Annotated in this window: 266 protein-coding genes, 8 tRNA genes, 2 rRNA genes, 3 pseudogenes and 3 riboswitches (2 of these 282 cut by a window edge); of the genes and pseudogenes, 191 read left to right on the plus strand and 88 right to left on the minus strand. The window is 41.6% G+C overall.

The window, feature by feature from the left end; genetic code table 11:
* The 18 genes from LG330_RS01075 to glmM all read left to right on the plus strand — a co-directional run.
* Positions 1-2,574 (plus strand): 23S ribosomal RNA (locus tag LG330_RS01075); it begins 353 nt to the left of the window's first position.
* Between the two features lie 262 nt (positions 2,575-2,836).
* Positions 2,837-2,952 (plus strand): 5S ribosomal RNA (rrf, locus tag LG330_RS01080).
* Between the two features lie 5 nt (positions 2,953-2,957).
* Positions 2,958-3,032 (plus strand) — tRNA-Asn (locus tag LG330_RS01085).
* A gap of 7 nt (positions 3,033-3,039) precedes the next feature.
* Positions 3,040-3,115 (plus strand) — tRNA-Thr (locus LG330_RS01090).
* 4 nt (positions 3,116-3,119) lie between these two features.
* A tRNA-Glu gene (locus LG330_RS01095) sits at positions 3,120-3,194 on the plus strand.
* An 18-nt stretch (positions 3,195-3,212) separates the two neighbouring features.
* Positions 3,213-3,288: transfer RNA gene (locus LG330_RS01100), tRNA-Val, on the plus strand.
* Between the two features lie 5 nt (positions 3,289-3,293).
* Positions 3,294-3,369: transfer RNA gene (locus tag LG330_RS01105), tRNA-Thr, on the plus strand.
* A gap of 16 nt (positions 3,370-3,385) precedes the next feature.
* A tRNA-Tyr gene (locus tag LG330_RS01110) sits at positions 3,386-3,469 on the plus strand.
* 68 nt (positions 3,470-3,537) lie between these two features.
* Positions 3,538-3,612 (plus strand) — tRNA-Gln (locus LG330_RS01115).
* Positions 3,613-3,615: 3 nt separating this feature from the next.
* Positions 3,616-3,688 (plus strand) — tRNA-Lys (locus LG330_RS01120).
* Positions 3,689-3,813: 125 nt separating this feature from the next.
* Complete coding sequence (locus tag LG330_RS01125; protein ID WP_404406830.1) at positions 3,814-4,440, plus strand: class I SAM-dependent methyltransferase; 627 nt, start codon at positions 3,814-3,816, stop codon at positions 4,438-4,440.
* Positions 4,441-4,815: 375 nt separating this feature from the next.
* The gene (gene rocF, locus LG330_RS01130) at positions 4,816-5,718 is read left to right on the plus strand and encodes an arginase (RefSeq protein WP_404406831.1); all 903 of its coding nucleotides are present in this window, start codon (positions 4,816-4,818) and stop codon (positions 5,716-5,718) included.
* 413 nt (positions 5,719-6,131) lie between these two features.
* Entirely contained in the window at positions 6,132-6,695 is a 564-nt protein-coding gene (gene sigW / locus LG330_RS01135; protein ID WP_404406832.1) for an RNA polymerase sigma factor SigW, read from the plus strand.
* A 15-nt stretch (positions 6,696-6,710) separates the two neighbouring features.
* A complete protein-coding gene (locus LG330_RS01140) occupies positions 6,711-7,337 on the plus strand; it encodes a zf-HC2 domain-containing protein (RefSeq protein ID WP_404409459.1) in 627 nt (208 codons plus the stop codon).
* A gap of 361 nt (positions 7,338-7,698) precedes the next feature.
* The gene (locus LG330_RS01145; protein ID WP_404406833.1) at positions 7,699-8,742 is read left to right on the plus strand and encodes a GGDEF domain-containing protein; all 1,044 of its coding nucleotides are present in this window, start codon (positions 7,699-7,701) and stop codon (positions 8,740-8,742) included.
* A 127-nt stretch (positions 8,743-8,869) separates the two neighbouring features.
* Positions 8,870-9,709: a diadenylate cyclase CdaA gene (gene cdaA, locus LG330_RS01150; protein ID WP_404406834.1), complete on the plus strand. Its 840-nt coding sequence runs from the start codon at positions 8,870-8,872 to the stop codon at positions 9,707-9,709.
* On the plus strand, positions 9,702-11,051 hold the full coding sequence (locus LG330_RS01155; RefSeq protein ID WP_404406835.1) for a YbbR-like domain-containing protein: 1,350 nt from the start codon (positions 9,702-9,704) through the stop codon (positions 11,049-11,051). Before cdaA ends, LG330_RS01155 begins: the two co-directional genes overlap by 8 nt.
* Before the next feature lie 41 nt (positions 11,052-11,092).
* Entirely contained in the window at positions 11,093-12,442 is a 1,350-nt protein-coding gene (gene glmM, locus LG330_RS01160; protein ID WP_404406836.1) for a phosphoglucosamine mutase, read from the plus strand.
* Between the two features lie 271 nt (positions 12,443-12,713).
* On the opposite strand, the gene LG330_RS01165 is transcribed toward glmM, so the two are convergent.
* Positions 12,714-14,429 carry a DUF2207 domain-containing protein gene (locus LG330_RS01165; RefSeq protein WP_404406837.1) on the minus strand — a complete coding sequence of 572 codons (1,716 nt, stop codon included), beginning with the start codon at positions 14,427-14,429 and terminating at the stop codon, positions 12,714-12,716.
* A 730-nt stretch (positions 14,430-15,159) separates the two neighbouring features.
* Between LG330_RS01165 and glmS the strand changes: the two genes are divergently transcribed.
* From glmS to LG330_RS01210, 9 genes are all read left to right on the plus strand, one after another.
* The gene (gene glmS, locus LG330_RS01170; RefSeq protein WP_404406838.1) at positions 15,160-16,962 is read left to right on the plus strand and encodes a glutamine--fructose-6-phosphate transaminase (isomerizing); all 1,803 of its coding nucleotides are present in this window, start codon (positions 15,160-15,162) and stop codon (positions 16,960-16,962) included.
* A gap of 152 nt (positions 16,963-17,114) precedes the next feature.
* Positions 17,115-17,954, plus strand: a complete 840-nt coding sequence (locus LG330_RS01175) for a TnsA endonuclease N-terminal domain-containing protein (RefSeq protein ID WP_404406839.1) — start codon at positions 17,115-17,117, stop codon at positions 17,952-17,954.
* Positions 17,951-20,107 carry a Mu transposase C-terminal domain-containing protein gene (locus LG330_RS01180; protein ID WP_404406840.1) on the plus strand — a complete coding sequence of 719 codons (2,157 nt, stop codon included), beginning with the start codon at positions 17,951-17,953 and terminating at the stop codon, positions 20,105-20,107. Before LG330_RS01175 ends, LG330_RS01180 begins: the two co-directional genes overlap by 4 nt.
* Entirely contained in the window at positions 20,082-21,773 is a 1,692-nt protein-coding gene (locus tag LG330_RS01185) for an ATP-binding protein (protein WP_404406842.1), read from the plus strand. Before LG330_RS01180 ends, LG330_RS01185 begins: the two co-directional genes overlap by 26 nt.
* Positions 21,774-21,822: 49 nt before the next feature.
* On the plus strand, positions 21,823-22,617 hold the full coding sequence (locus LG330_RS01190) for a hypothetical protein (protein ID WP_404406844.1): 795 nt from the start codon (positions 21,823-21,825) through the stop codon (positions 22,615-22,617).
* Between the two features lie 30 nt (positions 22,618-22,647).
* Positions 22,648-24,483, plus strand: a complete 1,836-nt coding sequence (locus tag LG330_RS01195) for a TnsD family transposase (protein ID WP_404406846.1) — start codon at positions 22,648-22,650, stop codon at positions 24,481-24,483.
* Entirely contained in the window at positions 24,464-26,005 is a 1,542-nt protein-coding gene (locus LG330_RS01200) for a Tn7-like element transposition protein TnsE (RefSeq protein WP_404406848.1), read from the plus strand. The genes LG330_RS01195 and LG330_RS01200 overlap by 20 nt, the downstream gene beginning before the upstream one ends.
* A gap of 336 nt (positions 26,006-26,341) precedes the next feature.
* Positions 26,342-27,685: a murein hydrolase activator EnvC family protein gene (locus tag LG330_RS01205; RefSeq protein ID WP_404406850.1), complete on the plus strand. Its 1,344-nt coding sequence runs from the start codon at positions 26,342-26,344 to the stop codon at positions 27,683-27,685.
* A 227-nt stretch (positions 27,686-27,912) separates the two neighbouring features.
* The gene (locus LG330_RS01210) at positions 27,913-28,809 is read left to right on the plus strand and encodes a F510_1955 family glycosylhydrolase (protein WP_404406852.1); all 897 of its coding nucleotides are present in this window, start codon (positions 27,913-27,915) and stop codon (positions 28,807-28,809) included.
* Positions 28,810-28,865: 56 nt separating this feature from the next.
* On the opposite strand, the gene LG330_RS01215 is transcribed toward LG330_RS01210, so the two are convergent.
* From LG330_RS01215 to cadC, 5 genes are all read right to left on the minus strand, one after another.
* On the minus strand, positions 28,866-30,311 hold the full coding sequence (locus LG330_RS01215) for an MATE family efflux transporter (RefSeq protein WP_204728721.1): 1,446 nt from the start codon (positions 30,309-30,311) through the stop codon (positions 28,866-28,868).
* Positions 30,312-30,394: 83 nt separating this feature from the next.
* Positions 30,395-32,425, minus strand: coding sequence for a copper-translocating P-type ATPase (locus LG330_RS01220; RefSeq protein WP_404406854.1), 2,031 nt, complete (start codon positions 32,423-32,425; stop codon positions 30,395-30,397).
* A gap of 616 nt (positions 32,426-33,041) precedes the next feature.
* Entirely contained in the window at positions 33,042-33,710 is a 669-nt protein-coding gene (locus LG330_RS01225; protein ID WP_003322298.1) for a CadD family cadmium resistance transporter, read from the minus strand.
* A 115-nt stretch (positions 33,711-33,825) separates the two neighbouring features.
* A complete protein-coding gene (locus LG330_RS01230) occupies positions 33,826-35,997 on the minus strand; it encodes a heavy metal translocating P-type ATPase (protein ID WP_404406856.1) in 2,172 nt (723 codons plus the stop codon).
* Complete coding sequence (gene cadC / locus LG330_RS01235) at positions 35,990-36,358, minus strand: Cd(II)-sensing metalloregulatory transcriptional repressor CadC (protein WP_003322301.1); 369 nt, start codon at positions 36,356-36,358, stop codon at positions 35,990-35,992. Before cadC ends, LG330_RS01230 begins: the two co-directional genes overlap by 8 nt.
* Positions 36,359-36,627: 269 nt before the next feature.
* On the opposite strand from cadC, the gene LG330_RS01240 reads away from it, so the two are divergent.
* The 3 genes and pseudogenes from LG330_RS01240 to LG330_RS01250 all read left to right on the plus strand — a co-directional run bounded on the left by LG330_RS01240 (position 36,628) and on the right by LG330_RS01250 (position 41,932).
* Positions 36,628-37,182, plus strand: a complete 555-nt coding sequence (locus tag LG330_RS01240; RefSeq protein ID WP_017154440.1) for a recombinase family protein — start codon at positions 36,628-36,630, stop codon at positions 37,180-37,182.
* A 21-nt stretch (positions 37,183-37,203) separates the two neighbouring features.
* A pseudogene (locus tag LG330_RS01245) lies at positions 37,204-40,161 on the plus strand (Tn3 family transposase).
* Positions 40,162-40,411: 250 nt separating this feature from the next.
* Positions 40,412-41,932: a multicopper oxidase family protein gene (locus LG330_RS01250; protein ID WP_236953561.1), complete on the plus strand. Its 1,521-nt coding sequence runs from the start codon at positions 40,412-40,414 to the stop codon at positions 41,930-41,932.
* A 235-nt stretch (positions 41,933-42,167) separates the two neighbouring features.
* On the opposite strand, the gene LG330_RS01255 is transcribed toward LG330_RS01250, so the two are convergent.
* Positions 42,168-42,806: a YdhK family protein gene (locus LG330_RS01255; protein ID WP_404406859.1), complete on the minus strand. Its 639-nt coding sequence runs from the start codon at positions 42,804-42,806 to the stop codon at positions 42,168-42,170.
* Positions 42,807-42,941: 135 nt separating this feature from the next.
* Positions 42,942-43,886, minus strand: coding sequence for a plastocyanin/azurin family copper-binding protein (locus tag LG330_RS01260; protein ID WP_380269416.1), 945 nt, complete (start codon positions 43,884-43,886; stop codon positions 42,942-42,944).
* Positions 43,887-44,228: 342 nt separating this feature from the next.
* Between LG330_RS01260 and LG330_RS01265 the strand changes: the two genes are divergently transcribed.
* The 4 genes from LG330_RS01265 to LG330_RS01280 all read left to right on the plus strand — a co-directional run bounded on the left by LG330_RS01265 (position 44,229) and on the right by LG330_RS01280 (position 47,212).
* The gene (locus LG330_RS01265) at positions 44,229-44,438 is read left to right on the plus strand and encodes a copper ion binding protein (protein WP_204728724.1); all 210 of its coding nucleotides are present in this window, start codon (positions 44,229-44,231) and stop codon (positions 44,436-44,438) included.
* Positions 44,439-44,617: 179 nt separating this feature from the next.
* Positions 44,618-44,866 (plus strand): hypothetical protein, encoded by a 249-nt coding sequence (locus tag LG330_RS01270; protein WP_204728725.1) that lies wholly within the window; start codon positions 44,618-44,620, stop codon positions 44,864-44,866.
* An 87-nt stretch (positions 44,867-44,953) separates the two neighbouring features.
* Entirely contained in the window at positions 44,954-45,688 is a 735-nt protein-coding gene (locus LG330_RS01275; RefSeq protein ID WP_039806478.1) for a sulfite exporter TauE/SafE family protein, read from the plus strand.
* A gap of 300 nt (positions 45,689-45,988) precedes the next feature.
* A complete protein-coding gene (locus LG330_RS01280; RefSeq protein WP_404406862.1) occupies positions 45,989-47,212 on the plus strand; it encodes a hypothetical protein in 1,224 nt (407 codons plus the stop codon).
* Positions 47,213-47,385: 173 nt separating this feature from the next.
* Here LG330_RS01280 and LG330_RS01285 read toward each other — a convergent pair whose 3' ends face one another.
* Positions 47,386-48,303 (minus strand): reverse transcriptase family protein, encoded by a 918-nt coding sequence (locus LG330_RS01285; protein WP_404406864.1) that lies wholly within the window; start codon positions 48,301-48,303, stop codon positions 47,386-47,388.
* A gap of 1,166 nt (positions 48,304-49,469) precedes the next feature.
* Positions 49,470-49,874 carry a plasmid-related protein gene (locus tag LG330_RS01290; protein ID WP_404406866.1) on the minus strand — a complete coding sequence of 135 codons (405 nt, stop codon included), beginning with the start codon at positions 49,872-49,874 and terminating at the stop codon, positions 49,470-49,472.
* A 1,215-nt stretch (positions 49,875-51,089) separates the two neighbouring features.
* On the opposite strand from LG330_RS01290, the gene LG330_RS01295 reads away from it, so the two are divergent.
* Positions 51,090-51,383, plus strand: a complete 294-nt coding sequence (locus LG330_RS01295; protein ID WP_404406868.1) for a CBO0543 family protein — start codon at positions 51,090-51,092, stop codon at positions 51,381-51,383.
* A complete protein-coding gene (locus tag LG330_RS01300) occupies positions 51,356-52,039 on the plus strand; it encodes a DUF421 domain-containing protein (RefSeq protein ID WP_404406870.1) in 684 nt (227 codons plus the stop codon). The genes LG330_RS01295 and LG330_RS01300 overlap by 28 nt, the downstream gene beginning before the upstream one ends.
* Before the next feature lie 8 nt (positions 52,040-52,047).
* Here LG330_RS01300 and LG330_RS01305 read toward each other — a convergent pair whose 3' ends face one another.
* Positions 52,048-52,326: a hypothetical protein gene (locus LG330_RS01305; RefSeq protein ID WP_404406872.1), complete on the minus strand. Its 279-nt coding sequence runs from the start codon at positions 52,324-52,326 to the stop codon at positions 52,048-52,050.
* Between the two features lie 225 nt (positions 52,327-52,551).
* Between LG330_RS01305 and LG330_RS01310 the strand changes: the two genes are divergently transcribed.
* From LG330_RS01310 to LG330_RS01355, 10 genes and pseudogenes are all read left to right on the plus strand, one after another.
* Positions 52,552-53,094, plus strand: coding sequence for a DUF6155 family protein (locus tag LG330_RS01310; protein WP_404406874.1), 543 nt, complete (start codon positions 52,552-52,554; stop codon positions 53,092-53,094).
* A 373-nt stretch (positions 53,095-53,467) separates the two neighbouring features.
* Positions 53,468-55,105: a spore germination protein gene (locus LG330_RS01315; RefSeq protein WP_404406876.1), complete on the plus strand. Its 1,638-nt coding sequence runs from the start codon at positions 53,468-53,470 to the stop codon at positions 55,103-55,105.
* Complete coding sequence (locus tag LG330_RS01320; RefSeq protein ID WP_404406878.1) at positions 55,102-56,319, plus strand: Ger(x)C family spore germination protein; 1,218 nt, start codon at positions 55,102-55,104, stop codon at positions 56,317-56,319. The genes LG330_RS01315 and LG330_RS01320 overlap by 4 nt, the downstream gene beginning before the upstream one ends.
* Before the next feature lie 27 nt (positions 56,320-56,346).
* Positions 56,347-57,453 carry a GerAB/ArcD/ProY family transporter gene (locus LG330_RS01325; RefSeq protein WP_404406880.1) on the plus strand — a complete coding sequence of 369 codons (1,107 nt, stop codon included), beginning with the start codon at positions 56,347-56,349 and terminating at the stop codon, positions 57,451-57,453.
* 50 nt (positions 57,454-57,503) lie between these two features.
* A complete protein-coding gene (locus tag LG330_RS01330) occupies positions 57,504-57,761 on the plus strand; it encodes a hypothetical protein (protein ID WP_404406882.1) in 258 nt (85 codons plus the stop codon).
* 634 nt (positions 57,762-58,395) lie between these two features.
* A pseudogene (locus tag LG330_RS01335) lies at positions 58,396-58,914 on the plus strand (alpha/beta fold hydrolase); the annotation flags it as partial.
* Between the two features lie 205 nt (positions 58,915-59,119).
* On the plus strand, positions 59,120-59,983 hold the full coding sequence (locus LG330_RS01340) for a DMT family transporter (protein WP_404406884.1): 864 nt from the start codon (positions 59,120-59,122) through the stop codon (positions 59,981-59,983).
* A gap of 236 nt (positions 59,984-60,219) precedes the next feature.
* A riboswitch (TPP riboswitch) is annotated at positions 60,220-60,320 on the plus strand.
* A gap of 155 nt (positions 60,321-60,475) precedes the next feature.
* The gene (locus LG330_RS01345; RefSeq protein ID WP_404406886.1) at positions 60,476-61,228 is read left to right on the plus strand and encodes a 3-oxoacyl-ACP reductase; all 753 of its coding nucleotides are present in this window, start codon (positions 60,476-60,478) and stop codon (positions 61,226-61,228) included.
* Positions 61,229-61,353: 125 nt separating this feature from the next.
* Positions 61,354-61,454: riboswitch (TPP riboswitch) on the plus strand.
* Positions 61,455-61,561: 107 nt separating this feature from the next.
* Positions 61,562-61,690, plus strand: coding sequence for a hypothetical protein (locus LG330_RS01350; RefSeq protein ID WP_404406888.1), 129 nt, complete (start codon positions 61,562-61,564; stop codon positions 61,688-61,690).
* Positions 61,680-62,978 carry an LLM class flavin-dependent oxidoreductase gene (locus tag LG330_RS01355; protein ID WP_404406890.1) on the plus strand — a complete coding sequence of 433 codons (1,299 nt, stop codon included), beginning with the start codon at positions 61,680-61,682 and terminating at the stop codon, positions 62,976-62,978. The genes LG330_RS01350 and LG330_RS01355 overlap by 11 nt, the downstream gene beginning before the upstream one ends.
* 311 nt (positions 62,979-63,289) lie before the next feature.
* Here LG330_RS01355 and LG330_RS01360 read toward each other — a convergent pair whose 3' ends face one another.
* Entirely contained in the window at positions 63,290-63,700 is a 411-nt protein-coding gene (locus LG330_RS01360; RefSeq protein WP_404406892.1) for an Ltp family lipoprotein, read from the minus strand.
* 326 nt (positions 63,701-64,026) lie between these two features.
* On the opposite strand from LG330_RS01360, the gene LG330_RS01365 reads away from it, so the two are divergent.
* Positions 64,027-65,307, plus strand: coding sequence for an IS110 family transposase (locus tag LG330_RS01365; protein WP_404405991.1), 1,281 nt, complete (start codon positions 64,027-64,029; stop codon positions 65,305-65,307).
* A 380-nt stretch (positions 65,308-65,687) separates the two neighbouring features.
* Entirely contained in the window at positions 65,688-65,918 is a 231-nt protein-coding gene (locus LG330_RS01370; protein ID WP_404406894.1) for a hypothetical protein, read from the plus strand.
* A 58-nt stretch (positions 65,919-65,976) separates the two neighbouring features.
* Here LG330_RS01370 and LG330_RS01375 read toward each other — a convergent pair whose 3' ends face one another.
* Positions 65,977-66,951, minus strand: a complete 975-nt coding sequence (locus LG330_RS01375) for an Ltp family lipoprotein (RefSeq protein WP_404406896.1) — start codon at positions 66,949-66,951, stop codon at positions 65,977-65,979.
* A gap of 359 nt (positions 66,952-67,310) precedes the next feature.
* On the opposite strand from LG330_RS01375, the gene LG330_RS01380 reads away from it, so the two are divergent.
* The 5 genes from LG330_RS01380 (at position 67,311) to LG330_RS01400 (ending at position 70,395) form a co-directional block, all read left to right on the plus strand.
* The gene (locus LG330_RS01380; RefSeq protein WP_404406898.1) at positions 67,311-68,321 is read left to right on the plus strand and encodes a hypothetical protein; all 1,011 of its coding nucleotides are present in this window, start codon (positions 67,311-67,313) and stop codon (positions 68,319-68,321) included.
* A 142-nt stretch (positions 68,322-68,463) separates the two neighbouring features.
* Complete coding sequence (locus tag LG330_RS01385; protein ID WP_404406900.1) at positions 68,464-68,736, plus strand: hypothetical protein; 273 nt, start codon at positions 68,464-68,466, stop codon at positions 68,734-68,736.
* Positions 68,737-69,036: 300 nt separating this feature from the next.
* Entirely contained in the window at positions 69,037-69,354 is a 318-nt protein-coding gene (locus tag LG330_RS01390) for a PadR family transcriptional regulator (RefSeq protein WP_404406902.1), read from the plus strand.
* Entirely contained in the window at positions 69,341-69,907 is a 567-nt protein-coding gene (locus LG330_RS01395; protein ID WP_404406904.1) for a DUF2812 domain-containing protein, read from the plus strand. The genes LG330_RS01390 and LG330_RS01395 overlap by 14 nt, the downstream gene beginning before the upstream one ends.
* A gap of 50 nt (positions 69,908-69,957) precedes the next feature.
* Positions 69,958-70,395: an SRPBCC domain-containing protein gene (locus tag LG330_RS01400; RefSeq protein ID WP_404406906.1), complete on the plus strand. Its 438-nt coding sequence runs from the start codon at positions 69,958-69,960 to the stop codon at positions 70,393-70,395.
* Between the two features lie 112 nt (positions 70,396-70,507).
* Here the strand turns inward: LG330_RS01400 and LG330_RS01405 are convergent, their stop codons facing one another.
* Complete coding sequence (locus tag LG330_RS01405) at positions 70,508-71,500, minus strand: LLM class flavin-dependent oxidoreductase (RefSeq protein ID WP_404406908.1); 993 nt, start codon at positions 71,498-71,500, stop codon at positions 70,508-70,510.
* A gap of 493 nt (positions 71,501-71,993) precedes the next feature.
* On the opposite strand from LG330_RS01405, the gene LG330_RS01410 reads away from it, so the two are divergent.
* Both LG330_RS01410 and LG330_RS01415 read left to right on the plus strand, forming a co-directional pair.
* Positions 71,994-72,218: a hypothetical protein gene (locus LG330_RS01410; protein ID WP_404406910.1), complete on the plus strand. Its 225-nt coding sequence runs from the start codon at positions 71,994-71,996 to the stop codon at positions 72,216-72,218.
* Between the two features lie 394 nt (positions 72,219-72,612).
* Positions 72,613-73,032 (plus strand): hypothetical protein, encoded by a 420-nt coding sequence (locus LG330_RS01415; protein WP_404406912.1) that lies wholly within the window; start codon positions 72,613-72,615, stop codon positions 73,030-73,032.
* Positions 73,033-73,111: 79 nt separating this feature from the next.
* Here LG330_RS01415 and LG330_RS01420 read toward each other — a convergent pair whose 3' ends face one another.
* A complete protein-coding gene (locus LG330_RS01420) occupies positions 73,112-73,807 on the minus strand; it encodes a FadR/GntR family transcriptional regulator (protein WP_404406914.1) in 696 nt (231 codons plus the stop codon).
* 103 nt (positions 73,808-73,910) lie between these two features.
* Here LG330_RS01420 and LG330_RS01425 point away from each other — a divergent pair, with 103 nt between their 5' ends.
* The gene (locus tag LG330_RS01425) at positions 73,911-75,320 is read left to right on the plus strand and encodes an FAD-binding oxidoreductase (RefSeq protein WP_404406916.1); all 1,410 of its coding nucleotides are present in this window, start codon (positions 73,911-73,913) and stop codon (positions 75,318-75,320) included.
* Complete coding sequence (locus tag LG330_RS01430; protein ID WP_404406918.1) at positions 75,298-76,284, plus strand: bile acid:sodium symporter family protein; 987 nt, start codon at positions 75,298-75,300, stop codon at positions 76,282-76,284. The genes LG330_RS01425 and LG330_RS01430 overlap by 23 nt, the downstream gene beginning before the upstream one ends.
* 51 nt (positions 76,285-76,335) lie before the next feature.
* Here the strand turns inward: LG330_RS01430 and LG330_RS01435 are convergent, their stop codons facing one another.
* Positions 76,336-76,518: a hypothetical protein gene (locus LG330_RS01435; protein ID WP_404406920.1), complete on the minus strand. Its 183-nt coding sequence runs from the start codon at positions 76,516-76,518 to the stop codon at positions 76,336-76,338.
* Between the two features lie 23 nt (positions 76,519-76,541).
* A complete protein-coding gene (locus tag LG330_RS01440; protein ID WP_404406922.1) occupies positions 76,542-76,757 on the minus strand; it encodes a hypothetical protein in 216 nt (71 codons plus the stop codon).
* Between the two features lie 153 nt (positions 76,758-76,910).
* On the opposite strand from LG330_RS01440, the gene LG330_RS01445 reads away from it, so the two are divergent.
* Positions 76,911-77,198 carry a hypothetical protein gene (locus LG330_RS01445; protein ID WP_404406924.1) on the plus strand — a complete coding sequence of 96 codons (288 nt, stop codon included), beginning with the start codon at positions 76,911-76,913 and terminating at the stop codon, positions 77,196-77,198.
* A 76-nt stretch (positions 77,199-77,274) separates the two neighbouring features.
* Positions 77,275-77,496 (plus strand): hypothetical protein, encoded by a 222-nt coding sequence (locus tag LG330_RS01450; protein ID WP_404406926.1) that lies wholly within the window; start codon positions 77,275-77,277, stop codon positions 77,494-77,496.
* Positions 77,497-77,532: 36 nt separating this feature from the next.
* On the opposite strand, the gene LG330_RS01455 is transcribed toward LG330_RS01450, so the two are convergent.
* Both LG330_RS01455 and LG330_RS01460 read right to left on the minus strand, forming a co-directional pair.
* On the minus strand, positions 77,533-78,333 hold the full coding sequence (locus LG330_RS01455; RefSeq protein ID WP_404406928.1) for an inositol monophosphatase family protein: 801 nt from the start codon (positions 78,331-78,333) through the stop codon (positions 77,533-77,535).
* A 231-nt stretch (positions 78,334-78,564) separates the two neighbouring features.
* Positions 78,565-78,939: a hypothetical protein gene (locus tag LG330_RS01460; protein WP_404406930.1), complete on the minus strand. Its 375-nt coding sequence runs from the start codon at positions 78,937-78,939 to the stop codon at positions 78,565-78,567.
* Positions 78,940-79,078: 139 nt separating this feature from the next.
* Here LG330_RS01460 and LG330_RS01465 point away from each other — a divergent pair, with 139 nt between their 5' ends.
* The 3 genes from LG330_RS01465 to LG330_RS01475 are packed head-to-tail and all read left to right on the plus strand — an operon-like array spanning position 79,079 to position 81,332.
* Positions 79,079-79,549, plus strand: coding sequence for a DinB family protein (locus LG330_RS01465; protein ID WP_404406932.1), 471 nt, complete (start codon positions 79,079-79,081; stop codon positions 79,547-79,549).
* A gap of 52 nt (positions 79,550-79,601) precedes the next feature.
* Positions 79,602-80,618 carry a serine hydrolase domain-containing protein gene (locus LG330_RS01470; protein WP_404406934.1) on the plus strand — a complete coding sequence of 339 codons (1,017 nt, stop codon included), beginning with the start codon at positions 79,602-79,604 and terminating at the stop codon, positions 80,616-80,618.
* Between the two features lie 6 nt (positions 80,619-80,624).
* The gene (locus LG330_RS01475) at positions 80,625-81,332 is read left to right on the plus strand and encodes an SAM-dependent methyltransferase (RefSeq protein ID WP_404406936.1); all 708 of its coding nucleotides are present in this window, start codon (positions 80,625-80,627) and stop codon (positions 81,330-81,332) included.
* Positions 81,333-81,597: 265 nt separating this feature from the next.
* On the opposite strand, the gene LG330_RS01480 is transcribed toward LG330_RS01475, so the two are convergent.
* The 7 genes from LG330_RS01480 to LG330_RS01510 form a co-directional block, all read right to left on the minus strand.
* Positions 81,598-82,824, minus strand: coding sequence for an ABC transporter permease (locus LG330_RS01480; protein WP_404406938.1), 1,227 nt, complete (start codon positions 82,822-82,824; stop codon positions 81,598-81,600).
* Positions 82,817-83,752 carry an ABC transporter ATP-binding protein gene (locus LG330_RS01485; RefSeq protein WP_404406940.1) on the minus strand — a complete coding sequence of 312 codons (936 nt, stop codon included), beginning with the start codon at positions 83,750-83,752 and terminating at the stop codon, positions 82,817-82,819. The genes LG330_RS01480 and LG330_RS01485 overlap by 8 nt, the downstream gene beginning before the upstream one ends.
* Positions 83,745-84,617 (minus strand): ATP-binding cassette domain-containing protein, encoded by an 873-nt coding sequence (locus LG330_RS01490; RefSeq protein WP_404406942.1) that lies wholly within the window; start codon positions 84,615-84,617, stop codon positions 83,745-83,747. Before LG330_RS01490 ends, LG330_RS01485 begins: the two co-directional genes overlap by 8 nt.
* Positions 84,614-85,003 (minus strand): GntR family transcriptional regulator, encoded by a 390-nt coding sequence (locus LG330_RS01495; protein WP_404406944.1) that lies wholly within the window; start codon positions 85,001-85,003, stop codon positions 84,614-84,616. The genes LG330_RS01490 and LG330_RS01495 overlap by 4 nt, the downstream gene beginning before the upstream one ends.
* Positions 85,004-85,015: 12 nt before the next feature.
* Complete coding sequence (locus tag LG330_RS01500) at positions 85,016-85,312, minus strand: hypothetical protein (RefSeq protein WP_404406946.1); 297 nt, start codon at positions 85,310-85,312, stop codon at positions 85,016-85,018.
* A 36-nt stretch (positions 85,313-85,348) separates the two neighbouring features.
* Positions 85,349-85,744, minus strand: coding sequence for a hypothetical protein (locus tag LG330_RS01505; RefSeq protein ID WP_404406948.1), 396 nt, complete (start codon positions 85,742-85,744; stop codon positions 85,349-85,351).
* 566 nt (positions 85,745-86,310) lie between these two features.
* A complete protein-coding gene (locus tag LG330_RS01510; RefSeq protein WP_404406950.1) occupies positions 86,311-86,595 on the minus strand; it encodes a hypothetical protein in 285 nt (94 codons plus the stop codon).
* A gap of 149 nt (positions 86,596-86,744) precedes the next feature.
* On the opposite strand from LG330_RS01510, the gene LG330_RS01515 reads away from it, so the two are divergent.
* From LG330_RS01515 to LG330_RS01530, 4 genes are all read left to right on the plus strand, one after another.
* The gene (locus tag LG330_RS01515; RefSeq protein ID WP_404406952.1) at positions 86,745-87,281 is read left to right on the plus strand and encodes a helicase; all 537 of its coding nucleotides are present in this window, start codon (positions 86,745-86,747) and stop codon (positions 87,279-87,281) included.
* A gap of 45 nt (positions 87,282-87,326) precedes the next feature.
* Positions 87,327-87,740, plus strand: coding sequence for a GNAT family N-acetyltransferase (locus LG330_RS01520; RefSeq protein WP_404406954.1), 414 nt, complete (start codon positions 87,327-87,329; stop codon positions 87,738-87,740).
* A 117-nt stretch (positions 87,741-87,857) separates the two neighbouring features.
* Positions 87,858-88,280, plus strand: coding sequence for a metallothiol transferase FosB (gene fosB, locus LG330_RS01525; protein ID WP_404406956.1), 423 nt, complete (start codon positions 87,858-87,860; stop codon positions 88,278-88,280).
* Positions 88,281-88,302: 22 nt separating this feature from the next.
* Positions 88,303-88,464, plus strand: a complete 162-nt coding sequence (locus tag LG330_RS01530; protein WP_404406958.1) for a hypothetical protein — start codon at positions 88,303-88,305, stop codon at positions 88,462-88,464.
* 52 nt (positions 88,465-88,516) lie between these two features.
* Here LG330_RS01530 and LG330_RS01535 read toward each other — a convergent pair whose 3' ends face one another.
* Positions 88,517-89,356, minus strand: coding sequence for an STAS domain-containing protein (locus LG330_RS01535; RefSeq protein ID WP_404406960.1), 840 nt, complete (start codon positions 89,354-89,356; stop codon positions 88,517-88,519).
* Positions 89,357-89,639: 283 nt separating this feature from the next.
* Between LG330_RS01535 and LG330_RS01540 the strand changes: the two genes are divergently transcribed.
* A complete protein-coding gene (locus tag LG330_RS01540; protein WP_404406962.1) occupies positions 89,640-90,227 on the plus strand; it encodes a PepSY domain-containing protein in 588 nt (195 codons plus the stop codon).
* 390 nt (positions 90,228-90,617) lie between these two features.
* On the opposite strand, the gene LG330_RS01545 is transcribed toward LG330_RS01540, so the two are convergent.
* A complete protein-coding gene (locus tag LG330_RS01545) occupies positions 90,618-91,496 on the minus strand; it encodes a helix-turn-helix transcriptional regulator (RefSeq protein WP_404406964.1) in 879 nt (292 codons plus the stop codon).
* Between the two features lie 268 nt (positions 91,497-91,764).
* Between LG330_RS01545 and LG330_RS01550 the strand changes: the two genes are divergently transcribed.
* The 14 genes and pseudogenes from LG330_RS01550 to LG330_RS01615 all read left to right on the plus strand — a co-directional run bounded on the left by LG330_RS01550 (position 91,765) and on the right by LG330_RS01615 (position 101,661).
* Complete coding sequence (locus tag LG330_RS01550; protein ID WP_404406966.1) at positions 91,765-92,907, plus strand: ATP/GTP-binding protein; 1,143 nt, start codon at positions 91,765-91,767, stop codon at positions 92,905-92,907.
* 38 nt (positions 92,908-92,945) lie between these two features.
* The gene (locus LG330_RS01555; RefSeq protein WP_404406968.1) at positions 92,946-93,416 is read left to right on the plus strand and encodes a hypothetical protein; all 471 of its coding nucleotides are present in this window, start codon (positions 92,946-92,948) and stop codon (positions 93,414-93,416) included.
* 90 nt (positions 93,417-93,506) lie between these two features.
* Positions 93,507-93,629, plus strand: coding sequence for a hypothetical protein (locus tag LG330_RS01560; RefSeq protein WP_404406969.1), 123 nt, complete (start codon positions 93,507-93,509; stop codon positions 93,627-93,629).
* A pseudogene (locus LG330_RS01565) lies at positions 93,619-93,921 on the plus strand (GyrI-like domain-containing protein); the annotation flags it as partial. The gene LG330_RS01560 and the pseudogene LG330_RS01565, both read left to right, overlap by 11 nt.
* A gap of 172 nt (positions 93,922-94,093) precedes the next feature.
* Complete coding sequence (locus LG330_RS01570; protein ID WP_404406970.1) at positions 94,094-94,528, plus strand: NUDIX hydrolase; 435 nt, start codon at positions 94,094-94,096, stop codon at positions 94,526-94,528.
* 57 nt (positions 94,529-94,585) lie between these two features.
* Positions 94,586-95,116 carry an AAA family ATPase gene (locus LG330_RS01575; RefSeq protein ID WP_404406971.1) on the plus strand — a complete coding sequence of 177 codons (531 nt, stop codon included), beginning with the start codon at positions 94,586-94,588 and terminating at the stop codon, positions 95,114-95,116.
* A gap of 20 nt (positions 95,117-95,136) precedes the next feature.
* Positions 95,137-95,487 carry a DUF2200 domain-containing protein gene (locus LG330_RS01580; protein WP_404406972.1) on the plus strand — a complete coding sequence of 117 codons (351 nt, stop codon included), beginning with the start codon at positions 95,137-95,139 and terminating at the stop codon, positions 95,485-95,487.
* Between the two features lie 413 nt (positions 95,488-95,900).
* Positions 95,901-97,334: a PH domain-containing protein gene (locus tag LG330_RS01585; RefSeq protein ID WP_404406973.1), complete on the plus strand. Its 1,434-nt coding sequence runs from the start codon at positions 95,901-95,903 to the stop codon at positions 97,332-97,334.
* A gap of 91 nt (positions 97,335-97,425) precedes the next feature.
* Positions 97,426-97,929: a GNAT family N-acetyltransferase gene (locus LG330_RS01590; protein WP_404406974.1), complete on the plus strand. Its 504-nt coding sequence runs from the start codon at positions 97,426-97,428 to the stop codon at positions 97,927-97,929.
* A gap of 304 nt (positions 97,930-98,233) precedes the next feature.
* Positions 98,234-99,247 carry a S66 peptidase family protein gene (locus LG330_RS01595; RefSeq protein ID WP_404406975.1) on the plus strand — a complete coding sequence of 338 codons (1,014 nt, stop codon included), beginning with the start codon at positions 98,234-98,236 and terminating at the stop codon, positions 99,245-99,247.
* Between the two features lie 16 nt (positions 99,248-99,263).
* Positions 99,264-100,187, plus strand: a complete 924-nt coding sequence (locus LG330_RS01600) for an NUDIX hydrolase (protein ID WP_404406976.1) — start codon at positions 99,264-99,266, stop codon at positions 100,185-100,187.
* Between the two features lie 48 nt (positions 100,188-100,235).
* Positions 100,236-100,670 carry an 8-oxo-dGTP diphosphatase gene (locus tag LG330_RS01605; RefSeq protein WP_404409461.1) on the plus strand — a complete coding sequence of 145 codons (435 nt, stop codon included), beginning with the start codon at positions 100,236-100,238 and terminating at the stop codon, positions 100,668-100,670.
* Between the two features lie 52 nt (positions 100,671-100,722).
* On the plus strand, positions 100,723-101,262 hold the full coding sequence (locus tag LG330_RS01610; protein ID WP_404406977.1) for a GNAT family N-acetyltransferase: 540 nt from the start codon (positions 100,723-100,725) through the stop codon (positions 101,260-101,262).
* Positions 101,263-101,274: 12 nt separating this feature from the next.
* A complete protein-coding gene (locus tag LG330_RS01615; protein ID WP_404406978.1) occupies positions 101,275-101,661 on the plus strand; it encodes a nucleoside 2-deoxyribosyltransferase in 387 nt (128 codons plus the stop codon).
* 107 nt (positions 101,662-101,768) lie between these two features.
* On the opposite strand, the gene LG330_RS01620 is transcribed toward LG330_RS01615, so the two are convergent.
* Positions 101,769-101,957, minus strand: a complete 189-nt coding sequence (locus LG330_RS01620) for a YfhD family protein (protein ID WP_404406979.1) — start codon at positions 101,955-101,957, stop codon at positions 101,769-101,771.
* A 154-nt stretch (positions 101,958-102,111) separates the two neighbouring features.
* Here LG330_RS01620 and LG330_RS01625 point away from each other — a divergent pair, with 154 nt between their 5' ends.
* The 3 genes from LG330_RS01625 (at position 102,112) to LG330_RS01635 (ending at position 103,622) form a co-directional block, all read left to right on the plus strand.
* Entirely contained in the window at positions 102,112-102,372 is a 261-nt protein-coding gene (locus LG330_RS01625) for a hypothetical protein (RefSeq protein ID WP_404406980.1), read from the plus strand.
* A gap of 129 nt (positions 102,373-102,501) precedes the next feature.
* Positions 102,502-103,437 (plus strand): DUF2515 family protein, encoded by a 936-nt coding sequence (locus LG330_RS01630; RefSeq protein ID WP_404409463.1) that lies wholly within the window; start codon positions 102,502-102,504, stop codon positions 103,435-103,437.
* A gap of 5 nt (positions 103,438-103,442) precedes the next feature.
* Positions 103,443-103,622, plus strand: a complete 180-nt coding sequence (locus LG330_RS01635; RefSeq protein ID WP_041121189.1) for a YjzC family protein — start codon at positions 103,443-103,445, stop codon at positions 103,620-103,622.
* Positions 103,623-103,691: 69 nt separating this feature from the next.
* Here the strand turns inward: LG330_RS01635 and LG330_RS01640 are convergent, their stop codons facing one another.
* Together LG330_RS01640 and LG330_RS01645 are read right to left on the minus strand one after the other, a co-directional pair.
* Positions 103,692-104,696: an NADP-dependent oxidoreductase gene (locus LG330_RS01640; protein WP_404406981.1), complete on the minus strand. Its 1,005-nt coding sequence runs from the start codon at positions 104,694-104,696 to the stop codon at positions 103,692-103,694.
* A gap of 86 nt (positions 104,697-104,782) precedes the next feature.
* Positions 104,783-104,947, minus strand: a complete 165-nt coding sequence (locus LG330_RS01645; RefSeq protein ID WP_404406982.1) for a hypothetical protein — start codon at positions 104,945-104,947, stop codon at positions 104,783-104,785.
* A 335-nt stretch (positions 104,948-105,282) separates the two neighbouring features.
* Here LG330_RS01645 and LG330_RS01650 point away from each other — a divergent pair, with 335 nt between their 5' ends.
* The 4 genes from LG330_RS01650 to LG330_RS01665 all read left to right on the plus strand — a co-directional run bounded on the left by LG330_RS01650 (position 105,283) and on the right by LG330_RS01665 (position 109,084).
* Positions 105,283-107,325 carry a S9 family peptidase gene (locus LG330_RS01650; protein WP_404406983.1) on the plus strand — a complete coding sequence of 681 codons (2,043 nt, stop codon included), beginning with the start codon at positions 105,283-105,285 and terminating at the stop codon, positions 107,323-107,325.
* Between the two features lie 221 nt (positions 107,326-107,546).
* On the plus strand, positions 107,547-108,155 hold the full coding sequence (locus tag LG330_RS01655) for a DedA family protein (protein WP_404406984.1): 609 nt from the start codon (positions 107,547-107,549) through the stop codon (positions 108,153-108,155).
* 18 nt (positions 108,156-108,173) lie between these two features.
* Complete coding sequence (locus LG330_RS01660; RefSeq protein ID WP_404406985.1) at positions 108,174-108,791, plus strand: hypothetical protein; 618 nt, start codon at positions 108,174-108,176, stop codon at positions 108,789-108,791.
* A gap of 137 nt (positions 108,792-108,928) precedes the next feature.
* A complete protein-coding gene (locus tag LG330_RS01665) occupies positions 108,929-109,084 on the plus strand; it encodes a putative holin-like toxin (protein WP_404406986.1) in 156 nt (51 codons plus the stop codon).
* A gap of 158 nt (positions 109,085-109,242) precedes the next feature.
* Here the strand turns inward: LG330_RS01665 and LG330_RS01670 are convergent, their stop codons facing one another.
* On the minus strand, positions 109,243-109,632 hold the full coding sequence (locus LG330_RS01670) for a hypothetical protein (RefSeq protein ID WP_404406987.1): 390 nt from the start codon (positions 109,630-109,632) through the stop codon (positions 109,243-109,245).
* A 20-nt stretch (positions 109,633-109,652) separates the two neighbouring features.
* Positions 109,653-109,856, minus strand: a complete 204-nt coding sequence (locus LG330_RS01675; protein WP_404406988.1) for a helix-turn-helix transcriptional regulator — start codon at positions 109,854-109,856, stop codon at positions 109,653-109,655.
* A 222-nt stretch (positions 109,857-110,078) separates the two neighbouring features.
* Between LG330_RS01675 and LG330_RS01680 the strand changes: the two genes are divergently transcribed.
* The 8 genes from LG330_RS01680 to LG330_RS01715 all read left to right on the plus strand — a co-directional run bounded on the left by LG330_RS01680 (position 110,079) and on the right by LG330_RS01715 (position 116,285).
* The gene (locus tag LG330_RS01680; protein ID WP_404406989.1) at positions 110,079-111,002 is read left to right on the plus strand and encodes a LytTR family transcriptional regulator DNA-binding domain-containing protein; all 924 of its coding nucleotides are present in this window, start codon (positions 110,079-110,081) and stop codon (positions 111,000-111,002) included.
* 145 nt (positions 111,003-111,147) lie between these two features.
* On the plus strand, positions 111,148-111,999 hold the full coding sequence (locus LG330_RS01685; protein ID WP_404406990.1) for an ABC transporter ATP-binding protein: 852 nt from the start codon (positions 111,148-111,150) through the stop codon (positions 111,997-111,999).
* Complete coding sequence (locus tag LG330_RS01690; protein WP_404406991.1) at positions 111,996-112,703, plus strand: ABC transporter permease; 708 nt, start codon at positions 111,996-111,998, stop codon at positions 112,701-112,703. The genes LG330_RS01685 and LG330_RS01690 overlap by 4 nt, the downstream gene beginning before the upstream one ends.
* Positions 112,704-112,870: 167 nt before the next feature.
* A complete protein-coding gene (locus tag LG330_RS01695) occupies positions 112,871-113,863 on the plus strand; it encodes an ROK family protein (protein WP_404406992.1) in 993 nt (330 codons plus the stop codon).
* Between the two features lies 1 nt (position 113,864).
* The gene (locus LG330_RS01700) at positions 113,865-115,064 is read left to right on the plus strand and encodes an MFS transporter (RefSeq protein WP_404406993.1); all 1,200 of its coding nucleotides are present in this window, start codon (positions 113,865-113,867) and stop codon (positions 115,062-115,064) included.
* A gap of 81 nt (positions 115,065-115,145) precedes the next feature.
* Entirely contained in the window at positions 115,146-115,619 is a 474-nt protein-coding gene (locus tag LG330_RS01705; RefSeq protein WP_404406994.1) for a glutathione peroxidase, read from the plus strand.
* Positions 115,620-115,629: 10 nt separating this feature from the next.
* Positions 115,630-116,073: a MarR family winged helix-turn-helix transcriptional regulator gene (locus tag LG330_RS01710; RefSeq protein ID WP_404406995.1), complete on the plus strand. Its 444-nt coding sequence runs from the start codon at positions 115,630-115,632 to the stop codon at positions 116,071-116,073.
* A 65-nt stretch (positions 116,074-116,138) separates the two neighbouring features.
* A complete protein-coding gene (locus LG330_RS01715) occupies positions 116,139-116,285 on the plus strand; it encodes a DUF3934 domain-containing protein (RefSeq protein ID WP_404406996.1) in 147 nt (48 codons plus the stop codon).
* Positions 116,286-116,540: 255 nt separating this feature from the next.
* Here LG330_RS01715 and LG330_RS01720 read toward each other — a convergent pair whose 3' ends face one another.
* Positions 116,541-117,899 (minus strand): DUF4910 domain-containing protein, encoded by a 1,359-nt coding sequence (locus LG330_RS01720; protein ID WP_404409465.1) that lies wholly within the window; start codon positions 117,897-117,899, stop codon positions 116,541-116,543.
* Positions 117,900-118,141: 242 nt separating this feature from the next.
* Here LG330_RS01720 and LG330_RS01725 point away from each other — a divergent pair, with 242 nt between their 5' ends.
* On the plus strand, positions 118,142-118,741 hold the full coding sequence (locus LG330_RS01725; RefSeq protein ID WP_404406997.1) for a histidine phosphatase family protein: 600 nt from the start codon (positions 118,142-118,144) through the stop codon (positions 118,739-118,741).
* 15 nt (positions 118,742-118,756) lie between these two features.
* A complete protein-coding gene (locus LG330_RS01730) occupies positions 118,757-119,206 on the plus strand; it encodes a DUF4181 domain-containing protein (protein ID WP_404406998.1) in 450 nt (149 codons plus the stop codon).
* Between the two features lie 26 nt (positions 119,207-119,232).
* On the opposite strand, the gene LG330_RS01735 is transcribed toward LG330_RS01730, so the two are convergent.
* Entirely contained in the window at positions 119,233-119,643 is a 411-nt protein-coding gene (locus LG330_RS01735) for a hypothetical protein (RefSeq protein WP_404406999.1), read from the minus strand.
* A 230-nt stretch (positions 119,644-119,873) separates the two neighbouring features.
* Here LG330_RS01735 and LG330_RS01740 point away from each other — a divergent pair, with 230 nt between their 5' ends.
* Positions 119,874-121,046 carry an NUDIX domain-containing protein gene (locus LG330_RS01740; protein ID WP_404407000.1) on the plus strand — a complete coding sequence of 391 codons (1,173 nt, stop codon included), beginning with the start codon at positions 119,874-119,876 and terminating at the stop codon, positions 121,044-121,046.
* A complete protein-coding gene (locus LG330_RS01745) occupies positions 121,024-121,554 on the plus strand; it encodes a GNAT family N-acetyltransferase (RefSeq protein WP_404407001.1) in 531 nt (176 codons plus the stop codon). The genes LG330_RS01740 and LG330_RS01745 overlap by 23 nt, the downstream gene beginning before the upstream one ends.
* Before the next feature lie 50 nt (positions 121,555-121,604).
* On the opposite strand, the gene LG330_RS01750 is transcribed toward LG330_RS01745, so the two are convergent.
* The gene (locus LG330_RS01750) at positions 121,605-122,837 is read right to left on the minus strand and encodes an MFS transporter (protein WP_404407002.1); all 1,233 of its coding nucleotides are present in this window, start codon (positions 122,835-122,837) and stop codon (positions 121,605-121,607) included.
* A 179-nt stretch (positions 122,838-123,016) separates the two neighbouring features.
* On the opposite strand from LG330_RS01750, the gene LG330_RS01755 reads away from it, so the two are divergent.
* Positions 123,017-123,457, plus strand: coding sequence for a GNAT family N-acetyltransferase (locus tag LG330_RS01755; RefSeq protein ID WP_404407003.1), 441 nt, complete (start codon positions 123,017-123,019; stop codon positions 123,455-123,457).
* A gap of 89 nt (positions 123,458-123,546) precedes the next feature.
* Positions 123,547-123,906: a hypothetical protein gene (locus LG330_RS01760; RefSeq protein ID WP_404407004.1), complete on the plus strand. Its 360-nt coding sequence runs from the start codon at positions 123,547-123,549 to the stop codon at positions 123,904-123,906.
* A 48-nt stretch (positions 123,907-123,954) separates the two neighbouring features.
* Here LG330_RS01760 and LG330_RS01765 read toward each other — a convergent pair whose 3' ends face one another.
* On the minus strand, positions 123,955-124,137 hold the full coding sequence (locus tag LG330_RS01765; protein ID WP_404407005.1) for a hypothetical protein: 183 nt from the start codon (positions 124,135-124,137) through the stop codon (positions 123,955-123,957).
* 245 nt (positions 124,138-124,382) lie between these two features.
* A complete protein-coding gene (locus LG330_RS01770) occupies positions 124,383-124,811 on the minus strand; it encodes an NUDIX hydrolase (protein ID WP_404407006.1) in 429 nt (142 codons plus the stop codon).
* A gap of 111 nt (positions 124,812-124,922) precedes the next feature.
* Between LG330_RS01770 and LG330_RS01775 the strand changes: the two genes are divergently transcribed.
* Both LG330_RS01775 and LG330_RS01780 read left to right on the plus strand, forming a co-directional pair.
* Positions 124,923-125,825, plus strand: a complete 903-nt coding sequence (locus LG330_RS01775; RefSeq protein WP_404407007.1) for a hypothetical protein — start codon at positions 124,923-124,925, stop codon at positions 125,823-125,825.
* Entirely contained in the window at positions 125,822-127,036 is a 1,215-nt protein-coding gene (locus LG330_RS01780; RefSeq protein WP_404407008.1) for an MFS transporter, read from the plus strand. Before LG330_RS01775 ends, LG330_RS01780 begins: the two co-directional genes overlap by 4 nt.
* 27 nt (positions 127,037-127,063) lie before the next feature.
* Here LG330_RS01780 and LG330_RS01785 read toward each other — a convergent pair whose 3' ends face one another.
* Positions 127,064-128,263: an EAL and HDOD domain-containing protein gene (locus tag LG330_RS01785; protein ID WP_404407009.1), complete on the minus strand. Its 1,200-nt coding sequence runs from the start codon at positions 128,261-128,263 to the stop codon at positions 127,064-127,066.
* A 207-nt stretch (positions 128,264-128,470) separates the two neighbouring features.
* Here LG330_RS01785 and LG330_RS01790 point away from each other — a divergent pair, with 207 nt between their 5' ends.
* The 5 genes from LG330_RS01790 to LG330_RS01810 all read left to right on the plus strand — a co-directional run bounded on the left by LG330_RS01790 (position 128,471) and on the right by LG330_RS01810 (position 131,710).
* Complete coding sequence (locus tag LG330_RS01790; protein WP_404407010.1) at positions 128,471-128,968, plus strand: sigma-70 family RNA polymerase sigma factor; 498 nt, start codon at positions 128,471-128,473, stop codon at positions 128,966-128,968.
* Positions 128,961-130,034, plus strand: a complete 1,074-nt coding sequence (locus tag LG330_RS01795) for an anti sigma factor C-terminal domain-containing protein (protein ID WP_404407011.1) — start codon at positions 128,961-128,963, stop codon at positions 130,032-130,034. Before LG330_RS01790 ends, LG330_RS01795 begins: the two co-directional genes overlap by 8 nt.
* Positions 130,022-130,318, plus strand: a complete 297-nt coding sequence (locus LG330_RS01800; RefSeq protein WP_404407012.1) for a hypothetical protein — start codon at positions 130,022-130,024, stop codon at positions 130,316-130,318. The genes LG330_RS01795 and LG330_RS01800 overlap by 13 nt, the downstream gene beginning before the upstream one ends.
* Before the next feature lie 272 nt (positions 130,319-130,590).
* A complete protein-coding gene (locus LG330_RS01805) occupies positions 130,591-130,962 on the plus strand; it encodes an iron chaperone (RefSeq protein ID WP_404407013.1) in 372 nt (123 codons plus the stop codon).
* 97 nt (positions 130,963-131,059) lie between these two features.
* Positions 131,060-131,710: an SDR family NAD(P)-dependent oxidoreductase gene (locus tag LG330_RS01810; protein ID WP_404407014.1), complete on the plus strand. Its 651-nt coding sequence runs from the start codon at positions 131,060-131,062 to the stop codon at positions 131,708-131,710.
* A 205-nt stretch (positions 131,711-131,915) separates the two neighbouring features.
* Here LG330_RS01810 and LG330_RS01815 read toward each other — a convergent pair whose 3' ends face one another.
* Complete coding sequence (locus tag LG330_RS01815) at positions 131,916-132,827, minus strand: helix-turn-helix transcriptional regulator (RefSeq protein WP_404407015.1); 912 nt, start codon at positions 132,825-132,827, stop codon at positions 131,916-131,918.
* A 76-nt stretch (positions 132,828-132,903) separates the two neighbouring features.
* Here LG330_RS01815 and LG330_RS01820 point away from each other — a divergent pair, with 76 nt between their 5' ends.
* Positions 132,904-133,428 (plus strand): dihydrofolate reductase family protein, encoded by a 525-nt coding sequence (locus LG330_RS01820; RefSeq protein WP_404407016.1) that lies wholly within the window; start codon positions 132,904-132,906, stop codon positions 133,426-133,428.
* A gap of 9 nt (positions 133,429-133,437) precedes the next feature.
* Here the strand turns inward: LG330_RS01820 and LG330_RS01825 are convergent, their stop codons facing one another.
* The 8 genes from LG330_RS01825 to LG330_RS01860 all read right to left on the minus strand — a co-directional run bounded on the left by LG330_RS01825 (position 133,438) and on the right by LG330_RS01860 (position 141,906).
* A complete protein-coding gene (locus tag LG330_RS01825) occupies positions 133,438-133,905 on the minus strand; it encodes a GNAT family N-acetyltransferase (RefSeq protein WP_404407017.1) in 468 nt (155 codons plus the stop codon).
* 92 nt (positions 133,906-133,997) lie between these two features.
* Positions 133,998-135,488 carry a tripartite tricarboxylate transporter permease gene (locus LG330_RS01830; RefSeq protein WP_404407018.1) on the minus strand — a complete coding sequence of 497 codons (1,491 nt, stop codon included), beginning with the start codon at positions 135,486-135,488 and terminating at the stop codon, positions 133,998-134,000.
* 15 nt (positions 135,489-135,503) lie between these two features.
* Positions 135,504-135,962 carry a tripartite tricarboxylate transporter TctB family protein gene (locus LG330_RS01835; protein WP_404407019.1) on the minus strand — a complete coding sequence of 153 codons (459 nt, stop codon included), beginning with the start codon at positions 135,960-135,962 and terminating at the stop codon, positions 135,504-135,506.
* A gap of 66 nt (positions 135,963-136,028) precedes the next feature.
* Entirely contained in the window at positions 136,029-137,036 is a 1,008-nt protein-coding gene (locus LG330_RS01840; protein ID WP_404407020.1) for a tripartite tricarboxylate transporter substrate-binding protein, read from the minus strand.
* A 400-nt stretch (positions 137,037-137,436) separates the two neighbouring features.
* On the minus strand, positions 137,437-138,111 hold the full coding sequence (locus tag LG330_RS01845; protein ID WP_404407021.1) for a response regulator: 675 nt from the start codon (positions 138,109-138,111) through the stop codon (positions 137,437-137,439).
* 14 nt (positions 138,112-138,125) lie between these two features.
* Positions 138,126-139,736, minus strand: coding sequence for an ATP-binding protein (locus LG330_RS01850; RefSeq protein ID WP_404407022.1), 1,611 nt, complete (start codon positions 139,734-139,736; stop codon positions 138,126-138,128).
* A 105-nt stretch (positions 139,737-139,841) separates the two neighbouring features.
* The gene (locus LG330_RS01855) at positions 139,842-140,933 is read right to left on the minus strand and encodes a serine hydrolase (RefSeq protein WP_404407023.1); all 1,092 of its coding nucleotides are present in this window, start codon (positions 140,931-140,933) and stop codon (positions 139,842-139,844) included.
* Positions 140,934-140,958: 25 nt separating this feature from the next.
* A complete protein-coding gene (locus tag LG330_RS01860) occupies positions 140,959-141,906 on the minus strand; it encodes a hypothetical protein (protein ID WP_404407024.1) in 948 nt (315 codons plus the stop codon).
* A gap of 138 nt (positions 141,907-142,044) precedes the next feature.
* Here LG330_RS01860 and LG330_RS01865 point away from each other — a divergent pair, with 138 nt between their 5' ends.
* Both LG330_RS01865 and LG330_RS01870 read left to right on the plus strand, forming a co-directional pair.
* Entirely contained in the window at positions 142,045-142,698 is a 654-nt protein-coding gene (locus LG330_RS01865) for a uridine kinase (protein ID WP_404407025.1), read from the plus strand.
* Between the two features lie 174 nt (positions 142,699-142,872).
* Positions 142,873-143,055, plus strand: coding sequence for a hypothetical protein (locus LG330_RS01870; RefSeq protein ID WP_404407026.1), 183 nt, complete (start codon positions 142,873-142,875; stop codon positions 143,053-143,055).
* Between the two features lie 38 nt (positions 143,056-143,093).
* Here the strand turns inward: LG330_RS01870 and LG330_RS01875 are convergent, their stop codons facing one another.
* Positions 143,094-143,903 carry an SAM-dependent methyltransferase gene (locus tag LG330_RS01875; RefSeq protein WP_404407027.1) on the minus strand — a complete coding sequence of 270 codons (810 nt, stop codon included), beginning with the start codon at positions 143,901-143,903 and terminating at the stop codon, positions 143,094-143,096.
* 112 nt (positions 143,904-144,015) lie between these two features.
* Here LG330_RS01875 and LG330_RS01880 point away from each other — a divergent pair, with 112 nt between their 5' ends.
* From LG330_RS01880 to LG330_RS01895, 4 genes are all read left to right on the plus strand, one after another.
* Positions 144,016-144,381, plus strand: a complete 366-nt coding sequence (locus LG330_RS01880; RefSeq protein WP_404407028.1) for a YybH family protein — start codon at positions 144,016-144,018, stop codon at positions 144,379-144,381.
* A gap of 43 nt (positions 144,382-144,424) precedes the next feature.
* Positions 144,425-145,168: an AAA family ATPase gene (locus tag LG330_RS01885; protein WP_404407029.1), complete on the plus strand. Its 744-nt coding sequence runs from the start codon at positions 144,425-144,427 to the stop codon at positions 145,166-145,168.
* The gene (locus LG330_RS01890; RefSeq protein ID WP_404407030.1) at positions 145,165-145,683 is read left to right on the plus strand and encodes a GNAT family N-acetyltransferase; all 519 of its coding nucleotides are present in this window, start codon (positions 145,165-145,167) and stop codon (positions 145,681-145,683) included. Before LG330_RS01885 ends, LG330_RS01890 begins: the two co-directional genes overlap by 4 nt.
* Positions 145,684-146,445: 762 nt before the next feature.
* Positions 146,446-147,066 carry a YdhK family protein gene (locus LG330_RS01895; RefSeq protein ID WP_404407031.1) on the plus strand — a complete coding sequence of 207 codons (621 nt, stop codon included), beginning with the start codon at positions 146,446-146,448 and terminating at the stop codon, positions 147,064-147,066.
* Between the two features lie 42 nt (positions 147,067-147,108).
* Here LG330_RS01895 and LG330_RS01900 read toward each other — a convergent pair whose 3' ends face one another.
* From LG330_RS01900 to LG330_RS01910, 3 genes are read right to left on the minus strand one after another with little or no spacing between them, the layout of a single operon-like run.
* Complete coding sequence (locus LG330_RS01900; RefSeq protein ID WP_404407032.1) at positions 147,109-147,972, minus strand: F510_1955 family glycosylhydrolase; 864 nt, start codon at positions 147,970-147,972, stop codon at positions 147,109-147,111.
* Positions 147,960-148,634 carry a response regulator transcription factor gene (locus LG330_RS01905; RefSeq protein WP_404407033.1) on the minus strand — a complete coding sequence of 225 codons (675 nt, stop codon included), beginning with the start codon at positions 148,632-148,634 and terminating at the stop codon, positions 147,960-147,962. Before LG330_RS01905 ends, LG330_RS01900 begins: the two co-directional genes overlap by 13 nt.
* The gene (locus LG330_RS01910) at positions 148,609-149,943 is read right to left on the minus strand and encodes an ATP-binding protein (RefSeq protein ID WP_404407034.1); all 1,335 of its coding nucleotides are present in this window, start codon (positions 149,941-149,943) and stop codon (positions 148,609-148,611) included. Before LG330_RS01910 ends, LG330_RS01905 begins: the two co-directional genes overlap by 26 nt.
* Positions 149,944-150,099: 156 nt before the next feature.
* Here LG330_RS01910 and LG330_RS01915 point away from each other — a divergent pair, with 156 nt between their 5' ends.
* The 3 genes from LG330_RS01915 (at position 150,100) to LG330_RS01925 (ending at position 151,112) form a co-directional block, all read left to right on the plus strand.
* Positions 150,100-150,426 carry a four-helix bundle copper-binding protein gene (locus LG330_RS01915; RefSeq protein ID WP_404407035.1) on the plus strand — a complete coding sequence of 109 codons (327 nt, stop codon included), beginning with the start codon at positions 150,100-150,102 and terminating at the stop codon, positions 150,424-150,426.
* Positions 150,427-150,546: 120 nt separating this feature from the next.
* Positions 150,547-150,801 (plus strand): type II toxin-antitoxin system prevent-host-death family antitoxin, encoded by a 255-nt coding sequence (locus tag LG330_RS01920; protein ID WP_404407036.1) that lies wholly within the window; start codon positions 150,547-150,549, stop codon positions 150,799-150,801.
* The gene (locus LG330_RS01925) at positions 150,798-151,112 is read left to right on the plus strand and encodes a type II toxin-antitoxin system RelE/ParE family toxin (protein WP_404407037.1); all 315 of its coding nucleotides are present in this window, start codon (positions 150,798-150,800) and stop codon (positions 151,110-151,112) included. Before LG330_RS01920 ends, LG330_RS01925 begins: the two co-directional genes overlap by 4 nt.
* 50 nt (positions 151,113-151,162) lie before the next feature.
* On the opposite strand, the gene LG330_RS01930 is transcribed toward LG330_RS01925, so the two are convergent.
* Complete coding sequence (locus LG330_RS01930; protein WP_404407038.1) at positions 151,163-151,585, minus strand: NUDIX hydrolase; 423 nt, start codon at positions 151,583-151,585, stop codon at positions 151,163-151,165.
* 18 nt (positions 151,586-151,603) lie between these two features.
* A complete protein-coding gene (locus LG330_RS01935; RefSeq protein ID WP_404407039.1) occupies positions 151,604-152,431 on the minus strand; it encodes a metallophosphoesterase in 828 nt (275 codons plus the stop codon).
* 145 nt (positions 152,432-152,576) lie between these two features.
* Here LG330_RS01935 and relB point away from each other — a divergent pair, with 145 nt between their 5' ends.
* Together relB and LG330_RS01945 are read left to right on the plus strand one after the other, a co-directional pair.
* Positions 152,577-152,810, plus strand: a complete 234-nt coding sequence (gene relB, locus LG330_RS01940; RefSeq protein WP_404407040.1) for a type II toxin-antitoxin system RelB family antitoxin — start codon at positions 152,577-152,579, stop codon at positions 152,808-152,810.
* Entirely contained in the window at positions 152,797-153,066 is a 270-nt protein-coding gene (locus LG330_RS01945; RefSeq protein ID WP_404407041.1) for a type II toxin-antitoxin system RelE/ParE family toxin, read from the plus strand. Before relB ends, LG330_RS01945 begins: the two co-directional genes overlap by 14 nt.
* Positions 153,067-153,103: 37 nt before the next feature.
* Here LG330_RS01945 and LG330_RS01950 read toward each other — a convergent pair whose 3' ends face one another.
* Positions 153,104-154,327: a dicarboxylate/amino acid:cation symporter gene (locus tag LG330_RS01950; RefSeq protein WP_404407042.1), complete on the minus strand. Its 1,224-nt coding sequence runs from the start codon at positions 154,325-154,327 to the stop codon at positions 153,104-153,106.
* 116 nt (positions 154,328-154,443) lie between these two features.
* Positions 154,444-154,782 carry a cytoplasmic protein gene (locus tag LG330_RS01955; RefSeq protein WP_404407043.1) on the minus strand — a complete coding sequence of 113 codons (339 nt, stop codon included), beginning with the start codon at positions 154,780-154,782 and terminating at the stop codon, positions 154,444-154,446.
* A 110-nt stretch (positions 154,783-154,892) separates the two neighbouring features.
* Here LG330_RS01955 and LG330_RS01960 point away from each other — a divergent pair, with 110 nt between their 5' ends.
* Genes LG330_RS01960 through LG330_RS01970 form a run of 3 tightly spaced genes read left to right on the plus strand, consistent with a single transcriptional unit; the run spans position 154,893 to position 156,348 of the window.
* A complete protein-coding gene (locus LG330_RS01960) occupies positions 154,893-155,348 on the plus strand; it encodes a GNAT family N-acetyltransferase (protein WP_404407044.1) in 456 nt (151 codons plus the stop codon).
* The gene (locus LG330_RS01965; protein WP_404407045.1) at positions 155,345-156,136 is read left to right on the plus strand and encodes a phosphotransferase; all 792 of its coding nucleotides are present in this window, start codon (positions 155,345-155,347) and stop codon (positions 156,134-156,136) included. Before LG330_RS01960 ends, LG330_RS01965 begins: the two co-directional genes overlap by 4 nt.
* 53 nt (positions 156,137-156,189) lie before the next feature.
* Positions 156,190-156,348: a hypothetical protein gene (locus LG330_RS01970; protein WP_404407046.1), complete on the plus strand. Its 159-nt coding sequence runs from the start codon at positions 156,190-156,192 to the stop codon at positions 156,346-156,348.
* Positions 156,349-156,363: 15 nt separating this feature from the next.
* Here the strand turns inward: LG330_RS01970 and LG330_RS01975 are convergent, their stop codons facing one another.
* A complete protein-coding gene (locus tag LG330_RS01975) occupies positions 156,364-156,645 on the minus strand; it encodes a DUF3953 domain-containing protein (RefSeq protein ID WP_404407047.1) in 282 nt (93 codons plus the stop codon).
* A gap of 85 nt (positions 156,646-156,730) precedes the next feature.
* Between LG330_RS01975 and LG330_RS01980 the strand changes: the two genes are divergently transcribed.
* The 11 genes from LG330_RS01980 to LG330_RS02030 all read left to right on the plus strand — a co-directional run bounded on the left by LG330_RS01980 (position 156,731) and on the right by LG330_RS02030 (position 162,694).
* Positions 156,731-157,090 carry a cupin domain-containing protein gene (locus tag LG330_RS01980; protein ID WP_404407048.1) on the plus strand — a complete coding sequence of 120 codons (360 nt, stop codon included), beginning with the start codon at positions 156,731-156,733 and terminating at the stop codon, positions 157,088-157,090.
* Between the two features lie 196 nt (positions 157,091-157,286).
* Positions 157,287-157,823, plus strand: a complete 537-nt coding sequence (locus LG330_RS01985) for a GrpB family protein (protein ID WP_404407049.1) — start codon at positions 157,287-157,289, stop codon at positions 157,821-157,823.
* A 66-nt stretch (positions 157,824-157,889) separates the two neighbouring features.
* Complete coding sequence (locus LG330_RS01990; protein WP_404407050.1) at positions 157,890-158,219, plus strand: hypothetical protein; 330 nt, start codon at positions 157,890-157,892, stop codon at positions 158,217-158,219.
* Positions 158,220-158,417: 198 nt separating this feature from the next.
* A complete protein-coding gene (locus LG330_RS01995; protein WP_404407052.1) occupies positions 158,418-158,897 on the plus strand; it encodes a DUF2975 domain-containing protein in 480 nt (159 codons plus the stop codon).
* Positions 158,898-158,908: 11 nt separating this feature from the next.
* On the plus strand, positions 158,909-159,124 hold the full coding sequence (locus LG330_RS02000) for a helix-turn-helix transcriptional regulator (protein WP_039806720.1): 216 nt from the start codon (positions 158,909-158,911) through the stop codon (positions 159,122-159,124).
* Between the two features lie 167 nt (positions 159,125-159,291).
* Positions 159,292-159,408, plus strand: coding sequence for an RAxF-45 family protein (locus LG330_RS02005; protein ID WP_404409467.1), 117 nt, complete (start codon positions 159,292-159,294; stop codon positions 159,406-159,408).
* A gap of 233 nt (positions 159,409-159,641) precedes the next feature.
* Positions 159,642-161,492 carry a ribosomal protection-like ABC-F family protein gene (abc-f, locus tag LG330_RS02010; protein WP_404407053.1) on the plus strand — a complete coding sequence of 617 codons (1,851 nt, stop codon included), beginning with the start codon at positions 159,642-159,644 and terminating at the stop codon, positions 161,490-161,492.
* A gap of 81 nt (positions 161,493-161,573) precedes the next feature.
* Entirely contained in the window at positions 161,574-161,942 is a 369-nt protein-coding gene (locus LG330_RS02015; protein WP_404407054.1) for a DUF4440 domain-containing protein, read from the plus strand.
* The gene (locus LG330_RS02020; RefSeq protein ID WP_404407055.1) at positions 161,935-162,147 is read left to right on the plus strand and encodes a hypothetical protein; all 213 of its coding nucleotides are present in this window, start codon (positions 161,935-161,937) and stop codon (positions 162,145-162,147) included. Before LG330_RS02015 ends, LG330_RS02020 begins: the two co-directional genes overlap by 8 nt.
* Positions 162,148-162,163: 16 nt before the next feature.
* Entirely contained in the window at positions 162,164-162,340 is a 177-nt protein-coding gene (locus tag LG330_RS02025; RefSeq protein WP_404407056.1) for a hypothetical protein, read from the plus strand.
* A gap of 3 nt (positions 162,341-162,343) precedes the next feature.
* Positions 162,344-162,694, plus strand: a complete 351-nt coding sequence (locus LG330_RS02030) for a hypothetical protein (RefSeq protein ID WP_404407057.1) — start codon at positions 162,344-162,346, stop codon at positions 162,692-162,694.
* A gap of 92 nt (positions 162,695-162,786) precedes the next feature.
* Here LG330_RS02030 and LG330_RS02035 read toward each other — a convergent pair whose 3' ends face one another.
* The 3 genes from LG330_RS02035 to LG330_RS02045 form a co-directional block, all read right to left on the minus strand.
* The gene (locus LG330_RS02035) at positions 162,787-164,370 is read right to left on the minus strand and encodes a glutathione ABC transporter substrate-binding protein (protein ID WP_404407058.1); all 1,584 of its coding nucleotides are present in this window, start codon (positions 164,368-164,370) and stop codon (positions 162,787-162,789) included.
* Positions 164,371-164,724: 354 nt separating this feature from the next.
* On the minus strand, positions 164,725-164,880 hold the full coding sequence (locus LG330_RS02040) for a monooxygenase family protein (RefSeq protein ID WP_404407059.1): 156 nt from the start codon (positions 164,878-164,880) through the stop codon (positions 164,725-164,727).
* Positions 164,877-165,245 (minus strand): DUF5412 domain-containing protein, encoded by a 369-nt coding sequence (locus tag LG330_RS02045; protein ID WP_404409468.1) that lies wholly within the window; start codon positions 165,243-165,245, stop codon positions 164,877-164,879. Before LG330_RS02045 ends, LG330_RS02040 begins: the two co-directional genes overlap by 4 nt.
* Positions 165,246-165,381: 136 nt before the next feature.
* On the opposite strand from LG330_RS02045, the gene LG330_RS02050 reads away from it, so the two are divergent.
* From LG330_RS02050 to LG330_RS02060, 3 genes are all read left to right on the plus strand, one after another.
* Positions 165,382-165,585, plus strand: coding sequence for a hypothetical protein (locus tag LG330_RS02050; RefSeq protein ID WP_404407060.1), 204 nt, complete (start codon positions 165,382-165,384; stop codon positions 165,583-165,585).
* A 74-nt stretch (positions 165,586-165,659) separates the two neighbouring features.
* On the plus strand, positions 165,660-166,064 hold the full coding sequence (locus LG330_RS02055; protein WP_404407061.1) for a hypothetical protein: 405 nt from the start codon (positions 165,660-165,662) through the stop codon (positions 166,062-166,064).
* 95 nt (positions 166,065-166,159) lie between these two features.
* Entirely contained in the window at positions 166,160-166,390 is a 231-nt protein-coding gene (locus tag LG330_RS02060) for a hypothetical protein (RefSeq protein ID WP_404407062.1), read from the plus strand.
* Positions 166,391-166,422: 32 nt separating this feature from the next.
* Here LG330_RS02060 and LG330_RS02065 read toward each other — a convergent pair whose 3' ends face one another.
* Entirely contained in the window at positions 166,423-166,602 is a 180-nt protein-coding gene (locus tag LG330_RS02065; protein ID WP_404407063.1) for a hypothetical protein, read from the minus strand.
* A gap of 5 nt (positions 166,603-166,607) precedes the next feature.
* Complete coding sequence (locus tag LG330_RS02070) at positions 166,608-167,699, minus strand: NAD(P)H-dependent flavin oxidoreductase (RefSeq protein ID WP_404407064.1); 1,092 nt, start codon at positions 167,697-167,699, stop codon at positions 166,608-166,610.
* 190 nt (positions 167,700-167,889) lie between these two features.
* On the opposite strand from LG330_RS02070, the gene LG330_RS02075 reads away from it, so the two are divergent.
* From LG330_RS02075 to LG330_RS02100, 6 genes are all read left to right on the plus strand, one after another.
* Positions 167,890-168,543, plus strand: a complete 654-nt coding sequence (locus LG330_RS02075) for a TVP38/TMEM64 family protein (protein ID WP_404407065.1) — start codon at positions 167,890-167,892, stop codon at positions 168,541-168,543.
* An 86-nt stretch (positions 168,544-168,629) separates the two neighbouring features.
* Positions 168,630-168,884: a hypothetical protein gene (locus LG330_RS02080; RefSeq protein WP_404407066.1), complete on the plus strand. Its 255-nt coding sequence runs from the start codon at positions 168,630-168,632 to the stop codon at positions 168,882-168,884.
* Between the two features lie 85 nt (positions 168,885-168,969).
* Positions 168,970-169,137, plus strand: coding sequence for a hypothetical protein (locus LG330_RS02085; RefSeq protein ID WP_404407067.1), 168 nt, complete (start codon positions 168,970-168,972; stop codon positions 169,135-169,137).
* Between the two features lie 327 nt (positions 169,138-169,464).
* Complete coding sequence (locus LG330_RS02090) at positions 169,465-170,163, plus strand: Na-translocating system protein MpsC family protein (RefSeq protein ID WP_404407068.1); 699 nt, start codon at positions 169,465-169,467, stop codon at positions 170,161-170,163.
* Between the two features lie 132 nt (positions 170,164-170,295).
* On the plus strand, positions 170,296-170,700 hold the full coding sequence (locus LG330_RS02095) for an anti-sigma regulatory factor (protein ID WP_404407069.1): 405 nt from the start codon (positions 170,296-170,298) through the stop codon (positions 170,698-170,700).
* A gap of 181 nt (positions 170,701-170,881) precedes the next feature.
* Positions 170,882-171,034, plus strand: a complete 153-nt coding sequence (locus LG330_RS02100; protein ID WP_404407070.1) for a YpzG family protein — start codon at positions 170,882-170,884, stop codon at positions 171,032-171,034.
* Positions 171,035-171,155: 121 nt separating this feature from the next.
* Here LG330_RS02100 and LG330_RS02105 read toward each other — a convergent pair whose 3' ends face one another.
* The 5 genes from LG330_RS02105 to katG all read right to left on the minus strand — a co-directional run bounded on the left by LG330_RS02105 (position 171,156) and on the right by katG (position 177,534).
* Positions 171,156-171,845, minus strand: coding sequence for a phosphatase PAP2 family protein (locus LG330_RS02105; protein WP_404407071.1), 690 nt, complete (start codon positions 171,843-171,845; stop codon positions 171,156-171,158).
* 73 nt (positions 171,846-171,918) lie between these two features.
* A complete protein-coding gene (locus LG330_RS02110) occupies positions 171,919-173,409 on the minus strand; it encodes a phytoene desaturase family protein (protein ID WP_404407072.1) in 1,491 nt (496 codons plus the stop codon).
* 63 nt (positions 173,410-173,472) lie between these two features.
* Entirely contained in the window at positions 173,473-174,339 is an 867-nt protein-coding gene (locus LG330_RS02115; RefSeq protein ID WP_404407073.1) for a TIGR02206 family membrane protein, read from the minus strand.
* Entirely contained in the window at positions 174,333-175,040 is a 708-nt protein-coding gene (gene rluF, locus LG330_RS02120) for a 23S rRNA pseudouridine(2604) synthase RluF (RefSeq protein WP_404407074.1), read from the minus strand. The genes LG330_RS02115 and rluF overlap by 7 nt, the downstream gene beginning before the upstream one ends.
* Positions 175,041-175,323: 283 nt before the next feature.
* Positions 175,324-177,534 (minus strand): catalase/peroxidase HPI, encoded by a 2,211-nt coding sequence (katG, locus tag LG330_RS02125; RefSeq protein ID WP_404407075.1) that lies wholly within the window; start codon positions 177,532-177,534, stop codon positions 175,324-175,326.
* Between the two features lie 240 nt (positions 177,535-177,774).
* Here katG and LG330_RS02130 point away from each other — a divergent pair, with 240 nt between their 5' ends.
* The gene (locus LG330_RS02130) at positions 177,775-178,014 is read left to right on the plus strand and encodes a hypothetical protein (RefSeq protein ID WP_404407076.1); all 240 of its coding nucleotides are present in this window, start codon (positions 177,775-177,777) and stop codon (positions 178,012-178,014) included.
* A gap of 45 nt (positions 178,015-178,059) precedes the next feature.
* Here LG330_RS02130 and LG330_RS02135 read toward each other — a convergent pair whose 3' ends face one another.
* Positions 178,060-179,019: a rhodanese-related sulfurtransferase gene (locus LG330_RS02135; protein WP_404407077.1), complete on the minus strand. Its 960-nt coding sequence runs from the start codon at positions 179,017-179,019 to the stop codon at positions 178,060-178,062.
* 227 nt (positions 179,020-179,246) lie between these two features.
* On the opposite strand from LG330_RS02135, the gene LG330_RS02140 reads away from it, so the two are divergent.
* The 4 genes from LG330_RS02140 to LG330_RS02155 are packed head-to-tail and all read left to right on the plus strand — an operon-like array spanning position 179,247 to position 182,350.
* On the plus strand, positions 179,247-179,993 hold the full coding sequence (locus LG330_RS02140) for a class I SAM-dependent methyltransferase (protein WP_404407078.1): 747 nt from the start codon (positions 179,247-179,249) through the stop codon (positions 179,991-179,993).
* Positions 179,994-180,010: 17 nt separating this feature from the next.
* Complete coding sequence (locus tag LG330_RS02145) at positions 180,011-180,742, plus strand: class I SAM-dependent methyltransferase (RefSeq protein WP_404407079.1); 732 nt, start codon at positions 180,011-180,013, stop codon at positions 180,740-180,742.
* Positions 180,743-180,773: 31 nt separating this feature from the next.
* Positions 180,774-181,526: a class I SAM-dependent methyltransferase gene (locus LG330_RS02150; protein ID WP_404407080.1), complete on the plus strand. Its 753-nt coding sequence runs from the start codon at positions 180,774-180,776 to the stop codon at positions 181,524-181,526.
* Between the two features lie 41 nt (positions 181,527-181,567).
* Complete coding sequence (locus tag LG330_RS02155; RefSeq protein ID WP_404407081.1) at positions 181,568-182,350, plus strand: MBL fold metallo-hydrolase; 783 nt, start codon at positions 181,568-181,570, stop codon at positions 182,348-182,350.
* 282 nt (positions 182,351-182,632) lie between these two features.
* Here LG330_RS02155 and LG330_RS02160 read toward each other — a convergent pair whose 3' ends face one another.
* Positions 182,633-184,213: a glutathione ABC transporter substrate-binding protein gene (locus LG330_RS02160; protein ID WP_404407082.1), complete on the minus strand. Its 1,581-nt coding sequence runs from the start codon at positions 184,211-184,213 to the stop codon at positions 182,633-182,635.
* A 251-nt stretch (positions 184,214-184,464) separates the two neighbouring features.
* Complete coding sequence (locus LG330_RS02165; protein WP_404407083.1) at positions 184,465-185,199, minus strand: hypothetical protein; 735 nt, start codon at positions 185,197-185,199, stop codon at positions 184,465-184,467.
* A 217-nt stretch (positions 185,200-185,416) separates the two neighbouring features.
* On the opposite strand from LG330_RS02165, the gene LG330_RS02170 reads away from it, so the two are divergent.
* The 4 genes from LG330_RS02170 to LG330_RS02185 all read left to right on the plus strand — a co-directional run bounded on the left by LG330_RS02170 (position 185,417) and on the right by LG330_RS02185 (position 188,166).
* On the plus strand, positions 185,417-185,923 hold the full coding sequence (locus tag LG330_RS02170; protein WP_404407084.1) for a class I SAM-dependent methyltransferase: 507 nt from the start codon (positions 185,417-185,419) through the stop codon (positions 185,921-185,923).
* 93 nt (positions 185,924-186,016) lie between these two features.
* Positions 186,017-186,991 (plus strand): phosphotransferase, encoded by a 975-nt coding sequence (locus LG330_RS02175; RefSeq protein WP_404407085.1) that lies wholly within the window; start codon positions 186,017-186,019, stop codon positions 186,989-186,991.
* Between the two features lie 24 nt (positions 186,992-187,015).
* The gene (locus tag LG330_RS02180; protein ID WP_404407086.1) at positions 187,016-187,669 is read left to right on the plus strand and encodes an HAD family hydrolase; all 654 of its coding nucleotides are present in this window, start codon (positions 187,016-187,018) and stop codon (positions 187,667-187,669) included.
* 23 nt (positions 187,670-187,692) lie between these two features.
* The gene (locus tag LG330_RS02185; RefSeq protein WP_404407087.1) at positions 187,693-188,166 is read left to right on the plus strand and encodes a tetratricopeptide repeat protein; all 474 of its coding nucleotides are present in this window, start codon (positions 187,693-187,695) and stop codon (positions 188,164-188,166) included.
* 77 nt (positions 188,167-188,243) lie between these two features.
* Here LG330_RS02185 and lepB read toward each other — a convergent pair whose 3' ends face one another.
* Both lepB and LG330_RS02195 read right to left on the minus strand, forming a co-directional pair.
* Entirely contained in the window at positions 188,244-189,062 is an 819-nt protein-coding gene (lepB, locus tag LG330_RS02190) for a signal peptidase I (RefSeq protein WP_404407088.1), read from the minus strand.
* Positions 189,063-189,575, minus strand: a complete 513-nt coding sequence (locus LG330_RS02195) for an RNA polymerase sigma factor (protein WP_404409470.1) — start codon at positions 189,573-189,575, stop codon at positions 189,063-189,065.
* Positions 189,576-189,774: 199 nt separating this feature from the next.
* On the opposite strand from LG330_RS02195, the gene LG330_RS02200 reads away from it, so the two are divergent.
* Together LG330_RS02200 and LG330_RS02205 are read left to right on the plus strand one after the other, a co-directional pair.
* Entirely contained in the window at positions 189,775-190,227 is a 453-nt protein-coding gene (locus LG330_RS02200; RefSeq protein WP_404407089.1) for a hypothetical protein, read from the plus strand.
* A gap of 102 nt (positions 190,228-190,329) precedes the next feature.
* Positions 190,330-190,845, plus strand: a complete 516-nt coding sequence (locus LG330_RS02205) for a DinB family protein (protein WP_404407090.1) — start codon at positions 190,330-190,332, stop codon at positions 190,843-190,845.
* A gap of 39 nt (positions 190,846-190,884) precedes the next feature.
* Here the strand turns inward: LG330_RS02205 and LG330_RS02210 are convergent, their stop codons facing one another.
* Together LG330_RS02210 and LG330_RS02215 are read right to left on the minus strand one after the other, a co-directional pair.
* A complete protein-coding gene (locus LG330_RS02210) occupies positions 190,885-191,430 on the minus strand; it encodes a hypothetical protein (protein ID WP_404407091.1) in 546 nt (181 codons plus the stop codon).
* 54 nt (positions 191,431-191,484) lie between these two features.
* Positions 191,485-191,673, minus strand: coding sequence for a hypothetical protein (locus LG330_RS02215; RefSeq protein ID WP_404407092.1), 189 nt, complete (start codon positions 191,671-191,673; stop codon positions 191,485-191,487).
* 109 nt (positions 191,674-191,782) lie between these two features.
* Between LG330_RS02215 and LG330_RS02220 the strand changes: the two genes are divergently transcribed.
* The 5 genes from LG330_RS02220 (at position 191,783) to LG330_RS02240 (ending at position 193,945) form a co-directional block, all read left to right on the plus strand.
* Entirely contained in the window at positions 191,783-191,932 is a 150-nt protein-coding gene (locus LG330_RS02220) for a hypothetical protein (protein WP_404407093.1), read from the plus strand.
* Positions 191,933-191,950: 18 nt separating this feature from the next.
* Positions 191,951-192,160 carry a DUF6440 family protein gene (locus LG330_RS02225; RefSeq protein ID WP_404407094.1) on the plus strand — a complete coding sequence of 70 codons (210 nt, stop codon included), beginning with the start codon at positions 191,951-191,953 and terminating at the stop codon, positions 192,158-192,160.
* 20 nt (positions 192,161-192,180) lie between these two features.
* Positions 192,181-192,594 (plus strand): hypothetical protein, encoded by a 414-nt coding sequence (locus tag LG330_RS02230; protein WP_404407095.1) that lies wholly within the window; start codon positions 192,181-192,183, stop codon positions 192,592-192,594.
* Positions 192,591-193,379 (plus strand): putative hydro-lyase, encoded by a 789-nt coding sequence (locus LG330_RS02235; RefSeq protein ID WP_404407096.1) that lies wholly within the window; start codon positions 192,591-192,593, stop codon positions 193,377-193,379. Before LG330_RS02230 ends, LG330_RS02235 begins: the two co-directional genes overlap by 4 nt.
* Before the next feature lie 95 nt (positions 193,380-193,474).
* Positions 193,475-193,945 carry a cupin domain-containing protein gene (locus LG330_RS02240; RefSeq protein ID WP_404409472.1) on the plus strand — a complete coding sequence of 157 codons (471 nt, stop codon included), beginning with the start codon at positions 193,475-193,477 and terminating at the stop codon, positions 193,943-193,945.
* 302 nt (positions 193,946-194,247) lie between these two features.
* Here the strand turns inward: LG330_RS02240 and LG330_RS02245 are convergent, their stop codons facing one another.
* Together LG330_RS02245 and LG330_RS02250 are read right to left on the minus strand one after the other, a co-directional pair.
* The gene (locus tag LG330_RS02245) at positions 194,248-194,493 is read right to left on the minus strand and encodes a DUF2071 domain-containing protein (protein ID WP_404407097.1); all 246 of its coding nucleotides are present in this window, start codon (positions 194,491-194,493) and stop codon (positions 194,248-194,250) included.
* A gap of 77 nt (positions 194,494-194,570) precedes the next feature.
* A complete protein-coding gene (locus tag LG330_RS02250; protein WP_404407098.1) occupies positions 194,571-195,422 on the minus strand; it encodes an MBL fold metallo-hydrolase in 852 nt (283 codons plus the stop codon).
* Between the two features lie 189 nt (positions 195,423-195,611).
* Between LG330_RS02250 and LG330_RS02255 the strand changes: the two genes are divergently transcribed.
* From LG330_RS02255 to LG330_RS02265, 3 genes are all read left to right on the plus strand, one after another.
* Positions 195,612-196,652: an IS30 family transposase gene (locus LG330_RS02255; RefSeq protein WP_404404173.1), complete on the plus strand. Its 1,041-nt coding sequence runs from the start codon at positions 195,612-195,614 to the stop codon at positions 196,650-196,652.
* A gap of 125 nt (positions 196,653-196,777) precedes the next feature.
* Positions 196,778-197,737: an alpha/beta hydrolase gene (locus tag LG330_RS02260; protein ID WP_404407099.1), complete on the plus strand. Its 960-nt coding sequence runs from the start codon at positions 196,778-196,780 to the stop codon at positions 197,735-197,737.
* A 78-nt stretch (positions 197,738-197,815) separates the two neighbouring features.
* Complete coding sequence (locus LG330_RS02265; protein WP_404407100.1) at positions 197,816-198,022, plus strand: hypothetical protein; 207 nt, start codon at positions 197,816-197,818, stop codon at positions 198,020-198,022.
* A 38-nt stretch (positions 198,023-198,060) separates the two neighbouring features.
* On the opposite strand, the gene LG330_RS02270 is transcribed toward LG330_RS02265, so the two are convergent.
* Positions 198,061-198,225: a hypothetical protein gene (locus LG330_RS02270; protein WP_404407101.1), complete on the minus strand. Its 165-nt coding sequence runs from the start codon at positions 198,223-198,225 to the stop codon at positions 198,061-198,063.
* A gap of 131 nt (positions 198,226-198,356) precedes the next feature.
* Here LG330_RS02270 and LG330_RS02275 point away from each other — a divergent pair, with 131 nt between their 5' ends.
* Positions 198,357-199,007, plus strand: coding sequence for an SDR family oxidoreductase (locus LG330_RS02275; protein WP_404407102.1), 651 nt, complete (start codon positions 198,357-198,359; stop codon positions 199,005-199,007).
* Positions 199,008-199,184: 177 nt separating this feature from the next.
* Positions 199,185-200,126, plus strand: coding sequence for a diguanylate cyclase domain-containing protein (locus LG330_RS02280; protein ID WP_404407103.1), 942 nt, complete (start codon positions 199,185-199,187; stop codon positions 200,124-200,126).
* A 33-nt stretch (positions 200,127-200,159) separates the two neighbouring features.
* On the opposite strand, the gene LG330_RS02285 is transcribed toward LG330_RS02280, so the two are convergent.
* Complete coding sequence (locus LG330_RS02285; RefSeq protein WP_404407104.1) at positions 200,160-200,576, minus strand: VOC family protein; 417 nt, start codon at positions 200,574-200,576, stop codon at positions 200,160-200,162.
* A gap of 114 nt (positions 200,577-200,690) precedes the next feature.
* Between LG330_RS02285 and LG330_RS02290 the strand changes: the two genes are divergently transcribed.
* Positions 200,691-201,650 carry an NAD(P)/FAD-dependent oxidoreductase gene (locus LG330_RS02290; RefSeq protein ID WP_404407105.1) on the plus strand — a complete coding sequence of 320 codons (960 nt, stop codon included), beginning with the start codon at positions 200,691-200,693 and terminating at the stop codon, positions 201,648-201,650.
* Here LG330_RS02290 and LG330_RS02295 read toward each other — a convergent pair.
* Positions 201,647-202,228, minus strand: coding sequence for an MEDS domain-containing protein (locus tag LG330_RS02295; protein ID WP_404407106.1), 582 nt, complete (start codon positions 202,226-202,228; stop codon positions 201,647-201,649). The two genes, LG330_RS02290 and LG330_RS02295, sit on opposite strands and share 4 nt — an antisense overlap.
* Before the next feature lie 209 nt (positions 202,229-202,437).
* Between LG330_RS02295 and LG330_RS02300 the strand changes: the two genes are divergently transcribed.
* From LG330_RS02300 to modB, 5 genes are all read left to right on the plus strand, one after another.
* A complete protein-coding gene (locus tag LG330_RS02300) occupies positions 202,438-202,656 on the plus strand; it encodes a hypothetical protein (RefSeq protein WP_404407107.1) in 219 nt (72 codons plus the stop codon).
* A gap of 65 nt (positions 202,657-202,721) precedes the next feature.
* Complete coding sequence (locus tag LG330_RS02305; RefSeq protein ID WP_404407108.1) at positions 202,722-203,249, plus strand: GrpB family protein; 528 nt, start codon at positions 202,722-202,724, stop codon at positions 203,247-203,249.
* A 91-nt stretch (positions 203,250-203,340) separates the two neighbouring features.
* A complete protein-coding gene (locus tag LG330_RS02310) occupies positions 203,341-203,811 on the plus strand; it encodes a hypothetical protein (RefSeq protein WP_404407109.1) in 471 nt (156 codons plus the stop codon).
* 133 nt (positions 203,812-203,944) lie between these two features.
* Positions 203,945-204,703 carry a molybdate ABC transporter substrate-binding protein gene (gene modA / locus LG330_RS02315; RefSeq protein WP_404407110.1) on the plus strand — a complete coding sequence of 253 codons (759 nt, stop codon included), beginning with the start codon at positions 203,945-203,947 and terminating at the stop codon, positions 204,701-204,703.
* 3 nt (positions 204,704-204,706) lie between these two features.
* Positions 204,707-205,366, plus strand: a complete 660-nt coding sequence (gene modB / locus LG330_RS02320) for a molybdate ABC transporter permease subunit (protein ID WP_404407111.1) — start codon at positions 204,707-204,709, stop codon at positions 205,364-205,366.
* Between the two features lie 33 nt (positions 205,367-205,399).
* Here modB and LG330_RS02325 read toward each other — a convergent pair whose 3' ends face one another.
* Positions 205,400-205,858 (minus strand): hypothetical protein, encoded by a 459-nt coding sequence (locus LG330_RS02325; RefSeq protein ID WP_404407112.1) that lies wholly within the window; start codon positions 205,856-205,858, stop codon positions 205,400-205,402.
* Positions 205,859-205,986: 128 nt separating this feature from the next.
* Here LG330_RS02325 and LG330_RS02330 point away from each other — a divergent pair, with 128 nt between their 5' ends.
* The 4 genes from LG330_RS02330 (at position 205,987) to LG330_RS02345 (ending at position 208,410) form a co-directional block, all read left to right on the plus strand.
* Positions 205,987-206,427, plus strand: a complete 441-nt coding sequence (locus LG330_RS02330; RefSeq protein WP_404407113.1) for an NUDIX domain-containing protein — start codon at positions 205,987-205,989, stop codon at positions 206,425-206,427.
* An 18-nt stretch (positions 206,428-206,445) separates the two neighbouring features.
* Positions 206,446-207,162: an MOSC domain-containing protein gene (locus tag LG330_RS02335; RefSeq protein WP_404407114.1), complete on the plus strand. Its 717-nt coding sequence runs from the start codon at positions 206,446-206,448 to the stop codon at positions 207,160-207,162.
* A gap of 184 nt (positions 207,163-207,346) precedes the next feature.
* Entirely contained in the window at positions 207,347-207,544 is a 198-nt protein-coding gene (locus LG330_RS02340) for a DUF4083 domain-containing protein (RefSeq protein ID WP_404407115.1), read from the plus strand.
* Positions 207,541-208,410, plus strand: coding sequence for an aminoglycoside 6-adenylyltransferase (locus LG330_RS02345; protein WP_404407116.1), 870 nt, complete (start codon positions 207,541-207,543; stop codon positions 208,408-208,410). The genes LG330_RS02340 and LG330_RS02345 overlap by 4 nt, the downstream gene beginning before the upstream one ends.
* Before the next feature lie 184 nt (positions 208,411-208,594).
* Here LG330_RS02345 and LG330_RS02350 read toward each other — a convergent pair whose 3' ends face one another.
* The gene (locus tag LG330_RS02350) at positions 208,595-209,542 is read right to left on the minus strand and encodes a multidrug resistance efflux transporter family protein (protein WP_404407117.1); all 948 of its coding nucleotides are present in this window, start codon (positions 209,540-209,542) and stop codon (positions 208,595-208,597) included.
* A gap of 100 nt (positions 209,543-209,642) precedes the next feature.
* On the opposite strand from LG330_RS02350, the gene LG330_RS02355 reads away from it, so the two are divergent.
* The 8 genes from LG330_RS02355 (at position 209,643) to LG330_RS02390 (ending at position 214,326) form a co-directional block, all read left to right on the plus strand.
* On the plus strand, positions 209,643-210,206 hold the full coding sequence (locus LG330_RS02355) for a helix-turn-helix domain-containing protein (protein ID WP_404407118.1): 564 nt from the start codon (positions 209,643-209,645) through the stop codon (positions 210,204-210,206).
* 81 nt (positions 210,207-210,287) lie between these two features.
* Positions 210,288-210,662, plus strand: coding sequence for a DnaJ family domain-containing protein (locus LG330_RS02360; RefSeq protein WP_404407119.1), 375 nt, complete (start codon positions 210,288-210,290; stop codon positions 210,660-210,662).
* A gap of 6 nt (positions 210,663-210,668) precedes the next feature.
* Positions 210,669-211,241, plus strand: coding sequence for a protein kinase (locus LG330_RS02365; RefSeq protein ID WP_404407120.1), 573 nt, complete (start codon positions 210,669-210,671; stop codon positions 211,239-211,241).
* A gap of 2 nt (positions 211,242-211,243) precedes the next feature.
* Positions 211,244-211,654: a GNAT family N-acetyltransferase gene (locus tag LG330_RS02370; protein ID WP_404407121.1), complete on the plus strand. Its 411-nt coding sequence runs from the start codon at positions 211,244-211,246 to the stop codon at positions 211,652-211,654.
* A 137-nt stretch (positions 211,655-211,791) separates the two neighbouring features.
* Positions 211,792-212,775, plus strand: coding sequence for a glutathione S-transferase family protein (locus tag LG330_RS02375; protein WP_404407122.1), 984 nt, complete (start codon positions 211,792-211,794; stop codon positions 212,773-212,775).
* Positions 212,776-212,779: 4 nt separating this feature from the next.
* Positions 212,780-213,283 carry a GNAT family N-acetyltransferase gene (locus LG330_RS02380; protein ID WP_404407123.1) on the plus strand — a complete coding sequence of 168 codons (504 nt, stop codon included), beginning with the start codon at positions 212,780-212,782 and terminating at the stop codon, positions 213,281-213,283.
* Positions 213,284-213,385: 102 nt separating this feature from the next.
* A complete protein-coding gene (locus LG330_RS02385) occupies positions 213,386-213,844 on the plus strand; it encodes a GyrI-like domain-containing protein (RefSeq protein ID WP_404407124.1) in 459 nt (152 codons plus the stop codon).
* A gap of 29 nt (positions 213,845-213,873) precedes the next feature.
* On the plus strand, positions 213,874-214,326 hold the full coding sequence (locus LG330_RS02390) for a hypothetical protein (protein ID WP_404407125.1): 453 nt from the start codon (positions 213,874-213,876) through the stop codon (positions 214,324-214,326).
* Positions 214,327-214,607: 281 nt separating this feature from the next.
* Here LG330_RS02390 and LG330_RS02395 read toward each other — a convergent pair whose 3' ends face one another.
* The 3 genes from LG330_RS02395 to LG330_RS02405 are packed head-to-tail and all read right to left on the minus strand — an operon-like array spanning position 214,608 to position 216,219.
* Entirely contained in the window at positions 214,608-215,108 is a 501-nt protein-coding gene (locus LG330_RS02395; RefSeq protein WP_404407126.1) for a DMT family transporter, read from the minus strand.
* Complete coding sequence (locus LG330_RS02400; RefSeq protein WP_404407127.1) at positions 215,108-215,785, minus strand: Crp/Fnr family transcriptional regulator; 678 nt, start codon at positions 215,783-215,785, stop codon at positions 215,108-215,110. The genes LG330_RS02395 and LG330_RS02400 overlap by 1 nt, the downstream gene beginning before the upstream one ends.
* Positions 215,786-215,793: 8 nt before the next feature.
* Positions 215,794-216,219 (minus strand): DMT family transporter, encoded by a 426-nt coding sequence (locus LG330_RS02405; protein WP_404407128.1) that lies wholly within the window; start codon positions 216,217-216,219, stop codon positions 215,794-215,796.
* Between the two features lie 169 nt (positions 216,220-216,388).
* Between LG330_RS02405 and LG330_RS02410 the strand changes: the two genes are divergently transcribed.
* The 6 genes from LG330_RS02410 to LG330_RS02435 all read left to right on the plus strand — a co-directional run bounded on the left by LG330_RS02410 (position 216,389) and on the right by LG330_RS02435 (position 220,482).
* Entirely contained in the window at positions 216,389-216,922 is a 534-nt protein-coding gene (locus LG330_RS02410; protein WP_404407129.1) for a histidine phosphatase family protein, read from the plus strand.
* Positions 216,915-217,430, plus strand: coding sequence for an NUDIX hydrolase (locus LG330_RS02415; protein ID WP_404407130.1), 516 nt, complete (start codon positions 216,915-216,917; stop codon positions 217,428-217,430). The genes LG330_RS02410 and LG330_RS02415 overlap by 8 nt, the downstream gene beginning before the upstream one ends.
* Complete coding sequence (locus LG330_RS02420; protein ID WP_404407131.1) at positions 217,412-218,017, plus strand: NUDIX domain-containing protein; 606 nt, start codon at positions 217,412-217,414, stop codon at positions 218,015-218,017. Before LG330_RS02415 ends, LG330_RS02420 begins: the two co-directional genes overlap by 19 nt.
* A 57-nt stretch (positions 218,018-218,074) precedes the next feature.
* A complete protein-coding gene (locus LG330_RS02425) occupies positions 218,075-219,739 on the plus strand; it encodes a DUF2207 domain-containing protein (protein ID WP_404407132.1) in 1,665 nt (554 codons plus the stop codon).
* 21 nt (positions 219,740-219,760) lie between these two features.
* Positions 219,761-220,051 carry a DUF5316 family protein gene (locus LG330_RS02430; protein WP_404407133.1) on the plus strand — a complete coding sequence of 97 codons (291 nt, stop codon included), beginning with the start codon at positions 219,761-219,763 and terminating at the stop codon, positions 220,049-220,051.
* 83 nt (positions 220,052-220,134) lie between these two features.
* The gene (locus tag LG330_RS02435; protein WP_404407134.1) at positions 220,135-220,482 is read left to right on the plus strand and encodes a carboxymuconolactone decarboxylase family protein; all 348 of its coding nucleotides are present in this window, start codon (positions 220,135-220,137) and stop codon (positions 220,480-220,482) included.
* A gap of 44 nt (positions 220,483-220,526) precedes the next feature.
* On the opposite strand, the gene LG330_RS02440 is transcribed toward LG330_RS02435, so the two are convergent.
* Genes LG330_RS02440 through LG330_RS02455 form a run of 4 tightly spaced genes read right to left on the minus strand, consistent with a single transcriptional unit; the run spans position 220,527 to position 224,135 of the window.
* Positions 220,527-221,606: an iron-containing alcohol dehydrogenase family protein gene (locus LG330_RS02440; protein ID WP_404407135.1), complete on the minus strand. Its 1,080-nt coding sequence runs from the start codon at positions 221,604-221,606 to the stop codon at positions 220,527-220,529.
* Positions 221,607-221,618: 12 nt separating this feature from the next.
* Complete coding sequence (locus LG330_RS02445; RefSeq protein WP_404407136.1) at positions 221,619-222,440, minus strand: MetQ/NlpA family ABC transporter substrate-binding protein; 822 nt, start codon at positions 222,438-222,440, stop codon at positions 221,619-221,621.
* Positions 222,441-222,460: 20 nt separating this feature from the next.
* The gene (locus LG330_RS02450; RefSeq protein ID WP_404407137.1) at positions 222,461-223,132 is read right to left on the minus strand and encodes a methionine ABC transporter permease; all 672 of its coding nucleotides are present in this window, start codon (positions 223,130-223,132) and stop codon (positions 222,461-222,463) included.
* Positions 223,122-224,135 (minus strand): methionine ABC transporter ATP-binding protein, encoded by a 1,014-nt coding sequence (locus LG330_RS02455; RefSeq protein WP_404407138.1) that lies wholly within the window; start codon positions 224,133-224,135, stop codon positions 223,122-223,124. Before LG330_RS02455 ends, LG330_RS02450 begins: the two co-directional genes overlap by 11 nt.
* Positions 224,136-224,211: 76 nt before the next feature.
* Positions 224,212-224,320: riboswitch (SAM riboswitch) on the minus strand.
* A gap of 274 nt (positions 224,321-224,594) precedes the next feature.
* Here LG330_RS02455 and LG330_RS02460 point away from each other — a divergent pair.
* Complete coding sequence (locus LG330_RS02460; protein ID WP_404407139.1) at positions 224,595-225,212, plus strand: HAD family hydrolase; 618 nt, start codon at positions 224,595-224,597, stop codon at positions 225,210-225,212.
* 82 nt (positions 225,213-225,294) lie between these two features.
* Positions 225,295-225,511, plus strand: the beginning of a protein-coding gene (locus tag LG330_RS02465) for a YdiU family protein (RefSeq protein WP_404407140.1). 1,232 nt of this gene lie beyond the right edge of the window; only the first 217 of its 1,449 coding nucleotides appear in the window; it begins with the start codon at positions 225,295-225,297; its stop codon lies off the right edge, out of view.

A 225,511-nucleotide genomic window follows, 5' to 3' on the forward strand; every position in this document is an offset into this window, starting at 1 on the left:
AGGCCCATCACAGAAGGTAACAATCCTGTAGTCGAAAGCTGTTTCTCTCCAGAGTGGATCCTGAGTACGGCGGAACACGTGAAATTCCGTCGGAATCCGGGAGGACCATCTCCCAAGGCTAAATACTCCCTAGTGACCGATAGTGAACCAGTACCGTGAGGGAAAGGTGAAAAGCACCCCGGAAGGGGAGTGAAATAGATCCTGAAACCGTGTGCCTACAAGTAGTCAGAGCCCGTTAACGGGTGATGGCGTGCCTTTTGTAGAATGAACCGGCGAGTTACGATTTGATGCAAGGTTAAGCGAAAGCGGAGCCGCAGCGAAAGCGAGTCTGAATAGGGCGTCGTAGTATCAGGTTGTAGACCCGAAACCAGGTGATCTACCCATGTCCAGGGTGAAGATGAGGTAACACTCATTGGAGGCCCGAACCCACGCACGTTGAAAAGTGCGGGGATGAGGTGTGGGTAGCGGAGAAATTCCAATCGAACCTGGAGATAGCTGGTTCTCTCCGAAATAGCTTTAGGGCTAGCCTCATGTAGTAAGAGTCTTGGAGGTAGAGCACTGTTTGGACTAGGGGCCCCCAACGGGTTACCGAATTCAGACAAACTCCGAATGCCAAAGACTTATCCATGGGAGTCAGACTGCGAGTGATAAGATCCGTAGTCGAAAGGGAAACAGCCCAGACCACCAGCTAAGGTCCCCAAGTAATCGTTAAGTGGAAAAGGATGTGGGGTTGCTTAGACAACCAGGATGTTGGCTTAGAAGCAGCCACCATTTAAAGAGTGCGTAATAGCTCACTGGTCGAGTGACCCTGCGCCGAAAATGTACCGGGGCTAAACGATTCACCGAAGCTGTGGATGAATCTCTATGAGATTCGTGGTAGGAGAGCGTTCTAAGCGCTGTGAAGTCAGACCGGAAGGACTGGTGGAGTACTTAGAAGTGAGAATGCCGGTATGAGTAGCGAAAGAAGAGTGAGAATCTCTTCCACCGAATGCCTAAGGTTTCCTGAGGAAGGCTCGTCCGCTCAGGGTTAGTCGGGACCTAAGCCGAGGCCGATAGGCGTAGGCGATGGACAACAGGTTGATATTCCTGTACCACCAACACATCGTTTGAGTAATGGGGGGACGCAGGAGGATAGGAGAGCACGCCGTTGGTTGCGCGTGTTTAAGCAGTTAGGCAGGAAATGAGGCAAATCCCGTTTCCGCGTAAGCTGAGCTGTGATGACGAGGGAAATTAGTACCGAAGTCTTTGATTCCACACTGCCAAGAAAAGCCTCTAGCGAGATGCAAGGTGCCCGTACCGCAAACCGACACAGGTAGGCGAGGAGAGAATCCTAAGGTGAGCGAGTGAACTCTCGTTAAGGAACTCGGCAAAATGACCCCGTAACTTCGGGAGAAGGGGTGCTCTATTAGGGTGCAAGCCCGAGAGAGCCGCAGTGAATAGGCCCAGGCGACTGTTTAGCAAAAACACAGGTCTCTGCGAAACCGTAAGGTGAAGTATAGGGGCTGACACCTGCCCGGTGCTGGAAGGTTAAGAGGAGTGCTTAGCGCAAGCGAAGGTGCGAATTGAAGCCCCAGTAAACGGCGGCCGTAACTATAACGGTCCTAAGGTAGCGAAATTCCTTGTCGGGTAAGTTCCGACCCGCACGAAAGGTGCAACGATCTGGGCACTGTCTCAACGAGAGACTCGGTGAAATTATAGTACCTGTGAAGATGCAGGTTACCCGCGACAGGACGGAAAGACCCCGTGGAGCTTTACTGCAGCCTGATATTGAATTTTGGCACAGCTTGTACAGGATAGGTAGGAGCCTTGGAAACCGGAGCGCCAGCTTCGGTGGAGGCATTGGTGGGATACTACCCCCGCTGTGTTGAACTTCTAACCCGCACCCGTAATCCGGGTGGGAGACAGTGTCAGGCAGGCAGTTTGACTGGGGCGGTCGCCTCCTAAAGAGTAACGGAGGCGCCCAAAGGTTCCCTCAGAATGGTTGGAAATCATTCGAAGAGTGTAAAGGCATAAGGGAGCTTGACTGCGAGACCTACAAGTCGAGCAGGGTCGAAAGACGGGCTTAGTGATCCGGTGGTTCCGCATGGAAGGGCCATCGCTCAACGGATAAAAGCTACCCCGGGGATAACAGGCTTATCTCCCCCAAGAGTCCACATCGACGGGGAGGTTTGGCACCTCGATGTCGGCTCATCGCATCCTGGGGCTGTAGTCGGTCCCAAGGGTTGGGCTGTTCGCCCATTAAAGCGGTACGCGAGCTGGGTTCAGAACGTCGTGAGACAGTTCGGTCCCTATCCGTCGTGGGCGCAGGAAATTTGAGAGGAGCTGTCCTTAGTACGAGAGGACCGGGATGGACGCACCGCTGGTGTACCAGTTGTCATGCCAATGGCATCGCTGGGTAGCTATGTGCGGACGGGATAAGTGCTGAAAGCATCTAAGCATGAAGCCCCCCTCAAGATGAGATTTCCCACACGCAAGTGGTAAGATCCCTGAAAGATGATCAGGTAGATAGGTTCGAGGTGGAAGCATGGTGACATGTGCAGCTGACGAATACTAATCGATCGAGGACTTAACCAATATAAGAAAGTGGAAGCGACTGGTCAGCTTTGAGAGCTGGTGGAAGCCTGAATGGATGAGACATCAGTCTCAAACAGGCAGGGTGAAGCAGCCGAAAAGCTAGGAGCTGAAACTGGACTAGGTTGATTCTCGGAATCCCTTACTTTGATGAACGTATCCAGTTTTGAGAGAACGAATTTTTTCGTTTTTTCTATAAACCTGTTGTTGAAATCAGCAATGGAAACTTGGTATAATAGATTTTGTTCCAAGTTAAGCAGATAAGTCTAGTGATGACAGCGAAGAGGTCACACCCGTTCCCATGCCGAACACGGAAGTTAAGCTCTTCAGCGCCGATGGTAGTTGGGGGTTTCCCCCTGTGAGAGTAGGACGTCGCTAGGCATTGTTCCACAGTAGCTCAGTGGTAGAGCAATCGGCTGTTAACCGATCGGTCGTAGGTTCGAGTCCTACCTGTGGAGCCATTTTTCTGCTTCCATAGCTCAGCAGGTAGAGCACTTCCATGGTAAGGAAGAGGTCGCAGGTTCAAATCCTGTTGGAAGCTCCACAGAGGCCCGTTGGTCAAGTGGTTAAGACACCGCCCTTTCACGGCGGTAACACGGGTTCGAATCCCGTACGGGTCACCATTTAAATTTTATTCCCATGGAGAATTAGCTCAGCTGGGAGAGCATCTGCCTTACAAGCAGAGGGTCGGCGGTTCGAGCCCGTCATTCTCCACCATTTTAGCCGGTGTAGCTCAACTGGTAGAGCAACTGACTTGTAATCAGTAGGTTGGGGGTTCAAGTCCTCTTGCCGGCACCAGTTTTCAACTCCATATGGAGGGGTAGCGAAGTGGCTAAACGCGGCGGACTGTAAATCCGCTCCTTCGGGTTCGGCAGTTCGAATCTGCCCCCCTCCACCATTTTTTGAAAAAAGGACATGCTTTTGAGGTGTCTTTTCGTTTTTTCAGGGTATATTACTTTTAAGCGTTGGGCTATAGCCAAGCGGTAAGGCAACGGACTTTGACTCCGTCATGCGTTGGTTCGAATCCAGCTAGCCCAGCCATACGAGCCATTAGCTCAGTTGGTAGAGCATCTGACTTTTAATCAGAGGGTCGAAGGTTCGAGTCCTTCATGGCTCACTCACAAAGCTTTTCAGCGATGACAACATTGCTGGAAAGCTTTTTTTAATTTTGAAAAAGAATATGATAAACAGTGTTATACTGTTACGAGATAAAAGGATTGCGATGAGAGGCGTGAACAGGTTTTGAAACTTGAAGATACTGGTGAAAGAATTATTCCGGATGAGATGAAGCCTTCTAATATGATGCTGCTTGAGCACATGGCAAGGTATCAGTTCGCTTTTCCTTATGTGAAGGGAAGAGTGCTGGATCTGGCGTGCGGCTCGGGTTATGGCAGTGTAATGGCAGCGAGACAGTCGAAGCGCAAAATCTGCGAAATGGTCGCAGTGGATTTTTCTGAAGAAGTCCTTACTTATGCTCGGGGAAGGTACCACCACCCCATGATTTCTTATGAGTGTCACGATGCGGTTGATCCATTACTTCCGGAAAAGCTGGGTACTTTTGATTGTATTCTTTCTTTTGAGACCTATGAACATATTGCAGAGGAAGAGGTGTTCTTAGATAACCTTTTCCGACTGCTGAAGCCAGGTGGCATACTTGTGTTGTCGACTCCTTTTGGAGAAGGACGAGGCAAGCCTTCTTCAGAGCCGTTTCATATTCATCAGATTACGAGAAATGAATTCAGGTCTTTGTTTGATCAATATCCGTATGCAAAAAAAGACTTTTATTACCAGTCGGGTGTACTGGTAGAGCCTATAAGAGAAGGCATGAACTATCAGATGGGGATTGCTGTGTGCAGGAGAGAAGCCTGAGTGCTGTGGTCCACAGTATAAGCTGTAAAGAGTCCTTTCTGTTCAGAGATGAATGGGGAGGTTTTTTGAGCGGATGAGGTGTGGGGTGACGGTCTTAATTGAGTCATGGCTCCTATTAATTGGTTTGGCGGACGCCGTTATTGGTTCATCTCTTCAGGTTATTGTATCAGCGGTTGGTATGAGCAAATTATTTGTTACATCTCCCGCATTTTTTGTATCACCTCCCCGTTTAATTGCATCATCGCTTCCATTATTTGAACACAAGCCTTTTCAGTTTTCTCCATGTATATTCATACATTATCCTGCGCAGTTGAACCACCTGAAATGTAAGCGTTACAATAGCTGAGTGAGACAAATTTCAGGGGGTATAAAGAGATGCAGAAAAAGAATATTTCAGTGATCGGCGTGCCAATGGATTTAGGGCAGATGCGCCGTGGAGTAGATATGGGACCAAGTGCAATCCGTTATGCCGGTTTGCTTGAACGTTTAGAGGCAATTGGTCACACAGTGACTGACCTTGGCGATATTCAGATTGACCAGCCGGAGCGTGTACATACGGCAGATACAAACCTGAGAAACCTGGATGCTGTTGTAAAAGGAAGTACAGCGCTTGCTGACCAGGTGAAGAAAGTGAAAACTGACGGCGACTTTCCGCTGATTTTAGGTGGCGATCACAGTATTGCGATCGGTTCACTTGCAGGCATCAGCAGTAACTATGAGAATCTTGGTGTGATCTGGTATGATGCACACGGTGATTTAAATACAGGTGATACGTCACCATCAGGCAATATCCACGGGATGCCGCTTGCTGTGAGTCTTGGTATCGGTCATGAAGACCTTGTGAATATCCATGACTATACGCCAAAAGTGAAGCCTGAGAACATTGTGATTATCGGCGCACGTTCACTTGATGAAGGTGAAAGAGAGCTGATCAAGGAAAAAGGTATCCGCGTGTACACGATGCATGAAGTGGATCGCATGGGGATGACGAAGGTAATGGAAGAGTCAATTGAGTATCTGAAAGACCGTACAGACGGCGTTCATTTATCACTTGATCTTGACGGCTTGGATCCAAATGATGCACCGGGCGTTGGAACACCTGTCATTGGCGGGATCAGCTACCGTGAGAGCCACCTGGCAATGGAGATGCTTGCAGAAGCAGATATCCTGACGTCAGCTGAGTTCGTTGAAGTGAATCCAATTCTGGATGAAAAGAATAAAACAGCTACTGTTGCTGTGGCGCTGGTAGGGTCGCTGTTTGGCGAGAAGCTTCTATAATAATATGGACCGTCTGCGGGAGTGCTGCAGGCGGTTGTTTAAGAAATAGGTGTGGGTCTAATTACATGATCTCCAGAACCATCGTCGAAATCTCCTAAACGACCACCAAAGTTTCATGAACAAGCCGCATCATCTCATGAACACCACCCGCAATTTCCGGATCAACACCCATAATCTCCTGAACCCCATCCCAAAATACCCCCCCACCGCCATTCCAATAATTTCTAACATTTTTGCAATAACTGGATGACACTGTACTACAATTAATAGTACAATAGAAATGCGTGTTTATAATCACAATCGGCAAAATACCTTTACATAAAAAGTCTCAAAATAAAAATAAAAAAGCGTGAAACCTTTTGCGCGATACTTACGTAAATAGGTTAGAGCCGCATGGAGCGGAGGTAAAGAAAATGGAATCCATAGTGAAAAAGCGAATACAGCAGGTGCGGAAGGGAGATCAGGATGCTTTCGGTGAGATCGTGGAGCTCTTTCAAGACAGAGTCTATCACGTGTGCTTCAGGATGCTTGGCAACCGTCATGAAGCTGAGGATATTGCACAGGAGGCATTTATCAGAGCGTATACGAACATTCACACGTTTGATATCGACAGAAAATTTTCGACGTGGCTGTTCCGTATTGCAACAAACCTGTGTATCGACCGAATCAGAAAGAAAAAACCTGACTATTATTTAGATGCAGAAGTCTCCGGAACAGATGGCCTGACGATGTACTCTCAGGTAGAAACAGATGGTCCTCTTCCTGAAGAAGAAGTCGAGTCGATGGAATTACAGGAATCAATTCAAAAAGAAATTTCCAGATTACCCGACAAATATCGTTCTGTTATCGTATTAAAATATATAGAGGAGCTTTCTTTGAAAGAAATCAGTGAAATTCTCGATCTGCCAATCGGAACAGTCAAGACGAGAATCCACAGAGGCAGAGAAGCCCTCAGGAAGCAATTAAGATCAATATAGGAGAGGGTGAGTAAAGTGAACACTTGTCCTGAACATATCGTGCTGTTAATGCATGATTATTTAGATGAAGAGATTTCACATGAAAACGAAAAGGAGTTGAAGGCGCACCTTCAGTCTTGTGAAGCGTGCAAAACTCATTTTCACGAATTGAAAAAGACAGTTGCGCTTGTTCAAAGCACTTCACATATACAGGCACCATCTGGTTTTACACAAAATGTGATGGCGAAGCTGCCGAAGGAAAAGAAGAGAGCAGGTGTGGAGCGCTGGTTCCACCGTCATCCGCTGATGGCAGCGGCTGCAGTATTCTTTATACTGATGGGTGGCAGTCTGTTTACAAATTGGAACGGTTCAGAAGAGCTTTCCTTTACACAGAGCGAACACGTTGTCGTAGAAGGAAATACAGTTGTAGTACCTGAAGGAGAAACGATTCAGGGTGACCTGACAGTCCGCAATGGCGACCTCCGCATAGAAGGAACGGTCGAAGGGAATGTGACAATCGTCAACGGCGAGCAGTTTATGGCTGGTGCCGGTGGTGTCACAGGTGAAATCGAAGAAATCGATCAGGCATTTGAGTGGTTATGGTACTCAATGAAGTCCGCTGCCAAGGAGCTCGGAAACTTTGGGCAGGATCGCGAAGAATAAAATAAGCAATACGCCGGCAGGATAAAAGCCGGCGTATTTTTTATGAAAATAGATTTACTGAAGTCCATTGTAGTTTCTTCACAGCTGGTGATTGGAGTGGAAGGGGGCGACTCCTGCGGGCTCACCGCCCGGCCGCGAAAAGCGTCCCCCTGAAGCGGAAATCATCAGCCAACATTAATAAAGGTACTAAAATAGAAATATTTTCTAAAATAATGACAGAAAATTCTATTATTATTTCGAGAATTCTTATATGATAATATGAGGGTTGCTTTAATACGTTAAAAACTACATAATGATGTAAAATAGGTAAAAATAATTACTTTATAGATAATAATATACAGTAAAAGGAGGGTATGGAGATTTGAAAGATATCAAAACGGAACAGGTTTTCTCGTACCTGAGATGGATCTTTTTAATCGGCATACTGATTACGTATCTGGTCCCTTTTTTAAATGAGAAAATAGGTTATGCAGGAAACTCGTTTTATATATTAGTATCCATCTTTTTTGTATTCACAGTGATTGCGCAGTGGCAGCTTCATATGAGCACAAAAAAAGAAATCAATTTTCCGCTGCTGATCAGAAGCAGTGTCTGGATTGATTACGGGGCGTACGTCTGGCTGATTGCAATCACCGGCGGCATTCAGAGTGATTTCCTGCCGATCATGTATGTCATTTTAATGCATGCGATGGTTCATTGGAAGGAGCGGGGAGCAATCTGGATGACTGCGGCATTAGTAGTCGGTTTGTGGTCAGCACCTTTTTATTCGATCGGTTATACTGCTGAGGCGGTTGTAACAGGAGCGATTCAGACATTTGTACTTGTGGTGATGAGTACATTCAGTGCCGTGCTTGTATTAAGAGAGCGGAGATACTTTTCGCAGGCAGCAACGCTCGGGAACGAATTGAAATTGGACCATCTGACCGGATTATTTAATGTGCGATATTTTAAAGAACAAATAAAAGTAATGGAACAAAAGCGCGAGCCATTTCATTTGCTGATCGGTGATATTGATTTCTTTAAGGTGGCAAATGACCATTATGGACATTTATTTGGTGACCAGGTGCTAGCTGTGATCGGTCCGATTTTAAAAAGGGTGACCAGTGCGCATAATGGGACAGCTTTTCGCTACGGTGGAGAGGAATTTGTCTTTTTATTTCCCGGGAAAGATGTTTATGTCGAAGACTTTTTATACGAGCTGAGAAATGAGTTTGAGTGTGCAGACATAAAGCAGGAAGACTGGCGTTTGAGCCTGAGCTTTGGTCATGCAGTAAGTGAGGAAGGTGCCGGGGTTGAAGACGTCATTGCGCTCGCGGATTCACGTCTTTATCAGGCAAAAGAAAATGGACGGGCGTGTGCGGTATTGAATACTGATGAGGTCCTGCCTTATTTATACGCACTGTAACAACTTTTAAATTCATGTTTCAACTGAACAATGTAAGACTTAGGCGGCGGGTTTGTGTTATAATAAGATGGTTTAAATTTGTTGGGTTATAAAGAGGTTTTTTAAATAGATAATTGGAGGAAGTCACATGCCGTTTGCCGACCAGTTTTCAGATTTAACGGTGTTAGACCTTGCTGTTCATGCAATTGACATACTCCTCGTGTGGTTTGTTTTATATAAGCTGATCACAGTGATCAGAGGGACAAAGGCTGTACAGCTGTTAAAAGGAATATTTGTTATTGTTGTCGTCCGCGTAGTCAGTGAGTTGCTAGGATTTAATACACTGGCGTGGATCATGGAGCAGGTGATGCTCTGGGGGGTTCTGGGGATCATGATTATCTTCCAGCCTGAGCTGCGTCGTGCACTTGAACAGCTTGGACGGGGGAAGTTATTTGCCAGAGGAAATCTCCAGGAAGAAGAGGAACGTAACCGCTTAGTGGAAGCTGTAACGAAATCAGTCAGCTATATGGCGAAGCGGAGAATCGGTGCCTTAATTACATTCGAGCGCGAAACAGGTATGGGAGACTATATCGAAACAGGGATCCCGATGGATTCTAATCTTACTTCCGAACTGTTAATTAATTTATTCATTCCTAATACACCGCTTCATGATGGTGCGGTGATTATCCAGAAGAACCGTATTGCAGCGGCTGCCTGTTATCTGCCGCTGTCTGAAAGTCCGTTTATTTCCAAAGAACTTGGTACACGTCACCGGGCAGCCCTTGGTGTCAGTGAAGTAACCGACAGTATTACAGTCGTGGTTTCGGAAGAGACAGGTGCGATTTCCGTCACAACCAATGGTGAGCTTCAGCGCGATCTGGAGCTGGATGAATTCAGCAAGATCATCCGCCGTGAATGGTTCGGTGAAAAAGAATCAGCAGACTCTTCAGCACGATGGAACTGGAGGGGGAAAAAGAATAATGGATAAATTCCTTGAAAGCCGCTGGTTCCTAAGAGGATTTGCGTTGCTGGTGGCTGTACTGATGTTTATCACGGTCAATACTGAAGAAGAAGGAACAAACACTTCTGCCAATTCGCAAAACGATGTGGAAGTGATTGAAAGTGTTCCGGTTGATACGATCTATAACGAAGAAGAACTTGTGGTAACGGGTGTGCCGAATACGGTAGACGTTACCATTGAAGGTCCTACTCAGTTTGTCACCAGAACCAATGCGGTGAGGGATTTCCGTGTGTTTATTAACCTTGCAGACCTGGAGCTTGGCACACATGAAGTCGAACTCCAGCCTGAAGGTTTTTCATCACAGCTGACCGTGACGATTTCCCCTGCGGTTGCCACTGTGACAATCGATGAGCGTATAACAGAAGAATTTGCAGTTGACGCTGAATTTAATCAGTCTATTATTCCTGAGGGCTATGAGCTTCAGGGAATTGAATCAGATCCTGAAACCGTTCAGGTAACCGGTGCAAGGAACGTCATTGAATCAATCCGCTATGTCAGAGCGACTGTGGATATAGAAGGTCAGGTAGAAGATGAACAAACGATTGAATCTACCGTTCAGGTGCTCAATGCCAACCTGGACAAGCTGCCTGTTGCAGTTGAACCGCAGACGGTGGATCTGAATGTCACTGTCTCGCAGCCAAGTAAAGAAGTAACGCTTGTGCCGGTGACATCAGGCACACCTGCAGATGGCTTTGAGCTTGATTCAATTGAGCTGACGACTGAAACGGTGACCATCTATGGGCCAACAGACACGATTGACAATATTAATGAAATTGAAGTACCATTTGATCTTTCGGGTGTATCTAATGATGGTTCGCGGATCGAAGTGCCGATTCCGGTTCCGGAAGGCGTGACGAGCTTGTCCAGTGAAACAGTGGCAGGTGTGATCTCACTCACGGAATCAGCAGCAGGCGAAGGTGCTGCAGCTGAAGATGAGTCAGAGGAGACAGCTGAAACACCTTCTCCTGAAGAAGAGGAAGAACCTGCTGAGGATACTGATAATGCCTCAAATGATAATAATGAATCCACAGAGGAGCTGACATTGTCGGCTCTTCCTGTTGAAATGCGGAATATAGGCGATGAACTGCAGACGACTTTTTTAAGTCCTGCCAGCGGGGAGCTTAACTTACGCGTAACTGGAGAACCGGAAACGCTTGAAGAGTTGTCAAAAGATGACGTCTCACTGTTTGTAGATGCGGAAGGGTTAGAAGAAGGCGAACATGAAATGGAAGTCCAGATCGAAGGGCCTTCCAATGTGACATATATTTTATCGCAGTCCAGTATTACATTTTCACTGGCGACTGCCTAAGCCCTGGGAGGGGCCGTTTATAAGAAGGAGCGATGTTTATCATGGGTAAATATTTTGGAACAGACGGGGTCCGCGGAGTAGCAAACGCTGAGCTTACGCCGGAAATGGCATTTAAGCTTGGACGCTTCGGAGGATACGTGCTGACAAAAGAAACAACACGCCCAAAGGTTTTAATTGGACGTGATACAAGAATTTCAGGTCATATGTTAGAAGGCGCGCTTGTTGCCGGTCTTCTGTCGATCGGTGCGGAAGTCATGCGTCTTGGCGTCATTTCAACACCAGGTGTAGCATTCCTGACAAAGGCAATGGGTGCACAGGCTGGCGTCATGATCTCAGCTTCACATAACCCAGTACCGGATAACGGAATTAAGTTCTTTGGTCCTGACGGCTTTAAGCTGACAGATGATCAGGAAGCTGAAATTGAAGCATTAATTGACGCAGAGACAGATACGACACCTCGTCCAACAGGCGGAGACCTTGGCGTTGTGACAGATTACTTTGAAGGCGGACAGAAATACCTTCAGTATCTGAAGCAGTCAGCTGATGAGGATTTCAGCGGCATTCATGTAGCGCTTGACTGCGCACACGGTGCAACCTCAGCACTTGCTACACATCTGTTTGCAGACCTTGATGCCGACCTTTCAACTATGGGGGCATCACCAAACGGACTGAATATCAATGAAGGTGTAGGGTCAACACACCCTGAAACACTTGCTGATTTTGTAAAAGAAAAAGGTGCAGACGTTGGTCTTGCATTTGACGGAGACGGTGACCGTATCATCGCAGTTGATGAAAACGGAAAGATTGTAGACGGTGACCAGATTATGTTTATCTGTGCCAAGCACCTGAAGAGCGAATCACGTCTGAAGCAAAATACAGTCGTATCAACTGTCATGAGTAACCTTGGTTTCCATAAAGGGCTTGAAGAAGCAGGAATCCGGAGCATTCAGACAGCTGTTGGTGACCGTTATGTTGTAGAAGAAATGAAAAAAGGCAGCTACACACTTGGTGGTGAGCAGTCAGGGCACATTATCTTCCTTGATTACAACACAACAGGAGACGGACTATTAACAGGTCTTCAGCTTGTGAATATCATGAAGCTGACAGGCAAGAAGCTTTCTGAGCTTGCTGCTGAAATGGAGATCTTCCCACAGAAGCTTGTGAATATCCGCGTAAGCGATAAGCACGGTGTGACGGATAACGCTGAAGTTAAAGCGATCATTGAACAGGTGGAAAAAGAGATGGATGGCAACGGCCGCATTCTCGTACGTCCATCAGGCACTGAGCCGCTTGTACGTGTGATGGCAGAAGCACCGACTAAAGAGCTTTGCGAAGAGTATGTAAACCGCATTGCTGAAGTGGTTGAAAATGAAATGGGCGTTAAAGCTTAATATAGATGCATGAAAAAGGAGAAATACGCTGCAATTAGGCAGGTATTTCTCCTTTTTGTTTTGGCTGATATAGTCCGGTTCATTTCCGCTTCAGGCGGAGGCTTTCCGGACGGTGGTTGCTGAGCCTCCTCACCTTCGGTTGCGGGGTCTCAGCTTCCCACTAATCGTCCCGGAGTCCCCGCCTTCCGCTGCAATGAACCAACTCTTTCAATAAGATATCTTATAATGCAAATTTTATAGCGCCTTATAATAAGCGTCATGTTCTTTTAACTTAATAACCACTTGCCTCACCCATCATCTCATAAGGATGAACACCTTTTGCCACAAAATAAGTAAGCGGTACTGCTTCGAGCGGCTGATGCTCTGATGAAATGTACGCTTTCAGATCAACGCCGTGGACAGGCATTTCAATCGCGCGGATCATCCATGGGTCGATCGCTTCTTTTGTGATTGAGAATGAATCATCTGAAGCAAGCATGTATCTAAACGATGAGATGCTGTCCTCAAGCTGCGGTTTTTTATAGTTAAACGATAATGGTTTAACTAAAAAGACCAGTACAGCAAGCGCAAGACCATATGTTAAAAATGTCAGATTCAACCCAACATCCGTAAGGGCAATGCCTGTAAAGATATTCAGGAAAATTGCAATCAACCAGAGCCATTTATTCAGCGCGAACTTGAATGTCAGTGCAAAAAGAATACCGGGAACGAGTACAAGGATTAGGATGGCGGCCGGGTGACTGTCCTCAAGCAGATGGTTAATGACAAGCAGCACAAACATCATTCCCATCAAAATTCTAAGTAACAGGAGCGGCCTTTTATTCGGCCCAAACTGTGCATTGAATTCTTTCTTTGCGAGCTTACGCCATTTTGTATCGTACTGAGACGAGAACTCCTGTAAAAGAGACTCATTGAGCGTCACTTCATCGTGGTGTCTGAAGAGCGAGTCCATTAGAAACTGCTCACTTTTTTTCAGTGAAACGGACTGTGCGCTTTTTTTGAATGCCAGCTCGTCTCCTCTGACACGGGAAGTCAGCGCACCTTTTTCACGCAATGTATAAAGTGCTGCAAGCAGGCTTTCTGAAGGTTTTGGTTCTAAGTTTTGACCGAATAAGATAGATAACGGACTGAAGTTCATCACGTTTTCAGCATGCCCTATGGATCGCTTACGTATGATAAACATCAGCGTGACTGACAGAACGATTGCGACGATCAGGAGGATATTAAACCATTTGACCGCTGTGCCGATAACAGATTGTTTTTCATGATTTTTATCTGCCGCTGCGTAGATCGCTTCCTGTTCCTGAACAGCTTCAGACAGCGGCATAGGGGCGGCGACAGGGTCCGTCTCTGTCATCACATCTGAAGGAAACAAAATCCTTACTTCCGAGTTTGTAAACATCGGTGAAGAAGGCGTGTAAAACCGGACACCAGACTCGTCCTGCTGCGTAATCTTGCCATTTCGATCAGGGAAAAATACTTCTGTCTGACCTGGTGGAACGGGTCCAGGGAAAATCACATCGATATACAGTTCATTCATATTCTCATCATGATGCGACCCATCACTGAAAAATGGCAGATAGGCGTCAGTATAGTCGTCGTAGACCCTGACTGCATTTTCAAGCGTATATGTATAGAAAACTTTTATCGTTTCGGACTCACCGTTTACAGTTGTCCAAACTGTCTCATTACCATACTCGTAATCAAGCAGGGCAAGGTCAGCGCTTTGGATAAAGCCGGGTTCATCATTTGATCCTGTGATCGCATAGGCTTCAAAATCAGCGACACCGCTATGCCCTTCACGGTAAAGTGTCCGGCCGACTTCTTCTTCATACTCTGTAAATGTATAGTGGAATACTTCGTTCACTGTGACATCACCATTTGGCAGAATCCAGGCACGCACCTTCGCTTCCTCAACAGTATAGGCAGCAGCACCTCCAGCAAAAACTAACCACAGCAGCCCTGCAGTGATAACGTATTTCTTCAACATCTCTTCACCTTCTTAATGAATGCTACGTAACCTTACGAATGATAGCAGGAAAAAGTTTCAAAATGAAGCTGATAAGCGAAACTGAAAAGCATTTGTAACCAACGTAACAATGGAACGTGGTATACTACGTTTCGTGCGTCATAAAAATTTTGATTGACGTAAAAATCATTCGTGACGTATGATAAGGTAAGTGTATTTTCCTCAAAATAGGGTATACTGGGAAAGTCGCACTTTTATTCAAAGAGAGAAAGAGAGGGCTGTAAGGTACACAACACGATACAAAAAGCGCCAGGACTGCCCATGAGAGCGGCAGTTGACGAGGAGAAGGAGCATCGAGTGTTCGGCGGATGCCTTCCGGCTGATGACTGCACAGCCGAAAACCTGTTTTTTAAAATCACAGAGGCGACTCTGTGGACAAAGAAAACAGGAATGCAGCACCCTAAAAAACTAAACTAGCGATGTTGAAGTAAAGAATGACAATCTAAGAGATTGCACAGCTGTGTGATTGGAGCGGAAGGCGACGACTCCGGAGCGATTAGTGGGACAGCTGAGACCCTGCAAGCGAAGCTGAGGAGGCTCAGCGACCACCGCTCGGAAAGCGTTCGCCTGAAGCGGAAATCACCAGCCAACTTTAACAGAGCCCAAAAAACTAATAGAGAGATAAAGGGGGCACGTCCGTCCTCTTATACGGTCATGCCCTCCTTATCATCACAGGAGGAAACTTATTATGTGTGGAATTGTAGGATATATTGGATTAAACGATACGAAGGAAATTTTGCTGAAAGGTCTTGAAAAGCTTGAATACCGCGGTTATGACTCTGCAGGAATTGCAGTGAAAAATGACGACGGCGTATCAGTATTCAAAGAAAAAGGACGCATCGCAGACCTTCGTGCAATCGTGGATGACAGCGTGAGCGCTAACATCGGAATCGGCCATACGCGCTGGGCAACACACGGCGCACCAAGCCAAGTGAACGCACACCCTCACCAGAGTACAACCAGCCGCTTTACGCTTGTACACAACGGTGTGATCGAGAACTATGCACAGCTGAAGCGTGAGCACCTTGCAGACGTTGAGCTTGTATCTGAGACTGATACAGAAATCATCGTTCAGCTGATCGAAAAGTTTGTCAAAGCAGGACTTGAAACAGAAGCAGCATTTGCGCAAACACTAAAGGAACTGAAAGGTTCATATGCAATTGCGCTTTTAGATAACGAGAACGAAGATACAATCTTTGTTGCGAAAAACAAGAGCCCGCTATTAGTTGGTCTTGGAGAAGACTTCAACGTTGTTGCATCTGATGCAATGGCAATGCTGCAGGTAACTGATGAGTACGTTGAACTGATGGACAAAGAAATGGTCATCGTGACAAAAGAAAGCATCACAATCAAAACACTTGCTGGCGAAACAGTTGCACGTGATTCTTACAAAGCAGAAATCGATGCAAGCGACATCGAAAAGGGTACGTACCCTCACTACATGCTAAAAGAAATCGACGAGCAGCCAGCTGTCATGCGTAAAATCATTCAGGCTTACCAGAATGAAGAAGGCGAGCTTTCAATCGCGAAAGACACGCTTGATGCTGTAAACGCAGCTGACCGCATCTACATCATCGCTTGCGGAACAAGCTACCATGCAGGACTTGTAGGGAAAGAGTACCTTGAAAAAACAGCGAAAATCCCGACTGAAGTACACGTAGCGAGTGAGTTCGTATACAACACGCCGTTACTATCTGAAAAGCCATTATTCATCTTTATCTCTCAAAGTGGTGAAACAGCGGACAGCCGTGCCGTGCTTGTACACATTAAAGAACTTGGACACCCTGCACTGACACTGACAAACGTAGCAGGCTCAACACTTTCACGTGAAGCGAACCACACACTTCTGCTGCATGCAGGACCTGAGATCGCAGTAGCTTCAACAAAAGCATACACTGCACAAATCGCAGTCCTTGCCATCCTTGCAGAATCAGCTGGAAAAGCAAAAGGCTTCGAAATGAAATTTGACCTGATTCAGGAAATGGGTATCGTAGCAAACGCAATCCAGACACTGACAGACGACAAGGAAGCATTCGAGCAAATTGCACGCGACTTCCTAAGCACAACGCCGAACGCATTCTTCATCGGACGCTCAATGGATTACCATGTCGTTCAGGAAGCTGCGCTAAAGCTGAAAGAAATCTCTTACATCCAGGCTGAAGGCTTCGCAGGCGGCGAGCTCAAGCACGGAACAATCGCACTTATCGAAGACGGCACACCAGTCTTTGCCCTGGCAACACAGGAAAACGTCAACCTGAGCATCCGCGGTAACGTCAAAGAAGTAGCAGCCCGCGGCGCCAACCCATGCATCATCTCAATGAAAGGCCTCGAAGAACAAGGCGACAGCTACGTAGTTCCACACGTACACGAACTGCTTGCACCACTGGTTTCAGTAGTGCCGACACAGCTGATTGCTTATTATGCAGCACTTCATAGAGATTGTGATGTGGATAAGCCACGTAATTTGGCGAAGAGTGTTACAGTAGAATAATCCAGAAAAATAGAAATAATTAACTGTAGCTTTGAAATAAAGTTGCGATGTTTATAAAAAAGATACGATGTTTAAAGTAAAGTCGCGGCGTTTGTAAAAAAGTTGCGATGAACTACCTCTTTGGATTATATTAATCTAAAGGGGTGTTTTTTATGTCAAAAAGAACTAGGATATCTAAAGTAGAAAAGTGGATTAAAGAAGGTCGTGGTTCTGGAATTGGAGCTGATTATAAGCCCTGGTTAAATATTCAGGATGTCTCCTCGTTAGGAAGATCCACGCGTTTAAAAGGTATTAAAACTAATAGACAGCACGAATTCTTATCTGATTTAGAACGAAACTACTTCTATTTAACTGAATATTCCGACATTGTTTTGGATATTAGAGAACAATTCCCTTTACTACCGCTGGAAGAAACAATTGTCATTGCGGATGAATTAGGTCTTAAACATCCTACAGATCCAAAAACGAATGAAGCGATTGTGATGACAACTGATTTTTTATTAACAGTAGATAAAGGTGTAGGGTTGGTAGAACTTGCAAGAACAATAAAAATGAAAGACGAGCTTTTAAAGAAGCGAGTTATTGAGAAATTTGAAATAGAACGGGTTTACTGGGAGCGAAGACAAATAGATTGGGGAATTGTAACCGAACTAGAGATCCCAAGAGAATTGGCTAGGAATATGAGTTATATTCATGATTATCACGATCTCCAACAATACGATGTGTTTCAAAATATGCAACAGCAACATATTGAAGATTTAGCGATAGAGCTGTTACAAAGGATCTTGAATGAAAATCAAAGCATTAGAGAAATTTCAAATATATTTGATAAAGAAACACATATGCCATTAGGAAGTGGTATGACCCTATTTTATCATTTACTGTCTCATAAAATTGTTCGCATGGACATGTTAGAGCCTTTAAATGTAGAGAAGCCGATTGTTATTCAGTCAATTGACGAGAGCAAGCTGAAGAAGGTGAAATATGGATGATTTATATTAACCAAGTATTTCAATATACAGCAGATTCACAGCGTATTCGTATCATTGAAATTGAAGAGTCCTATGTATATGTAGTTAATATCGATACAACGAGTGCTATGCCCAAAAGAGAGCTATTTAGACACTTAGAGATAGAACTTGAGCAAGGTGAATTATTGATGATAAGTGATCCATTTGCTAAAGCAATCTTAGATGAAGAATTAACGTCTGTTCAAATTAGCAAACGAGATGAGGACTGGCTAACTATAGAAAAGTTTATCCTTCCTAATATGAAAGAGCTGCTAAAGAAAACGGGACGTGAAGCGAAAATATTAGAAATTGTGGCAGATAGTGGGCTAGGTAAAACAAAGGTAAAAAAATTACTTAGTCGTTATTGGCAACGAGGCATGAATAAAAATGCTATGCTCCCTGATTATGCAAACTCAGGTGGTCGAGGGAAAACTAAAAAGCTAAGCAATGATAAAGTTGGTCGCCCACGTAGAGTATCTGTCAATGGCGAATATCGCAGTGGAATCAATATAACCGATGATATTAAAATCCAGTTTGAACATGCAATAAATAAATATTACCGTAAAGCAAATAACTATTCTTTGAAAGATGTGTACCACTTTATTTTGCGAGATTTTTATTCGGATCGATATAAAGAAAATGGAGAAGTTCAATATCGCGTTTGGGAAACGAATCGAATTCCCTCCTATCATCAATTTTATTATTGGTTCAAGAAAAACGAGGACCCTAAAAAGGACATTGAGTTTCGTAAAAGCGCTAAAGATTATGAATTAAAGCACCGGCCTATTTTAAGTAGTTCAAAAATTGAAACAAATGGTCCAGGTACTCGTTTTCAAATTGATGCGACGATCGCTGATATTTATATAGTCAGCTCTTTCGATGTAAACCGAATTATTGGTCGCCCTGTTGTTTATGCAATCATTGACGTATATTCTCGTATTGTTACAGGAATATATATAGGATTAGAAGGTCCATCATGGCTAGGTGCGATGATGGCTTTAGATAATATGGTTACCAATAAGGTTGAATTTTGTAAACAGTATGATATTGATATTACGGAGGAACAGTGGCCAACTCATCATCTGCCTGAAATTATCATTGCAGACCGAGGCGAATTTGAGGGTTATGCAGTAGCTGGACTTATAAATAATTTAAACATCAAAATAGAAAATACAACGGCTTATCGAGGAGATTTAAAAGGGATTGTCGAGCGAAAATTCCGTACGATTAACGGTAAAGTAAAACAAAAAGCACCTGGCGCTATTCAAAAAGAATATCGAGAACGTGGAGATAGAGATTATAGACTAGATGCTACATTGAACTTAAAAGAGTTTACCACGTTAATTATTACGATGGTTTTGCACCATAATCATAAAATTATTGATAAGTATCCAATGGAAAAAGAGATGGTTACAGATGGCATTGTGCCAACGCCTATCAGTTTATGGAACTGGGGAATTCAAAACCGTAAAGGTCGTCTGCGTACAGTGGATAGGAATATTTTACGATTAAATGTATTGCCCAGAGGTAAAGCAACAATTTCACGTGCAGGTATAAAGTTTAAAAATTTATTATATGGCTCAAAGCGAGCGATGGAAGAACAGTGGTATATTAAGCTGAAAAATAAAAGTATTGATATTGTTTACGACCCACGTCATTTAGAAAAAATCTATATTCCTAATGATCATGGAATAGGTTATGAGACTTGTATTTTGTTAGAACCGAGCCAGCAATACAAATTGGATTTTTTAGAGGAAGTTGTTTTTCAGCAACAACTACGTAACGAGTTAGAGGAAGAAGAGCGCTCTAAGCAAGTTCAACTGACAATTAATGCAGATACAATGATGGAGCAAATTATTAAAGCAGCAGAGCAAAAGAAGAAAAAAGGTCTTTATCAACCTACAAGTAAAAGAGAAAAACTAGCTTCAATCAGAGATAATAAAGCGATTGAGAAGGAAGCCAATCGTCAATATGAAAAGTTTGATCTTTCACCTAATGTAGCTGTGCAATCTACCGAAGTTAAAGGTTTTCCATTGAAAACTAAATTAGAAGAGCCTCTGGAAAAGAAACAATCTTCACGTCTAATGGAAAAGTTGAAGAGGAAGCGAGATGAAGAATTTGAAAGAGATGAATAATGTAGTCTTGAAGGGAGATATGGAAGAAGCCGATTATAAATTACAGTTGCTTAATGAATACTCTCAAAATCCTTTCATTGAAGCTCTTCCACCTATTTTTAGTGAGGATGATGTGCTGGATCGCTTCATCGTAACACCACGAATTAGTGAACAAGATAAACAGAGCGAAATAAATATTCGCTATCACGTGTTGAAGAGAGTAAAAAACTTTATTCAGCCGTTACCAATTCATTTTGAAGTGGAGCGACGTTTGTCTACATTGATTCGTCGTGGTTATTTAGGTAGAAACCCCTTAGATAAAACATTTTTTGAAAGAATTCGCATGCTGCATGAGTTACGTGAAGATGAAAAGCAGTCTCATAAGTACATTGATGAACGTTTAAATCATATTCGCTCCACGGCAGACAGTTTATCAATTATTGGGATCTCAGGTATTGGTAAGACAACGGCAATTGAACGCTTACTATTAATGTACCCTCAAGTAATCAAACATGAAATATACGATCAAATGCCTTTTAATCGAACACAGATTGTTTGGCTTAAAATTGATTGCCCTTATGATGGGAGTCTTTCAACGCTATGTAAAAGTTTTTTTAAAGCTGTTGATGATTTATTAGGCACGCGCTACTTAGAAAAATTTGGATACTTAAATAGGGTTACATCAACAATGCTTTTGCACATGACATCATTGGCAAGTATGTACGGTATTGGTGTGCTAGTGATTGATGAGATACAGCATTTGTTACATGCAAAGAATGACCAGGAAGAGATGTTAAATTTCTTTGTAACACTATCCAACACAGTAGGTATTCCAACTGTACTAATTGGCACGTCTAAAGCTCAGCAACTATTTAAAGGTAACTTCAGGCAAGCACGTCGTGCAGCAAGTGATGGAGCAATTATTTGGGATCGTATGTCTGAAGATAGTGAAGAATGGGAATTTTTCTTAGAAACACTATGGGAACTACAATGTTTAAAAGCACGCTCGGAACTTACTGCTGAGGTCAGGAAGGCTTTTTATGAGGAATGTCAGGGTATCACATCTGTAGCTGTTAACCTCTTTATACTGGCTCAGGAAAGAGCCCTTTTTGATGAAAACAATAACAATGAACTTATTACAGTGAAAGTGCTAAAACAAACAGCTCAAAAAGACATGCAGATTATTCAACCGATGCTAAATGCAATTCGTCATAATGATTTTGCTGCAATGTATAAGTATGAAGATATTATGATCAATCTGGATGAATTGATGATGAATCACAAAAGAGAGCATCATTATGAAGGAAAGCTGAAGACTGCCATGAAAGAACGAAAGAATTCAGTGGCTTATAAACAACACGAAATTGTGGAGAGTCTCAGTGTGGAAGTAGGAGCTCTAGGGATATTTGATTCATTATCATCAAACGATATTGTAAAAGCTACGAAAAGAATAGTTAATAATGTCCCGATTGATACGGATGAAAAATTTCTTAAAGCTCAACTTATTCAGGAGTTAATTGAGATGAATAAAAAAGAGGAAAAGAAGAAAAAACCTGCGCATACTCAGAGTAAAGTTTTGTCATTGCTAGATATGAGAGTAGATGCACTAAAGCAAAAAGCACATCCATATGAAGTTTTTAAGAAAAATGATTTTATAAAATCTCCGTTTATAGAATTCCATATGTGATTACTATAAAAATTCAAGATAAAACATTATTCATCGAAAGGGGTATAAAATGGATAAGAAGAAAGAATTGGAGTTTATAGGTAAAAACACAGACCAATATTTGCAAATCCAAAAAAGAACACTTGAATCTAGATTGGATAAGATTGATTTGTCGAAAGATAAACATGCTGAAATAATAAAAGGGGAAACGCTTAAAAACGTAAGGGATAAAGGGCTGTCTCTTTTAGGGCCAATGGGAGACGTTATTAATACAGTTATTACTTGGAATGATGGCATTAATCAAAATATTAATGAAGCTAAAAAAATGATTTTGTTAGAACAATATTTTACACAAGCTGATGAACACTCAATAGCTATTCAACAACTACAATCGTTTATTACTAACCCACAAGGCAATACTTTATTTAATAAAATATTGCGTATAGTAGATGACTCACCTCCAGATCCAGAATTAACATATCATCTTTCTAATGTTCTAAAAAAAATCATAGAGGATGGAAACTTTGAAGAACTTTTTGAGAAACATAAATATGCTTTAGGACAAATAGAGAGGTTGACTCCTCAAGCAATTACGATTATTGCTGATTATTCTAACTGGCCTCCTATTAGACTTACAACATCAATCGCATTTGGACCTAAAGTTACATCAGATTTCTATATGGAGTTCACAACTGCATACAGCCAATCTAAAAGTATTACTGATACAAATAAAATTAAAAGAATACAACACTCAGTTGTTGAAATTCAAAACCTAGGTCTAATGTATGCATACCGTGCAGAGAATGATATGACTAAATGTCAGCTTACTGACATAGGTCAAGAGTTATTAAATTACATCACTTAATTAAAAAATAGTAGGCTAAGAGGTGACCAAATGCTACCATTCTTCACAAATCCATATCCGGATGAGTTGCTGTATTCAGCTATTGCGCGTTATCACTTTTATAGTGGCAATCTTGATTGTAAAGATACGTTAGAAGAGTTATTTGGCAGTCGCTCTGTAGTTCCGAGTGTGGAGATTGGTAGCCATTTCTCTGTTTTGGCAGAGAAGTTAGGTTCTCACTATTCTGTGGAAACGTTAATAGCGAAACACACGATTTATCCTTACTATGCTCCTTTTTTATCAAAAAAACGTCAGCAAGAAATTTTAAGTGATGTAAAAGGAAATGGTCAGGCGCTTTATACAAGACTAGGATTAGTCGCAGGAAGTATCTGTCGCAAGGAAGGATTTTATTACTGTGCAGCCTGTGCTCAAGCTGACACAGAGTGTCATGGAGACCCGTACATTCATCGGGAACACCAACTACAAGGAATAGATTATTGTCCACATCATGAACTACCACTTAGAAAATACCCCATCAAAAGTAATAGTCGTATAGAATATATTCGATTTGAATTAAAATATATGAACTTATCGCCGTTATACAAAACTGGTCCTCAAAAAGAATTTTCTATTCATTTAGCGAAACAGGCATACAAGATATTGAATTTGCCTTTGCATACCCTCTCCAGAGAAGTAATTAATTCTAAGTATCGAGCGTTATTGCGTGAGCAAAATTTTATTACGGCTTCGAATAGGGTTCGCCAGCAAGATATCTATCAGGCTTTTAAACATAAGATCACCAGTAGCACTTTAAAGCATTATGAAAGTATATTAAATAGTATGGATGAATATAATTGGCTGAAAGTACTCACACGGAATTCAAAGCGTCATGTGCACCCACTGCGACATTTGCTATTTTTATATTTCTTGCAGCAGGATATAGATCTTTTTTTAGAAACAAGTGAAGATGAGGGTGCTTTCGGTAAAGGTCCTTTTCCTTGTTTAAACAAGGCTGCGTCACATTTTAAAAAGTTCGTTATCGCAGATGTCGCTGTAACAAGAGATTATAAGACAAAAAGCTCTATTGGTACGTTTGAATGCTCCTGCGGCTTTATTTATGCAAGAAACCATTCAACAGATCCGTTTGAAATAGGACGTATAAAGGTCTTTGGAGATGTCTGGATGGAAAAGTTGAAATCACTTTCTCAGCAAAATCTGAGTATTAGGGCATTAGCGAAAGAATTAGGAGTAGATTCTAAAACTATAAAAAGGTATCTACTTGGAAATGTCGAATTAAAGGAAGTAGAGAGTAACCATGACGAATTAGAAACTTATAAACAAGAGTTATTAAATGGAATTGAAAAACACCAGCATTTATCCCGAACAGCTTTGCGAAAGATATATCCGAAGCAATATATGTATTTATATCGTCGTGATAAAGAGTGGCTGTATACAGTGCTCCCTCAAAGAAAGCAAAAGCAGTCTATCACAAAAAAAGTTGACTGGGGTAAACGAGATCAACAATATCTCCAAGAAATTAAAAAAATACATCAGCAGTTATTACAATCAGAGAAACCAGTGCGTATTACTGTTTCAAGAATCGGAAAGCCGTTAGGTGCACTCGCTATTTTAGAGCGACATCTAGACAAAATGCCAGAAACAAATCAATTATTGAATCAAATTACAGAGTCTGTTCAAGATTTTCAACTGCGACGTTCCTGTAAAATCATAGAGGGGTTAATGGAGTCAAATGAACCTGTTCTTTTGTGGAGGGTGCAGCGAATTGCAGCAATTAAATCACATCATTTTCATGAAATAAAGCCTCTACTAGAAAAATATATAGAAAAAAAGCAGGAAGTGAAAAGTGATGAAAGATCATCAAATTAAACTAAATAATTGGCCTTTTAAAAAGGGAGAGCGAGCACAATTAATTTGGATTAGCTCTCCTTTTCGCTATGAAAAGAAAGTTATGCTTCACGCATATTTTAGGGCTAAAGGTAATACAAGAAAGGTATTAATTGATTGGGGAACTCTCCCTGCGTTAGCGATACAGCATTATTATGTAGACGGCGAGATCAAAAAAAGTTTCCCACCGCCAGGCACAGAAGAAATAGACATTACTATTCATCCAAGCATGGTTAGTTCATATAAAAAAGATTGGAAAGTGTATGGGACCGAAGATTGGGACATTTCGAGAAGTTTTATTGTGAAGCACGGAAGTCAAAGTTACACTCTTCCTTTAGTAGAAGTGGTCCGCAGCATATTGGCACCAAATCGTTTTTTGTTATACAGACTTTTCGAATCCAATTCATTTCCTCAGTACTTCATAGAAAATTATGGTGTAAATAAAATTCACTTGGACTTTTCATCACAATACCATCGGAAATATACACAATCGAATTTTCTCTATCAACTCGTATGGTTGCTGACAAATGATGATTTAAGAAATATATTTGAGAATGTTGCTTATTCATTTAATCATACCAATGAAATGAATTTCAGTTGGTCATTTAAGCAGCCGATTTCTATTAAAGCAATCATTAAAACTAACACGAGTGGTGGGATCGTTTTAAGAGTAATAAGTGTGAAAAATAAGCAAATACCCTATAGTGAAATTTCATTTAGCCACCCTGAAGTGGTTCAATCTGTTAGATCTGGAGAGGCCAAAAAGTATACATTGCACAACAAGAAATCCTTTGTTGGACAACAAGACGAAGTAATTTTAGATGAAGAAGTAGATGGCACTACTGATAACTTTGATCTCATTGAAATGGATAATCAAAAGCATGAATATAAAATGATGCTTAAAATAATGAAAGTTTACAATAGTTCTAACAAAAAACGCGATTTTGAGGATGAAAACACTCTAAAGCGTTATATAAATGATGAGGGTAAACGATCTACAGCAGATGTAGGCGGGAGTCAAATAACTAGAGGAATAGAACAGCAGTCACTAATGGATCTCCAAATAGAGGGCGAATTAGGTGGATTTATAAAAGTGATGAGGATCATGCGAAATTTCGCGGAAGTGAAATCTATTAATATTGTTCAAGGGAGTTTGAAAGAGTTTTCCAGAACTAAGCGTTTTGTTTATCTAAGTGACTGTGTGACAGAAAGAAAATATGTAATTGCCGTAGTGTTTTTGAGTAATGGGAGACAGTTTAATATTGTAGAAGTTGAGAGGGATAACCGATCTCTTTCTATATTAATTTTATCTTCTAACATTTCACAAGAGTGGAGTTCCATTCTTAAACAAATACTTGCTTCTCTTATTAATGATGGGGGTACTTGGACAGCCAAGTCATTGAAGCGTATAACTACAAATGGTGTAAAGATAATTAAAGCTAAACACAGTAAACTGGGTGATTGGCACATGGCGAATACTTTATTTAATAAACTTAATTATTGATCAATATCTTACATACCTGAAGAATAGCATCATACTTCTTTTGTCTTTTACCTACAAATTTAATTTCTATTCCCATTTGACTTTAGAAAATATGCTTCATTAGTGTTTCACACAAAGTTCAATTATTAATTGATGAAAAATATAAAAACCAAGAAGGAACGCGCTTTTTATAAGGTCATGCTTAGAAACTGCACACTTTTGTTATATCAGCGTAATGCTAAAGTAATAGTAATGAAACTAGTAGATCAGTTGGTAAATGTTATGATTATTCTAGGTTAAGAAAAAGATACTTCTGCATTAAAAGAATACATAACTAAGAAAGTGAGAAATTAATTTATGAAATTTATAGGTAAAGTCTTGGGGAGTTTGGTTTTATTTGCAGGGTTTACAGGAAGCAGTCTGTTTAATTTTAGTGATACAGCTCTATCAGAAAGTATTGATAGTTTAGAAGAAAAGAAACAGGAAATACAGGGAGAGCGAGAGTTAATTCAAGATGACATCTCTCTTAAAAATAATGAAATTGACAAGTTGATTAAGAAACAGGAAGAAATGCTTACACAAATTAATGAGCTTGATAATGAAATTGCAGATACTCAAAATAAAGTTGAAGTTGTAAATAAGAATTTAGAGAAATTAAAGCAGGAGATCAATGGGTTACAAAACGATATAGAAGAATTAATGACTAAAATAGAAGAAAGAACAAGCCTTCTTGAGGAGCGTGCCAGAGCGATTCAATTAACTGGTGGGTCAGTGGATTATGTTGAAGTGCTCATGGGTGCTGAGGGTTTCGGTGACTTTATAGACCGTTTTTCTGCAGTTAACCAATTGATGAGTGCGGACAGAGATATTATGAAAGAACAAAAGATGGATCAGGAAGCACTTAAAGACAAAAAATCAGAAATGGAAAATCGATTGCATGAACAAGAAAGTGAAAAAGATGAGCTCGATCAATTAATTTCCAGTCTTTCTTCTAAAAAAGAAGAAAAGAATCAGCTGATTGAGAAATTAGAACAAGATCAGCAGGCAGCTGAAGAAGAAAGAACGGATCTTGAAGAAAAAGAATCTGATCTTTATTCCCTGGAAGAAGGGATAGAAGCTGATATTATGGCTGAACAGAAAAGACAGAAAGAGCTGGCCAAACAAAAAGAACTTGAGAAGCAGGCAGAATTAGAAAAACAGGCAGCTGAAGAAGAACGTTCAAGAGAAAGTAAACGTGAAATTAATCAGACCGTTGAGAATTCAGTTTCCAGCTCACAACCGTCACCGGTTTCTAGTGATTGGGGTGCACCAGCAAACGGGAGATTTACAACTGAATTTGGTTATGATGTTTTAAATGGCAAACCAAGATTCCATTACGGAATGGATATTGCCGGCGCAACCGGGACACCTATTCTCGCAGCAGCAGATGGGTATGTAACAACTGCTGAATCGAGTGACTCTTATGGGAACTGGATTATCCTTACACACAGTATTAATGGTCAGACTTATTCTACTGTTTACGCCCACATGAACAGTCTTTCAGTAGGGCAGGGACAATATGTAGAAAAGGGTCAGCAAATTGGCGGCATGGGCAATACCGGCTTTTCATTTGGAACGCACCTTCATTTCGAACTTCATGAGGGCGCTTGGAATAATGGAAAATCTAATGCAGTCAATCCTAGAAAATATATTAATTGGTAGTACTGTCTGAAAGCAATTTTAGTATAACCTAGCTTTGAGGGTGATTTAGTTAGAGAAAATATTAATAGAGTTTAGTGGTATACGGGAGAGATTAAATTTTATGTTTATGTGTGATTATAAACATAATATATAAAGTTGAAAAATTTCCCTTATTCAAATTTGAATGAAAAACTATTTTTAAAATTTAAATAGTCTTGCTTTAAAATTAGCGAATTGGAGAGGTAATAATGAATAGATTTGTATTGCTGGGAATTAGTGTCATCATTTTATCTGCCTGCTCCTCAGACGATAAAGATCAGGCATTCTATGTGAAAACTGAAGAGCCATCTATTTCTCATATACATGGGATGGGGTTTATTGGCGAAGATTTAGCTGTAGCTACTCATAATGGTTTATTAAAATACAGTGAAGATGAATGGTATGAAACTACGCGCGACAATCATGATTACATGGGCTTTACGCCATTTGAAGAAGGTTTTTACGCGAGCGGACACCCTGAACAAGGAAGTAAAATTGAAAACCCTCTGGGGCTTATAAAAAGTAATGATCAAGGAAAAAGTATAGAATCTCTGGCTTTTTCAGGAGAAACTGACTTTCATTTATTAGCAGCAAGTTTTGAGGGTGAGACGATATATGGAGCTTTAAGTCAGCCGAATAGTGTACTTACTTCACCTGGTTTGTATAGAACACAAAATGAAGGTGAAGATTGGGAACAACTTTCACTAGCTGGGTTAAAAGCAACAACTATAAATGGTCTTGCAGTTCATCCTTCTAATGATGAACAACTAGCTTTATCGAGTGAAGAGGGCATATTTATTTCTAACGACTTTGGTGAAACATTTTCGCTTATTGAAGGAACATTGAATACAACCGGACTTACTTTTACTGAAGATTCATTATTATTTTCTGCAAATGATGGAGAAAAGGTATCCTTTAATAGTTACCAGTTAAACCAGAAAGAAATAACACTAAGAGGTACTCTGCCCGTAGAACCAGGAAACAATTTATACTTGGCAGTTAACCCGGGTAATGCAGATGAAGTATGGGCTGCAGTAGAAAATAATTTATTTTTTAGTAATAATGGCGGAGCAACCTGGGACAATATTAACCCCGGATCCAATTGATCTCTCAATGACATGTCATTTGCAACGGCATGTCATTGAGAATTTACTTAGCTTTTTTAGTAGCTGTTCGTACATATTGAAATATCTTCTTTACTCGTTTGAGGATGACAATCATCACCTGAACTAACAGATTCGTCTGCTTTTTGAACCCTCCATTTATCCCTTGAGAATTGAACCAATAACACAACGGCCCTAAATATAATATCAAGTCCGATGGCAATCCATACTCCGAGTAATCCCCAGCCAACTTGAACGGTTAACAGATAAACAAATGATGTGCGAATCAACCACATCCCAAAACCAGTCAAATACATTGGAAACTTTGTATTGCCTGCTCCCTGAAAAACTCCAGTTAAAATCAAGACAACAGCTAAAAAAGGTTGGAATATCCCTGAGACTTTTAAAGCGATAGAAATATCATTTATCACATCTTGATCCTGTGTAAAGAAACTACCTGTCCAAGAGCCGAGAAAAAATAATAAGACCCCTAACACAGTCATAGAGCCTACTGACAGCCAAACACAAAGCCATGCATATTGCTTGGCTTCTTTAATATTACCAGCACCCAGTAATTGCCCAACAATGATTGTTGCTGCTGTAGCAAAGCCGTATCCTACCATATAAGAAAAAATCTCGATGTTCCCAGCGATTTGGTGAGCCGCAAACACATTGGTACCTAATGCCACTACAAAACCAAAATAAACGATTTGTCCTATTCTCATGATAAGTCTCTCGCCTGCTGCAGGGCCGCCCAGACTCAATAATTCTACTAGATGATCTTTATCTGGTTTCCAGTAAGATTTTTTAAATTTTATTTCTTTAGTTTTTCGAATATACATCAAAAGTCCAATTGTACCTAAAATACGAGAGATTACAGTTGCAATGGCTGCTCCAATAATACCGAGTTCCGGGATGAACCAAAAGCCAAATATAAAAACATAATCTAAAACGGCATTTACAATGTTAATCATAATACTTATTTTCATAGGAGATTTTGTATCACCGACACCCCTTAATATAGCACTGAGCACGAACATTAAAGACATGAAAATGGAAGGAATCGCTACGATTCTGAAATATGTGGAGCCTGCTTGTAAAACATCATCTTCAATACCCATTAATGTCAAAAGAGGTTCAGCAAAAAATAATGTAATAATCCCTGTGACAATCCCTATTACAATAGCAATAATGATTGCCTGTTGAGCAATATGCCTTGCTCGTTCTACCTGCTTAGCTCCAATAGAATTAGCAACATATATATTCACCGCAACGCCTAACGCCATAAATAATGCAAAGTAAATAGCGAGTACAGCGTTTGTAACTCCTACCGCTGAAACTTCTACTAAGCCGATCTTCGAAACAAAATAAGTGTCTATAAATCCTAAAATTGTTTGGAAGAAATTTTCTATTACAGCCGGCAGTGCTAATATCAGAATAATATGTATTTTCTTTTTATTAGTATCAGCATGATCAAACGTACTATCTTTAACGTGAAGGGACAAACCTGTATACCTCCTTGTTTGCTCCTGATAAATAACAGCCTTCTGACAAAACAACACAGAAGGCTGTCAGGCTATTAAACCAATTATATTTTAAGTAACTTCGCATTTATAGCAACAACGACTGTGCTAACAGACATTAAAATTGCACCAACTGCTGGACTTAACACAATGCCAATATTATATAAAACACCAGCAGCAAGAGGGATAGCCAGAATATTGTACCCTGCAGCCCACCATAGGTTTTGAACCATTTTTCTGTAAGTGACTTTCGACAACTGAATGATGTTTACAACATCCTGCGGGTTACTTTTAACAAGAATCACATCAGCTGTTTCAATCGCTACGTCTGTCCCGGTTCCAATAGCAATTCCTAAATCTGCTTTAGCTAAAGCAGGAGCGTCATTGACTCCATCTCCTGTCATAGCAACTTTTCGACCTGTATTCATAATCTCTGTGATTTTTTCTGACTTTTGGTGAGGAAGAACTTCAGCATATACTTTATCTATACCAATTTGCTTACCTACATATTCTGCTACCTGATGATTATCCCCTGTCAGCATAATTGATTCTATACCTAGTTTTTTTAAATCACTAACTGCATTTTTAGCAGTTTCTCTAACAATATCTGCTAGTGCAATCATACCTGCAATCTCTTTATCAATAAGAACAAATACGACAGTTTTGCCTTCTCTAGACCAATCATCAAAGTTGGATGTATCATAAGAAATGTCGTTCTCTTTTACATAGCCCGGGCTTACAACCATGATAGCTGAACCTTCAACTGTAGCTTGTAAACCTTTACCTGTAATTGATTGAAAATCACTTATTTTTTTAAGAGGAAGTTTTCGCTTTGCAGCTTCCTTTACAATACCTTTTGCAATTGGATGCTCAGATTGTGATTCTACTGAAGCTGCGTATGTGATCAAGCGATCTTCTTCAAAACCCTTCATTACTTTGATATCTGTTATTCCGAATTGCCCCTCAGTGAGGGTGCCGGTCTTATCAAACACTACAGCATTTATTTTTCTGGCATTTTCAAAATTTGTTCGATTACGAATTAGCAACCCTTTTTTAGCTGAAATCGCAGTAGAAACTGCAACAACAAGCGGAGCCGCAAGTCCAAGTGCATGCGGACATGAAATGACCATTACAGTAACGGTTCTTTCAACAGCAAATGAAAGGGGATAACCTAATAATGTCCATATTAAGAACGTAGTAACTCCTGCTGCTAAAGCTAAATAAAATAGCCATTTTGCTGCTCTGTTAGACAGGTCCTGAGTCTTCGATTTAGATTCCTGTGCTTCTTTGACCAGACTGATTACCTGTGCTAAGTATGTTTCTTCTCCAATTTTCTGAACTTTTAACGTAATGGAACCTTCCCCGTTTATAGAACCTCCTATCGCTTCGTCTCCATCTGTTTTATCTACGGGTACAGACTCACCCGTTAACATGGATTCATCAATTGTAGATTTTCCTTCAATAATTAATCCATCTACCGGAATTTTTTCACCTGGCTTTACTAATACGTTGTCTCCGTTTTGAATTTCATTAATCAGTACATCTTTAATCGTGCCATCTTCTTGTATCAGATGGGCTTCAGACGGCATTAGTTTTACAAGTTCTTCTAAAGCGCGCGAAGCTCCTAAAATTGATCGCATCTCAATCCAGTGACCGAGTAGCATAATATTTATGAGAGTAGCTAACTCCCAGAAAAAGTCATTACCCCCAATACCGAATACAGTAAACGAACTATATACATAAGCTACTGAGATTGCCAGGGTAATTAGTGTCATCATCCCAGGTGATTTGTTTTTCAATTCATCTGTAGCTCCTGTAAGAAAAGGCCAGCCCCCATAGAAAAAAATAAAGGTAGATAATCCAAATAAAATATACATATCACCTTGAAAACGCCAGTCGACATTTAGAAACATCTGAATCATTGGAGATAATATTAAAATAGGAATCGTGACAATAATGGAAATCCAGAAACGTTTTTTAAAGTCCTTAATCATATTCTCATGATGATGACTATGATCTTCTTTGTTTTTTGAATGTTCTGCTCCTTTGTGTTCTTGGTGATCATGTGTTGTGTGATGTTGATGGTTTGTTGACATAGAAAAACTCCCTTCTGGTCTATTTTCTTCTCTTATCAATTATCTTTACCCAAAAATTTTGAAGAAATCATGCAGATCAAAATTTAATTATGGGGTACCACCAACAGTTTGACATAAAACCCACGCTAAGCAAATTTCGACATAAAATAAGCCGATGATTCTCTACGCTAAGGAATCATCGGCTTATTAGTAACTATTCTAGCCGTTTTATTATCTGTATAAATCCAGACATATTTCCATTTGGTTATTCATGATAATCAATCCAAACATGCTGGTACTTGCCATTTTTAGGGTTCCTTTGTGGTAACTCCTCAGTTTTTTCTATTGAAATGTTAGTTAGCCAATGTGTTGCAAAGTAATCTAATAGGGCTTCATAAGCTGCACTCTGTATTAGTGACGGGATATGACCAATCCTATATTTACTTTAATGATCCACTAGCAAACACAAAGAATAAAAAGGCCAAAATAGCAGACTTTGAAGCTGCATGGGTGCAACTGGGTAGACAAGCAATTACTTATATCCAATAGTTAGTTGGTTAAGGTAGGTTCCGTTATTTGTAAATAAGAAAAACAAAAGTCCCAACTGTTAACTAGAGGGACTTTTGAAGATTATTTTTTAATAATTTATTAAACTCAAAAGGGCACTGAAAGTTTCGTTCTCCACCATGATATAGATTCCTAAACCAATAAAGACAATGGGTATAATCCATCTACCGTAATTCTCTAAGGTTTCAGAGACATGTTTAAAAGCTGCCAAACGATATCCAATAAAACACCAAATCGCAACCATAATAAAGAAAGTAATAACCGTTACTGCTAGTTGGTTCATGGTTAAAGTAGAGAAGAAAGGAACATATATTCCAATGTTATCTCCGCCATTAGCAAATGTTATAAATGCTACACTTAAAAAGACACTATTATACTTTCCAGAATTTAAACTTGAAAGAATTGCATTTTCATCCTCATCTTCTCCCTTTATAAACAACATAATCCCTAAATAGATTGGGATTAGTCCAAGTAATCCTACCCATTTCTCTGGAATTAACATAACTCCAAAAGTTCCTAAGAGACTAACTACTACTAACAAGGTAAAACCTAGATATTGTCCAATAATTATATCCTTAGGGGATATATGCTTATTCTCTGTCTGGTTACCTTTTAAACCTTCACTCGTTTTCACCTGTGCTTTTGCCTGTGAAAATAGCAGCATCAAAACAAAAATATCATCAATATTGGTAACTATAAATGCCCCTATTGCAGAAATAACGTTCAAAATTAAAGTCAATTACATCAACTCACTAACTGATTTTTATTATATTTAGAAGTTATACTAATAATGAGTCCTTTTTAAAAAAGGAATTTCCATCTGTCTGGAAGAGCCCTTTTTAGCACTTTTTCCTTTATTCTTTCACTCTCATTAGTCGCAAACCATTTAGAGCTACTAGAAGGGTTGCGCCCATATCGGAAAGAATGGCAATCCAGAGCGTTAACCAACCTGGGATAACCAATAGTAAGGCAATAAATTTAATAGCAATTGCAAAAGTAATGTTAGCTTTGATGATATTAAGAGTTTTCCGGCTAAGTTTTACAGTGAATGGAAGTTTTCTTAAATCGTCTCCCATTAGAGCGACGTCTGCAGTTTCTAAGGCTGTGTCTGTACCAGCTCCACCCATTGCAATCCCAACTGTTGAGGCCGCCAATGCAGGTGCATCATTGACCCCATCTCCTACCATTGCTACGTTGCCATACTCGGATCTCAACTGTTTAATAAAGTCTAATTTGTCCTGTGGCATTAATTCTGCCTCTATATCAGATACTCCAACCTGCCCTCCGATAGCATTCGCAGTACCTTTGTTATCACCAGTAAGCATAATTGTTTTTTTGATTCCAAGTTGATGTAACTTTTGAAGAATTTCCTTACTTGACTCACGAACTTCATCAGCAACTGCAATAACTGCAAGTATTTCTTTTTCGGTTCCAATAATCATGGCTGTCTTACCTTGATTTTGAAGAGTAGTAACATTTTGCTCTAAGTCTTTATCGAAATCATTAGTCAATAATTCCTTAAAGAGTTTCGGGCTACCGATATAATAAGTCGTCCCGTTTACGATACCCTTTATACCCTTTCCTGTGATAGAAGAGAAATCCTCTACCTGTACGTCAGAATAAGTAATGTTTTCTTCTTCTGCTTTTTTCATGATGGCTGAAGCAAGAGGATGCTGAGAACGATACTCCAATGCAGTAATAATGGATAGTAATTCTTTTTCATTTATCTGTTTGTTCAACACATTATAATCAGTTACAGCTGGGACCCCTTTTGTTAATGTTCCTGTTTTATCGAATGCAATAGCCTTTAAGGCGCCCATTTCTTCTAAATACACTCCGCCTTTTACAAGGACCCCTTTTTTCGCAGCATTCCCAATCGCTGAAACAATAGAAATCGGAGTCGATATGACCAATGCACAAGGACAACCAACAACTAGAACAGCTAATCCTTGATAAACCCATGTTTCCCAACTGCCATCAAAGAATAAAGGAGGGACTATAGCAACTAATGCTGCAATGATCATAATAATCGGTGTGTAATATTTTGCGAATTTATCAACAAATGCTTGCGAAGGAGCACGTTCCCCTTGTGCTTCCTCTACAAGATGAATAATTTTAGAAATTGTTGTATCTTCTACAAGTTTCGTTATTTCTACTTCAAGTAATCCTTCTTCATTTAAGGTACCTGCAAATACTTCATTATCAACCGTTTTCTCGACAGGGACTGATTCACCTGTAATAGCTGCTTGGTTAACGGCAGAGTACCCACTTACAACTACACCATCCATCGCAATCTTTTGACCAGGTTTTACAATCATGATATCCCCAACAGCAATATCATCAACATGAATCATTATTTCTTGTCCATTACGTCTAACAAGTGCCTCTTTAGGAGCGATATCCATTAATGAACGAATCGATTGTCTTGCTCTATCCATAGAGAATCGCTCAAGTGCTTCACTGATTGCAAAGAGAATAACAACAATGGCAACTTCTGCCCATTCTCCAATAATAGCACCACCTATAACAGCCACTGTCATAAGGGTTTTCATATCAAATTCAAAACGTAGTAAGTTTTGCAAACCAACTTTAAAAAGTGATAATCCTCCGATAAACATGGATGCTAAAAACAATAAGGTAGTAACAATGTTCTCTTCTCCATTCACATACGAGGAAAGATAACCAAAGGCAATCAATAAGGAAGCATAAAGTAGAGTACTATGCTTTTTATAAAACGGCACTTTATCTTCTTTCGTATCTTCTTTTACCTCTTGTGATGCTTGGCGAGCAGATTTTTCAGGTGTCACTTTGAGATTCTCAAATGCACCTGCTTTTTCTAGTTCTTCTATCGTTGCATTACCATAAACAGCAATTTTAGATGCACCAAAATTTACTTTTGCATCCTCAACTCCAGATAGCTGTTTTACATTTTTTTCGAATTTACCCGCGCAGTTTGCGCAAGTAAAACCTTGTACACGATAGGCCTTCATTTCTTGTTCAGATGTTATTGCCTTTTGATCAGACATTGACATTCACTTCTTTCTTATGTTCTAGTACAATCATCATTATTTGTCTAATATGTTCATCGTCTAACGAATAAAACGCTAGTTTTCCTTCTTTTCTATATCTTACAATCCCCTGCTTATGAAGGGTCCTTAAATGATGAGAAGCATTTGCCACCGTAATACCAATAATATTTGCTATATCACACACACATAACTCTTCATCTTGACACAAAGCATAGGTAATCTTTGCCCTATTTTCATCCGCAATTGCTTTTAACATTTGGGCAACACTAACAATATCGATTGTTTTTAAATCACCTTGTATTCGATTGACCTTTTCCTCGTCATAACAAAAAATTTCACAAGTATCTTTCTTATTCACATTATCACCCCATTGATATTCAAATGTTCACTTGAATATAGTATATACCTTCCCTTGGTTAATATTCAAGTGAATATTTGAATGAAAAACATAAAATGATTTTTCTAATAGTAATTCCCATTAACGAACGTTTTAGGGATTTTTTTGCACGCTTATATTTACATAGTTTTGAACTGTTTACCATTCCCTAAACTATTCCCTTTAACTTATTCCCTAAAATTGACGGTACCCCCGTATTAGGGAATAATTAATTTCAGGAGGGGAATAGAATGGGGAAAATTTTTGGATATGCTCGAGTTTCTACTCAAGATCAAAATTTAGAATTACAAATGGATGCCTTACAAAAAGCTGGTGCAGCTGTTATCTACAAGGAAAAAATGACGGGCACAAAAAAAGAGCGTTTAGAATTAGAGCAACTCTTAAAAGCAATAAGTGAAGGAGATACAGTGGTTGTCTATAAACTAGATCGTATCTCAAGATCTACCAAGCACTTAATTGAATTAGCAGAAACCTTTGAGGAAAGAAAAGTGAATTTTGTTTCTATAAGTGACAACATTGATACGTCAACTGCAATGGGACGTTTTTTCTTCCGTACCATGGCAAGTATTGCTGAGTTAGAACGGGATATCATCAGTGAACGTACTAAAGCAGGGTTACAATCTGCAAGAATTAGAGGTAGAAATGGCGGAAGACCAATTAAGGATCCAAAATTAGTAGAACGAGCATTAAAACTACATGCTTCTAAGGAGTACAGTATAAAAGAGATTTCAGATATGACTGGTGTTAGTAAATCTGTGTTGTATCGAGCTATAGAACGTATATAGAAATGAACAGGAGGCATTATCTTGTATTTGAGAGCAAGAGAACTACTTACACCTGAACAACGTATAGATTTCATGACAATTCCAGCTGATATTAGCGAGTGGGAAATAGCTACCTCCTACACTTTATCACCACATGATTTAGAAGTGATTAAACGTCGAAGACGAGACTATAATCGACTTGGATTTGCCGTTCAGTTATGTCTGTTTCGCTTTCCGGGATGGACATTATCGGATATTAAAGAAATACCTAAGACAGTTTTACTGTTTATTGCCAATCAAATTAAGGTTGACCCCTTAGAATTTCAATCATATGCCGAACGGGAACAAACTAAGCATGAACATATGGTTGAAATTCGGAAAGAATATGGTTATAGGAACTTCTCAACAAGAGAATATCGTAACATCTCTTCTTCTTTACTAAGCCATGCAATGGAAAATGAGAACTCAATGTATTTGATTAGGACGGCTATCGAAGAAATGAGGAAGCGAAAAAATTATTCTTCCAGCTATGTCGACTATTGAACGTCTGGTTTGGCAAACACGTCATCGAGCTGAACAAAAAATATATAAGATATTATCGCGGTCTCTATCCTCTTTGCAAAAGGAAAGTTTGATCCTAATGACGGAGTCTACTCTGGATAGTGGAAAAACACCTCTTGCTTGGTTAAAAGAAATCCCAGGACAATCTTCACCTGATGCCTTCTTAAAAGTCATTGAACGATTAGAGTATGTGAAAAAACTTGAGTTATCTATTGATTGTAATGACATACACCCGAACAGGCTTCTTCAATTGTCGCGTTTAGGTGCGCGATATGAACCTCATTCCTTCCGAAGATTTAATGAGACTAAAAAATATGCCATTCTTGTGGCTTATCTCTTAAATCTCAGTCAAGACTTAATTGATCAAGCCATTGGAATCCACGATCGCCAAATTATGATCTTGCAGTCAAAGGGCCGTAAGGCCCAAGAAGAAATGCAGAGACAAAACGGTAAAACAATTAATGAAAAAATCATACAGTTTGCTGACATCGGTGCTGCACTAATAAAGGCAAGAAATGAAGGATTGGATCCGTTTACTACATTGGAAACCGTCATGTCCTGGGAGAAAATGATTGCATCGGTGGAAGAGGCAAAACAATTATCACGTCCTATCGACTATGATTATTTAGATCTTTTAGAAAGACGATTTTTTTATCTTCGAAAATATACGCCTACCTTACTTAAATCACTAAAATTTCAATCGACCCAATCAGCAAAACCATTGATAGAAGCACTAGATATTATTAAAAATATGAATGATTCAGGTAAACGAAAAGTTCCAGAAGGAGCTCCTCTTGGATTTGTCTCTAACCGGTGGCAGAAACACGTATATGACGAGGATGGAAGTATCAATCGACATTATTATGAAATGGCAGCATTAACTGAATTACAAAATCATATTCGATCTGGAGATGTATCTGTTCGAGGCAGTAAACAACATAAAGATTTTGAAGAGTATCTAATTCCAAAAGAAGAATGGTTAGAAACTGGATTACATCATAATCGCCTTGCTGTAGGCAGTTCTGCTGAAGAATATTTGACCGAAAGAATGGATTCTCTTCGAAAACGGCTGCAAGCTATGTCCGATAACGTTGATGAACTAGAGGGTGTCAGTATAAATAAGGGGAAAATTCGCATTGACCGTCTTGAAAAGGATACTCCAGAAGAAGCCAAGACGTTTAGTTCATCCCTATACAGCATGTTGCCACGGATAAAACTAACAGATCTGCTAATGGAAGTTGCAAGTTGGACAGGTTTTGATGAACAATTTATTCATGCTTCTTCAAGCCGTCCTCCCAAAGGAGAGGAAAAGTCGATCTTATTAGCCACGATAATGGCGCTGGGTACAAATATTGGCTTAACAAAGATGGCAGATGCTACACCCGGAATTACCTATCACCAAATGGCTCATGCTTCTCAGTGGCGTCTTTATGATGATGCGATGAATAAAGCTCAGGCAACACTTGTGAATTTCCATCATCAGCTTGCTTTATCTTCATATTGGGGAGATGGAAGTACTTCCTCTTCAGATGGTATGAGAGTACAAGTTGGCGTGTCTTCTCTACATGCAGAATCAAATCCTCATTATGGTTCTGGTAAAGGAGCTACGATTTATCGCTTTACAAGTGATCAGTTTTCTTCTTACTACACAAAAGTCATTAATACCAACGCTCGTGACGCAGTTCATGTGATAGATGGGTTGCTGCATCATGAATCTGAATTGAATATTGAAGAACATTATACAGACACGGCTGGTTATACCGATCAAGTTTTTGGACTGAGCCATCTACTTGGTTTTCGTTTTGCACCTCGCCTTCGAGATCTGTCTGATACTCGACTATATGTAATAGAAAAACCTGGTGAGTTTCCAACAATAGAAAAATTAATACGAGGGCGTATTAATACAAAGGTTATTCTAGAAAACTATGATGATGTTTTACGTCTAGCCCACTCCATTCGGGAAGGGAAAGTTTCTGGTTCACTCATTATGGGAAAGTTGGGGGCCTATTCAAGGCAAAATCGTTTGGCTACAGCACTCCGTGAAATGGGTAGAATTGAAAAAACAATCTTCATATTAGACTATATTTCAAATGAAGCAATACGTCGTCGAATTCAACGAGGGTTAAACAAAGGGGAGTCTATGAATGCCTTAGCACGAGCCTTATTTTTTGGAAAACGAGGTGAACTAAGGGATAGAGCGTTACAAGACCAGCTTCAACGTGCAAGTGCATTAAATATCATCATTAATGCTATCACTGTATGGAATACAGTTTATCTCACAGAAGCAACAAAAGTTCTAAGTGAAAAAGGGATACTACGAGAGCAAATGATAAAACATATTTCACCATTAGGATGGGAACACATTAATTTCTTAGGAGAGTATACTTTTGACATAAAAAAATGACAGGACTCAACTCTTTAAGACCATTAGATCGATAAACTCCAGAGCCGGTACCCTTAGAGTAAAGGATATCGGTTTTTATATGGTAAATAATGTCTTAAAGTGGGTTTTGTGTCAAAATGTTGGCGGTACTCCATTATGATCTAAATAATGACCATATCATACTGAGATTTTCATAAAATACAAACTCAGTTCTGCTAATGAATTCATTTTGTTAAAAGTCAAAGAAATGCTACCATTCCTCCGCCAAATATGCATATTTATGAGTTAAGGTGAAAGCAAATACTAATGAAAGAAGGGATTGAGATAATGCAAAAAAAATTGCTAAAAGGAACCTTATCTATTTTAGCTGCAATAATCTTATCGGCTTGCACAGGTGATAGTGGGGGAATGAACTCTAGTATGATGATGGATAATGAAGATAATCCTGATCAAGGTATGGATCAGGATGGTATGAATGAAATGATGGATCATGGGGAGGTACCTTCACTTGCATCTTCTGAAGGAGTAAATGAGTTGGTGATTCCTCCATTATTAGAAAAGCAAAAAGGAAAAAACTATGATTATGAAGTGACGGCACAAGAAGGGATCACTGAATTTTTCGAAGGAATCTCAACTGAGACTTACGGATATAATGGTGATTTGCTTGGTCCCACACTGAAAATAGAAGAAGGAGAGAGTGTGAATGTTAAAATTACAAATGACTTAAATGAACCAACTACATTTCATTGGCATGGTTTGGAAGTTGCCAGTAAAATAGATGGTGGACCCAGTGATGAAATTCAACCAGGAGAAAGCCGGATCATTACATTAGAAGCTGATCAACCAGCTGCTACATTATGGTATCACCCACATGTTCATGAAATGACTGCTGAACAAGTATTTAGAGGACTCTCAGGAATGTTAATCATTGACAATTCCATTAATTCAGATTTGGAGATTCCAAACGAATATGGGGTTAACGATATTCCGCTTATTTTTCAAGACCGTCTTTTTGACGAAGATAAGCAATTAGATTACGACAATCTCATGAATGTAGACGGCACTTTGGGTGACGTTTCCATGGTGAACGGAACAATCAATCCAAAGATGACTGTCACAGAACCTATTATGCGATTTCGTTTATTAAATGGATCAAATGCACGTAATTATACATTTCGCTTAAGTAATGGTGATAATTTCACTCAAATTGCCTCTGACGGCAGCTTACTCGATGAGCCAGTTGACCGTAAAGAACTTACACTCGCTGCTTCGGAGCGTGCTGAAATTCTTATAGATTTTTCGAAATTAACTGAAGAGGAATCACTTTCTATCATTAATGAAGAAGGTGTAGTGCTACTCCCATTTGATGTGAAAGATACTGATTCAACAGCGGGCTCTATTAAAACATGGACCACTGATGAGCCGTTTTTGACAGATGAGGAGAAAGAAATGCCTGTTACTAAAAACATTGAATTATTTGGAATGATGGATATGGTATCTATTAACGGAAAAAAATTCGATGCTGATCGTATTGATTTGCGTCAGGAGCAGGGCGTGACAGAAGTGTGGGAAATTTATAATAAACCGGATATGATGGGTGGTATGGTACATCCATTCCACATTCATGGTACCCAGTTCAAAGTAATTTCCCGTGACGGTGAAGAAGTGGAAGAAAGTGAACAAGGCTTTAAAGATAGTGTTGCAGTTGAACCTGGTGAAAGAGTAAAATTGCTCGTCACTTTTCCTGAAAAAGGGGTTTACGTATTCCATTGCCATATTTTAGAACATGAAGATAATGGCATGATGGGACAGATTGAAGTGTATTAAGCAGAAAACTCAATATAGTACAAAGAGTCTCCAAAGGTTAAGTTTTCACCTTTTGGAGACCCTTTGGATTATTTGCTTTATTATGCCTTGAAAACCTTACATTTAATTAATCAAAAAAGTTGGCTTATCATCGAGGCAGAGGCTAACTTATTTTTTGATTGTGCGAAGTTTGGGTAATAATAAAAAGCTTGCAGTGTCCCATCAATTATGAGCACTGCAAGCTTATTTATTTCATTTATTCCGGCTCTTTTAACTCTTCCTCTGTAATCCATTTATGATTAGTCACTTCATCTCCGTTTTCTAAAGTAAAGTCAACCATATAAACAGTTGTCTCCTCGGCAGTATCAATTTCAGCCGTTGCACCTTCCATACCTTCCATGTGTGAAGCTTCTACCTTTACTTCATCACCTTTTTGGTAAGACTCTTCCTGTCTGTCAGAAATTTCTTCATGAATAACCCATTTATGATCTTCTACTCTATCTCCACCATCGGTTGGGTCATAAGAAATACTATAAGCTACAGTGTCATAGGCTCCTACAACTGTAGCTTCTGCACCCTCCATGCCTTCCATATGTGATGCAGTGATTATTGCTGTGTCACCAGCCTCAAACTTCGGTGCCTCGGCCTCTTGCAGACCTTCAGGAATTTCACCTGAACCGGACATATCCATACCTGAATGGTCCATCTCCTCGGTAGAATCGCTTTGTTCTGAAGAATTATCTTCGTCCATTGATTCCATTTCATTTTCAGTTTCTTCGGTCTCAGAATCATTCACTGCGCCAGATTCTGCTCCTTCATTATCTGCACAGGCAAATAAAATTGTACTTGCTGCCAGTGAAAATGTACCTATCATCAGTCTTTTACTCAATGCCACTAATATAACCTCCCAATATCGTTATATAAATGGGATACCCATTTTTTGTGCAGAAATGATGGAGGATTGAAAATAAAATTAAAATTTTTTTGTGATAAAACACATTATAAACAAGGAGGCTATGTCGATGTAATTTCAATTGACTTGGAAAATACCTTCCATTCCTTGTTCCTTATGGTTTGGTAATGAGCAAAAGAAGGGAACTTGAGTAGCTTTTTTTGCAATTAATTGGACCGATTTCGATTCACCAGGTTTCAAATGTATATGTACTTTATTTGAATTAGTTCCATGATTATGTGTATTACTTAAGTTATTAAGGATTTCTATTGTATTATTTTCAAATTGAAGGTCATGATCGATTGTTCCGGTGTTAGTCAGTACTATCTCAGTTAAAGAGCCCTTTTGCAATTGTATCTTTGAAGGATAGTAAGTATATTCGTTCATTTTCACCTCTACTTTTTCTGATATGCTGGATTGTGGTTCTTTTGTGGTATGATTTTCAGATAAAATTTGATTGTTATTTACATGGGGGTGGCTTTTAATTTCATTTATAAAAAATAAAGGTCCAGTCATTTCAACTATAAAAAACAAAATTATAAATATGACCCCTGCTTTTAATGGGTTAGAGACAGCATTTATCAATAATTTTCTAGTGCTATTTACTTCATCTCCGATTAATCTAATAACCAACGCTGAAATAAAACAATGACTAAAGAATAAAATCTTTACCATAGAATCGTAATTTTCACTTTGAATCATAGATCCCAGCATAACCCCCATCATTCCGGCCATAACACCTGATAACATCCCATCCAGTAAGGCTACTTTCCCTATTCCGTTTCCAGGGATTGCTCCAACCACTAAACCGGTCATCATGCTGTAAACCGTTGCAATAAATAAGTTGTCTGAAAAATATATTCCTAAAATGGTTCCAATTATTAATCCTGTTGACATCGCCGTAGACATGGAAATCATCATACCATTCATTTTGCTAATTGTTTTATGGGTATACATTAAAGCAACAATCGTTCCATACAATATAAATGACAGGGCAATAATCACGAGCAATCCTACATTCAATAGATCTAATTCCTTCCTGTATTTAATTTTTTGGTTAATTTATTTTTATCATATGTAAAAAACACCTTTACATACCTAGTATGGGTATATTATTATATTTATAATAGGTTCCAATAATTGATCAAATAATCTCTTACAATAAAGAGTGTGCTTTTTCGCTAACGAAATTTAGTTTGGTAATAAAAGGTTTTCGACATGAGCTAAACTGAATTGAATAATAAACGCGTTAGATCTAGAAGATAATTGAAAAAGTATGTATTTGTTGAATTGTATACAGTAGATTTGTAATAACGGTTCAGAAGTGATTATTTGAAAAAATTATAATGGCGAGGAGGATATAAAATGGAGAGTGTATCACTAAAAGTTACAGGTATGTCTTGTCAGAATTGTGTAAAATCTATTGAAAAAAACCTTGGTGAGATGCAGGGTGTTGAGAAAGTTTCTGTTTCACTTCAAGAAAACATTGTCAATGTAAACTATAATGAAGATGAGGTTTCTTTAGATCAAATGCAAGTTGTAATAGAAGATCAAGGTTACGAAGTTAATAAATAGTATCTTAGAATTTGTTCGAGCCCGTTAGAATAACAAAATAGTCCACAAGGAGCAATTGCTACTTGTAGACTATTTTGTTTTTTTGTGAGAGAATGCATCATTTCTCGATAAATTTACTCTATTATGTTCATGTGATTGAACCAGAATGAATGACTATATTTATAAAGGAGATGATGATTATGATGAATGGCTCTGGCATGATGGCGGGTGGAATGTGGCTCGGTATACTGCTTGTTGGTTTGGTGGTCATACTTGTGATATTCGCATTTTTTAAACTGCTTAATTCTAGAATAGACGGTGATTCCGCTAAGCATCAAAATGAAGGAGATTTTTCTTTGATCATCCTCAATGAAAGGTTAGCGAAGGGTGAGATACAAGTAGAAGAATACAATCATCTGAAAGGTATAATCCTTAAGTCAGAAAAATAAAAAAATAAAAGTATTTTAGAAATATTGCTGAAATATTGAACAAATTCAGCATTGACAATCACAGTAAGCAAAGTTGGGTGAAATGCAGTGAATGATTTGTTTTGGCAAGTCAGTAATACTTTCAGTGAACCATTTTTTGAACTGTTCCATCAGGCGCAAAGCTTTCCGATCATTGCTGCTTTTTTTCTTGGTATTGTCGGTGCATTGGCACCCTGTCAGTTCACAGGTAATCTGGGGGCTATCGCAATATATGGTAATCGTTCAATTCAGAACAAAATCGCGTGGACTGAGGTTTATTTTTTTATAGTCGGTAAAATCTTTGTATTCTCACTCCTTGGTTTTGTTGTCTGGCAGTTTGGAAATGAAATCGAACAAAGCCTGATTACTTACTTTCCATGGCTCAGAAGGATCGTCGGACCAATATTAATTGTCATTGGATTATTTTTGTTAGGCATCTTTAAATCACGTTTGGGAGTTCAATTCATAAGACTTCCAGAAAGGTGGTTTAAAAGGGGGAAGTTAGGTGCTTTTTTAATGGGTGTTAGCTTTTCTCTTGGGTTTTGTCCAACAATGTTCGTTTTATTTTTTGTCACGCTGCTGCCATATTCATTTACTGTTAGTTACGGCTTTATATTGCCTGCCATATTCTCAGTGGGAACATCACTTCCATTGTTGATTGCGTTATTTTTATTATGGTTTTTTGACATTGAGAATAGAAACTTAAAAAAGAATGGGAGAAAAATCGGAAACTACGTACAGAAAGCTGCTGGGATATTTATCATTTTTTTGGGGATAATCGATATCGCTACTTACTGGGTGTGACGTAAGCATCTTATGTCAATGATAAATAACCTCTCTCATAATACTTGTTTTGATCAATCTTTTTTATAAAAATTTCATTTATAATAAATTCAACCTCTTCATTTTAACTGATCTTTGTTTAAAATGAAGAGGTTATTTTATTCTGAAATCAACTTTTGTAGCATGTTTTTGATTAAACTTTTTTTCAAACCTACAATAACTTGTTAAAGAATGATAAAGTAGTTTAGATATGGAATTTCAACACCCGTTCGCTTATAATTTATATAAGCGAACGGGTGTTTTTGTTTGGAGGGATTTTCAATGGAAGTATCAATTAATAATTTGGATTTTAGTAACATAGATAAAAAATTAAGCCATTTATCTAGAGAGCAAATTGTAGAGTTAATAACAGCATATTATGATGGAGAAAAAATTAAGGATCTCTTGTCAGAATATGAAATAAAAACAACCGCATCAAATTTAGTGAAAATATTCCCTTCAGTGTTAAATAATGAGTATTGTATAAAATGTGAATCGCCTATTGTTATACATCTAGAATCTAGATCGTACTCAAATTATTTTACAAATCATCATGAATATTGTTCTAGTTGTGGACATCAAGAAACATCTTTTTGTAGTTGCGAATTTTGTAAAAAAGAAAGAATGGAAGCAAAAAGATTAGAGGAAGAGCGCCAAAAAAGGTTAATAGAGAAGAAAAGACAATTATTATGTGATCATTATGAAGAAGATAATTGGGAGATGATTTTAGAGACAGATTTAAGCTTAGAAGATAGACTTTATTTAGCGGTTATATTACGAGGTGCTCTTTCAGAAAATACAAGCTATATTGAACCTCTAGAAAAAATTAAAGAGAAAATAGCACCTACAACAGAATATGAGAGAGAGATAATAAAGACATTAACAGGTAGAAACATTTTAGTTCCTAGCTTGAAATCAAAAGTAGATGACTTTGAAATAGAGTTTGTATCAGAAGATGAAGAACAATATAAAATTGCTTACTATATCTATAAAGTTCATTATCGTTTGAATGTCATGCCAGAAGATGACGACTACGATGCTATGATTAAGCGGTTAATGTATCCTCATTTGAAAGATGAAGAAGGTTTCAAAGATTTTTGTTACGGGATATGGAGACAAGTTGCACTTAATGAATGCTTACAGTATTTGTTATATCAAATGCATAAAGTGGGCTACACATTTAATCCTGGGGAGAAGACGATAAAAGTTTTTGAGGAACTTTTAGAACATTTCTCAGTCTCGCAGATTTATAGCATTATTTATCGATCAGTTGCTAACAGCACTCAAAGATATCAAGCTAGAGAAATCACAAAAATACACGCTCAGAATTCAGTCATAGCTTCATGTGAAAGTTATGGTCAACGAGCAATAGCGCAGGGGTGGAAATTAACTCATTATGCACGCTTAAGAGATTTACCGGAGACGTATATAAGCAATGTATTATTTACATCAATTATGCAAATAGCAGAACTGGGTTTTTCAGAAAAACCTACGCCAGATTTCTAAATGAAATGAGGAGTTCATATGGCTAAACGTCAAATAGGTTGAACTAATGCAAAAAATCTCTCGGCACATTTAGGAAGGCGAAACATCGGGACGTGTGTTACCCCCAACACGCGCCCCTGATTTTTACATCCTTTTTTTAGTATAAAAATCTTCTGTGCGGAAATAGTTAGATTTTATAAATTGTTTATTTTCGTGTTTATTGATTGAAAAGGGTTAGAACCTTCAACATAGTCAAAAGCTATTAAACATCCTTTTAATTTTGAGATTAATAACGTGATATGTTCTGAATCTTGTTTTAACAATGCAGCTTCTAATTCATTATCTAAATCAATTATTTTTTTTCTTAATTTATTCGGAACTTTCATAGTTCTGTTTTTTAAGATAACGCCAGTTACATTAATTGGCCTATTATAGCTATGAACTGTTTTTTCGGGGTTTACTTGAAAATTATAACTCTCGATGATTCTGATGACTTTGCTTTTAAAATGTCTTCCGATAGGCTTATTTGCAGAAAATGTAATATCATCAACATAAACTGTCATAGTAATATTTTCTTGCTTTGCATATTGGTGAATCTTATCAAACATTTGATAGTAAGATAAAATTGAAAGTAGTGCACTTGTGGGGTAGCCCTGGGGTAAATGTCTATGATTGTGATTAGGTAAAGGTTCGGTAGTGAGCAGTGTATATATTTTTGCTATGTCAGCTGGCATCTTCATTGCATTTCTAAAAAAGGAATATACATATCTTTCATTTGTAGAGGGATAAAAATTTGTTATATCAATCATAAGAAAACATTTATGATCTATATGTGCATTAGCATTGGTTACATAACTTTTTCCTTTGACTCCACCATTAATGTAGTCTGGTAATTTAATACTAGATAAATTTCTATTGATCTTTCTGAGGATTCGTTTATATCTGGGTTTTGGAGGGAAAATTGTTCTTTTTTTTTGACCAATTTTATCAACGTATGATTTTGTTGAAAAATATTTGTCGATATCTTTAAGTTCATAGATTTTTATTGACAGTAATTCTGAGAGAAACTTTTTATTACTTACCTTGTATAAAAAGTGCTTTTGAATGTCCATCTGATCACCTTTAGTTTAGTTAGATTATAATTAAAGGTAGAGCCGAATAGTTCAAAGAACCTTAAAATTAAACTTGATAATTTGTATAATTGAAACAAAGTCAAATTTAATAATTTTAAAAAAGGTTCAATGGAAAGGATAAATGCAAATAACTTAACCGGATAACTGTCAATTAAGTTATAAAATTTACTACCTTTCTTTTTATTCCTATCACGTCGACTTACACGAGTATTCATATGGATGCCCCCTTAAAAGTAGTAGGCGTTATTACGCCCCCTCTGCATTACTTTAAAGGGCTTCGGAGAAATAAATCGACCAGCTCTACCTTAATTAACCAAGAAACCTCTGCTTATCTTGTAGAAGTAATCTCCCAAATAACAAGCGATATCCTTCTCGGTGGTGCGCCAGTTCGTTGCCCTGAGCGCAGTTGCGCTAGGAGCCGTATTGGGCACAAATTTCCGCCTTAAAGGCAATATAAAACCTGCAGAGTAATTTCCTGCTAAATACTCGTGGTTCTATTTTAGTATACAATACTTTTTTTGGCAACTTTAGTATTTTATAAGTTAATTGGAAAGGTATGAGCTTTTTGAATTATTAGCTATCTAAGTGATACAGTTGTATATGTGGACGTATATTTTCATCTGCTTGTTGAAAAGCTGAAGCATTTTACAACGAATATGATTATCCTGACAGGCGCTTTGAGCAAAGAATGAATTTTTCGAACTGAGTTCCAGAAGCTTTCCTCTATTCCTAATCATGGGGGATAGAATCATCCTTGCAATAGGTAAGCATGCGGGTGAAGGCTTTGACAATCCAAGGCTCGATACGATCTTCCTGACAATGTCCGTCTCCTGGAAAGGCACTCTTGCACAGTATGTCGGACGCCTGTACAGAGCATACGAAGGGCAAGAGTCTGTGGAGGTTTATGAATCATTGTTCCTGTGTTGAACACAACACCCACACAATTTTACTTGTTTATATAACCAAAATGAATTGAGTGTGATTTTATTATGACACAGGGATATTCACAAATTACTAAATGGGAAATTATAGTGATATTTTAAAGGGATATAAATCGCTTGGTTACTTGACGGTGGAGGAAGCGAAGAAAGAGAAGAAGCAAATGAAGTTGTTTTAAATTGAAAGAGGTTTATTTGGTGAAGGGTCTAACTGAAGAATGAAAATGGGTGAATACGCTCAACACGCAGCCTTTTTGATATTTTGTTAGCACCGTTATCGAGTATATAGAATGAGCTTAAAAATAACCCCTCTGAGTTAAGCTTAATGGGCAAAATCACATGATCATTCAATACTTTATAAAGTTCAACAGTACCGGGTTCTTTGGGATTTTGACCTGCGTAATCAGGAAGCGAGATCATGTCGGGTATCTTCTCGTGATAAGTCATAAAGTCATCCCAATGACCTTTTTTCTTCAAATGCTTGAGTACACCGGGAGGCATATGAACTTCCAGGCTTTTGTATTGTATTTGATAGTAATCTGTAATCGTCTGAGGTATAAATCCGACGGTTTGAGTGGTAGTAGCGTAAGGGTTTACAGAGATGATGGACATTTATGCAACGATCCTTCCTATAGAATATAAGAAGCTGCTAAGAGAGTTATTAAAAAAACTCCCAATAAAGGGAGCCTTAAATTGACACAAAGATTATCTGCAGGGCGGCAATCCTGATCTCTGGTAACTATCTCAATGATAGCGCGTGGGGAACCTTTCCCACCTCAGATAACCTCTGTGGTATTCATTAGTTTATTCAATCATTCTTGTTTTATTTATTATACATTAACTGTAAATGGTGGTCAACTTCAGTGGTTAAGTGGTTACTGTCCCTGTCCTGAACACTATTTTGACAATACAAGTCAATTGCATAAGCAAAAGTAAGAATTGAGTGAATAAAACACTTTATAGATCGTGTTTTGAATAGTTATTTATAGCTTTAAATATTTATAAATGTGTGAAGGACAGGGAGACATCACTATTTACCTTTATCCAATCGTCTCAAAATTATATACCCGAGGATAATTAATACTAATGTCGACAAGAGTAGTACAGCGCTTCCTGTATAGATATTTACACCAGAGTGATCGAGTTGAGTTGCTATTTCTCCGTTTGTAATCTTGTTTATTTGAAAATAAGTGAATGGTGACAAATGAGCAATAGAATTTAGGTATTGAGTGCTTATAATATACCCAACAGCGCCAACTAACAGAGAGGTTGAAAACACACTCCACTAGACTATTGTCCCTGTCCTGAGAACTATTCTGACAATACAAGTCAATTGAATAAGCAAAAGTAAGAAGTGAGTGAAAAAAGCGCTTTACAGCTGCTATTTTGAATAGTTATTTGTAGCTGTAAATATTCATAAATGTTTGTAGGACAGGGAGATATTCTATGGCAGTCAACTTGCGAAAGCTGGCTGCCATGAGCACCAAAATGGCCTAAAACAAGATAAAATTCATTTTGAAAAGGCGCTGATCATCTTTTGGATGATCAGCGCCTTTTATTTTCGTCTTCGGCTAGTTTTTGTCCCAGCCTCGTTGCTGTACTTCTAAAGCAATAAACGTAACAAAAACAACTTAATGTAAGGGCTTGAGCGTCGAGTTGATAAAGAATTGATACATAATTTAAGGAAGGTAAAACAAACTAGAATTAAATGATTGACTAAAGAATGAGTTTTTAACTTGGGAATGGTGGATATTAGTCTGTTTTTTAGTTGGATCTTGAGTTATATGGGCTAAACTCATTAAAAAAGACATTATTTTAGAAATTTTGTTGTTTGGTACGATAATTATCATTATCATAACAACAACCTTATTAGATGTAGTTGGTTTACAATATAGGTTTTGGGATTATCCAATTGCATTCCTACCTATTATTCCTAGGTCCTATCCTTTTGATTTTTCAATGATACCTGTAGCCTACATGTTGTTATATCAATGTTTTAGAACATGGAAATTTTTCGCAACTGCCCTAATCATTATGGCACTAACTTACGCCTTTATTGGCGAACCTTTAGATTTAGATTGGAGGAAAAAAATTTGGAAGAAGTTAATCTTGGTTTACTGACGATCAAAATCATCGTAGGTTTTGTCACCTTATTTTTTATCATTATCGTAACAGGAAGAACATCCATCTATCAGTTAACCCCGTTTCACTTAGTTTTTGTGTTAGTACTTGGAGATTTTTTAGGGAGTACCATTTATGAAGATAAGGTAACGATTTTTCATTTTTTATATGCCATCGGATTGTGGACACTTCTTATGATGGGAATAGAGTTTTTGACTCTAAAAAATAAATCGACACGTTCTCTCTTATTAGGCGATCCTAACATCATCATTCGGGATGGAGTCATGGATCGAAAGTTACTTAAGAAAAACAAATTGGATGTAAATCAAGTATTGAGTTTACTCCGTCAAAATAATGTTTTTTCAGTTAGGGAAGTCAAATACGGTATATTGGAAGCCAATGGACAAATAAGTTTATTGTTACAATCCAAGTATAAAAACCCAGAAAAGCAAGATCTCAATCTTCCAGAAAGTCCAGTAAACCTTCCAACATCATTAATTATAGATGGGGAAATTTTATGGGATAATTTACATGAACTCGGATTTGATCAACAGTGGTTAGATAACCAATTAACTATCAATGGATATGATAATGTAAAGCGTATACTCTACGCAGATTGGCGTGAGAGCGAAGGCATACATATAAGTCCCCAATAAAATTTTGTTTAGAAAACCTCCCTGTCCTGAACACTATTCTGACAATTTGTTTTTTCAGCCGCATCATCAATATGATAAATTTCTGCTTCACGAGTCCCATCCCCATATCCACGGATATAATGACCTTCAATTCTCTGTAATACGTGGTTTAGGTTTTCAGCATAAGGCCTATATTTATATTTCTTAAAATCCAATTTCATTTGTTCACCAGTTTCCTGGAAGAAGTAAGCCAGATTTTGAACTTCCAGATTAGAAAGGCGATATCCAATAGCTGAATAGCTATCCATCTAAGCAATGAGCAGTGCATCAGAGGTTGTCATTTTCAGCTTACTCATCTTTCCCACCGCCTCATTTCTAAATATACTATTATCATTTTAGCACGTTCATAAATTAATCCACCATAAAAAATCTCCTAATATATAGTTCGGCAAAACACTTTTCGCTATACTTAATTCAATAACAATAGAGTTGCACAAGTGTTGAACCTTATCTCAATAAAGGGAGGTGACATCATGTCAATAAAATTAACTGAGGTGAAAAAATCACTAAAGGAATACGATCAAAAAGAGCTGATCAGTCTCATTGGAGAGTTGTACAAGCTCAACCCTGAGGTGAAAAACTATCTTTCAGCTAAGTTCAAGGGAGAAGAGGCTGTTGAAGTACTCTTTGAAGAAGCCCAAAAGAAAGTCAAGAATGTATTTTTCCCGGACAGAGGATTCGGCAAACTGTCTTTAGCTACTGCTAAAAAAGTCATATCGGATTTTAAGAAGCAGACTGGTGATGAGGAAAAGACGACCGAATTGATGTTTTATTATGTGAAACTCGGTACTGAATTTACTGCTATGTATGGGGATATTGACGGAGCCTTTTATTCAAGTATGGCGAACACTTTTGCGCAGGTAGTAGAGGTGATAGATACTTCCTATGAGCGGGTGGCTTCTTATGAAGATAGACTTCAATCTATTTTAGAGGAGGCTGCACAAGTCGGCTGGGGATATCCGGATGCGCTTAGTGAAATTTATTATGATATGGAGTTTCGCGATGAGGAAGAATGAAATAAGTTGTCAGTATGTTTACCTTAGGACAAAAAAACTCTCCCTGTCCTCAAAACTATTCTGAAAATAAAAGTTAGAAAGCTGTCCCTGTGTTGAACACAACTCCCACACAATTTTACTTGTTTATATAACAAGAATGAATTGTGTGGGATTTTTTCTGACACAGGGACATTCTATTTTGTTTTTCAGTGGTTTATATCTGATTTCAGGTGAAAAATGAAAACGGGTGATTACGTTGAACTCTCAATCTCTTATTTATTTGGGAATTATTTTTAGGACAGGGAGCAAACATACCAATGCACGGTGGCTAGTATTAAAAAGGGGGTTTTATGGATATAACTGATACGAAAAAGCAAAGAAAGGTATCGGTGCCATGTTTTCATTTTCAAAAAAGAAAAAGAAAAAGCAAAAGATGAAAAGTAGGAATCAACAGGAAAACAGGCCGGATCAATCTGAAAATAAATTACCCAATAACATCGATACCTCCTTGTCCAAGAATCTTGAAACCATTAAAAAAAGAACCGGAAACAGTTCAGATATAGTCATCCGTCCTTTAAACCTCGGGCATAATCCTAAGGTTAAAACCGCTATTGTTTATATTAAAGGGATGGTTGACCAGCAATCTGTAAACGACTTTTTAATCGAACCCATGATTAATCATCCCTCGTTACAAAAACAGCTCGTTCAACAAGAGGTGATCGAAATGATCGCCGAAGATGTTATCGCTCTCGGAGGGATTAAAAAAGTGAGTGACTGGGACGGGTTATTTACTGAGTTAATGTCGGGCAATACGATTGTCCTTATTGAAGGGACTAAAGAAGCTCTTAGTGCCGGTACCCAGGGCGGTCAGAGACGTTCTATCCAGGAACCGGCTACTGATATTACTATTCGCGGTCCCAAAGAAGGGTTTACTGAATCTATTGAGACAAATATAGCCATGGTTAGAAGGATTATTAATACGCCTGATTTGTGGACTGAATCCATGAAAATCGGCAAAATGACGAAAACTGATGTTTCCATCATGTATATAAATGGCATAGCAAAGAATGAAATCATCGAAGAAGTTCGCAAACGATTAAAAAGGATTGATATCGATGGTATCCTGGAATCCGGCTATATTGAACAGCTCATTGAAGATCAGACAAATACCACTTTTCCTACAATACACCATAAGGAGAAGCCCGATGGAATAGCAGGAAATCTTCTCGAAGGAAGGGTTGCCATTTTTGTGAATGGGACGCCCTTTGTGCTGCTTGTGCCTGCATTATTTATTGATTTTTTTCAATCATCTGAGGATTATTATGAACGTTTTGACATCGCAACAGCCATTCGCTTTTTACGTACCATCATTTTCTTTATATCGCTTGTTGCACCTGCGATCTACATTGCAGCTACTACCTTTCACCAGGAGATGATTCCAACAGAGTTAGCTATTATTGTCGCTGCACAGAGGGAATCCGTGCCTTTTCCCGCATTTTTCGAAGCACTCATCATGGAAATCACTTTTGAAATTTTACGGGAAGCCGGTATCCGTATGCCTAAAGTGATGGGCTCGACGATTTCCATCGTAGGGGCACTGGTTATTGGACAGGCTGCTATACAGGCTGGCATTGTTTCACCTGCCATGGTCATTGTCGTGTCCATTACAGCGATTGCCAGTTTCGCGACCCCTTCTTATTCAGTTGGCATATCCGCACGTTTAGTTAGATTTATTTATATGATCAGTGCTGCTACGTTCGGCTTTTATGGAATTATCCTGGTGTTTATCTTCCTGATTGTACACTTATGCAGCCTCCGTTCATTCGGTGTTCCGTATATGTCACCTTTTGCACCTTTTATTAAGGGTGAAGCTGGAGATACCATTTTGCGCAGACCACTTTGGGCTTACAAGAAAAGACCACAATTGATTGTCGGTCCAAATGATGTCAGTCAAGGGGAAAATCAGAAACCGCAGCCTCCCGGAACTCGCAACATGAGGAATTCTGAATTGGGAAAAGGTGAATCGAAATGAAGTGTAAATTTGTTTTTCTTTTTTTAATGGTGACCGGCATCCTATTTGTATCTGGTTGTTGGAATCAGAAGGAGTTAAATGATCTTGCAATCATATCTGCCATGGCGATTGATAAAAATGATGATGGCCAATACGTTAAGACGATTCAACTTATCAATCCTGGAAGCGTAGCCGGCGGACTTCAGGGAGGCGGGGGCGGACAAAGCCCGGCTGTTACCGTTTATACTGCGACGGGAGACAGTGTAATGCAAGCCCATTTCAACGCTTCATCCAAAATCTCCCGAAGACTGTATCATGGTCATGCAAATCTGATTGTAGTCAGTGAAGAGCTCGCCAAAGAAGATGGCATTACAACGATTTTAGACGCCTTTGAACGGGACCCGGAAATCCGCACAACTTCAAGAATTGTGGTTGCCCATGATACAAAAGCGGGAGATCTCCTTAAATCGTTGACAGCCGTTGAGAAAATTCCTGCTGAGAAAGTAAACGGCATCTTGAAAGTTACTGCACAATCAAGAGGTGAAAATGTGGAGGTTACTCTTCAGGAAGTGATTAAGTCACTTACTGCCGAAGGGATGGAACCGGTAATCAGCGGTTTTCGTATGAAAGGGGATATCGAAAAAGGAAAAAAGATGGATAATATTCAACAATCTGAACTCGATACCACCCTGGAAGCTGACGGTCTGGCTATTTTCAAAGAAGGAAAGTTGATCGACTGGTATAAAGGTGAAATGTCCAGAGGGGTAATATGGATACTGGATAAAATTGAAGAAACTGAAGTGGAAATTGACTGGGATGGAAAGAAAAACATCATTGGATATACCGTAATCCGTCAAAAAACAAAAATCTCTGCTGATACAAAAAATGTTCTCCCTGTCATCACGATTCACACCAATGCGGAAGGTGACATTCGTGAAGTAAGGACACCAGTTGACCTGACCGATCCTGCAATCATATTGGATTTGGAAAAGGAATTAGAAAAAGAAATCAAGAGAGAAATAGAAGAAACAATTAAGAAGACCCAGCAAAATAAAACAGACATTTTTGGATTCGGCGAAGTAGTCCATCGTTCCGATCCTGAGAAATGGAAAGAATTGAAGGGTGATTGGGACGATTCTTACTTTCCGAACTTAAATGTAAAAGTGGAAGTAGAGGTCTTTATTAGACGCAGCGGCCTAAGAACCAATTCGTATCTTTCTGATATGAAAGAATAAGCTTGATGGAAATGGAGTGGAAATTTATTGGAAAAGGCAAAAATCAGCGTGCGCCAGCTGTTCGTGCTCATTGTCTTATTTGTAATTGGCAGTTCCCTACTGGTTCCGCTCGCCATTGAAGCGAAACAGGATGCCTGGCTGGCTATTCTGATTGCATTGGCCGGCGGCTGTTGCTTATTTTTGGTATATCATGGTCTGTATTCATACTATCCGGATGTCCCACTTACTGAATACGTACAAAAAATATTGGGGAGCGTTTTGGGGAAAATACTTGCCTTTTTCTATGTGCTCTATTTCATGTATATTTCAGCAAGAGTTATGAGGGATTTTGGGGAATTGCTGGTTAAAGCCTTTTATCCGGAAACACCACTGTTTGTCCTGAATGCATTGATGACGATCGTAGTTGTGTATGCAGTTCAAAAGGGGATAGAGGTCTTGGCCAGAACAGGTGAACTGTTCTTTGTAATCATGGTGCTGCTTGGATTCATTGGCATTATTCTAATTGCGATTGCTGGCATTATCCAGATCTCTAACCTCCAACCGGTACTTGAAGAGGGCTTACAGCCTGTTATAAAAACGTCTTTTACTACTCTGTACTTTCCATTTGGCGAAGTGATTGTATTTACTATGATTTTGCCCTTTTTGAACAGAACTGAAAAGGCGAAGAAAACTGGTTTACTTGCACTGGGATTAAGTGGCATATTATTGGCACTTGTAATGGCTGTAAATATCAGCGTTCTCGGTGTGAGTCTCGTTTCACGTTCACACTTTCCCCTTCTTTCTACTATACAGAGCATTGAGATCGCAGGTTTTTTGGAGAGGTTGGACATTACTTTTATGCTCGCTGCGATTCTTGGGTGCTTCTTTAAGATATGTCTTTTTTTCTATGCAGCCGTGGCAGGCACTTCAAATTTGTTCAAGATCAAAGAATCTTCAAAGCTGGCTTATCCAATGGGGGTGGTCGTCTTACTACTCTCCATAACAATTGCCAGTAATTATTCAGAACATGTTCATGAAGGCCTGAAAGTTGTCCCTCTTTATGTGCATCTGCCTTTTCAAGTGCTGATTCCACTTATCCTTCTTCTAATCGCTTTTGTTAAAAACAGAAAAAAACCAAGGCAAAATGCATCCTGATTAATTAATTGCGGTAAAGAAGTATTCTCTTCAGTGGAGCGTGATAAAGAATGAAAATACTAGGCATTTCTATAGTGATATTGGTGTTTTTGATAGGATTTTCCTTAGTAATGGATATACTTTTAGGATTTGATTTATACACTTCAATTCATAACAACTTAAATCCTTTTCTGGTCATGGAAGTCCCTGAATTAGTTCTTTTCTTTTTCTTGATCATTTATTTACTTGCCGCCTCTGCTCGTCGCTTTTTTAAAAAAAAGAAGAAAGGAACAGATAAAGATAATAAATACCATCAATCAAAAAAATGATTTCCCGCCTTCGGACACAAGAATAAGACGATATTTAATATTTACAAAATCGGTTCCTAAATGCTGTTAAATAATTTTGATAAACTATACTTAGGCCATTTAATTACGGGATATCACTCAGGAAGAAATTAAAGATCATATTTAGTAAACTAGTGTTATATTTCGATCTTTCTCATTTTTAAAAAATTTCTGAAGTTCTCGAAATTCCAATTGTGAGTGACGCTTCAAAGTATAAAGAGAAAAAAGACGGGGGTTATGCGCTGAAATAAAGCATAGCAACCGTCTTTTACTTTTGTCAGAGTGGAATTCTCTCTGTCTTGAACACTATCCTGACAATACAAGTCAATCGCATAAGTGAAAGTTAGAATTAAGTGAATAAAGCAACTCTGTATATGCTATTTCAAATAGATATTTTCAGATGTAAATATTCATCAACGTGTTCATAACAGGGAGTTTTAAAAAAATTGCACTGCCTTACTCCTTTTAGATTTTTATCTGAAGGGGGCATTTCGTTATAAAAGGACTTACTTCATTAAGTAGTTATGTGTAGACTGAATTTATAGTAATAATTTACATGATAGATGAAGGAGATATGATTGGATATTGTGGATTAATTTTTGGTCGTTTTAATTGCGGTCCCAGAACCAGCCGTGAGATGGTAAAGGAATTGAAGGAACTTCTTATTGCAGCTGAAATTAAACCTCCCTATATTTTAGTAGGTCATTCATTCGGTGGAGTGAATATGCGAATGTTTGCAACTGAATATCAAAATGAGGTCTGTGGACTTGTCCTGGTTGACTCTACACCTGAAGATTATAGAGAAAGATTTCTCCCGACGATGTCACAGGAGTTTCAACAGGCGTACAACAAACAATTCGTCTATGAAGGCAATTATGTTGAATTCATGGAAAGCCTAAAGCAGTTAAAAGAAACCAGAATTAAATTAAATGTCCCGTTAATTGTTCTTTCAGCTGGTAAGAAAGCTCATTATTCAGAGGAATCCCAAAAGTTATGGAATGAAATGCAGAGAGAGATTCTTGAAATATCCTCAGATGGCGAATTGGTGATTGCTGAAAACAGTGCGCATTACATACAACATGATGAACCAGATGTGGTAGTCAGTGCAATAAAAAAGCTGATTAACATGGTATAAGATCAGATTGAGAAGGATTGAAATTAGAAGATGCTCACTCTCATAAATACGAGTCTGACAGTACAAATCCTGTTCTTTACTAAAGCAGAACAAGTGGCTGTAAAAAATATATGTACCGGAAGTATTGTATTCAACTGCGGTACTTCACATCAACTAAATGGGGATCGTCATGTCCTTTTTTAGCGTAGAAAGAGGGACCTGAAGCATGAAAAAAGGATTTCTTTTACTCATAATAGCCACCCTTTTTTGGGCAGGTAATTACATAGCGGGGCGTTACTTAAGTGACGCGCTGCCTCCAACTTTATTGAATACAGTCAGATGGGCGATTTCTTCCCTGCTATTGTGGGGATTACTGGTCATTAATAAAAAGCCATTTCCTATCTTTTCAAGGTGGAAAGAGTTCCTTATTCTTGGGTTCTTCGGTATCTTTATCTTTTCTACCACAACATATATGGGTCTAAGAGAAATTAGCTCTTCACAGGCTGGAATGATTGTAGCAGGAATTCCTGTAAGTATATTAATTTTCTCTTTTATCCTGCTAAAAGAAAAAATAAAAGTAAAATCCTGGATTGGTACCGTCATTTCAATCATTGGGGTCGTTATACTCATACAAGGAAAAGAAAACATAGAATCATTTGGAAATGCATTAGCTGGAGAGGTATTAATCATCATATCCTGTATTGCCTGGGGGCTTTATACTGTTTTAGGCAGAAAATATGGAAAAGCTACTGATCCTCTGACACTGACAGCAGGAGCTGCGGTATATGGAACGATTTTAAGTCTGATCAGTTGTATAGGCACAGTTGACATGAATGCTGTTCAGATGGATGGAATGGCCTGGTTAGCCCTGTTTTATGTGAGTACATTTGCCTCAGTTGCTGCATACTTAGCCTGGAATGCCGGTGTTAAAATACTAGGACCAGGTACTGCTGCTCCATTTATAAATTTATTACCGATTTGGACCGTCATTCTCGGGGTGATCGTCTTAAATGAAGGAATCAACACGATTACGCTGGTTGGTGGAGTCATAGCAATCATAGGAGCGATTTTAGCCAGTCTGAAAAAATAAGTAGTCGTTTTTCGCACTGATTTTAAGTTTTTTGAATAAGGGTTTTACGAATTAATTTTTGGCTATAAGGAAAAATTTCTTTTCGGATAAAATGAAGAGTGCTTTACGATTTTTACAACGTGAACTTTATGAGAGAACAAATGTGGTTTGAATGATATTCAATAGATCCTGTTATAAAAAAAGCAACTATAACTTGACTTGAATTTCTAAAAAATATAAAGTAGGGCTAACTTAAATATAATCACTAGGGGTGTTATATAACTGAGATGAGTGTTTACTCAAACCCTTTGAACCTGAACTAGTTAAAACTAGCGTAGGAAAGTGTAGATTTCATTACATAACATATTTTAAGGTCGCAGGCGCCTTAATTTTTCAATGTAATTATGGATATTTACGCAGCTTTCCTATAGGAAAGCTGCGTTTTTTTCTATCTCTATCTCTATCACTTTATTATTTAAGTGTCATCAAGACTATTAAGAAGGAGTGGTTAAAATGGGAAAAGTAGTATTAGTAACAGGCAGTAGCAGAGGTTTGGGAGCAACTATCGCCAAAACCTTAGTTCAACAGGGGTCTAAAGTAGTTATTAATTTCTATAAGAGTCAAAATGCCGCTGAAGAACTTGTTAATGAACTCGGACAAGAGCATGCAATTGCGATTCGCGCGGATGTTACAAATCGAAAAGAAGTGGAAGCGCTAATCGAGCAGGCAACCCAGCACTTTGGTCAAATAGACGTTGTAGTGAATAATGCTTTAGTAGACTTCAAGTTTGATCCGACGGGTCAAAAGCCTTTTAAAGATCTTTCCTGGGAAGATTATCAAAGGCAATTAGATGGAACTTTAAAAGCTGCGTTTAATGTAGTTCAAAGTGTATTACCACAATTCATAGAACGTAAGAATGGAAGTGTTATCAGCATTGGAACTAATTTATATCAAAACCCCGTTGTCCCTTATCATGAATATACAACAGCTAAAGCTGGACTGATTGGTTTTACGCGTAATATCGCTGCGGAGTTAGGGCAATATGGTATAAAAGCAAATGTAGTTTCAGGCGGTTTGCTGAAGATGACTGATGCCAGTTCCGTCACTACTCCGGAAGTATTTGAGTTAATTGCTCAGTCAACGCCATTAAAAAAAGTAACGACTCCTGAAGATGTGGCCAATATGGTCGCTTATCTGGCTTCAGAAAATGCTGCTGGCATTACAGGTCAAAACTTTACAGTCGATGGCGGTCTAACAATGAACTAATGACTTAACTTACACTTCAGCGCGACGGTCTCTCAGACGGATTATTTTTTAGAGAACACCCTATACGATGAGATCAATCTACTGCAGACGAGGCCATAATTACTTTGGTTCTTAAAAATTTTATATAAAAACACTGGGGGAGTCTATTTAGACTGAGATGGAGATATCCGGACCCTTTGAACCTGATCTGGTTAAAACCAGCGTAGGGAAGTGGCTGCTATATACTGAGACGATTTTAAGGTATAGCCTAAACCACTTCTCCGCTGAAGTGGTTTTTTATGTGTCAGCTAATATTTTATCTGCTCTGAGAACGAAAGTGAGAGCGGGAAATGTATGGGAAAGCAAAAATTACAGGTTAGCTCAACAGGAATGCAAAAGCCGGAACAATTAGCACATATTATCGAGGCCATCGATGAAAACACAAATATACAGATTGAAGGTGTAAATGCTTATGAAGAGTAAAAAACAATTACATTTAGGTGTGCTGTTAATTGGGTGTGGCCATCATCAGGTTGCCTGGTTAATGGAGGATTCAAGCATTGAACAGATCGGAGAAGTTTCGTATTATCAATCTTTAGCAAAGCTGGCGGAGTATGGATGTTTCGATGCAGTATTTTTTGCTGACAATCAATCGTTACGGGCAGAAAATGATCGTGTATTACCGGCTTTTTGGCTTGATCCGGTAGTGAACTTGACTGCTATTTCACAAGTCACGGAATATATAGGCTTAGTGACGACCATCTCAAGTACTTTTTCTAATCCTTTCACTGCAGCAAGACAGCTGCTAAGTCTCGATCATATAACGAAAGGGAGAGTTGGATGGAATTTAGTTACATCAATGACAGATTGGGAAGCTCATAATCATGGTTTAGAAGAGTTGCCTCCACGCAATAAACGATATGAAAAAGCTGAGGAATTTGCTGATTTAATGAATCAACTTTTTTTGTCATGGGATAGTAAGGAACTTTTATATAAACGTACAGAAAACAAACTAATCAACTCTGCTAATATAAAACCTATCAATCATCAAGGTAAATACTTTAAAGTAAAAGGACCATTAACGACGCCAAAAAGTCCTCAAGGCAAGCCGGTATCGATGCAGGCTGGCGCATCCGGTCAAGGGATCGAGCTCGCTTCAAAATATGCTGATGCCGTTTATTCTGTATCATGGAACTTGAACCAGGCAACAAAATTCCGAAATAAATTGATTGAACAAGTTGATAAAAACAACGATGTTGAACGGCACATCAAAATATTCCCGGGTTTAGTTACATATGTCGGGCGTACTTATGAAGAAGCCCTTGCAAAAAAAACAGCTTTAGATGAAAAATTACCTTTGGAAACCTCTTTAAACCAGTTGAGTTTTTTTCTTCAACAAGATTGTTCAAGCTGGGACATTGATAAGAAAGTACCTTCATTACCTCCAGTCGAGGAATTTAAAGGACCAGTAGGAAGATATGAAACAATTTTAGAAATTATAAACGATACTGAACCTACTGTTAAAGAACTCCTGGGTTACTTGAGTGCAGGCGGAGGTCATCTTACATTAGTTGGTACACCTGAGAAAATTGCAGATGAAATGGAGGTGTGGTTGGAGAGGGGAGTTGCTGATGGCTTCAACCTTATGCCTCCTGCTTTACCTGAAAGTTTAAATGACTTTATAGATTTAGTTGTGCCGGAATTACAGAAAAGAAATATCTTTAGAAGCCAATATTCAGGTAAAACTCTTCGTGAACATCTGGGTTTATAATACATTTTCCAGCTAATAAAATGGTGAACCTGTGACAGACTTAATGAAGCGGGGACAAAAGTGTCTTGGTCTCTCCAAATCGTTTCGCTGCGCTTCAGGCGGACGCTTTCCGCGTGAGTCACGGTTTGTGTGACTCCGGTTCAATCGAGCCTCCTCAGGCTTCGCCCTGCGGGGTCTCAGCTGTCCGTCACATCCCGCAGGAGTTGCCACCTTACGCTTCGCTACACTATGATCACTATAAAAATTTATTTAGTTGATCAGATTTTATATTTTTGTCCCAGCCTCTTGTTTTATTTGAAGCAGTTGTAACATTAAAGCCCCACCATATCCACCGCATAAGTAGCATCCTCAACGCTGAACCCTTCAAATATCAACTGATCAATCAGACCGGACCTTGAAAATGAGGTGTAGTCAAGGTAACTTTCAGCAGATTTGACTGCCTGCTCACTCCAGTCAACGCTGATGTTTTCCACCGCATAAGTAGCATCTTCTGTGCTGAATCCTTCAAATTCCAGTTGATCGACTAACCCGCTCTTTGAAAAAGCCGTATAATCTAAATAACTTTCAGCAGATTTAACCGCCTGTTCCGTCCAGTTAACGCTAATATTTTCAACTGCAAAAGTTGCATCTTCTGTGCTGAATCCTTCAAACTCCAGCTGATCAACGAGTCCGCTTTTCGAAAATGCGGTAAAGCTCAGATAAAACCTCCCTGTCCTGAACACTATTCTGACAATACAAGTCAATTGCATAAGTGAAAGTAAGAAGTAAGTGATTAAAGCACTTTGCGGTGAATTAATTGAATAGTTATTTGTAGGTGCAAATATTCATAAATGTGTTCAGGACAGGGAGCAAACCTCCTAGCTGGAACAATAATGAGTTAAAAGATCATGCGAAACTTTCTTTCATGACCGCTCGTATACGTAATAAAGGAGCATTCCTGTTAGGAGAGTTTTCGGGGTCTTGAACAAAAAAGAGCCCTCTTGGTAGGATATGGGGTGTCAATGCACTAAGAATTGACCCCTAATTTGTTACCAAGGAGGACTCCACCATGGATTTTATACAAAATCACAAAATTAATCAAGTCACCGAAAATACACTCGTTATTGGAATGGACATCGCAAAACGCACGCACTATGCCTGCTTTGTTGATGATCGTGGTCGAATGTTGAAGAAGCCATTCGCCATCTCCCAGTCACGTGAAGGATTTGAAGGGTTTTATCATAAAGTACTAGAAGCGATGAAAGAGTTTGATAAAACAGAGGTGCTGGCTGGTATTGAACCTACAGGTCATTATTGGCTGAATCTCGCTTACTTTCTCGCTGACAGAGGGATTCCCCTCGCCATGACAAATCCGATGCACGTCAAGCGCTCTAAAGAGCTTGATGACAATCTGCCAACCAAACACGATCGCAAGGATGCATTGGTGATTGCGAGGCTATTGAAAGATGGACGTTTCAGTTATCCGCGGATTCTGAGGGATGCCGAGGCAGAGCTTCGCACTGGTGCCACACTAAAAGGACATCTGACTGAAGAACTTGGGTCAGTCAAGAACATGATGATTCGCTGGCTTGATCGTTATTTCCCTGAATTCAGAACGGTTTTCCCGTCGTTCGGGAAGATGGCGCTCGCAGCGCTTGAACAGACCCCTTTGCCACAAGATGTTCAGGGCAAAGGTCTCGAGGAACTACTAACCCTTTACCGAAAGGTAGACGGATTATCTTCTCCTCAAAAGCCAAAAGCAGCTCGTTTGATAGAGGTAGCTAATGACTCAATTGGGATGACGGAAGGCTTAGCGATGGCCCGTATGGAAATTGCCACGCTGGTTCGCCGTTTTCGGCAGCTTCTGATTGAAATAGAAGCTGTCACTGCCTCTCTGACAGAGATGGCACAGTCCTCAGTTGAGTATGAGTGGCTTGCGAGTGTAGATGGTTTAGGTGATGCCACGATCGCTGAATTAATGGCTGAGATCGGCAGCTTTTCTCACTACCAGGACCCACGCCAATTAATAAAACTTGCGGGGTTAACACTGAAAGAGAATTCTTCCGGTCAGCATAAAGGTCAAAAACGGATTTCAAAACGTGGAAGAAGCAAGCTTCGTGCCCTTTTATTCCGCGTCATGATGCCCATGATTAGGCACAATCAAGCATTTAAAACGTTACATGACTACTACACAACACGACCTGAGAATCCATTGCGTAAAAAGCAATCAATCGTTGTACCTTGCGGGAAACTCTTAAGAGTTTTACATGGGATTGCGACAAAACAAAGAGTGTTCGATGAGGCGATTATGATGAAGGATATCCCAGTCTTGAAGGTTTCTGTAGAGTAATGAACCATTCTGACTCAGCCTAACAAAGGATGACACGGAGAAGCTGGCATCATTCATTCCATTCGACTATGAGTCCCTAAAGGAGCATAGCCGGCCTCCGCCTTATGATTAGACCGAACGAAGGAATGTTGGCACACAGATGCCCGGAGACATGGGAGGGTACGTCATCATAAGTATTGCGGAGATCCATTGTGCATCGCATATTTACCCCCACTACTACCATTTCATAACAGTAGTAGCCGCGAAGCGTATCTCATGTCTGTAAAATCAAAACAGCATTTTAAATTACTGTTAATCATCGTGTCAAAAAAATTTTTTTGACACCCCATAAACGGCTCAAACCGTTTGTATAACAACATTTTAAGAGGGAGGCGGAAATCTTGAAAAAGTATTTTGTCTTTATTCTAAGCTTAGCGGTGTTATACATAGGGTTTCAAATAGCATCAGGCTGGGTGCTAACCGCTCTTTATACGCCTGATCCAGGCAGCATAAATCCAAGTGCAGGAGAAGCACCTGTATTCTACTTATCTCCGGCGATTCAACTCATGGGAATACTATTCATCACAACGTTAGCTTATATGTTCACTCAAAAGCTGGTCAGTAACGCGTGAAAATAGATAGAGCCATGCACAAAGCACGGCTCTTGTTTTAATTAAAACAGATGTATTATCAAAGGCCCACCATATCCACCGCATAAGTAGCATCCTCAACGCTGAACCCTTCAAATATCAACTGATCAATCAGACCGGACCTTGAAAATGAGGTGTAGTCAAGGTAACTTTCAGCAGATTTGACTGCCTGCTCACTCCAGTCAACGCTGATGTTTTCCACCGCATAAGTAGCATCTTCTGTGCTGAATCCTTCAAATTCCAGTTGATCGACTAACCCGCTCTTTGAAAAAGCCGTATAATCCAAATAACTTTCAGCAGATTTAACCGCCTGTTCCGTCCAGTTAACGCTAATATTTTCAACTGCAAAAGTTGCATCTTCTGTGCTGAATCCTTCAAACTCCAGCTGATCAACGAGTCCGCTTTTCGAAAATGCGGTAAAGCTCAGATAGCTTTCAGCCGTTTGTATGGCCTGTTGCTGAGACATTGTACCGGCGGCTGCTTCTGCTTCTTCAGCGGCTAACCTTTCCGCTTCTTCTTCGGCTTCACGCTCGGCTTCTTCAGCAGCTATTCTTGCAGCCTCTTCTTCCGCTTCACGCTCAGCTTCCTCGGCAACAAGGCGCTCCGCTTCTTCTTCGGCTTCGCGTTCTGCCTCTTCAGCAGCCAGTCTTTCCGCTTCTTCAGCAGCTAACCTTTCAGCCTCTTCTTCGACCTCACGTTCAGCTTCGCGTTCTGCTTCTTCTTCAACCAGACGTTCCGCCTCTTCCTCCTCAGCCTTCTTTGCTTCTTCCTTAGCCTGTTCACTTGCCGCATCCGCTTCAGCTTCCTCAACACCCGCAATATCCTGCTCTGCCGGCTCCGCTGTGACACCGATCATCACAAAGAATATGACCATTGAAGATCCGAAGTACATCAGCACTCTTTTCCTGCTTCGCTTACCTTCAGGCACCCACCTTAATACAAGATCAGGCTTAACCAATCCGACAAAGAGAGCAAATGCTGCTACGACAAAAAGCAACAAAAAAAAGACCGCCATATGAAATCCTCCTTTGATGTGTAATGAGATCACTTCGCTTGCACTGGTCATAAAGCTGAACGTGACAGCTAAGAGAATATTCATCTGGTAATCCTGGACCTGCCGGCTACTATGTAACTATATTAACTGAATATTTAGATTTATTTATATTGTAATCATTCATTGCTTTGAACACAATAAATTAAAATATATTTCCAAAAATAAAATTCAATTGGATTATACATTTTTTGGTGATAGTAAAGTGTTTGATAAGGCAGTCATAATCAATCCACTAAATGTTATCAGAAGAAGAAAGAATTCCTTCCCCACTTTTATTAAGTATAAATTAGGGTACTTGGATAAAAAAGGGAGGTCTTAGTTTGGAAAAGATCATTAAAACAGCCGGGATAGCCTCTATTGCTTTACTGCTTGCGAGCTGTCAAAACAATGAAAATGAAGCAACAGAGCAGGATATGCAGCCGGCTGATGAAAACGCTCAGCAGGAAGAAAGCTCAATGGATCAACCGGATACAGAAGACAATTCGGCAGAAAATATAGAAGATGAGAATGTAGATGAAAGTGAATCAGATCCTTACGAAGAAACCGAGGCGTCTCCTGACTATTTCATTGATACATATATTTATAACGGAGAAACTGAGTTCTTTACAGCGTTTACGATTAATCGTGATGAAGGCCAAAGCACTTCACCTGAGGAAAGACTGAAGTCGTCTCTTCTTGAAAATGATCCTTCTGAACAGGAAATCCTGCGTCCTTTTACTGAAATGACCGTTGAGTGGCCACGGCTTCAGGTGCATTTTACTGAAGAAGGGAATCAGCTCTCTACTACCTCTGCGCAAACAAGTTTGTTTTATGACTCGCTGTTTGGCATGAGTGATCTGTATGGGATTGAGGAAGTTGCATTCTTGAATCCGGATGGTGAGGAAAACATCATCGTAGCCCAAAGAAATGTTGATGAGCCGATCCTGATTGAAGAAGAAAGAGGTCTTACGCGCGGGTATTATACCATTTACGATAAAGATTCAGAGCAGACATTTTTCCTGCCGGGCGGGGTGTTAGAGGAACCGGTTGAAAATGAAGATGGAGAGCCTTTGACCTTTCCAGAAACGTTAGAAGCGATGGAGTCAGTGAAAAGTGAGGATGTCTTTTACGATTCAGCGATTATAGAGGGATTTGAAATTGTAGAGGCTTCAATGGAAGATGATGTGGCAACAGTTCAATATACGATGGATGAAGAAATGGTCACTGAGTTTGACCAGATCGTTTTTGAAAACGCCATTCAACTTGCAGCCCTGGACTTTCATGCCACAGAAGTTCATATGTTAAATGATACTTTGCAGGTAAGCACGATTTATCCCTTAGTCAGATACTAATTTAGTTTTGTTTTGCCCTGATTTGAACAAAAAGATTATGTCGATAAAATATCAATAGATTCACCAAATGTTAAAAGTAATGACTTATAATGGAAACGATAGTGTGGCAGCGTCTTTACGATGAATCGAGAAGGGGAGTAACATGACAAGAGAAAAGTTAAACGGTTTAATCATCTTTAGCATTACGATTACTGTGATTGGTTTTGTTCTGCTGTTCTTCAGTGTGAGCTTCGGAACATCGCTTGCTGAGAACTGGCTGTTCCAAAGAGGCGAAGCAGATACCGCAATGTACCTTATTATCATCGAAAGCTATATTCAGAATTTCATTGTTGCCGGAGGTGTGCTTTTTGGTATTGGCCTCGCCACAATGACAATCTTTTATTACAAAATACTAAGTACTCCTGAGTTGAAGTGAACCTGTTCACACTTTAATATTCTGAAATGATTGCCTCTGTATTGCGCACAACTCAAGCATATTAAATAGACAGAATGAATTGTGCAGAATTTGTTTCTGACACAGGGCCCTCTACTAAATAGTCATCTCACAAAAGTCGATTTCTCCATGTAAGGGAAATCGACTTTTTAATTTACCTCTAAATAGATCTCTCACATTCACTTTCAATAAATGTAAAATACCATTTGACTATTCAGTTCAACTGTATTAAAGTATTTATTAAGTTGAACTATATAGTCGAACTGAATAAAGGATGAGAGTATGAAACATAAATTATTACCATTGTCTGAGACGATGCATTATATTTTGCTGGCATTGCGTGAACCGCGTCATGGTTATGCTGTGATGCAGGAGATTGAAAAAATGAGTCATGGAGATGTGATTTTAGCGGCTGGTACGCTGTACGGGGCGATCGAAAATCTGAATAAACACGGCTGGATTGAACCGGTTGGAAATGAAGGACGGAGAAGGATTTATCAAATCACTGAAGAGGGAAGCGCTGTTTTACAAGCTGAACAGGAGAGACTTTTGCATATCATATCTTTGTATGAGGGAAGTGAAGCAAATGAAAAAATTTAAAATCTTTTTTGACGTTGAGAAAGAAGAGCAGTGGCTGAACGAGCAGCTGCAAAAGGGATATCGCTGTACGAATGTAAGCTCATCAGGGTTCTACACATTCGAGAAAACTGACAGGAACTATGTGATGCGGATTGATTATCAGGATCGTTTGTCTAAGCAAAAGCTTGAGGAATACAAAGCCACCTATGAAGATTTCGGCTGGAGCTATATGAACGGATCCTGGATGAGCGGCATCAGGTACTGGCAAAAAGAAGCTGACGGTCAAAATGAAATTTTCTCCGATCGCGAGTCCACGGGGAGTTATTATAAAAGGTTAATGACCTATTCTTTTTGGCTGGGGACAATGTGTCTGGTGTTTTCCTTCCTGCTTTACAGTGATTCGGGGTTATATCATGAAGGACTTTGGAACATGGAAGGGTCATTATTCTGGAAAGCCCTGTTATTTGAAACACCGTTTGTTCTTTTGAAGCTGTTGCCTTTGATTTTAGTTGTGTTGTTTAGTGTGAGTTATTATAAATCGTATAAGAAGTATTCGGTTTTAAAAGAGCAATAATCCAAGTGCTTGTTTTGGTATGAAAACATACTTGAAAGGAAGATCACGCAATGGAAAATACGTCTTTTTCTATCAGTATCAATACTTCAAGAGAGCAAGTATGGAATACGCTCTGGCATGATGAAACGTTCCAGGACTGGGCAAGTATCATTGATGAAGGTACGTATAAAAAAGGTGACTTAAAAGAGGGAAGTGAAATGGAATTCATTTCATCAGTGAACGGCTATGGTGTTACAAGTAAGGTTGAGAAACTTCGTCCTCAGGAGTACGTGTTATTCAGGCATCGTGCTGACACTCAGGAAAGCGGCCAGCTGGCGCGTGATGATGAATGGACTGGAGGAAGTGAAAGCTACACGCTGACGGAGCAGGGTGACGGGACACTGTTAGTTCTTACAATGGATATTCCGAAAGAACAGGAAGAGACGTTTGCTGATCGGATTCCGAAGGCGTTGGAGCGGATTAAGTGGTTGGCTGAAAAAGCTGATTGAGACAAAGGGACGTATGTCGTAATCAGTCGGCTGTCTAATGATTCGTCCCTGGTTTCTAAGAATAAATAAAACGCTGAAGCGCATGTTGCTTCAGCGTTTTATCTGCATTGCCTTACAATAACTCCTCTGCCAGCAATCTATAAACATTCAATCGTGCTTTCTGGGAATGGGGGATGCTGACGATCATGGCTTCATCGAAACCGTACTTTTCCTGCTCTGCTTTCAGCTTGTCGGCCACATCTTTGGCTGCACCGACAATATGAAGCGGACGACGATGCTGAATCTTAATTTTATCCATTTCTGTCAGTGGATAGTCTTTTGCTTCCTCCGGAGTGAGCGGCTGAGCGATTTTCCCCTGAGAAAGCCAGAGCCCGGCAATGTCCTGCGGCAGTGCTTCATATTCTGCTTCTTCTTTCGTTTCCGCTGCTGTTACCATATAGCACACATTGATTTCAGGTTTTTCCATAAGTGCTGAAGGTCTGAAATGGTACCGATATGCTTCGAGAATTTCTGTGCTCAACTGGCCATTAAAAAACTGTGCAAATGAATACCCCGCACCCAATTTCGCTGTTTCAACCGCGCTGTTGCCGCTTGATCCGAGCATCCATGCTTCAGGTAACGCGACATGACCGGGTACTGCGGGCGTTGAACCGTGCAGCTTGCCTTCCGGGACCTCATCATTGATCAGCTGCATGGCAATCTTAAACTTTTCATACATATTATCCAGTAAAGGTCTTCGTCCCTCTGATAGTGCATACATGGCACTGCTGTCACCACCAGGCGCTCTGCCGACACCGAAGTCGATTCTGCCGGGTGAAAATGCACTCAGTGTCTTGAAAACTTCAGCCAATTTTAATGGCGAGTAATGCATCATCATCACGCCGCCGGTGCCGATTCTGATATTTTCTGTTTTTGATGCAAGTCTTGCTGCAGTGATTTCAGGTGCAGAGCTGACGTGAGATTCTAATCCATGGTGTTCTGCCATCCACATACGGTGGTAGCCGAGTTCATCAGCCAAAATTGCCAGTTCCTCAGATTTTCTGAGTGCATCAACTGCGGTATTGCCCTTCGTCACAGGCGATTGATCCAGTACACTTAATCTCATTGAAAACATCCTTCTCTCTATTACATGATCTTAGGTAAAATAGTAATCTCGTTAGCTTCGAGATATGTTTGATAAATAACAGGAGAAACTCAGCTTCTACATTGTTATATTTGAGGTGAACTATAGCAGTATCCAACCATTCTTTCAATCTGAACGACTTCCAATCAAAAGGGATGGCTTGCTCTTCATCCTGTAAATTACAGAACAGGGAGAGGGAGTACAGTAAAGCTTTGAATGAATATTTATAGATTTAAATATTTGTAAATGTGTAGCGGCAGGGGGTTTCGAGGCCACATTATAATCATTAAGAGTGGGAGCACCTTTTAATTCTTGAGGTGCTTTTTAATTATTGAAATGTTTCCTTCAGTAGGGTAAACCGAGACTATATATTTAAAAAATCTTATGAAATAAAAAAGGGGGGGAGAATCTTGAAAAACTCTGGGATGATGAAACGTTCCGCTACTGGGCAGGTATCATAGATGAAGGTATGTATATGAAAGGTGAGATGAAAGAAGAACGTGAGATAGAATTCATTTCATTAGTTAACGGCTATGGTGTCACAAGCAGAGTAGAGGAGCTTCGTCCTCAGGAGTATGTGTTATTCAGGCACCGTGCTGACACGCAGGAAAACGTCCAGATGACTGCGATTAAAACAACTAAACCAATAAACAATATCTTTCTCATTGTGTCCTCCCGTATTCGAAAAGGTAGATGTTAAATGATGGTTGCGATTTCGATATTTAACTAGCATAGTATAGGTAGATGGATAATTTTAGTTGATACAAGCGTAACACAACGTAGGTCAAAACAAGAGGCTGAATTGATCCTATTTATATCTAGAACACTCATAGAAAGGTGAACACAATGACTGTCATTCCGTTTTTAATTAACATTATTTTAAGTTTGTTCATGCTTGCAACTGGCTTTTATGCCTGGAACAAATCTAAGACTCAAAAGAATTATCGTGTAGTGTCTATCATTTTAATGTTTACGGGCATTGCTTCTCTGCTTCTTAATGGGGTAACTGCTATAGTGGAAATGTGATTAAATGGGAATTTACTTTTAGAAACTCAAGACGGAAAGAGTCACAATTTAAGGAGGGGGACTAACTCATGAACCGAACAGAGATCAAAAGAACCAACTGGGTTGTGTACGTTACTGCATTGTTGGCAGGGCTGATTTTTACAGCATATGCATTCTACGAAACAGCAAATCCTGGCACAGGCTATGATGCCGGACAATCAAGATTTGGCTTTTCGGCTAGTGAGACTATCATGTATTCACTGATCTCGTTATTTTTTGTTGTGCTGCTGATATTTCTTTGGAAAAGAATTGCTCCTTATCACATTGCTGCTTTAACCTTCGTTTCATCTGTACTGCTTCACAATCTGATTCATTCTCTCACGATTGGTTGGGTTGGGCTGGCGGCCATGATGATTTTGTTTTTGGGTGTGTTGCTCACGCTCGGTATGGTCATTTTCAACTTTTTTGTCTATCGCAGACTTAAAAAGCAGGTGCTTGTTAGTGAGTAGAGACATCAGTGTCATGACAAATTTAAAAACTCTTGATGAGTGACTACGAGACTCATCAAGAGTTTTCTATTTTACACAGCTATTTACGCTCTCCCCAAATCTCTTCATAAGCCCTGTTTAAATGCCTCAGCATCAACTTCTTCGCATCATCCGCCCGCTTATCCTTGATCGCCAGATAGATCATCTCATGCTCAGCATACGTCGTCTGATAGTGGGAGGCGTCTGAGGAAAAGCGCTGCCTACGCGTCGTTCTAATATTCTTCTCCATTTGCGCCACAATGCCATCCACTGCCTCGATCAGCATCCGATTTTGCGAAGTGCGGACAACCGTCAGATGAAAGGTGACGTCTGCCATTGCACCCTGTTCTTCAGTCAGCGCATGCTTCATCAGATCCAGGCAGTCATCAAACGTTTCCAGATCTGCAGGTGTTGCCCGAATCGCCGCCAGGTAAGCCGCTTCACATTCCAATGCTCTTCGCACTTCAAGCATTTCCGCCGTGAGGGAGGGGTCTGCTTTCAGGTTCAGCTTAGCCTGATTGTCTGCAGCATCCTCAAGCCGTGATACAAGCAGGTAATGTCCGCCGCCCTGCTTTGACTGAATTGCACCAGCTTCTCTTAAATAATGCAATGCCTCGCGCACACCTGTGCGGCTGACCCCGAGCTGCCTTGCAAGCTCACGTTCCGGTGGGAGCTTTTCACCGATTGCCAGGTCCCCATTCAGATACTTATGTGAGAGCTGTTCCACTACTTGTTTGTACTTTGGATAACTTTCCACCGCGATGTCAGCAACTCCTTTAAAAATGTTCTTGAAATGTTCAGATGATTGCGTATAATGAGACTAAATTGGTTGGACCAATTAGTGTCAGGAGGTACATCTTATGTCAGTTACAGCATTTGTAGAGAGTTTACATGAGTTTTTACAAAAAGACCAGATTTCCGAAAACGAGACTGTAAGAGAACAGCATTCGGTGGATGAGTCTTATCATAAAGGGAGTATTACACAGGTCGTCGTCTTCCCGCGATCGACTGAAGAGACATCACAAATTTTAGCCGCCGCTTCAAAGCATGTGATTCCGGTCGTGCCATTCGGTCTTGGCACAAGCCTTGAAGGACACGTTGTCCCAATGCAGGAGTGTGTGACGATTGATTTCACAGAAATGAACGCAGTGCTTGAAGTGTCTCCGGATGATCTGATTGTAAAAGTCCAGCCGGGAGTGACGCGGAGTCAGTTGAACCGGGAGCTGAAAAAGCACGGGTTGTTTTTCTCTGTAGACCCTGGAGCGGACGCAACGCTCGGGGGTATGGCTGCAACGAATGCGAGCGGCACCACGTCGGTCAGATACGGAATTATGCGGGATCAGGTTCGCGATCTTGAAGTCGTGCTTGCAAGTGGTGAAGTCATTCACACCGGATCAAAAGCAGCCAAATCTTCAGCTGGGCTGCATCTGAACGGACTGTTCGTCGGTTCAGAAGGGATCTTAGGCTGCATCACAGAGCTTACACTAAAAGTATATGGCATTCCTGAGTACGAGATGGCAGGACGGGCAACATTTCCTTCCGTTGAAAAGGCGGTGCAGGCAGTTGTCAGCTTACTTCAATCTGGTATTCCGATCGCACGCGTTGAACTGCTGGATGAGATTTCACTCAAACAGCTGAATCATCATCAGAAAACAGATTATCCTGAGATTCCAACGCTATTTATGGAATTCCACGGTAATGAAGCCGGCCTCGCACAGGATGTTGATTTTATGAAGGAAATCGTCAGTACGTATGACTGTGAAGCGATTGAATTTGTAACGAATAACACAGAGCGGAACCGCCTGTGGGAAGCACGTCATAACCTGGCGTACTCATTTATTCATGGTTACCCTGGCCGAAAAATGATGGTCACAGATGTCTGCGTACCAATTTCTGAACTTGCAGGGGCTGTGCGTCATGCACAGGAGCAGCTTGTGAAGCTGAATCTTATTGGCGGCGTGACAGGTCACGTTGGTGATGGGAACTTCCACGTGATTCTGATGATTGATCTGGCAGACGGGGAAGAGAAGGAACGCGCGAATACATTTAATGAAAGTCTTGTTGCCTACGGACTTGAGCGAAACGGTACATCGACCGGGGAGCACGGCGTCGGGTACGGCAAGCAGAAATATATGGAGCAGGAATTTGGAGCGGCGCTTGGCGTCATGCAGCAAATCAAAGCTGCACTTGATCCACAGGGAATTTTGAACCCTGGAAAACTATTGCCTGCTAAAGGAGAAAATGTCTATGAATCTGTTGTCAAAAGTTAGTACACTCGCAGGAAAATATTTTGCAGTTTGGGTGATCTCAGCTGCCATGCTCGCCTTTTTCGTACCGGGCATTTTCTCTCCATTCGGAAGCTATATCACCATTCTGCTTGGGATCGTCATGTTCGGAATGGGCCTTACGCTAAAGCCAGTTGATTTTAAAATTGTGGCAAAGCGTCCACTTCCTGTTGTGCTTGGGGTAGCTGCACAGTTTGTGATCATGCCGCTCGCTGCATTTACAATTGCCTATGCACTGAACCTTCCACCTGAACTGGCAGCGGGACTTGTGCTTTTAGGATCCGTGCCTGGTGGAACATCATCTAACGTGATGGTGTATCTGGCAAAAGGCAATCTTGCACTTTCTGTTGCGATGACAAGCTTATCAACACTTTTAGCACCAATCGTGACACCGTTATTACTGTTACTTTTAGTTGGTCAATGGATGCCGGTCGATGCGGTATCAATGTTTATGTCGATTTTCCAGGTCATCATTATTCCAATCCTGCTGGGCTTTGTAACTCAACGTCTTGCGCCAAAAGCGGTGGAAGCGAGTCTGTCTGTGATCCCGCTGATCTCTGTTACTGCGATCCTGATCATTGTTGGTGTCGTAACAGGCGCAAACGGACCAAACGTAATTACAGCCGGCTGGATTGTTTTCGCAGCAGTGTTTCTGCACAATGGCTTTGGCTTACTGCTTGGTTACCTTGTTGCAATGGCGCTTGGTCTGAAAGAAGACGACCGCCGTGCGATTTCTCTGGAAGTCGGCATGCAGAACTCAGGTCTTGGTGTGGCACTGGCAACAGCTCATTTCAGTCCACTTGCTGCACTTCCGAGCGTATGGGGCGCAATCTGGCACAACATCTCTGGTCCATTACTTGCGACAATCTGGTCGAAGAAAGCGGCTGGTAAAGAGAGAAGTCAGGATGAGGCTTATGAGCATAAGACCCGCAGTGTATCGGGTGGGTGAATAAGTGATTGAAAAGGAATGAGCCGGGATGCGATCCTGTGCTCCTTCCTTTTATTTTGGCTCTTCTTTTGCAGGACTTGGTTGCAATAGCCAGGTTAAAAACAAGATAATCAATGCATTGCAAAATCTCATGAATATACTAACCGCAGTATTTGGATGATCAAATAAGTCTCCCGGAATAAAAAAGGTCATGATGAATCCTATGATAAAAATAGCAATATATCTGACTGTCATTGTCAACCTCCTGATATATAAACTTACGTAAACCGCCTGCACTTCACACAGTAAGGCGTCGTATGACCTCTCTTAATCACACCATCACAACCCGAGCAGCGAATATACCGTGATTCCTCAGCATTCACACCATCCCAGCCCTTTGCCATTAGACGGCTGAGCAGGCTCATTGATTGAACCTCATACTTAAAGTAGATCCAGATACCAAAAGCACAAATGAAAAGAACGACGAGAATCATGGCAGTCACACTCCTTATAAAGTTGGATGAAATGCGGGAAGCTCTTTAGGTGATCATATCATACATTTAGTGGAAAAGTTTCCTTATAATGAAGGGTTGGTTGTGGTAGGGTAGAAGTAGAAAATATTCTTTTTTATTGAGGAGAATACGATGATGCCAAAAAGTATATCTGGAAGGATCTCTGCACTAATACTTGCTTTATTTGTAATACAGTTTATTTATTTTGTTATTACTGCATTTAATGATAATGGTTTCGCAGTCATTGTGAGCCTGGTTACAGTCGTGCCTTTTGTCGTATTAGCGGGAATCATTTTTGGGATTTTAGGTGTAAAGAAAGAAACTGGCATAAAAAAGCTGATACCTGTGCTCACGTTGATGATCAGTGCCTTTTATGGCGGATTCGCAATATATCTTATATTCTTCTGGTCATTTGGAGGATAAGTAAGGATAACCTGTGTGAAAGGAGGGGAACCTCATAGAAATTTTTATCAATATCTGTATATCCTTAGTAATGTTCATGCGTGGAGAACCTAAGGATGAGAGGGTAAACAAAAACATTGAACTGCTTCGGAAAACAGACTGGTTTGAACCAATCTATGCTGTAAATGAGGCATCGTTTAAAAACAATGAACATCTGCGGTATGTCGTTGGATGGGCGAAGGTTGAAAAATCTCTAAGAAGTGAAAAACGGACAGAGAAGCTGAAAGTGGATATTTTAGAGGCAATAGCCTGGAGGTAAAGCGGTCAACACAATTTACCTCCGAAAAAGCTATACCTACTCCAGTCCTTTCTTCACAAACGCCAGAAAATAATCCTTATGCTCAGGATGACAGGCAATAAAATAAGGCGCCTCTGACTGAATACCGGAAAATTCATTGCCTTCAAAGTCACACACTAATGCACCGGCTTCCCTGACCATTAACAGCCCGGAATACAGATCCTCTCCCTCAGAGTTGTAGAGCACAACCCCATCAATATCTCCCTTGGCAAGCATCGCCCAGCAAAGTGTCGGCGCCCATGTGCGAAGCATTCGTTTACAATTCAGGTCCAGGTGCTGGCGGAGCTTAACTGCCTGGGCTTCATTGCGTACTGCGTGCCCCTGAATCCATGCGATAGTAAAGCGGGTTGGGTCCTGTCGCTTTTGTACCTGCATGCTTTGGCCATTACATTTCGAACCATCCATTGAATCCGCTACATACAGGCGATCTAAAACGGGTTCATAAATCACCCCAAGAACAGGCTGGTCTTTATGTATTAACGTAATGGATGATGAAAAGACGGGTAAGCCGATAGCGAAATTATTGGTTCCATCCAGTGGATCCACCTGCCACGTCCAATCACTCTCGATTTGATTAGCGCCTGACTCTTCACTGATAATCGCGTGATCCGGAAATGAGCGAGTCAGTTCTTTCAGTATAATTGCCTCAGCAGCATGATCCGCTTCAGTGACGACATCCCCAAATTCATCTTTTTCAATAATCTGTTCAGCCCGGTCAAAAGTAGTTAACGCTGCCTTGCCGGCTTCTATAATGACTCTTGATGCAATCTCTCTTGCTTTAATTAAAACCTGTTCCAATGCCTTCACCGCTTTCAAGTTTAGTTCAATCATATTCTTTCAGGTTTTTAGAATTAAGGCCGCATGTCCCAGGGCTCTATTGTCCCCACGATCGTTTCTTTGTTTCCACATTTAAATTGCTTCAATCACACCGCCTGATATTTCTTCATGCGTTAACCACCTGGAGGTATTTCCGCTCATGACAAAGCCCAGTTTTACTTCTTTTATGCTGCAGTTAGCAACCGCTTTCTCCTATTCCTCTGCTATATCGGACTGTCTGCTGCTGCTTCCTTTTACAATGATCAAAGTCCATTGCCGGGCAGGCTGGAGCTTGAATATCGTTTCCTGAATAACTGAGATCGCTTCAGGAGAAGTGTTGTGTATCCATGCAACGACCAGATGAATCGATCCGTGCGTCCTATACGCCGTATCAATCTGCTCACTCAGGGTGTTTAAGTCAGTGTAATCCAGGACCTCAGTTTCCACCCCGTATGTATTTACCAGGCATTCAAGCTTCCGCTGATCTCTTCCGAATGCTGTGGTTGAGACCGAATGATCAGCGATCCATCCTGTGGCTTCAGCCAGCATCCCTGTTCCGCCAAAAACAAGTACATTCCCTAAGTTCATATGGTGGCTCACATCCTTTTCATGCTTGTTAGTACTGCTTTTATTCCTGACTATCATCAAATTAACGCAAACAAATTATACCAAATGAGTAACTGGTACGGTAAAATGAAACCAATCTTTTACAAAAGGAGAAGGTTATGTGATTGATTTATTCTTATATAACTGGCAGGTACGGGACGACTGGTTTAAGTGGTGCAAATCTCTGCCGGAAGAAGAGCTGCATGCAGAGAGGACAGGCGGGATGAGGAGCCTGTTTCAGAACCTGGTTCATATTATAGACTGTGAGCTTCTATGGATTAACTATCTGGTAAAGGATCCAGTAACTTATGAACAGCGGGAAATGATCAGAACTTTAGATGATTTGATTGTCTATTCGGATTTCACCAAAGACCTCACACAGCGTACACTTTCAACATGGAACGATGGAATCGAAAATAAAAGCATTCAGATCACCAGCAGTAATGGGAAGGTTCATTCTTTTACATATGAGAAGGTGATCAAGCACCTGATTACTCATGAGGTTCATCATATTGGCCAGTGTTCAGTCTGGGCGCGGGAGATTGGCAGAAAGCCGGTTTCGCCAGACTTGATTGTCCGTGACTATAAGTGAAATTCATTTTAAGAAGTGAGTAATGAGTATAAACGAAAAGTGAGGATGACTAATGGAGCTTTCACGTGTACAGATTCACGAAAGAATGAAGCATCATCACGTACCGGGATTAAGTATGGCAATCATACAAAATGGTGCGCTGAGCACGGACTGTTTTGGTTTACTTGAAGCAGGGACAGAGCGGGAGGTACAGCTTGATTCTATCTTTAATGCCTGTTCAATCAGTAAACTCCTAGCATCGATTCTTGTGATGAAGCTAAGTGTGCAGGGCTTGATTGATCTGGATGAAGATGTGAATAACCGCCTTGTGTCCTGGAGAGTTGCATCTGATGAATATGTGGTAACACCCCGGCATTTACTGAGTCATCAGTCTGGGATTATTGATCCTGAAGGCAGTTTCTCTGAACTGAATGCTGGAGACAGGGCTCCTTCGATGGCAGGTGTTTTGGCGGGAAGAACCCTATACTGCAAGAAGCCTGTTGAAGTGAAAGATGAACCTGGAAGCGACTTTCAATACTCGGATGCAGGATATTGCATCATCCAGCTGTTGATAGAAGATATCACCGGGGAGCCTTTTGAAAAAATAGTGAAAGAACTCATTTTTGAACCATTAAAAATGAACAATAGTACATTTTCCGTGACCATTTCAGAAAAAAGGTTTTTTTCTTCCGGGCACAATAGAAAGGGAGAATTAGTGCCGGGGCATTACCCGATCTACCCTTATCCTGCAGCATCAGGACTGTGGACGACACCTAGCGATTTAGCCGTTCTGGTGATTGAATTCATGAATGCACTGCGGGGTGAAAGTAAAATTGGTCTTACCTCACGGGCTGCGGAAGCAATGATCAGTCCACAGGGAAGTAAAGAATGGATCGGACTCGGATTATTTTTAGATGGTGCGGGTCAATCAGTGGAAATGTCTTCTCTTGGATGGGGGATTGGCTTTCAATGCATGATGGTGGCGCATCCATATCAGAAAAATGGACTCGTCATTATGACAAATGCAGATACAGGTGAGCATCAGATGAAGGGGATCATAGGTGAGATCTATAAATCGTGGGAGGTGTGAAATGGAATGAATGATTCGCAACCGAAAACAAAACTGGATCTGGAAAAGGTCGTTTTTATTGGCAGAACGTACGAGGAATATCTGGACATGTTTTTACTTTCAGAAGAAGAACTGAAGGATAAAAAAATCCTGGACTGTCCTTCCGGAGCCTGTTCTTTCACAGCGACAGGTCAATCAAGGGGTCTGGATATTACTGCAGCTGATATTGTCTACGATCATTCAGCAGAGAACCTCGGCATAAAAGGGCTGGAGGATCTGCAGCACGCTATGATACATATGGAAAAGGCAAAAGGGAACTACATATGGGATTACTTTGCAGATGTCAGTGAGTTACAAAAGCACCGCGAAAAGGCATTGATGACCTGCACGCAGGATATGAAGGAGCATCACGAGCGGTATGTCCCGGTTATCCTGCCATTGCTGCCATTTGCCGATCAGGAGTTTGACATCCTTTTGTCAGCGCATTTTCTGTTTACTTATGCAGACTGTCTGGATTTTCAATTTCATATAGATACGTTAAATGAATTGCTTAGAGTGACAAAGGAAGAGCTGAGAATCTTCCCGTTAATTGATCTGGAAGGTAATTGCTATGAACATTTAGATCGTGTGATTGGGTACTTAAAGGAAAAAGGCTATGCAGCATCAGAAGTAGAAGTGCCTTATGAATTTCAAAAGGGAGGGAATTCGATGCTGAGGGTGGAGGTGTTACGATGAAACATTTATCAATATTTGGTAAATCAAATCTGGCTATAGCACTGATGATATTCTTGTTGGGCGTATTGTACTGATTCGAGATCTGAACAGTGGATCCGGTTTGACCGATACTTTAGCATTTATATTTATCGGACTGGGCATTGCGCTGACACTGATTTCATTTTTAGATAAGAAGAAGGGATAGCAAATTAGTGTATAAGTAATTTGAAAATTAAGAAGAGGATGAGACATTTGTCCCAGCCTCCTGTAGTACGGTTAGACTAACTTAAGAACGAATCCACTTCACCATCTCACCCATCGAAGCATTCTTCCCATATAGCAGGATACCTACTTCAAAAATCTTTCCGGCAAGCTTCATGAAGAGCCACACTGACAGGATCAGGATTGTCATACCGATTGCGATTTCAACCCATGGCCATTCCTCAAGCAGAGATAATCTCATAATGAGCACAGCAGGGGAGGTGAATGGAATATAGCTGCCCACCTGTGCTGCGAGCCCATTTGGGTCAGATAGGACAGGTCCAATCAGAATAACCGGTGAAAATGGCAGCATCATTACTAAGCCCTGAAAGTTACTCGTTGAACTCATGTCTTCTATTGTTGCGCCAAGTCCGACAAATAGTGCTGCGAACAGCAGGTAACCGATTAATGCAATCACAATCAGCAGAGCAAGCTCCGGTACAAACAGGTATTCCATAATTGGCAGGTCGTTAAATCTCCAGATCACAAACGGGAATGCAATCAGGAGCCATACGCCTACCTGAAGCATACCAAGCCAGAAGTAGCCGATGATCTTTCCCTGCATCAGGTCACTTGGCGTCAGTGAAGAAAGTACAATCTCAGAAACCTTTTCCTTCTTTTCCTGTGAAGCACTCTGGAAGATCATCATCCCGGTCATCACGATCGAGAATAAAATCAATCCGGCGAATGCACCCGGGATGATACGCGATAGTGCGTCAAGACCTGTATCTGCTGCTGCCTGTTCAGTACCCAGCTCCTGTCCATTAAACTGAACGCCGGTTGTCACTGCAGCCATTTGCTCTTCTGATAACCCTGCATTCTGCAGATTCAGCTGCTGAAGAGGTGCTGCAAGAAGCTGGACCTCACCTGCAAATGATTCAGGTGTTTCTTCAGTTGTGTAGTAAGTGATCTGTCCATCACGAAGGGCAGCCTCGTCAAGTGCAAGATATACTGCGCTTTCATCTTCTTCTAACCCAGCTTCCCATTCTTCAGGAGATGCGGTGACCACACTCGTATCCCAGTTCAGATCAGCACTGCTGACGAAAGGTTCAATTTGTTCTGCCCAAATACCTGATGGATCTGATACAGAAACATTGACTGTTTCTTCATCACTACTGGAACCTGATAGCAGGGTTGGAAGCGTTGCGAATAAGATGAAAAGCACCGGTGTTAAAAGAAGTGAGATCACAAACGACTTATTTTTAACATTCCTCTTGAATTCCCAGCGGGCGACTTTTAAGCTGTTACGCATATTTTTCTTCCTCCTCTGCTGCAAGTGTCCGGTCTGAAGCGACATCAATAAAGATTTCATGAAGTGAAACCCGGTCGAGCCTGAATTCCTCGATATGAATGTCTGCAGGCAGCTTGCGGATCCAATCCGCTGCTTTCAGGTTCTGATCTAGGAAGAGGACAGACACATTGTCATGCTGTTCAACCCGGTTCACAAACGGAATTGCCTGCAGTTTTTTCTCTTCATTTTGACCGTGAATTGTACATTTGAAGCTGGCGTACTGCCTTTTTACTTCATCCATTGTCCCGCTGATGACTTCCCGTCCTTTATGAATCATAATCAGACGATCAGCCATTTCCTCAACCAGATTCATCTGATGGGCAGAGAGCAGAATCGCAGTGCCATTTCTCGCAAGTTCCCGAATCTCTTCCTTGAACACTTCCTGACTGACAGGGTCAAGACCAGAGAATGGTTCATCCAGAATCAACAGCTCGGGTTCATGAATAATTGATGCAATGAATTGAACTTTTTGTCCCATTCCCTTTGAAAGCTCTTCAATTGAAACCTTGTCTTTTCCTTCAAGACCAAACTTTTTCAGGTAAGAGAGGGCACGTTCCTTTGCTTTTTTGAGCGGGTAGTCCTTGAGCTCTGCAAAATAGAGCAGGATATCCATGATTTTTACGTTTTTATAAAGTCCGCGTTCTTCAGGGAGGTAGCCGATTTTATGCTTCGGAATCTGACCTTCCTTTTCCCCGTGAAACTTGATTGTTCCGTGATCCGGGTAGAGAATCCCCATTATACTTCTGATGGTTGTTGACTTACCGGCACCGTTAGGACCGAGAAGTGCAGTGATTTCTCCTTTTCTTACTTTAAATGAAACGTCGTGAAGGACCTGTTGTTCCTTAAATGACTTTTGGAGACTTTGGACGGTAAGTGCAATCTCAGACATCGATCATTTCCCCTTCCATTAAAATTTCCTGAATAATATCTTCAAGCTCAGGTATTTGTTCATCTGTAATGACCAGGTTGTGTTGAGAAAGGTAAGTCATCGTAGCTTCAGGCTGGTTTGATAAAATCACTTTTTTATAAGTCCGCTTAATTTCTCCGGGAATACGGCTCACTGGGGGCTCTTCCTTTAACCAGAACAAGCGGTAGGAGGAGGCCAGTGCGTCTTTTTCGAGCAGCTGTGAAACACGGCCGTTGTTAATGAAGACAAGATAATCAGCCAGTTTTTTGATATCATCAGCCTGATGCGAGGCAATCAGGACGGTTTTATCTCCTTTTTCCATCAGATCAAGTAGAAATTGAATGAAATAGTTTCTCGATGGAATATCCATCGCAGCAGTCGGCTCATCCAGTATCAGCAGCGGCGTATTCTTCCCAAAGTTAAGTGCAAGATTCAGCTTGGTTTTTACGCCGGGTGACAGCTTTTGAACCTTTTTATTCAATGGAATGTCGAGTTGTTCAGAAAACCTTCTGAACAGTGCCTCATCCCATGATGGATAAAACTCTGCCATCAGGTTGCGCAGCTGTTCACCAGTAAAAGGATCACAGCCAAGCATGTTCTGTGCCTGATAAGCAATCTGCTGCTTCATTTTGTCATCCGTGTCTTTGACAGAACGGCCGAACACTTCAATTTCCCCGTTATCCTGCTTGACCAGGTTCATCATCATTTTAAAGAAGGTGCTCTTGCCGGCACCGTTTGTTCCAATGAATGCTGTAATCGTGCCTTCTTCAATGGCAAGCTCCGGAATACTCAAATGAAAATCATCAATCGATTTCTCGATATTTCTGATCACTAATGGAAAAGTCATTGATTATCCTCCTTTTGAAGCAGGGTTTCTACCATACGTATGATTTCTTCGTTCGTTAATTCATGCTGCCGCGCTGTAGAAATTGCTTTTAAAATGGCTTCTTCAACAGCCTGACTGGCCATTGACGTCTTCATATCTGCATCCACGTCGGCCACGAATGTTCCCTTTCCCTGAGACGTCTGGATGAATCCGCTGTACTCAAGGTTTTGATAAGCTCTTCTGATTGTGATGGAGCTGATCTCAAGCTCCTTGGCTAAAAGTCTGATAGAAGGAAGTGGGTCTCTTGTTTTTAATTGTCCGCTTGCGATCAGTGCTTTGATCTGATTCTCAATCTGATGATAGATCGGTTCGCGGGAGGACTTGGAAAGCCGGATTGGAAGATTCATATAAGCCCTCCTTTATTGTAAGTAATCAATTTTTTGGACTTGCCTGTTCGCATGACGGAACCAGTACCATGTCACGAGGCATGCGATCAGAATAGATCCAATCATTGAAAGTAACGTGAATTCATTTGCAAGATAGATCGTCCATTTAAAAAGTCCGGTATCCAGCCATACCTGAAAGATCAGGTACAGACCAGCGAAAAACAGGACAATGCTGGCATATGACCAGAAAAAAGTGAAGCGCTTGATCTCATCACCAGGGTCACTCGCAGGGAATAGTCCGCCTATACAAAAGCTGATACAGATCCACATGACAATCAGTGCAATCAGCTCAACCGGATTAACAGCCTACCGAAGCTCAGGTGACAAAATATAAGTACCAGCCAGCAAAAGTGTGATTCCCGCAATAATAGAAATGAAAGGTAAGATAAAACGACTTGTAATGAGAACAGAGCGCTTAATCGGCAGCTGATTCAGCATTGAAAAATAAGGGGAGCCAAATAAATTGTCATCAATTTTTTGATACTGAAAGTTTTTCGGTTTGATGGCAAAAGAGATCGTGCAAAGGTAAATCATTAAAAGTACATCAAGAATAAAAAAATGTTCTTCAAGGTAAGGCGGCATCGAAAGGTAAAAGAAGAATGTGTAAACACCAGCCATAAATAATAAAGTCAGGGAGTGTTTTTTTGAAACACTAAGCTCAATCCTGGTCAGTCGCAACGCCTGACGGAACGTATTCATCATGTGATCACTTCCTTTTTTTAGTGTATAAGTGTGTATGTCTATATACACACTATAATATGGTTGGGAGAATATTTCAACGATTTTTTTAAAAAAGTAAAAAGCATAGCTGCACGTCATTGAATAAAAATGACGTGCAGCTATGCTCCTGCCAGTGATCAACGCTGAATTGAATTCCGCATAGTTTTACGTTAAAATGATTATAATAAAAAGAGAAGAGCGGTGAACTCTTCTCCCTTGCAGCCTCTACCGTCAGGGTGGTGGTTGTCACAAGTTAATTGCATTTATGAGAACCACCCTTTTGCTTCAGACGGCGCAGGGTGGTTTTCTTTTCGTCCAGAAAAGCCTTGTGAAAGAGATACGCACTCACGGCGCGTGTAATCCCTTTCAATACTTCTCGTGCAAACTCAAGAAAAATGTCTATAGTTATCACCTCCCTTTCCCAAATAAGGAAAAGGTGACAACCATCCACCCTTACAACTATTGACTGCCTGCATATTTTACCATAAACATTTCAGCGTATATGTAAGGCTCCTGTACTAAAGATTCTGCTTAGGTCATTGCATTCATCATGGCTGCTGAAATCCATACATACCCACAAATGACAGCGTCAAAGTAGCTGCAATTAGTATCACACTTCCTGCCAATAACAGGATTCTGTATCGATCCTTTTTTGCAAGGACTGCACATACAAATGCGAGCACCCCATACAAGTTAAACAGGAAGATAAAAGAGCCGCCTGCAGTATCAAATGTCAGCATTTCAGTAATGACGCCTCTGTTAGCTAGAGATATGATATTGCTGAGTCCTAACAAAGAAAAAATGAAAGATAAAATTGAAAGAATGCTTCGCATAATTATCCTCCTGGTCAATTAGTATTGAATCAACTGTATCATACATCTACACTACTCATTTATAGGAAAAAATAAATTCCGTCTCTCGAAAGGTTTCAGTTCATGGTATTATGTGGATAGAAGCGACTTCGAATTGATGGAGGGTGTATATGACAAAAACAGCATACGGTACATATCCAGATTGTCCATTTATCAAAAGGGCTGTAGCAGTTGGTGGCATGACGAAAAGTGAATGCATACAAAAACTCAATGCATCCTCTATCCGCTTAAATGAATATGCGGAAAAATTGCTGTTCGATGAAAAATTTTTAATCTCTGAAGCTGAATATTCTTTGGACACTGTTGAGTTAACAGTTCAATCACTTGGTTTCCTTGAAGGTGCGAACACATCAGACCTATTCAAAGGAGCAGGAAAACTTGGATTAAACCTCTGCCCGGTTGAACTTGGTCCGTTTTTAAGGCTGGCTTACACCGATCAGACTGAGCAGGTATCCAATGTGCAAAACCAGGCGCCATCAGGTGCAGCTACAATTGCATCAGAGCCCTTGTATGATCATGATGATTTTCCGAAAGGCTTTTACTTAAGGAGAATAGACGGAGAGCTGTGGCTGAGAGGTTATACAGCTGATCATTTACATGTGTGGAATCCTGAGGATGTATTTATTTTTTGTCTAAAATCTGTCTAAAAGATGAAGGGAATACATGTTAACAAACATATAGGAGGGAATCCTTTGGAGTGGTCAAAAAAGCATTATATTGTGAGTGATGATGTTAAGTTACTGGATATAGAGAGCATTTATCAGATGCTGGTCAATACTTACTGGGCTTCTAACAGAACCAGAAAAGTGATCGAACAAAGTATTGAGCACTCGGTTTCTTTTGGCATGTATGACGAAGGAAAGCAAATCGGTTTTGCCAGAGTAGTCACCGACCGTACCGTTTTTTCATGGATCATGGATGTGGTGATTGATGCTGACTACAGAGGAAAAGGGCTTGGGCAGTGGCTGATGGATTGTGTACTCGAACATCCGGACATTAAATACACAGCGATTGCACTGGCGACATCAGATGCACAGGATTTTTACAGGAAGTTTAAGTTCAGAAAGATTGAGTGTATGACGCGACCTGTGGTGGAGCGGGAGTAAGTTAAAAAGTGTAGTCCTTTTGCATTTGAATTAATCTGAAAATGATAAACATTCAATTAAATTACCCGCACAGTTTTGAAGAATTTACGAAAGATAAATCAATGCTGGAGTGAGAAGATGACCATCAAAGGAATCAACCATCTATTATTTTCAGTTTCGGATCTGAATAAATCAATTCAATTTTATGAGGACGTTTTTGACGCAAAGCCTTTAGCGAAAGGCAGAAGCACAGCGTATTTTGATCTGAATGGTCTTTGGCTTGCGTTGAATGAAGAAAAGAATATTCCGCGTGAAGAAATCAGACAGTCGTATACGCATATTGCGTTTTCGGTGGATGAAAATGAGATTGATGCGACTTACAGCAAACTGGTGAGACTTGGTGTCAATATTTTATCAGGACGTGAAAGAGATGAGAAAGATAAAAAATCAATCTATTTTACAGATCCTGATGGCCATAAATTCGAATTTCATTCCGGGACGCTTGAGGACAGGATGAGATATTACAGAGAAGAGAAGACGCATATGACTTTTTATGATTGAATCATGAAAAAGGAGATGCTTTATGCAATTTCACACCGAGAGATTAACCGTAAGGCTATTTAAGGATGAAGACCTTGATGATGTGTTCAGCATCTACGGCAGTGATGAGGCGTGCCGCTATCTTTTGCATGAGCCATGGACACATCACAACAAGCTTTCAGATAAACAGGAGCCGTTGTGGTGAATCACCAAAAAACACCCGAAAATCCGTTTCATGGATTTTCGGGTGTTTTTACTTAACCATTAAATTCCTCAGCCTTCATCGCCTGAGCGAGCGTACTGTAAATCTCAATATCTTTAAAATTCAATCCTAATTGAACAGCAGTTTGTGCAATTTGAGGGCTGATGCCTGATAGGGCAGTTTGCACGCCGATAATTTTCAGTCCGCTGATCAGCTGGAAAATCTGCTGGGCGACCATCGTATCAATGATCGGCACACCCGATAAATCAACGAATAGCTTCTTCAATTGCTGATTGGCACTCTGCGTTAAGGTTTTTCCGAAAACGACCTGAGCACGGTGCGTGTTGATCTCACCGACCAGTGGAAGAAAACCGATGTCTTTTGTCAAAGAGATAACAGGTGCACTCATTTCGATAATCATTTCCTGCTGGGCATACAGTCTTCTTTCAGCAGCTTTGGAATGTTGAATCGTGAATTCAAGAATAATATGATTGATAGAATCGACCACTCTTTTGGTCCAGGTCATCATTTCCTGATACGTCATTTCTTCTGAAGACTGCAGCACAAACTCTTCAATTAAATTCAGATATTGCTGCTGCGTTCTGAAAAATTCCTGAATAATAGCCTGAAGTGCAGTAGATTGGTGAGCCTCATCGATCGCAATGCTTTCAATCCAGTCCTGAAAAATTTCTATATAACGTTCATTATCATCCTGAAATATTTTACAAAAGCGCTTATGAAAAGCATTGTTCTGACTCTTGATTCTCTGAATTGCTTCAGGATCAGTCGACCCATACACACCACTTTTGCTCTTATCTAATGACTCATACCATTCTTCGGTTAGCGCATCTGCTTTATCACATATGAATGTATGTAACTCATGATTTCTCAGCATAGTTATTTCCTTTCCGCTACTGTAAAATAATAACTTCGTTTTCAACATATATTCCCTTTAGAAAAAAATTGAAACTGGTTATCCGATTGAAAGGTGAAATTAACCCCTGAATAGATCATTCATCGAGGAGAAAATCTTTATTATACTTACTGTACACCTTTTAGCTCATTAAAGCTTTATAACACATTCTCACCAATTTCTAATCTTCCTCAAGCCTTCCTCTCATCTTGCCTGGCTAATATAAGGTTAAGAAACAAAAACAAATTTTCAGGAGGCGTTATAGATGAAGAAGGTAGTTGTAGGAACAGTAGCGAGTGCAGTGATTTTAGGTGGAGCAATTGGCGCAGGTGCAATGACAGACGGCTTTCAAAACTTCAGATCAGTCAATCCGGCACCATCTGAACCAGCAGAACTGATCAGCGTAGAAGAGGCGAAGGAAAAGGCACTGGCAGAATACGAAGGTGTCGTTGAAAGTATTGAGCTTGAGAAAAAGCGTGATGGCTATGTATATGACATTGATATTGATAATGGTGATATGGATTATGACCTGGATATGGATGCGTCAAATGGAGAAATTTTAAGAGTGGAAGAAGAGCGTGACGACGATGATGACGACCGCGACGACAACGTGACATCTTCTGATTCAAATGGTACTGCCGGCAGCTCAAATGAAGACTACATTTCACAGGAAGAAGCTATAGAGATTGCACTGGCTGAAGTGGAAGGAACACTTGAAAGCGTTGAGTTGGACGATGACGATGGCAGAGCGATCTATGAAGTAGAAATCAATACTGGTACTGGCGACGATGATGACGCAGAGTTTGATATTGATGCAGTGACAGGTGAGATTCTGGAGATAGATCTGGACTAATAGAGTAGATAAGCCGGCCTTGGCCGGCTTTTTGTGTGGGTTAAAAGTGCGGGGATCGGTCCGTATGTCGCAATTTTAGCTGAAGTTGTAGCAGTTGGTTTGCAGGATGTAGCGGTACACCTGGGGACTTGTAGCAATCCACTCGAAAGTTACACCAATCAAGCAATATTCATGTTGCTTCTGCTAACTGAGTTGCATTACAAGCCCCCTCTTGATTCCCTTAAGAAACTAAGAGCCTGTTACCCAAGTTCATGCAGGGCAGTGGGGCGAAGGTGTCGCAGCTGTTGCTGGAGTCTGTATCTTTCCCCGCCCAGTTTGTCCTGGTACACCCGGGAACCTGTAGCAATCATTCCAGATTGTTGTCACATTCACTCTTCAGAAGTATCAGTTTTATTCCTCAAAAGCCAGATTTACCGGCTCATCTCTCAGTACAAAATCAGTCTCCAGATTCGTAGTCGGTGTTTTTTTATCCACTTCTTCAAATTTAACTGAATCTGCCCAAATACATCCACTGCCGGAGAGAATCATCCCAAAAGAAATGGTTGCACTGTTTTCGGGAATATCCAATACAATCGTGTAATGGTTCCAGTTGGTCGTGCCCTGGAGTGGACGATTACTCATGTTATCAAACTGTAGCACTTCCTCAGATGCGCTATCCACCCGCATCCATAAAGAAGCCATATGCTGAACATCTTCTGTTTTCAAAAAAGCAGACAGCTTCATTCTTTTTCCTTTGAATTTCTCAGATTTAAACTGCTGCATCATTGTTGCGAATTCACCTTCAGCGGGGTTTACCGTTTGCGATTTTAAATACCCCGACTGTTTTCCCTGATGGACCGTCTTCACATCTGCACCCATTTCATAATTGAAAGGGTGACTTCCGCTTGAAAACCAGCCTTTTAACTTTTCTTCCATGTGACGCTCCTCCTTTTGATTAACTAGTTTCATCATTTGTTTGCGATATTGTCCTGGTGGAAATCCATATACTTTTTTAAAAGCACGAGTAAACACTTCCTGCGAATCAAAGCAATAATGGAAAGCTATATCAATGATTCTTGCGTCTGTGTGAATCAGTGCCAAAGCAGCATTTGTGATTCTTCTTACCCGTAAGTACTCAGAAAATGACATTCCTACAGAGGTCTGAAACAGACGGTGGAAATGATGCCGTGAAAACCCTGCAAATGCAGCAATGTCTTCCGCTGTGATCTCTTCATGTAAATGATCTTCAATCCAGCAAATCGTTTTTTGAATGATCGCTTCGTTTGTCATCGTGTCACCTGCCTTGAAATAATCATAGCAAATACTTTCAGTTTGTTTTTGACTAATTTTGCTAATGTTATGAAGGGTTGGAGTTGAGCGACCGCCTTATCAATTTGTAGTAATTTATGACAACTGATTGTTTATTTTCAGATTTCCTATTATATCTACCTATAATAAAATATAAACATGAATGACGTTTAAATTTGTTTATTAATGAAAATAATAATAAAATTAATTTAGATATAAACGAGAATTAAGTTTAAAGGGGGATTGTGGTATGGAGCTGTTAAGAATGAATGTGCAGGGGTTGCAATTATTTGAAGAAGGTATTGATTTAGATTTTGTTGCCCGTCAAAGAGTTACTGAACACAATGATGAGGGGTTGACGCATTTAACTGGAAGCGTGTACCGGCAAAATGTCTTAGGGATTATCGGGATTAATGCTTCAGGGAAGACCACAGTGTTAAAAACGCTTTCTTTTGTGATGGACCTTTATATGAAACAAGGGAAATTAAACAGCGAAAAATATGAATTTCTCCATAACGAAGACAACTTTACAATTGAAGCTTACTTCTATATTGGCGAAAAGAAGCTAATGAAAATACAGTCTCTGGTGAAACGCAATCAGCGAAAACAATTTATTTTTGAAGAGGAAAAAATCTGGATTAAAACAATCGGTGAAGTGAAAAAAGCAGTCTACACTTTCAATGATAAACAGCTAAAAGTAGTGCGCAGTAATGAAAATTCACCTTATTTGGCAAATGATATGAGCATCATGATTGGTCAGTCAAAAAACATAGATGAGCAGGAGATCATTGATTTGATCAGTGAAACAAATAAAAACGTCATGAAAGCTGCGGGGCAGATTCCTGTTCAGATGGTTGGCTTTTTGGATAAGAGTATTGATTATTTTTATGAAGAAAAAGATGCTAATCAGAATCTGATTATTCGTCTGAAATTCAAAGGGCAGGATAAAGAGATTTATCTAAATAATCATCAGCACTTAGAAGCTTATCTTTCATCTGGGACAATTAAAGGATTGAATGTACTGGCGGCTGTTGAGAAGGTGTTCAAAGAGGGTGGGATTTTAATGATTGATGAGATAGAAAATCATTTTAATAAAGAAATCGTTCGCACCATTATCAATTTTTTCAGAAATGAAAAGACAAATCCGAAAGGTGCAACACTGGTTTTTACAACACATTACTCAGAGCTGCTGGATGATTTTGAACGCAACGATAGTATTTATATTTCATTAAAAGAAGAAAAACTGCTTTTGAAAAACATGCGCGACTTATTAGTGAGAAGTGATTATAAGAAAAGTGAGGTTTATCAAAGCAGTTACCTGGGACCGACAGCTCCATCGTATGATGCATATATGGATTTGAAAAAGTATTTGCAGCAGGTACATCAGCAATGAGTGGGCGGGACTTGATTGCTTGTCTATGTGAAGGAGCTATGGAACAGGCGGTTATGGAGATACTGCTTGACCATGATCGACTGATTTTTAGAACTGAACAGCTTTTGGAGGAAGAAATTCTCCGTTGTAGGAGTGCAAGAAATTTTGAACGCAATTACCTTAATAAAACAACAAATGAAATGATCACTGTCTATCGTATTCTTGACTCACATAATGAAAACTTCAAATTATCGGGTCCATACGTCAAACGGGTTACTGTAGTCAATATCATTACAGCTCCCGAAATTGAAATGCTCGTGATCCATGCAGAAGGAAAGTATGATGACTACAGCCGTAAAAGGCTAAAACCAAGTATTTATGTGAAGCAGCATTTAAAAATGAACAAAGTGAAATCATATGACTTTGCAAAGAAATATTTTGAGGATGCAGACAAACTCGTCGGTGCTATTCAACAGTATAAGCAGAAAACGCATCATAAAGCAGGAACACTTGCAGATCTATTAAAATGATCAATGATTGTTTACCCCGCAGAAGTAAACACGGATTGTCGGATATCCTATCTGCAGTCCTGTTAACCTTTTTACAAGGAGGTCATGAGAATGGATACATTAAAGCTTTTCAACGAAGCTGTCAGCTACATCGAAGAAAATCTGACAGGCGAAATTGAGATAAAAGAGGTTGCGAGACGGGCGGGAAGTTCTGAATACCATTTCAGAAGGTAGAATGGAAGAGAAAGGTGAGCTGGATCATTATATCGGTGTTGCATCCACTGAAGCATGCCCAGAACATTTCGACCGTCTAGAGGTTCAGCCTTCCACCTGGGCAGTATTTGAAGCAAAAGGACAGTTCCCTGATACGCTGCAAAATGTGTGGGGAAGAATCTACTCAGAGTGGTTTCCAACAAACCCATTCGAACAGGCAGAAGGACCTGAAATTCTCTGGAACGAGCAGCCGGATACAACAGTGCCGGATTTCAAAAGTGAGATTTGGATTCCTGTTAAAAAGAAATCATGATTACATGAGACCTGGCCTTATTGGTCAGGTTTGTTTTTTGGGGAAGTGTAGAAATTTGGCAGGGATTTGAGGTGGGGAGTAGAAGGTTATAAAGATGACGGTGAACGGCGCGTGGCATGTCTCCGTGAATTGAATAATTTTAAAGGGTGAGTTGCAAAGGAGAAGGTTAGTCATGTATCCACGAGCAAATGCATTAGGGATCGTTATAAGAGAAGACTCTATACTTTTAGAGGAGCAGAAAGGAAAGCACTCAAAGGGAGATGGATACTTCTATCGTCCAGTTGGCGGTACGATTGAATTCGGTGAATGGTCAGAAGAGGCTCTGGTGAGAGAATTTCGAGAGGAAATAGGCGTTGGGATCGTCGTTAAAAGTTTTATGACTTGTATAGAAAACATTTACGAGATAGGTCAGCGCAAAGGGCATGAAATTACACAGTTGTATATGGTGGATCTGCAAAGTAAGGATCTATATCAAAAAGAGAGATTCACAGTTACTGAAGGGGATAAAATTACTTGTGCAAAGTGGATTCCGTTAGAAGACGTTTATTCGGGTGAGAAGGTGGTTTATCCGGTTGGACTGGCGGAAGTGCTTAAGCGAGAGGTTTAACGTTGTAAGATCCCCATCAATTTATATGCTTAAGTAAAAACAAAGCAGGTGAAGCTCATGCCAAGAATATATATCATCTCAGGCCCGGCAGGTGTTGGAAAGTCAACTACTGCAATAAAGTTAGCAAAGTCATTTCCACATAGTGCTTACATTGAAGGTGATGTCATCAATCATATGATCGTTGGAGGATATTTGCCGCCATGGGAAAGTGAAGCATCGCTTGCATTAGTCTGGAAAAATATCGCGGATCTGAGTATTAATTTTATTCAGGCAGATAAAGATATCGTAATTGATTATGTGGCTTTTCCAGATGAAGTCGAGCTGTTTTCACAGAGGGTGCGCGCTAAGTGCCCACAAGTTGAAATTGTGTACGTTGTTTTATGGGTGAGTCCTGATGAATTGCTGAAAAGGGATACCCGGAGGATTAAAGAACATCAAATGGGTGAAAGATGTCTGGAGTTAGTAAAGGAGTTTGAAGCTAGTGGTGTGGATCATCGCTTTTTATATGACACAACACAAATAGATCCGTCTCAACTGGAGAAAATCATCAATGAGGTAAAAAGAAATCCTGCATTCACTTACCTGTAAAGTTAGAAAGGATGAGAAAAATGACCAAGCACAAAATCTACACGATGAGCTTCGCAAGTGTCTACCCGCACTACATTAACAAAGCAGAGCGGAAAGGACGCACGAAAGCTGAGGTGGATGAAATCATTCGCTGGCACACCGGTTACAGCCAGGAAGATCTTGAGGCACTGATTGAAAAAAAGACTGATTTTGAAACTTTTTTTGAAGAAGCACCTGAGTTAAATGCTTCACGCAAGCTGATTAAAGGTGTCATTTGCGGTGTAAGGGTTGAGGATATTGAAGAGCCGATTATGCAGGAGATTCGTTATCTGGATAAGATGATTGATGAGCTGGCAAAGGGGAAGAAGATGGAGAAAATTTTGCGGGCATAATTTATTGAAAGGGGCGACCTTCCAATGAAATCGAAATTCGGTAACCGCCTGGTGCAGACATTCTGATAGCGGATTGTATCAGGCTCTGAAAGAAGCTACCTGAATTGCTGCACCATTTTCATTTTAATAATGAAGCAATATTTCTATGGTATTAATGAGAAAACCATAGAACTGAGGAGGGCTTTGGGAGCTTCTATTCTTGACCTTGTTTTCGTATTCTATAAATGCTCCTAATAACAGATGTAGACATGAGTAATGGCACAAGAATATAAAACCAGACAGGAGGGTCGAAGCTTACAATATTGAAAACGAAGCCATAACATTCCGGCGCTTCCTAAAGAAGAAGCAATCCAACTTAGGTCACAGATTGCCATGTTTGCAAAAGTAAAAGACATCGAAGGAGAAGAAGTGAAATGAGTGACAATCCAAAGCGATATCATCCGTCCTGGCTGGTATTTGAATACGTTTCATTTCTAAAAAATGCGTTCTTCTTTATTTTATTTTTATTTATCCTGCGCGGTGACGTGATGACTGGCTGGATTTTATGGGCAAAGATTATCTTTATCCTGTTTGCAGGCTGGACGATCATCCATATCCTGCTGAAATGGTTTTTCCATACCTATCAAATCAATAACAATTCGATTGCGCTTAGAGAAGGCGTGTTTGTTAAGAATCATAGGGTCGTGCCGTTTGAACGGATCCAAAACCATCAGACGAACACGAACTTTCTTCACAGGCTGTTTAAGCTGACGTCTTTAACACTGGAAACCGGGACGAGTGATTCGGAATCTTCTATAAAATTCTCTGTGATCACCCATGATGAAGCAAGGATGATTCTGAAAAAGATTGAAGAAAAAGATGCTGTTGCAGAAGCAGAAGCAGAAGCAGAAGAAGTTGTAGACAAGCCAAAACGTACAGTTTATTTTCGTTCCACTAAAAAGGATACGATCAAAGCCGCACTGACATCATTCAGCTTCCTTGCGATTTTCCCGCTGTTATCAGCAGCGTACTTTCAGGTGAATGACTTTTTTGATCTGGAAGAAACGACCCTTAGTGCATTTGAGTACTTTAAAGCGCATATTGGATTGCTGGCGCTGTTATTTATCGTTGCGATGCTCCTGTCAGTTGTCATCGGCTACATTCAAACAGTTGTAAAATACGGCAATTACGTGATTTCAGCCGATGATGAGAGGATTTATATTGAAAAAGGTGTATGGAATACATCCACTTTTTCAATTCAAAAAGATAAGGTTCAGGCAATTAAAATTGAGCAGCCACTGATCAAACGGCTGCTGAATATGGTTGAAATCAAGCTGATCAGCGCAGGGGGGTTAGGGGAGGAAAAACTTGAAACAAATGCCCTTTATCCTTTTATGGCAAAGCGTGAAGCTTATGAGCTTGTGAATACTCTTCTACCTGCCTATCATATCGAAGAGGAGATGAAGCGGCTGCCTAGGAAAGTACTTTTACTTAAACTGCTTACACCATACTATGGCACGCTCGTTGTTGGAGCAGGTCTATTCTTTTTCCAGCGTGAATGGCTGTGGATCACGGGTGTCATTTTTGTTCTCGCAATTCTCTCCCGTATCCTGGACTACTTGTTTACAAGCTACCTGCGCCACGGTGAATTCATCCAGACAAGAAAAGGTGGTTTCTCAAACGAAACGTTACTGACCAGAAGAGCACGAATTGAGGAAATCGAAGTACAGCATTCCTGGATCCAGCGGAAATTTGATGTCGCTTCTTTAAAATTTTCGAATCGCGCAAAGCCGGTGTTTGTGAGTGAGCTGGCTTATTTGCCGAAAGAGGATGTGGCCGCTTTTTATGTGTGGTATGGGGAGCGGTAATGATAAGTCTTTCCCGCCTTTAGAAAGTTAAAACGGCGGGGTTTTAATTATAGGTCATTCTATTCCTACATTGAATAAGGAGTTGATTCAATTGATCATTAGAGAAATAGAAACAAAAGACGCAGAAAACTTCAGGCTGCTGATCCAGCAGGTAGAAAGCCAGTCTGAATTCATGATGATGGAATCGGGAGAACGTCAAACAACGTCTGAACAGCAATTAAGGCAGATTGAAAGTCTTAAAAAGCAAGCGAACTCAACTGTGCTTGTCGCGGAAGACGAGGACCAGCTTACTGGCTATATGTTCGCAATTGGCGGAAGTGTCAGACGCAACAGTCATGCTGCATATCTTGTGATTGGCATTCTGCCGGAATATAGGGGGCAAGGTGTCGGTACTCAGTTATTTCAGCAGTTGGAAAAGTGGGCTGCTGCACATGGGATTGCAAGACTTGAATTGACGGTTGTTACAGAAAACGAAGCAGGCCTGGCGCTATATAAAAAGCAGGGGTTCGAAGTTGAAGGAACGAAGAGGCAGTCACTGAAGATTAACGGAAGCCTGGTTGATGAATATTATATGTCGAAGCTTCTTTATACATAAGGAGTAACTTTTGCTGGCAGTTCGGCGGAATCAGGGGTGATGGAATTACATTCACAGGTGACGGAATTAACTTGTTAGCTGAAGGGATTCTGTGTCTGAATGAATAAAATGAGCACTGTCGGACAGCTGCTGAAGGAATTGATTTCGATTTTGAGCGAATCATTTCAGGATTGAAGGAATCAACAGGCAATCTGAAGGAATAACTCTCAAATTGATGGAATTCCAACAGCGTTCCAAAGCCGCCCCTCATACCGCTCCAGCCGATAAAATGATTACTAAAAACCACCCAGGGAGGTACTTCATCATGATCCAATATCCAACACTACATAAACCAGCAACAATAGGCGTCACAGCCCCATCATCCGGTGTACCGGAAGCGCTCCACCCTCTATTAAAAGGTGCAGACAAGCAGCTTCAGAAGAATGGTTACCAGCTGGTTTTCGGCGAAACGGCCTGGACGCAGCATAAAGCCAAGTCAGCACCTGCAGACTTACGTGCAAAAGACTTCCACTCAATCGTTCAAAATAACAATGTAGATCTCATTATCCCACCATGGGGAGGCGAGCTTCTGATTGAAACGCTTGAGCATCTGAATTTTGAACGGATCCCTCCAAAATGGATCCTCGGCTATTCAGATACAAGCCTCCTGCTGCTTGCGATCACGCTCACTAAAGGAATCGCAACTGCTCACGGCACGAACCTTGTTGATCTGAGAGGAGAATCCGTGGATGCAACGACAGCGATGTGGGAAGAGGTACTGCTTACAAAAGCAGGAGAGTCCGTCACTCAGCATTCATCAGCCCTTTATCAAAAAGAATGGGACTTTGAAAACCCGACACCACATATTTTCGATTTGACAGAAAAGACTGAGTGGAAAACAGTCTCCGGAAAGCCTGAGACATTAAAGGGACGCCTGCTCGGCGGCTGTGTGGATGTGATCAGACATTTAATTGGCACGCCTTACGGTGATGTCGCTGCTTTTCGCAAAACGCATATTCCTGATGAACCGATTCTCTGGTTTTTCGAAAACTGTGAGATGTCCACGACCGACCTGAGACGATCGCTTATGCAGATGAAGCTTGGAGGATGGTTTGAAAATTGTTCAGGCATACTATTTGGCCGAAGCGATGCGAATCATGAAATCGATGGGTATGACGCTGAGGATGTGTATCAGGATCTGTCAAACGAGCTGCAGGTTCCAATTGTTTATGACGTTGACTGCGGTCACGTTCCGCCTCAGATTACGTTTATCAATGGTGCTTATGCTGAGGTTGAAGTACAGAACGGCAAAGGGAAAGTTGTACAGTACTTCAGGTGAAAAAAGGGGGTTAAGCATGACTACTTACGTGAATTGGGGAGAAGCGAAGGTTAAGCTCAGCTGGACAGAAAGCAGTGTGCTGCCTGATGAAAAATGTATCACAAGTTTGCATGGATTCTGCTTTCACGAAGGACGGGTCATGCTTGTTGACCTTCATCATCGGGGATGGGATATTCCGGGAGGACACGTAGACGAAGGTGACACTCCGCTCCAGGCTTTTAAAAGAGAAGTGATGGAGGAGGGCTGCGTTGAAGGGGACTGCCGGTTGATCGGATATATTACCGTTGACCACCGGGAGAATGAACGCTGGGATCCTGCTGGACGCTATCCGCAGGTTGGCTATCAGGTGTTTTTCAGAATGGATATCACGGCTCTTCATTCTTTTTCAGGAGAGTTTGAAGCAGCGGATCGAAAGTTTGTCGGGATGGAAGAGCTGCCTGAAATATTTGATGGATGGAATGATGTGTATGCAGGTGCTTTCAAAAGTGCTGAACGCATCATGGAGAAAGACAAGGAAACGAAAGTAGCTGCTTTCATTTTGCGTGAATTGTCTGCAGATCGGTATGAATTGCTGGTACATTCTTTCCCGGGATCAGAACTGCGTGTTCCGGGTGGCGGTGCTGAAGTGAATGAGCAGGTTGAAGCAGCGCTGTTTAGAGAAATTCATGAAGAAACAGGCTTATCTGATGTCCGGCTCATAAAAAAGCTGGGCGACGTTACATACTATAAGCCGTTTATTCAAAGGATGGTTGAAAGACATGATTACTTACTGGTTGCGCCAGCTGACACGCCTGATGCCTGGGTTCACAAAGTAACGGGAGCAGATAAGGATGCCGGCGTGTTGTTTACATACAGGTGGATTGAGAAGGATGAATTTCAAAAGGTTGATCGTGAGTTAATGACCTTTTTGAATGCTAAATCTATTCCTGAGCTGTTTTGATGGCTGTTTGAGGTGAATGAATTGAATGTTAAGTTTTGGACAGTTTGTATGGTGCAAAAGGGAGATACTGTACTGTTACTTGATCGACGACACGATCATCTTAAAGGTTTTATCCCTCCCGGCGGAAAGGTTGAATTTCCTGAAAGCTTTGTGGAGGCTGCGATCAGAGAGGTGAAAGAAGAAACAGGGTTGGCAGTGAGTGATCTCGTTTATAAGGGGCTCTATGAGTATGTTAACCCTGAGAAAAACGATCGTTATATGATTTTTAACTATATATCCAGCAGTTTTACCGGGGAATTACTGAAGAGCGCTCCTGAAGGTACACCTGTGTGGGTTCCGATTGAAGAAGCTTGTCAACTTCCTATGATAGATTCGATCAAAAGAAGATTTCCTTTGTTTTTTGAAGAAGGTACTTTCGAGATTCAGGTGGAATGGGACAATGAAAAGGACCAGGAAGGTAAAGTGACGGTGAGGCGGACTTGAATCGTTGGAAGAAATGATGATAAGAACTTACAAATTATAAAGAGGTATAACGATGTTTTCAACTGACAGAATTACATTACGCAAGGTAACAGAGGAAGATACAGAGATCTATCATAAGTGGCGGAACAATCCGGAGGTTATGAAAAGCACCAGTCCAGTAATGGATCAGTATTCAAAATCAGAGACAGCTGCCTTTATCCAGATGATTTTAGGAGCAAATGATGCGAAAAGCTATATGATTGAACTGAAGGAAACAGGCAGTCCGATCGGCATTATCTCCCTCATACATATTGATTATAAAAATAGAAATGCGGAGTGTGTGATTGACCTTGGAGAAGCTGACCAGTGGGGGAAGGGCTTTGGGAAAGAGGCGATGCAATTGCTGCTGTCGTATGCGTTTGAAGAGCTGAATCTGCATAAGGTGTATTTGCGTGTGTTCTCATTTAACGAGCGCGCGGTAAGGCTATATGAAAAACTCGGTTTTGAAAAAGAAGGTGAACAGCAGGACCAGCTGTTCCGTGGTGGGGAATGGCATAGTGTGATCCTGATGGGGATTTTTCAAAAAAGTTTCTTAAGTAATGGAAAGTATTAATGGGGGGGAATCATGAAATTCTATATCGCATCAAGCTTTACCAATAAAGAAAAAGTTCAATACGTTAGTCAGCACCTGATTAAGCATGGTTATACCCTCACTTATGACTGGACGGTAAATGAGAGGGCTTCAACCTTTGAAGAACAGCAGTCTATCGGTCAAAAAGAAAAAGAGGAAGTCATTGAAGCAGATCTTCTTATCGCTCTGCTTCCTGGAGGAAAAGGAACTCACATTGAGATGGGAATCGCGCTAGGGCAAGGTAAACAGGTTTTTCTTTATTCACCTGATAAAGAGGTGGACAATCCTGAGACGACAAGTACGTTTTATCATCTGCCGGGAGTCAGGAAATGCTTTGGGACGCTGGATGAGTTGATTGACATGATTATTGAAAATGGCTAAGTCACAAATAAAGTCTACATTTAGATTGGCAGGAGGTAGCAGTTTCAGGAAAAATAGAAATTTAAATGGAAAACAAAAAAGCCAGGCACATAACCTGGCTTTTTTGTTTATCTTTCGCGATGCTGTTTGCCCTTATTAACCCCATGCCTGTTACCGGAATCAGTCTCACCATGCAGACCCAGTTCCTGAGCAAATTCCTCGGTTCTGTTTCTTTCATGATCAACCTTCATTCCTTTTGGCGTTTGAGGAAGAGATCTTTTGTTTTTTGATGGCGTTTGATGATTCGAACGACTCAACAGAAAAACCTCCTTTTAAGATAAGGTACCTTACTAATATGGACTGTCCTGCAGATTTTATTTATCATATTGCCATCCAAATTTTTCAGTCTTACGCATAAAAATGATTACTGACAGCCATCGTAATAAATAGAAAACAGTGGAGGGATCAGAAATGGATCAGCAGACAGATATGAGCTGGAAAGAAGATCAGGTCATCATACAGCTTCACAATTCAGTTGAGAATGCAGAAGAAGCAGTGAGGCACGCGCGAACAAACCCTGTAGAAGAAAGAATTAATGAAGCGTTTAAAAAGATTGAAACGGCTGAGCGCAGCTGCACGAATGCGATTCAATCGAGAGGAAACAGTAAACCGATACTGGAGCTGCAGGAGACTCTGGCACAAAGCAGAGAGAAGCTAAAATTGCTCCACTAATTATTCCTTGGAGAAAGAAGGTTCTGCACCTATGGATTCCGGCAAAACAACTGTTCATCCTCTTACCCCCGAAGAGGAAGTGATCGTTTCAGATATTAAAAAAAAGTCGCTTTATTGAACCTCAATAATGTGACCAGAACAGACGCATATTTTCAATTTTACTGTAAGCATCCGGAGGTTCACTGGGCCCTGCTTGCACATTTGGTGTCCAGAAACGGCGGCTGGAATATGACTGATCTGAAGGGAAGTCTTCTTGAACATATTTTCTCTGAACGTTCGAGAAGAGACTTTTTTATCTTTTTAGAAAAAGCCAATGCCTTCATTTTTCATGATGCCTACCCGCAGCTGCTTTTATATGAGAAGAGCAAGGAAACTAAAAAGGATTATATGCACCTGCTTCCACAATTTAGTGTTTCGGCTTTTATGGAACCCGTCTGGCAGTCATTTCTAAAGCAGCAAAACTCAAAATTCCTGACGATTGCGCTTATTATCAACGAACAGCACTATATCGAATTGCGTCTGATAGCGAATGCTTATTACCGCACGAGTGTGTACGAATCATTCACGTTTAAATATCAGGAATTTTTTCATCTGAACCATGTGATTTTTCCTTATGCAATGGAAAAGCATGTGAAGGTAATCGGATTGAATGTCAGTCATTTTGCGCCGCTTGAACAAAGAATTGAGCTTGGTAAAAAATTGTATGGCATGCTTTATCACTCATCGTACCAATTAAAGACCATTCTTAAGTTTGCAAGCAACAATCCGCATACGGGATCAAGGTCGGACTATTGGCCGCAGGTTTTTTCTTCCCGGCGTGGCAAAGGTATTTTTAGTCCGACATTAAATATAGCATGGGAAAATCGTGAGCATACTTTTACAAACGGAGACTGGTATCAATCCGGTGATCCACTTCCATATTTTAAGGAAGTCACGCTGCCTGAAAAGCTTGATATCACAAGACAATATGCCATCACCCTTGCGATCGTCCGGGCTGGTGCAGGCTTTTTGTCTCTAAAAGATCATTTGATTAAAGCAGGTCATAATAAGAGAGGAAAGGAGTGAATCGTGTGGGACAGAATCATCAGTTTAAGCCTGGTCAGAAAGCGCCGAATAATGGCTATTATGTTGAAATAGGTGAAACCGGAAGTCAGGTCAACGATCCAGCTCAGATCAAACTGGAGGCTGGAGATGAATTTCCTGAAACCAAAAATCAGAATCGGGTTTGGATGCCGAAGCGTAAGCCTTAATCTTAAAATAAATGTAAAACAGAAAAAACTCCCTGCCCACATTTAGAAAAGGTGGACAGGGAGTTTATATTATTGAATCTCACTAACCTTCACAACCGCCTTGCCAAGATTCTTTCCTTCAAACAAATCAAGAAAAGCATCAATTGTATGGTCAAAGCCTTCAGTTACAGTCTCCTCATACTTTAGCTTTCCTTCACCAAGCCAGCCTGCAAGTGCTTCCGCGCCTTCTTTGAAGCGTGAAGAATAGTTGCCGACAGTGAAGCCCTGCATAAGTGAGCTTGTCTTGATCAGATAGCCCTGAACTCGAGGCCCCATGTCGCGTTCAGCTTTGTTGTAGCCTGAGATGGCACCACAGACAGGAATTCTGGCAAAGTTGTTCAGCAGCGGCAGTACAGCATCACCGATTTCACCGCCAACGTTTTCAAAGTATACGTCAATGCCATCAGGACAGTTTTCCTTCAATGCTTTATAGACGTTTTCAGTCTTATAATTAATCGCCGCATCAAAGCCAAGTTCATCTTTCAGATAGCTGATCTTTTCATCAGACCCTGCGATCCCAACGACACGTGCTCCTTTAAGCTTAGCGATTTGTCCCACGACAGAACCAACCGCACCGGCTGCGCCTGATACAACAACGGTCTCGCCTTCTTTAGGCTTACCGATATCAAGCAGTCCGAAGTACGCAGTCAGGCCGGTCATGCCAAGCACGCTTAAATAAGCGGACGCAGGAGCCTGCTGGTGATCAACTTTACGGATTTCATTTTCTTTTACAACAGAATACTCCTGCCAGCCGAGTGATCCGATCACAACGTCGCCTTTTGAAAAGCGGTCTGATTTCGATTCTTCAACCTGGCCAATAACGGCACTTGAGAGTACTTCATCTAACTTAAATGGTTCGATATATGATTTACCTTCGTTCATTCTGCCGCGAAGGTATGGGTCAACTGAAATGTAGACTGTGCGGATCAGGACTTCACCCTTTTCAGGTGAACCAATCGGCGCTTCTACAAACTTGAAATCGTCATGTGTCGGTGTACCTTTCGGGCGGTTAACTAAGTGAATTGTCTTTTGCATCGTCTAATCCCTCCAATAAATGTCTATGTACAATACCCATATTTTAACGCGGATGAACATTTGATGATAATGATGTGCTTAGTTAGTCAGGCCTGATTCTCCTTTTTCGCTTTCATATCAGCTTCAATTGCCTTATCAATTTTCTCCATGGTGAAAAGCCAGAGTATCGATACCCCAATCAAATAAAGGGCAATGATTGATAGCGCATCGCTTATTGAGTCAGCCAGTGAAGCTCCGTTAAATTTTTGCATAATAATGTACGCAACAAGGTACAGAAGTGGTCCAATTATATGAAACGTCGCATAGATTAGTTTTTTTCGGATTCATTGTATCCCTCCATACCAGGTAACTACGATTGGTTATAAAAAAAGTTACAGTTTAAGACAAATGTATGACTGTATTTTGTATCACCTTCCTCGTTTATTAAGAGACCCCTCTAAACTAGCATCCTTTAGGACAATATTTTAAATACATAAACCCAACTGGCAGGATCACAAAGGATAGCATTTAAGTTAAATGTTGGATATGATAATGATATGCAGATTTTTCTGTTATTTAATCAAGTAAAAAGCGAGGAGAATTTTATATGAAAGCACCAATCGCAAAGCGCGTACCTTTTACGCACGATATACATAACGATATTCGGGAAGATGATTACTACTGGATGAAGGATAAGACGAACCCTGAAGTGGTTTCGTATCTGGAAAGTGAGAATGAGTATTTCAGTGAAGTGATGAAGCCGCTTGAAAAGAAGACGAATGAGATTTTTGAAGGGATGGTTGCACGCGTACCTGAGGCGGAAGAGAAGGTGCCTGTTCAAAATGGACCTTATTTTTATTATTCACGGGAGCAAAAGGATAAGCAATATGCGATTTATGCGCGGAAAAAAGCTGAGAGTCGTGAGCTTCTGGATCGGGCTGAAGAGGAAGTCATTCTGGATCTCAATGAGCTGGCAGGGGATGACGATTATTTAAGTGTGACGCTGCAGCGCCTGAATGAAGAGCAGACGAAGCTTGCGTATCTTGATAACCGTGATGGATCAGACCGTTACACGATTTATATTAAAGATTTGGAGACGGGAGAGTTACTCTCTGACAGAATCGAAAATGTATATATTTTCGGCAGTATGGAGTGGAGTCAGTGTGGAAAGTATATTTTCTATGTGACTGTTGATGATATGCAGCGTCCTTACCGCCTGTGGCGTCATGAGGTTGGCAGTAATGAAGCTGATGAGCTTTTATATGAAGAAAAGGAAGTCACTTTTGCGTTATTCATTGCGAAGACGAAAAGTGGAAAGTACATTAGTGTGCATTCAAGTTCAACGATGACAGAGGAAGTCCGTCTCGTGGATGCGGAAAATCCGCTTGCACCAGTTCAACTGGTTGACGAGCGACGCAGAGGGATTAAGTATGACGTGGATCACTGGGGAGATGACCTGCTGATTTTGACGAATGAAGATGCATTGAATTTCAAACTGCTTCGCTGTCCGGTATCGGATTTTTCTGAGCGAACAGAAGTGGTCCCTTATGATGGGAACCGCTATCTGCAGGCTGTGTATCCGACGAAGAACAAGCTTTTCGTGCTTGGACGTGAGCGTGGCCTGACGCAGATCTGGGTGCTTGAAAATAATGAACTGCATCAGCTTGAGTGGGATGAGCCGCTTTACACACTCTCCATTGTGAGTGGTCAAAGCTATGATTCCGATGAACTTTTAGTTGAATATGAATCACTTTTAACACCTGATACAACTTACAGTCTGGAAATCGCAACTGGTGAAAAGAAGGCGATCCACACAGCAGCAGTTAACGGCGAATATAATCCGGAGTCATTCAATCAGCATCAGCTCTGGGCGATTGCGAGGGATGGCGTCAAGGTGCCACTGATGGTCAGCTATAAAAAGGGTGCACTTGATAACGGGCCAGCACCACTGATTCTGACTGGATATGGTTCTTACGGGATGGATAATAACCCTTATTTCAATGCATATCGCCTGCCACTTTTAGAAAAAGGAGTTGTGTTTGTAACGGCTCAGGTGCGCGGTGGCGGCGAAATGGGCAGACACTGGTATGAAGATGGGAAAACAAATCGTAAGCTCAATTCATTCACAGACTTTATTGATGCAGCACGCTTTTTAATTGAAGAAGGCTATACAACAGCTGATCAAATGGCTGCAAGAGGCGGCAGTGCCGGCGGGTTACTAGTCGGTGGCGTATCAAATATGGCAGGCGATCTGTTCAAAGTGATCGTCCCTGAAGTACCGTTTGTCGACGTGCTGACAACAATGCTGGATGACACGATTCCGTTGACGACGCTTGAGTGGGATGAGTGGGGCAATCCGCAGAAGGAAGAGGATTATACCTATATGAAATCCTACAGCCCATATGACAATGTGGAAGAAAAAGAATATCCACATATGTATATCACAACCGGCCTGAACGATCCGCGCGTTGCCTACTGGGAGCCGGCGAAATGGGTAGCCAGGCTGCGCACAAAGAAAACAGATGACAACACACTCGTACTGAAAACCAATATGGGAGCGGGACACTTTGGTGCATCAGGACGCTTTGACCATTTGAAGGAAGCGGCTGAGTGTTATGCGTTTATTTTGGAGAAGATTGGTGTGGAGTAAGGAGTGCTGAAGGCGGGGGTCAGACCCTTGCCTTCATGAATCCAGCATAGAGAACCTTCTAAATCACACGAATTACTGTCGTGAAATAGGAGGTTCTCTATTTTTTGAAAAGATTATAGCAATATTGGAACCTATGTCTTAGTGAAACGTCTAATTTACAGAAGTTGGAGTGTGACAGAATAAAGCATTTAGCATGAATCAAGCAAAGAAGCGGGGTACATATGGAAAATTGGCTGACTGACATCATGAGTGAGTATGGTTATTTGGGCGTACTGTTATTGATTGCACTTGAAAATGTTTTTCCTCCAATTCCTTCAGAAATCATTCTGACGTTTGGTGGTTTCATGACTGTTGATTCTTCAATGACAATACCTGGCGTGGTCCTGGCTGCAACGGCTGGGTCTGTGATTGGCGCGGTAATCCTTTATTGGGTTGGACTTCAGCTTGATGTAGAGAGATTAGAAAAAATCGTGGATAGATGGGGGCACCTGTTACGTGTGACTAAAAAGGATATTCACCGCGCTGACGGCTGGTTTGACCGTTATGGACTGTGGACTGTGTTCTTTTGCCGTTTCATTCCGTTGATCCGCAGTCTGATTTCAATTCCTGCGGGGATGTCGAATATGAAGTTCCCGCTGTTTCTGGTACTTACAACGCTTGGTACACTAATTTGGAATATCGTACTCGTGTCACTGGGCGCATCACTCGGAAATTCATGGGATGTCGTTGTAGAGTACATGGAAGTCTATTCAAGAGTGATTTATATCATCCTGCTCGCGATTGCTGTATTTGTGGTAATCAAATTTTCTGAAAGGCTAAAAAGAGCTTAAAGAAAGGTGTTTTTCAAAATGAACTTAGTGAAGAAATGTATCTACTTAAGTGTCATGCTTTTGCTCGTAGCGGGCTGTTCTGACACAGCTGCTGATGACAATGAATCAAAGGTTTCAGATAGCGATACTATTGTTGAACAGGCAGAGGACACAGCGCAGTCTGATGAAGAATTGCTTGAAGAAGAGTCAGTTGAGTCAGGAGAACAGAGCGAAGCCGCAACAGAAAGCGTTGTAGAAGAAGAGGAACAGGTGCTTTCACAGTATTCAGCTCAGGAGATTGAGTATGCACGCGTCTGGCTGCAGCTCGGTCCAAATCAGGACATAGATGGATTATATGTTGAGCATATCCCGGCAGGTACACCACTGAATCCAAAAGATGAAACAAGTGACGTGTATCCTGAAGATGTCATACAGTTATCAGGTTCAAGGTTAGTAGACGGATCGATTACATATAGTGGCAACGGCGATGGAACAATCAATGTCTATAACGTGCCACAGCGTTGGGATGGTGTATACCCGGTTGAAGATGAGAACTTTTATACGGATATTATTGAAGGTGCAGAGGAAATGTATGTTGAAACTGGTGATCCCGATGAGGTGGAAGCGCTGATTGGGTTGTTGGAGGGTCAGGCATAGTCACATTACTTATAAGACGAGGAAGCACATACAAATGATTCGCCTCTTACTTTGAATTATTTAGCATGATAAAATATAGGGTGCAGCTATCTAAAGCGGATGGGCGGTTGGCACTCCCTGAGAAAGGGGGTGTTTATATGGTGACTTACGAGGCAATGAATATGCTATTTCAATTTGGTATGTTTATTGCAGCAGTAACAACAGCTATTGTAGCTTTGGTTGCTCTCTACACCAATAAAAAAAGTAACCACCCTCCGCTACCGACTAAGAAGCTGAGTGGTTACTCTTTGTAACACTTAAAGGCTCTTACTGGTCAACCGCACTTCATGCGGATGACAGCTGCATTGACCGGGTGTTCTCAGCACCTGGTCTTTTTTATTATATGTATAGTTTACCACAGCCATACTTAAAATACACTTGTTCAAATGTGAGAATGCTGTAAGTGTTTTATCTAGTAACGCTTCGACAACACCACAAAAGAAACAAAAACCGTACTCATCGATAAAGCTGCAAGTAAGCTGACGGTCTGATAACCATCCAGCATAAATCCTTCAAATTGAAACAAAGTGATAAGGATCAGCATGTATCCTAAGATAAAGAAATAGCTGAAAAACATTCCGCGTTCTTTGATTCTTTTAGTGCGCTCATCATTCTCTTTGAACTGAGGATAAAGATAAGAAAGGCAAAAACACATAATGGTTGTTCCTATAAAAACTGCCTCATGGCCTACATAGAAGTTTCCTGTTGAGATTGTTGCAAAACTAATTAATAAGCTGTAAATAAGAAACATGAAACCAAATAGTAAAAATGCTCTTCTCCCAGCTTTACTGCTCATCTGCATATTAAAATCCTCCATACATTTTAATTCTCTTCATCTTCCAGCAAAAAAACCTCTTCAACATATGTGTTAAAGCACCTTGCAATCTGAATCGCAAGCGGCAGGGATGGGTTATAGCGACCCTTCTCAATTGAAATGATAGTCTGTCTTGAAACCCCCAGCATCTCTGCCATTTGCTCCTGAGAAATGCTGTTTTCCTGTCTGAGCTCTTTCATTCTGTTTTTCATATGCCACATTCCCCTCTTAACTTATATTGTGATGTAAAGCACCCTTTACGTAAAGGGTGCTTTACATATTTTCGTGCCTCCGAAGGCAAGGGTCTGACCCCAGCATTCGCTTGCCCTCGTCCGACATGCCCTCAAAATTTGTAAAATATCCGGAGGAGATGGCGAATTAGTTGTAGAATAATGTTAGAGGTATATGAAGTTAAGGTATAAAGGAGTTTATGTATGAATATTGAAATCACTGAAGTAAGAGAAGGCAGTCATGCGGTGATTCCTTCTTTCTCATTTGACGCCGGTCTTACCGGTATATATACAGATATTAAGCGGACGCAGCTGATTATGAATCAGTTAAAGCATAGGGGTTATCTTCACGGCAATCATGAAGGGTTGGCTCTGCGGTTAACGGTGGAGGAAACGTTTCGTTATCATATAGGTCTTTCCGGGATATCAGCGTCTGTCGAAGAAATGGTCGCTCTCTTTGATCTGCAGTATGTACAAAAAACAAAAGTGAAGAACCTTTCAGAAAGTCATAGAAATTGCCTGTCTTTTCTCAGACCTTATTTATATGCGAAGGAGTTTTTAGTGATAGAAGAACCCTTTGACAGAACGGATGAAGAGGGGAGACAGGTCATGACGCGGCTGATTAGCAATATGAGAGATCAATTGAAAGCTATTTTACTGTTAGGACATAATCTTGAAGAGCTGCTTTTGATGACCGACGACATTTATAGAATTGATCAAAATGGATTACATAAAATGGATTTTAATGAAGAGCCGGTTGTGACTGTTGAAGCAGAGCAGCCAGTGATCAGGATTGAAAAAATACAGACAAAGCATGAAGGGAAAACGATTCTGTTTAATCCGCCGGAAATCGATTACGTTGAAAGTGTGGATGGGTCTGCGCAGGTCAATGTAGCCGGTAAAGGTTATAACTGCACGCTCACGCTTCAGGACCTTGAAAAGCAATTGCGTCCATATGGCTTCTACCGCTGTCACCGGTCCTATATTGTGAACCTGCAAAAGGTCAGGGAGATCATTACCTGGACGAAAAACAGCTATAGTCTGAAGCTGAATGACAGGGAAAGCAGTGTGATTCCGCTCTCCCGGGCGAAGCTTGCCGAACTGAAGGAGCTTCTTGGCGTTTCCTAGTATTTCCCGGGGAATAAGAGGGGACGGTTCAGCAGTTTCGGGGTACAGTTCGCCATCATTTTTCTACAATTGATCCGGATCTTGCAGCGTGATTTTGTTGAACTGACTACACTTGGGTTAGACATCAACAAGGGAGGCTGCGCAAATGACAGCAGAAATTAACGTACAGCATATCGGGAAAACTTTTAACGATTTTACCGCTTTAGAGGATGTATCTTTTTCGGTTCAAAAAGGAGAAATTTTCGGGTTTCTTGGACCGAGTGGATCGGGAAAAACAACGCTCATTAAAATACTGACAGCACAGCTGGATCAGACCAAAGGAAAAGCATCAGTTTTTGGCATACCGGTCAATGAAATGAAGCGTGTCGAGAATAAATCACGCTTTGGCATATTAACGGATAACAGTGGACTATATAAAAGACTGTCAGTAGAAGAGAACCTGATGCTTTATAAAGATTTATATGAGCTGAATGACAGCGCAATTGATGAAGCTTTGGCATTTGTAAACCTTCAGGATGCACGTAAAAAGAAGGTGTCCAGGCTTTCTAAAGGAATGCTTCAGCGTGTGACACTTGCAAGGGCATTAATGCATAAGCCGGATTTGTTATTTTTGGACGAACCAACCTCTGCACTGGACCCTGGAAACACGCATCACATTTATAAGGGGCTGCGTAAGTTAAATGAAATGGGTACAACGATTTTCCTGACGACGCATGATATGGCAGAGGCTGAAACGTTGTGTGACCGTGTCGCATTTTTACATGAGGGAAAAATTAAAGCGATTGGCGCACCTTCAGACTTAAGACTGCGTCACAGTGATCAGTCAATGATTGTGGAGCTGACAAACGGTGAGCAGTATACTCTGCCGCTGAATGAACTGACAACGGCCGGAAGACTTGAAGAATGGATGAGACATCAGCTGATCCAGCGAATCTGGTCAAACGAGCCGACACTTGGAGATATTTTTATGGAGATGACAGGGAGGGATTTACGATGAACATTTCAATGAAAAGAATGCGCGCAATTTTTATAAAGGATTATAAAGAGTTTTCACGTAACTATGCTGTATCATCGATGATTTTAATGCCCTTAGTGCTTGCGTTTTTCTACCAGAATGCAGGTGCAGCTTCATTAGATCTGTATTTTCTGCCGATAAATATGACATTTGCGCTTGTGACTACATTTATTCAGGCCTGCCTGATTGCTGAAGAAAAAGAAAGTAACACGTTGCGCAGTCTGATGATGTCCCCGGCATCGATAGCGGATATTCTCATTGGAAAAAGCACACTCGTCTTTGCGATCACGCTTGCCATTGTCGCGCTGACGATTATGATTCTTGGGTTTTCACCTGCCAATCTGCTTATTTTAACAGTAGGATTAATGATCTCAACAGTTTTTTATATTGGACTTGGGATTGTCTGCGGTCTTTTCACGAAGACCGTGATGGAAGCATCGGTTGCAGTACTTCCTGTCATGGCAGTCTTTTCACTCGGACCCCTGGCAATGGGACTTGCTGAAACGTACCCGGTGCTTGAGGTAATGAAGTGGCTGCCAAGCGCTCAGCTGATTATGCTTGAAGGTTATAGTGCAGCAGGTCAAACGTCAGATATAGTGATTTCACTCGCAGTGATCACAGGCTGGACAGTAGTCGCATTGGTGGTTGCAAGTGTGTTATTTAAGAAGCGGATGAAGGATGAATAATCATTGTAAAAGAGCGCATGTCGCTCTTTTTTTGTGCAGAAAATTAAACTTGCATATCCAAGTAACGTAAAACATGCTATAGTGTCAAAAGAACTTATTTAAATGATTTAATAAGTTTACAAATCTACTTATTTAAAAGGCTTAATAAGTCTTGATGAGGTGACAACATGGATCAACATACAACACAAACAGCAAAAACGGCTATACGAAAAATGCTCATTCAATCAGGCGGTGCAACGAAGGTTGAGCTTAATAAAACAGTAGAGGCCAGCTTTCCAACAATCAGTAAGCTGATAGCCGAGATGGAAAAGGACGGAGAAATATCTTCTCTTGGTCTTGATGAATCAAGCGGGGGAAGAAGGGCGAAACGCTATGTATATAACGTGAACCATATGCTTGGTCTGGCTATTCTGATGGAAGGCAGTGAAACCCGCTACACAGTATTTAATTGCGCCGGTGAGGTAAAAGATGAAGGTGAAGAGTTCAGCTTTTTAAAAGGAAGCGGGATTGATCCACTGACTGGATTCATTGAGGAAATGTGCAATCAGTATCCCGGTATTAAAACCATTTCGGTTGGAGTGCCGGGCGCAGTTGATCAGGGTCAGATTATTTTCATCCCGGGGTATGATCAGTTTCAAAAAATGAATTTGAAACAGGAGCTGGAAAATCGTTTCCCGGTAACGGCGGTTGTGGAAAATGATATGAATGCTGCTGTATTGGGTTATCAGCATGCGAATGAAAAACAAACACTGGTTTATCTTTATGTAGGGCAAAATGGGGCTGGTTCAGGTGTGCTGGTAAACGGTGAAGTTGTCCGTGGAAGTACATATTTTGCAGGAGAAATTCAATTTGTTCCGCAGCATAACAACCGTAATTTTGGTGAGAACCTGCATGGCGGCCGGATTATATCAGGTGAACAGATTGATGCTGTCAGCAGGCTGGTAGCCACTTTTACAGCAATCATCAATCCCCATGCAGTCATTTTTAATCAGCATGATATTGATCAAGAGATTTTAACAAAGGTCAAATCAGCAAGTGCCCAATTGATCCCGGCTGACCATCTGCCTGAGCTGACAATCAGCAATTGGGAAAAAGACTATTTAAATGGACTTCAGAAACTCGGGATCGATCTCTTGCTGATGCGTGAGGGAGGGAATTAAATTGGCCACACTATTATTACTCATTATTTATCTTGCGTTTATCAGTCTGGGTCTTCCTGATTCCATTCTAGGCGCTGCCTGGCCGGTCATGCAGCCTGATCTGAATGTGCCGATCGAAATGGCAGGTCTATTGTTTATGACGATTGCTGGTGGAACGATTATTTCAAGTCTGGTCAGCGGGAGGCTGCTTAAAAAATTCGGGACAGGAAAGGTTGCTGCTGTCAGTACGTTAATGACAGCTTTAGCGCTTAGCGGCTTTTTCTTTGCCCCGTCGATTATCTGGCTGTTTGTATGTGCGGTTCCGCTTGGACTTGGAGCGGGCGCGATTGATGCCGGCCTGAATGCTTATGTAGCGACTCATTACCATGCGCATCATATGAGCTGGCTGCATTCCTTCTGGGGTGTCGGCGCAACACTTGGTCCTGTCATTATGGCTCAGTTTATTATCGGAGATCCTGCCTGGAGAGAAGGTTATCTGATGATTGCAGGCATCCAGTTTATTTTAGTATTCGTCTTATTTCTGACGCTTCCTTTGTGGGGAAAGGTGAAGGCAAAACCTTTTGCTGAAAAGGAGCCTGAAAAAGTTGAGAAGAAAACTGAAGGTGTTCGCCCGCTTAAAATCAAAGGCGTAAAGCTCGCACTTGCCGCATTCTTTTTCTATTGCGGTGTTGAGGCACTGGTCGGGCTTTGGGGCGCAAGCTTCCTTGTAAATATGAAAGATCTGCCGGCAGCTACTGCGGCACAATGGGTTTCTTTTTACTATGCAGGGATTACAGCCGGCAGATTTATCTCAGGGTTCGTTACGTTTAAATTGAATAATAAAACCATGATCAGATCCGGACAGGCAATTGCGCTTGCAGGGGCAGTGTTGCTCGTTCTCCCGTTACCACTTTATTTTTCACTGGGTGGATTTATTCTGGTTGGGCTGGGTCTCGCACCGATTTTTCCGTCGATGCTTCACGAAACGCCTGCCCGCTTTGGCAGAGAGCATTCACAGACAATCATGGGATATCAGATGGCTGTTGCGTACACAGGCAGTACTTTTCTGCCGCCGCTATTCGGTCTGATCGCAGCACAGACAACAATTGGTCTGTTCCCGGTAGTGGTTGTGCTGTTCGTAGCGGCAATGCTTTTAAGCTCTGAATGGTTAAACAGAGCATTGCGTTCACTGTTGAATCAGCGTGAAAAAGTGTCTGCCTGAGCATTGTCATTTGCCTCCTTTTAAAAGAATCTGTAAAATTAAATCGTACACGATATATATTCTAAAAGGAGGCAATGTTAGATGACTGTTTATGAATATACTGTCCAAAAGCCGAATCGCGAAGAGGTAAATCTGGCATCCTATAAAGGTAAGACGATGCTGATCGTCAACACAGCAAGTAAGTGTGGTCTGGCCCCACAATTCGAAGGGCTGCAGAAGCTTCATGAAAAATATGTTGAACAGGGACTTCAAGTGCTCGGATTTCCGTGTGATCAATTCAACAATCAGGAGTTTGACGATATTGAACAAACAACAGAACACTGTAAGGTCAACTATGGCGTCAGCTTCCCGATGTTTGCCAAAATCAAAGTGAATGGAAAAGAAACGCATCCATTATTTGATTACCTGAAGAATCAGCAAAAAGGCATGCTGTCAAAAGAGATCAAATGGAATTTTACAAAGTTCCTGGTTGATAAAGAAGGAAACGTGGTAAAACGGTACGCGCCGACAACGCCTCCTGATAAAATTGAGGAAGATATTAAGTCATTACTGTAGGAGGGCCTGCATGAACAATTATCTCTCGCTGGACCAGCAGCTGTGCTTTGCAGTCTATGAAACGTCCAGTGAATTCAATAAGCTGTATACAAAAGCGCTCGAACCATTTAATCTGACCTACCCGCAGTATTTGGTGCTGCTGGCGTTATGGGAAAATGATGGTCTCGCACAAAAAGAGCTTGGTGAAAAGGTGAGACTGGGGACCGGTACGCTGAATCCGATGATTACAAGGATGACTGCAAATGGCTGGATAACAAAAGAACGGTCTTCAGACGACTCAAGAAGTGTCGTCATTTCACTCACTGAACAGGCGAAGAATACGAAAAGAGATATTGCGCTTGGAATCAAGGAAGCCATTGAACGATGCGGCATTCAACCGGAGGAATATTTCGAGCTGATGAAGCTTCTTGGTTCAGTTCGTGATAAGATGAAGAGGAGCCGGATGGAGCAGTAACGCTATCCCGGTATCTTAAGTCACTAACGTATGAAGTGGTATTCTATTCTTTGGAGTGAAAATAGATGGCAAAATCGAAAAAGAGCGGCGTAGGTCAGGGTACCGGTAAAAAAGGCTGGAACCGCTGGCAGGCAAAAGCAAAGAAAGCAAAAAGCTTTAAGCCTTATCAGAGTAAGGCTAATAAACAATTTTCAGAATCTGATGAGAAATAAAAATCCGGTCTTCCATATGTGGGAGACTGGATTTTTTTGGCTGTAGTGTTTTTGCTGATGATGGTAGTGTGGGGCTCCGCCGCGGTGAGATACACCCGGATTGATGGTAGCGACATGGCTCATGACGGTAGTGAAAGCACAATCGACGGTAGTGACCGCAAAAACAACAGTCGATCAACGGCGGAATCCGCCCACCCAGCCGTCGTAAATCAAAAATCCCCATTCACAAAAGAATGGGGATACTCATCGCGAATGTTATCTCACTGACTGTTCAAAAATCATATCAGCTTCAACATCAACTTTTTCTTTATTTTTCGACTGTGATGGATGATCGAATTGTGCAAGGTCATAGACGGCAGACCCTACAATTTCAGCGACATCCTGCAGTTTATCAATATCGATTTTATCAATTGTGTCATCTGGCGTATGGTACCATGGCTCTAGCGGTGAGTGGATAAACAGAGCTGCCGGAATACCTGCTGCTGCAAATGGCACGTGGTCACTGCTGCCACCCTGAGAAAATGGTGTCGCTTCACCGTTCAATTTCAGACTGGACTTCTGAGAAAGCTCCGTTACAAGATTTGGCTGTCCATCCAGTGTACGCATCACAAGATCACCAGCGTCACGGCTTCCCACCATATCAAGGTTAAAGTTTGCCACTGTGTTATCAATTTCCTCATCACTCAACGTATCCACATAATGATAAGATCCGATCAAGCCAAGCTCTTCAGCTCCAAATGTTACAAAGCGAAGCTCAGTGTCAGTCGGTACATTTTTCAGTACACGCGCAAGCTCAAGCGTCACCGCAGTACCAGACGCGTCATCATTTGCACCAGGTGCGCCTGGAACTGAGTCATGGTGTGCACCGACAACAATGATATCGTCATTTGCTTTTTTCTGATTTGTCGGCTCTTTCGTCGCAATCACGTTATGCGAAGTACGGTCGCCAGCTTCAGCACCTTCAACTGTTAATGTCGCAGTACTGCCTGCTAGCGCTTTAAGCGCTTCACCCTCGGATTTAGACAGGCTGACAGCTGCCACATAGCGCTCATCATAAGCGCCAAGCGTCCCGTTCAATACACCATCAACGTTATTATAAATGACTACACCAGCTGCGCCTCTTTCAGCAGCATTTAGCACTTTTTGACCAAAAGAAATATTACCTCTCTGAATTAATGCAATTTTACCTGAAAGATCTAGTCCTGCTAAGTCATCTACAGTTCCTAATCCAACGTCCACAAGCTCACCTGTCACATCACCGTTCACTGAATATGTAAAAGAGCGTGGGTTCAGCTCACCTTCAAAGCCTTCAACTGAAAGAGAAAGTGAAGAGGGAGGTGTATATCCGAAAAACGTGAACGGCTGAATTTCAACATCATAGCCATATGACTCAAACTCTTCTGCGATAAATTCGACTGCCTGATCCTCTGCATCAGTACCGGCAACCCGTGGTTCCTGCGCCAGTGTGTCGATGTTGTCATAAATCCGTTGTGCATCAAGCTGATTTAAGACCTTTTTGTCAAACTGACTGTTGACCTTTTCAAGGGATGGCCCTTTCATATAAGCCAGCTGGGGAGTAGCAGCACCAAGCGCCAATGTTGTAGCAAGTGCCATTGTAACAACCGTTTTCTTCTTCACAAAATCGCCTCCTGAGATATGATAAGAAATTTCTGACAATTATAATGTTACATAATGGCCTTGAAGGGATTAAGTGCCAAAGATACTATTTGCCTAGTTCGATATAACTGTTTGTTTATGTGTGAAGGCATGGATCTGACCCTCGTATTCATTAAACCCTTACACCCATTTTTTGCTATACTTATGTAAAATCACTGGAATCTGTTAGGAGGGATAAGGTGGAGCTCATTATTATTAGACACGGTCAATCAGAGGCAGATCTGCTGCGTGTGCATGAAGGAAGAGCGGACTTTCCACTGACAGGGCTTGGAGAAATACAGGCATGGAAAATGGCAGTGTATGTGACCAAAAACTTTAAGCCGGAAATAATCATTGCCAGTCCTCTAAAACGCGCGCACCGTACTGCTGAGATTTTAAAAGAATCGGCTGGTTGTGAATGTGTAATAGAAGAGGACTTGATGGAATTTAATAATGGCGTGCTGGCTGGTCTTTCAAGAGAAGAGGCATTAACGAAACATCCGATTCCTGAAGGAGGCAGACCGATTCACGTTCCGATTGAGGGAGGGGAATCCGAGCTTGAGTTTAGAATGAGAGCGGAGAAAGTATTACATATGATTTTGAATGACTACAAAACATACGACAGAGTAGCGATTGTGTCGCATGGCGGAATGATCTCCAACCTGCTGAAATCCTTGCTTGAGCTGCCGGTTGTAACACTAGGAGCTTTTCCAACAGGTGATACAGGCATTCATCTCGTTGAAGTAACTGATGACAAAAGGGTGATCAGATTTTTGAACAGGCAGGAGCACCTGACATAAATTAAGGGGGATTTGATGAATTTTTTAGAGGGTGCGAGTACCAATACTGTTTTTCTTGTATTCATTATTATTATGATCATCGTAATGATGTTCAGACCGATTATGAGGCGTGTGCTTGGTGCGGATAAATTTAAGATATTTTCATATGACAACTATGTAAATAAAAAACATAAAAAGTTCGATTGGATCATTCGAATCACTACAATAATTGGGATTATTACGCTCGGTGCAATTCAAATATCTACCATCAATCGTGGTGGCGAATTAAGGTGGTATTTATGGCCTTACATTGTGATTTTTGCAATGATTCCTTTAACTGAATCTTTAAGGGCTTACATGGAGTGGAAGTACGCAGAAAATCGTAACAATTACAAGGTTACGCTACTTGACTTAGGTTTGCTTGTGATCATAACCATTATCATTTTTGCCACAGGCTTTTTCGGAGCATTCGATTTCGGCTGGTGAACTGAAGACAAAAGGCTGGCCTCCCTTCACAACGCCACAAAGAAAAACACAAATAGAATCAAGGCTATATTTGAATACATAAAGGTATTTGCGACTTTTTTAATGATCAATTCTTTATAAGAAAACCTGATAATCATTGATTCTACAAGCCAAAAGCAGGCGATGGTGCTGAAGAACGGGATCATGAAATCCGGTCCCAAAAAAGCAGTGGTAATCGCAAAACCGGTTGCTACATATAGAGCAAGCCTTGCAGATGTACATAGCTTCATGAATCGTGCAATGAGCGACAGTGGGAGTGCAACAAGCGGCAGGCCCGCTGCGAAATATAAGTAGTAAATCACAACTGACATACTGCTGACCGGAATCGGAAACGCCAGTGTGAATACTGCAGTCATGATCGTTAATGTAATGACTAATGATTGGAGTGTTGCTTTCATATTAAGACTCCTTTAATGCGAGTTTCACAGTCTCTAGTGCATGAATCTCAGCTGTATCAAATAGTGGTATTGCAGTGTCTTTGGGGCTGATCAACAAACCGATTTCCGTGCAGCTGAGGATTCCCAGCTCATCCCCCCAATCAGCCCAATCATTTTCAATGCCAATCCCACCCTTCGTCACTGCAAGTATACTAGTTTTAATGATTTGGAAAAAGTGGAGGTGCCCATCTATGAGAAATAGAAGTGCAGTCGTCATTATTCAAAAAGGACAGGTCGCGTTAATTAAAAGAGTTAGAAATAACGAAGTGTATTATGTTTTTCCAGGGGGCGGTATAGAGTCTGGCGAGACGCCTGAAGAAGCGGCAAAAAGAGAGGCTTTTGAAGAATTGGGTGTGAATGTGAAGGTGGGACAATGTATATCTAAAATAGAATATGAAGGAATCCAGTATTTCTTTGAAGCTGACATTACAGGCGGAGTATTTGGAGAGGGACATGGAAAAGAGCTGACAGATACAAATAGAAATAGAGGGACATATTTGCCAATGTGGATGGAAATTAGGCAACTGGCAGATTTAAATGTTAAACCGAAAGACATTGCACTAAAAATCCTGGTTGCAAAGAATGATCTACAGGAATCAGAACTAACAGGAGGCAACCTATCAAAAGTCGTTCGCTCCGGGAATACAGTCCGCAGAGAAATGAAAGAAGGCAGTGAGCGTATTCATAAGCTGTTGCTACATTTAGAAACAAAAGGTTATCCTTACTCGCCGCAGTTTCTTGGTATCGACGAGCAGGGAAGAGAGATCCTCACTTTTATTGACGGAGAAGCCGGAAATTATCCTGCTAAAACGTATATGTGGTCAGACGAAAATCTAAGAAGAATTGCTGTTATGCTGCGTGACTATCACGAGGCTGTACGTGACTTTTCATTTGATGAGAACTGGACGCCTCTTCCCGGAACGCCCGAAAAACGTGAAGTGATTTGCCACAACGATTTCGCGATCTATAACCTGATTTTCCGTGACGGGAAGGTGTACGGTGTCATTGATTTTGATGTGGCAGCGCCGGGTCCTGTGAGTTGGGACATTGCTTATACACTGTATACGTGTGTGCCACTAAGTCGATTTTATTTAGCTGAGAGTGGTGAGAAGATCAAAACCGATCCGGCTGAACAGCTGAGGAGAGTAAACGTGTTTTTAAAAGCATATGGAAAAGAGTTTGGAAATATAGTAGATGTCGTCATACAGAGGTTGGAAGCACTGTGTCTGCTGATCATCAAAAAGGCAGAAGCGGGTGATCCTGCTTTTCAGAAGATGAAAGTGGAAGGACATATTGAACATTACAGAGAAGATATTCTATACATAAGGGAGTTGAAGACAAGTGAAACAATTAGAGACAAATAGACTGATTCTGAGAATGTTTACTGAAAATGATGGCGAGGATGTTGCTGCAATGTGTAACAACGTTAAAATCTATCAGCATACATTGCATATTCCGTATCCATATACAAAACAAGATGCACTGACATGGATCGGCTTTCATGAAGAGAATCGAGAAAATGAGAGAATGTATGATTTAGCTGTGACAGATAAGTTATCTGGCGAGCTGTTTGGATCAGTTGGATTATCCATACATAAGACATTCAATCACGGCGAACTGGGTTACTGGATTGGTGAAGCACACTGGGGCAAAGGCTTCGCAACAGAAGCGGCAGAAGCCATGATACAGTTTGCTTTTGATGAAAAAAGACTTCACAAAGTGTACACCCGCTGCTTCGATTCAAATCCGGCTTCAGGGAAAGTGCTCGCAAAGCTCGGGATGAAAAGAGAAGGCGTTTTGAGAGAACACGTGAGGAAAGATGGAAAATATCTGGATCTTTTACATTATGGGTTGTTAGCGAGTGAAGGATAAGGGGTCAGACCCTTGCCTTCAAAGTAGTTATCAAATGATAAAGTCTAGCTTCAAGCCACTGTTCCATATTGATCGGTTTGAATACTTGCATTCTTAATGCCCTTTTTCCAAAACAAAATGACAAGCAGTGAACTGACAACTAGTAGAGCACAAAGTACAGTGAAACAGTAGATAATCAATCCGATGGATACCATTCCGGTAAAAATCGATAACAGTACAATTCTTAGAAGCAGGCCGATTGACCGGAACAGGCCATCTACTCTACCGATGATCCCATTAGGAATCTGATCCATCATGAAAGTGTTTCTGGCGACTCTGGTTCCACTGTTTCCGATTGCAATAAAGAACATTAGAGCCAGATATAGTGGTATATTAGCAAATAAAATAACAGAAATGGCAGCAGTATATGTAACCATACAATAAATAATCGTTTTACCTACTCCCCATTTTGCTGCAATGAATGGCACAATCATTCCTGCAGTAACAGCGCCGATCGCATAAATCATACTTTGAATGCCATACATGCTTCCCGAAGTTTCTAAAACATCGGCCAGGTACACCGGGAACAAATAGTTCGTCACCATTACACCGATAAAAGGCATCGTTGAAAATAGTAAGATGATAAACATTGCGGGGCGTTTTCTGATGTAATATAAACTGCTGAAAGGTCCGGGAACCTTTAACTCTTCCTGAATTACATCGGACTTTTTCCTGTAAGGAATTTTAATATAAAAATAAATAGCAAATGTATAAGCCAGCAGATTCAACAGCAGAATAAAGTGCACTTCCCATATCGTTAACAAGATACTGGCGAGAGCACCCGCAATGACACTGGATAACTGCCCTTGTATTTCCATTACTCCATTTAAAGATTTGTACTGATCCTTTGTAAAGAGTTCCTGATTTAGTGCAAACATCGTTGGATAGAAAACCGTATAGTATAAACTCCCAGTCAGATAAAGAATGATATAATGCCATATTTCATATGTAGCGCCTGTAAAACCAATGAATGAAAATGCACTTAACACAATAAGACTGACTATTTTACTGATTAAGAGCAGCTTCTTTCTGGACATTTTGTCAATCAGATTACCAACGAGCGGTGTAATAACAAAGCTGATGATTGTCATACTGATTGTTATATAGCCAAAGATCTCGCTCCCGTCATTACTGGATACGAGCAGCCATGGAATAGCGATCATCGTGATGCCGGAACCAATTGATGAAGCTAGATTTGCAAAAATAATGAATCGAAACCGGATATCTTTATATAAGTTTTTCATCTGGATGATCTCCCTGTTTTTGTGATAATCCAACTATATTCAATAGCATTACCATTGTATTCATTCATAGGATTTAATAAGAGTTCATTCATAAGTCTTAATTTAAGATGAAGGCTGGAAAGATCAGAATGTGTACAATAGAAATAGATATACATAATAAGGAGAAGTGAGGAATCAATATGAACATTAACCGTGCCACCGCAAAAGACAGTACTGCACTTGCCCCATTGTTTGATGCATACCGCCAGTTTTATCAGCAGGCTTCTGATCTGACAGGTGCTGAAAACTATTTGAATGAAAGGTTATCAACAGAGGAATCAGTGATCTTTTATGTAAGAGAAGATGATCAAATCCTTGGTTTTACACAGTTATATCCTGTTTTCTCATCAATCTCAATGAAGAGAGCATGGGTGCTGAATGATTTATATGTGAATAAATCTGCTAGAAAAAAGGGAGTTGGGGAACTGCTTTTGCAGAGAGTGAAAGAGTTCGGACTTGAAACAGGTGCTGCAAGCATTAGTCTGAGTACGGCTCCGGATAATGTGAATGCACAGCGTCTATATGAACGGAATGGTTATCAGCGTGATGAGACATTCTGGCACTATGACTTGAGCTTATAGTTTCAAACGGTGTCACACACTTACTTCTCTTTGCATTTACTACATTAAACACTACAGTTTTGTCCGTATAAGCAGGGAGGGCGAAGCTTATGAATGATCCATGGTTTTATAACGGACAAAATAATAACAGTAGCGGTATCTCTTCCTCTAGATTGGCAGTGATTGCAGCTGCGCTGACCACGGTTGCTGATGTCATAGGCACAATCGCAGCGATTAAGGCTGTTAAAGAGGAAGAGCTCAGTAATATTGAAGACCAGAAAAGACAGGATCAACAGAATCAAATGTTTGCTGATCTGCAGGCTCAAATCGTAGCGCTTCAGTCACAGGTTTCAGCTGATACGACAAGCGCAACACCGGTTCCGGCATATTCAATTACAATTGAAAATCTGAACCTGACACTTCCTTATCGCTCAGTGGATCAGAAAAACAATAAAGGGACAGACCCTTGATTTCATTCGTGTTGAATGAATTAAGAAGTCGTCCCTTTTTATGTGAGTTTATTCTTTATCAAGCTTTGTACTGATCAAATGAAGGCCGCTTGAAATTTTAGCTAACTGTTCATTTTTCTCACGCTGGATTCTGATCAGACTGACCACGAACCAGATCACGAAACCAACAGCAGCAATGTATGTAAAAAAGACAAGCAGTGGAAAGAGTGAAGGACCCAAATCAAACATCATAGTAATGCCTCCTTGAAAAGTGTTATAAAGTTACCTGAAGAAATAAAGAATAATCGGAAACAGAATGACGAGTAATGAACTTTGTACCAACGTAATGATCAAGTCTTTTTTGATGGGGTTAGGCTCTGGATAACGGTTAGATAACCTTTGAAATACAAACAGAATGACCCACCAAAGCAAGATAATCAGCAATACATGTGAAAAACTGTTGTAGGGATACATAATATTACCTCTCAACCAAAAAATTAAAAAGCTACGTAAAAAGGCTGCTGGTCCCGATCGAGACAGCACTCAATCCGTTCTCTGAAATTTCCGATCGTTACCTTTTCAAGGGCTTCATCAATCGGAAAAAATCCTGCTTCCAGACTCTCAGGGGAAGTTGTACAGACTCCGCCAACAGGCTTTGCGAGAAACAATGTATTACAAATCGATCGCTCTACATTCTGAAAAACCCCGCAAAAACGGATGATTTCAATATCTATCCCGGATTCTTCTTTCGTCTCCCGGATCGCAGCCGCCTCCAGTGATTCACCTTCCTCCACCTGACCGCCAGGCATTTCCCAGCCCCTTCTTGGTCCTTTAATCAACAGCAGCTCATTCTTTTCATTCACAACAATGGTTGCTGCTGAAATAATATGTTTTGGCACCGTATATACACGCGCAGATTGTGACAAATTCGTGCCTCCTTTCTGTTTTCGTAAAATTCAATCAATAATAATGTTAACATATAATGGTAGAGTGTGAAGATAACACCTAAAGTATTTTATGAATAAAAGAGGTGGAGCATGTTCCAACTAGAGTACATAAAAAATCTGGATATTTCTCTATGCAGTAAAGAATTGCGCAGTGAAATTGCAGGTGTCTTAAATATGATTTCAAGAAAAGAACATAACAGTCTATGCACAGTAGCCTTCAAACAAACGATTGTTGGAATTGGTCTGAGCTGGGGTAAAGAGTTTCATCCGCATGGAGAGAGGATATCAATCTTCACAGATACACATATACCGGAGCAGGAGGAGCTTACCGGGGCACTATTCGAAGGAATAAAGAGTCAACTAAATGCCCGGGATTATGATCATGCCATGTGGTCGTTTGATGAGAATCTGCACATATTCAAGAAGATTGCTTTAAACAATGGCTTTGAACTGGTCCGGCAAACATTTATGCCGACACTTGAAATCGATACTGTTCTGAAAGATCTCAAAGGTATTCAACCGGCAGAAAACCTGCTTACTTTAAAAGAAATTACACAGGATCCTATCCTGAAAAGAGACTTTTTTCAACTGCTCAAAGATAACTATACTGCGACGCATCTCATTAGTCCTGTTGCTGAAGAACCGCTTGAAGTATGGGAGAGCCTGCTGCTTGATGACAACCCTGACCTGCAGCATAGTTATATTCAATTCACTGATCAGATTACAGGCTATATCATGCTTCATCCTGTTAATAACGAAGAAGTGGAGTTGGGATGGGTTGGCACAACTAAGGGACAGCAGTTGGAATTACTCAAGCCAATACTAAAAAAGCAGCTGTTGGATCTGAAGCAACATGGCTTTACTAAAATAACGCCTGAGGTCGATACAACAGATCCCTTTTCAACTGAACTATTCAGCCGCACCAATCTGAAAACAGAACCTGCATTCAATACATATCAATTAAAACTGTCATTAAAGGTAACAACGACATGAAAAAACTAAAGCACTGGAAAGACCCGGGCACCCTGCTTGCTTCAACAGGCATTGCCTCGATCGGAGATTTTATCTATCTCGTCGCAATCAATCTCATTGTACTGAATATGACAGGTTCTGCAGCAGCGGTTGCCGGACTCTGGATTGTAGCGCCGTTAACAAATATCGTGATGAAGTTCTGGACTGGCAGCTTCATTGATTACAGGAGTAAGAGAAAAGTGATGATCGCAACGTATATTGCGAGAGCGGGGCTCATTGCGCTGATTCCATTTGCGCCGAATGTCTTGGTCATCTATGTGATTCTTGTCCTGCTGAGTATTGCAAAGTCGTTTTTTAATCCATCATCTGTTACCTATATCACAATGCTCGTATCCCAGGCGATGAGAAAAAGGTTTAATGCCATTCGCTCATTTACGTCATCAGGTGCTTTTATCGTTGGTCCGGCAGTGGCCGGGACCTTGATTCTGCTCACCTCTATTCATGTGACACTCTGGATCAATGCCTTCTTTTTTGTAGTGGCGGCCGGGGCAATGCTGTTATTACCTGAAATCGAAAAGATTGAAAAGGCATCGATTCCTAAGCTGACGATTCAGCAGGTAAAGACTGATTTTACAGTAGTATTTGATTTTGTGAAGCAATCATCTTATGTAGCAATTGTGTATATAGGGTTTATTGCGATCTTATTGTTTACATTTGCGATGGATGCCCAGGAGGTCGTGTTTGCAAGGGAAGTTGTAGGGCTGTCAGAGCTTGAATACAGCTTGCTGATTAGTATTACAGGGATTGGCTCGATAGCAGGAGCACTTGTCTTATCTGTGCTGTCTGAGAAAATCTCAATCAGAATGATGACGACAACCGGTTTGCTTCTGATGTCAGCGGGTTATGTGATCTATGCTTTTTCATGGTCATTTGCAAGTATTGCAGCAGGCTTCATTTTACTTGGGTTCTTTAATTCCTTCCTGAACACGGGGATGTCCACTTTTTATCAGAACAATGTGCCGGTTGACATCATGGGAAGGGTGACAAGTGTGTTTGAGCTTGGACAAAGTGCTTTTCAGGTATTGTTTGTCCTGTTGCTTGGAGCGGCAGCCGACCTGTTTTCACTGAGGGAGGCCATTGTCACAGCTGCTCTTTTTATGCTGATATTATCGTGTGTGTTCTGTGCATTTTTGTGGAAGCCGGGGAAGGAGGATGCTTTTGCAGAAGAATGATAATAAGCGGGGAACCTGTCTCCCCGCTTATTGATAAACCTTATTCGCCCACTCAACAGCTTTTACATACATGCCGTTCAAAAGGGCGGTATCAATATTCAGTTCACTTGTCCATTTCTCCACGCATGCCAGGTCGCCTTTTTCAAAGCACATGACCGTATAATAGATTGGGGCAAGGAGGCTATCCCCGTTTAGCAGCGCAGCTTTAATTTCAGGTGACAGTGGAACGGTTGTTAAGACGTTTTCCATATGATCATCTAAAATCGCATCAATGGTACTGAACAGGGCCATGACAGCTGCATCAATTTTCCGCTCATGCAGGTGGCTTGCCCCGCACAGCTGCTCGGCAAACTTCGAGCGGACCAGTGAAAGCTTCAGTAATTCATCAGGCTTATCCTCAGAAAGATCCTGCAGCATCAGGATATTAATCCATCTTTCAAAGTTTTTAATCCCCATTTGAACAAGTGCCCGCTTGATGGAATAAGACAGCTGGTTTTGATTTCTGTGACTGATGATCTTCATGAGACGATAACTGAGTGAAGCATCAGTTTCTACAATTTCAGTTAGTTTCTGATAAGAAGGTTCAGGTGATTTCAATTCCTGCAGAATGCGTAAATATGTATGTTTGTACTGCCGTTTGTAGGTTGCTCTGGTGATGATGTTCGGCCTGCTGAAGAAGTATCCCTGCAACAGGTGAAAGCCCATTTCCTTTGCCTGCTCAAATTCCTCAAGTGTTTCTACCTTTTCAGCTAAAAGCACTTTTTTCCTGATATGTGCTTCAGCTACCTGGGAACTGATGGTCTCAAGCGGTGTTGCGCGGATATCGAATTTAATAATATCTGCATCATCTTTTAATTCATATTTCCCTAAGTCAGCATCAAAATCATCCAGCGCAATTTTATAACCAATACTTTTTAAATATTGAACCCGCCTGATCAGTTGGTCATCTATGATGGTACCTTCAAGAATTTCAATGACCATTTGTTCAGGTGGAATGACTTCGACCAGGTCGCTTAATAACATATCCTTCGTAAAATTAACAAAGACATGTGAATAATCACTGATCTTTCCAAGGCCTGCTTCGAGTAACCCCTGCAATACAGTTATAGTTGATAGGTTGGCATCTGTGCCGTCGTACCCGCGTGCGTTTGGAGAAGAACGAAACAACAGCTCGTATCCAAAGGTGCTTAAGTCTTTTTCAAATATAGGTTGCCTGGCAATATACATTAGCGATCTCCCCTAAAATCGTACTATGCTTAATGATAGTATATTTTACCCATCTATTAGAAAGCAAGTATTGGCATAAGTAAAAATAGACTTTTAAAAGAATGAATACTAATTTTTAAGGGCGGTTTGATTTATCCAAATTAATTTCACCATAACTGCAACTTTATTCCATGTGTATCCGTTATTTAGATGGAAGGGGGAAAGGTATTGGAAGTACAAGAGATCTATCAGCGCTATGTCAATGATGTATACCGTTACCTTTTCTCGCTATGTAGAGACCGTTCCCTTGCAGAGGATCTGACACAGGATACTTTTATTAAAATATTTGGTGCCTTTGATGATCACCCGCCTGTCTCAATCAAAGCCTGGCTGTTCAAGGTTGCTTATCATACATTTATCGACTATCTGAGAAAAAATAAAAATGTACAGCTTGTCTCACCGGAAATTGTGAATCATATGGAATCAGAGGCTTCTGCTGAAACATTATTTGTAAAGAAGGATGAAAAAGAAATTTTGTATCAACATATAGACCTTTTAAAACCGGAGCACAAACAGGCAATTCTGTTGTATGACTTACAGGGATACTCCTTGCAGGAAGCTTCTTTGAAAATGGATGTCAACATTAATACACTAAAATCTTATTTATTTCGCGGAAGAGGGAAGTTAAAGACGCTGATGAGAAAAGGACGTGAGCAGGATGAGTGAAGAGTTCAAAATAAGGCTGAAAAAATATTATGCCGGTGAGCTGTCTGATCAGGAAGCAGCCAAAATTGAACTGGAAATTGAACAGGCAGAAGCTTATCAGGACGTTATGAATGAAACATTTCCACAGGATGAATTGCCGCCTGAAAGAGTAGGTGAGATTTTAAAAAGAAGTGCACGCAGCGCGAAGTTAACAGTCATTGGGTATGTTGTGATGATACTCTTACTGATCTTTCCGGTTTTGATGCTCGGGAGCTACATTTATTATGGATTCATTGAGCGTGCAAATACCCTGATTGATGTAGCGTATCATACTGTGTATGTCACTGAACCGAACGCGAGTGTGGATGAATTTAATATTGAGTATGAAATGGGTCTCTTTACGTTTGATGTATATATGGACTTATATAAGGAGGTTGGTGAATCAACGATTAAGCAGGGAGAATGGGTTGTACCTTTTCGCTTTAATCAGGCAGACTTTCCAGATAGAAATTATACAATTGATCAGCCACCGAAAGAGATTCCTCAGCGTGAGGAGCGGCTCCTGTTCCATCCGGATAGTGGTGAAAGTAATAGTCTGAATGAAGGTTGGGATACACTGGAGAACTTACCTGAAGGCACCGTATCGGAAATATATGTGTCACTTGATCGCACAGTCCCGGTTGATGAGGTGGATGAATTACTAGATGATACAGATGCGAAATGGCTTTGGTATGCAGTGGATACTGGCCTCGATGCTGCTGCGCAGGGAACTGAGGGAGGTTATCTTCCGCCTATTGGTTATCCTGCACAGACAGGAAATAACTGGTCGCCTTATAACTGGCAGGATCAGAATGATAAGCAGTTCATGGAAAGCCTTAAATTTTTGTCAGGCTATGAGGAGCAGGCTACAGCAATCGCCAGAGCAAAATGGCTTGAACTTGATGAGAGAATTGATTATTTAGAACAAAATGGACTAAGTGCATACGGAGGCGTGATCACAGGACCGTCTAAAGAATTATTGAAACTGAGAGAAAACGAAGATGTCAGGACAATCCGTATGGGTGAGGTGAGATTATGGAACTGGTAAAAAAGAAGAAAGGTGAGTCAAAACTCAGTGTATCTGCTTTTATTATTTCATTGATCTCTCTGGCGCACTTAAACATCTTTCTGATGACGCAGGAGAATTTAAATGGGTTCAGTTTTTTCTATGTATTCCTTCCCTGCATCAGTTTAGTTTTGCTTATCAGCAGCTTCTTTCAAAAGGGCTATAGCCGCACGTTTGGCTGGTGGAGTGTGTTCATCTATGCGTTTATTTTTATTTGTATTGTAGTCATTTTTATCAGTGCGTTTTCAATTTATCCAACACCTTGATTTTTTAGTTGTGCTGTTATGCAAAAGTGGAAGAACAGAGAGCAGCTCAAGTTCTTCCACTTTTATTTTTTGCTTCATCAGGCCAGGCTGCTTGCTGTTTATTCTCTACTTCCCACGTGATGAGTGTTGTGCTGTCTTTAACGCTGTGACTTTTTAAGCGTTCTAATATCAAATTAATAAGCTGATAGAAGGGGACCCACTGGCGGTTGTCGAAATATATCACAGAGAAGCAAATGATGATCATATTTTTAAATCGAATAGGAGGCATCACAATGGAAACTTTCGAGGAATTTCTGGAGACAATTGAAAATCCGGACCATCGTGAACAAACAAAAAAAGTGCTCGACTGGGTAAGTGAAACTTATCCTGAGCTTGCCAAGCGGGTGGGCTGGAATCAGCCGATGTTTACTCATCATGGTACGTTTATTATCGCGTTCAGCACCTCAAAAAAACATCTTGCTGTATCCCCTGAAAAAGCTGGTATTGATTATTTTGCAGATGAGATCAGAAAAGCAGGTCATGATCACAGTAAGATGCTTGTCCGTTTTCCGTGGGGGAAGCCGGTCGATTATGAGCTTCTTGAGAAGATGATTGAGTTTAATCTGAAAGATAAAGCTGAGTGTACAACATTCTGGCGTAAGTAAAACACTTTCCTGAATACTGAAAATTGAATCCCTTCTGCAGCGCGTGCTAGCTTAAAACCAGAATGATTCTATTTTCATCTAAAGGGAGAGGATCCTGATGGCAGATAAAGTGATGGTGATAATCGGTGCAGGGCCGGGAATTGGGCTCAGTACTGCGAAGAGGTTTGGTAAGGAAGGCTATACGATTGCATTATTAGCAAGAGATGAGGACAGGCTGCTTGAAGCTGTGGATGAGCTTGAAGAGCTGGATATTGAGGCAGAGTCTTTCTATGCGAATGCAGCGTCGAATGAGAGCTTAAAAGCAGCAATTAAAGATGTGAATGATCTCTATGGGCGGATTGATATTCTCATGTATAATGCCTACATATTCCGTCAGGGAGCACCAACTGAAACAGACCCTGCTGATTTGCTGAATGACCTTCAGGTGGATGCTGTCGGCGCGCTTGCAAGCGTTCAGGCTGCGCTTCCTTATATGGATAAAGGCGGAGCAATTCTGTTGACTGGTGGCGTGCTGGGTGTGAAACCGATGAAGAACTTTGCATCTGTTTCAGTAGGAAAAGCGGCTATGCGCGTTTTGGCTATGACACTTCATCAGGAATTGAAATCAAAAGATATTTACGTTGGTACACTGACGATTAATGGATTTGTTAAGCCGGATACACATTTCTCCCCTGATAACATTTCTGAGAAAATGTATGAGATGGCGATGGCGCGTGATGGGGTGGAGTGGACGTTTGATAGAAAATAAGTATAGAACAATGTACAGACACCCGGAATCGTTTCGCTGCGCTTCAGGCGGACGCTTTCCGCAGGGCCGGCGGTGAGCCTCCTCATCGCTTCGCGCCTGCGGGGTCTCACCTGTCCGGCTATTCCTGCTGGAGTCGCCGCCCTACGCTTCGCTGCACTAAGGTTGTATTAAAAAGTTCTTTGGTTCCTCCCGTTCAATCTTCTTTTCAACCTTCATTATCTTTGTATTGTTTTATTGCTTCAACGTAATGCTGTTTTACCTTTTCAGCAAGCGCTTCAGGCTCCAGCACCTTTACATGTCCACCATAAGCAAGCAGTTGAGACGCGGTGAAGGATAACTCCTCATAAGGGATATCTCCTCTCCAGTGACCATCTGATACTTCTTTAAAAAACGGATCTGCTTTTGCCCGCCGCTCTCCTTCACCAGTGAAGGCCAAAACAGTCTCAACTGAAGGACGTTCTTCTGGCTGGTTCATCCATTCTGTCAGCGTTGGGAGCTGATCACGTTTTTCCTCTCCGATTTCAGCAAAATGAATCCTGTCAGCACGATACAATAACACTTTATCTTTATTCAATGCAGGCATATACCAGGTCTGGTCAAAGTATAGGCCAAGAGGAAATACACTGGACTCTTTTTTACCTTTAGCTGATTCATAAGTGATCGAAAGCTGCTTTTGTTCAATAGCTGCCTGAAGAATCACAGTCGTCCAGCTATTTTTACGTATAACGGGCGGTGCTTTGAAAGCGACTCTTTCTTCGGCCGACCTGATTTTTTCTTTCGTAGAGTCCGGTAATTCCGCATAATAATTTTCAGCAAGGTGATTTCTGATTTCACCAAACGGGAAATCAGGAATCTGTTGAAAATAATGCAGCATCAGGTAAAGTCCCAGTGCTTCATTTTCATTCAGTTGAAGGGGCGGTAATAGACGGTTAGGCAGCACGCGGTAACCACCATATCTGCCCGGCTCAGAATAGAGAGGAAAACCAATTTCCTGAAGCTTGTCCAGATCCCGTTGAATGGTTCTGACAGATACATCGAAGCGTCCGGCCAATTCGGAAGCAGTAAATGTTCTGTTCGGTTCAAGCATTCTCATCATCGTCAGCTGTCTTTTATTCATAAAAGATTCTCCTTTTAATTACGACGTATTTTGTCATAGATATAGTATAAACTGATATTGAAAGGAGATGAATTAAATGAGTAAAAACATTTTGTATATCGCGATGAGTCTTGATGGCATGATTGCGAAGGAGGATCATTCACTGGACTGGCTGCTAAAAGCTGAAGGAGAGGGGGACAACGGGTATAACGATTTTTACCGTGGGATTTCGTCTATTGTGATGGGGAATCGTACGTATCAGGAAGTACTGAAAATGACTGATGAAAAGCCATACCAAGATCGGCCGGTGTATGTACTTTCGAGAACTGAGCAGGAGGATGGGTACGCTCATTTTACATCAGAATCAGTTGAAACACTGCTGCCTCCACTTCAGGAAAAGCACGGTGGACCGGTCTGGGTGGTCGGCGGTGGTGAGGTGATTAAGGCGTGTATGGAATCTGACAGCATTGATGAATACTATATCGCTGTGATTTCCTGTGTGCTGGGTGAAGGAATTCCGCTTTTTCCAAAAGGAACAAAGTATACGGAATTAGAACTTGTGGACACGGAAATTTATAACCAGATTGTGATGCTGCATTATGTTAAAAAACAAGCGGAATGACCATGATGGTTATTCCGCTGTACTTCGCTCGTAGACAAAAATATCTTCATCAAACTTCGGATCAATCAGTCCGCTATCTTCAAAGCCCGCTTGCGTATAAAAGCGTTTAGCGCCAACATTTTCAGGCTTGATACTAATGACAATTTCATTCACAGCATAATGAGCAAAGATATATTCAATTGCAAGCTGTATGAAGCTCTTCCCGAGACCACTCCCCTGAAAGCCCTGATCAATCATAAACCGGTCGAGCCAGATATATTGTTCTTCCTTGTTCTCAGCGCCAATCATCATAAAACCGAGTGGCTGATCCTGTTTAAAAAGACCAAAGCAGACCCAGTTATGCTTTGTGTCGTAGAAGGACTCCAGCATAGAGATTTCGTTTGGTTCTATGTAAGGATTCTGATCAGCGGCTACAGTCAGACCTGCCAGAGACCTCCAATTATCCGCTGAAACCTTTTGAATACTAAGTTCTTTCATCCGATATTCAACTCCGATTCTCTTATTCTCTTACTATTATACAGATTCAAATGAAAAATCCGAACCGCATCACAACAGTCCGGATCTCATCTTCAGCTCACCTTATATTTTCTGCGTCCTTTTAAAAGCGGGAAGAGAATCGTCAGCAAACCAACGCCGATCAGTGACAATGCAATTGGCTTATCGAGGAAGATAGCAAAACTGCCATTAGAGATTGTCAGCGTCTGTCTGAATGCCTGCTCCATCATGCCGCCAAGGATAAATGCCAGAATGAACGGTGCAGCCGGGAAGGAGAACATCCTCATGAAGAACCCGATGACACCAAAAGCTAATAGCATATAAAGGTCAAACGTATTAAAGCTGATTGCATATACCCCGATTAAACTGAAGATGATCACAAGTGAAATCAGCAGTGGACGTGGGATCTTCAGGATCTTTGAAATGTAAGGAATCAGTGGCAGGTTCAGTACGAGTAAAATAATATTACCGACATACATACTTGCAATGATACCCCAGAAAATTTCAGGGCGATCCTGCACTAAAAGAGGTCCGGGCTGAACGCCCAGTACAAGAAAGGCTCCGAGTAAAACAGCTGTTGTACCTGAACCTGGGATCCCAAGACTCAGTAATGGGACAAACGCTCCGCTTGTGGCAGCATTGTTAGCCGTCTCAGGCGCTGCAAGTCCTTTAACAGAACCTTTCCCAAACTCCTCTGGGTTCTTCGCGATTTTCTTTTCAGTAATATATGCAATAAATGAAGCAATCGTTGCACCTGCACCAGGTAAAACGCCAATAATAAAGCCGAGGAATGACTGTCTGGAAACAGGTCCGCTCATATCTTTTATATCCTGCTTTGAAAGGCGAAGGCTACCGATGTTTTTGCTCTGTCCATCATCCTTCTCATTTCTGTTTAAAACAAGTGTACAAACCTCAGCAAGCGCAAAGAGACCGAGTGCAACGACCAGGAAATCAATGCCTTCAAGAAGGTTTGGATTACCAAAAGTAAAACGGCTTGTACCAGTCTGTGCATCAATCCCAATCGTCACAACCATAAAGCCGAGTGTTGCTGAGATAAATGCTTTAATGGCAGATCCATCAGCCAGACTCGCAATTGCAGTTAAGCCAAGAAACATTAATGCAAAATATTCGGCAGGTCCAAATGAAATGGCTACTGCAGATAGAAGGGGAGTAAACAGCATCAGTAACACAACACTGACTGTCCCGCCTGTAAAAGAAGCGATCGCTGCAATGGCTAATGCCTTGCCCGCTTTCCCCTGCTTAGCCATCGGGTAGCCGTCAAAAGCAGTAGCGACGGTCCCTGCAACACCAGGGGCATTTAACAAAATAGACGAACTCGAACCACCAAAGATCGCGCCGTAGTATACACCGGCCATCATCACGAGTGCAATCGAAGGATCCATCGAATAAGTGATCGGGATCATAATCGCAATCGCACTGATCGGACCAAGTCCTGGCATCATCCCGATAAACGTTCCGACGAATACGCCAATGAAGACAAACAATAGTCCCTCGAGACTGAAAGCTATTTCAAACCCTGACATTAAACCGGAAAATGCATCCATACTGTCACCTCTTTTCTAAAATGGAAGTATGCCCGCAGGCAGATTGATTTTAAGTAAGTAGTTAAACAAACCGTAGATTACCAGTGAAAAGACAACTGACGTGATGATATTGGTTACATGATGTTTGTAATCAAGATACAGTGAACAGACAAAGATAAATACGGTTGTCATCAGCACAAATCCGATGATTTCAAGTAAGAAAATATAGATGAGAATCATCCCTGCTACCACCAGCAGATTGATTACGTGCTTTTTAGAAATTTTCCGCTTTTCTTTATCAGCTTCTGTTTCATTTTTCTTATCAAGGTAGAGTAGTAGTGCAAAGAACAGTAAAAGGAATCCGAGTCCTTTAGGAATCACGTCTGCATCAATCAATGCATTTGAATAGACAGGCAGGTTAAAGCTTAAAAGCAGATATACGACTGCGATGAGCGCAACAACGAGTGCTGCTTTCTGGTTTGTTTTTGCCAGCATATCTGTGTTCACCTCATTTCTGTTAAAGGAGATAGAAGCACCTGAGTCCTTCTATCTCTCTGGAAGTTATTCTCTGGCAAGTCCAAGCTCATCAAGCAGTTCTTCCATTGATTCAGCTTCTTCATCAAGGAACGCTGCGTATTCTTCACTGTCCATATACATTTCGCCCCATCCGTACTTTTCACGGATCTCAGTCCATGCTTCTGAATCATTCAGTTCTTTGAATTTCTCTTCATAGTAAGCAACCGCTGCATCGTCCATATTCGGTGGTCCGAAAAAGCCTCTCCAGTTTACAAACGTCTCATCGATACCCTGTTCAATCGCTGTAGGGAAGTCTGAAAGCACTTCACCTTCGAGGCGCTCCTCAGAAGTGATTCCGAGCACTTTTACTTTTCCGGCACGTACCTGTTCAATCGTTTCAGCTACACCGGTTGTAAACACGTCAATACTGCCATTTAAAACTGAAGTCAGGCCGCCTGATTCAGGGTCTGAGATATACTTCATGTTTGCAACGTCCACACCTGCAGCTTTTGCAATTTTAACGAACTGCATGTGATCCATACTTCCCGGGGAAGAGGTGCCGACAACGCTGACACTCTGAGGATCTTCTTTCATATCATCAAATAAATCGTTCAGATCATCCCACTCAGCGTCCGCTCTCACGACAAATGCACCATAATCTGCAATCACATTTGCAAGTGGCGTGAAATCTTCATGACTGTATTCAGATTGACCGTTGAGCGGAACAAGCACCAATGGGGGTGAGCCTACAAACATATGGTGGGGACTTTCTTCCTGACCAGCCATATATGCCCATCCAACCGCTCCGCCACCGCCGGCTTTATTCACGACTGGCAGACGCTGATCAATAATTTCTTCTTCTTCAAATACCTGAGAGACCATTCTGGCTGTTGTATCCCAGCCGCCGCCAGGTCCCGCCGGTGCTGTAATTTCAATTGGCTGCGTTGGTGACCAGTTGCCGTCTTCATCTGTTGCGCCTGTTGAGTCGCTTCCACATCCTGCTACAGTGACCAAAAGCAATGTAGCTGCTGCTGTTCCAAAAATTTTCTTCATCATATTTCCCCCTTGTTTGTTTGTCGATTTATCCATCCTTTTGCGTAATGTTAAATGAGAATATTCATAATGTAACCGTTTACAATTTAACTTTCATAAAGAACTTTTTGGGCGTTTTGTTCATTTTGTTCACGGTGAGGAGGTTTGGGTTTGGGGCGAGGGGGGGAGGTGATATGTAATTGTATCATCGTGGGAGATATATGTATCATCGCTTTTAATAATTGCATCATCCTGTAAAATGATTGCGACATCGGTCTGAATACGTGGTGGAATTGTATCAGCCCTCCTGATAATTGAATCAGCGACGGACTTATTTGGATAATCCCGGGCATGAATTGAACGCCGCGCGTTATGCCAACAAATTGGCGGCAATAAAAAACACCTCCAACCCTGGAGGTGTTCAAACCAGATAATATTTCCGTTCAGGTCTGCCAACAATCCCATACTCAAGTTCAGCCTTTGCTTCACCCGATGAAATCAGATACTCAAGGTAGCGGCGCGCCGTCGTTCTTGAAGCGCCCATGTTCTGACCAAGTTCTTCAGCATTAATTCCCTGAATCTGCGTTCTCATCATATCTTTTACTTTTTGAAGCGTCAGCGGATCAATTCCTTTTGGTAAAAGGGTGGGTGGTGTTTCCTGCGGACGTTGATCTGAAAACATCTGATCAATCATATCCTGTGTGAGCTCATGATTTGAATCAATCAATCTTCTTCTTTTTTGAACCTTTTCGACTGCACTTTTAAAGCGTTCAAACGTGACCGGCTTCACGATATAATCAGCTGCACCGTAACGGACGGCTGGCTCTACGACTTCTTTTTCAGTTGAAGCAGTAATCAAAATGACATCTGTTCCGGGCCACCTTTCACGGATTTCCGGAAGAAGGGAGAGACCGGTTCTGTCAGGAAGATAGTTATCAAGCAGCAGCAGGTCCGTTTCTTCTGTTTCAAGCAGGTGAAGGGCTTCCTTTGCATTCAAAGCTTTTCCGGTTAATGCTGCGTGATCGATTTTTTCTAAGAACTGCTCATGAATTGAGGCGACCCGGAAGTCATCCTCAGCAATTGCAACTTTCAGCATGATTGTTACCTCCATCAGGATGTTTTCTTCTGTCTGTATGTCATCTCTTTTGGCAGATAGACTGAAAAGGTTGTACCAAGCCCGGGTGATGAATGAACTTCGATACTTCCGCCAAGGTTTTCAGCAGCCTGCTTCACAATCGCCAGGCCATAGCCTCTGTCTGACTGATCCTTTGTTGAATAACCTGTTTTAAAGACGAGGTCCAGATTCGTCTCCGGAATGCCTTCGCCGTTATCTTCAACCTCTATGATCATATCATTGCCGATATCTGTGATAAAAAGAGTGACAGCCGGATCAGATATTCCTTCTGTTGCGTCAAATGCATTATCGATCAGGTTGCTGATAATAGATGCTACATCGCTGAATGCCTGATTAGACAGCATTTGGAGACTGCTGTTTTCTTCTATATTGAAAATGATTTTCTTTTCGGATGCTTTTCCGCTTTTACCTAAAAGCAGGGCCTGAATTTTCGGATCTTCAATCTGTTCAAAAATGACTTTGTTCTGAAGGTCCTGCGCATCAGATTCAGCCTGAATCATCTCAATCGCTTCCTCATATTTCCCGAGCTGAAGCAGCCCTGACAAAATGTACAGCTTATTAGAGAACTCATGGGTCTGAGCCCGCAGATCCTCTGAATATTTTTTGACTTCAGAGAGTGCTTCAATCATTTTATTAATCTCGGTTCTGTCCCGGAAAGTAGAGACAACGCCTGTCACTTGTCCATCTTTAATGACAGGTGTTCTGTTAATCACGACGCTCCGGCTGCGCAGCGTCGTGGATACATCCCGCTGAGGCTCGCCACTGTTCAGTACGTCATAGACACCGGTATTAGGAAGAATGGTCTCGACTTTTTGGTTCAATACATTCTCATCCACATCTAAAAGGTCCATCGCGGACTGATTCAAAATCTTAATGTAGCCACCGTCATCTACAGAAATAATGCCTTCCTTAATGGAGTTTAAAATCGCCTGACGCTCCTGATAGAGTGAGGTCATCTCATGAGGTTCAAGGCCAAGCGTCATTTTCCTGATATTCCGGGCGAGCAGGTAGCTTGAGAGAATACCAAAGACAATCACAATCAGTGAAATGAGTGAAATCACTGAACCGCGCTCAATCGCGTTATCAATCACAGAAGAGGAAAGGTAGCCTACAGAAACAACGCCGACAATTTCTCCCTCAGCATTCCGGATCGGTCCTTTCCCACGGATAGAAGGCCCGAGCGTACCTTCTGCTTTAGATACATAAAACTCACCGTCCTGAAGCGCACGTAAATTATCCCCGCCAACCATTGATTTACCAAGTTTCTCTTCATCAGGGTGGGCGTAGCGTAAGCCTTCAGTGTCTCCAATGACAATAAAAGCAGCGCCTGTTTCATTGCGTATACGATTAATGAGCGGCTGCAAAATCGCAGATGGCTCATCCTGTTCAAAAGCATCGATTACAGTAGGCATAGCGGATACCGTCACCGCAAGCTGCATCGCCTGCGTCCCCATTTGCCGCTCGATCTGTTTGTATTCAATGACCAGAGAAATAACGAGAAAGACAAGCATCACCAATAGAATACTGACAATATTTAAACTGATAATTTTCGTGGTAAGTGAAAATCTTCTCCGTTTTGTTTTCATGACGTCCCCTTAAGAAAGCGCTTTTTTCTATTCTAAAGGGGATCAAGTATTTTTGGAAGGTTCTTAGAAAAGAAAAAAATCTTACCAAATTGTTATGGTAAGATTTTAGCGCAGTTCATTTGTTAAATGGATCCTGAAATCTTCCTCTCTCAAAATTGCTTTCTGAAAGTCATTCATTGATTTCGACAGTCTGATCTGATCAAGCAGCACAAGTCCATCAGCCAAGAATGAGATTTCAGTCCGGTTATCTTCAAGGTCAGTTGCGTACAGTGAGAAAGTCAGCACGTGTGGGGTGGAACCGCCTTTTTGACCGGCGTGTTTCAACCATTCACGATTTTCCTTTTTCTCCATGAGTGGTTCAAGCAGAGGATCGAGGTGACTGTGCACCTCTTTTGAAAAGAATGATTTACTGTTGAGCTTTTCCATAAAATCAGTGTACGTTTTCGCATTGGAGCGGGTTAGATGATCGGACCAGTTTTTCTGGGCAGGAGCAGTCAGGCATTTCAGGATCTGCTGCTTTTCCTGATCCGTGCAGGGCTGCTTCAGCCAGCGATCCAGGATCATAATCGTCATGTTCCTGTATTCCTCTTTTGACATATCACGAACTTCTGCGTTGGCCCCTTCAAGCGTCAGCTTCTGTTCAGTCGTCAGTGTATAAGGGACTGCAAGTGCTGCGACAAATGGGAAGATCGGCTCGTGATCTGTGAGGCCGGTTTCTTCAAGCGTCCGATTAATACGGTCCAGCCCAAGCCTGTGCATGAGGTAGTCTGAGTTAGCGTTAGAGCTGTAATGCATCATGCCTTCTGCTACCTGAGCAAGTGAAACCGGGTCCTGACGGTTGATTTCTTTTAGCCAGGCATCATGCGCACCACCATCGGTCCGTTTAAAATAAAACGGCTCGAGTGCTGAGAGGGGGATCTGCTCATCGGGGTCCAGTGTGCCTGATGCGGCCTGTTTTGCATACTCAACTGCAATCACCATTTTTGCTGTACTTGCAAGCGGAAGCATCAGGTCTTCCTGACGCGTTACGAGCACTTCACCATTGCGCTGAACTTTCAGCGAAACGGTCTCAGGGTGATCCTTGATAAATTGTGTAAAAGCGCGTGGTTTCATTTTTCTGGTTTTAAATCCAATGAAAAATGAGCTGCCCGCAATTAATAGGGCGATTAATAGGGAGACAATAAAAAGCCAGTTCACTTACTTCACTCCTGTTTTAGGGATTTCATCTATTTTCAATACAATGCTGATAGCGATCCCATACTTCTTCCTGCTGGTGCAGCACCTGACCGCGTTCTTTCTGCAGATTGCCGACAGCACGGGTAACTTTAGACTTCGTTTCTTCTACTTTACTGATTGAATCGTTAATCCGGCTGTGAATCGTCCATTCTGAAAATATATCATCAAGGAAGTAATCTGCAAAAGTGATAAATGATCCTCTTTCAACATCCATTGATTCAGTTGTTTCTTCTTTTACATCCTTCAGCTCAGCTTCAAACTTGCGAAGACTTCGCTGCGCGCGGTGCAGGGCATCTTGTGACTGGTCGAGATCATTATGCTTCATAGCCGTTACAATGATCCCGCCACCGAGGAATGTATCCCATGTCGACATGCCGTGAGCCGATTCCAGATTTTGAAGCGCAGTCTCAAGCGAAGATTCCGCACTGCGACCGGCATAAATCGCTTCATCAATTTCAACTAAGAGTGCATCAAGGTCTGCATAATGATTAAGGTGAAGGTCGATTTCACGTGCTGTTTCACTGTCATTCTGCTTAATCCAGCGTTCTTTTTCTGAGAGAAATGCTTCCCAGTCACTTTCAGCAGATGAGTAAGTTGAGAGATTTTGTTCCAGCTCAGCTTCATCACTCTTTAGGTCCTCGACCATTTGTTCATGCTCATTCAGTTTCAGTTCAGCCTTTGCTGCTTCATCATATTCTTTTTCGCGCAGCTCTTCATGCGTGCCTTTCCATTTGCGTACAACATTCACTAGAGAAAAGCGGTCCATCTTATGCAGATCCAGCTGTTCCTTTGACAGACTCTGCTCAAGCTCTTCCTTTTTCTTCTCATGTTCAGTCAGCTGTGAACGCACGTTTAGCAGTCTTTTCTCAAGCTTTCTTTTCTCATCCAGTTTCTTTCTCAGATCCAGCTGCTTTCTTTCAAGTGTCTTTTCCAAGTGAATCCCTCCAGAGGTTTGTTAATTAAGATACGGACCAGGAGGCTGGAAGTTCCGGGGAATTTATTTTTGGGATGCGTTATCATTTTTGCCAGGCAAGATGTATGATAGAAATTGTCAAAAGCAAGGGGGTATACGATGGATCAATTAATTGAAGAGATCTTAAAGTTAGTAAAAAGGAAGAATGAAAGAATTCTGATTGGTATTTCAGGACACGGCGCGGCTGGTAAAACTACTTTTACTCAGAAGCTGGGTGAGCGGATTGGCAGAGATCAGGTGAATATACTGAATACCGACCCGTATATTACTGATTCTGAAGTCAGAAAGAATACGATGATTACATACGAGTGGGTAGGTCATGCGCATACATTTAAAATGACGGCTTGTCACCCGGCAGCGCATCATATGCTGTCACTTGAACGGGATATAAGGATGCTAAAAAAGGGAATGGACCTTTATACACTTGATACGAAATGGCTGCCGAGTGAGCTGCTTTCATCTGAAAAGAAAGTAACAATTGCGGAAGGCATGAGCGTGGCTTTTCTGGAACAGTCATTATTTGATCTCAGCATCTATTTCTATACAGATGGGGACACGGAATTTTTGAGAAGGTCCGGCCGGGATATTAGTGAGCGGGGCATGGAGCTTGAGTATTTGAAGCAGTCGCATCATGAGCGGCGTGTGCAGTATGAGGTTTTTATGCATGGGTATCGTGAGGAGTTTGATGTGGTGGTGAATACGTCCGGGGATGGGTTTGTGATTGAAAAATTTGAGGATATGACCCGAGATTGAGTGGACGTGATCTGAGATTTCAGGAATGTGACCCGAAAATTTGGCTATGCAGGAAATGTGACCTTGAATTTTAGGAATATGACCTGAGATTTTCGGGATCTGACCTTAATTTCAGTGAATGTGACCCGAATTCGTATATGTACGATTGTGGAGTTTTTGAAGGGAGGGAAAATGATGAATAGAGAACTGATCAGGACTATATTGCTCATTTTATTGGCCGCGGTAGTGGTTACAGGTGTTGTCGTTTATTACACAGATAGACATGAATACAATCTGCTTGTTGCGTTTGTGGCTTTGATCTTGAGTGTGGCTGCCTTGATATTTACTTTTACCGAGAAAAAAAGAAAAAGGTCTTGAATCCTGTGTTGGATTCTAAGACCTTTTATTTTATAGGGTCATTTAGCCACAATGACAAAGCTATCAAGAGACTCATTCGTTCCCTCAACACCTAATATATCCGTGTAATTTTGAACAAGCGTCTGAATTCTGAAAGGAGCAGCTGAAAATTCTTTAGTAACTTCCATAGCATAATCAATTTCCCACTGACTATCCTGAAGATAATGAGCATCAACACCCAGTTCCTGCTCTACCTTCATCCCTGCGTCTTCTATCATTTTTCCAATCTCACTTCTCCCAAACAGATTTTGAATGTTTCCATCATTTGCGGTGAACTGGGAATACAGCGCTAAAATAGATGCAGCACAAAAATGTCCCCGCTGCGTGATTTTCTCAAACTGCATATCCCATTCTGCAAAGCACAGCATGTTACTGATTGAACGAATCCTTTTAAAATAGGCAAGCAATTGAGCGGGATCATGAAAATACCATGAGCAATGGGAGAGAACAACAGCATCGTACTGCTTATCCAGATTCATTTCCAGAAAGTCTGTTTCCAAATGAAAATCACTTCTAGCACCAAGCTTTGACTGATTAATCCGCTCATGTGCCTCTCCAAGTGTAAAAGGTGCTCCGTAGTCAGGAGGCGCGATATCAATAGCCGTCACATGTCCGCTTTCACCCACTGTATCTGCCAGCACAACAGTCATATCGCCCTGTCCGCAACCGATTTCGAGTACCTTCATACCCTTTTTAATTCCAAAAGCTTCGGCCAGCGCATAGCGATGCTGAAGCTGAGTCTGCTGGATTTGATCATTTTCAAAAAGATTATATTGTTTGATGAATTGCTGTACGCTGTTTTGTGACATGTATCTGTACTCCTTCAGTGTAGCCTTTTCAGTTAATTTATCATGAATGAAGGGGATAGGGGATTTTTTGTAGAAGTGATAGAAGACTTTACAGTAGAAAGGAATACTTACAATGACACCACAAGACACACTCCAAACCTACATAGAAGCGACAAACACGCACGATTTTGAAAATGTGAGACAGGTGCTGCATGAGGACGCCTTATTCTGGTTCACCAGCCAAACCTGCAGAACGCATGATGAGATACAGGCTTATTTTGAAAGTACTTGGGCGGTAATCAAAGAAGAGGTCTATTCGGCTGTTGATATCAGATGGCTGCATACAGATGAATCTTCTGCTACCTGCGTATACGTTTATCAGTATGAAGGTTTCTACGAAGGAAAGCGGATCTCCGGGAGCGGACGGGCGACAAATGTTTTCGCGAAAACAGATGGCGGCTGGAAGCTGATTCATGAGCATTTGAGTAAAATGTCGTAACATTTGCCCTGATGAAACGTAAAGTTACAAAGAGGTGAAAAGAATGTTTCTAAAAAGGATAGCTTTAAAGCGGGACGAAATAAAGCATTCACACCAATATCCATTTCATATTCCTGCGATCAGCACTTTTAGTGAGCTGGAGTTGAATAAGAACGTCACGTTTTTTGTAGGCGAAAATGGCTCAGGTAAGTCAACCCTTTTAGAAGCGATTGCGGATCAGTGCGGGTTCAATCCGGCTGGCGGTGGAAGGAACAATACATACGATCTTCATGCGTCAGATTCAGCGCTCGGTCCTTATCTCAGACTATCTTGGATGCCAAAGGTGACGAATGGATTTTTTCTTCGTGCTGAATCTTTCTACCAGTTTGCGACACATCTTGATGAAATGGCGCAGGATGACGGGCGAACCTATGCTTCTTATGAAGGGAAGTCGCTGCATGAGCAGTCTCACGGTGAATCTTTTCTGTCCCTTTTTGCGAACCGTTTTCAGCAAAAAGCGATCTATCTGCTGGATGAGCCTGAGGCTGCACTTTCTCCCCAGCGTCAGCTTGCTTTGCTTAAAATCATGCATGACCTTGAAAAGCAGGGGAACTGTCAGTTTATCATTGCGACGCATTCACCGATTCTGCTCGGTTATCCGGGTGCTGAGATATTAAGCTTTGATGATGGTGAGATTAAACCGATTGAGTATGAAATGACGGATCATTATCAGATTACGCGGTACTTTCTGCAGCACAGGGAGCGTATGCTTGAGCAGTTGTTTTCGGAGGAGGGTGAGGAAGAGTGAAGGATCAACAGAATCTTATAATCAGACGAGCGATAGAAGAGGATGCAGAAGGTCTCAGAGATCACGTAAAGCAGGTTCTGGCTGAAAATGCTGATAAGATGGGTACCTCACCAGCTGAGTTCAGTGTGACAGTCGAAGAAGAAAAGGAATGGATTCGTTCACATGAAGAGCGCGGGGTGGTGCTTGTGGCTGAGATAGGCGAGCAGATTATCGGCATGCTGAATTTCCGTTTGTCTTCTATGAAAAAGTTCAGTCACCAAGGGATTTTTGGGATGAGCGTACAGGAGGCTTATACGAACCAGGGAGTTGGACGGAAACTGCTCGAATCATTATTTGACTGGGCCAGACAGGATGGCAGAGTGGAGAAGATTTCACTAGAAGTGTTTGCGGATAATGAGCGTGCAATTCATTTGTATAAGAATATGGGATTTGAAGAAGAAGGGCGTAAGCGGAAGCACGTGAAGTTTGGTCCGGATCATTATGTGGACGAGCTGATGATGGGGAAGTTTATATGAGCAGCAACCAGAAGGTATAATCAGCCTTCTGGTTTTTTGATGTGCACACCAATAAAAAACGATAATCGCAACAAGCGCGGTCACATAATACCCGGCGTTTGCGTAGAGCTTCATCTTTTTAGATAACGTGTCCTGTTCGAGCTTTTTAATATAGAGGATGACAGCAAGCATCAGAATCATCAGAGCGAAGTCAGCTGCTCCATAACCATCCTGTGATCTGAGAATGAGTGAAATGAAGACAATTGCAGCGGCGATGTTGGCACCGATTATGATGATTGGGGAAGCTTTTTCGTTCATTGGAATCACTCCCTATTGTCAGACTTGTTGTATTTATTGTATGGCAAGGGTGAGGGGAAGTAAAAAGTGAGGATTGGTGAAGGTGCTGTAGAAAGCGGTTGGTGATGGGAAAGTGCTGTGACTTGAATGAAATGTATACAAATTTGAATTGAATATCAGGTGAATAGAAGGAATTCTATTACCTTTTAGAGGCACTGAAGGAAACGATTTAAATATTGATCGATAAAAATCCATGTTGAAGGAATAAAAAAACAAATTGAAGCAAAACATTCCAATTTGATGGAATTAGTATCAGCACTTTTATACCACCACCCCGGGTACGAAACCAAGGCACTACTTCCATCGCGATACCCCATTTAAAAAAGAAAAAACTGTGACAATGTGATGAAACTGTATTTCTGCAAAGTTTCTGCACATTCTTTGGGTAGATTAAGAATGAATCAAAATAACAGGAGGTATCTTCAAATGAAAAACAAATTAGTAATGGGCACGATGGCGCTTACTCTAAGTGTGATGCTTGCAGCCTGTGGCGGCGATGATGACATGGGATCAGGCGACATGAATGATAATATGGACGAAAACATGGATGAAAATATGGATGACATGGACCACATGGAAGATGAGGATTCAATGGAAGGTATGGATCACTCAGGCATGAACATGTCTGGCTCAGGCGAAGTGCCTGAAGGGTTAGAAGAGGCAGAAAACCCGACATTTGAAGAAGGGGACACTGCAATCATCACTGAAGCACATATGGAGGGAATGGAAGGTGCTGAGGCAACGATCGTAGGCGCTTATGATACAGTTGCTTACAGTATTTCTTATGACCCGACTGATGGTGGTGAACGTGTAGAAGACCATAAGTGGATCATTCATGAGGAAATCACAGACGCTGGAGAGGAACCTTACACAGAAGGTGATGAAGTACAGGTAGAAGCTGATCATATGGAAGGCATGAATGGTGCTACTGCAACAATCGATACCGCAGTGGAAACGACGGTTTATATGATTGACTTCACACTGGAATCAGGTGAAGAAGTAACGAATCATAAATGGGTCACAGAGGATGAATTATCTGCAGAATAACCAAAAAGCTGAGAGGCAACTCTCAGCTTTTTTAGTAGGACATTATTCTGATGGAATGATGTACTCAGCTGTCCAGCTGGTTCCGCCATCCACCGTCACGGCAGCTTCACCTTCTCCTGTAACTGCATAGATCTGTTCTGAATCAGAGGGGTTCACTGCCAGATACAAAACAGGCTCTTCAAGTGGTATCTGCCCTAATTCTTCATCCTGAGAAATGAACACCTGATTTTTAACTGTGTAAAATTGGCTTTCTGTATAGTGTGCTGCACTTGTTCCTTCACTGTTCTCTTTTAAAGTTACAGTCTCTCCTGCATCAGTGGACTCATAAAGGCCTCTATTTGTTAAAATTGCAATCTGATCCTGATGATCAGGGTGGGCGGACAGACCAAAAACTGACTCTGCTTCAAGACCTGAAAGCAGCATTGATGTCCAGTTGTCGCCTTCATCATCTGTATAATAAAATCCTGCTTCAAGTTCACTATTTCCATGCATCAGCGCGGTATAGAGGCGGCCGGTGTTTTTACCGGCTGACATATAGTGATAATCAGTTTCGCCTGAGAATACAAGCTGTTCAAGTGTTTCTCCCTGGTCAGTACTCTTCACAAGCCCGAGTGGATTTTCAAGGTCGCTTGAAGGTTCGGGATGTCCACTTGCATAAAAGCCTTCCTCAAATGCAGTAAAGCCCATATAATCATGGTTGTTGGTGGTCGAATGAAGCCATGTTTCGTCTCCTTTTTTCAAAAGCCCGTAATGTGTAGCGATCATGAGTTCCCCGTCTACATAGTCCATGCCATGTACGTGAGCATGTCCAGTATCTGCAGTTACTTCTTCGAAAAATGCTTCATCTGACGAGCACGCTGTCAACAGCACCACGCTGCTTAAAAGTCCTGCTTTTATTTTATCCACTTATAACCAACTCCCCATACTGTCTGTAAATGTTCTTCAACAGGAAAGCCTGTCTTTCTAAGCTTTTCCCGGAGGTTTCTGACGTGCGAATCGACTGTACGTCCATCTGTCCATGCTTCATATCCCCAGATAATCGATAATAGCTGTTCTCTCGAGTAGGCGCGTCCAGGGTTTTTCAGGAGCTGCCCGAGGATTGAAAATTCTTTTGGTGTAACCCTCAGCTGTTTCCCTTCGTAAGAAAGCTCATGTGAGAACTCATCCCAGACGAGCCCTTCATATTCAATTCTTCTGGCGAAATCGTCTGAGGTACGTCTGAATACCGCATGAATTCTTGCCACCAGCTCTTCCTCATCAAACGGTTTAACAATATAGTCATCTGCACCGTACTGAAGCCCTTTGACAATATCCTCTTTTTCATGGAGGGCCGTTAGCAGAATGATTGGGACGTCTGAAAATCTGCGAATCATACGGCACGTCTCAAATCCATCCATCACAGGCATCATGACATCAAGAATGAGCAGGTCGGGTTCCTCATTTTTTATTAGCTTGATTGCATCTTCGCCGCTTCTAAGTTTAATACATTCATAGCCGAGCGGTTTAAGGTATAACTCAAGCAGATCCAGCATTCTCTGTTCATCATCTACGAGTACGATCTTCTTCATCGGATACTCCTCTCAGGTCAATGGTGATCTTTAACCCCTGTGTTGTATTCTCAGCAAAAATTGAGGCATGGTGCGCGTCGATAATTTCCTTTGCGATCGCAAGCCCGAGACCTGTACCGCCAGTGTCTCTGTTCCTTGAAACATCCACTCTGTAAAAGCGCTCGAACAAATGAGGCAGCGCCTCCTCTGTGACTCCGGGGCCTTCATCTGTGATTTCAATTTTTTCATTGATAATGGAGACCTTTACTGCCCTTTGAGCGGGGGTATATTTCAGTGCGTTATCTAACAGAATAATCAATACCTGTTCCATCCGTTTTTGATCAATCCACTTAAAATAAGGCTTTTCAGCTTCAACCTGGAGGCTGATTTGTTTTGTTTCAAAAGCCGGCTGAATTCTTTTAATCACCGCTTTTGTAAATCCTGTTATTTCTGTCCTTTCAGGCTCTATTGTAAAGCTGTTTTCTTCTAGTCTTGCAAGCTCAAATAAATCCTCTATCAGCCGGTGAAGTCTGTCTGCTTCTTCATAAATAATCCTCCCGTAAGCTGAATCCTCTTTTTTCAATAACCCTGCATAACCTTTTATATAGGTGGTGGGTGTTCTGAGTTCATGGGCAATTGAAGTGAGGAAAGCTTTACGTGACTGCTGAATTTGATGCAGGTCACCGGAGATTTTTGTGATTGATCTGGCAAGCTCACCTATTTCATCATTTCTTTTTGTCTCAGGAACAGTCAGTACGTCGCCCTGACTAAGTTTCCCCGCTGCTTTTCGAATGGAAAGAAGGGGGCCTGTAATGAAATGGCTTAAGAAATACAGGCTGACCAACAGGAATAAACCCGTTAACAAGGCGGCTATGGCAAAGTGGTGGTTCAGCTCACTGATGAGCGATTGAATCTGGCGGGTAGGTTCAAGCATGATTACCTTTTGACCGTTATTTAAAGGGCTGACAGCAGCTAAAAAGGGTTCATTACGCCAGTCGTCCTCGACAATGCCCTCAGGTGCAGTTAGCCACTCTTCTTTAACAAATGTGTCAGCCTGATTGGACGCTGCCTCAGGTAATCCGTCTTCATTAATGATGACAACTTCGGTCAGGGCATTTTCTTCCATCATGACGACATGGCTCACTGTCGTAGCATTGAAATGATCCGCCAGCACATCCCGGTGGCTGTCGCCGCGCTGCTGTAATCTTTCAAGTTCATTCTCAACCTGTTGATCTACAAGGTGGTCATGTACCAGAAATAAAGAGATCGTCAGAATAATGGCGATTCCTGTTAAATAAAATAGACTGATTTTCAAAGAAATTTTATTCATATTCCTCCCACCTCATTTTCATATAACAAGTATACGCAGATTTTGTGCAGAAAATATGCAGAAACACAGGTTTTTTAATGAATTCAGCAGAATCTGTTTACCAATAATTTCATCGGGAAAGTATGTACTAGAACCTACATAAAGGAGGAACTACAGATGAATCAGCAATACCAGGATTGCCTTGAAGCGTGTATGAAGTGTCTGGAAGCCTGTAATCATTGTTTTGATGCCTGCCTGAATGAAGAGGACGTAAAAATGATGGCGGATTGTATCCGTTCAGATCGTGAATGTGCAGATATCTGCTCACTTGCGATTACTGCGATGCAGACAAACAGTCCGCATGTACGTGAGATTTGCGGATTATGCGCAGAGATCTGTGAAGCTTGTGCAGATGAGTGTGCCAAGCATGATCATGATCACTGCCAGCAGTGTGCAGAAGCCTGCCGCAATTGTGCAGAGGAATGCCGTAAGATAGCAGTTTAATATCAACGAGAAGCCGGCTGATGATGCCGGCTTTTTGTGTTGTTGAATAATTTGTTGTTAAATATTAAGTAATATATGGTGTTGAATTATGATATAATTCTGTTAATAGGAGGGATAAACATGCCAAATATAAAACCAGTTTCAGATCTGAGAAACTACAATGATGTCTTAAAAGATATCAGTGAAGGTGCTCCAGTTTTTTTAACTAAAAATGGACGTGGAAGGTTTGCGATTGTAGACATTAATGAATATGAAAAAAATCAGGCTACAATCAAACTTTTAACAGAATTATTAAAGGCAGAGAAGTCAGTGGAGAAAGATAACAGTTGGATATCAGGTGAGGATATCAAGAAAGAATTGGGGCTGAACGAATGAGAAATATTAGAATCAGCCCCATAGCTAAAAACGACTTATTGGAAATTGAGTATTATATTACTTCTGAATTTGACCACCCCGAAGCTGCCCGAAAAATACTTTCAGAGATCGTTCAGTGCTATGAAACATTAAAATCGCACCACTTAGCGGGTAGAGAGCTCTCCTCGAAGATTTTTATTCCAACAGATTATCGATATTTGATATGTAATGATTATTTGATTTTCTACAAATATGATTCTCAGTTTATATTCATTTACCGAATTATTGCCGCAAAAAGAGATTTTGTCCGAATTCTTTTTGACCAAAAGTGAAATTTATATTTATCCTTTTTCTAATAAACAGCTTTTGTACAGACCAGGAGTTACTTCACTTCCCCCTGAAACACGTAAGGCGCATCACCCTTCAGCAATTGCTTTAAACCACCTTTATAATAAGGCATTAATTCATCAGCCTCACTCAAACTTACCCAATTCACATTCGATACTGTTTCTGTATCCTGAATCTCAATGTCGCCATCCGTTATGCTGGCGGCAAAGGTAATGAAAATTGCATGGTGCTGATCTTTCATCATAAAAGCTTCATTCACAGTCAGAATGCGTCCGAGTTCAACATTCAATCCGGTTTCTTCCCGGGCTTCACGTACTGCTGCATCAGCCAGTGTTTCTCCAGGTTCAACTGATCCACCCGGTAAAGACCAGTTATCATATTTAATATTATGGACCACCAGTACATTTTCTTCTTTTTCATCAACAATCAACGAATACACAACGTCTACCCTTTTCATCATTCCACTCCTCGTCGTTTAATTTGTATTAAGTACAACTTCTACAATTTCAGGCCGGTTAAAAACTCTGAACGGAAAAAGACTGTTTCCAAGCCCCCGGCTGACAACCAGGCTGGAACCATCCACTGCGTGTACACCTGAAGTGTATTCAGGGAAGAGTCCCTGATTCGGCGCGACAAGCCCGCCGATAAACGGTAGTCTGATCTGTCCGCCGTGTGCGTGTCCCGAGAAAATCAGGTCGGGTTGATACTCACGGTAAAGTGAGAACCATTCAGGTCTGTGTGCCAGCAACACGGTAAATGGATCGCTCTCAGCTTCGTTGAAAGCCTGTTGGAGATTAGCGACAGTGGTGAAGGCATCTGAAGGAGAAGGGTCTTCAATTCCTGCTAACTGTATGCTGGTATTATTTTGTGAGATTAGCGTGGTTTCATTTGTCAGCACAGAAACACCTATTTCACTCAGCTTGGATTTCAGTCCTTTGTATTTCCCTGATCGCATTTCATGATTACCAGATACATAGTAAACAGGAGCAATCTGCACCATTTCATCAGCTAGTGTTAAAGCGGGTTCTTCATCATACCGTCTTTCATCAATAATGTCGCCTGTGATCACGATGAGATCCGGCTCAGAGGCTTTGACTTCATCAACAAGCCGCTGCTGATTCTGTCCAAAAGATTTGTTATGTAAGTCTGATAGCTGAAGAATCTTATAATCTTCAAAGGCTTCAGGTATGTTTTCCGCAGTGATTGTATAAGTGCTTTTTGTTAAACGATTATTCTGGTCATACAGAAAGAAGATCAGTATAAAAAGTGCGGGTAAAATCAAAAGCCATTTCTTTCGTTTCATGATGTCCTCCAGGTGAAAAGGTATACGGTTAAGTAACCATACGTTTTCTCACTTAAATTTTTCTAATGAATAAAATAGAGTATACATCTAAATTGCAGGAAATGAAAAAACGTAATACAATGTATGACAAAGGAAGGTGTTAAATATGAGTATGATTTCACTTCGTTTAGATGATGAAGATGAAAAGTTAATTAAGGAATACGCCCAGGCAAATAATATTTCTTTATCGGCGCTTTTCAGGGATGCAGTGCTTGAAAAAATTGAAGATGAAGTTGACCTTGCACTTTATAAGAAAGCAATGGCGGAGCACAAGCAAGCGCCCGATACAGTCTCATTTGATGAAATGATGGAAGAGCTAAATTCAGATGAAGAAGTATAAAGTTGAATTTGAGCGCAATGCTCGTAGAACACTTAAAAAAATGGATCCACATCAGTCCAGGATCATTATGGCGTGGATTAAAAAGAACCTTGTCGATACCGAAAATCCCAGGTTGCATGGAAAAGGGCTGGTAGCAAATCATTCAGGGGAGTGGCGCTATAGAATCGGGAACTATCGATTGATTGCAGACATTAATGATCAAACAATTACAATTTTAATATTAGAAATTGGTCATAGAAAAGATAGTTATAAATAAAAAGCTGCCGGTTTTGAAAACCAGGCAGCTTTTTCGATTAAGCAGCTTTTTTCTTCTCTTCAGTCTTATTAATGACATTTGATCCAACCAGATCTCCTGTCACATTCAGCATTGTTGCACCCATTCCAACAAGCACATCGATGGCTGCAAGCAGTGCAACAGCTTCCATCGGCAGACCGAGCTGTGCGAACACAGTGGCGATCATCACAATACCAGCGCCTGGGACACCGGCTGTTCCGATTGAAGCAAGCGTTCCGACAAGTACGACCATCAGCATTTCAGATAGGCCGAGCGGCTGACCAACAACATTGGCTGCAAAAACGGCTGATACAGCAATCCGGATTGCTGCACCGTCCATATTGATGGTGGCGCCAAGCGGCAGGCTGAAGCCGTATAAGCTTTTTGATAGCCCGAGATTCTTAGCTGCATTCAGTGTAAGCGGCAGCGTACCTGAGCTGCTTTGCGTGACAAAGGCTGTCAGCATCGGTGTTCTTGCCTGCTTGAAGAAAGCAGCAGGGTTGATTTTAAATAGCACCATCACTAAAATGTAGAGTGAAATCTGCACAGCAATCCCTACATACAGCACCATCACAACATTCCAGAGCTCAAGCAGAATGCCTGTACCCTGCGTTCCGACTGTATTTGCAACGATCGCAAATACACCGATCGGCACATATTGCAGCACGCCTCTTACGATGAACATTGTCGCTTCATTTAGTCCGTTAGCGACACTGTACACCTGTTCACCAAGTGCCTGCGTTTCTTCTTTTGAACGAAGATAAGAGATCGCAATCCCGAAAACAATCGCTGTAAAAATAATACCAAGCAGATTGAATTCAGAGAATGCCGTCACAATATTTGAAGGTACAATACTTAAAAGAACACTTACAATACCCGGATTTTCCGGTGCTTCAAATGTCTCACTTGTATCAAGTGTCATACCTGTTCCAGGTGAAAACAGTGAAGCGACAGTCAGCCCGACGATAATGGCAAGTGCTGATGTTGCAGCATAGTACAGAAACACCTTTCCACCCATGCGCCCAAGTGAATTCAGCCTGGTCTGATTCACACCGACAATCAGCGTGAATAAGATCAGTGGCAGAATTAAGAAGTTCAGCAGATTCATCAGCAGATCGCCAAGCGGAGTCAGAACTGACGCCTGTTCACCGAAAATAAACCCGACTGCTGCACCAATCACAAGGGCAATCGTGATCTTCAGAATCAATGAAGCATCCAAATAGCCCTTCCAAATCTTTTTCAATGAAATCCCTCCTAAAATCATTTGATCTATTTAACTTTTTAAAAGTCTATTAATCAGGTCGGAATTAAAGGTAATACAGATCGAAGGGTAAAGTCAAAGGAGTTGCTTACAAAAGGTTATTTGACCGTATCCTCCAGTGCTTCATTTTTCACCTCGAGTATATACTCACTCAGTACATGATCTCTGCCTCCGTGCAACTCATACCACTTTTTAATTCTCGCAATATGTTCACGATCATTTTTTATGTCAGTCTCAATCGCAATATAATCCTCATAGCGATCATATTCCCAGATTGCAAACACTTCAGTCGTGCCATCCTTCTGATCACGCATCCACCTGCCAACCAGGCGTGAGCCATGCTTCAGCTGATTTGGAAAGTTCGTCTCGTTAAAATGGTCATTGAATATCTTAATGAAATTATTTTTGATGATGTAATGCTTTCTTCTGTAGAACATTGCGTATACCCCATTTCTGGAAAATAGTACTCTCTCATATTATTTCTGTTAAAAAAAGGAGAATCCTGCATACGTAGAGAAATAAACTTTTGGAGCAGGAGGGGATGTACTTGTATCAGTACTTTAATGGCCTGGTAATCAGAGAAGGAACGAAGGGAATACCGGCAGAAGAAGTGGAGAAATTGTTTCAGGAAGCAGGCTGGTCGCGCAACATTCCTGACTGGCAAAAGGAAAAATTCACGCTGATCTTTGAAAACTCAACGTGGGCATTTACCGTCTGGGATCATGACAAAATGGTCGGGATGATCAGAGTGATTTCAGATCAGGTTATGGCAGCGAATATCATGGATCTTGTAGTGTCCGCTGATTACAGAGGACAGGGTCTTGCCAAAAAGCTGGTGGAGCTTTGTCTGCAAAAGCTTCCTCACGGTGACTGGTTTGCACACACTTCAGCAAATAACTTTCCGTTTTATCAGAAATGCGGTTTTGAAGTGAAGGACCTGTCTCAAAATGGGACATGTGCCTATTACGGTTACATCAAAGCGAGAGAAGAGGGACACCGTTGACAAGAGGATTAAAGTTCAATATTAATGAAGAATTGCTGAGTAACATTGAAAAATCAACTGGCCGAATTCATCAAATCGATTTGATTGATGATCAGGGATGGACTTCGACTGTACATAAAATATCAGCACAAAATGGGTTGTTTATTTTGAAAAGCTCATTTAAAGAAAAGTATCGTGAGTGGCTGAAGACGGAAGCTGAAGTATTAGAAAAACTTAAAGACCAGCAGGACATTCCAGTACCCGGTTTTATCAATTACATAGAAGAAAGTGGTCACAATCATCTTTTGATGACATATGAAAAAGGCATTACATTGACAAAAGCATTGAGAGGTGCAGGAAATCACGATGAAAAGAAGCAGCTGATGAAAAGCTTTGGAGAGCTGCTGAAGAGGCTTCATGAAACGAAGTCCACCCATTTTAATTGGAATGTAAATTGGATTGAGGGTGAATTGAAAAGAGCAGAACGGTATCTTGAAGCTGGAGAATGTGATGGTGACAGAACGCTGTTTGAAAAGCTCAGGGCTAATCCGCTTCCTGAGATCAGCCAGACGGTGATCCACGGAGACTGCACGACAGATAATGTGATGGTTTCAGATGGGGAAGTTTCGTTGTTTATAGACTTAGGCGGCATGACTGTTGGAGACCCCAGATATGATGTAGCGCTTGCGCTTCGAAAAGTGATGGCTGATATTGAGTTAACTGAGGCCTTTTATAAAGGGTATGGGAGATTTCGTCTCAGTTCTAAGGAGTTCAATTACCTTGAGAATGGGTTGTATGAGTTTTTCTAAATGGAAGGGGTGCAGTAATAGGTGTTTTTATCGTAGTCGTAGGGTTTGCAATCATGGTGTTAGGGTCCATTACGCCTGTCAGTAGTTTCATAGCAATTCCATTATTTATTGTTGTGACAGGACTTGGGCTGTGGCTGACTTACCTTGAAAAGAAGCGGCAGTTTGCAGCAATGAAGGAAGAATTAAGAAAGCAGAACTCATGGCTGGCCTAGCATGAGTTCTGCTTTTTATTGTTTATATAGTTGTATGAGCTGTTCAATTCCGGTACTACTAATCAGAACAAAAGCTCCTAAACTGACATAGCCAATCAACTTTTTATCTTTTTGAATTTCTTCAATCCCCATAACAAGCATCATTACACCAAGCGATAGCATCATCCAGCCTATTAGCAAATTGCTGCCTGTAATCAAACCATGCATTGCAAAGGCGAATGTCACTGCAGCAGCAGTAATTCTGATCAGCTTTAAAGTCATTGTTTCATCCCCATTCAACCAACCTTTTCTGTACATCTATTATAGCACACAGAAAATTCCATTTTAAGTCCTGTATTTTCGTGAAATACCTCCTATACTAGTAAAATAGGGAGGTGCCAGGATGAAAATTTTTCAAATAGAAAAAGATAAAGCGAAGCACGTAACGCATTTCGGCTCAGAATGTTTATTGAATCCCTTAATCTCGTCAAACGGAGAATACAAAACATCATTTGTCACACTGGAAGCAGGCGGCATCATTGGGTTTCATGAGGCAGCGGTTCCACAGTTAATGATGGTCATTAGCGGCTCAGGTGAGGTTTGCAGTGAAGACAAGAAGTATCAGCCGGTAAAGCAGGAGGATGTCATCTTCTGGGAGCGGGGTGAGTGGCATGAAAGCATTTCAGCACAGGGAATGACAGCGTTAATTATTGAAGGCCCTGCATTGAAAGAAAGCCACATTCATTTAAAAGAAACTGTCTGACGCTAAAATGTCATTAGAGATACTTGAGCAATGTTTAATGAATGTCACTGGAAAATCAAGTAACAGTTAATGATATGATAATAAAAGTAAATTTTAGTTATTGAAAAATATAATAAATTTAGGTTCCCTAATTTCACTAAACAGGGTTTTAATAGATGTTAAGTAAACCAAGTTTATTTATATGGGAGGGACCATTTTGAAATTAGGACTAAAAAGAAATGAAGTAAGGTTAGTGGATTACACACCTGAATGGGACGATGAATTTATTAGAGTGAAAAAAGAAATAGTGGAATATACAAACCTTGATGAAAGTCGGATTCAGCACATTGGTAGTACAGCAATTAAAAGGATGTCAGCAAAGCCGATAATAGATATTTTAGTAGGTGTTGAAGATTTAAGGATGGTTGGTAAACCATTACTTCAAAAATTCAGTAAAATCGGTTTTCTGAGATTAAAAGTAGATAGACCTGGAGAAATTATATTGGCAAAATTTACTAATGACACATACGACGAAAAGACACATATTATTCACTTGGTTGAATATCAAAAAAAACTATGGGGAAATCTAGTTTTCTTTAGAGATTATCTGAATTCAAATGAAACCGCTAGAAATGAGTATTTAGAGTTAAAAATAGATTATCTAAAAAAATCATCAAAAGGAATAAATGAATACACGGATTTTAAGGAAGAGTTTGTTAAAAGTATTTTTGAAAAAAGAAAAAGCCAAAAGTGAACGAAACCTTTTTACTGTAATTTAGTCTAACTTTAAAAGATCACCTGAGATAAGGGGGATAAGAACATGTACTGGGAAACGATGCCTGGATGGTTTTGGGCCATGTATTATGGGTTTCTCACTATTACCTTTTTTATGGCCGTGATTAGGATTGGGAGAAAGAGAAAGTTTGTGATGGAGATTCTTGTCTTGATTTTGGTATTTGCAATACCTGTTGTTGGACTGTTAAACAGCGCAACTTCTGTCAGGCTTGTAGAACAAAATGAATTTGAATTTTTTCTATTGCAACTTCAGCAGGGAACTTTCTGGACATTCTTTTCAATCGCAGGTTATTGCGTGATTTTGCTCTGGTGGGCCAGACTATTGATGGAGAAGCGTGTGGCGTCATCTGTATAGTGCAAGAAAAAATATCTAGAGCGCTATATTAAATCTTTCAGGTTTTTATAAAGTCATTAAAAGTCATATATCGCATATGGCTTTTTTTATATATAAACAGCAAATATTTATTGTTTTTCAATAAATAACATGCTAAAATTTTCTTAACTTCAGTCGTGATGAAGAATCATCTATTGTAATAAGTGAGAGGTGTCATTTATGAGTAAAAGTTCAACCATGTTTTTGAAGTTTGTTTTAGTTGTGCTCGCACTGGCTGTTCTGGCGATATGTGTGTTTGCACTGCCGGCACTTTGGAGAGGTGTGGCAGATGATGAGGTGTTTGGCGGATGGGTACGTGGTATTATTATTGGGATGTATGTATCGGGAATTCCTTTTTACTACGCGCTATATCAGTCGTTCAAACTGTTAAACTTAATTGACAGGAATGATGCATTCTCAGATCATGCCGTAAAAGCGTTACGAATGATTAAGTTTGCTGCACTGGCAGTCAGCGCCGTCTATACAGCAACGATGCCTTTCTTTTTCCTGATCGGCCAATACGATGATGCCCCAGGCGTGATTGTGATTGGAATGGTCATCATATTTGCATCATTTGTTGTAGCTGTATTTGCATACGTTCTCCAAAAGTTATTAAGAAACGCAATCGATATTAAAATAGAAAATGATTTAACAGTCTGAGGTGAACATACATGGCAATTGTCATTCATATAGACGTCATGCTGGCAAAAAGGAAAATGAGCGTAACAGAGCTGACTGAAAAAGTCGGCATCACCATGGCCAACCTGTCGATCCTGAAAAATGGAAAGGCAAAGGCGATCCGCTTTTCAACGCTGGAAGCGATCTGCAAAGCACTGGACTGCCAGCCAGGGGATATTATTGAATATGTGCCGGATGAGGATACGTGAGCGAAAAGCTGAAACTGCGATTGTGGTTTTGGCTTTTTTATTTGGCGAATAAAGTGTAGTCGAGCAGTAAAATTATTTATACGTCTCTCCACTTTAAAAAGGAATTGTGCTACAATTACGACAACTTATCTGATCGGAGGTGAAAGGGAATGAATCAATCTGCTGGCATGGCATGTGAAAAACGAATCAGCTTTCTGTATTTTTCACGTGCGCTAATTTTCGATTTTGCCAATTACGGGAGAGGTCTGTCCATTTTTAGCAAAATACGAAAATACACCAGCTGATGAACCATTCTTTTTCGCTATGCGCGGGAGGACTGTCTGTTGATCAGGCAGTCTTTTTTTGTCCAGCTCCAGGCGCTAGCTCCTAGGGTCATAAGCGACGGATCGGTAAAGGGGAACTACACCCATTTTCCAATCCGCGTCTTATGCCTGTCGGAGCTGAACGAGCGCCTTCCGCTTTTCTGCAATGCGTTCAAAAAGACGTATCCTCAGCTGAAAAACTGGAGGAACGGAAAATGTTATTAAAAGCAGAGAATATCGCCAAAATGATGGGCGGTAATATCATATTTGAAGATATGACAATTGAAGTGAAGGTTTCAGAAATACTTGGGCTTGTCGGACCGAACGGATGTGGGAAGACGACGCTGCTCAAGCTGTTGACTGAAAAAGAACCCGTAGATTCAGGGCGGATCATTAAAAAGAAGGGGCTCACACTGGGTTACCTTCATCAGATTCCATCTTATCCTGAAAGCTGGACTGGAAGTGATGTCCTGCTGACTGCTTTTGAAAAGGTGACAGCAGTTGAAAAACAGATGAAAGTAATAGAACAGGAAATGGCTGATGCTTCACCTGAGGAACTGGAACGCCTGCTGAATCAATATGGTGATCAGCAGGAGCAGTTTGCCCTTTTAGAAGGATATGAACGTGATTCAAAAATACAGACAGTGATTAACGGCCTGCAGCTTAACAGATTGGTGGAGTTACCTTTTAGAAACCTGAGCGGTGGTGAGCAGACGAAAATTATGCTAGGAGCCATTCTGCTTACCAACCCGGATTTGCTCGTGCTAGATGAACCGACAAATCACCTCGATATGGATGCGATTGAATGGCTTGAAGAGTTCATTAAAGCACATAAGGGAGCCGTTCTGATGGTTTCCCACGATCGTCACTTTCTCAACCAGACTGCAACCAGGATTGTGGAGATTGAGGACGGAGAGCCATACAGCTACAAGGGGAATTATGATGCATTTGTTAAAGCAAAAGAAGAGCGGATCATGCAGGAGTTTCATCAATATGAAGAGCAGCAGAAAAAAATTAAAAAGATGAAGGAATCAATTCGCAGGCTGAGACAATGGGCAAATGAAGCCAATCCGCCTAATGAAAAACTATTTAAAAAAGCGAAAAGTATGGAAAAGGCACTTGAGCGGATGGAACGTGTGAAAAAGCCTGTGACTGTTAAGAAAATGTCTCTGACTCTTGATGCAGCTGACCGGAGCGGAAAGGATGCCATTACCTTTGAAGCGGTTGGGAAGCGATATGATCACTGGCTGTTCAGAGATGTAAACCTATCTGTTAAATGGCAGGATCATATAGGGATTGTCGGTGGAAATGGTGCCGGAAAATCCACTTTGATCAAAATGATTACAGATGACGTAGAGCCTGATGAAGGGGTATGCCGCATTGGCAGTAATGTGAAAGTCGGGTATCTGTCACAGCTGTTTTCATACAGCGATCCTTCGATGCGTGTCATTGATGTATTCAGGGAGCATGTCTCGATGACAGAGGGAGATGCACGTCACGTACTTGCACGGTTTTTATTTTATGGGTATGACGTTTTTAAAAAGGTGAAGAACCTGAGTGGTGGCGAGCGCATGCGGTTAAGGCTGGCACAGCTCATGCATGATGAGATTAATCTTTTGGTGCTGGATGAACCGACAAACCATCTGGATATAGAGTCACGTGAAGTGCTTGAAGAAACACTGCAGCAGTTTGAAGGGACAATTATTGCAGTATCACATGACCGTTATTTTCTAAATGCTATTTTTGACCGAACGGCATGGATTGAGAATGGGGAACTGACGATTTATGAAGGAACTTATGAATGGACCAGAGAGAAGCGGCCGTTGCCTGTTACTGAGGAGAAAAAAGAAAAGTCGGTTCCGCCAGCGAAGCCTGCTGTTGAGAAAAAGAAACCTGATACAGAAGAGCAGATTGCAGAACTTGAAAAACAAATTGAGTCGATCGATCTCAAGATTGAGTCAGTCGGGGATGATTGGGAGTTTTATGAGCAATTGACGGAAGAAAGAATGAAGCTTCAAGCAGAGCTCGACCGGCTGTATGAGGTGTGGGTGATGCAGGAGTCTTAATAATGGGTAGCGGATTAGCGCACTGTCATTTACAATTAATTGAAATGGCGGTGCGTTTCTTTGATTAGAGGAGGAAGTTAAATGAATGATTTGAAAGAAACCATTTTATTTCATGAAAAAGAGCTGCTGAATAATACGAAAAGGTTATCACTTAGGGACCTGGACCGTCTGATACACGAGAACTTTTTGGAGTTTGGGAAATCAGGTGGCACTTTTAAAAAGGCTGATCTGATGACAGAAGTCGGAGCGGGAACAATTGAGGTAGAAGTTCTCGGATTCGATGTGAGGACACTATCTGAAGATACTGTTCAGGCGATCTATCAGTCACGCAATCAAGTAACTGGTGAGGTTGCTAACAGATGCTCGATCTGGAAGAGAGAGCAGGTTGGCTGGCAGATGATTTTTCACCAGGGGACAAAGGCTGTAGGAATGAGACTGGAAAATGAGTGAATGGATAGATAAAGGATTTCTGTTTCTTCAGTTCGTGGCAATCTTCCTGTTTTACTATCTAATTGCTCAATATATCGCAAACCGCTTTCTTCCTGTAGGTGGAATTGCAGGCTTTGGAGTTGCTTTTTTAGCGATTATTTTCATCTTATTCGCTACCCAATTAACGACTGTGAAAATAAAAGATATTAACCGTTCAAATCCATAAGGAGGCTCTTCAGTATATGACAAAAGTGATTTCAATCGCAGCAGTATCAGGTGGAGGGAAGACAACACTCGCAAAGCAGCTGCTGCAGTCTCTGCCAAATGCAGAGGCATTATACTTTGATGAAATAGAATTCCAGAAAGCGCCTGAAGATTTAACAAAGTGGGTGGATGAAGGAGGAGACCTAAAGGAATAGGGAATGGAACCACTGCTCATCGAAATTGAAAAAATCATCAATCAGACAGAAGCGCCATCTTATTTAATTCTTGATTATCCTTTCAGTTATTTGCAAAGCGACATTGCAGCATGTATTCATCACTCTATTTATCTTGATACGCCCCTTGATATCGCTATGGCAAGAAGGGTGTTAAGGGATCAGAAAACCCGTGAAAGGGTGAGTATCATGAATGAACTGAAGCATTATCTGACTGATAGCCGCCGTGCGTATGTACATATGGAAAGCACTGTTAAGCCTGATGCTGATCTAATATTAGATGGGACGAGGGATCCTGAAATGCTTGTTGCTGATGTTCTAAGTTACATGAAATAAAAAAATCCTCCCATTTATAGTTTCATGGAAGGATAGCGGGTTCAGGAAAACATGTTAGCAAATCTTCATTTGATGAATATGGACCATATTTTTTAATCTGATAATACCGCGTTGTGAAAGAGAATTACACCTGTTGGCAATGCTTCGATATTTTTAAGGTTTTGATTGATGCCGAGTAGGTTAGTTTGGTAGTACAGGAAATCGAATGGAGCTTCGTCTACGATGAGTTCTTGTGCTGTTTTGTAAATAGCTGCTCTGTCTTCATCGTTTTGTTCTTCGATTGCTGCATCTAGCAATTGGTCCAGTTCGGGATTCGCGTATGAATACCTTAATTGATTGTTCTCTGGTTTATTTGAATGCAGGATTGTAAAAAATCCATTATTGGCATCGCCAGTCGCATTGGATCTGCCGAGTAAAAAGAGTTCATGAGATCCAGCACCTGTGTAATCAACAAATGTTCCAAATTCCATGACTTCGATTGAAACAGATATGCCTATTTCTTCTAATTCAGCTTGAATATATGTAGCAATATCAATTCGTGTTCGGTCATCATTTACAGAAAGTTCCACATCGAAACCATCACCGTATCCAGCCTCTTCCAACAATTCTTTTGCTTCCTGTGGATCATAGGACAGACCTTCTACGTCAGCATAGCCAAAATCAGATGGTGCGAGTGGGCTAACAGCTGGTGTTCCATATCCATCTAAAAGAAAATCAACAATTTCATTTTTGTCGATTGCTTTAACGATGGCTTGTCGGACTTTTACATTATTGAACGGTTCTTTGTTGTGGTTGAACCCAAGGAAGTTTGTGTACACACTATCTATTTCAATCACATTAGTTCCTTCGCCTTGAGACACGCGCTCTACATCATTGGGACTAAGTGGATCAATGACATGAACTCCACCAGTTTCCAGTTCAGCAATACGCGTTGCATCTTCAGGAATCACTCTGAATGTTAAAGATTCAATCTCAGGTGCGCCTGCCCAGTGATCCTCGAAACGCGCTAGTGTAGTTTCTTCGCCCGGGATGGATTCTACAAGTGAAAATGGTCCAGTACCATAGGGTTTCTGTTGAATAACAGCACCTAAAGTCTCTCCATTTTCTACAGCTTCCTGATCTTCTGCAATGACTGCTGGACTAATGATGGAACCACCGAAATGAGCCAAATGTGAAGGGAGTGAAGCGAATGGATAATCAAGATGAAAACGTACTGTTTTATCTGATACAACTTCAATCTCATTGACCATTTCATATAAATAACTTGTAGGAGAACCAGTTTCAGGGTCTAAATTACGATCAAAATTAATCTTCACAGCCTCCGCGTTAAAAGGAGTTCCATCATGAAAAACTACATCTTCTTCTAACTGAAATTCCCACGTCACATCATCAATTAGTGTCCATTCTTTTGCTAAACTTGGAACAATCTCCAATTCAGCATTTTGTGCAACCAGACGGTCATATACATTAAATCCAACCTTCCAAGTCGGCACATCATTTGACGCGTGTGGATCAAGCGTCGAAATATCACTCCCTGTAGCAACAATAATATCGCCAGCAGGCAAAGAATCTCCGACCTCCTGAGGATTATTTTCTGAAGAAGTTTCCTCATTACCCGAAGCACAAGCGGCAAGTAAAACTGAAGTAAAAAAAATAACCATAAATGCTTTCTTCATTTTTTGTCCTCCCTAACCAATTACTTCTATCAATTAAAACAATCTAAATCCGACTAGTCAAGTATGTTTTAGTGGTGTGAAGTGATAAATTAGATTGATAAATGGAGAACAGGGGGGATACCTATCCGAATTAACTGCAGCCCGATCTGACCGACAGTCGCCTTTCGTATGTACATATGAAAAGAACAGTAAAGCCTGACGCTAATCTCATACTAGACGGTACGAAAAACCCTGAAGTACTTGCCGATGATGTTGTGAATTACATAAAAAAAGCCGACTTCAACTGAGTTGAAGCCGGCTCAATAAATAGGGGATATGGTTAGTTTGTCCACAAATTAGTTTTTTATACATACCTTACTGAGCTTTTAATCGATCTCCGGCAGACTCCATTTTCTTTCCGACAGGCTGTACACCAATAGCTTTAGATAAACCAAAAGCCGGCATCTTGTTATAAATTGTTTCATAGGTGCCGGGTGCAATCGTATAAGTCTCATGGAAGATCCACCTCAATCCTTCCGGTAATCATACCGCTCTCCAGGCACATCCAGCTCAACACCATTAATCACAACCGTATCCTCATCCAGCCACTCAATCTCAGCTTCTTCTTCACGATACTGCCAAGAAATATTTTTAGTCTTTCCGCTATCATTGGTCACAAGCTCACCCCGCACTGCATATGCAACGGTAGCTCCGCCATTTGTGAGATAGGCTTTTAGTGTATACGTTCCATCAGGAGACGTTTCTTCAGTCATGAATTCACCTTCAGTCAGCCTGTCCATACTATAAAAAAAGAAAAATATAAGCAGCGCGATTAATCCGAGGATTAGAAGAAATCCTGCCAATACACCAATGAGTACTTTCTTAAATACAGCCATGTTTATCAAGTGGAACCTCCGCTTATCAATGCATATTATTTATAATTCAATAATAATTTATTGATAATCAATAAACAAGTGGTTATAATGAATTTATTGGAAATATTAATTATTTGAATTCTGGGGAGGTGAGGTTGTGGGGTATTATTATTTCATTATTTTGTTCATCGGTATTTTCTGTATTTTTCGTACGGTGTACCAGGGTTATAAAGGAAAATCTTTATTACAGAGAAAAGTAATCATTACTGGTATAACAGGTGTTCTTCTTGTGGGATTGGCAATGTATTTGTTTACGCCAGGCAGCTCAGAAATGATCGCTGAGTTGTTGAATCTCAACTAAGGTTAAAAGTTCCCGTCTATTTTGAGATTCTATTCTTCATTCAAAATATGAGGTTATTGAAAAAGGGGTGCAGGATGAAAAAGATGATGCTGACTTTATTTGCTGTACTGTTGCTCATAGGCTGCGGGTGCACTGATGGGCTGGGAGAAGGTAACAACATCACGATTCACATCAAAAATAACTCCGATTTAAAATTATACGGAATGGAAATCAACATGCCGAATTCTTCACATACAGTATTGAATGCAAATGGTACGGAGGTTAGTAAGGGTGAAGATCTGGTCATTCAGCTTTTAAAGGATGATCTGATGATAGCTGAAAATAAAGCTTTTGAAGTTTTTGCGCTTACTGACCAAAGTGGCCGAAACCGAATCCTTGTTGAAAATCCTTACCAAATAGATTTCAAATCAGCACAGAGCTGGTATTTTGAATTAAACGGTGAAGGGGAAAAATCACTCGCACTTAAGAAAAATAGATGATCTGTATAAATACAACCTTCTAACATACACTTAAATTGGAAATAAATTTCTCCTTATGGTAAAATAATGGAAATATAAAGTCTGGGGTGAACGAAGTGGAAAAACTGGTCACCGGTCTGATTGTCGGCATCATTGTTTCTATTATTATAATCGATCATAAAGGCATTGCTTACCAGCTGGCCGGAATAGGGGAAACCAAGCCGACAAGTCTTGCGCAGCTAGATCTTACTTATGCGCTTAGCGTCGTACTCATCACCGCTGTATGCACAGTTGGTGTCTATTTTTTCAGTCATTACATAACGAAAAAACGAATCGAAGCAAAATAAAAAGACGCGCTGCCGGCGTCTTTTTGTGCTTTCTACCACTCATCTTCACGTTTTTTGTCCGTTTTCTTTTTTGCTATATAAAAAGCCAGTGCCACGAGTGGAATGAAAATAAAAAATGGAATTTGTATATGGCTTTGCGTAATGAATGCAAGCCCCAATAGAACCGCTGCACCAATGATCAGATACAGGCATCCTCTTCCGAACGTCTCCACAACCCTCAGCTCCTTTCTTGTGAAGGAGAACTTCCTAATAGTATATCGACTTCTTTACTGATCCGTTCCACCAGCACTCCAACAGATTCACTCCTCGCAAGCCTCGGACTCTGGCCTGACCACAATGACAGGAACTCACTGTTGTTTTGCTGCCTGGCAGCCTGCCGAATCGGTTTTGTCAGGCTGTTCGTAATCGGAAAGTCAGGCATCAGATATTGCTCCTGCTGCATCGCAAGTGTATATGAGTTCTGCAGTCCACGTGCCCATTTACCGGAGAAGGCGCGTGTCAGGATTACTTCATCCTCATCGCCTGAGAGGATCTTTTCTTTATGTAACGGATTTGCACCACTTTCTGTCGTTGTAAGAAACGCTGTCCCCATCTGCACAGCCTGTGCACCAAGCATCAGAGAGGCAGCTATTCCGCGGCCATCCATAATGCCGCCTGCAGCAATCACAGGGATCTTTACAGTATCAGCCGTCTGTGGAATGAGTGACATCAGCCCAATCATGCTCTCCTCCTGATGATGAAGAAAATTCCCCCGGTGTCCTCCGGCTTCGCTTCCCTGAACGGTTACCAGATCCATCCCGGCTTTCTCGCACGCGACTGCTTCACTGACAGTCGTTGCAGTGCCGATTAACACTGTACCATTTTCTTTAAGGCGTCTCACAATATCTTCAGAAGGGAGCCCGAATGTAAAAGAACAGACTGGAACATGTGTTGAAATAATCACTTCTATTTGCTGATCAAACGTTTGTTTTAACGCTTCATAGCTTTTGATAGAAGGGTCAGTCTGTTCTAGGTGAAGCGCATTGCTAAAAGGCTGAAGCCGTTCTTGAGCTTCTTGTACTTCACTTTCATTAATTGTAAAAGGGTTTGGTACAAACATGTTCACACCAAACTGTTTTGTTTCTTTTTGAATTTCAAGAATCTGATCATGGAGTTGTTCTGCTGACAAATAACCAGCCCCAACCATCCCGAGACAACCTGCTCTTGATGATGCAGTCACTAGAGCTGTCGTGGTCACACCACCAGCCATTGGTGCCTGTACAATCGGGTGCCGGATTCCAAGAAGCTTTGTACACTTATTTTGAATCATGTCATCACCTCTACCATTTTAATTCCAGTATACATGTGCGTAGTAAAGGAAGATACCCTGATGCGGCTGGTTTTGCATCATTGATCGATTAAGCGTTCAATGCACCGGAAATATGACGTCACTTATTACAGACGTTACGATATAGATAATGTGTAACTTAAATTTCGCAGTTTAGAATGAGGTGATCGAAATGAAAAGGTGGAGCGGGTTCATTATAATCGTTATCATAGTTACGGCGTTAATCATTTTAAACCAGACAGTGCTTGACCTGTCTCCTGAAAGAATTCGTAACTGGATTTTATCAGTCGGAGTGCTGGCGCCTATTTTATATATTGCGCTTTATACATTCAGACCGTTTATTTTGTTTCCGGCTTCCGTTCTTTCCCTTGCCGGAGGTTTAGCTTTTGGACCTCTATATGGCACGCTTCTCACGATGACCGGCGCAACAGCGGGTGCAGTTCTTGCGTTTATGTTTGCGAAAAAAGCAGGAGCAAAAAGGGTGGAGGAGAAGCTTGGTCATAGGGGAGAGAGGCTGCAGCACCAGCTTGAGCACAATGGGTTTCTGGTTGTCTTACTCCTCAGACTTGTGCCGATCTTTAACTTTGATCTGATCAGTTATGCAGCCGGTGCATCTAAGGTCCGGTTATTACCGTTTGCACTCGCAACCGTCATCGGGATTGTCCCGGGTACATTTGCGTATACATTTCTTGGGTTCAGCACAGTGTCAGACAGTGCGGAAACCTTTATCATTGCGGTAACGATTTTTGCAGTGATATTTATTATTCCGCTGCTGTACAGAAAAAAGATCAAATCCTATTTACAGGGCAGAGCGCAGGGAAATTAAGCTGATAAAAGCAGTTGCTTTAGATATCTGATGGGTCCTGATAAAATAAGAATAGTTATATTTATTAAGTCAGGCAGGGAGTCGTTATGAAAAAAATCTTAATTGTAATAAGTGTAGTTGCCATTGTGTTGATAGCAGGAATTGTTACTTATAATATTGTGACTGAAAAACCTAATCCGCAGGTGATTCTCGATCATACTGACAGTACCTTTGTTATGCCGGAATGCTTTGAACAGGATAAACCGTCGAACTATATCGAGCAGTCAAATATGGAGCGGGCAGAAGAGCTGAACTATAAGCCTGGCGGTTCCTGTACAGAGGCTGCAGTAGCTGGGGGATAGGGGATTAAAACCCGCTGTTTTCTCCGCCGCTCTCCCGGTGAATACTGGCTATATGGGTTGAATTGCTGGCAGGGTGCGCAGGTGGATGATCGTTAGCAGTATGCCTGTTTTTCTTTATATCTACAGGCCATTCATTCTGTTTCCGGCATCTGTTTTATCATTTGCCGGAGAGTGGGCATTTGGAGCACTATACGGCACACTTCTAACGGTTGCAGGTGCTATTACTTGCGCAACCCTAATCATTCATTTTTAAAATGAATGTGTGCTACTCTATATTGAAAAGGATGAACCTTCAAACAAAAGTCACTGAAGTACGTGCAGGGTGATACTTGTACAGAAGGTGCAATAGAAGAATAAAATTCAACCAAAAAAGTGTGCTCAGTATATCCCTGTATTACAGTAAACGAAAAAAGTGATTGCTGAGACAGGCTGGGAGTTAAAGTACCATATAAACCTCATAAATAAATGTGTAGGTGAATGAAAGTATTTCAGCTATAATAAAGGGACTAGCACTAACGATACTAATACCCTGTTAATGGATTCAGGACATGAAGCCTGAGTTTTAAGAAGGATGGCTGGAATGAATATTAAAAAATTCGAAAAAGATTTAGGTTCATTTGTTGGAAAGTTATTAAGAGATCACTTTGGAAAAGGACCTGGCGCGGTTTTTGCAACCTTAGCTCCTCCATACATTACGATTTATTTAAAGGACTTCCTTTCTCCAATGGAAAACAAATTACTTGATAATAAACAAAACAAATCGGTAGAAAAGATTAGAGACATGCTGATGCCTGCTTTGATTGAGGAAATTAAAGCATATGTCAAAATGTATACAGATCTCCAGATCAATGAGTTTTATTATGACTGGAATCTTGATAGTCAATCCGGGATGTTTATTGGTGTAGATTCTCAATTAGACCCTTATAATCAATCTTATGAAAATCAGGACAAAGTACATAATGAAATCATCAAGGTAAGTGAGGAAGCTCAAAAAGCTCCAGGGGAAATTTATTCACATCTTCTGAACCCGAGGACTTTAATTGTTACCCGTCACGATATTTTTATCGCAATTGAGAAGGAAATGATTAAATTAGGTTTTCAGGAAACGCTTACACTGGCGAAACGGGATTTGGAAAAAAGATATCTTGAAGAACACAAACAGAAACTCGAGAAATATCTGGAAGCAGAAATAGAAAATACTTTCGCTACCTGGAATTTTGATCTCGATAAAGGAATAATTACGTTTATATTAAAACCGCATAGTAAAAGGCAGCAATGAGCCGGGCGACAGAATCGGACGTAAGCCAAGAATAGGGAGAGGTTCCCTGTTTTTGGCTTTTTTTATTTTATTTTAAGGAGTGATGATCTAAAAAGGCAACTAAGCATGAATGAGCAGGGGGAAAAATAATAAATGCAAAAGTCGGAAGTGATTCATATCCATAAGGAAGATGATATCATTTTAGCCCGCCAAAACAGCAGAGAAATCGCCAAATCACTAAATTTCAGTGCTACCAATCAGGCAAGAATACTCACAGCTGTATCCGAGCTTGCGAGAAACATCTATCGCTATGCCGGAAGCGGGGAAATTAAGATGGAAGCAATTAAAGAGATAAACAAAACAGGACTCAGGATTGTGGCTGCGGATGAGGGTCCTGGGATCAGTGATATTACGAATGCTCTGAAACAGGGATACTCAACCTCAGGGAGCCTTGGCGCAGGACTTCCGGGCTTGAAAAGAATGATGGATGAATTTCAAATCGTATCTGAAGAAGAACGGGGTACTAAGGTGACTGTTGTTAAATGGCAACTAACTTAACGTGATTAACTAATATCTACTGTGCAAGGGGTAAGTTGTATTGTTTTTCACGCCATTTTTACTCCTCCTCAGAAATTTTACCATAAATACCTACTCATAATATTAATCATTTTTACAAAATCTATTGTTGATATTCCTTCGGGGATATTAAGCTTAAATCCTGCCCTAGAGGTGATAAACAATGAGTTATAAAGATCGGTTGGATCAGCATTCTCAACTTTTTCACCACAACTGGACAAGACCGAAGCGATCGCATTCCCAAGTGAATGGTCAGACTGAAATGTCCCAGAATACGTACATTTTAAAAAGGGATGTAAAGGCCCGTCAATCGTAATGAGGACGGGATCGGTCGGCTAAAAGCAAGAGGCTGGGACAAAAGTGTCACAGCCTCTGCTTTATATGAAAAATATGATTGATGGATGTATGAAAATGAATCAAAAAATACTCAGTGAAGCTCACAATTCTTTTTTCTTTTTCAATCCGGATCGCCACAGCGTAATCTCCAAAATGGCAATACAGGTCACAAGCCATGTCAATCCAAGTGATAAACCACCAATGACATCAGTGAAATAGTGAACGCCAAGCGGAAGACGGCTGAATGCAATCAGCAGAATGAGGATGCCAAGGGCGATATTAATGATCCATTTTCCAAGCTTATTCATCCGGCTTCTGATGATCAGGTACATAATAAAACCGTAAAAAACAATTGGTCCGGTTGAGTGGCCGCTTGGGAAGCTGTATCCGGTACCGTCATATTGCTCGATCAAATTCGGACGATCTCTTCCAAACAGCGCTTTAAGCCCCGTAATCAAAATTGAAATACCGCCCATGGCAATCACAAAATAAATAATTCTCCATTTTTTCCGGTTATAAAAATACCAGAGGACCCCAACCATGATGATGGAGCCGACAGTCAGTGCCCAGACTGATCCGAGCTCAGTGATCAAGGCGAAAAAGGCGGTCACACCAGGGGTAGCAATACTGTCTGCAAATTCAGCAGCCTGCTGGTCAATTGCGAATATTTCATTTTCCAAAACGTCTTCTCCGAGCTCAGTGAAAATGTAAAATCCTGCGCCAATGATAACGAGTGCTGTAACGATTAATATGTAAGTCCTGGCGGGGATCAGTTTGAGGGTTTCCAGCATATTGTGACACTTCCTTTAAGTTTTACACTATGCATTCCCCAGAATGAAAGGTAAGAAACGCAACAGGGCACAGTTACTGGATTAACCTGCGCCGTGTGATGGAGTGAAAGCAATGGTACCCGCTGACTGAAACACCTATTGTTCCTCCACCAGGAAAAATTGAGTCCCCACATAACCAGAAGTTTTTAAGAGAGGTACGGTGGGAGAGGCTGAGAAACAATGAGTGCGTTCTTGTCTGTGCAAAGCCCCCAACGACGCCTCCCGGACGATGAGGATAGCGTTCCCAGGCTCTTGGCGCTCCAGGATAGACATCAATCATGGCTTCATCAATGGCTGGATAATAATAACGGATCGTCTGCAGCATCTTTTCAGTGAAAAGTGTTTTATTTAAATCATATTGTGATTTCGTCTTCCAGCTTGCAAGGTTAATGTGAGTGCTGACTGTGAGCGTGCGGAAGCCTTCAGGTGCGCGCTTACGATCATTTTGATCTGAGACAGAAAGGAATAGATGATTTCCTTCATCATGACTGTTGCCTTCAGGACTCATTAGCTGCTGGAACAATGGAAAATCATCCGGCAGGTGCGTCTCATCAAGCGAAATATATAGCGTCATTGTCCCCCAGGTATCCTGTTTTGACCGATTTCTCAAACCGGGAGAAAGCTGCTCATATAAATTCTGGTTCATAATCTTAGGCAGTGCCTGAATCGGGGCGTTACAAATCACGTGGTCTGCAGTCCTGATGCTGCCACGATGATCCACGACTTCATAACGGTCCCCGGCTTTTCTGACCTCAGTCACACGTCTGCCAAGGATTGCTTCTGCTCCGTTGCGTTTTGCCGCATCTGCAAGCTGATAAGCGAACTGATAAAGACCTCCTTGTACATAATAAGCACCTTCATGATAAATATCGAGCGCGAGCACGCCCATCAGCAAGGCACAGTCTTTAGTCGTTGTTTGCATACTGTCGATCAGCTGACCATCAAGGAAATGGATAAAATCCTTACATTCAAGCAGCCGGTGCTTTTTAAGCAATGATCGGACTGTCTTGAAAAAGTCGGGTGTCAGTGTCACGTGAGTTGGCTTAAGTGAGGTTAACAATTCAAACGCTTCTCTACCTGTCTTAATCGGCAAAATCGGAAGCTTCTTCATTAACAAACGGATTTTAGCAGCCTTTTGATATACTTCGTTATAAAAAGCAGCAATCTCATTTGTGTAGGAAGGGAAAGCCTTCCGCATCGCCTGGACATGTTTATTTCGGTCAGCATAAAACGTCAGCGTGCGTTCACCGCGCTTAATTTTCATTACATCTTCCAGTCTGATTGCATCTGCTTTAATGCCGAGATGACGGAACACTCTGTCATGAATGCCACCCTTTTCAAGACCCATCCCAAGTGTTGCGCCGGATGCATACAAAAACTTATGGCGCTGAAATTTCCCTGCACAGCCACCCCATTCCCTTGATGCTTCTAAGATTGTGACACTTTTACCCGCCTGTGCGAGCAGCGCGCCGGCAGTCAGTCCGCCGATACCGCCACCGATTACGATGATTTCTTCACGTGCCATCTCGTCCAACTCCTTTAATTAAAAGCTTAATAATTGAGGAAGAGGAGTTCAATTTTGAATACGCTAAGTTGCTTTTGGATGGACCATCTTATTTCCAAGCCACCAGGTGATGATAAAGACGATCAGTGCAGTAATTTCGAGCCCAACGATATAGATGATGCCATCACCGAAAATAGACAGGGCAGTGTCAGAAGCAGGGGGGCCATTCAAAAAGAAATAATTACCGCCTGTCATTGTGTTCGCCCACCAGATGCCGAGCGCACATAGATTAAGCAGTGCAAGTGCGTACAGAATTGAGCTTTTCGGAAGAGTATAATGGTCACGCCTCAGCAGAAAAACAGCTGACAGCGGAATCGCCATATGCTGAATAAAGAACTTCCAGTAAAAATAGTGCGGGAATGCATATGCCAGATCAGGTGTTAAGAGAGCGAAAATAGGCGGAAAGATTGCAATATAAAAATAGAAATAAAAGATTGGTCTGTTTGGTTTAAATAATAGGAATAAGCCGAAAAAAGTGCTGAATGAACAAAGCTGGAGCGGCAGATAATTAGCAGCCTTCCAGATGCCGACTGACAGCGCCCAGATCTGATAGCTGAGCTCAGAGATGAAAAATATGCCGGCAAAGAGAAGCGTCCAGCGGTTGGTGTGTTTCACGAAATCACTCCGTAGAAATAATCTCAATCCGGTGATGGTAATGAGAATGAAGAGGGCGAGCATGATGATGTGTTCTGTTGAAAAGAGTATAAATCGTTCCTGGACTTCACCTGAAAACATGTGCTCACCTCGTTTAAGTAGTGACTTAATTTTAGCATTTAGATGGAGAAGTTGATATGTAGAGGAGTTATAAAGAGGTATTGTTTGGTTTGAAAAAGCATCAGGATTGCTTTTTCTGTTAACACAGAATGCAATCCTGATGCTTTTTTCTACCATTCTTTCGGTTCATAATCCAGTTCTTTAAACAACTGCGTACGTTCTTTCTTCGTCAGGTCACGCCACTGACCCACAGGCAGGTTATTCAGCTGGATATTCATAATCCGCGTACGCTGCAGGCGGTAGACTTCATAGCCGAGCGCTTCACACATGCGGCGGATCTGTCGGTTCATGCCCTGCGTTAATGTGATCTGAAAGTCGAACTTGGAAAGCTCAACGATTTTCGCAGGCTTCGTTTTTGTACCTAGAATCTTGACGCCTTCAGACATTTGCTTAATGAAGTCAGGCGTAATCGGTTTATCGACTGATACGATATATTCTTTCTCGTGTTTATTCTCAGGACGAAGGATCTCATTGATAATGTCCCCATCATTTGTAAGGAGAATCAATCCTTCAGACTCTTTGTCGAGGCGGCCGACATGAGAGATACGGAGCGGGTGGTTAACAAGGTCAATGATGTTTCCTTTTACACCTTTTTCAGATGTGCATGTGATTCCAACCGGCTTGTTAAGGGCAATATAGACGTTGTTTTTTGCAAGGCGGATTGTTTGTCCATTTACAAGAACTTCATCACCAGGCTCGATCTGCATACCGATTTTGGCTTTCTTGCCGTTCACCTTTACTTTGCCTTCTTCGATCAGGCGGTCAGCGCCGCGGCGTGATGCTTTGCCAGAGTCACTGATAAATTTATTTAAACGCATAGTGTCACTTCCTATTCAAGATTCGTTTATATAGTATAACAGGTTTGGGGTGGGGGGAGGAAGGGCGGCGGTTTGATCAGATGGTGAGCAGGTTCGACGTTCGTGGGGTGATGTTCGGTGGGAAATAACGTGTCTTCGACGGGAAATATCCCCGCATCGAGTTTTGATTGTAAGTGTTCGACGCTAAACCTGCCACCTTCAACACTTCGGGTACATTTACCTAAGTCGCTAAACCAAAAAAACCGGAAAGCGCACAAAGCGCTCTCCGGATCACAACTAAAACTTATTTCAAGTCAAAACGGTCAGCGTTCATCACTTTCACCCAAGCTGCAGCGAAGTCACGTACGAATTTCTCTTTGTTGTCCTCTTGTGCATACACTTCTGCATAGGCGCGAAGGATTGAGTTTGAACCGAATACAAGGTCGAAGCGGGTAGCTGTGCGTACTACTTCACCAGTTTGACGGTTGCGGCCTTCATAAAGATTGAAGCCAACTTCTGTCCACTTAATGTTCATATCAAGCAGGTTCACGAAGAAGTCGCTTGTCAGAACGCCTTTGCGGTCAGTGAATACGCCATGGTTTGTATCACCGTGGTTAGCGCCAAGGACGCGCAGTCCACCGATTAATGCAGTCAGTTCAGGACCAGTCAGGCCAAGAAGCTGTGCTTTGTCTACAAGCATTTCTTCAGGGCTTAGCGTGTATTCCTTCTTCTGATAGTTACGGAAGCCATCTGATTCCGGCTCCAGTACGTCAAAGCTTTCAGCGTCAGTCTGTTCAGCCGTTGCGTCGCCGCGTCCTGGTGAGAACAGTACGTTAACGTGTACGCCTGCATCTTTAGCTGCTTTTTCTACTGCTGCAGTACCACCAAGTACGATCAGGTCAGCAAGGCTGACTTTTTTATCAAGTCCGCTCTGGATGCCTTCGTATACTGATAGTACTTTTTGAAGCTGCTCAGGCTCGTTCACTTCCCAGTTCTTCTGTGGCTCAAGACGGATACGCGCTCCGTTTGCACCGCCACGGAAGTCAGATCCGCGATACGTGCTTGCTGAAGCCCATGCAGTTTTCACAAGCTCGCTTACAGTAATACCTGAATCAAGGATTTTCGCTTTCAGGTCAGCAACTTCACTGTCAGAAAGTTCATAGTCCACTTTCGGTACTGGATCCTGCCAGATCAGCTCTTCCTGTGGTACTTCAGGTCCAAGGTAGCGCTCTTTTGGTCCCATATCACGGTGAAGAAGCTTGAACCATGCACGTGCAAATGCATCAGCGAACTCGTCCGGATTCTGGTGATAGCGGCGTGAGATCTTTTCATAATCAGGATCCACACGCAGCGCCATATCAGCTGTTGTCATAAATGTTTCAACTTTAATTGAAGCGTCCTCGGCATCTGGTGCAAGATCTTCATCTTTAGGGTTTACTGGTCTCCACTGATTAGCACCTGAACGGCTCTTTGTCAGTTCCCATTCATATCCGAACAGCAGGTCAAAGAAACCATTGTCCCACTTAGTAGGGTTTGAAGTCCATGCGCCATCTACACCACTTGTGATTGTATCGCGGCCTTTACCACTGCCATGTGAACTGATCCAGCCAAGTCCCTGCTCCTCAACATCAGCAGCTTCCGGTGCAGGACCGACTTTTTCAGGATCTCCGGCACCGTGTGCTTTACCGAATGTGTGTCCACCGGCAATCAGTGCAACAGTTTCTTCATCATTCATACCCATACGGCCGAATGTTTCACGGATATCGCGTGCACTTGCAAGCGGATCCGGGTTACCGTTAGGACCTTCAGGGTTAACGTAGATTAGACCCATTTGAACGGCAGCAAGCGGGTTTTCAAGCTCGCGGTCGCCAGAGTAACGGTTGTCTTCTAACCATTCCTTTTCATGACCCCAATACGTATCTTCCTCAGGGTGCCATACGTCTGCACGTCCACCTGCGAAGCCGAACGTTTTCAGACCCATAGATTCAAGTGCTACGTTACCTGTTAACACAAGTAAGTCAGCCCACGAAATTTTGTTACCATATTTCTGCTTGATTGGCCATAGAAGGCGGCGTGCTTTATCAAGGTTTGCGTTATCCGGCCAGCTGTTCAATGGTGCGAAACGCTGCTGTCCAGTTGAGCTTCCTCCGCGACCGTCACCAGTACGGTACGTACCAGCTGCGTGCCATGACATACGGATGAATAGTGGACCGTAATGTCCGTAGTCAGCCGGCCACCAGTCCTGGCTGTTTGTCATCAAATCATGAAGGTCTTTTTTCAGCGCATCATAATCCAGCTTTTTGAATTCTTCTGTATAATTGAAGTCTTCACCTAGCGGGTTTGTCTTCTTATCATGCTGATGAAGAATATTTACGTTTAGTTGATTTGGCCACCAGTCTTTGTTCGTGGTACCAACTTTTGCAATCGTGATTGCACTTTCCTCACTTGATTTCTGACCAGTGAACGGGCACTGTTCAGCACCTGCTTTGCTGTGGTTCATATCATTGTTATCCATGAATTTATTCCCCTTTCTTTTTAAACAATAAGTAGTAAATAACTGTAATTTAACATTATTAAACTGAGAATAATGTTATAACCATTCTCAGATTATAATTATAATAAATTACTGACAAAAGTAAAAGCTAAAACACTTAAAAACTTTAAAAGGAAATTATTTCTATTAATAGAATGTTTGCAGTATAATTGTATAGTAAATTCAGATAATAATCACGAGATTAATATAAGGGAGGATGAGATGAACAAAATATTGTGGCTGATATTGTACGTTGCGGTTCCGGTATTCATTGGTTTATTTGTTATCCCGGCGATCCTGGGGTGGATAGGCGTTTCTGTTTCAAATTTATTTGGTCAGTTTTTTGATGAGATTGGGTTTTTGGCAGCGTTTATTTTTACAGCATTTTTCGTGGTGCTTACTGTTTTATGGGTGAGGTCAATTCTTAAAGAGTATAGTGTGAGATTCAGGAATGATCAATAAAAAAAGCTGCTGAGGGAAAATGCCTTCAGCAGCTATTACATGCTCTTATTGCTTCGCAGTTAACTCTTCTTCAAGTACTGCAAGACGCTTTTCAACTTCTTCACCAGTCAGGCCCATACGGATGCTGTAACGGTTGCGAACGTTCTTCGCGCACTCGATTGAGCAGCCGCCAAGATATTTCTCTTCGTTCTCTTCATGAGCAAGAATCTGCTTATTGCAATCAGGATTAGAGCAGTTAACATAGCGCTCACAAGGCGTACCATCGAAGTGATCACGACCGACAACTACGTGTTCAACCTGGTTGATCGGTACAGTCAGGCGCTCGTCAAATACATACATTTGACCATCCCACAGCTGACCTTTTACTTCAGGGTCTTTACCGTACGTTGCGATACCGCCGTGAAGCTGTGCAGCATCTTCAAAACCTTCTTTTACTAACCAGCCTGAGAATTTTTCACAGCGGATTCCGCCTGTGCAATACGTCAGCACGCGCTTACCTTCAAGCATGTGACGATTTTCTCTGACCCAGTTTGGCAGGTCACGGAATGTCTCAACGTCCGGACGGATTGCGCCGCGGAAGTGACCGACATCGTACTCATATGTGTTACGCGCATCAAGAACAATTGTGTCCTCACGCTGCATTTCTTCATAAAATTCCTTTGGTGACAAATAACGGCCTGTTAATTCATTCGGATTAATATCATCCTCAAGGCTTAAATTCACAAGCTCCGGACGAGGGCGTACGTGCATCTTTTTAAATGCGTGACCTTCCGACTCATCAATTTTAAATACAATGCCTTCGAATAAAGGATCATTCTTCATTGCTTCCATATAAGCATCTGTCTGCTCAATTGTACCTGAGCAAGTTCCATTGATACCTTCATGGGCAACCAGGATGCGGCCCTTCAGACCAAGATCCTTACAGAAATCGAGGTGCTCTGCAGCAACTGCTTCAGGGTCTTCGATTTTTGTATAGTGATAATAAAGTAGTATTCTGTAATCCATTTTTCTTCCACCTATCATATTATTTTGCAGGAATAACCTGATGGCGCAGAGTTGTTCAAAACTCTCCATCAGATATTATAACAGAGGTATGTACCTTTAAGGAAGAGGGAATGATTGTTTATCCTTGTACAACTGAGGTGCTTTGCTTAAAGTGTCATATTACTCAAAGGAATCTCTTTTCTATATGAAGAATAAAATAAATATCACATATAAAAGGGGATACAAAAATGAAGCCATCAGAAGCATTAGCACTTAATAAAGAGAGCTGGGAGCGCGAAGCATCCAGATTTTATGGTCGCGCTGCTCTTCCGGAGTACGGTCCACTGGCACCTGCTGAAACAGAACTCAGCTTATTTGAAGAAATCAAAGATAAGCGTGTACTCGATATAGGATGCGGCAGCGGACACTCATTGAAATACATGGGAGATGAAGGAGCAATGGAGCTGTGGGGGCTGGATCTGACAGCGCTGCAAATTAAAACTGCAACAGAAGTTCTACAGGACCAGACTGCATCAGTAAAATTATTTGAATCCCCAATGGAAGAAAATCCAGGTATCCCTGAGCACTATTTTGATATGGTCTATTCTATTTATGCACTGGGGTGGACGACTGATTTGAAGCGTACGCTGCAGCATGTTAACGGGTATTTAAAACCTGGTGGCACCTTTATTTTCAGCTGGGAGCATCCGATGCATGATCGACTGGTTTATGAGAACGGGAACTTTATTATGAGTAAATCGTATCACATAGAAGGACCGGAGCTGAATGAAGCCTGGCACAGCAAAGCGGTTATCCCGCATAGAAAATTGAGTACATATTTGAATACGTTAATAGCGTGCGGATTTGTAATTGATAGAGTTGTAGAGGAGGCTGTGTTACCGGATATACTGCCTGATGATGATCAGAAGTGGTATTCCGCACAAAAAGCGAGTTTAACACCAGCCACTTTTATCATCAAAGCAAGTAAAAAATAATTGATTGTGGAGGCTCTATGTATTCTTATTACGGTGAACTATGCACAAAAATGTATGAAGTGACGAAATCTGCAGCTGATGGAAAAGAGCTTGAGTTTTATCTGGCATATGCAGCGGATAAGGAAACCAGGGTTCTTGAGCCTATGTGCGGAAATGGAAGAATGCTAATTCCTTTTCAACAGCATGGGGTAAATATTGAGGGCTTTGACTTATCTGAGGAAATGCTTACTGTCTGCAGGAAGAAGGCTGAAAGGGTTGGTCTGACCGCGAATGTCTGGGCGGACCGGATTGAGGCATTTACAGCAGACAAGCCATATGACCTGATTTTTATTCCGGTTGGGTCATTTTCTCTGCTGCCTGAAGAGTTGATTAAACCAAGCCTAATGAATTTAAAACGCGCACTGAAACCGGATGGCAGGCTGCTTTTAACGATCGTAACTGATGATATTGAAATTGAAGAGCATGATCAGTGGGTTGAGACAAACCGTAAGAAATTTGGTGATGAAGAAATCGTAGAGTTCAGAAAAGTGGAGAATGATTCAACGACAAAAACGCTTACAACACAATTGAAATATCATCTGATCAAAGGGAAAGATGTTGTTCAGGAAGAAAGAATGAACTTCCCGGTACTGCTATATTCAGAGAATATCTTCAAACATATACTGATTCAAAACGGTTTTCAACATGTGACCATTCATTATGTGAAGGATGGAAGTGATTCTTTCCGGGTGTTTGAGTGCAGTATATGATTTTGTCGGATGAGAAGGGAGGTAAACGATAGTGAATCTTACTGGAATAGAAGAAGCCTATCTGAATTATCGTCACGGCTATCCTCCTGAATTGCTGAGAAGGTTAGTACAATATCAAATAGGTACAAAAGGACAGCACGTGCTTGATGTTGGGACTGCTAATGGATTATTTGCCAGAGATCTTGCGCGGAATGGATGTCGGGTGACCGGGGTGGACCTGTCTGAGGAAATGATCCGTCAGGCTGAGTTCATTAATAAAACGGATCAGTTGCCAATCAACTATATGGTCGAAAATGTAGAACAGCTTCCTTTCGATAACTCTGCTTACGAGGCGATCACAGCAGTGTTTTGCTGGCATTGGTTTGATAAAAAGAAAGCTGCTGCAGAAATCTTGCGCGTACTTTCAGGTGGAGGGAAGTTGGCGGTTGTTCATTACGATTGGCTCCCTGACAGGAGTGAAGTTTCTGGTCTGACAAGCAGAATGATCAGCAAAGTCCATGGTCATGTGAATCAAAAGCATGAAACAAATATGTTTCCTGAATGGGTACAGGATTTCTATGACAGTGGTTTTTCAAATGTTGAAACTTTCTCATTTGATGTAAATATCAGCTATACAATTGACAGCTGGATTGGAAGAGTGGAGGCGAGTCCTGAAATTGGCGGGTCTTTAAGTATAAAAAAAGTGAAAGAATTTAATAATGAGCTTAAGAAAGTAATCGAAAAAACAGGAAAAAATCAATTTGATATTTCTTACAGGGCGTTTTGCGTGGTGGCAGAAAAATAAGCGGAGTTTTAAATACTCAAGTGATAATGGAGGGTTCCCCTATGCTCACAGACGATTGGTTTACAGTCCAGAGAATTGACGCTGACACTTATGCAATCAGCGAATACGGTCACTGGGAAAAGGTACATTCTTTCTTACTGATTGGTGAAAAAAAGGCCGTTTTAATTGATACCGGACTTGGCATTGATGATATTAAAAGAATCACAGATCAGCTCACCGGCTTACCAATTTATGTAGTGACGACGCATGTACATACTGATCATATCGGTTGTCATAGTGCGTTTGAACATATATATGTTCATAAGGCGGATCAGAGATGGCTGGTGAAAGGGATTGAAGGGCTCTCGATCGAGCAGGTAAGAAAGGGAATCAGGAAGGATATTACTAAACCCGTTCCGCCATCCTTTGATCCTGAAACGTATGAGCCGTTTACTGGTGAGCCGACTGGTCTGCTTGAAGACGGGGATGTGATGGATCTGGGGAACAGAAAGCTGCACATCATTCATACGCCCGGGCATTCACCAGGACATATTTCAATCTTTGATGAAACAAACGGCTATTTATTCACAGGTGATATTTTGTATGATGAAACGCCTGTTTATGCTTTTTATCCATCAACCGATCCAGAAGCGCTGTTAGAATCATGGGAAAAGATTGCTGCGCTGAAAGGGGTAAAAAAGGTGTTTGGCTCGCATAATTCTGTAGGGCTGGATCCGGAAATCCTGCTCGAAGCGAAGAATGCGGCAATATTTTTGCGGGAGCATGATTTGGCGAAATTTGGGACGGGGGTTCATGAGTTTAATGGGTTTAGTGTGAAATTTTAAATGCAGGGGTCTGGTGGGCGACTGCTCGATTAGGTAATTGGTTCACCGGTCGGGATATATGTGACACCGCTCTGTGTAATTGATTCATCTCTTTTATTGATTGAATCGCCAAGGGGAAATGGAGTATGTAATTGGATCAGAGCAGGCGTTTTTCGTATCAGCGCTCACGTTATTTGGTTCACCTCTCAGGTTAATTGAACACTTTTGCCATCGCCGTAGAAGCATACTTTAAAACACTAAAAAGCCCGGAACAATCAAGCTCCGGGCTTCCTTTAAACTACATTACTCAGTAATTTCTACATCTTTCAGCTGATACAATCCGCTCGCATTCATCCAGAACCCTTCCACTTCATCCAGATGACCTGCAAGATAAGTCTGGTGCTGCAGGTAAATGGCAGGGGACAGTTCAATGAGGCGCTCCTGCGCATCTGCATACAGCTGTTCCTGTTCTGCCTCATCCGTTGTCTGGCGCGCGTCATCCAGGTAGCCGTCCAGCTGTTCATCCTGAATCATAAAGCGGTTGCCGGCAGCTCCGATCTGTGAAGAGTGGAACAGAGGATACAAGCCTGTATCTGCATTGGCATTTTGATTTGACCAGCCTAGAATGAACATATCATGCAAGCCTTCTCCGGTCTGTTCAAGGTAAGCACCCCATTCAAGCACTTCTACTTCAACATTTACACCAATTTCACTCAGTGCATCCTGAGTAGCGACCGCAATATCCATACGCTGCGGGTTATCGTTAGTCCAGATTGTTGTGTCAAAACCATCTTCATAACCTGCTTCTGCAAGCAGTGCCTGTGCTTCCTCAACGTTGTATTCGAGTCCAGGAAGATCAGCTGCATTTGGAATCACAGGAGCAAGGGGACCGGTTGCCACTTCACCGTATCCATCATAAATGCCGTTAATGATTTCTTCTTTATTAATCGCCATTGATACGGCCTGTCTTACTTTTGGATCATCAAAAGGTTCTTTTTCAGTGTTAAAGCCGATATAGTTTAACCCGACGCTATCCTGTGTTGCGAGTGAGGCGCCTTCCATCTGCTCAACGCGTGCCGCTTCGTTTGGAGCGAGCGGATCAATAATGTGTGCGTATCCTGTTTCAAGGTTGGCAACGCGTGTTCCGCCTTCAGGTACGATCTGGAATACAAATGAATCATAAGCGACTTCTCCGTCCCAGTAATCTTCATTTTTCACAAGCGTCATTTCCTCGCCAGGTGACCAGCTTTCAAACTTAAGGAATCCCGTACCGATCGGATTTTCATTGATGTATGCTCCTGGTTCACCGCCATTTTCAATTTCCTCATAGTCAGCTGCGATGGCTGCAGGACTGATAATGGATCCGCCCATATTTGTCAGATTGGCAAGGAGCGGTGCGAATGGATACTCCAAATTGAAGCGGACTGTATATTCATCCACGACTGCAACGTTATCAACCATTTCAAACTGAACAGCTCGCGGTGATGCAATGTCTTCATCGAGAATGCGGTCAAAGTTCGCTTTTACAGCTTCAGCGTTAAATGGTTCCCCGTCGTGAAATGTGATTCCTTCACGCAATTTGAACTCCCAAGTCACGTCATCCACCGCTTCCCAATCTTCAGCCAGCTGCGGTTGAATTTCACTGTTTTCATCAAGCGTAAAAAGTTTTTCATATACCTGAACCTGCATATTCGCAGAAGGAATATCATTTGTCATATGAACGTCCATTGAAACAGCATCAGACATAGTAGCAAGGATGATTTCGTCAGCACTTACACCTTCAGATGACCCTTCTGAAGAAGTGCTTTCATCACTCCCGCCAGCGCAGGCAGTAAGCAGTAAAAATGTAGATAAAGCAGAAACCCCAAGTATATTTCTTTTCAAAACAATAACCCCCTATAAATATCTTTAGATCTACGAAAATTTAGATTATTGAAATTATAGAGGGAATAATGTATAAAAATCAATAGATTCTGATAATTATTATTTCGGAATTCGAATAAAAGTGAATAAGTTTCATAGGAGTGCTAGATTTTGTATGATTCATAAGTCGAATTGCTATGTTGGTTTAACGCGATGAAGTGAGTTAGAATCTTAATTTTAACAAAAAAGACAGATATATTAATGCAATTATTTTATTCGTGGTCCCACGGCTCTTCGCCGGATAGAGAATACTTTTCAACCAGCAGCAAGGACATATAATTTTTCAGCCAGACTTGAAAAGGATCACGCTCTTTGTCGCATTCGAGATGGAGATGCTTGAGTGTAGGGACGATGTCTTCTGTTGCACCTGCATCAAATTCATACATCGCAACAGGGAGGTTAAGCTGATTAGAAAAAGGGAGCAGAACAGCTGAGATAACAGATCCGACTCGTGGGAGTGGATGATTCGTATCGGGGAGCATCATTCTAACTGCTTTTCTATTTTTTAGATTCACGAGGTAACAGCCATATGGATTAAGATCTTCTGCTACATAATAAAATCCCGGGACAACGTTTTGTGCTAAATGAAGCCATGAAAGAAATAGAGGGTGGCTTTTAAAGAAGACGAAATGGTTAAAGTGGAATTCAGTGAAGATATTGGATGAGGGGTTTTTACTCGCATCATTCAGCAGGCGCCACCAGTAAAATAACTGTGCTGCGTCATCTTCTTTTTCAGGGCGTGCTTCACAGGTTCTGGCAAACTTCAGAAAATCGGGGTACATACCAGCGACTGATTTCTTTGTAACGTACTGGTTCAATTGTTTAAAAACATGGGTGAAGAATTGATTACGCAGCTCTTTTGAAAGGGGATAGGCAGTTCTGAAAGTTTTGCTGTCAGCTCTGGCCTGTTCAAACAGTATTGCGTTGTGTTCAGTGGATTGTTTCATGGAATAACCTCGCTTTATATTAATCCTTTTTAATAAAGGTCACGTTAATGATTCTCTCCTTTGATTGGAGAATCCTGCTAAATCGTGAAATAATAGTACTAGAAAATTTAAAGTAACGAAGAGGGTGAACGATATGGGAAGGTTATTTTCTTCAATGTATGATCTTACGATGATACCTTTTGAAAAAGCAGGGTTTCAAAGGGTCAGGAGAAGCTTAATGAGTCACGTGAGAGGAAACGTGCTTGAAATCGGCTCTGGTACAGGCGCGAACTTCCCTTTCTATCAGAATGCAACCTATGTAGAAGCAATTGAGCCGAACCCGGAGATGATTGAAAAAGCTTCCGGAAAAATAAAATATGCCACAGTTCCGATTCAGACCTATCAGGCAAAAGCAGAACAGCTGCCATTTCCGGACCAGTCCTTTGATGCCATCACCGGCACGCTTGTCTTCTGTACAATACCAGATCCTGTTAAAGCTCTGGGGGAAATAAAAAGAGTGAGTAAGACCGGTGCGACCTTTCACTTTTTTGAACACGTAAAAGTCGATCATCAAGCTGCAGCCAAAGTGCAGGAACTCCTTACGCCTGTCTGGAAAGCAGTATGCGACGGCTGCCACCTGAACCGACCGACGATTCAGCTGTTTGAACAGGCTGGTTTTAGGGTGGAGAAGGTGAAGCGGTATGGCGGCGGGGTGTTTGTGGTTTTTGAGGGGAAGGTGCCCTGATCAGTTTTTATATAGAGGGATAGTGAGGATGCTTATGGAAATCAAAGGTTTTTTAAAAGGATTGTGTCACAATCAGTTATGGGGTTCAAGGTCATGAATGTGATGAACAGTATAAGAGATGACATCTTCCATTCAATAGAGAAATACTTTGAACTTAAGGTAGTTGATCACCAGCAGATTAAACTCGGATACAGAAATCTGAAGTGGGAGATTCATACTTCTGGTGAAAGTCTTTTTGTAAAGCAATACCATAAAGGCCGTTATCCCGAGCATTTAATACCCGGTTTAGAAGCTTCACTTCGCACACAGGCTAGGCTTTGGGAATTAAACCTTCCAGTACCAAGACCATATTCTTTTAAAGGTCAATATATGATCCATTCATCTAATGGGGAAAACTTCATGGTCACGGAGAAATGTCCGGGGAAGAACCGGGCTCCGGGCACATTAAATGAGGTCCAGATGTACAACCTTGGAAAGGCGGTCGGTGAGATGCATACCGCACTGGATACGCTTCTACCAGATTCAGAGGTTCTTCACTGGGATATTCGTTCTAAGGAAGACATGATTGAAGATTGGAATGAACGTTGGCAGGAAGCTGAAAGCGTGGGTTGCGAAAAAACACTCTCTTACTTAAAAGACCAATTCCTTGTTCTGGATCAAAATGACACAGAACAATTTTCAGCGTGTGAAGTTGGATGGAGTCACTGGGATTTATTTGTCGATAATATCCTTTTTGAGGGGGATGAAGTTTCCGCTATCCTGGACTTTGACAGGTTGAACATCGTTTACAGAGATTTTGATATTGCCAGACCTATCTTGTCAGGGTGTGTAAGTAATCAAAAATTAAATGTAAAATCTGCAATCGCTTTTGTGAATGGATTTCGTAAGTATCAGCCCTTAACAATAGAGAGGGTGGTCCGTGCATTAAAGCTGAACTGGTGGAGGGAAGCGGAGTGGTTGAGTGTGCCAAAACCCGGAAGGTCAGCTGTTCTAACAAGGTTTAATGATGAAAATAGGTGGGTTGCGACTCACTGGTATCAGCTTGAAGAGATATTTAGTGAAAAGTAAATCTTAAAAAGGGGCAAAGTCCATATGATTAAAGCGGTATTATTTGACCTGGACGGAACACTACTCGATCGGGATGCGTCGTTAATTCAGTTAATTAAAGACCAATATAATCGTTTTCCTGAAGCGCTTCACCACATTTCAAGAGATACATATATGAAGAGGTTTATTGAACTTGATGCTAAAGGGTACGTCTGGAAGGACAAAGTGTATAGTGAGCTGATTAGCGAGTTTGATATAAAAGACTTAAGTGTGAACCATCTGCTTCAGGATTATCTGAACCATTTTCAGCATCATTGTATTGGATTTGACAACCTTCACACAACATTAAAGAGCTTGAAGAACAGAGAGATGAAACTCGGTATCATCTCTAACGGGCGCTGTCAGTTCCAGATGGACAATATCAGGGGGCTGGGAATTGAACAGTTATTTGATACGATTCTCATTTCTGAATGTGAAGACCTGAGAAAGCCTGATCCAGAGATTTTTGAACGAGCGTTGATGAGGCTTGGTGTTAGTGCAGAAGAGGCGGTTTTTGTTGGAGATCACCCAGTTAATGATGTTAGGGCTGCAAATGGTGTGGGCATGAAAACGGTATGGAAAAAGGATGTTCATTGGAAAAGTGCAGAAGCTGACGTTGTGATAGAGGATTTAGAAGAGATATTGAAAATAGTCGGTTAATCTTAGGAGGAAGGAGATATCTGATGCTTGAACAGCTAAGAAAGCTTAGAGAAGAAGGGAAATATGAAGAAGCAAAAAGCCTGATGGAAAGACTACTTGAAAAAGACCCGGAGCAGGCGAATTATCAGTATCAAATGGCCTGGTGCTACGACAATCTAGGACTTGAGAAAGAAGCCGTTCCCCATTACGAACGTGCAATACAACTCGGATTACCTGCTGAAGATTTGGAGAATGCGTATCTTGGCCTGGGTAGCACGTATCGGACATTAGGAAGATATAAAGAAGCAGTTGATACCTTTGAAACTGCCATCACGAAATTTCCAAAGGCTGAACAATTAAAAGTATTTTACTCAATGAGTCTTTACAACCTCGGGAAACACCATCAGGCAATGGAAATACTGCTGCAGACGCTGGCTCACACAACTTCTGATGAAGCAGTTTTAAAGTATAAAAAAGCGATTTTATTTTATAGTGATAAGTTGGATGAAGTCTGGTGATACAGGGGGGACGGAGGTGTGTGTGTCGAAATGGATTAATATTCCATAGTGATACAGCAACCTCCGTCCCCTCTGTATCACTCCTCATATCCCATCACCACACCAGTCACCCCTCCATGCTTAAGCAGCCCAAAATCCCTGCTATCATAGCCGCGTCCCCAGTTATCAGCTAAAAGGAATAGGGAATCGTCATCAACAGTTACTGGCGGCATATCTGTTGAGAAGAACTCGTACCAGTCTTCAGTGCTGTAGTCATTTGAGTTATCTTCACGGTCGATTGCCAGTAATTCCTCATGTGTCATGCCTGTGCGATGGACTTCACCGTAAAACGTATCCAATCGTTTATCGTCTATATACACTTTCCCGTCCCTGATTTCCACTGTTTCTCCCGGAAGGCCAACAATCCGGGCAATCTGATCAGGTCCTGCCAGGTCATTTTGTACAAGTATTGAAGCGGGTGTCTCAAAGTACACCACGGTTCCACGAGTCAGGTGATAACCATTCGTTTCAACGACAAGCAGACGGTTATGAAAGGAGGTCATGTAATGATGATCACCGCGATCCATACTGTCCAGTCCCCATTCCAGGAGGAGGCTGGTTTCTGTAGGCTCAATCAAAGGGATGTCTTCTGGAGTATCAGGGTCAGTCATCATTTCTTCAGTTTGAATGGATGGAGGATCTGTTTGAGTCAGTTCACCTGCTGGATCAGAAAGCATTGCGATTGTAATGCCACTCACTCCTATCAATAAAATTGCAGCAGCCAGCCCCATTCTTATACGCCGGGTATGACGGGTAGTACGTCTCCCGGATCTGGAGATAACCCGATCAGCTAACTCTTCAGTAAACCTCGGTTCGTCACCAATCATCTTATCAATTTCTCTTTTGTATTCACTCACTCACATCACCTCCATATCAGTCCGGTCCAGCTTTTTACGCAGAGCGGTTCTTGCCCGGGACAGACGGGTTTTAATGGTACCTTCAGGACAATTCAAAATATCACTGATCTCAGCAACTGAAAATTCCTGATAATAATATAAAAGAATCACTTCTCTATAGTTGATGGGTAATGCCAGAATCGTTTCTGCCACCTCATTACTGGTTTGCCTATTTGTTAAAAGGGTTTCAGGTGTTTCGTGATCAGAAGAGGTGTTGAAAGCATTTCCTGCAAATAGGCTGATTCTGTTTTTCCAGCTTTTTAAATGGTTATGGCAAAGGTTCACGGTTATTTTGGAAAGGTACGTTTTGACCGACGCCAGCCCCTTATACTGATCAGATTTATGATAAAAAGTCACAAACACTTCCTGTACAATATCCTCTGCAGACTGCCAGCTTTTTACGTACATAAACGCAAGGCGAATCAGATATTCACCATGTGCATTCATACAAACCCTCAGCTCTTCCTCGCTCATCTTTTCCACTGGTCAGCCCCCTTTCTGATACTGTATAGACAAAACTTTTCAATAACAGGTTTCATTTTACTGGAACTTTTTATATCCAATAGATTCAACATAATTGCTTCTTACGTTATAATAAAAATACCAGAAATTACTATAGGACAGAACATTTTTGAAAAAGTAGTGTATGCAAAGTGCCAGGGAGGTTTTTTTAATGAAGGGGATGAAAATTCTCAGTACATTAGTGATTGCTATAGCAATATTCTTAGCGGGGTATTTCACACACAAACTAACAAATGAAACTGTTCAGGAAGTTTCCAGCGAAGTTCAATTCAGTTATCAAAGTCCCGAACAGCCAGAGCAAATACAAGTCAAACAGTCCTATACGAATGTCGAAGATCAAAACGTTGTTGATAATATCATGATGATCCTGATGCATAAAAAGCCTTCCAGCGAAGTGATGGACGTCGATCAGCCAGATATGTATATCAATGTTCTAAGTCCCAAACAACATACAGGACTGGTTGATGCGAGAGTCTGGTTTACTGAGTCAGGTGCTGTGATTGGAGACCGTGTGGGTGAAAGCTGGGATCAGGTTGAATTTTTTGAAGTAAACGAACAGGATGCGGATTATTTGAAGGAGCAGGGTGGATTTGAGGAGATGTGATACATGGGGACGGAGGTGTTTGTATCGAAATGGATGATAATTCCAAAACGATACAGCAACCTCCGTCCCCACTGTATCGCTCATATAAAAGGAGGAGCTCTCATGACAAAACAACAACTATCAATCCAAACATTACCGGGTTACTCACCGGATATCGGACGTCAGGTCTGGTGCCTTGAGGATGTGCGTGGAACACTTATTTCTAAAATCAGTGATTTAACGCAGGAAGAACTGGATGGTGATATTGAAGGGCTTCACTCAATTGGTACGCTTTTGTATCATGTTGCAGCGGTCGAAGCGGGGTGGCTGTATGGAGAAGTATTATGCAGGGATTGGGATGAGGAAATTGAAGCGCTGTTTCCTGCAGAAAGCTGGGCAGATGGAAGGCTGCTTCCGTTTAAAGGTGAATCTATTGAACAGCATATTCAACGTCTGCAGAAAGTCAGAGATACACTTTGCTTTCATTTCAAAAGGATGAGTGAAATCGATTGGCGAACGTCACGTGAGGTAGAGGATTATCACGTGACGCCTGAGTGGGTACTTCATCATCTGATTGAGCATGAAGCGCGTCACAGTGGACAGATTTTTCAGGCTAAGCGCTTGCTGAGAGGGAAATGAAAGTAGGGAGTAAGTATTAACGTTTTGCAACGGAAACACTTACTCCGCTACGGAAAGCCAAATTCCCGAAACGGTCTCATCATCCTGACTCCACAAAGTAAGCAAGATATTATTTTCCCGATCTACATAAACGGTCGCTTCGCCGAGCCCCATTTCGCTGTATGCATAATAATGATCTCCATACAACGCTCTTGCTTTAGCCAGGTTGTCACCGGTCTGTAAGCCGGATGATGTGGCGGCGTCAGCTTCTCCTGAAGAAAGTGAGAGAATGGTGTGCGATGGGTCTGTCCCTAAATGAAAATAATCTTTTGTTTGATAGCTGTATCCGTGTTGTTGTTTTCTTTGCTCAAAGTTTCCGATCTCCTCCAGCTGTAACTCCGATACTGCCTCGTATAAATGGAATCCGCCAAGTGCTTCCTGCTGAAGGGGTGTGGAGGGAACGAAGTAATGATTTGAAACCAATAACCACCAGCCGGTAAATGCAATGACTGGGGATGTGAGAATGACCGCTGCTGCTACCTTTGAATAACGAAGCACGATGGTACCTGCGATGAAGATAAATGCAGTAATAATAAGAAGTGACATGAAAAAAATCCTTTCTGAAAAGACTTTCAAACGATTTGCATCCTGTCAGATTACCTATTTCTGAACCTCCTGCTGCTTCTCGCGCTTCTCTCTTCCTTTATAAATAAAGTACATACTCCCCATCAGCAACACTAACCCCGATCCATGCATAATATCGTTGCCTAACGACCCAAAACTATCTACAGTAAGATTCATTAGAAAAATCCCTATTATTGCAACAAAAAAACCAAACGCAATTTTCATCCTACTCCTCCTGACGTTTTCCCTGATTCTATTGTAATAGAAGAATTAAGGTAATGAAATACCAGTTATGGAAGGTGTGATAAGATGAAGGAAAGGGAGTGTGAGGTAAGTGCTCAGATTCATTGATGACGTGGCAGGCGCAATCGCTGACTTTTTTAAAATCGTCTTTACTGGTTTTTGTTATCTTCTGGCAGGTGCACTCATTGTTGGCCTGCCCTTATATGCAATCAGCTTTATCTTTCATTACACCACTGGATGAGTAAAGGAGGTAACGCTTATGCTCTTCAAAAAAAGAAATAAAGAAATAGAAGTTGAACGTTTCGAGGTTAAGTCTGTACAAAATATTCCTTCTCTTGGAAGAGTAACAATTCTTGTCGATCGTGAGACAGGTGTGCATTATATACATACATGGGTTGGTACAGGAAGTGGAATTACGCCATTGCTAGATCAAAATGGTCAGGTAGTCGTTGAAAAACCATTTCGATGATCTAGAAAAGGGGTGAGTCGATGTTGAAATTTTTCGGATTGTTGTTAGCTGCCATTTTAATATTGTCAGGATGTTCAAGCCCAGAAGAATCACATTCATCTGAGGATTCTAAAGAAGTAACAGTGAAATCAGAGGATGATGAAACGTTAGCTGTTACAACTGATTTTGAAAAAGCAGAAATCCGCCATGAAGAGGATACGGGACTATTTCAGCTGGTTATGTATATGAAGGATCAAAGCATGATGGAGGATATGTTTGAAGAACGGATTGGTCAGGAAGTTCACTTTTATTATGGTGATGAGCTGATCAGTTCACCAAATCTTATGATGCCAATCGAAGGTAATAGCTTTACGCTTTTAGGAGATTTTGACGAAGAAACCGCTGAGCAGATTGTGGAGACAATTGAACAACAGACAGAGGAGGGACAGGAATGAACATTTCAGAACTGACACCATCACAGGCAAGGGAACTGATCAGAAAAGGGGAATGGTCAAAGCCGACTTCAGGTATGGCAAACGGCTACATTCAGACAAATCTGGCTGTACTGCCAAAGGAGCTGGCATTTGAATTCCTCTTATTTTGTCAGCGTAACCCAAAAGCCTGTCCAATCATTGATGTTATAGAGGAGGGCTCAGCCGTTGCTGCGCTTGCCGCTCCTGATAGTAATGTGAAAACTGATATACCGAAATACCGGATTTACCGCGATGGACATTTTACTGAAGAACGAAATGAAGTAACAGATATCTGGACAGATGATATGGTCGGATTTCTGATCGGGTGCAGCTTTACTTTTGAAGAAGCGTTGTTAAAAAACGGCATTCCAATCAGGCATATTGAAGAAGGATGTAACGTGCCGATGTATAAAACATCGATTGCGTGCGAGAAAGCCGGACGTTTCGAAGGGCCGACAGTTGTCAGTATGCGTCCAATGACTGAACAGCAGGCGATCAGGGCAGTGCAGGTAACAAGCCGTTTTCCATCCGTACACGGGGCGCCGATTCACATTGGAGACCCTTCTAAAATCGGTATTCAGGACATCAGCCAGCCGGATTTTGGAGATGCGGTTACTGTAAAAGATGGAGAGGTGCCTGTATTCTGGGCGTGCGGCGTGACCCCTCAGGCAGTGGCGATGCAGGTGAAGCCGAGTCTGATGATTACTCATGCGCCTGGTCATATGCTGATTACTGATATGAAAAATGATGAGTTTTCTATTCTCTAACCGATCCATGAACACTCTTGAAATCCGGGCATAAAATAGGTTATCACGTGTGAAAGGATTTGAGTGGATTGCATCATATGAATCAGCCTTATCAAATGATGGATATGCAGGGACATCACTGGTCATGTCCATGTCATGACCAACTGAGAGACCATGGACCCGAACCGTTTGTGACAAATATTCATGAAGATACCTGTGAAAATCATGCATTTCGCAGAGCACTCTGGACAGGTGATTGTCTTCAGGTAACGTTGATGAGCCTGATGCCCGGAGAGTGTATCGGGATTGAGATGCACCCGAACGTTGATCAGTTTTTAAGGGTGGAGCAGGGACAGGGCGTTGTTCAGATGGGTGAACAAAAAGATGCTCTGCATTATATGAGTCACGTATTCGATGATTGTGCAATCGTGATCCCGGCTGGCACCTGGCACAACCTGACCAACACCGGGTGTATGCCGCTCAAGCTTTACTCGATTTATGCGCCGCCGAATCACCCTCATGGGACTGTGCATCGGACAAAAGCTGATGCGATGGCAGCTGAGGGGGAGCATGAAAATCATTATTGATCAGAACTACTTAAGAAAAGCCGTGCTCGCGAAGCCGGCTTTTTTTAAGTGGGCTTAATGTGTAAGAATGGGGCGTTCAATTAGGGTGAACGGTGATGCAATAATACCGGGACATGATCCAATTAATTTGTCCTCTGATTCAAATATCGTCATCACAGACCGCGCTGATGCAATTAACCCGGGAGATGAACCTATTAATTGCAAAGGTGTCGCATATAACTGTATTGCTGATTCAATTCTTTGCAAGGCAGCTCACCCCCGCGCCGAAAAAAGACCGGAATCACTTCTCCTCATGAAAAATCTTAATCTGCTCCTGTGGCCAGACGCGCTCCTTCAGCAGGAAGCGTAATGCCTGCACTCTCCGGCAGGCGCGTAGAGAACATCAAATTCTCCAGCCACAGCACGTAGGTTCTGACAATCAGTTCACTGAAGCGCTTTTTAGATTTAAGTGAAGATAATTCTCTGAAGTATATGTCGCTCATTTCAAAAGGAACGATGCTTACCCAGGTCGGTCCCATGATCCATTTGCGGTTTCGCTGATTAACCAATTCACCACCTGCTCTCATCTTAAAAAACATGTACTGCGTTTTCTAACCTGAAGGTGCAGGGAATGTCGTTATGTTTTTTAAGAGACGCCGTTTATAAAAAACTCCACTGTCTCTTCTTCATCAGCTGTTAATTCCTTACCGTAAAATGCAGTCAACCTTGCATTGATCTGATCAATATCACGGCCGCACTCTTTCACAAGTGATGCAGTTTTTCGTAAAAACTGTGCTTCTTTTTGATACTCGGCCTTTGAGATTGGCTTGTAATGAGAAATCACATACGTTTCTGCATCAAACTGATCAAGGTGGTCCAGCAGCTTTAATGTCTCGTCCGCTGTATAGTGCCATTTAGGTGCGTACATCAGCGGTGCTGTGACGTCACCTAAAAATAACAGTTTTTCTTCTTTTACATAAATGACTGTGCTGTCTTTTGCATGGTCGCTGCCAACCTGCTTTAATACACAGGTTACTCCGCCAAGGTCTATCGTTAATTCATCTTCATATAGAATAGATGGCAGGACCACTTTGATATCCCGGTGATCCTGAAACTCTTCACGGATCGCATCTGCGCAAAATTGAATCTCGACGCCGGTCGCCACCCGCTCATCCAAAGACTGATCATCCCACTTAAAATCAACTAGCTCTTCCATCGCCTGCTTCGTATCATAGGAAGCAATTGCTGGTGCTGTTAATGCTTCGAGTCCGAAAATATGATCCCAGTGCCAGTGGGTAACAGCTGTCAGGTCAGGCAGTGATTTTCCTGCTGCCTTCAGCCGTTCTAAAAACAGTTCAGCATGTGCTTTTGAATTACCGCCGTCAATCATCAGAGTATGATGCTCACCTGTGACTGCCATCAGGATCGGTCTGTCAGTCGGTCCGACAGGTGTGAGATAGGTAATGCGGTCTGATAAGGTGATGAGTTGCTGTGTCATAGACGTTCTCCTTTAAATAAGACTTTACGTCAAGGATACCCTGTTTTTTTGAACAGCAAAAGAAGATTCTTTAATCGAATAAAGAGGTTAATTGTAAAATGAAATGCAACACCTGAAAATAGAAAAGCCATAGTGAGACCGTGTAACATTAATGTCGACTAAAACAATTAATACACGGAGGTCATCACTATGGCTCAAAGTAATTCTAGCACAGAACAGAAAACCTTTAAACATTTGTCCGATGCAGAAAGAGGAGAAATCTCTGCTTATCTAAACCTTGGGCTCTCTTTGAGACAGATCGCTAAAAGAACCGGGCGTCACCCCAGTACCATTTCCCGTGAGAGAAAACGGGGAACAGTTGTGCAGCTGGATACAAACAGAAAACCGTTCGCGAAATATTTTCCGGATACAGCTGCCCGTGTCTATCGGGAAAACCGTCGGCACTGCGGAGCCCAGTCTGTCACGCTAAAAGCCTGGCACTTTCTGCGTTACGCAGAGAAAAAGATACTTGAGGACAAGTGGTCTCCGGATGCGATTGTCGGTCACGCAACACGACACGAGGCTTTTAAAGACAGCTATATCCCAGCCACCAAAACCATCTATAACCTAATTGATCAGTGTAAGCTATCAGTAAGAAACATTGATCTGCCGCTGAAACTGAGACGCTCGACAAAGAAAACACCTGCACGGAAAAACAAGCGGATACACGGGAAGAGTATCGAAGAAAGATGTGAATCCGTGGACTCCCGTGAAGAGTTTGGGCATTGGGAAATCGATACGGTGCTTGGTAAAAAGTCTAAAGATGAAGCATTACTGACGCTGATTGAAAGGAAAACTCGTAAAGAGTTACTGGTCAGGATTTCGAGTAAGAGTGCTTCAGCTGTTCAGGAAGCTGTACGGACACTTCTCGCGCCTTACCAGGACAACTGTTCAGCTGTCTTTAAAAGCATCACAGCTGACAATGGTGCTGAATTCAGCGAGCTCGCAGCGTTCGAAAAGGAAAATATCGCCATTTATTTCTCTCACCCGTACGCCTCCTTCGAGCGTGGCACAAATGAACGTCACAATGGCATGATAAGGCGGTTTATCAAAAAGGGCCAGCCCATCCATTCTTATTCCGATGATTTGCTTGAAGAAGTAGAAACCTGGATGAACGAGCTTCCGAGAAAAATTTTAAACTATGAGACCCCGGCAGAAATGTTCGACCGGTGTGTAGCTTTGTTGGCCTAGGCCAACAAAGCTACACACCGGGGAGGTCCCCCTATGCTTTATTAGGGTGTTGCATTTAATATTGCAATTTACGAATCGAATAAAGATATAATAAAATGATAAGGAAATAATGGAAGGATGTCTGGATGAAAAAGAAATGGATTGTCATACCTGCAGTAATGGTTATATTAGTTGTCGTCATGTACGGTGCGGTCGGAAATTATTTTTACAATTATGCACTGAGTGCTAAGGATGAAAAAGAGTTTTTAGAAGGAAACCCGAATCTGGCTGAGAGTGAGGCTGTGATGGCTGAAGTGGCTGAGGCGCTTGATGAAGCGGACGAGGCGTTTGAGCAGGAGCACCAGCCTGAGAATCTTACCATCACATCAGAGGACGGGCTGAAGCTGTCAGCTGATGTATATGAAAATAAAGAAGCAGGTGACGCTTGGGCAATTGTTGCACACGGTTATATGATGGACGCTTCAGGTATGACCAGATATATTCGAAACTTTTATGATGAGGGATACAACGTCATTGCGCCTGATCTTCGCGGACATGGGAACAGTGAAGGAGATTATATCGGCATGGGGTGGCATGACCGCCTGGATATGCTGCAGTGGATCGATGAGGTGGTGAAGATTAATCCTGAAGCAGAAATTGCGTTGTTTGGCATTTCCATGGGAGGAGCCACTGTGATGATGACGTCAGGTGAAGAGCTTCCCCGGAATGTAAAAGTGATTGTGGAGGATTGCGGCTACACATCTGTCAGTGATGTGTTTACTTATCAGCTGGATGATCTGTTTGGATTGCCAGAGTTCCCGGTTTTAAATGCGGCAAATACGGTGACAAATATCCGTGCAGACTATGATCTATATGAAGCATCAGCTGTTAATCAGGTTGCCAGGAGTGAAACGCCAATGCTGTTTATCCACGGAGATGAAGACACTTTTGTTCCTTTTGAAATGCTGGACGAAGTATATGAAACGGCTGATGTAGAAAAGGATCAGCTGATTATTGAAGGAGCAGGTCACGGTGAGGCTGAAAAAGTGGATCCTGAAGCATACTGGAATAAGGTATGGAGTTTTGTAGATCAGTATATTGAGTAAGAAGAAGGGGATAGTCGCGTAAAACCAGAACTATATATAGAAGCATTGGGTTGTTCAGTCTGAAGGGGAGTGTTGTTTGTGAGTCCTAAAAGATTAGTGATTTTCTGGATCATCCCGAATATATTATTTTATCTCTCATTTATTGCTGCACTCATCTTTGTATTTACCCAATCGGAGGAAATCAGGGATGCAGGTCAGATGGGGATATGGGCACTGATGCTCGTAACACTGCTGATTATTGCAGTGTTGGGCAGCGCAAGAATTAAATACTGGTTAAAACGCTAAAACGCTAAAGAGAAGCCTGATTTTGTGTCGGCTTCTCTTTACGTTTGTCTGCGGCCTTTTACGATGATATAAAGTCCAAGGATAATCACTAAAAATCCTGCAGTCTGTATCGCGATATTGCCGGCTTGACTAACCTCATTAAATGAAAAATTCGTCAGTACAACACCAATGAAACAGATGAAAAGTCCGAGTACGAGTTTCATGAGACACCACCCTGTTTTTATTGCTTTATCTATCATACCATTGCTTTGATTGAGCAGCATATTGGTCCGATTAAATGAATGCTTTTTGGGTAAACAAGTCATATGTTGATTTTTACAGGAGGATGTTAAACATGAAAGTACTAGTAATTGGAGCAAACGGACAGGTAGGAAAGCATTTAACAAAAATGATTCAGGAAAAAGATCACTTTGAAGCGCGGGCAATGATCCGTAAAGAAGAACAGAAAGCATACTTTGAGGATCTTGGTGCTGAGACTGTGCTTGTTGATCTTGAAGGTGAAGTAGAGGATATGGTGAAAGCTGCTGAAGGCATTGATGCAATTGTCTTTACAGCTGGATCCGGTCCAAAAACAGGTCCTGATAAGACAATCACAATTGACCTTGATGCAGCTGTAAAAACAATCCAGGCTGCAGAAAAGGCAGGGGTGAAGCGCTATGTCATGGTCAGCTCATTTGATACAACGCGTGAAGAGATTCAGAATGCGCCTGAATCATTCAAGCCTTATGTAGTAGCGAAGCACTATGCTGACGAATGGCTTCGTGGCACCGGTCTGGACTTCACAATCGTACATCCCGGTGGACTGACAAACGATGAAGGTACAGGTAAAGTGCAGGCAGATGTAACTGTTGATCGCGGCGAAATTGCGCGTGAAGATGTTGCCCGCGTACTGCTTGCGGTACTTGAAAACGACTCAACGATCAGAAAAGAATTTCAGGTGATTGGCGGAGATACTGAGGTATCGGAAGCTGTGAAGAGTTTATAAGAGATAAAAGGGTGTCCATTAAAGTGGGCATCTTTTTTTGTATAAAAATGAGTAACCATCTTTTTCCTAAATGGATAAATATTCACTTATACCGCTAATATCCTGTTGCTCTGGGCGCTTTAGCAGAGTATAGTAAATAGCAGGGAAAATTTCGAGAATAGAAGGCGGTGAGGGTGAATGACTGTTCTGCAGATCGTGATCATCACAGTTGGTATTGTATTATGTATTGGTGGTCTGAATTTATGGCATTATCTCAGACTGAAGCAAAAATATAAAAAGCTGACCGATCAGCACAGGCAGTTCATTCATCTTGTTGAAACGCCAAACGATTTTATGTATTATGCGGATGTTTATCCGGTTGTGAAATTTAAATATTTGAGTCCGTCTGCTGAAAACTTTTTTGGAAAAGGAAGCAACGATCTGGCCTACTTAAGTCCGGAAGTCGCTTTTCAGGATATTCATCCTGATGATCAAATACTTTTGATGAAAAAGATCACCGGAGACATTGATTACAGTCAGCCCATTATCCAGCGATGGAAGGATCAAAACGGCAAATACAGATGGTTTGAAGAGTATGCAACCCCGATTTATGAAAATGGGAAACTCGTTTCACTGCAGGGCATGCTCAGAAATATCGATGAGCGGATTGTCCTGCAGGAAAAGCTTCAATACCAGTTATATCATGACAGCTTAACGGACCTTTATAACCGTACATACTTTAAAGAAGCATTTACAAAGCTGGATGAGGAAGAGTCACGCTCAGCGGGGATGTTGCTGTGCGACCTTGACCAGCTGAAATTTACAAATGATACATTCGGTCATTCAGTCGGTGATGAGCTGATTAAAAAGGCAGCTGCCCAGTTAAAAATTGCAACAGGTGACGCTGCTATTGCTGCAAGAATCGGCGGAGATGAATTTGTTATACTGATGCAGGATATTAATGAGCAGGAACTGTATGAACAGGTGGATCGGATCAGAAAAAGCTGCAGGGAAGCAGAGGTTTTTCTTTCGATCGGAGCGGCCTTTACTCCTGACTCTGGAGGAAGAATGACCGCGTTGTTTTCTGAAGCGGATCGTAACATGTACAAAGATAAAGAAATTAATCGTCAGTGCATATAAAAAGATGTGAAGGTGTTCTTCACATCTTTTTTTTCATTCAGCTTTTGGGAGTTTATCAACCTGATCGGAATGAAACGGTGAACCGGGGACTTCTTCAATAATGCTTAATATATTTCCATCCGGGTCTTCACAGTCAAAGTAATTCATTCCGCCAAAATCTCTAATTTCACTTACATGTAAGCCGTTTTCAGTCAATTGTGTATGTACGCTGCTGATATCATTTGCAATCAAATTAAAATAAGTGTTTTGTCCTCCTTGGCGATCTGTAAATGATGAAGGCTGAGAAGATCGAACTTCGATTAATCCCAATTGTACAGCGCTATCAGGAAAATAATACCCGGCACCACCTTCCCATTGCTCAATGGGCTTCACGTGAAAATGTGTTTCATACCACTTGGCAGAACGTTCAAGGTTTGTAACCGGAATAAAAACACTGCCGACTTTAAACATGTAACCAGCCCCTTTAATTAGCATTAAATTCCATATCATTGTAACATACAGGAAACTGTAATGGCTCAAAAAAGTCGTTAGAATAGACATATGATTTAACTAAGGAGAGATGACATGAAAATCGGTGTAATTGGCGGAGGTATGTCAGGGCTAATTGCTGCACGAAAGCTGCAGTCAGAAGGTCACGAAGTTGAAGTGATTGAAAAAAGCAGAAGTGTTGGCGGGCGGATGGCGACAAGAAGAATAGAGGAAGGTCAGGCAGATCATGGAGCGGTTTATTTCACAGTACGGGATAAAGCGTTCGATCATGAAGTGCAGCAATGGATATCAGCTGGTGTCGTAAAAAAATGGTTTGCTGATCCATACCCGAAATATGTTGCAGTAAACGGGATGAACAAGCTTGCAAAGCATCTGGCTGAAAATTTACATGTGCGTCTTCAGGAAAAAGTGGTGAATATCACAACTGAAGGAGAGAGAGTGAAAATCAGTGGTTCAGATGAACATTATTATGATGCAGTAATCTTAACAGCCCCGCTGCCTCAGGCGATGGAACTCCTTGAACAGTCTGAACTTCAACTGACAGAAGCTGATCGAAAACTGAAGTCCTGCATATTTGAGCCGGCTTTTGTCGGATTGTTCGAATTGGCCCATGATAGTCAGACAGGTGAGCATGGTCTGCTGGATCATCATCTGCCAGAAGGTATGTTAAAAATCGTAAATAACTTTGCAAAAGGTATTTCTAAAAAACCGATCTTAAGCGTATACATGACTGGTGAATGGAGTGATGAATGGTTTAATCAAGATGAAGATCAAGTAATAGATAACATTGAGCATCTACTCTTAAAGGAGCTAAAAGGTTTGGACATTGAGTCAAAGCAGTTAAAGAGATGGCGTTATGCACAGGCGAAAGAAGTGTATCCTGCGCATTTTTACAAGCTGAGTGAAGAGCCGGTGTGGCTTTGTGGGGACGCCTTTCTGCGACCTGATGATCCGTCGGGGAACACCAGGATTGAAAGTGCTTATCTATCGGGCTTGAGAACTGCAGAAAATCTGCTGATCAACACTGCCCTTTAGCTTTGACTGGCAGTTTGAACAGTTAAAGCATCGGGTTCGGAAGTTAACAGGTGATTTTCTATTAGTGTATATGGATGGGAATCCATTAGCATTGTTTTGAGATGAATGGGCATATTCACTTTTCCATAAGCACAGACCAATGGAAATTGAATCTCATTCACTGCGTTATCAATAATTCTTTCCAAATCATCAATCAGGTGGTGGGGTTCTTCCATCGAGTTCCACTCCACATGTGCCCACGAACGAAAAGCAGCATGGGCTTTTATGTATGGCTGAACAGTCTTTTCGAAGTACTCGGCAATCGCAGGTGGATGATAGCTGCCAGATGAAAAGTAAAAGTCAAAACTGTTAATGAAATGGATGAATTCCATATCCTTTTTTGATAAAAGAGTCTGGAGTTCTTTTTTTATTTGACGGTATATACGTTCATTTTCGATTAAGATAATGGTTTCTTCTGCCTTAACACTGTCCAGAATATAGCTGACTACGGTCTGTAAATACGTCTGAATTTCACTATAAGAATAAAGGACATGGACATTTCTTTTTGTTTCAATAAGGTCTGGAAGAGAATGTTTCATTTAATCATCCTTCCTAAATGGGGTTTCATTTTCCATTATACGTGAATGAAGTTAGATACACAAAATAATATTCCGAAATGCGAAATAGTGAATTGCGTGCAAAACATTTTATAAAAACCTCACCGAATTAACAGTGCTCTGTTATACTTTTTTATAATTGGAAAAGAGAGAGAAATGGAATGGAGCACCCAAATGGAAGGGGAATCACAATGGGTTTTTTGCTGATCTTTTTAGCCTGCGGATTTGCCATTGTGTTATCAGTCATGGCATTTGGACCTTATGGATTGCTGATCATTGCAGCACTGTTATCGGCGTTTATCGTAAAAGGGTACTTCCTTTTGTCGTCAATACATGATGAGATCTCACGTGAGGCAGTATCACCGGAACAAAGGTTCAAAGAAGCGACTGAGAAATATAAAGTGAAATAATAGACCTGACTGGGGTCTATTATTTTTGCTTTCATCAAATGATTTAAATTGAAAGGAGTGCAGGTATGAAAGTCAGAGTATCCCCATATAATCATGATTGGCCAACGTTATTTGAAGCAGAAGCGGAAAAAATCTCTTCTATTTTCAAGGAACAGCTGATTACCATCCATCATATTGGAAGCACCTCTGTAGCAGGACTTCAGGCGAAGCCGATTATTGATATGATGCCCGTGCTGAAAAATATTACTGCTGCAGATCGGTTGGCATTTAGAATGAAAAAACTGGGTTATGAAGCGTTAGGAGAATACGGACTTCCGGGAAGGCGCTACTTCAGAAAGGGGAAAGAAAAGCGGACGCACCACGTTCATATGTACGATCTGTCCAGTCAGGAGGAAATCTACCGGCATGTTGCAGTCCGGGACTACCTCAGAGCGCATCAGGAAGAAGCTGAGGCATACGGAAAGCTGAAACAAAAGCTGTCTAAAGCCCACCATGATGATATGGAAGCATATATAAACGGTAAAGATCAATTCGTAAAAGATCTGGAAAGTAAGGCAATGGAATGGAGATTGAAATACAAATTATTACAATGATTACAAATTGATTAAATCAATAGTTATACAGTTTATTGTATATGCTAAAAGATGTAAAATAGTGTTGAATATAGAATGAAAGGAAAATGATATGAGAATTGATCAGAAGGTTCATCCACAAGTTTCTGCGGTGCCGCTGTCAGTGGAAAAGATTCTGGAAGAATGCCCACCTGAAAAAGACTTTCGATTTTATCCTTCAAAAGAGTTACTCGAGTTATGGACTTCTACAATGATCTCACTTCTCAACACCTCTGTTTACCGCGGTTATGGACTCAGCATCAAAGAAGAACGCAAAATCTCAACATTAACTTCACATATCATTATTCAGGGATGTAAGGCATCCTATTTAATTTATCTCACTGCCCACGTTAGTTTCCAGTCAGAAAAATTTCTAAAAAAATATGCACGTCATATTCATCATTCAGCAAAAGAAGTGTTAAATATGATTGAGCTTGTGCGTCAGTTCGAAGCAAGATGCAAACTGGTGATTACCCGTAAAGCGAATATTGTCTACATGCCCTCAATCTCATACAGCGAATCTGCCTGTACGCTTGCAGACTGAGCACTGTTCAAAATCCTTTCAACTTTTATGGAAGGGTTTTTTCTTTTGGGATGAACGAAGGCTGGGATCTGACCCCGTCATTCACAATTCTGCTATACTTAATGCAACTTATTTTTTGGAAGGAAGACTCATGATGAGAAAATTATTTTTGGGTTTGGGTACGCTGGTTGTTGTGAGTGGTTGTACTGGTACGCAGGAGGAAAGTGAGAGCAGGGAGCTGACGGTGTCTGCTGCCGCGAGCCTTCAGGATGCGCTTGGGGAAATTGAGGTGCAGTTTGAAGAGGAGACAGGGATTGAAGTGACATTTAACTATGGTGGTTCAGGCAGTCTGAAGCAGCAGATCTCCCAGGGTGCACCTGTGGATCTGTTTATTTCCGCAGCTGAAAATCATTTTGATGAGCTGGTTGAAGACGGTTCGATCAGTGAGTCAGAGAGTGTCAGGTTAATAGGAAATGAGCTCGTGCTTGTTGTGCCGCGTGACGACTTTGAAGTTGCTACTTTTGAAGATGTAGCAGAGGTTGAAAGCTTATCAATCGGGACACCTGAGACTGTTCCGGCTGGGGCTTACAGCCAGGAAGTTTTCGAGGAACTTGGTATATGGGTGGATGTGCAGGAGCAGATTGTTTTTGCAAAGGATGTCCGTCAGGTCTTAACATATGTTGAATCAGGTAATGTAGAAGCCGGGGTGGTGTACAATTCTGATGCAATTGCAGGTGATCAGTTGAAAATCGCTGCAGTCGCTGAAGAAGAGTGGCATTCACCAATTGTGTATCCTGCTGGAATCATAGAGGGTGCTGACTATCAGGAAGAGGCCGAAACGTTTCTTGAGTATTTGCAAAGTGATGATGCGATGGCCATTTTTGAAGAGCTCGGTTTTAAAAGGTTGAACTAGCATATGCCAGTTGATTTTTGGTCGCCGCTCAGATTATCCATCGAAGTTGCAACGGTTGCGAGTCTGATTGTCCTGGTATTTGGGCTCGCTGCAGGGAGAATGATGGCAGTTCGCCGTTTCAGAGGAAAAGCCGTTGTGGAAACACTGTTTTTATTACCACTTGTGTTACCGCCTACTGTCGTAGGATTTTTGTTAATTGTGATTTTTGGGAGAAACAGTCCAGCAGGTCAGGTGATTGAATGGGTGTTCCGGCAGCCGCTTATTTTCACCTGGTGGGCAGCAGTAATTGCTGCCGTTGTTGTTGCTTTTCCACTGATGTATCAGTCGGCCAAAACCGGCTTTGAATCGATTGATAAAGAGATTGAGCATGCAGGGCGTGTGGATGGAGCCGGAGAGTGGAAGCTCCTCACTAAAATCTCTATTCCGCTTGCCTGGAAAGCAATTATTGCAGGATTCATCCTAAGTTTCGCACGGGCGCTCGGAGAATTCGGTGCAACCCTCATGTTTGCCGGCAATATTCCAGGCCGGACACAGACCGCCTCAACAGCAATCTACCTGGCGATTGAATCAGGAAATATGCAGATGGCCTGGCTATGGGTTGCAAGTATGGTTGGGATTTCATTTGTGATGCTTGTGGCTGTGCAGGGGCTTCGGAGCAGATAAAAAAGCATTCGTCTAAAGGAGGCGAATGCTTTTTTAAGGGAATATTTTTTGATGAAGGTAATCCTGCAGGTCTGTTCGATGATGCCACAGCTCGTTTCGTGCTTCTCTGGCTTCCTCATAGTGAGTACGCCTTTCATCAGCTGTTTCTGCTGATTGAAATTGATCAATGACTTCAGCAAGGTTTTCCGGGAATTCCCGCAATGTATCAATTGCTTTGTCATTATAACCAAGGTAAACAACTGTCCCCTCTCCGTGAAGCTTCAGCGCTTGTTTTCTCGCGTCATATTCACTCGCATCACCTTCTGAAAATCCGTTTTCAATCAGGGTTTCCTGATAGGATAAAAAACCGTCCAGGTGTTCTATGTAATAGTCTATGGAGATAAATAACTGGAGCTCGGTCTCATTTTTCTGTTCACGATATTGGTGGTACAGAAAAGCTGATAGAAGAATAAATAATGTCATGATAGGGATCAGCACTTTTTTAGAAAACAAAACATTGCTCCTTTCATATTTTATTTGATGATTGTAAAGGTTGTGCTCCTTATCATGGTAACATATTGGTAGAAATAATGGTTTTGATTTCCTGAAAAGTTAATAGATATGAGGTAAGGGGGAAATAAATGAGACACTCATCTAAAGCAATTATTATCAAAGAGGATTCAATCTTATTAACAACAAACTCAGACGATGAAGGTACATTCTACATTTTCCCGGGCGGCGGTCAGGAGGATGGAGAGACTATGCATGAAGCGTGCATTCGGGAATGTCTTGAGGAAACGGGATTGATTGTGAAACCCGGGGAGCTTTTATACGTAAGAGAATACATAGGTAAAAACCATGAATTTGCAGCATTTGATTCACATGTTCACCAGGTTGAATCATATTTTCACTGTGAGATTACCGGGAAAAACGATCGTCAGATTTTCTTTGATACAAATCAGACCGGTATTGAATGGTTACCGATCAGAGAGCTTGATCAATACAGAATTTACCCGCGGACTGTCGTTTCGTATATTCAGAAGTCTGATCAGTCATCCGTTTATTTAGGTGATGTTAATTAACTCCAAGGAGGAACGAAGATGGAACAAATCGGTACACTTAGCGTGATTATGCGTCATCCGGTTAAGTCACTGAGCGGCGAACAGGTGAATTCCACAAAACTGATGGCTTATGGTGTCTATGGAGATCGCAGTCATGCGCTTTTAGAGGAAGGCCGCTATCATACAGCAACTCAAAATTCAAAAATGGTGGGGTACAGCGCTGCTTTTGATGGAGAAGAGCCTTTGGAACAATATCCCAGGGTTTTGATCACAGCGCCGGATGGACGGACTTTTTACTGGGATGAAGATACCTGCCTTGATGAATTCCAGATACTTGCCGGCAAACCTCTGAAAAAAGAAGTCTACTCACCATCACTCGTTCCGCTGGGTGCAATTGAGGAAGAACATCTTTTGATTGTTAATGAAGCATCAGTAAAAGCGCTGGAAAAGGAAACAGGGAAAACCATCGACTGGAGAAGGTTCCGCCCAAACCTGGTTGTTTCTCTGAAGGACGATATTCCTTTTTCTGAAGAGCACCTTGCCGGAATAAAGCTTGCGATCGGATCCGCTGAAGTTGAAATTGTCAAGCCATGTGAGCGCTGTAGCATCATTAATATCGACCCGTCATCAACAGCCATTGACCCGCTTGTTTTAAAAACAGTTTATCAAAAGCATGGTAACAAATTTGGAATGTATGCTGCTGTGAGGAAGCCGGGCGTGATCACAGTGGGCGATAAGATTTTAGTATTGGAGTGAATATCAGTTATGAGTATCGTGCTGTTTTTTATTGTGCACCTGATCATCGGTTTGGGACTGGTATATTTCAGATCTAAACTGCCGTCTATCCTAATTACGTTTGGGATGGTCTTTCTAGTCATGAGCGCTCTATATTGGGGCAGGATCATGATTGATATTAGTTAATTCATCAGGAGGAATTTAAATGAGTGGTCTAAGTATAGGAGATATAATTTTTCAGCTTGTGATGTTCGGTTTTCTGGCATTATTCCTTGTTTCATTCAGTCTATTTATTAAAAGAATGGTCGTTACAAAATCAGTCCAGAACAGACAATCAGATGAAACAAATGAAAAACTGGATCGGATTATTACGCTGCTAGAGGAAAAGCAGGGTCAAAAATGAGATCAGAGCAGGAAATGATGTCGCTGATTTTAGGGTTTGCAAAAGAAGATGGACGTATCAGAGCAGTCTATATGAATGGATCGCGGACAAATTCACATGCACCCCGGGACATTTTTCAGGACTACGATATTGTTTATGTGACGGATGATATTTCAGATTTTGTAGAAGATCAGTCATGGATTCAGCATTTTGGAGAGTTAATCATGATGCAGCAGCCGGATGCGCTGGATGCCGGAAAGGGGCTTAAAACCGATCCGGGACGTTATGCCTTTTTAATGCTGTTTGATGATGCGAACCGGATTGATCTGTCATTTCAGTCAGTTGATTTTATGCAAAAGGTCTACCGGGAGGATTCGCTGACGATTCCACTTTTAGATAAAGACGGTATTTTACCTGATATACCTGAGTCGACTGACCGGGACTATTTTGTGAAAAAGCCTTCAGAAGGTGAATTTGATAGTGCCACAAATGATTTCTGGTGGTGCCTTCAGAACGTTGCTAAAGGACTCTGGCGTGACGAACTCCCTTATGCACACCATATGTTTGAACTCACGATACGGAGCGCGCTGGATCAGATGATTGAGTGGTGGATTGGCGGGCAGCATGAGTATCAGGTGTCTGCGGGTAAGATGGGGAAATACTTTAAACGATTATTGCCTGAGGAGTACTGGGCTATTTATCTGCAGACCTATGCCGAAAATAAATGGGATGCTGTAGAGGCGGCGGCTGAACTGTTTGGGGTGCTGGGTCGTTCAGTGGCTGATGAGGCAGGATTCCAATATCCAGGTGAGGATGAACGACAGATGCTTCGTTTTGTCAGGCGTGTACGCGAGTTGCCTGGTGATGCGGAAGAGGTTTTTGAGTGAATTTTGTTGGTCCAGGGGTGGGTATATTGGCATGATTTCCTGAACCACCCCAATAATCTCCTGAACCAGGTGGGTTTTCTCATGAACGACTGAAGTAATATCATGAACATGCCAGGGAATCTCCTGTACTTCACGTGTTATGTCCTGAACCAACAACGCCGACATTTAAAAACCTAATCCGCCATTAACCACTTTTCACTACAGCCATCCTGCGTACAGCCATTCTCATATTCAATGTATGAACTACAATCCCCACTACAATTAACCCAATCCCCATTGAAGCAATTCCTGATGGCAGCGGACTCGATAACAATATAGCTTCACCTGCAATCACAAACAGCACCTGTGTTGCCTGAGTCGCTTCAACCGCCGCAAGCTTGCCCTGGTCATGCCGCACACTGTTTGTAGCAATAAAGAACAGCGCAGTTGCAATAATACCTGAGCTGACGGCAACGATAAACGTCTGTATGACTTGTCCCGGTGAAGGCGGACCTGTCTGTACGAGCCCGATTCCGCTTAGGATGATCCAGACAGGCAGACTGGCCAGCGTCATACCGAGGATACGCTGAAATGAATCCATACGGTCACCGAACAGCTCCATCATTTTCCGGTTGCCAAGTGGATAACAAAAAGCTGCGATGACGACAGGCAGTGCACCGATCAATAACTGTGAAACACTGAGCTGATCAGCCTGCTGAACCTGTATCAAAATGACACCAGACAGGATGATGCATGAAATGATTAAAGCCCTGAATTGCACAGTATGTCTGCTCCCGTCAGACTTTAGAAAAAGAGGGGCCAGTAAAAGTCCAGCTACGATCGTAAATTGCCAGGTGCCGGCGACAAGCCAGCCCGGACCATAAGCGGCTGCGTATGTGAGGGGTGCATAAAATAACACAAATCCAACCACGCTCCACTTGATCCACTCGAGCGGACGTTTTTTCATTTCACGAAACAAATCACGCAGATTTCCCCGCATCCATACAATCAATATTAAAAACGGCACCATAAAGATAAACCGTAAAGAGGCACTCCACAGCCAACTGCCGCCACCTACTTCCATCGAACGATTCAAAATAAATGTCACTGCAAAGAACATTGAAGAACATATGCCGATCAGTAGAGCTTTCATTAAAACACCTCTTTGCATAGTCTATAAATGATATAATGTATACTATAATATACTTTTTGTTGAAGAGTGCAAGCACTATTTCAAATATGGAGGAAGAAAAATGACGCATGTGAGTCCTGAAGATTTTACAAAACAGGTTGGTAAAATACTTAGAAGACTGAGAAAGGAAAAAGAGATCACGCTTGAGGAAACGGCAGATCTGACCGGTGTCAGTAAATTGACACTTGGTAAAATTGAACGCGGGGAAGCGAACCCGTCCCTCACGATCATCTGGAAAATTGCGAACGGTTTACGTATCCCTATCTCATCCCTAATGGTAGAGAATCAGGAGGTTACCCTGCTTAAAAAAAGCGGGAACAGTGTCATGAGTGAAAATCACTCTTTAAAGCTTGAACCTGTTTTCACAACACAGGTACAGGGGTCGATTGAATCTCACAAAGGCTACTTACATCCTGACAGCATCTATGAGGCAGAGGCCCACCAGCCGGGAGTAAAAGAATATATTACTGTGATGGAGGGTGAAGTAGTGGTCCGTGTTGATGGAAAAGAGTATCAGCTAGAGCGCTTTGATTCCATCAAATTCAATGCGGATCAGCCGCACGCTTATATCAATCACTCAGAAGAGACTGCTGTACTTCATTTTGTCATGATTTATTCCCTTTGAAATATGGAAAATCAGTGAATAATCAGATTACTTACCCTCTATGTGCTATGCTAAAAAAAGGAAAACAAAGGGGTGTTTTGAATGAGCGATTTTGAGCAGCCGCCTAAAAATGATCTGATCGGTGATATTTTAAAGGATTATTCCAAAACAGGCGGCATGGATAATTTAAAAGGGTCCGGTGAAAAGATACCGAAAGAATATTTTTCGGGAGATACATTTCAGCATTTCCAGAAGATCGCAAAGGATGCAGGGTACAAACCTCACTGGCTGAAGCTGCAGCATGAGATCAGTGACAGATTGGGTGATTTGGAGACACTTGAGCCTGCGGCGCAGAAAAAAGAAATGGCGAAAATGAATAAAAAAGTAGCAGAGCATAATAAATCCTGTCCACCTCCTCTTCAGAAAATGCCTATTTCGATGAATGATTTAGAAGCGGCAAGGCGTATTTGGGGGTAAAGCAGTGTGGAGAATTGGAAAACTTATTGTACTGAACAGAATTTTCTTGGTATAGGGTCTACAAGAAAAGTGTATCGTGCCGGGGATAAAGTGATTAAAGTTCATCTGCATGCAATTGGATATGAGCAGTCCAGGCAGGAGTTGCTTATTTATGAGGAAATGAAGCGTCTTGGTTATGATGAATATTTTGCAGAGGTAACAGAGGTACATAAGGAATATGCAGTACAGCGATTTGCAGAGCCGCTTGAACTGCAGGATGCTCAGACGTATGATCTGCCGGAAGATGATGAACGGCTGACACATTCACATAAAAAGATTATTAGCTTACTTGACCGCGAGTTTGACAGTTTTGATCTGAAGGATAGCGGAAACTTTGGCATCAATAAAGCTGGCAGACTTGTATTGATTGATTACGGTATGACGAAGAAACGCTATGAAACTGAGTGGGTCCCGGAAGCTGATGCAGGTGTGATTCCGCAGATCTATTTTGAAGCTTGTACCATCTGCGGAGTGGAAAAGGAGCTGAGAATGTATAGTGATGCTGATCAGGATCGGCGCTGTGTGGCGTGCGGGAAATGATGATGAGTAAATTTACGATACATAAAGTAGATCCGGAAAAGGATTTACCTGATATAAGCATGCTCAGAGAAGAGAGTGTCTCAGATGGATTTCGCTTTTTAAGCAGGCTTGAAAATGATTATAAAGATGGTACGAATCGCTTTTTGCTGGAGGGAGAGGGTTTATGGTACGTCATGGACCCGTTTAATGAAGTGATTGCGATTGGGGGACTTAATAGTCAGGGATTTCTTTGTGGTGATTCTCATATCGGCAGACTCAGACGTTTCTATGTGAAGCGGGCAGAAAGAAGAAACGGTATTGGTACAATGCTCCTTCATCAGATTATCGTCGCGGCTGCGGATTCATTTGATCTGATTGTGCTGTTTACTGATACAAAAGAAGCTGCACAATTTTATGAGCGTCACGGTTTTTGAAGCCTGATACAGATGGGGATTTTTCGCACTGTAAAAAGTTAAAACGCATCCCCTAGTCCCTCATTCTTGATTGTTTTACTCGGAAATGAGATAACAGTGACAGGTCTGAAATTTCTGAAAAGGGAAGAGGGATTTTGATGTCAAAGAAGCCTGCTGAGATCAGCAAGGATGGTTCATTTAAAAGACAGGTAAACCGTTTTGTTACACCGTTTGGCAGTGGAGAGGGTGATCTGCCGGTTGAAAGCGGGCGATACAGATTGCTTTGGTCGGCTGCCTGTCCATGGGCGCATCGACAGGTAATCGTGCGCAGTGTGCTTGGACTTGAAGATGCAATCAGTGTTGGGAAAGCAAGTCCGCTCCGTCCGAGGATTGGCCGTGTGGACTGGGCGTTTACACTGGATGAAAATAATCAGGATCCGGTTCTTGGGATTGAATACGTGAGCGACGTGTACTTTAAGGCGGAGCCGGATTATGACGGACGCCCGACAGTCCCTGTCATGGTCGATCTGCAGACGAAAAAAGCCGTTAACAACGACTACTTTAAAATGACAAATTACTTTGAAACAGTCTGGCGTCCATTCCATAAAGAAAATGCGCCGAACCTGTATCCTGACCATCTGCGTAATGAGATAGATGAATTGAATGAAGTGATTTTTCATGAAGTAAATAACGGTGTGTATAAATGTGGATTTGCTCAATCCCAGGAAGCGTATGAAGCGGCATTTGATACGCTGTTCGAGCGTCTGGATGCCCTTGAGGAACGTCTCGCTGACCGCCGTTTTCTGCATGGGGATTTTATCACAGATTCCGATGTGAGGTTATATACGACGCTTGCCCGTTTTGATGCAGCTTACTATAACGGCTTTAACACGAACCGCAATCTGCTGCGTGAATTCCCGAACCTATGGGGTTATGCGCGCGATCTATACCAGACAGAAGGGTTTGGGGATACGACTGAGTTTGATGCGATCAAGGAGCATTATCATGTATCTATCACGATAAACCCTGATCAGTCAGAAACGCGTATTTTACCAAAAGGACCAGATCTGACAGTATGGAATGAGCCGCATGATAGAGAGAAGCTTGGGAAGTCAGATAAGTTTCTCCGGTTTGAGGGGTGAGAGGATGATCATTCGCGACGCAAGAAAAGAAGAGCTTTCATTTATTCGTGAACAGCGTGTAAAAGCTTATGAGGATCATACAGAAAAAGTGCCGGCTGAACATTGGGAAGCGCTGAAAAAGGCGATTTCATCTGACGCGGATCAGCAGGAAAATGTTGATTTAATTGTGGCGGAAGTAAATGACGTCATCCTGGGCAGTGTAGCTTTATTCCCTGCCAAAACAGATGCGTATGAAGGCTATGTGGACGAGATGGATTATCCTGAAATCAGAGTGCTTGCTGTTGATCGCAATGCACGCGGACAAGGGATTGCTTCAGCGCTGATTGATGAGTGCATCAGTCGTGCAAAGGCAAAAGGGTACGATGCGATTGGCCTGCATACAGGCTCCTTCATGGATGGCGCGATTGCTCTTTATCAGGGTAAGTATGGTTTTGAGCGGATGCCTGAGTATGATTTCGTGCCCGCTGATGATGGGATTGTGGTGAAGGCTTTTAAAAAGAAGATATAGATCGCAGAGAAAAGTCGGGAAGCCCCGGCTTTTTTGTTTGGGATAAAAAGGGTTTTTAGAGGTTCTGCAAGAATAAGTCAAGGTACAGAAAGGAGGAGTCAAATGAACGCGAAAATAGAAAATGCAACTTTTCATCTAATCGGGCTGACAGGAAAAAGTCTTTTTAAGGATTTTGGTCATGAAGTACCTTCTCTGGCTTCTAAGTTCCTCGGGAAAATAAGTGAAATTCCTATTCATACGGGAATAGAGGCTGGCATATATGAGCCATATGATGATACTAAACCTGAAGGAATATTTCACGTAGGGGTCTTAACAGGAGAGAGACCTTCTTCAGTTCCAGATGGGTTTACCTTGATTGAGGTTTCAGGACGTTATGCAGTTGGAACAGGAAAAATGGACAGGATCAGAGAGGTTCATCAGCAGTTAAATGATTGGATAATTTCCAAAGGGCATATCAGAATGAACAAAGACTATATCATAGAGACTTATCATCCTGAACCGGATGGAGAGCGAGTAACGGTTTATTTACCACTTCAACTCAGAAACCAGATCAATGACTGAGCGTCTAATTGAATAAAGGAATGATTGTGATGAAGCGTAAATCTGTCACTTTTATAGCGGGCATCATGGTTTTGTTCTTTTCTTTACCGCAAGATATCTATGCAACATCATGGGCTTATTCGTTTGTTGTGTGGGAAGGCTACGTTTATCAGGTCACTGATGAAGAGGTTGAACGAATTGAAGAGGAAATTGGTAAAGTAACTGCTTTTTCTGATATGGATCAGCTCCCCGGTAACTTCTCTAATGCCTACAGAGAAGGCACAAAATATTTTTCAATTGAAGGGACAGATCCTTCTGAAGCAATTGCAGTGGAAATCTCTGAGGATCTATATGTAAAAGCATATAAAGAACATGAATATCTGGTGAAAGGAATCAATGATAACACTGGTATTTCATTTAGCGGGTTGTTTCTCACCGGGCTGCTGGCGTTTGTCGGTGTGTCAGCTTATCAATTCAGAAAAAATATACGTAAAAAATCCTGATTGAACTAAAAAGCGTACCGATCAAAAGGTCCGGTACGCTCAGGATGTTGAGTGTTGTGCAGGAGAACATTGTTTGTATTGGTCAAGACCGACGCGTTCAATTCTCCAGAGAGATGATTCAATCGATTCAGGAGTTGAGTCAATTATTCTCATCCATGATCCAATTACCACGACTAGCATTCAGTCTGAAGCAATTAACAGAAGAGGTGTAGCGATTAATCTGAGCGCTGAACCATATATCCCACGCGCTGATCCAATTAAGTGCCTATCTTCCACACCCTCTACCCATTCACCTTCACCGTACGTCTCGATGCAGTTGATTGCTTTCGTCCGCGCGCCTTTTCTTCAAGTGCCGGTCCAAGCTGGAACAGCAGGACGCCGGCTGAAATTATCAGCACACCTAAAAACGATTGAAATGTAAACGGTACCTGTTCAAGTCCAAACCATCCGAGTGAATCCCAGGCGAGTCCGAAAAAGATCTGTGAAACCATCACGAGTGAGATCGCGCGGCTTGGTCCAAGCGATTGAACGCCCTGTGTGACACAGGCTACAACACCTACCCCGACCACGCCGCTGAACCAGAACCATAAGTCTGCATCAAAACGGAATAAGGCAGTCCCTTCAAATGCGAGTCCCGCTGAGAATGAAGCGAGGAACCCGAGTGCAAGTACAAGCATCGTTGTTGACCAGACGCTGACCTGCTTTTTCACATTTGCATTGAATGTATTTTGAAGGCAGACCAGTGTTCCGCCGAGTAGTGCAAGTAAAATGCCGATGACCATTAGAATGCCTCCTTTTCATAAATATTTTCACCAGCGAGTTCAAGGAGCGCATGGTGATTTATAATTTCAATTGAACCCCGTTTTTTCATGATCCAGCCGTCCTGCTGAAACTGCTGAAGCACTCTGTTCAAATGCCTGTAGCTCGTGCCGATCAGATCTGCAATATCAATCAGTGATGCAGAAGTGATGACGGGCTGCACAGGTGTCATTGAAAGAAGATAGCTCGCAAGGCGGACATCGACTGCATACAGTAAATTAAAATTCATCGTATGTGTCTTCATTTCAAACTTTTTCGTTACTGTATCGAGCAGGAATTGCAGCCATGGGGCATGCTGAGCCATTTCCTTTTTAAGGACTGAATAAGGAATTTCAATCACGGTTGTTTCCATCACGCTCTCAACCGTATTAATCAGCGGACAATCCCGTACATACTCAATATCACCAACGATATCTAGCGGTGTTTTGAATGCGAGAATGAGCCGTTTTCCTTCAGGTGTCAGCATCGAGACCTTCAGTTTGCCGTCTACTAGAAGGTGCATCCTGTCTGACTGTTCACCCTGTGAAAACAACCGCTGTCCGGCTGGATAGGTCTCAAGCTTCATTGCATCGCAGACTTTTTCGGTGAAAAGCTCATCAAGCTGATAGGTTTTAAGATAATCATGCAGCTTCTTTTTCATCATGCCTCCTAGATCTTCAGCACAATAACACCAAGAATCATGAGTACTACCCCAATGATCTGGGTTCTGCTGATATTCTTTTTGATCATGTCAAACCAGCCGAACTTATCAATGATAATCGCTGCCATAAGCTGTGCAATCAGGAAAATACCGATTGTGAGCGTGACACCCATCAGATGGACAGCGGTAATATTACTGAATAACACAATCGCAGCAAGTGCACCACCGGAAGCATAAAGCTTAGGCACCTGCCCGAGGTCCTTATAGGAACGGTCTCTTAATGCTATTACAATGAGGATTGCGAGTACAAATCCTGTCAGCTGCGTCATGGCAGCAGCCTGCCACGTTCCAATCTGATCACTGATCGTTGCATTCGCCACGCTCTGAAAGGTCAGAAAAAATCCGCCTGCCAGCGCAAATAGTACACCCTTCATTTTTTCCCCACCTTTCTGTCAGCTCAACTGTATAACTTTGTCACAGTTGTCAAAAGGACATATGTCCCAATCAGTGTGAAGGATCCAATAGAGGAAGTAAAGAGGACAGTTTAAAAGTTGGAAAAAAATGCTGTATACTAAAAGCAATTCTTCAACGAGGAGTGAAATTATGTCTAACGTGTATTTAATCAGACACTGTCAGGCAGAAGGGCAGGAAGCTGAAGCTGCTTTAACAGATGAAGGAACAAAGCAGGCCGAAGCATTAGCCCGCTTTTTTAACGGTATAGAAGTGAAGCGTATCATTTCAAGCCCTTTTAAGAGAGCGATTGAATCAATCAAGCCCCTGGCAGAGCGTAAAGAGTTAGACATACATATTAATCAGAACCTTTCAGAAAGAGTGCTGAGCACTGAAAATCTGCCGGACTGGCTTGATAAGCTTGAACAATCGTTTATCAATATGGAGCTTGTTTTTGAAGGCGGAGAATCAGCGAAAGAAGCTGAAGGGAGAATAGCTGAAGTGGTAGAGGCGGCAAGTGAAAAGGAAGGCATTACGCTAATTGTTACTCACGGTGGCATCATGTCCCATTTTTTAAGTAAATATGATGCCGGGTTTGGCTTTGGTGAATGGCAGAGACTCAGCAACCCGGATGTATATGTGTTTGATAGGAATAAGAAAAATGTGGAGCGTGTGTGGCGTGAATAAATCCTGGCACAGGGCCTTCGGTGTGTATGGCCTCTACAGAAAAGATCACAAACTGCTCGTGATTAAGAAAAGTCGTGGTCCATATAAAAACAGATATGATCTGCCTGGCGGAAGCCCAGAGAAGGGTGGGAGTCACTCTGAAACACTCAACCGGGAATTTACAGAAGAAACAGGGCTGGAAGTGCTCGGTAAAACCCTGATTGGCATGGTAGACTTCCAGCTTCCATGGGTGTGGCGTGAATACTCACACGTGCATCACACAGCTGTGTTTTATCAGGTGAACAAGGCTGATGGTGAGATTGAGGAGCCGGATCAGTTCGATGGACAGGACTCGCTTGGCACTTATTGGTTAACAGAAAATGAGGCGAATGAAGACAATGCTTCACCACTAGTGATTGAAGCGTTCAAATGGTTTGCGCTTGCAACAATATCAACTGAACCTGTCATATATGAAAAATGGCGCGTAGTTGAAAAAACTGAGGAGGCCCCATGGAATCAGAACGATTAAAAATCTTTAATGAGAAGCATCAATACATAGGTGAAAAAATGAGATCAGAGGTACATGAAAAAGGTTATTGGCACGAGACCTTTCACTGCTGGATTTTGGACGGTAATTCGCTATATTTCCAACTGCGCAGTGAGGATAAAAAAGATTATCCGGGGCTACTAGATATCACTGCAGCCGGTCATCTGCTGTCAGAAGAAACGGTCCGTGATGGTGTCCGGGAAATGCAGGAGGAGATTGGCATCCAGGTTCCTTTTGAACAGCTGCAGCCGCTTGGTGTGATTGAATGCGTAGCTGAGAGAGCGGGTTTTATTGATAAGGAATTTGCCCATACGTTTCTTTTAAAAGGGATATTTAATGAAGATGACTTTGACCTTGAGGATGAAGAAGTGTCCGGTATGGTCCGTACGGATATTGAATCATTCCGAAGCCTTTGCAGAGGAGAATGTGATGAGGTGAGGGTTGAAGGATTTAAGATACTAGGTGGTGACAAAATAAAAATAGATCAATCAGTTGGAATACAGTCGTTTGTTCCCCACAAAGCGGCATTTTACCTGACTGTGCTGGAGCGGATTGATCAGTGCAGATGACAGAAAATTGAAACCTTTTCACCATGAAGCACGTAACTTATGTAAGAGGTGACGAAAATGAACGGTCTTAAAATTACAATGACGGTGCTGCTTGGGGTACTTTTTCTTCTTCCGGGACAGGCTCTTGCAGTGGACTTTTCAATTGAGCGATCTGTGATAGATGCTGAGGTTCAGGAATCCGGCGATGTCTTTGTGACTGAAAATCATACTTACGAATTTGACGGAGAATTTAATGGCATTACCCGCTCGCTGATATCTAAGAATGACCAGCAGGCAATTACTGACGTGCAGGCTTTTGAAGATAGAGAGTCTCTAAATGTAGAAGCAGATGATAACTTTTACCGCATTTACCGTGGTGGTGAAGATGAAACCGTTACGATAACGCTGACTTATGTGATTGAAAATGGCGTAAGGGTCTATGAAGATATGGGTGAGTTTTTCTGGCCGTTTTTCAGTGAGGAAAATGAGTCGGATTATGAAAATATGGTGATTACTCTAACACCTCCAGCACCAACAGATGATGTGCTGGCGCTCGGCTACGATGAAGCTGAAGGTGCCGCTGACACTGATACGTCGGGGATCGTAACCTTTGATCTTGGACATGTTTCAGAAGGTGAAAATGGAGATGTAAGAGCGGCGTGGAATGCAGGAGTATTTGCAGCAGAAGGTACCGGGGAAATCCGTTCTGAGCTGATGACAGCCCTTGAAACACAGAAAGAAGAAGCTGCAGCATTTGCTGAAACGCGTGGATGGATTATGAATATAGGGATTGTCATTCTGGTGCTTGAAGCGATTTTGTTAGCTGTACTTTGCATCAAAGCATGGATCAGAGCGCGCAGAGTGAAGCGTGAAGCAGATGAAAAGCTTTCGCCAGACGGGCCTCCGCGTGAAATTCTGTCTCTTATGGGGACGATTTCTTTTAACTACTATCATATGATGACAGGGCAGGCCGTTAATGCAGCCCTTTTAGAGCTTGTGAGGAAAGGTCATGTCCTACAGGAAACAGAACGTGAATTCCGGATCGTGAACAAAAATGGACTGCTGGATCATGAGCGCATTTTAGTGGAATGGCTGTTTGACACGATTGGAAATGGAGAAACCTTCACTGTTGAGCAGGTAGAAGCGTTTGCTAAAAAAGAATCCAATCAGAAGATATATCAGGACTATGAGGCGAAATGGCATGCAGCCATTAAAGAGGAAGTGGAAGCTGCGCAGTTCAATAAGGATATCAGCACTCATCGTAAAATCGTGATGGCTGCAGCTGCAGTATTACTGCCATTCCTTGTGTTGTTTCCAATGTTTGATCTTTTACCAGGACTGTTTTTCGCAGTGCTGCTTGTCGGAGGGTTTGTGACGTATGTACTTGCTTATCATCCAAGAACGCTTGAAGGCGTCATGATCAATAGAGAGTGGCAGCGTGTGAAAAAGCATCCGGACACTGATCATTGGACCGAGGATGATCAAATGAGGGTGTACCTGTATGGAATCGGAACGAAGGATGAAAAGATTTCAGGACCAATTGAAAAGAAATTTGCAGGCTTCAATCCTTCTATGAACCATGGGAGCATGGATGTCGCCACGTTACTGTTATTATCAGTTGCTATTTCACCAGGCTTTGAGTCTGCTAATGCGCAGGCGTCAAGCACGTCTGCTTCATCATCAACATCGACCGGTTCAGCAGGCGGAGTTGGTGGAGGCGGCGGAGGGTCTGGTGCGTTTTAATCAAGACAAAGGAGTGATTAGATGAAGACAATCGGTATCGGAACAGGTCTTGCTTTAATTGGAATCATTCTGTCCTGGATCATTTGGGGGGCAGGAGAAATCTATACAATTCCAGCGGGGCTCGGATTTTTGTTTCTGATCGTGATGATGTTTTCTTCAGGTGCAATGGTGAGTGGCAGTGAGATGAGAGCGAATCTTGCTACAGAATCAGAAGAAGGGCGTAAAGACCGTATGGAGATGACAAAGGGGGCAGCTTTATTAGCGTTGCCAAACCTGCTGATTGCAGGCTTTCTGTACTTTTCGATTCATTAAGGTATAGCATCATTCCTGAAGGGTCATCCTAACTGCTGGATACGTTCATTAATAAAAGATGAGCGTTGAAAAGGAGTGGGAAGATGAATATAGATGGAGAAAATATCTTAAACCGGTATCGCAGAGGAATCGAAAGTATTCATGACCTTATGCCTTCAGCAGTACACGAGTATAATCAATTTACCGGAAAAGCTTTTGAAGCTGGTGATATTTCAAAATCTCAAAAGCACTTGATTGCACTGGCGATTGCAGTAAATGATGGCGATGAATCAAGTATTGCTTACCACATGGATCAGTGTGTCAGTCATGACTGCACGGATCAGCAGATACACGAAACCATGATGGTCGCAGCAGCGTATGGTGGAGGTTCTGCCATGAGTCATGGTGTCACAATGGGGCTGGAATTGCTGAAGCAGTTTCGGAGTCGATAAGAAAGAGCCTGACAGTCACTTAACTCACTGTCAGGCTTAATTTGTTATAAAGCATATTCTGTTTCCAGTCTTCTTATAGCCTCAATGGTTTCTTCCGCAGTGATTCGACGGTTTTTTAACACATGGATTGTTTCCTTTGAAATGGTAGACTGCTTTGCGATTTCATCAATCCTATGTGCAGGAATGTGAAGGTCATTCAAAGATACAGGTAATCCAATCTTTTTGTAAAAAGGTAATAAGCGATCAATCTCATTATATTTTTCCTCGAGCAGGAGCTGAACGAGAATACCATAAGCAACTTTATCACCGTGTAATGCGCGATGAGATTCAGGAGCGGATGTTAATCCGTTATGAATCGCGTGTGCACCCGCCACCCGACCGTATTGATCTCCAAATCCTCCTACCATCCCTCCGAGCATGATAATGGCTTCCGTAACACGGATGAAAGCTTCAGAGCTTACATTGTTCTCTGCATCTAATAGAGCCTGTTCTCCGTATTCGAACATAATGTCTGCGCATTTCTTCGCAGTAAAATGAGCTATTTCCAAAGCGGGCATCGGGTTTTGCATTCTGCCGATCTGCACGTCTGCTTCATACCATTTAGCGAGTGTATCTCCTATGCCTGCGCGAAGAAGCGGAGAGGGTGCAGCTGCGAGAATAACCGGATCTACTAATAGCAGGTCAATTCCTGCCGGGTGAATATTATAATGTGTCATCGTTCCATCATGTTTATAGATGACGCTGATTGGAGTCCACGGTGCACAGTTAGACGCCAGAGTCGGAATAAGCACAGTTTTCACATGAACTGCTACAGCTGCTGCTTTTGTAATATCAAGCACTTTTCCTCCACCGAGTCCGATGATCGCCTGAACATTTAATTCTGAAGCCAGAGATGAAATACGATTGATTTCTTCAATTGTACATTCATTGTTATAGAATTCATGATGGACATTCATTTCTTCAAGAGCCGGGAAAGCTTGGTTTGCTGCTTTCCACGACTCAATACCTGATAATAAAAGAATGCGATTAATGCCTCTTTCGGACAATTTTACTTCAAGTTCTGTAAGTGCATTTGGTTTTATCACATATTCAGCAGGGGCACCACGGACAATAACATCATTCACGTTACTCACTTCCTATCGGTTTTCCATCCATTCAGGCTTTCCAAAACCTTTGAAGTCTGAATCGATCGTTTCTTCAAATTCAGGGGATTCAACGATTTCAATTAAATCTTCTGCAAGTGCTGAATCTTCATTTTCAGCAGACACTGCAACAACGTTTCGATACTCATCCGGCATATCTTCAAGTGCCAATGCGTCAAGTAGGTTCATTTCAGCAGCTAAAGCAAAGTTTCCAGGTACAGCTGATAGATCGGCACTTTCAACAGCACGAGGTAATCCACCTGCTTCAATTGGCTGGAATACAAGGTTTTTCGGGTTATCCTGAATGTCATTTTCAGAAACAGTCAGTTCAGGTGCATCAGGGTCCAGTGTAATTAAGTTATGATCCTGTAGAACGAGGAATGTACGTGCTGCATTAACTGGATCATTTGGAATTGCGATCGTTGAGCCATCTTCGACTTCTTCAATAGAATCATACACGTTAGAGTAAATGCCCATTGGAGCAGTTGGAACCATAATCAGAGCTGAGAGGTCCATGTCATTCTCTTCTTCAAAATTTTCAAGGTAGATCGTGTGCTGAAACAGATTGGCATCAATATCTCCATTATCCAGGGCATTATTAGGCTGGATATAGTCGCTGAATTCAACAATCTCAACTTCATACCCTTTTTCTTCAAGACCTGGCTTAATTGCTTCATTCAGCATATCGCTGTATGGGCCAGCTGTACCACCCAACTTGACAGATTTTTCATCTCCTGTAGCTTCGCTGTCGCCTCCGCATGCTGCTAATGCAGTCACAGATGTCAATAATAGTACTGATAATAAACTCTTTTTCATTTCAAAATCTCTCCCTTTTCTTATCTTTTATCAATTGCTTTAGAGGTCCAGTCACCGATTTGCTGAATGAGTTGGACAAGTATAATGAGTATCACAACAGTTACGATCATGATCGTATTGTCGTATCTGTAATAACCAAATCTGATCGCAAGGTCTCCAATGCCACCTCCTCCGACTACACCTGCCATTGCAGAGTAAGCTACAAGGCTGATAATTGTCAGGGTAATCCCTTGGACAATACTTGTTTTGGCTTCTGGTAAAAGTACATCCTTAATAATCATCCATGGTGTTGCACCAACTGCTACGGCAGCTTCGATTACACCTTTATCAATTTCCCTCAGCGCTGATTCGACAATCCGGGCAAAGAAGGGGATTGCGGCAACGGATAATGAAACGCTGGCAGCAGCCGGGCCGATGGTTGAACCGACAATTATGTTAGTAAGTGGGATGAGTGCAACGAGCAAAATGATAAATGGAATTGACCTGACCATATTAATGACAAAACCGAAGCTGGATTGAACGATCCGATTTTCAAGAAATAGTCCTCTGTCAGTCACAAAAAGTAAAACACCAAGCGGCAGACCAAGAATGATTGCCACAGCTAATGCAATGCCGATCATATATAACGTCTGTCCAAAGGCAACCCAGATTTCTGGCATCAATTCAACCATTCGTGAAAACTCAAAGCCCATCTCTGATCACCTCCACCCGTGCGCCGCGCTCTTCCATATATGAAACAGCCTGGTCGATCGTCTTACGCTGACCTTGAACCTCCATCAGAAATATGCCGAGCGGCCGTTCCTGGATATATTCGATAGAGCCGTGTAGAAAATTACCTTTGATTTTAAACTGCTGAATTGTATCAGTGATGACACCTTCGCCGGCAACGTTTCCTCTAAAAAGCACTTTTAAGATTCGGCCTTTACACTGATCCAGAATCGCATCTGGTACATCAAATGACACAACACTTTTGATGAATTCTTCAGCGAGAGGTGTGTGTGGATTTGAGAAAATTTCATATACACTTCCTTCCTCAATGACCCGTCCATCCTGCATGATTGCCATTCTGTCGCAGATCTCCTTGACAACATTCATCTCATGCGTAATTAAAACAATTGTAATATCCAGTTCACGATTGATTTTCTTCAGTAATCTTAGTATTGAAACTGTGGTGTTAGGGTCCAGTGCGGAAGTGGCTTCATCACACAATAAAACAGAAGGGTTATTCGCAAGAGCTCTGGCGATTCCTACGCGCTGCTTTTGTCCTCCACTTAATTGTGCCGGAAAGACATCTTTCTTATCTGTTAAAGACACCATATCAAGCAGCTCAGTCACACGTTTATCGATTTTTTTACGAGGTGTTCCGGCTGCTCTTAAAGCAAATGCGATATTCTCAGAAACAGTTTTCTGGCTGATCAGGTGAAAGTGCTGAAAAATCATGCCGATTTTCAGACGTGCTTTTCTAAGGTCGGGTCCTTTTAACTTAGTCAGGTCTACACCATTGATCTCGATTTGACCACTAGTCGGTTTTTCGAGTAAATTCAGACATCGGATAAGAGAGCTTTTACCTGCACCGGAATATCCAACGATTCCAAAAATGTCACCTTCATGAATCGTCAGTGTTACACGATCTACACCGGCTACACTGCCCTTTTTAGTCCGGTATACCTTTGATAAATCTTTAATTTCAATCATGGCAATCTCCTTCAAAAAAATTGATCATAAAAAAGGTGCCTCTTTCATTCGGAAAGAGGCACCTGAAAATGGAATCGGGTTATCTTTCAGAATGAAATCATTCTGTAGGAATTGGCACCTTCCCAGCTGAAGCTGGGGGTTGCCGGACGTCATAGGGCCTGTCCCTCGGTCACTCTTGATAAGTTCCATATAAAGTTGTGTTAAAGATGAAATTAATATTATCGGGAAACCCGACTATTGTAAAGGGGGTTTGAAAAGTTTTTGTAATAAAGAGAAAAATAAAATATATGTAAGGGTTTTCATTATTGGAATGGCAGTATTTCATATTACAATGTATTTTAGAATAATAATTTAGTTAAATTTCTCAGGCAGAAGTATTTATCTGTAAATGTAAAAAAGACATAAGTCAAAGCTGATTCGGGTAAACCCAAAATAAACGAACCTTTGGAGGAATGACAAATGGACAGTATTATTTTTGATCTGGATGGTACCTTGTGGGATCCTCGGGAAACCGTGTTAACTTCATGGAATAGAGCAATTGAGGGCCATCCGAAAGCAGATAAGAAACTAACACTTGATGATTTGAAACAGACAATGGGAAAGCAGATGCACGAGATCTCACAAATCTTTTTCCCTGAGTTGAGCGCTGAGGATCAAAAGGAAGTCATGGATTATTTAACAGAGATCGAAATTCCCTATGTAGCGGAAAATGGGGGAGAGTTGTATCCGGCACTTGAAGATACGCTGATCTATCTCTCTGAAAAATACCGTCTCTTCATCGTGAGTAACTGTCAGGAAGGCTATATTGAAGCCTTTTATCAGTACCACAAACTTGATCGTTTTTTTGATGACTTTGAGAATCCGGGCAGAACAGGGCTTTCAAAAGGAGAAAATATCAAGCTCGTGATTGAACGGAATGGATTGAAGAGCCCCGTTTATGTAGGAGATACACAGGGTGACCGTGATGCCGCACGTAAAGCCGGTGTGCCGTTTGTATTTGCGAAGTATGGTTTTGGGAAAGTGGATGATTTTGAATATGAAATAGAGCGACTGACTGATTTAAAACGGTTATTCTAGACCGGTAAGCGCTCAGAACGGAAAACGCTTCCCGGCATGTTACACTGAAATCAGGAGATAATAGCCAAAGGAGGGATGTACGATGACGCAGCGCACAAAAGCAGGATGGAAGCTCGAGCAGACTTATACAAAGCTTCCGGACATCTTTTTTTCAAAAATGGAACCGAACCCGGTAGCAAGTCCTGAGTTATTTATATTGAATGAACCGCTCGCAAAAGAACTGGGTCTCGATCCGAATGTCTTGGCAGACGAAGAGGAGATCCTTGCAGGCAATGAAGTCCCTGAAGGATCTGAACCGA

Origin of the sequence: Jeotgalibacillus malaysiensis (genome assembly GCF_044789845.1) — a bacterium.
Taxonomy (GTDB): Bacteria; Bacillota; Bacilli; order Bacillales; family Jeotgalibacillaceae; genus Jeotgalibacillus; species Jeotgalibacillus malaysiensis_A.

Coding starts and splice junctions, on each gene's coding strand:
- fosB (WP_404406956.1), top strand. CDS start 87,858: ATGACCATCAAAGGAATCAACCATCTATTATTTTCAGTTTCGGATCTG.
- LG330_RS01435 (WP_404406920.1), bottom strand. CDS start 76,518: ATGACAGTCAGATATATTGCTATTTTTATCATAGGATTCATCATGACC.
- LG330_RS02360 (WP_404407119.1), top strand. CDS start 210,288: ATGAGCGATTTTGAGCAGCCGCCTAAAAATGATCTGATCGGTGATATT.
- LG330_RS01910 (WP_404407034.1), bottom strand. CDS start 149,943: ATGAATAAAATTTCTTTGAAAATCAGTCTATTTTATTTAACAGGAATC.
- LG330_RS01330 (WP_404406882.1), top strand. CDS start 57,504: ATGAAAATACTAGGCATTTCTATAGTGATATTGGTGTTTTTGATAGGA.
- abc-f (WP_404407053.1), top strand. CDS start 159,642: ATGTTATTAAAAGCAGAGAATATCGCCAAAATGATGGGCGGTAATATC.
- LG330_RS02110 (WP_404407072.1), bottom strand. CDS start 173,409: ATGGCACGTGAAGAAATCATCGTAATCGGTGGCGGTATCGGCGGACTG.
- LG330_RS01710 (WP_404406995.1), top strand. CDS start 115,630: ATGAACAATTATCTCTCGCTGGACCAGCAGCTGTGCTTTGCAGTCTAT.
- relB (WP_404407040.1), top strand. CDS start 152,577: ATGAGTATGATTTCACTTCGTTTAGATGATGAAGATGAAAAGTTAATT.
- LG330_RS02400 (WP_404407127.1), bottom strand. CDS start 215,785: ATGAAAAAGAAGCTGCATGATTATCTTAAAACCTATCAGCTTGATGAG.
- LG330_RS02005 (WP_404409467.1), top strand. CDS start 159,292: ATGGCATGTGAAAAACGAATCAGCTTTCTGTATTTTTCACGTGCGCTA.
- LG330_RS01345 (WP_404406886.1), top strand. CDS start 60,476: ATGGGAAAAGTAGTATTAGTAACAGGCAGTAGCAGAGGTTTGGGAGCA.
- glmS (WP_404406838.1), top strand. CDS start 15,160: ATGTGTGGAATTGTAGGATATATTGGATTAAACGATACGAAGGAAATT.
- LG330_RS01825 (WP_404407017.1), bottom strand. CDS start 133,905: ATGAAAGAACTTAGTATTCAAAAGGTTTCAGCGGATAATTGGAGGTCT.
- LG330_RS01905 (WP_404407033.1), bottom strand. CDS start 148,634: ATGAAGAAGATCGTACTCGTAGATGATGAACAGAGAATGCTGGATCTG.
- LG330_RS01935 (WP_404407039.1), bottom strand. CDS start 152,431: ATGAAACGAAAGAAATGGCTTTTGATTTTACCCGCACTTTTTATACTG.
- LG330_RS01350 (WP_404406888.1), top strand. CDS start 61,562: ATGGGAAAGCAAAAATTACAGGTTAGCTCAACAGGAATGCAAAAGCCG.
- LG330_RS01740 (WP_404407000.1), top strand. CDS start 119,874: ATGAGAAATAGAAGTGCAGTCGTCATTATTCAAAAAGGACAGGTCGCG.
- modA (WP_404407110.1), top strand. CDS start 203,945: ATGAGAAAATTATTTTTGGGTTTGGGTACGCTGGTTGTTGTGAGTGGT.
- LG330_RS02135 (WP_404407077.1), bottom strand. CDS start 179,019: ATGGATTACAGAATACTACTTTATTATCACTATACAAAAATCGAAGAC.
- LG330_RS02000 (WP_039806720.1), top strand. CDS start 158,909: ATGGCAATTGTCATTCATATAGACGTCATGCTGGCAAAAAGGAAAATG.
- LG330_RS01715 (WP_404406996.1), top strand. CDS start 116,139: ATGGCAAAATCGAAAAAGAGCGGCGTAGGTCAGGGTACCGGTAAAAAA.
- LG330_RS01600 (WP_404406976.1), top strand. CDS start 99,264: ATGACTACTTACGTGAATTGGGGAGAAGCGAAGGTTAAGCTCAGCTGG.
- LG330_RS01645 (WP_404406982.1), bottom strand. CDS start 104,947: ATGCAAAAATTTAACGGAGCTTCACTGGCTGACTCAATAAGCGATGCG.
- LG330_RS02330 (WP_404407113.1), top strand. CDS start 205,987: ATGAGACACTCATCTAAAGCAATTATTATCAAAGAGGATTCAATCTTA.
- LG330_RS02455 (WP_404407138.1), bottom strand. CDS start 224,135: ATGATTGAAATTAAAGATTTATCAAAGGTATACCGGACTAAAAAGGGC.
- LG330_RS01795 (WP_404407011.1), top strand. CDS start 128,961: ATGAGTGAAGAGTTCAAAATAAGGCTGAAAAAATATTATGCCGGTGAG.
- LG330_RS02225 (WP_404407094.1), top strand. CDS start 191,951: ATGCTCTTCAAAAAAAGAAATAAAGAAATAGAAGTTGAACGTTTCGAG.
- LG330_RS01785 (WP_404407009.1), bottom strand. CDS start 128,263: ATGTATATTGCCAGGCAACCTATATTTGAAAAAGACTTAAGCACCTTT.
- katG (WP_404407075.1), bottom strand. CDS start 177,534: ATGGATAACAATGATATGAACCACAGCAAAGCAGGTGCTGAACAGTGC.
- LG330_RS02345 (WP_404407116.1), top strand. CDS start 207,541: ATGAGATCAGAGCAGGAAATGATGTCGCTGATTTTAGGGTTTGCAAAA.
- LG330_RS01610 (WP_404406977.1), top strand. CDS start 100,723: ATGTTTTCAACTGACAGAATTACATTACGCAAGGTAACAGAGGAAGAT.
- LG330_RS02235 (WP_404407096.1), top strand. CDS start 192,591: ATGAACATTTCAGAACTGACACCATCACAGGCAAGGGAACTGATCAGA.
- LG330_RS01230 (WP_404406856.1), bottom strand. CDS start 35,997: ATGTCTGATCAAAAGGCAATAACATCTGAACAAGAAATGAAGGCCTAT.
- LG330_RS02175 (WP_404407085.1), top strand. CDS start 186,017: ATGAATGTGATGAACAGTATAAGAGATGACATCTTCCATTCAATAGAG.
- LG330_RS01975 (WP_404407047.1), bottom strand. CDS start 156,645: ATGTACAGAAAAGGTTGGTTGAATGGGGATGAAACAATGACTTTAAAG.
- LG330_RS01340 (WP_404406884.1), top strand. CDS start 59,120: ATGAAAAAAGGATTTCTTTTACTCATAATAGCCACCCTTTTTTGGGCA.
- LG330_RS02085 (WP_404407067.1), top strand. CDS start 168,970: ATGATCGTTAGCAGTATGCCTGTTTTTCTTTATATCTACAGGCCATTC.
- LG330_RS01480 (WP_404406938.1), bottom strand. CDS start 82,824: ATGCGTAACAGCTTAAAAGTCGCCCGCTGGGAATTCAAGAGGAATGTT.
- LG330_RS01515 (WP_404406952.1), top strand. CDS start 86,745: ATGACAAAAACAGCATACGGTACATATCCAGATTGTCCATTTATCAAA.
- LG330_RS01690 (WP_404406991.1), top strand. CDS start 111,996: ATGAACATTTCAATGAAAAGAATGCGCGCAATTTTTATAAAGGATTAT.
- LG330_RS02430 (WP_404407133.1), top strand. CDS start 219,761: ATGAAGACAATCGGTATCGGAACAGGTCTTGCTTTAATTGGAATCATT.
- LG330_RS01400 (WP_404406906.1), top strand. CDS start 69,958: ATGGAAAATACGTCTTTTTCTATCAGTATCAATACTTCAAGAGAGCAA.
- LG330_RS01845 (WP_404407021.1), bottom strand. CDS start 138,111: ATGCTGAAAGTTGCAATTGCTGAGGATGACTTCCGGGTCGCCTCAATT.
- LG330_RS01250 (WP_236953561.1), top strand. CDS start 40,412: ATGAAAGAAGGGATTGAGATAATGCAAAAAAAATTGCTAAAAGGAACC.
- LG330_RS02410 (WP_404407129.1), top strand. CDS start 216,389: ATGTCTAACGTGTATTTAATCAGACACTGTCAGGCAGAAGGGCAGGAA.
- LG330_RS01280 (WP_404406862.1), top strand. CDS start 45,989: ATGGAAGTATCAATTAATAATTTGGATTTTAGTAACATAGATAAAAAA.
- LG330_RS01930 (WP_404407038.1), bottom strand. CDS start 151,585: ATGAAAAGGGTAGACGTTGTGTATTCGTTGATTGTTGATGAAAAAGAA.
- LG330_RS01220 (WP_404406854.1), bottom strand. CDS start 32,425: ATGTCAACAAACCATCAACATCACACAACACATGATCACCAAGAACAC.
- LG330_RS02170 (WP_404407084.1), top strand. CDS start 185,417: ATGAGTCACGTGAGAGGAAACGTGCTTGAAATCGGCTCTGGTACAGGC.
- LG330_RS02185 (WP_404407087.1), top strand. CDS start 187,693: ATGCTTGAACAGCTAAGAAAGCTTAGAGAAGAAGGGAAATATGAAGAA.
- LG330_RS01205 (WP_404406850.1), top strand. CDS start 26,342: ATGAAATTTATAGGTAAAGTCTTGGGGAGTTTGGTTTTATTTGCAGGG.
- LG330_RS02045 (WP_404409468.1), bottom strand. CDS start 165,245: ATGGCTGTATTTAAGAAAGTACTCATTGGTGTATTGGCAGGATTTCTT.
- LG330_RS02370 (WP_404407121.1), top strand. CDS start 211,244: ATGAGTAAATTTACGATACATAAAGTAGATCCGGAAAAGGATTTACCT.
- LG330_RS02340 (WP_404407115.1), top strand. CDS start 207,347: ATGAGTGGTCTAAGTATAGGAGATATAATTTTTCAGCTTGTGATGTTC.
- LG330_RS02450 (WP_404407137.1), bottom strand. CDS start 223,132: ATGGGCTTTGAGTTTTCACGAATGGTTGAATTGATGCCAGAAATCTGG.
- LG330_RS02155 (WP_404407081.1), top strand. CDS start 181,568: ATGCTCACAGACGATTGGTTTACAGTCCAGAGAATTGACGCTGACACT.
- LG330_RS01395 (WP_404406904.1), top strand. CDS start 69,341: ATGAAAAAATTTAAAATCTTTTTTGACGTTGAGAAAGAAGAGCAGTGG.
- LG330_RS01320 (WP_404406878.1), top strand. CDS start 55,102: ATGAAGTGTAAATTTGTTTTTCTTTTTTTAATGGTGACCGGCATCCTA.
- LG330_RS01495 (WP_404406944.1), bottom strand. CDS start 85,003: ATGAATCTTCCAATCCGGCTTTCCAAGTCCTCCCGCGAACCGATCTAT.
- LG330_RS01735 (WP_404406999.1), bottom strand. CDS start 119,643: ATGAAAGCAACACTCCAATCATTAGTCATTACATTAACGATCATGACT.
- LG330_RS01760 (WP_404407004.1), top strand. CDS start 123,547: ATGAATGATCCATGGTTTTATAACGGACAAAATAATAACAGTAGCGGT.
- LG330_RS01185 (WP_404406842.1), top strand. CDS start 20,082: ATGAAGAATTTGAAAGAGATGAATAATGTAGTCTTGAAGGGAGATATG.
- LG330_RS02420 (WP_404407131.1), top strand. CDS start 217,412: ATGGAATCAGAACGATTAAAAATCTTTAATGAGAAGCATCAATACATA.
- LG330_RS01175 (WP_404406839.1), top strand. CDS start 17,115: ATGTCAAAAAGAACTAGGATATCTAAAGTAGAAAAGTGGATTAAAGAA.
- LG330_RS01955 (WP_404407043.1), bottom strand. CDS start 154,782: ATGTTCTACAGAAGAAAGCATTACATCATCAAAAATAATTTCATTAAG.
- LG330_RS01425 (WP_404406916.1), top strand. CDS start 73,911: ATGTCAGTTACAGCATTTGTAGAGAGTTTACATGAGTTTTTACAAAAA.
- LG330_RS02115 (WP_404407073.1), bottom strand. CDS start 174,339: ATGGTAGAAAAAAGCATCAGGATTGCATTCTGTGTTAACAGAAAAAGC.
- sigW (WP_404406832.1), top strand. CDS start 6,132: ATGGAATCCATAGTGAAAAAGCGAATACAGCAGGTGCGGAAGGGAGAT.
- LG330_RS02025 (WP_404407056.1), top strand. CDS start 162,164: ATGACAAAAGTGATTTCAATCGCAGCAGTATCAGGTGGAGGGAAGACA.
- LG330_RS01895 (WP_404407031.1), top strand. CDS start 146,446: ATGAAAAACAAATTAGTAATGGGCACGATGGCGCTTACTCTAAGTGTG.
- LG330_RS01755 (WP_404407003.1), top strand. CDS start 123,017: ATGAACATTAACCGTGCCACCGCAAAAGACAGTACTGCACTTGCCCCA.
- LG330_RS01775 (WP_404407007.1), top strand. CDS start 124,923: ATGTTCCAACTAGAGTACATAAAAAATCTGGATATTTCTCTATGCAGT.
- LG330_RS01580 (WP_404406972.1), top strand. CDS start 95,137: ATGACCAAGCACAAAATCTACACGATGAGCTTCGCAAGTGTCTACCCG.
- LG330_RS01705 (WP_404406994.1), top strand. CDS start 115,146: ATGACTGTTTATGAATATACTGTCCAAAAGCCGAATCGCGAAGAGGTA.
- LG330_RS01200 (WP_404406848.1), top strand. CDS start 24,464: ATGAAAGATCATCAAATTAAACTAAATAATTGGCCTTTTAAAAAGGGA.
- LG330_RS02310 (WP_404407109.1), top strand. CDS start 203,341: ATGAGAATTGATCAGAAGGTTCATCCACAAGTTTCTGCGGTGCCGCTG.
- LG330_RS02290 (WP_404407105.1), top strand. CDS start 200,691: ATGAAAATCGGTGTAATTGGCGGAGGTATGTCAGGGCTAATTGCTGCA.
- LG330_RS02130 (WP_404407076.1), top strand. CDS start 177,775: ATGAACAAAATATTGTGGCTGATATTGTACGTTGCGGTTCCGGTATTC.
- LG330_RS01990 (WP_404407050.1), top strand. CDS start 157,890: ATGTACTGGGAAACGATGCCTGGATGGTTTTGGGCCATGTATTATGGG.
- LG330_RS02385 (WP_404407124.1), top strand. CDS start 213,386: ATGAACGCGAAAATAGAAAATGCAACTTTTCATCTAATCGGGCTGACA.
- LG330_RS02035 (WP_404407058.1), bottom strand. CDS start 164,370: ATGAAGAAAGCATTTATGGTTATTTTTTTTACTTCAGTTTTACTTGCC.
- modB (WP_404407111.1), top strand. CDS start 204,707: ATGCCAGTTGATTTTTGGTCGCCGCTCAGATTATCCATCGAAGTTGCA.
- LG330_RS01875 (WP_404407027.1), bottom strand. CDS start 143,903: ATGTCACAAAACAGCGTACAGCAATTCATCAAACAATATAATCTTTTT.
- LG330_RS01640 (WP_404406981.1), bottom strand. CDS start 104,696: ATGCAAAAGACAATTCACTTAGTTAACCGCCCGAAAGGTACACCGACA.
- LG330_RS01655 (WP_404406984.1), top strand. CDS start 107,547: ATGGAAAATTGGCTGACTGACATCATGAGTGAGTATGGTTATTTGGGC.
- LG330_RS01670 (WP_404406987.1), bottom strand. CDS start 109,632: ATGCAGATGAGCAGTAAAGCTGGGAGAAGAGCATTTTTACTATTTGGT.
- LG330_RS01870 (WP_404407026.1), top strand. CDS start 142,873: ATGAATAGAGAACTGATCAGGACTATATTGCTCATTTTATTGGCCGCG.
- LG330_RS02285 (WP_404407104.1), bottom strand. CDS start 200,576: ATGTTTAAAGTCGGCAGTGTTTTTATTCCGGTTACAAACCTTGAACGT.
- LG330_RS02390 (WP_404407125.1), top strand. CDS start 213,874: ATGAAGCGTAAATCTGTCACTTTTATAGCGGGCATCATGGTTTTGTTC.
- LG330_RS01405 (WP_404406908.1), bottom strand. CDS start 71,500: ATGAGATTAAGTGTACTGGATCAATCGCCTGTGACGAAGGGCAATACC.
- LG330_RS01290 (WP_404406866.1), bottom strand. CDS start 49,874: ATGTCCATCATCTCTGTAAACCCTTACGCTACTACCACTCAAACCGTC.
- LG330_RS01685 (WP_404406990.1), top strand. CDS start 111,148: ATGACAGCAGAAATTAACGTACAGCATATCGGGAAAACTTTTAACGAT.
- LG330_RS02350 (WP_404407117.1), bottom strand. CDS start 209,542: ATGAAAGCTCTACTGATCGGCATATGTTCTTCAATGTTCTTTGCAGTG.
- LG330_RS01695 (WP_404406992.1), top strand. CDS start 112,871: ATGGATCAACATACAACACAAACAGCAAAAACGGCTATACGAAAAATG.
- LG330_RS01195 (WP_404406846.1), top strand. CDS start 22,648: ATGCTACCATTCTTCACAAATCCATATCCGGATGAGTTGCTGTATTCA.
- glmM (WP_404406836.1), top strand. CDS start 11,093: ATGGGTAAATATTTTGGAACAGACGGGGTCCGCGGAGTAGCAAACGCT.
- LG330_RS01385 (WP_404406900.1), top strand. CDS start 68,464: ATGACAAGAGAAAAGTTAAACGGTTTAATCATCTTTAGCATTACGATT.
- LG330_RS02030 (WP_404407057.1), top strand. CDS start 162,344: ATGGAACCACTGCTCATCGAAATTGAAAAAATCATCAATCAGACAGAA.
- LG330_RS02070 (WP_404407064.1), bottom strand. CDS start 167,699: ATGATTCAAAATAAGTGTACAAAGCTTCTTGGAATCCGGCACCCGATT.
- LG330_RS02300 (WP_404407107.1), top strand. CDS start 202,438: ATGGGTTTTTTGCTGATCTTTTTAGCCTGCGGATTTGCCATTGTGTTA.
- LG330_RS01800 (WP_404407012.1), top strand. CDS start 130,022: ATGGAACTGGTAAAAAAGAAGAAAGGTGAGTCAAAACTCAGTGTATCT.
- LG330_RS01780 (WP_404407008.1), top strand. CDS start 125,822: ATGAAAAAACTAAAGCACTGGAAAGACCCGGGCACCCTGCTTGCTTCA.
- LG330_RS01945 (WP_404407041.1), top strand. CDS start 152,797: ATGAAGAAGTATAAAGTTGAATTTGAGCGCAATGCTCGTAGAACACTT.
- LG330_RS01595 (WP_404406975.1), top strand. CDS start 98,234: ATGATCCAATATCCAACACTACATAAACCAGCAACAATAGGCGTCACA.
- LG330_RS01540 (WP_404406962.1), top strand. CDS start 89,640: ATGAAGAAGGTAGTTGTAGGAACAGTAGCGAGTGCAGTGATTTTAGGT.
- LG330_RS02200 (WP_404407089.1), top strand. CDS start 189,775: ATGAAGGGGATGAAAATTCTCAGTACATTAGTGATTGCTATAGCAATA.
- LG330_RS02395 (WP_404407126.1), bottom strand. CDS start 215,108: ATGGTCATCGGCATTTTACTTGCACTACTCGGCGGAACACTGGTCTGC.
- LG330_RS01545 (WP_404406964.1), bottom strand. CDS start 91,496: ATGACAAACGAAGCGATCATTCAAAAAACGATTTGCTGGATTGAAGAT.
- LG330_RS01915 (WP_404407035.1), top strand. CDS start 150,100: ATGAATCAGCAATACCAGGATTGCCTTGAAGCGTGTATGAAGTGTCTG.
- LG330_RS02380 (WP_404407123.1), top strand. CDS start 212,780: ATGATCATTCGCGACGCAAGAAAAGAAGAGCTTTCATTTATTCGTGAA.
- LG330_RS01730 (WP_404406998.1), top strand. CDS start 118,757: ATGAATTTTTTAGAGGGTGCGAGTACCAATACTGTTTTTCTTGTATTC.
- LG330_RS01285 (WP_404406864.1), bottom strand. CDS start 48,303: ATGGACATTCAAAAGCACTTTTTATACAAGGTAAGTAATAAAAAGTTT.
- LG330_RS02445 (WP_404407136.1), bottom strand. CDS start 222,440: ATGAAAAAGAGTTTATTATCAGTACTATTATTGACATCTGTGACTGCA.
- LG330_RS01415 (WP_404406912.1), top strand. CDS start 72,613: ATGAACCGAACAGAGATCAAAAGAACCAACTGGGTTGTGTACGTTACT.
- LG330_RS02260 (WP_404407099.1), top strand. CDS start 196,778: ATGAAAAAGAAATGGATTGTCATACCTGCAGTAATGGTTATATTAGTT.
- LG330_RS02375 (WP_404407122.1), top strand. CDS start 211,792: ATGTCAAAGAAGCCTGCTGAGATCAGCAAGGATGGTTCATTTAAAAGA.
- LG330_RS02195 (WP_404409470.1), bottom strand. CDS start 189,575: ATGAGCGAGGAAGAGCTGAGGGTTTGTATGAATGCACATGGTGAATAT.
- LG330_RS01980 (WP_404407048.1), top strand. CDS start 156,731: ATGAAAATTTTTCAAATAGAAAAAGATAAAGCGAAGCACGTAACGCAT.
- LG330_RS01885 (WP_404407029.1), top strand. CDS start 144,425: ATGTTTCTAAAAAGGATAGCTTTAAAGCGGGACGAAATAAAGCATTCA.
- LG330_RS01180 (WP_404406840.1), top strand. CDS start 17,951: ATGATTTATATTAACCAAGTATTTCAATATACAGCAGATTCACAGCGT.
- LG330_RS01210 (WP_404406852.1), top strand. CDS start 27,913: ATGAATAGATTTGTATTGCTGGGAATTAGTGTCATCATTTTATCTGCC.
- LG330_RS01450 (WP_404406926.1), top strand. CDS start 77,275: ATGCGTGGAGAACCTAAGGATGAGAGGGTAAACAAAAACATTGAACTG.
- LG330_RS02105 (WP_404407071.1), bottom strand. CDS start 171,845: ATGCTGGAAACCCTCAAACTGATCCCCGCCAGGACTTACATATTAATC.
- LG330_RS01485 (WP_404406940.1), bottom strand. CDS start 83,752: ATGTCTGAGATTGCACTTACCGTCCAAAGTCTCCAAAAGTCATTTAAG.
- LG330_RS01850 (WP_404407022.1), bottom strand. CDS start 139,736: ATGAAAACAAAACGGAGAAGATTTTCACTTACCACGAAAATTATCAGT.
- LG330_RS02275 (WP_404407102.1), top strand. CDS start 198,357: ATGAAAGTACTAGTAATTGGAGCAAACGGACAGGTAGGAAAGCATTTA.
- LG330_RS01880 (WP_404407028.1), top strand. CDS start 144,016: ATGACACCACAAGACACACTCCAAACCTACATAGAAGCGACAAACACG.
- LG330_RS02055 (WP_404407061.1), top strand. CDS start 165,660: ATGAAAAAGATGATGCTGACTTTATTTGCTGTACTGTTGCTCATAGGC.
- LG330_RS01555 (WP_404406968.1), top strand. CDS start 92,946: ATGGAACAGGCGGTTATGGAGATACTGCTTGACCATGATCGACTGATT.
- LG330_RS01560 (WP_404406969.1), top strand. CDS start 93,507: ATGGATACATTAAAGCTTTTCAACGAAGCTGTCAGCTACATCGAAGAA.
- LG330_RS02305 (WP_404407108.1), top strand. CDS start 202,722: ATGAAAGTCAGAGTATCCCCATATAATCATGATTGGCCAACGTTATTT.
- LG330_RS01840 (WP_404407020.1), bottom strand. CDS start 137,036: ATGAAGAAAATTTTTGGAACAGCAGCAGCTACATTGCTTTTGGTCACT.
- LG330_RS01750 (WP_404407002.1), bottom strand. CDS start 122,837: ATGAAAAACTTATATAAAGATATCCGGTTTCGATTCATTATTTTTGCA.
- LG330_RS01390 (WP_404406902.1), top strand. CDS start 69,037: ATGAAACATAAATTATTACCATTGTCTGAGACGATGCATTATATTTTG.
- LG330_RS01665 (WP_404406986.1), top strand. CDS start 108,929: ATGGTGACTTACGAGGCAATGAATATGCTATTTCAATTTGGTATGTTT.
- LG330_RS01190 (WP_404406844.1), top strand. CDS start 21,823: ATGGATAAGAAGAAAGAATTGGAGTTTATAGGTAAAAACACAGACCAA.
- LG330_RS02215 (WP_404407092.1), bottom strand. CDS start 191,673: ATGAAAATTGCGTTTGGTTTTTTTGTTGCAATAATAGGGATTTTTCTA.
- LG330_RS01575 (WP_404406971.1), top strand. CDS start 94,586: ATGCCAAGAATATATATCATCTCAGGCCCGGCAGGTGTTGGAAAGTCA.
- LG330_RS02210 (WP_404407091.1), bottom strand. CDS start 191,430: ATGTCACTTCTTATTATTACTGCATTTATCTTCATCGCAGGTACCATC.
- LG330_RS02205 (WP_404407090.1), top strand. CDS start 190,330: ATGACAAAACAACAACTATCAATCCAAACATTACCGGGTTACTCACCG.
- LG330_RS01535 (WP_404406960.1), bottom strand. CDS start 89,356: ATGCTGAGAAATCATGAGTTACATACATTCATATGTGATAAAGCAGAT.
- LG330_RS02270 (WP_404407101.1), bottom strand. CDS start 198,225: ATGAAACTCGTACTCGGACTTTTCATCTGTTTCATTGGTGTTGTACTG.
- LG330_RS02425 (WP_404407132.1), top strand. CDS start 218,075: ATGAACGGTCTTAAAATTACAATGACGGTGCTGCTTGGGGTACTTTTT.
- LG330_RS01440 (WP_404406922.1), bottom strand. CDS start 76,757: ATGATTCTCGTCGTTCTTTTCATTTGTGCTTTTGGTATCTGGATCTAC.
- LG330_RS01470 (WP_404406934.1), top strand. CDS start 79,602: ATGGAGCTTTCACGTGTACAGATTCACGAAAGAATGAAGCATCATCAC.
- LG330_RS01430 (WP_404406918.1), top strand. CDS start 75,298: ATGAATCTGTTGTCAAAAGTTAGTACACTCGCAGGAAAATATTTTGCA.
- LG330_RS02095 (WP_404407069.1), top strand. CDS start 170,296: ATGCAAAAGTCGGAAGTGATTCATATCCATAAGGAAGATGATATCATT.
- LG330_RS02240 (WP_404409472.1), top strand. CDS start 193,475: ATGATGGATATGCAGGGACATCACTGGTCATGTCCATGTCATGACCAA.
- LG330_RS01550 (WP_404406966.1), top strand. CDS start 91,765: ATGGAGCTGTTAAGAATGAATGTGCAGGGGTTGCAATTATTTGAAGAA.
- LG330_RS01500 (WP_404406946.1), bottom strand. CDS start 85,312: ATGTGGATCTGTATCAGCTTTTGTATAGGCGGACTATTCCCTGCGAGT.
- LG330_RS01660 (WP_404406985.1), top strand. CDS start 108,174: ATGAACTTAGTGAAGAAATGTATCTACTTAAGTGTCATGCTTTTGCTC.
- LG330_RS02230 (WP_404407095.1), top strand. CDS start 192,181: ATGTTGAAATTTTTCGGATTGTTGTTAGCTGCCATTTTAATATTGTCA.
- LG330_RS02075 (WP_404407065.1), top strand. CDS start 167,890: ATGAAAAGGTGGAGCGGGTTCATTATAATCGTTATCATAGTTACGGCG.
- LG330_RS01155 (WP_404406835.1), top strand. CDS start 9,702: ATGGATAAATTCCTTGAAAGCCGCTGGTTCCTAAGAGGATTTGCGTTG.
- LG330_RS01805 (WP_404407013.1), top strand. CDS start 130,591: ATGGAAACTTTCGAGGAATTTCTGGAGACAATTGAAAATCCGGACCAT.
- LG330_RS02090 (WP_404407068.1), top strand. CDS start 169,465: ATGAATATTAAAAAATTCGAAAAAGATTTAGGTTCATTTGTTGGAAAG.
- LG330_RS02405 (WP_404407128.1), bottom strand. CDS start 216,219: ATGAAGGGTGTACTATTTGCGCTGGCAGGCGGATTTTTTCTGACCTTT.
- LG330_RS01925 (WP_404407037.1), top strand. CDS start 150,798: ATGAGAAATATTAGAATCAGCCCCATAGCTAAAAACGACTTATTGGAA.
- LG330_RS01605 (WP_404409461.1), top strand. CDS start 100,236: ATGGTGCAAAAGGGAGATACTGTACTGTTACTTGATCGACGACACGAT.
- LG330_RS01920 (WP_404407036.1), top strand. CDS start 150,547: ATGCCAAATATAAAACCAGTTTCAGATCTGAGAAACTACAATGATGTC.
- LG330_RS01310 (WP_404406874.1), top strand. CDS start 52,552: ATGTCAATAAAATTAACTGAGGTGAAAAAATCACTAAAGGAATACGAT.
- LG330_RS01460 (WP_404406930.1), bottom strand. CDS start 78,939: ATGAACTTAGGGAATGTACTTGTTTTTGGCGGAACAGGGATGCTGGCT.
- LG330_RS01270 (WP_204728725.1), top strand. CDS start 44,618: ATGATGAATGGCTCTGGCATGATGGCGGGTGGAATGTGGCTCGGTATA.
- LG330_RS02435 (WP_404407134.1), top strand. CDS start 220,135: ATGAATATAGATGGAGAAAATATCTTAAACCGGTATCGCAGAGGAATC.
- LG330_RS02140 (WP_404407078.1), top strand. CDS start 179,247: ATGAAGCCATCAGAAGCATTAGCACTTAATAAAGAGAGCTGGGAGCGC.
- LG330_RS01510 (WP_404406950.1), bottom strand. CDS start 86,595: ATGCGAAGCATTCTTTCAATTTTATCTTTCATTTTTTCTTTGTTAGGA.
- LG330_RS01475 (WP_404406936.1), top strand. CDS start 80,625: ATGAATGATTCGCAACCGAAAACAAAACTGGATCTGGAAAAGGTCGTT.
- cdaA (WP_404406834.1), top strand. CDS start 8,870: ATGCCGTTTGCCGACCAGTTTTCAGATTTAACGGTGTTAGACCTTGCT.
- LG330_RS02020 (WP_404407055.1), top strand. CDS start 161,935: ATGAGTGAATGGATAGATAAAGGATTTCTGTTTCTTCAGTTCGTGGCA.
- LG330_RS01365 (WP_404405991.1), top strand. CDS start 64,027: ATGGATTTTATACAAAATCACAAAATTAATCAAGTCACCGAAAATACA.
- LG330_RS01815 (WP_404407015.1), bottom strand. CDS start 132,827: ATGAATAAAAGACAGCTGACGATGATGAGAATGCTTGAACCGAACAGA.
- LG330_RS01445 (WP_404406924.1), top strand. CDS start 76,911: ATGCCAAAAAGTATATCTGGAAGGATCTCTGCACTAATACTTGCTTTA.
- LG330_RS01505 (WP_404406948.1), bottom strand. CDS start 85,744: ATGATGAATACGTTCCGTCAGGCGTTGCGACTGACCAGGATTGAGCTT.
- LG330_RS02460 (WP_404407139.1), top strand. CDS start 224,595: ATGGACAGTATTATTTTTGATCTGGATGGTACCTTGTGGGATCCTCGG.
- rluF (WP_404407074.1), bottom strand. CDS start 175,040: ATGCGTTTAAATAAATTTATCAGTGACTCTGGCAAAGCATCACGCCGC.
- LG330_RS01830 (WP_404407018.1), bottom strand. CDS start 135,488: ATGGATGCATTTTCCGGTTTAATGTCAGGGTTTGAAATAGCTTTCAGT.
- LG330_RS01720 (WP_404409465.1), bottom strand. CDS start 117,899: ATGGCACTTGCTACAACATTGGCGCTTGGTGCTGCTACTCCCCAGCTG.
- LG330_RS01675 (WP_404406988.1), bottom strand. CDS start 109,856: ATGAAAAACAGAATGAAAGAGCTCAGACAGGAAAACAGCATTTCTCAG.
- LG330_RS01265 (WP_204728724.1), top strand. CDS start 44,229: ATGGAGAGTGTATCACTAAAAGTTACAGGTATGTCTTGTCAGAATTGT.
- LG330_RS01355 (WP_404406890.1), top strand. CDS start 61,680: ATGAAGAGTAAAAAACAATTACATTTAGGTGTGCTGTTAATTGGGTGT.
- LG330_RS02145 (WP_404407079.1), top strand. CDS start 180,011: ATGTATTCTTATTACGGTGAACTATGCACAAAAATGTATGAAGTGACG.
- LG330_RS02250 (WP_404407098.1), bottom strand. CDS start 195,422: ATGACACAGCAACTCATCACCTTATCAGACCGCATTACCTATCTCACA.
- LG330_RS02100 (WP_404407070.1), top strand. CDS start 170,882: ATGAGTTATAAAGATCGGTTGGATCAGCATTCTCAACTTTTTCACCAC.
- LG330_RS01490 (WP_404406942.1), bottom strand. CDS start 84,617: ATGACTTTTCCATTAGTGATCAGAAATATCGAGAAATCGATTGATGAT.
- LG330_RS01530 (WP_404406958.1), top strand. CDS start 88,303: ATGCAATTTCACACCGAGAGATTAACCGTAAGGCTATTTAAGGATGAA.
- LG330_RS01305 (WP_404406872.1), bottom strand. CDS start 52,326: ATGGATAGCTATTCAGCTATTGGATATCGCCTTTCTAATCTGGAAGTT.
- LG330_RS02335 (WP_404407114.1), top strand. CDS start 206,446: ATGGAACAAATCGGTACACTTAGCGTGATTATGCGTCATCCGGTTAAG.
- LG330_RS01315 (WP_404406876.1), top strand. CDS start 53,468: ATGTTTTCATTTTCAAAAAAGAAAAAGAAAAAGCAAAAGATGAAAAGT.
- LG330_RS01820 (WP_404407016.1), top strand. CDS start 132,904: ATGAGTAAAAACATTTTGTATATCGCGATGAGTCTTGATGGCATGATT.
- LG330_RS01765 (WP_404407005.1), bottom strand. CDS start 124,137: ATGATGTTTGATTTGGGTCCTTCACTCTTTCCACTGCTTGTCTTTTTT.
- LG330_RS02295 (WP_404407106.1), bottom strand. CDS start 202,228: ATGAAACATTCTCTTCCAGACCTTATTGAAACAAAAAGAAATGTCCAT.
- LG330_RS02355 (WP_404407118.1), top strand. CDS start 209,643: ATGACGCATGTGAGTCCTGAAGATTTTACAAAACAGGTTGGTAAAATA.
- LG330_RS01240 (WP_017154440.1), top strand. CDS start 36,628: ATGGGGAAAATTTTTGGATATGCTCGAGTTTCTACTCAAGATCAAAAT.
- LG330_RS01865 (WP_404407025.1), top strand. CDS start 142,045: ATGGATCAATTAATTGAAGAGATCTTAAAGTTAGTAAAAAGGAAGAAT.
- LG330_RS02080 (WP_404407066.1), top strand. CDS start 168,630: ATGAAAAAAATCTTAATTGTAATAAGTGTAGTTGCCATTGTGTTGATA.
- LG330_RS01570 (WP_404406970.1), top strand. CDS start 94,094: ATGTATCCACGAGCAAATGCATTAGGGATCGTTATAAGAGAAGACTCT.
- LG330_RS01970 (WP_404407046.1), top strand. CDS start 156,190: ATGGTGTTAGGGTCCATTACGCCTGTCAGTAGTTTCATAGCAATTCCA.
- LG330_RS01650 (WP_404406983.1), top strand. CDS start 105,283: ATGAAAGCACCAATCGCAAAGCGCGTACCTTTTACGCACGATATACAT.
- LG330_RS01375 (WP_404406896.1), bottom strand. CDS start 66,951: ATGGCGGTCTTTTTTTTGTTGCTTTTTGTCGTAGCAGCATTTGCTCTC.
- LG330_RS01410 (WP_404406910.1), top strand. CDS start 71,994: ATGAAAGGTGAGATGAAAGAAGAACGTGAGATAGAATTCATTTCATTA.
- LG330_RS01680 (WP_404406989.1), top strand. CDS start 110,079: ATGAATATTGAAATCACTGAAGTAAGAGAAGGCAGTCATGCGGTGATT.
- LG330_RS02015 (WP_404407054.1), top strand. CDS start 161,574: ATGAATGATTTGAAAGAAACCATTTTATTTCATGAAAAAGAGCTGCTG.
- LG330_RS02255 (WP_404404173.1), top strand. CDS start 195,612: ATGGCTCAAAGTAATTCTAGCACAGAACAGAAAACCTTTAAACATTTG.
- LG330_RS02280 (WP_404407103.1), top strand. CDS start 199,185: ATGACTGTTCTGCAGATCGTGATCATCACAGTTGGTATTGTATTATGT.
- rocF (WP_404406831.1), top strand. CDS start 4,816: ATGCAGAAAAAGAATATTTCAGTGATCGGCGTGCCAATGGATTTAGGG.
- LG330_RS01810 (WP_404407014.1), top strand. CDS start 131,060: ATGGCAGATAAAGTGATGGTGATAATCGGTGCAGGGCCGGGAATTGGG.
- LG330_RS01615 (WP_404406978.1), top strand. CDS start 101,275: ATGAAATTCTATATCGCATCAAGCTTTACCAATAAAGAAAAAGTTCAA.
- LG330_RS02180 (WP_404407086.1), top strand. CDS start 187,016: ATGATTAAAGCGGTATTATTTGACCTGGACGGAACACTACTCGATCGG.
- LG330_RS01625 (WP_404406980.1), top strand. CDS start 102,112: ATGGATCAGCAGACAGATATGAGCTGGAAAGAAGATCAGGTCATCATA.
- LG330_RS01585 (WP_404406973.1), top strand. CDS start 95,901: ATGAGTGACAATCCAAAGCGATATCATCCGTCCTGGCTGGTATTTGAA.
- LG330_RS01995 (WP_404407052.1), top strand. CDS start 158,418: ATGAGTAAAAGTTCAACCATGTTTTTGAAGTTTGTTTTAGTTGTGCTC.
- LG330_RS01835 (WP_404407019.1), bottom strand. CDS start 135,962: ATGCTGGCAAAAACAAACCAGAAAGCAGCACTCGTTGTTGCGCTCATC.
- LG330_RS02165 (WP_404407083.1), bottom strand. CDS start 185,199: ATGAAACAATCCACTGAACACAACGCAATACTGTTTGAACAGGCCAGA.